This is a genomic window from Pseudorhodoferax aquiterrae, from assembly GCF_014652235.1.
GTDB lineage: Bacteria > Pseudomonadota > Gammaproteobacteria > Burkholderiales > Burkholderiaceae_C > Pseudorhodoferax > Pseudorhodoferax aquiterrae.
Genome location: NZ_BMYK01000002.1, coordinates 168,481 through 391,317, shown reverse-complemented (window position 1 = coordinate 391,317; position 222,837 = coordinate 168,481). Strand labels below are relative to the sequence as shown.

The following is a 222,837-nucleotide window of genomic DNA, read 5'->3' as shown; positions in this document are numbered from 1 at the left end:
CAGGTGCCGGCCCGTCCGTTTGCACGCCAATGGCCGCGGCTGCCTCATCCTCGCTCATCTCCCAAAAGCCGCGCGGGAGATTGAACGCGCGAATGCAGACCGCCTGGAGATCCGGGCCGATCCCCTTGGCTCCGGCCTTGGAGCGTGGATAAAACAGGCGACGAACGTACGAGGCGTCCTTATCGATGAGCTCGGCCAAGCGCGCCGAGTTGTTGCCGCTGAACGTCTTACGAAGAAGCAGCAGTAGCGCCTGATAGCGCTCGTAGGTTTCCATGCCGGCATGGTGCCGAGGCGCTACCTGCAGGTAAACGACCTGTAGGTATTGACGAGAAAGATACCTGCGGGTATCGTCTCGGCTATGGACACCCTCAAAAGCCGAATCCTGGCGATGACGCCAGCTGAGAAGGACGCCCTGGCGGCATCTGCGGGCACCACTCGCGGGCTGCTCAACCAGATCATCTACGGCGGAAAGCACATTGAGCTTGGTCTGGCTGACTGCTTCGTAGCGCTGCTGCCTGGCTTGCGGATCGATGACATGCCGTTGACCGAGCGCGCGCGGCGCCAGGCCAACGTTCGGGCTCCAAAAAAGCGGCGGTCTTCCGCCAGCGAAACCCACGCCCAGGCCTGACCGATGGTCATCGCTGCCTTGCTCGGCGCCGCGCAGACCCTCGCAGCCCTCCTGGGCTGGTTCTGCGCTACCAGCGGACGCCCAGTCCGCGCCGGCCTGCTGTTCCTTGTTCTTGTGGCGCTCGCAGCCCTCTGACAGCCAAGCCGGCAGCCAGCCCGCCACATGCCTGAACCCTGTCCCATCGACATGCACATCCGCCCCCTGACCCAACTATCCCTGGCCGAGGTCGACGACCTCGCGCGCGCAGCCGCTGACCGCGGCGAGCCGCACTACAGCGCCAATCCATACCCCGCCGGCACCGCGCAGCACGAGCGCTACTTGCGGGCCTACACCGACCGTCAAGCCGACTTGCAGATCGACACGGCGGCCGCCTGATTCCAGCCCAGCACGGGAGCACCCATGTTCAACAACTTCACCAGCTTCGCCCGCGGAATCTTCGGGGGCAAGAAGAGCGCCAAGATGGAGGCGCGCGTCACCGAGGAGCTCAAGGAGGGCGCGCTGCGCCGCCGCCTGCACTACGGCTTCCGCAGTGAAAGCGAGTACCTCGAGCACCTGGTCACCGTGGACGTTCTTGGCAAAGAGCATGTCCGCATGATCAACGAACGACGCTTGGAAATGGTCGGGCAGGTGTCTGACAACGTCCAGACGGGCGGTGCCCTGTGAGCGCGTCGCAGTACCTCTACAAGCGCTTCGAGTTCCCCTGGAATGGCAAGACCGTCGAGGTCCGCCGCATCACGGACGGACTGCGGCCCGAGGCCGTGGTGCGTGAGGTCAACCAGGACAACGAGCTGAGCCCGGGCGAGTACAACTTGCGGCTCGAGTTCCTGCTGCAGCGGGCGAGGGCGGTGCGCCATGTCTGAGCACGCATTCGCCATCCCCGCGACATGGGACGACGGCACCCGTCGTTCCGCACATCCCGTGTTCCGCTGGGCCTACTTGGTCCCGTCCGGCCGCACGAGCACGCCGCCGCGCAAGCGTGGGCCGCGCGCGCAGCCCAAGACGATCTCGCTTCCTGGGACGCTGGCCCTGGACGCCGCTGGCCGGCGCACCGTTTCCCTTACCCCCAACGAGCGCGCCATGTCGGTGTCGCGCGCGACGCCTTCCGTCTTCCGCGCACCAACGACTGAGGAGACCGTATGAACTCCGACCTGTTCGGCTACACCCCCCCCCTGACGCCTTTCAAAGACATCCGGAACCAGCGGGATTCCGTTGCCGAGGAGAAGGCAGTCCTGTGTGCGCGTCTCAACGCAATGCTGCGCCGCGCTCCGCGATCCATCGCCTCAGCCTCCGTGCAGGCCACTCGAAACTGGCAGGCTGCCCACAAGACGGCGAAGAAGGTACTCGAGGACAAGCGCGCCAGCGTTCAACAACTCGCGTCGGCCATCAACAGCATGGAGCGGTTTGAGTGAACACCGCCCACCTCGTCCGCGCCACGGACCCGCTGTCGTCCATCCTGGCGGCAGAGCGCGCGCCTGAGTTCGCACCGAACCAGTACCAGCGGATCCTCGCCGCCATCAAGGTAGTCACGGCAAAGCAACTGGGCGCGAACGCCGCCGAGATCGGTGAGGTTGCCGGTCTGACTGTGGTGCAGGTCGACCGCCGCACTCACGAGCTGCAGAAGGCCGGGCACATCACGGTGCTGCAGTACGAAGGTGGCGACCTCATGCGCAACCGCATGCGCTGCTGGGCGCTGGCGCCGCGGAAGGATTCGTAGTGTCCGCCCAACTCCCCGAGCCGCTGACCCCGGCCGACTGCGACCTGCGCGACTTCCCGCACACGCCGCTCTTCCGTGCGCGCCTGTTCGGCTCGTCCTTCCACGCGCAGGCCTCCGACAGCGAATGGCGCGCGGGCGTGACGCTGTGGCTCAAGTCCTGGGACCAAGTGCCCGCGGGCAGCCTGCCGGACAACGAGATCGAACTCTGCCGCCTGGCGGAGCTGGCGCGCGACCTGAAGGCCTGGAAGAAGCTGCGCGACGGCGCGCTGCGCGGCTGGGTCCTGTGCACTGACGGCCGGCTCTACCACCCGGTCGTTGCCGAAGGTGTGAACACGGCCATCGAGGCCAAGATCAAGCAGCGTCTCAAGACGGCAAAAGCGCGCATCGCAGCGCTCGAGAAGCATCTCGCACAAGCTCAGTCGGACGACGACAAGGCGCGCATCACAGACGAGATCAGGAAGCTCCAACAGATGCTGTCACAGGGTCTGTCACAGACCGTGAGACAGGGTCCAAGAGAAGGAGAAGGGAAGGAGAAGGGATTAGATACAGGAGCTAACGCTCCTGGCGGCAAGCCGCCGATGTCCCCCGACGAGATCATCTTCGGCTACGGGCTGTCGATGCTGGTGAACGCCGGCACCCCCGACAAAAACGCCCGCTCGTTCCTCGGCGGGCTCCGCAAAGCGCATGGCGATGCCGCCCTGATCGACAAGCTGCGCGAATGCGCCAAGACCAAGGCCCTGCAGCCGCTGGAGTGGCTAGCTGCTGCGCTGCCGCCGGCCGGCATGAAGGCCGCGCCCAACAAGCAGGAGGCGCTCGAGCAGCGCAACCGCACCGTGGCCGACGCGTGGGCGGCCGAAGGAGCCTGAGATGAAGACGACCGAGCGACCGGCTTTCGCCCAACTGCTGACCGACGTGCTGGCCTACTACCGCCAGGACGCCAGCCGCTTCGTGCTGGACCTGTGGTGGAACGCCTGCGAGGCGTTCGACCTGGACCAGATCCGCAAGGCGATTCAGGCCCATGCGACGGACCCCGAGCACGGCAAGTTCGCCCCGAAGGTCTCCGACGTGGTGCGCGTGCTGCAGGGCACCGCCACCGACCGTGCTGCGCTGGCATGGGGCAAGACGCTGGAGGCGATGCAGACCGTTGGTTCCTACACCGATGTGGTCTTCGACGATCCGGCGATCCATGCGGCCGTGGAAGACCTGGGCGGCTGGGTCAAGCTGTGCCGCTGCGACCTCAAGGAGCTGGGCTTCATGCAGCACCGCTTCACCGAAGCGCACCGGGCCTACGTCGGCCGGGGCCGCTTCGAGTACCCGCGTCGCCTGGTCGGTGATCGCTCGCCCGATCTCGAGTACGAGAAGCGCGGCCTCCCAGCACCGAAGCCGGCGTTGATCGGCGACGCGGATCGCTGCGCGGCGGTCTACCAAGGCGGTAACGCCGGGGGCAAGACGGCCATCACGTTCAAGTCCGTGGCGCAGCTGGCCGTGCGCCGGCCGATGGAGCTGCCGGCATGAAGACCATCGAGGAAGTCCGCCAGCGCTGCGTCGTCGGCGATGGCCACTGGCTGTGGCGTGGCGCCACCGGTCCACGCGGCCGGGCCAAACTCTATGCCCCGGACTACACGGTTGCCAACGGCGAGATGCGTGTCCAGTCCGGCATGCGCGCCGTCGTGCACATGCAGACCGGACGGGCCATCGCGCCCGGCGTCCGCGTCTGGGTCACCTGCAGCGAGCCGGCCTGCCTGAACCCTGCTCACATTCGCACCGGTACATCGGTCGAGCACGGCGCCTGGGTGCGCGACACGGGCTCCCGCAAGGGCAAGCTGAGCTACGTCCTGGCCAACCGTGCGATCTGGCGCCGTCGGTCAAGGCTGACCGCCGAAACACTGCTGGCAGTTCAGCAGGCCGAGGGGCCGTACCGAGATATTGCGGCGGCGCACGGGATCGGAACGTCGACGGTGTGCAGGGTCAAGCGTGGCGAACTCAAGTCCTTCGCGGCGCTCGGTATGTTCTCCGGCCTGATCTCCGCGAGCAGCCGATGAGCGCGCCTACCGACGACGAGCGCTTGATGCTCGACCACCTGTGCGCCAACTTTCGCGGCGGCTGCGACGTGGCCGAAATACGCCGCCAGGCGCGCTGGTACGCTGAGACCGACGAGTCCCGCTACGCCCGCCTGCCCGAGCTGCTGGACGCCGCGCTGGCCGAGGCGCGGACGAAGAAGGCCACACAGCAAGCCGAGGAAGGAGCGCCCGCATGATCCGCGTCTCCATCCCGCTGCGCACCGGTGCCGGCCTGAATGGCCGCGAGCACTGGCGTACGCGCGCCAAGCGTGTGAAGGGCGAGCGCACCACCACCGCCTGGGCCATGCGCCCGCACGCCGCCCCGGCCGGCGCCGTCACGGTCCTGCTGCGCCGCGTGTCGCCCGGCACGCGCCCCATGGACGACGACAACCTGCCCGGCAGCCTCAAGGCGGTACGGGACCAGGTGGCCGCCTGGCTCGGCCGTGACGACGCCGACCCGTCGATCGTTTGGAAGTACGCGCAACGGCGCGGGGCGCCCAAGGAATGGGCCGTTGAACTGGAGGTGGCTTGATGCGCTGTGCACTCTGCGGCCGTTGCCTGGACAAGGCGGCCATGTTCATCGGCCAGCTGCCCGTCGGCCCGACCTGCGCGCGCCGCCACGGCCTCATGGCCAAGGCCCGCAAGCGATTCGGCTCCCTGTGGGTCAACAGCCAGCACGTACCCAGGGCCGGCCGGCCGAGGCCGGACACCCAGACGCTGGACCTTTTCGAGGCGGCCGCATGAAGCGGGTCTACATCGCCGGGCCGATGTCCGGCCATCCCGAGATGAATTTTCCGGCCTTCCATGCCGAGGCGGCCCGCCTGCGCGCGCTGGGTTTCGACGTGGTCAACCCGGCCGAGATCAAGGCCGAGCCGGCTGGCTGCTGGCACGCGGCCATGCGCGCCGACATCGCCCAGCTGGTGACCTGCGATGGCGTCGCCACCCTCCCTGGCTGGCAGCGCTCCCGCGGCGCATCGATCGAGGTCGGGCTGGCCTACGGGCTGGAGATGCCTGTGCACGAGGCGGCGGCGCTGCGCGCACTGCCGGAGGCAGCATGAAGCAAACTATCACCCTGGCCGAGCCTGTGCAAGCGCACAAGGCGCTGGCCGCGCTCTGGCGCGAGATCAAGGAAGACATCGCCGCCGGCCGTCGCAAGCTGCTCACGGTCAAGGACGAGACGCGGCGCGACGGCCAGAACGCTCACTTCCACGCGCTCATCGCCGACATCTCGAAGCACATCGGTGGCGAGCTGGCCGACGAGGACGACGCCAAGCGCATTCTGCTGAGCGCTTTCCGGATCGACACCCTCAACGATCCCGACTTCGCGGACGAGTGGCGCAAGCTGGGCGACCTGCGCATCGGGCGCGGGCTGCGCGGCGAAACGGTGCTGCTCGGCAACCAGACCCGCAACCTGAGCGTACGCCTGGCCTCCGGCTTCATCGAGTGGCTCAACGCCTTCGGCATCGACCACGGCGTGCGCTTTAAGGCGCCGAAGTCCTGGCAGGGGATGGAGGCGCGCTGATGCTCCGCTCGTTCAACCCCAAGCGCCAGGCCGACCGCGCCCGCCAAGTGGCCGAGCGGCGCATCGCCGAGAAGGCAGCCCGCCGCGGCGCGCTCCTGGCCACGCAGGGCAGGGCGGCCAGCATGGGCCCGGCCGACCTCGCGCCGGCGCCGAAGGCCGAGATCGTGCGCAGCGAAGCCTACCGGCGTGTCGTGGCGCTGCTGCCCTGCCGTTGCTGCGGGATCGCCGGCTACAGCCAGGCCGCGCATGGCTCGCAGGGCAAGGGCATGGCCCTCAAGGCATCAGACCTGGAGCTGTTCCCGCTCTGCTCAGACCGCCCGGACAAGCGCGGATGCCACTCCATGCTGGACCAGGGGGCGCTGTACCCCAAGGAAGTGCGCCGCACCCTCGAGACCGCCTGGGCGCGCGACACGCAGCGCCAGATCCTGACCCTCGGCCTGTGGCCGAAAGACCTTCCTGTGCCGGAGATTCCGTGACAGATTCGAGAGCAGACTTCATCCAGAGGGCCGGCGCGGACCTGGCACGGCAGAGTGACGCCAAGATCCTCGCGGCCATCGAGGAGAGGATCGGCCCGGTTGCGCGTATAGAGGACCTGGAGGGGCGGCTGACCCGTCTATGTTCCGCGGTCACGACGTGGTACTTGGACGGTGAACCGATTCTGGATGTATGGCCTGTCGAGGTGGTGCAGGAGGGGATGCGGTGGACGGCGCTGCAGCGGACCCGTTCCTACCCTGTCAGCGGGGCGTCCTGATGCGCACCCTCGGCGACCTCGCCTGGAAAGGCGTCTGCATCTTCACCGACCCATCCGGCCGCAAGCACGTCATCCCGAAGCGCTATCACGCCCTGGTGGTGACCTGGCACGGCCGGCCAGACCTACGGGTGCACAGTCAGGCAGAGTTGGCCGCGGAATACATGCAGTGGCGCGTAGCGAGGGCAAATGGAATGCGCGCTCAGGGTGCCGCCGCCGGCCTGTCTCTGTCAGGATAGGTAATGGCGTCGGTTATGACGCGCACGGGAATTTCCGCAGACTCCCATCCATGATCGCCCTGGCGCAGTAGGTTGTAGACCTGGTGCTCAATTTCATTCCGGGATGTCGTGCACTGTATATAAATCGAATGCGGGATTGGATTTTCCCCAATCTCTATCACGCCATTCCATCCATCTTCCGCATGCTGATCGAGCTGCACTGGAATGAGGATGTTCTCGCGCTGAAACTTCAATTGGGCTGATACGCCGCGGCATCTGGACCCGTGGCTGCTGATATTTATGAGCCACATGAGGCGCTCGGGGTCAAACTCATCCTCTGCCACGTTTTCGATGGCGACTCTTACGCGGAGGATGGGGCGCGCCAGCCGGCGAAGATCTTCGAGCGCTGCTCGACGCGCCTGCGCATCCGATTCGATCTGCAGGTTCGCTGTTCTGACCATGTTCCGCTGTTCTTCGACCGACGCCTTGAGTTCGGCGGCCTGGAGGCGTAGCGCCTCTGTGTTCTGTTGCAGCTCTTCGCCTTGCTGCATGTACCCCAGCACCAACCAAAGGAGGGCGACTGGCCCGAAGGCGCCCGCCAAGAAGTCCCCGAACGCGTTAGGCTCAAGGGCCGCCATCTTGTCGAGGTTGAAGACCATGTACAGCACGATCATCCCGACCCAGGCAACCGTGAAGGCGATCCCGACGCCGAAGCGGCCGTCCTTGGGCAGGGTAGGTGATTCCTGTTTCTTGTCCATCCGAAAAGCATAGCGTCCAGGAATCTGCACCCCTATTGCATTGCGATCGAGCATCCGCAGAATCGCTGACGGTGCTGAAGGTGCGACGGGTTGGCGCCGTCGTGTGCATGCATCCATCTCCTAAGGTCCAAGAAGCCACTGCCCCATGTGAGCCAGCAGCACCGCCGGCCCGCCCTTCGCAAGATCGGCGGGCCTTTCTCTTTCAGGCGCGCACCCCCCTTGCGCAACCGCCCCAAATAAATTTCCATACGCGCCGTTCCGCAGTTGTCTCCTCCCGTGCGTGTCATCCGCGCACTTTGCCCGCCGGCCTAGCGCTGGCGGGCCCTTTCATTGCCGCGCAAGAGCCCGTCGCCCGCTGAAAACGCCACCAAGGCCACGAAGCCCAGCGCCAAGCCGACTCCGAAGAAGCCCGCCGCGAAGAAGGCGGTAGCGCCCAAGAAGACCCCGCAGCCCAAGCCAGAGCCCGCAAAGCGCGGGGGGTGGCGCGCAGCACCGGTCGAGCCCGAGCAAGACCTCTCCCCAAGCGCGCAGCGATTCGTCGATGAGTACCTGATCGATCTGAACGCGACGCAGGCCTACTTGCGCGCGAATCCGGGCGTGTCGCTCTCCACGGCCAGTGCCGAGGGCTGCAGGCTCACAGGAAATCCCAAGGTTGCCGCCCTCATCGCGCAGAGGAAACATGAGCGGGCCGAGCGCGTCGGCGTCGATGCGCATCGCGTGCTCAAGGAGGTGGCCAGGCTCGCGCTGTTCGATCCGCGCAAGCTGTTCGACGCGGACGGCGTGCCGCTCCCGATCCATCAGCTCGACGACGACACCGCTGCAGCGCTCGCTGGCCTCGACGTGCAGGAGGTCCGGCTTGGCACAGGCGAGGGCGCCGAGCGCGCGGTCGTCAAGAAGTACAAGCTGGCCGACAAGGGCGCGAACCTGGACCGGCTGATGAAGCACCTGGGCCTGTTCGAGCGGGACAACGCCCAAAAGGTCGATCCCATCGCGCAGCTGCTGGCCGGCATGGGCCGCTCCAGTGTTCCCGTCGTGAAGGAGCCTGGGCATGAGTAGCGTGTCGGTGCACTACGACATGGTGCCGACAAACCCGGACGAGTTGGCCATGTGCCTGGCCGATCCGATGTGGCGCCTGTGCTCCGGCTACCTCTACAAGATCATGCTGAAGTCGGACGTGGGCGATGGCACGACGGTGCCGTTCCGCCCGAACCGCGCTCAGCGCCGGCTGCTGTCGCGCCTCTGGCACCGCAACATCATCCTGAAGGCCCGCCAGCTCGGGTTCACCACGCTGGTGGCCATCCTGTTCCTGGATCACGCGCTGTTCAACGCGGACCAGCGCTGCGGGATCATCGCCCAGGACCGCGAGGCCGCCGAGGCCATCTTCCGCGACAAGGTGAAGCTGGCGTACCAGAACCTGCCGCCCGAGATCCGCGACGCGCGCCCACTGGCAAGGGATAGCGCGGCAGAGTTGCTGTTCTCGAACAACTCCAGCATCCGCGTCGCCACGAGCATGCGGTCGGGCACGATCCACCGCCTGCACGTCTCAGAGTTCGGGAAGATCTGCGCCAAGTTCCCGGACAAGGCCAAAGAAGTCATCACCGGGTCGCTGCCGGCTGTGCCGCTGGACGGGATCGCCATCATCGAATCCACGGCCGAGGGACGCGAGGGCGACTTCTTCAAGCTTTCCCAGCGTGCCCAGGCGTTGCACGAGTCGGGCAAGGAGCTGACGCCGCGCGACTACCGGTTCCACTTCTTCCCGTGGTGGCAGGAGCCCGGCTACCGCATGGAGGGCGCCAACGTCCTCATCACCGAAGCCGACCGCGAGTACTTCGCCGAGGTCGAGGCCGTGATGAAGATCACCCTGGACCAGGCCCAGCGCAATTGGTACGTCGCCACCCGCGATGCCGACTTCTCCGGCGAGGAGGAGAGCATGTGGCAGGAGTACCCGAGCACGCCCGACGAGGCGTTCCAGGTCTCCACGCAGGGCACCTACTACGCCAAGCAATTCACTGCCGCGCGCAAGCAGCGCCGGATCACGCGCGTGCCGTACCAGGAAGGCGTGCCGGTGAACACCTTCTGGGACATCGGCAGCAGCGACGGCACCGCGATCTGGCTGCACCAGCGCGTTGGCCTGGAAAACCGCTTCATCGGGTTCATCGAAGGCTGGGGTGAGTCCTACAGCCACTACGTCGCGGAACTCCAGAAGCGCGGCTATGTCTGGGGCACGCACTACCTGCCGCACGACGCTGCGCACCAGCGCCAGCAGGGCCAGAAGGTCGCCGCCCCCATTGAGGAGCTCGAAGCGCTCAAGCTGGGCGGCCGCTGGGAGATCGTGCCCGTCGTGGACGACATCAACCACGGCATCCAGAAGACCCGAGCCGCATTCAGCAGCTCCTGGTTCGACGAAGAGAACTGCAAGGCCGGCTTGGCCCACCTCGCCGCGTACCGCAAGAAGTGGAACGAGAGCCAAGGCTGCTGGAGCCAGCAGCCGCTCCACAACGAGCACAGCGAAGCCGCCGACGCCTTCCGGCAGTACGGCCAGGGCTACGTCGCCCCGAAATCCCAAACCGCGCGCACGTCGCGCACAACCTCGTGGAGGACCGCGTGAAATCCGAGATCACCATCAAGTTCACCGTCGATGCGACGGAGCCGAAGGCGCGTGAGGCCGCCATTGACTGGGCGCTTCGCTCCCTGCGTGGTAGCGCATTCGAGGCATTCGAGACGCCCGGCAGCAAGCCCTTTCGCGGTCATGTGGCCGGGGACACGCAGGACGCAAAGGTCGCGACCTACGAGGGGGAAATCGAGGTGCGCGACCTGGACGCCGAGGCCATCCGCCAGGCCGCAGGCGTCCCGTTGGAGAACCTGGGACGGCCCGTCGCCGAGGCCGATATCGTCGCGGCCGGCGCCGCAGTCGCGCCGCGCGTGAACGAGGAGCGGCTGGCCAGCGTCATCGCCAGCGAGCACTACTTCACCGCATGGGAAGGCGCTCAACTGGCCTACTGGGGCGACAGCGACCCGGCCAACCCGAAGCCTGCGGAGGGCCAGCCCGACAAAGACGGCCCGCTCGGCCTCCTGACCTTCTGCGTCCTGGTCCTGCGCAACGGCTTCACCGTCACCGGCGAGTCCGCCTGCGCATCTCCCGAGAACTTCAACGCCGAGATCGGCCGGCGCATCGCCCGCGAGAACGCCGTCGCGAAGATCTGGCCCCTCGAAGGCTACCTCCTGCGCCAGCGCCTGCACGAGGGGGCCAAGTCGTGAAAGGCGGCCGCGTCTTCAAGCTTCGCATCGAGGTCGATGTGCACGGCGTCTCTGACCAGTCCGTCGTCGCCCCCGACGTCAACGATGCGTTGGCCGAGTTGGTCAACCGGCTGGACTTCAAGAGCGGGAGCATTCCCAACGGTCGGGCGATCACGCACAGCCACGACTTCGCCGCTCGCGTGGTGACGGTCGACGTCTTTCACATGGTCTCCGAACCCTCCAGGCACGACCAATGACATCCATCCTCGGCCCCAGCGGCACCCCCATGGTCGAGCTCGGCGGCGAGCGCGCCTGGCGCCAGCGCGTCATTGGCGACGTCGTCTGCTCCTACCAGTGGCTCGACCTGCGCGCCTCGGGCGACCACACCGCCGACGGCGAGCCCGAGCCCTGCATGGTCCTGTTCCCGGCCTTCCGCCGCATGGAAACAGGCGCCTACACGATCCCGCAGCGCAACGCATACGCCTACGTCGACAACAAGGGCAACCCCACGCCCCAGCTGCTCAAGTCCTCGGCCCTGGCCGCCGAGACGCTGGGCTTCGACATGAATGACCGCTCGGCCATCAGCCGCATGCTGGACGTGATCTGCGAGGGCATTCCCGACCTCATCGACATGCCCAGCGAGCAGCCCAGCGCGCTTGAAGTGCGCAAGCACCGGCTCGGCGTCGAGGTCACGGCGCGCGCGGCCGGGCGCGATCTGCACAGCGAGGTGATCTGATGTTCGAAGTCCGCGACCGGCTGCTGGCCGACCATCCCAACGACCCGAACCGGCCATCCCCGGAAGCGCTCAACGCGCCCGAGAAGGCCGGGGAGGCCAGCGAAGGGGAACTGGTCCGCCACCGCCACTCCACGCTGATGAGCCTGCTGGAGTACGAGGCAGAGCGCCAGGCCGAAGAGCGGCTGCAGATGCAGATCGACGAGGACTACTACGACCACCTGCAGTGGCGTCCCGAGGACGCACGCATCTTGATGGAGCGCGGGCAGGCGCCGCTGGTCTTCAACGAGTCCAGGCAGACCATCGACTGGATCGCCGGCACCGAGAAGCGCATGCGCAAGGACTACAAGATCCTGCCGCGTGAGCCCGACGACGAGCAGGGCGCCGAGCTCAAGACCAAGCTGGTGAAGTACACCGACGATGTCAACCTCACGCAGTGGCACCGCTCCAAGGCCTTCAAGCAGGCGGCCACGGCCGGCCTGTCCTGGCTGGAGGAGGGCGTCAACCGCGACCCCGAGCAGGAGATCATCTACTCGGGCATGGAGGACTGGCGCAACGTCTACCGCGACAGCCACAGCCGGAACATCGACTACAACGTCGATGCGCGCTACCTGTTCCGTCGCCGGGTGATCGACCTGGACTACGCGACGATGCTGCTGCCCGACAGCGCTGCGCACCTGCGCAACATGGCGGGCCGGCACGAGGACCAGGATCTCGGCGACGACATCTGGTATCTCGGCGAGAAGCTGACTGGGGCCAGCGAGACGGAATGGACCAGCGCGCACAGCGTCTTCGGCGCGCGGGCGGCGTACATGAGCCGCGAGGGCTACCGGGACAACAGCACGCGCCGCAGCGTCGAGCTGAACGAGTGCTGGTACAAGGTGCCCGAGCGCGTGCCAGTCTACGCCGAGGGCCCACTGGCCGGCCGTGTGGTGAACCCGGCCGACCCGATGCAGGCCCAGCTCGCGGGGGCAGGCCTGCGCACCTACGAGGCCGTCAAGTTTCGCATGCGCCTCATGATCGCCACGCGGGAGGCGCCGTGCCTGGACATGGCCAGCCCGATGCGACATGGCCGGTTCCTGCTGGTGCCGATCTTCGGCTACCGCCGGGCCCGCGACGGCCTGGCCTACGGCGCGATGCGCGGTATGCGGGACATCCAGGACGACCTCAACAAGCGCCGCAGCAAGGCGCTGTACGCGCTGAGCGTGAACCGCATCGTGATGGACGAGGGCGCGGTCGACGATCCCGAGGAGACGCGCCAGGAGGCTGCCCGCCCCGATGGGATCATCATCAAGAAGGCCAACAAGGCGCTGACCTTCGAGAAGAACATGGCCGACTTCCAGGCCAACGCCGAGCTTGCCGCGCAAGACAGCCAGCTGCTTCGCAACGCCGGCGGCGTCACGAACGAGAACCTGGGCCGAGACACCTCGGCCCAGAGCGGCAAGGCCATCGGCCTCAAGCAGGACCAGGGCAGCCTCACCACCTCGGAACTGTTCGACAACCTGCTGCTCGCCATCCGCCAGGCCGGCCGCCTGCGCTTGTCGCACATCGAGCAATTCTGGACCGAGCAGAAGGCCATCCGCATCGCTGGTGAACGCAAGCCCATCGAGTGGCTGGAGATCAACAAGCTCGACCCGGCAACCGGCGCCATCATCAACGACATCACCGCGCGCGAGGCCGACTTCATCGTCGACACGCAGGACTACCGGGCGAGCCTGGCCCAGGCTGCGCTCGACAACATGTTCGAGTTGCTGGGCAAGATTGCGACCTTCGCGCCGCAGGTGGTCGTGTCGGTCCTGGACCTGGTCGTCGAGACGGCCGAGCTCAAGGACAAGGAGGAGTGGGTCGCCCGCATCCGCAAGCTCAACGGCCAGCGCGATCCCAGCAAGCCGCCGACGCCAGAGGAGCAGCAGGCCGAGCAAGCCGCCGCTGCCAAGCAGCTGGAGCAGGAGCAGATCGTGACCGGGACCGCCAAGGCGAACCTGGAGAAGCTGCAGGCCGACATCGCGATGACCAAGGCCAAGATGGCAGAGATGGATGTCGGCGCGGTGCTCAAGCGCTGCGAGACGCTGCTGCAGGCCATGCAGGCCGCCCAAATCGTGGCCATGAACCCCGGCGTCGCGCCGGCTGCCGACGAGATCGCCAAGTCCTCCGGCTTCGTCGACATGCACGAAGGCGACGTGCCTGTGGTTGATCCGCAGGGCCCCGCCGAGCCGCCGCTGCCCGCCATCCCCGAATCCCCGCAACCCGAGCCCGTCGAGGCCGCACCCTTCCCAACCCTGGAGAACAATCGATGACGATTTCCGAAGAACACCTGCGCGGCCTGAGCGCCGTGGAGCGCGAGGCCCTGCTGGCGGCCGACGAGAACGACGAGGATCTGGTGCGCGAACTGGGCACGGGCGGTGGCGAGCCAGAAGTCGCACCGGCCCCTGCGCCAGCGCCTGCCGCCGCGCCGGCCGCGACCGACGACCCCGATGAAGAGGCCGATCCTCCCGCTGCTGCACCTGCTTCAGCTGCAGAGCCTGCGCCAGCCGAGCCGCCGGCCGCGGCACCCGCACCCGAGCAGGCGCCCGCGCCCGCGCCGGCTCAGCCGGAGCCGGATGACGAGCCGATCCCAGCTCCGCAGCCGCAGCGTTCCACCCCCGACGACGTCGCCGACCAGCGCAAAGCCCTGCGCGCCGAGAAGTCGGGCGCCATGTCGAAGCTGCTGGCCGGCGAGATCACGCAGGAGGAGTACCAAGCCGTCGAGGACCGCGTGCAAGACGCGCTCGACGGGCTTGTGCGGGCCGAGGCCAGCGATCAGGCGCGCGACCAGATGCGCATGGATTCGATGATCGGGGACTACAACAAGGAGCTCCGCACCGCGCAGCGCGGCCTGGCGTCGGCCGGCCTGGACCTCAAGGCCAACGACGGCGCCATCCAGGCCGAGTTCGACCGGGCAATCCGCATGTTCGCTGGCGAGGCTGGTGCGCGCGGCCTGTCCGACCGTCCGGGCGACCTGGCTGCGTCGCGCGAGGCACTGAAGGAAGCGAGCGAGTACGTGCTGCGTCGACACGGCAAGACCGCTGCTGCTCCGGCCGCCGTGCTTGCGCCCGCAACTCCGCCTGCCTCTGCTCCCGCAGCGCAGACAAAGCCGCGCGCGCCCGTCGACCGCTCCACGCTGCCGCCCACCCTGGCCAGTGTTCCGGTTGCCGCGGACGCCACGATCAGCAACGAGTTCGCCCACCTGGAGAACCTGGACGGCGCCGAGCTTGAGCGCGCGCTGGCACGCCTCACACCAGACCAACAGGAGCGCTACCTGGCATGACCACGCTGCACCGGCACATCGCCATCGGCGAACAGCTGTCGTTCGACGGTGGCCGCATCGTCGTGACGATGCAGAACCGCACCGGCCGCAGCGCCTCGCTGCGCGTGGACATGCACGATGACGTGCGCGTCGACAAGCCCGAGGCGCCGAAGCCGCCACCGCAATCACACAGGGGTGTTGCATTCGCGAAAGCGTGATGCACGATTGAACAGTCCGGCTAGCTTTAGCGGGCGAACGGCGTCCATCCAGCGCCTGCCGGACACCTTCATCACTGGATGCAGCATCGAGAGGGATCTTGGTGGCCAGCAAATACACGGAAGAAGAGCGAAAGCAGCGCGCGCTTGCCGCGTCTGCGCGTTACCGCGAGCGGAACCGGGAGAAGGACCGCGCAAGGGCGGCGGCTTACCGCGCAGCCAACCCTGAGAAGATCAAGGCGTACCGTCAATCGGAGGCCGGGAAGGCCTCGCATGCCAGAACGGTCGCGAAGAATGCGCAGCACTACAAGGAAATGAGCGCGCGCTGGGAAGCGGAGAACCGCGAGCGGCGCAGAGAACGTCGCAAAGCCCTGTACGCGGAGAACCCGCTGCCCCACAGGCAGAAGGCGCTGAAGTACCTGAATCAGCCTGGCGTGCGAGAGAAAGTGGCAGCCCGCGCGAAAGCAGCGAAGTCGCGTCCCGAAGAGCGAGAGCGCATCAGCTTCAACAAGCAGAATCGCCGAAAACTTGTGGCTGGAGGCAAGCTGTCGCGCGGCATCACTGCCAAGCTGATGGCGTTGCAAAGGGAGTGCTGTGCGGGTTGCCGCGGGTCGCTCAAGGAGCTTGGCCACCATCTAGACCACATCGAACCTCTGGCCCGCGGCGGCCTGCACGAGGACGCGAACATGCAGTTGCTGTGTCCGCCGTGCAATCGCTTCAAGAATGCGAAGGATCCGATCGCCTGGGCGCAAAGCCTTGGCCGACTGTTGTAGCACCCCCCTTGCATTGTCAAAAGTGCGATATACGCTCGCCCCATTGATCTGGTAGACGCGTAGTTCACGTCGGGAGCCGGATCAGGCCTTCCGGGGGCATCCCGGGTACTGCGCAAGACGCGCTCATGCCACATAGGCAAGGAGTTGCGCATGCGCACACTGGTAGGCGTTGGAGACCCGCAAGCGGTCAAGAAGTGGGCCTCGCTGATGGCGGTGGCCATCAACAAAGCCAGCTACTGGGCAAAGAAGTTCGTCGGCGAGGGCAAGGACGCACGCCTGCCCATCCAGCGCATCGACGACCTGGAATCGGGTGCCGGCGACGAGGTCACGGTCGACCTGCTGATGCCGCTGAACATGGAGCCGATCATCGGCGACGAGACGCTCGACGGCAAGGAAGCGCCCCTCAAGTACTTCACCGACCGCATGCGCATCGACCAGGTGCGCGGCGGTGCCGACCTCGGCTCGCGCATGACCAAGAAGCGCACCCTGCGCAACCTGCGCCAGGATGCCAAGCGCGCGGCCACCGACTGGTGGAAGCGCCTGATGGACGAGCTGTACTTCATCTACCTGTCGGGCTCGCGCGGCACCGGCGGCGGCTTCGTCTGGTCGGCCAACAACCCGTTCTTCGCGGTCAACCCGCTGACGGCCCCCGACAGCATGCACCAGATGTACGGCGGCGCCGCGACGAGCCGCGCCACGATCACGTCCGGCGACACCATGAAGCTGCGCCTGATCGACAAGGCCGTGGCCAAGGCCGAGACCATGGGTGGTGATGGCTCCGAAGAGTTGTCCATGATTCCCGTGTCCATCGACGGCGGCGACCACTACATCGCGCTGATGCACACCTTCCAGGCCGACAGCCTGCGGCAGGATGCCGGCACCGGTGGCTGGCTCGACATCCAGAAGGCCGCGGCGGCCGCTGAAGGCGCCCGCAACCCGATCTTCACCGGCGCCATGGGCCTGTACAACGACGTGGTGCTGCACAAGCACCGCAACGTGATCCGCTTCAACGACGGCGGCGCCGGCGGCAACCTGCCCGTGGCCCGTGCGCTGTTCCTTGGCTCGCAGGGCGCCCTCGTGGCGTACGGCGACAACGAGACCGGCACGCGCTACCGCTGGACCGAGGTCGAGAAGGACCACGGCAACAGCGTCGCCATCGGCACGCACGCAATCATGGGCGTGAAGAAGGCCACCTACAAGTCCAAGGACGGCAACACCCAGCGCGACTTCGGTGTGGTGGCCATGGACACCTACTGCGCCGACCCGAATGCCTGATGACCTGGCCCCGCTGCGGCGGGGCCGGTCTGCGCATCGCAACCCATCACCCTCAAGGAGCCCGAAATGGCACTGATCCAATCCGATGTTGCGACCGGCAAGAAGGCCGTGCCGCAACCCTTCGACGCCACGGTGGCGTCTGTCCCTGTCGATGTGACTCTCCCGGCTGCCGCGCTGGCGGTGGGCGACATCATCGAGCTGGCAGACATCCCGCCCGGCGTTCAGGTCACCGACTACGACTTCCCGTCTCCCCAGCTGGATAGCAACGGCACGCCGACCCTGGCGTTTTCGATCGGCGTGCTGAACAGCGACAAGAGTGACTTGGCCACCGTCTACGAGACCGGCCTGACGATCGGCCGCACTGCCAGCGGGAACATCGTTCGCGCCGGCAATGCTGCCGCAGCGCAAGCCAACCGCACGGCCGCCCGGAAGCTGGGCCTGAAGGTCACGACCGCCGCCGCCACCGCGGCCAGCGCGGGCAAATCGTTCACCGCAATCCTGCACCTGCGTCACTGATCGCGAGGCCCAGGGCCGTGTGTGCGAGGGGCGGCAGAGGTGCTGCCCCTTTTCGTTTGAACCCCACTCAGAAGGAAGAGGCACCATGCTGATTCACGCTTACTGCCGCAAGGAACCCATCGTCGTCGAGCTCTTCGGCGGCCTCATCAAGTTCGAGCTCAACGACCGCGGCGATGTCGTCGCGCCCGTGGAGGACAAGCCGTCGATCGACCGCCTGCTGTCCATCAGCGAGGGCTACCGCGAGTACGACCGGGAAGCGACGCCCCAGGCTCCGGCGCCGGCCGCGCCGCTGGTCATGGCCCGCCCGGCCTGGCTGCAGGACGAGATCGAGGTCGGAGACGACATCTTCGCCAGCGGCGACGCGGTGCTGCAGTCGGCATTCGATGCAGCCGACGTGAACCTCGAAGCGTGGAACGCGATGCCCGCGTCCGACCGCGATGCGCTCGTGCAGGCGGAGATCGACCGCCGCAAGGCTGCCGTGCAGACCACGGACGAGGACGACGAGGCCCAGATCCGACGCGAGGAGGAAGAGCAGGCCGCGCGCATCGCCGCCGCCGAGCAGGAGAAGGCCGAGGCGGCCAAGTCGGCTCCGGAGGACGCAGGCCAGGCCGACCCCCTGGTGCTGTTCAACGACAAGACCGGCGAAACCCTGGACATCGGCAAGCTGACCGCCAAGCAGGTGCGCGCCATGGCCGCCGAGCAGGATCCGCCCATCGAGCTCCCCGCGGGCAACAGCACGCCGGTTGCCGAGCTGCGCCTTCTGCTGGCCAAGGGCCTGAAGGGCGAGTAAGCCGTGCTGGCTTCGCACGTCATCGCCGAGGCGGCCAAGCTGCTGAACGACCTGGGCCATGTCCGCTGGTCGTTGGCTGACAAGCTGTCCTGGCTCAACGCCGGGCAGCGCCAGATCGTCGCGGTGCGGCCCGATGCGAACGCCGTGAAGGCCGATCGCGCGCTGGTGGCCGGTGTGGAGCAGAGCTTGCCGGCCGGCGGCACCAAGCTGCTGGACGTCATCCGCAACGTTGGCGGGCGGGCGGTCACGCTCATCAGCCGGGACCAGATGACTGCCCTGAACGCGGGCTGGTTCGAGGCGCGGCCCTCGCGCGTGATCCAGCACTACTTCTTCGACGCCAACGATCCGAAGAGCTTCCTGGTCTACCCGCCGGCCGAGACTGGCGCCGCGGTGCGCATCCTGTACGCCGCGCTGCCCCATGACTGCACCGATGCCGACGACAGCGCGATCGCGCTGGACGACATCTACGAGGGACCGCTGATCGACTGGATCTGCTACCGCGCCTGGTCCGTCGATGGCGATGCACCAGGCGACGCCGGGCGCGCTGCCAATGCGCTGTCCACCTTCATGCAAGCCCTGGGCGTGAAGACCCAGGCCGACCAATCCACCCAGCCGAGGCGCGCATGAGGCCCTGGAAGCACTTCTTCCCCGATGTGATGCCGCTGGTGCCGGCGGTGGCCGAGCCCATGGCGGAACACCACATCCGGCGCGCGGCGCAGGAGTTCTGCCGGCGCACGCGGGCGTGGCGCGAGACGCTCGACGCGGTGATCACCCGGGCCGGCGTCCGCTGCTACGACCTCGAGCTGCCGCCCATGGTCGAGCTCGTGCGCCTGGAGAGCGCGACGCTGGGCTGCGAGCCGCTGGAACTCGACAAGACCAAGCCAGGCACGCACATCTACACGCCCGACGGCAAGGAGTTGATCTTGAGCCGCGGGCCAGGCGATGGCCTGCAGCTTGTCGTCACCTGCAGCCTGAAGCCGGACAACCAGTCGCCGGGCATCGAGGATGCGCTGTTCGACCTCTACACGGACGAGATCGCCCTGGGCGCCGTCGCGCGCTTGACGTCCGACGAGCTGAAGCAGGAGAAGTTCGAGGCCGCCTGCGACCGCATCAAGATCCACCTGTGGCGCGGCCAGGCGGCAACCCAGCCGCGCGCCGTGCCCAACTACTTCTGACCATGCGCCTGCTGTTGCAAGGGTTCAAGGGCGAGAACAGGGCGCTTCACCCGAAGCTGCTGCCTGAGACGGTCGGCACACTGTCGCGCAACCAGAACCCGGCGCGCGGTGATCTGCGTCCCTGGCGCGCGCCGCTGCAGGTGTCCGCGGTGCCGGCCGGGCGCAGCACCATCTACCGCATGGGCCGCGATGTCGCCAGCGACGCCAACTACTGGCTGTCTTGGGCCGGCACGGTGCACGCGGTGCGCGGCATGGTCGCTGACGACACCACCGAGCGCACCTACTACACCGGCGACGGCTTCCCGAAGTACACCGACAACACGATCGGCCTGGCCAGCACGCCGTACCCCTCCGCCTGGCGCCGCCTGGGCGTCCCGAAGCCGACCGCGCAGATGCTGGTCTCCACCGCGACGGCCGGCAGCAGCACGACGTCTGAGACGCGCTACTACACCTACACCTACGTGACCTCGCTGGGCGAGGAGAGCGCGCCGGCGCCAGTGTCGGGCGCCTGGTACGGGCCCGACGACTCGACGCTGAACCTTGCCAACATCGGCGTGCCGCCGTCGGGCGAGTTCACGATCGACCGGGTGCGCATCTACCGGACCCAGTCCGGCCAGACCGGGGAAACCGAGTTCTTCTTCTTGCGCGAGATCGCTGCGGGCCTGACCACGTCCCAGGACGACGGCCGCGCGCTGGGCGAGGTGCTGCCAACGGACGGCTGGCTGCCGCCGCCTGAGGACCTGCACACGCTCACAGGCATGTGGAACGGCATGATGGCCGGCATCAGCGGCAACGCCGTGCGCTACTGCGTGGCCTACAAGCCGTACGCCTGGCCGATCCCCTTCGAGACACTGCCGGCCGACGCCAAGCCCGTCAGCTTGGCCAAGTTCGGGCAAAGCCTCCTCGTGCTGACCACCGCAAAGCCGGTCCTCGTGTCCGGCACGTCGCCCGATTCCCTGGACGAGCAGCCGCTGGAGATCGGCCAGAGCTGCATGGCGCCCAAGGCCACGGTGGCGTTCGGCCATGGTGTCGCGTGGGTGTGTCCTGACGGACTGGCCTACTTCGGCGAGGGTGGAGCCAAGATCCTGACCCTGGGCCTGCTGACGCGCGACGACTGGCAGGCCATGAACCCCCACACCATGGTGGCCGGCGTCTACGAAGGCGCTTACATCTGCTTCTACGACGACGCCGACGGCATTCGCCGCGGCTTCCTGATCGACCCCGCAGCACCGCAGGGCCTGTACTTTCTCGACAAGGGCTACAAGGCCCTGTACTTCGACGAGCTGCAAGACGCCTTGTACGTGCTGGACACGGACGGCTCGGTCAGCAAGTGGGATGCCGGCGCTGCGCTGATGACGGCTCGCTTCGTGGGCAAGCAGTGGTTCACGCCGCGCACCAACCTCGGCGCCGGCCGCGTGGTCGCCGATGCGTACCCCGTCCAGATCGAGGTGCTGGCGACCCAGGTCGACCCGGATGCCGTCACCGCCATGCTGGCTCGCGGGCTTCCGGGGCTCACCGCGCCGACGGCCACCTCGTTGCGCTACGCCGTCACCGTGTCCAACCGCGAGCCGTTCCGGCTTCCGGGCGGCTTTCTGTCCACCGAATGGCAGGTGTCGATCGCGTCCGTTCACCCCGTGCAGGCCGTGGCAGTCGCGAACGCCATGGCGGAGCTTGCCCAGTGAGCGACCGCAAGGATCTGCCTGCGCCGAAGGCATCGAACTGGGCCCAGCGCGTCACCGAGGAGGTGCGTGCGTTGATGGGCAAGACAGGCCCGGCTAGCGCGCGGGCCGTCACCATCGGCGACCTGGCCGGCGGCGGCTCGGGCCTGCCTGGCGGTGGCTGGGGAGGTGGAGGGAGCGCCCCCTACGTGCCCGACCTCACGCCGCCGCCGACGCCCACCGGGTTCGCGGTCAGCGCGGCGATCAGCCACGTCTTCATCGAGCACGACGCGCCGCTGTACCTGATGGGCCATGGGCATGCCAAGACGCGCGTGTTCGGCGCCAAGGCCGTCACGGGTCAGCCGATGCCGACCTTCGCCAACGCGGTGCTGTTGACCGAGTTCACCGGCATCGTCTATGCCTACCCGAGCGACCCGGCGACGCATTGGCGGCTGTGGATCAAGTGGGTCACGGTGGACGGCGTTGAGTCCACCGATCCGGCAGGTGGCACCAACGGGCTGGGCGTGGTTACCGGCCAGGATGTAGCGCTGCTGCTGGACGCGCTCACGGGCAAGATCACGGAGAGCGAGCTGTACGCCGCGCTGGGCCAGCGCATTGACCTGATCGACGGCAACGGAGTCGGCTCGGTCAATGCCCGCGTCGCCGCGGAGGCCAGCACCCGCTCAACCGTCGATGGCTACCTCGGCGCGCAGCAGACCGTGCGCATCGATGTGGCGGGGCACGTCACGGGCTATGGACTGGCCGGCTCGTCGCCTGACGGATCTGGGGCGAGCGCGACCAGCAGCTTCGGCGTGCGCGCGAACACGTTCTTCGTCGCGCCGCCGGCGCTGGCCCAGGCTACGGCGCCGACGACAGGCCTATACGACGGCTTCGTCTGGCTCGACACAAGCTTGACGCCGGCCGTGACCCGCTACCGCAGCGGCGGGACCTGGACTCTGATCCCTCCGGCGCTGCCGTTCGTGATCCAGACGACGCCCACCACCATCAACGGTGTGGCGGTGCCGGCCGGCGTCTACGCCAACGACCTGTTCGTCAAGAACGGCACGATCACGAACGCCAAGATCGGCAACCTGGCCGTCGACGACGCCAAGATCGCCAACCTGTCGGTGTCGAAGATCCTGGCCGGCTCGATGGTGGTCGGGCAGTACATCACCAGCGCGAACTATGTGGCCGGCGTACAGGGCTGGGCCATCAACGCCGCCGGCAATGCCGAGTTCCAGAACGCCACACTGCGCGGCACGGTGTACGCCAGCGCCGGCTCGATCGGCGGCATCCTCATCAACGGCAGTGCGATCTACTCGTCCAACTACACCTGGCAGGGGGCAGGCTTCCTAATCGATTCCAACGGCAACGCCTACTTCAACAACCTGTGGTCGCGTGGCTCAGTCATGGGCGGCTCGTACTACGGTTATGCCTGGCCTGCCGCGGGTTCCACTGGCTTCTACCTGGGCCCTGAGGGGCTGCTGGTAGGCAATGCCAACAACGGCCGCTACTTCCAGCTGGACAGCCAGGGCAACGTCTACGCGCCGAACTTTTCGATCGTAAACGGCAACGCCTACTTCAACGGCTCAGGCACCTTCAACGGGAACGGCACCTTCTCGGGCAATCTGAGCGCTGCGGGCGGCACCTTCAATGGCCTGCTCACCGCCTCGTTCGCCCAGGTCGACACGCTGAACGTAGCCGGTGGCGCGGTCACATCGATGCGGGTGGGGCAGCGCGATCTTGGCGACTACTTCATGGGCAGCCCGCTGGTCTATGTCGACATCACGATGCCGGCTGGCAGCAGTGGCGTCGTCCTTCACGGGACGGCCGAGGTCCGCATTGCCGCCGCCTCTTCCAGCGACCCTCTTGTGGTCAGCATCGTCCGCGAAGGGGACGGGGCGGTGTTGGGCAGCGGTCGGTTTGCTGCGCCGAACAGCACGCTGGACACGCTACTTGTGTGCGTACCGGTTGTCGCCTTCGACCCAAGCCCCGTTGCTGGCTACGGGCGCTACTACCTGCGCGTATCGGGGGCGGGCCTTCCCGCGACGTGGACTTCGAACGTCGGTCGAGCTGTTCTGACCGCCACGGGGGGCAAGCGATGAGCTTCTGGATCGAACATGACGCCGAGGGGCGGGTCTTCCAGCTTACGGAAGGAGTCGAAGCGCCACAGCCGTTCTTCGGCGGGACGGTGGTCGAGATCGGGCACCGGGTGAACACGGGAACTGTGCTCTTCCTGGACGGAGAGTTGGTGGAGTTCGGCCCCCGACCGAGCGACCAGCACGTCAAGGATGCCGCTACGAGGACCTGGGCACTGGTGGGGACGACCGCGCTCGCGCAAGCCCAAGACGAGAAGTGGAAAGAGGTCAAGGCCGAGCGCGACCGTCTGGAGACGGCCGGCTTCCCCTACTTGGGCAAGTGGATCGACAGCGACGCGCGCAGCGTCCAAAGGATCACCGGCGCCGTGCAGTCCGCTCAGGCGGCGATCGCGGCTGGCGCTCCGTTCGCGATCGGCTGGACGTGCTCCGACAACAGCGTCATCGACCTTGACGGCGAGCAGATGCTCGGCATGACCGTTGCTCTGGCGGCGTACGCGAACGCGTTGCATGTCACTGCGCGCGGGCTGCGCGCGCTGATCTACGCTGAGGACGCGACCGAGGCCAGCGTAGCCGCCGTGGCCTGGCCAGCAGAGGAGGGATCGTCATGATGGTCGTCCTGAAAGGCCTGGTGCTGCTGCTCGCCAGCGTGCTGGTGCTGTTGTTCCCGCCGCTGCCAATGCTGGCGGTGGCCTTCGCGCGCTGGGACGATGAGCCGACGCCCGACCAGTGGGGCACCACGCCGACGCGACGTGGCGACCTGCCGCGCTGGGCACGCTGGATGCAGACCATGGACGACCGCCTGCCAGGTGGCACGTACGAGCCCACAGTTGCGCGGATGCTTGAGCGCTGGGGCCACTACTGGACCTCGGTCTACTGGATCGGCTGGCGCAACCGGGCGCACGGCCTGCGCCGCACTTTCGGACGGCCGAGCACTGAGGAGGCCTACAAGGCCAGCTTCCAGCCCGACGCGAATGGCCGCGTCTACGGCGTTCGATCGGACGGCTCGTGGTACTGGGAGCGTCGCGCATTGGGCTTCCGCCTGGTCGTTGGCCATCGCGTCTACCGCATCAAGCCGGGCGAGTACCTGGCGGTGCCCACCGTCACCGTCAAGCGCGGCTGACCCTGCAGCCCCCTTGAATCCGCCCCATGCGCACCCTACGCTCTCCGGGCCCGATGTTGGGCGCAACAGGGCCTGTCATGCGCGAAGTCGTCGCACTGGCGCTGGCAAAACACAAGGGCCAGCTGCTGACCACGGAAGTCGCCAAGGAGATCCTGCGCGACCTGAACTCCGATCACTCCGTCGATCCCGCGCGCTTCGAGCCGCGCCGCTGCGGCGAGTACCGGCTGCAATGCGAACGACTGCGCGATGCCCTGGCAGACCTGGCGGAGCAGCGCGGGACCTACCTGGCCGAGCGGTTCCCGCTGCGCGTCCATTCCACCGACTGGTTGCACCTCTTGGACCTCGCGCAGAGCGGCGCGCTTGTGATCTTCACGGCCCGCGATGCCGCCGGCGCCCTCGTCGGCTCGATGTGGCTGAACCTGGGACGGAACGCAGATACCGGCGCCATGCGCCTGACCGACGATCTGATGTACATCGACCCGGCGCAACGTAGCGGCATGCTGGCCGCGCGCCTGTGGCGCTACGCGGAGGAGTGCACCTTCGCTCTGGGCGTGCGCGAGGGTGTCGTCCACCTTCGGATGGAAAACGGTGCCGACCGCCTGGCGCGCTTTGCCGGCTATCAACCCGACGCACTGCGGTTCATCAAGAGCCACAGCGGCGACAACTTCGCCGACGCGCCGACGCGGCACAAGGAGAAACGACGTGATCCCATCATTTGAGCAGCGGCACAGCCGCGCAGGGCGCGCGCTGCCGATGGGTGGCGGTGCGCCGGACCAATCAGGACAGAACGCCGCCGCAGTGATGCAGGCCGAACTGTCCAAGGAGCAGCTGGACTGGGCGAAGCAAATCTATGCTGAGACCGCGCCCGATCGTGCTGCCGCTGCCGCGCGCGCAAATGCTGTCTCAGACGCTCAACTGGCCGCTACCCAGCAGCAGACGGCGATCGCAGCTGACGCCTACAAGGACTACACCACCACCTACCGCCCGCTTGAGCAGCAGATCGTTGCTGAGGCGCAGTCCTACGACACGCCCGAGCGCCGGGCCGCAGAGGCTGCGAAGGCCGGCGCCGATGTGCAAACGCAGGTCGACGCACAGCGCGCTGCCACGATGCGCGAGATGCAGCGTGCTGGCGTCAACCCCGCGAGCGGCAAGATCATGGCCATGCAGGGTTCCATGGATCTCGGCGCGGCGAAGGCGAAGGCGGGGGCCGCCAACACCGCCGTGCGCCAGATCGAGACGCTGGGCGCCGCGAAGAAGGCGGATGCGGCGAACCTGGGGCGCGGCATCGCAAGTGGCCAAGCCACGAATGCCGCGCTCGCTCTGCAGCAGGGCAACAGCTCGGTCGCCAACTCGAATGCAGCGCTGGGTGCAACCACATCCGGCCAGGCGGGGCTGCAGGCCGGCTACTCGGGCGCTCAGTCTGGCTTGGCGGGCGCCGCCAATACCTACGGGAACATCGCCAACACGCAGGCGCAGGCCAGTGCGTCGGGCAACTCCACTGCAGCCGCGCTCGGGTCGACGGCGGCAATGGCGGCAATGCTCTTCCTTTCCGACAAGGACGAGAAAAAAGACATCAAGCCGTTGACTGACGACCAGGCGCTGGCTGCACTGGAGGACACGCCGGTTTCGACCTGGAAATACAAGGATGGCGCGGTGCCCGGTGACGATGGCCAGGAGCACGTCGGTCCCATGGCCCAGGACGTGAACCGAACGATGGGCGAGCGCGCCGCGCCTCGCGGCAAGCAGGTCGACATCGTGGCGCTCAACGGCATCACGATGGCGGCAGTCAAGGCGCTGAACAAGAAGGTGGACGTGCTGGCGTCCAAGATTGGCGCCGGCGCGCCGCAGGCCGCCTACGCGGCGTAAGGGAGAAGTCATGTCGGGGATCTTGGCGTTTCTGCAGGGCGCGGCGGGTGGAGCAGTCAAGGGCGCGCAGATGCGCCGGGACTGGGATCAAGAGGACGAGGTCAAGAAGGCTCGTGAAGAGGACCGGGCCTTCCAGCGTGAACAACGCGAGCGCCAACGTCAGCTGCAGCGTGAGGACGACGAGCTGCGCAACAACTTGCGCGCCGCGGCCGCACCCGTCGCGCTGACCGAAGGCGCTGGCGGCATGGTCCGGCCGGAGACCATGGACAACCGCGATGTGGGCCTGCCGGAGAACGCCGGCCAGCCGAACGACGGCCTCATGCCGGTTGCCTACCGCGTCGGCGCGCAGCCGTTCGCGGACCGCGGTGCCGCCCAGGCTGCCGTCCAGCAGCAGAACGCGCCGGAGGCCGTGAACCAGCGCGTCGCGGCCGCGTACCGGGCCGCCGGCCAGCCGGAGAAGGCCATGCAGCTGCAGTCCCAGGCCAACGCAGCAGAGCTCCAGGGGATGCAGCTGATGGACGCGCGGTGGCGGCGCGATCTGGGCGGTGCGATGCGCGGCGGCCACGCAGGCCTGGCGCAGTTCGCAACGCAGTCGGAAGCCGGTCCCATGGCGGGATTGAAGGTCTCGCTGATCCCGAGCGCCGATGGCAAGACGGTGCAGTACGGCGTCGCCGGCGCCGATGGCGCAGTCGCGCCGATCCCCGGGCTGCCTGCCTTCTCCAACGACGAGCGCGGCGTGACGCAGGCGGCCTGGATGCTGGATCGCGCCGTGACGCCCGAAGCGCGCATGAGCTACTACCAGGCCCAGGATGCACTGCAGCAGCAGCGGGCCACTCAGGCCGCCACTGTGGCGCGCACTCAGGCGAACGCAGATCGCGACTACCAGCTGCGCGCCGACAACGCCGCCGAGACGCGGCGCCACAACCAGGCGTCCGAGGCCGCCGCGGCCGCGCGCGCCAAGACCGGCGATGCCAAGCCGCTGCCGTCGTCGGCGCTGAAGATGCAGCAGGAGGGCCTGGACGCCATCGGCACCGCCTCCAGCATCAACGCGGACCTGGGCGCGATGCACAAGCAGATCGCCGAGGGCAAGCTTTCGTTCGGACCCATCAGCAACCTGGTCAACTCGGCCCGGAACGCCGCTGGCATGAGCAACGAGGAAAGCCGGAACCTGTCCAGCTTCCGCTCCAACCTCGAACGACTGCGCAACGAGTCGCTGCGGCTCAACAAGGGCGTGCAGACCGACGGAGACGCCCAGCGCGCCTGGAACGAGCTGTTCGAGAACCTGAACGACACCGCACTGGTGCAGCAACGGCTGGAGGAGATCCAGCGGCTCAACAACCGAGCCGTGGAGCTGCGCAAGCTGGACATCGACGGTGTGCGCGCGAACTACGGGCATCCGCCGCTGGACACCAGCGCCTATGCCAAGCAGCCGGCGGCGGTCGGCCAGGGCGGCCCGGCCGGCCGTGCGCAGGCCCCGGCGGCCGGCGCGACGGTGCGCGGCGAAGGCGGCAAGCAGTACCGCTTCAAGGGCGGTGACCCGAAGGACCGCAACAGCTGGGAGCCGGTGCAATGACGCAGCCGTGGGAACGCGACTGGTCTGCACCGCCCGCGAAGGCCTGGAGCTTCGACGACGCGCTCGCCGCGGAGGGCGCGACCGGCCGCCTGGCCGACCTGGCACGCTCGATCTACCAGCAGGAGAGCGGCAGCGGGCGCAACACTAAGACCTCCAACGCCGGCGCAGTGGGCGGCATGCAGATCGTGCCGGCAACCTTCGCCAGCGTGGCGGACGAGGGCTGGGACATCAACGACCCCGACCAGAACGCGCGCGCCGGCATTCGCTACGTGCGGCAGATGTTCGACCGCGCCGGCGGCGATCCTGCGTTGGCCGCGGCCGGCTACTACGGCGGCCCCGGCGGCCTGGAGAAGGCGCGCCGTGGTGTGGCCGTCGCCGACCCGCGCAACCCCAATGCGCCGACCACGCTGGAATACGGCCGCCAGGTGGCCGCCAGACTGCCGGCACAGAAATCCCCCGTGATGCAGGGCATCGAAGCCATGACCAACGCCATCGTGCCGTCGGCGCAGGCCGCCCAGGAGCCAAACCCGTGGGAGCGCGAGTGGCAGCAGGCACCTGCTGCGCCTGCTGAGCAGCCCTCGGCGCTGAGCCGATTCGCGCAGGGCGTTGGCGTCGGCGCGCGCGGCCTTGTCTCCGGGCTGGCCAGCGTGCCGGGCATCGTCTCCGACGCCGCGACGGGTGTGGTGAATGCCGGGCTCGACCTGTACCACGACCAGCGCGCGCCGACTGTGCGCGAGCTGGTGACGGGCAAGGAGAAGGGCTTTCGCTTCCAGACCGCGCGCAGCGCGGTGAACAACGTCATGGACGCGGCCGGCGTGCCGAACGCGGAGAACGGCTTCCAGCGCATCGCGCGCGACGCCACCGAGGGCGCGGCGTCCGCCGCCGGCTTCTTCGGGGCGGGAGGCGTGCTGTCGCGCGCGGCCGGGAAGGTCACGCAGGCCGTGGGCCAGATCATGGCGGCCGGTCCCGGCCTGCAGGCGGTGAGCGGCGCGGCCGGCGGCGCTGCGTCCAGCGCGACGCGCGAGGCCGGCGGCGGGGAGGTCGCGCAGACCATCGCGGGGCTTGCCGGCGGCATGGCGCCGTCGATGCTCCCGTACGTCGGGCAAGCCACGGTGCGCGGCGCGCTGCGCGGGGGCGAGGCTGGCCGGCAGCGCGTCGCCGAGAACATCCGCACGTTCGAGGACGCCACTGGCGCCGTGCCCACGCTGGGCCAGGCCACCGAGGGCCGCTGGCAGCGCGGCGCGGAGTCCCTGCTTGGCCGTGCGCCGGGCGGCGCCGGCGTGATCGCCAAGGCCGGCGAGCGGCAGGCCGACAAGCTGGCCGAGGCCGTGCAGAAGCTCTCCGACGACTTGGCGCCGGGCGCGAACGCCATGACGGCCGGCGAGTCCATCGCGAAGGGCGTGGCCGGGTTCAAGGCCGGCATGCAACAGGTGCAGAACCGGCTGTACAACACCCTGGACAAGTTCCTGCCGCCGCAGACGCCGGTGCAGACGGCCCGCACGCAGCAGGCGTTGGCAGACCTGAACGCGGACATCGCTGGCGCGCCCGAGCTGTCGAAGTGGTTCAAGAACGCGCGCATCCAGGGCATCGACGCGGCCATGCAGTCTGATCTCGCCCAGGCTGCCGTGCCCGGCGCGCTGCCGTACGAGGCCATCAAGAAGCTGCGCACGCTGGTCGGCCGGGAGATCTCCGACGCCACGCTGGTCAGCGATGTGCCGCGCTCGAAGTGGACGGCGCTCTACGGCGCGCTGTCCGAGGATCTCGGCGACGTGGCCAAGGCCGCCGGCCCCGAGGCCGCCGAACGCTGGACTTGGGCCAATGGCTTCTCGCGTACGCAGATCGCGCGGCTCGAGGAGCTGCAGAGCATCGTCGATCGCAACGCGCCAGAGAAGATCTTCAGCGCCGCGCTTTCCGGCACCGCCGAAGGCAACACCATCGTCTCCCGCGTGTTCTCGGCCCTGCCGAAGCAGAACCGCAAGGAAGTGGCGGCCGCCGTGCTGCAGCGCCTGGGCCGTGCGACCGCCAGCCAGCAGGACGCCGCCGGGGACGCCTTCAGCAGCGAGACCTTCCTGACCAACCTGTCCAAGCTGTCGCCGGGCGCGCGCAAGACGCTGTTCGGGCGGCTGGATGTGCCCGGGCTGGAGCAGAAGATCGCCGGCATCGCCAAGATCGCCGAGTCCCGGCGTGAGGGCGGCCGCGTGTTCGCCAATCCGAGCGGCACGGCCGCGGCATCGGCGCAGCTGACGGCGGCCGGCGGCCTGGTGGCGGCGCTGGCTTCTGGCAACCCGGCCTTGATCGCGGCGGCCATCGGTGCGCCGGTCAGCGCGAACGTCGTGGCGCGCGCGGTCACCAATCCGAAGCTGGTCAAGGGCCTGGCCGAGCGCACGACGGCAAAAGCCGGCACCGAGGCCGCTGCGCTCAACTCCACGTTGCGCGCCACAGCCACGCCCGAGGCGCCCGCAGCTGAACCGCTGCAGATGCCAGCCGGCTTGGAAGGCCCTTGGCAAATGGACTGGGGCGGCGCCGAAGCCGCGCCGGCGCCGGCCGCCCCCGGCCCAGAGACCGCAGCCGCACCGGCTGCGCCAGCGGTCGTGCCGGGCAGCGTGGCGCCTGAGGACGCCGCGCGCGTGGTCGACGGAGCCGGGGAGCCGCTGGATCCGACCGAGCCGGCCGTCGTCGATCAGCTGCAGGACCAGATGGAGGGCGGGCCTGTGTCTGCCGCCCCGGCGCCGGTCGAGATCACACAGCCGCTGGAGCCCGTGGCCCTTGCCAGCGCCGATCCCGTCACCGCGGTGGCAGCCGACGGCGGCGCGCCGGCAGAGACCGAGGCTGCCGCGCCGGCCGAGCCCGCCGACCCCGTCACTGCCGCGGCGAACGAGGCGGCCACCAGTCCGACCAACGACCGCCCGGAGCCGACCGAAGCCCAGCGCGAGGCCGGCAACTACAAGATGGGGCACATCAAGATCGGCGGCCTGGATGTGACGGTCGAGCACCCGAACGGCTCAACGCGCAAGGGCAGGGCGGCCGACGGCACCGAGTGGGAGCGCCCAATGACGGCGCACTACGGCTACATCCGCGGCACCGAGGGTGCTGATGGCGAGCAGGTGGACGTGTACGTCGGGCCGCGGCCGGACTACGGCGTCGCCTACGTGGTGGACCAGGTGGACAAGGACGGCAAGTTCGATGAGCACAAGGTGCTGCTGGGGTACACCAATCTGCTGGCGGCCAAGCGCGCCTACTCGTCGCACTACCCGAAGGGGTTCAAGGTAGGGAAGGTGACGGCGGTGCCGGTTGAGGATCTGCGCGCCTGGCTCAAGGACGCGAGGGAGCCGGCCGCGGCCTGACGGTCAGAAGAAGCGGCTGAGCAAGTACCAACCGAAGCTGCAGATGCTGGCCAGCATGATCAGCACGCCCAGCACCAGGGAGCCGGCGGCCGAGGAAAAATCCTTGTCCCGCTCCGCCTTCAGCCAGCGCGCGCTCTCGGCGAGGTCGCGCGGTGGGATGGATGCGCCCATGGGCTTGTGCATCGCGCGAGGATACCAGCGGTGCAGCCAGCGCCCAAGAGCGGAAGCCCTGCCGCGCTGCAGGTAGCGCTGCGCGGCCAGCAGATGGCCCTCGATCTCGTCGTAGCCGGCCGGGACGTGCCGGTACAGCCATTCCCGCTGGAAGTGAGCGAGGGCGGCAGTCGCGCGCTTGCGCAGCGGGTTCTCGGGCTCGAACTGCCCATTGCGCAGGTTCACGCCGCGCTCGACGATGCCGGCGGCCATCTCGTCGGCCAACTCGGCCGGGTGAAGGTCGTCACCGTAGGCGTAGCGGACCTCGTGCCGCAGGTCGACCAGGTGCTCGCAGTTGCCGCGCGCGCCGTCGTTCATCGCCGACATGAGTTCGGCCCAGGCCGGGCCCAGGTGCTCGCGCAGACCGTGGTGGGCTACAGCCTCGTGCGCGACCGTGCGGGCGATGGCGTGCGCGGGCTGGTCGGCCACCACCCACACCCGCCCATCCATGAACAGGCCGCGGGCGTCGTCCGGGGCATCGACGGGCAGATCCTCGGCAGTCGGCACCACGGCGATGCTCGGCGCTGCGCGCCACCGCGAGGCGATGCGCTGCACCTGCTGCTCCACGCGATCGGCGTGCGGCACTGGGCCGTCAAGGTAGAGGTCGGAAATCATGAGGTAGTTGACCGCCGATTCCAGCGGCGCACAACTTCGGCCTTGTGTTGCTCAGGGCGGTCGCCGGCATAGCTGCCAACGCGGACTTCAGCGCCACACTCGCACCGCACCTTGAAGGTGTCGAACGCTTCACCATGGCCATACTGGCGGCTCTCGTCCAAATGGGCGTCCGCGCTGCCGCAGAACGGGCAGGGCAGCAAGGCTGCGCCGCTCATGCCCCTTCCTGTGCCAGCGCCGCGGCCGTCTCGATGCGAACGCCGGCCACGAATGCCGCTTCGATGTGGATCAGCGGCGCATACCGGCGGCACTGCTCCTGGTTGTAGACATAGCGCCCGTCGTCGAACACCCAGACGACGAACTGCGCGCCTTCGGTCTTGCTCTGCTTGGCTGCGATCTTCTCGGCTGCGGCTTGCTTCATCTCTGGCTCCAGTGTGTTGCGGTTAATTAATTGTGGCAGCAAATAATCCGCCCGTCCATGAATATTTGGTGGCACTACAATTGCCGCATGACCGAAGCAAAGCGTGGACCTGGCCGACCCAAAGGCCCGACTGGCGAAGCGCGCGAGCGCCGCGCCATGTACCTGCCGGCCGCCCTGTGGGCCAAGATCGATCTGTACGGGAAGGATTGGCTGGAGCGGCTCATCGCGAATGCCAAGCCGCCGAAGGAGTAGGGCAGCACCCCCGTTGACCGGCAGGCGTCGCGCGGCACAATGCCGGCGCTGGTCAAGCGTGCGGCGCGCACGTAGGGTCGGGGGAACCTGGCCGCCAGCACCATCACATCAGCGGCGGCGTGGATGGACACGCAGGGATAGGCGCCTTTCTGGGCAGTGGCATGGGTGGCGCGCCGTGCTGCCACGTTCGGCTGAATCCCTACAGCCAACAGCCGGAATCAAGCCCGGCCCGCTGATGTGATGGTTGCTCCGCGGGATAGGCGGGTCGGGCTAGGCAGAAGTCCGGCGCGCCCCAGAAAAGACGCGGGGCCTGCCGCCATCACACCCCCCTTGCACTGAGGCCCCGCGCCTCAAACAATCCCCCTCGCACACACCACCTCTGGGCACCGTGATCCGAAAGGATCCCGATGTCTACCCCCACCGCGGCGCCGGCCCGTAGACCGGCAGAAGTAGTTCCGGCCCGCTCCGGTGCTTTGCTGCGCCTGGGGGCTGCATGAACGGAGCCGCGCTCAACGGCTCCGGCGCTTATCCGATGTGGCTGCCGCCGGTGCCGCCGCGCTCGGACAGCCGCACGGTCGAGCCGCAGGAATTCATGGTCCCGTTCGTGCCCAAGGTCGTGCAGCAGCCGCGCGACGTGCGCGACTACGACCTGAACTTCCGCGACCTCGTCCCCTACGACGACACCGTCACCAACGCCACCGTCACGGTCGAGCCTGCAGGCCTGACCACGGACAAGCACGTCACCCACCCCCGCGTGAAGGTCTGGCTCGAAGGCAGCGTTGCCGGCGCCGCTCACAAGGTCACCGTGGTGGCGCACACCGCTGGCGGCCGAGCCATCGAGGCCGACATGCAAGTGCGAATCAAGGAGCGGTGATGCCGCAACGTTCACTCAACAACTTCGCCACTTCGTTCCTCGATGCGGTCTCGCCGTCGACGACGCAGTTCCGTATCGTGCGCGCGGCGCCGGGGCCGCTTGACCTGCCGCTGCCCGATGGCGACTTCTTCTTGCTGACGGCGTTCCGCCTGGTCAACGGGCGCGAGGTCGAGCACGAGGTGATGCGCGTCAACGAGGTCGAATTGACCTCAACGGGCGCCTACACCGTGACGGTGCAGCGCGCGCAGGAGCGCATCGGCTCGCCGACGACGAGCACCGCCTATGCCTACGGCGTGGGCGACCTTCTGGAGGCGCGCGCAACCGCTGGCACGCTGGACGGGATGCTGCAGGCGCGCGACAACCTTCGGACGCTGGCCGATCCAGACGAGGCGCTGGAGAACCTTGGCGCAGGCGTCACGGGCGCGGCCGTGCTCAAGGCCGGCAACCCCGCGGAGGCGCGCCAGATCCTGGGCGTCGGCTCCGGCGGCGGCAGCGGCACGGTCGACGTCGACGAGAACGGCGCGCTTGTCGCTGACGGCACGGTCGTCGCTCCGGCCTATCTCGGCGTGCGCACGGCCTCGCAGATCACGGCCATCCATGACGCCATTGCGGCCGGCACCGCCACCTATCCGGGCGGTTCCGAGCTCATCAACGACGCCGGCGAAGTGCTGACCCTGCGCGGCGTCGGCACCGCCGCCCGCTTCACCCCTACGTCCTCGTCGGAGATTCAAGTGCAACCCATCCGCTCGGGCAATTCGACATTGATCCAGGCCGACGCGGGAGCCGTGATCCCGGTTTCCGGAGCAGCGGCGCTGACGGTTCCAACCGGTTTGACCGGGTTCAGCGCGCAGATCGTCCGGCACGACGTTGGCACGCTGACCGTGCAGCCGGCCGCCGGTGTGACCCTTTTCCACGCGGGCGCGTCGGTCGGCTCGCTGTCCGTGTCGCAGAAAGGGCAGTGGATCTTGATCATGCCCGGCTCAGCCACCAACGAGTACTTCTTGACTCGCTACACGGGGGCTTGAGATGACGCTGGCATTCGACTCGACCCTCAGCGCCGGCCTCGCACTGGCCACGACCAAGCTCGCATGGTGCGAGCTGCTCATCACCAACCTGGGCGCGACCCGGCGGTTCATCGCAAAGACAGGCAACTGGGCCAGCGGTACGACGTTCCGCGACTACGACCTGACCGGCACCATGTCGTCGGTCGGTGCCGCCGTCCGAAATTTTGGTGTGGCGAGCAACGCGCGAGTTCGACTGGCGGCCGACATCACGGCTGCGCCTGGCGTGGCGCGCATCAGCAATGCCGGCCAGACGCGCTGGGTGCAAGGCAGCTACGGCGTGCCGGCCTCCACCGATGCCGAGGGGCGCCCGCTCGATGCCAACGGCAACGTGCTGGACTTCACCCGGTCTACGAACCCCACAGCCGAGGATGGTGACGCCGTCAACATCGTCATCAACCCACCAGCGTTCCTGCCGTCCGGGACCGGCCCGGCGGCCCCGCTCTGGCACAGCCAGACGCCCAAGACGGTGGTGCTCGAGAGCTGGGCGACGGGATCGGCCGGCGCGCAGCAGACGGTCACCTTTGACGACCGCGGTCCCGATCTGGTGATGCAGCACCCGCAGCTGGCGGCCGCGTTGGGCGACGTCGCATGGTGGCGGTGTTCACAGGAGATCACGCACGGGACGCACATCTTCGGCTTCCACCTATTCCGTGCGCATGCAGGGTGCTCTCGAACCGGCGATCGCCCGCTCGAGCAGATCATGGTGTTCTGCCGCCCGGTTGATTCGGCGCCTGGCGACTGGTCGACCTACCCCGCGTTCGGTAATTCGAGCAACGCCCAGGTCTACGACAAGAACAACCCGCGGCATTCCACATATCCGGCTCCCTTCAAGCTGTACTACCGCAGCGACACCAACGTCGAGGTGGGGCGCTGCGAGCTGCATGACGGCAAGCCCGTCAATGACAAGTCTCTGGCCCAAGACCAGTACTACGACCCGGCCACCGGCGCGGCGAGCAGCGGCGCGACGGGGCCGAAGTGGGGCGATGCCGGTGCCGTGATCCGGCCGCACTGGAACTGCGCGCAGCCCATCATCTGGAGCAGCGATACCCCGGCCGACATGCCAGCGAACTGGTTCTGGGGGGTCCAGGAGGACGCGCTGCGGCCGATGCAGGGCAAGCGGCCTGTGACGTTCAACCCCCTGGACCACCTGCTGGCCGACAGCGGCCTGCAGTTCGACCACCTGGGCATGATCTATTCCATGGCCCCGTGGCCGCGCGCCAAGAGCACGCAGCCACGGATGGAGCCGATCGACCCCTACTGCGCGAACCCAAACGGCGGCACCAAGCCGTTCCAGCCGTGGGGCTGGGGCTACGCGTACGAGCCCGGATCGCGGGGCGGCATCGACATCTACCCGGCCCCTGGCGGCAGCCGGTCGGACCGTGCCGTCCTTCCGGCCACGATCACGATGTTCCTGTCGGACCGCGAGGGCGTCCGGCTGGAAGGGCAGGTTCCTTGGCGCACGCTGGCATGGGAGTGGTGCAAGAACTACGCGAACGTGGCCGGGTGCTTCGTGCGCAACCCGCGCACCGGCGAGGGTCTGCCCAAAAACGAGACGCTGGCTCGCCTGTGGGCGCAACGCACCGGGTACTACGGGTCCGGCTCGGACAGCACCAATCTGCATCGGCGTATCGAGTACTACGGCGCTTCCCGCAGTAGCAACAAGAACGTCAAGGACTGCCGGGATTCCACCGGCCGCAACCCTTACGGCTACCAGTTGCCCGAGGGAGAGCACCACGGCTACACGCATGCCGGCATCGCTTTGATGGCGTTCCGCAGCCCCGTGCACGTCGTGCTCCAGCGGCACCACTACGACATGCAGTGGATGGCGCGCCTTGGCGCCCGAAGCATGGCCGCCGACACAGAGACCTACTACGGCAATCGACCGTTCGCCTGGCGGTGGTGCACCCATCTGTGGTCCTGGTTCTGCGCGGCTGATCACCCGCTCACCTACACGCGGGAGCAGGTCGAGTCCGGCATGCAGACCGAAATGGAGAAGATGCACACCGACCTCTGGATCCCGACGTTCCAAAACGACGACCCCGGTCTGTACTTTCAAGGGATCAAGCGCTTCGGCGCGCCGATGACCCAGGGCAGCACCCGCGCTGTGGCGGTGGAGGTGGGCGGCAACAAGTTTTTCTACACCGGCCTGGTGGCCATGCTGATGAAGACCACCGGCATGTGGGACACCATGAAAGCGCGCTCGATCGGCTGCGAGCGCGTCCTGGGCATGGTGATCCACTCGTTGGACAAAGCCAGTGTCGATTGGGTGCTGGGCACCCAAGCGCACTACGCAGACTCGGCGAGCTTCTCCGGGCACATGATCTGCACCCAGGACTACCCGTCGGGCACCACGGTGACGTCCGCAATGATGCCGGCCAGCTGGTACGAGGTGCCTGCGCGTCTCGGGTCCAACGGCGACATCAGCTTCTTCCGAGAGGACGCCAACCCCCAAACGGAATGGGACGCGCCGCAGCACAACCGTGCGCAATGGCCGTCCATCCACAAAGCCGTCTTCGCCACGGATTACCCCAATCCGGACCTTGATGCGGCGATCAACCTGTTCAAGAGCTTCTACCTGGACCGGTTCGCCACGTCTGCAGCCCTGTACCCCACGGACAAGGGCATGGAAAGCTACTGGAACTGCGGCTATCGCATCGCTTCCATGGGCTTCGTCAACGCGCCCCCGACCCCCTGATCGACAAGGCTGACCATGGCAACCGAAGTCCACTACGAGCTCGGCCCCAGCGGCGATTTCGCCACCTGGCAGGACGCGCGCACCGCGCTCGTCGCACTCAACCCTGTCGCCAACGACCAGATCGTCTACCTCAACGTCGCCGTCGACGTGACGATCAACAACAACACGGTCGACTGGGCCAACGCCAACACGGATGCGGAGCACCCCATCATCGTGCGGCCAAAGCCTGGCCTGGGATGGCGCAGCTTGCATCCGAACTCGCACTCACGGCCCGCGGGAGGCATCAAGCTCACGATCAATGTCGGCGCGAACAACGGCCTGCTGTCTTCGAATGGTTTCATCTTCGAGGACTTCCTGATCACGGCGGCGAGTACCACGTCTGGCCGATACCCGATCTACCTCGGCGGGACGGGGACAGTGCGCGGCGGCATGCGCCGTTGCTGGATCAATGGCAGCAACTCGGTGCAGCCGCTGATCACGGTGCTTCGCGGGTCCGCGGTCCCGGCTGCGTTCGCCGACTACTTCCTGCAGGACTGTGTGATTGAGGCGACCGGAAGCACGACGCTGGCCGCGGCTGTGTTCTCCTACAACGCCTGTGTGGAGCGCAACGTTTTCAGCGGGCCGCAGCTCGCTGTGCGGATCGCCGGCGGGGTTGGCGGCCCTGCGATCCGCAACAACGTCATCGTGGGCGATGTGCTGAACGAGCACACCGGCAACGTGCAAGCGCTGTCGATTGCCGCCAGCGGGAGCAATTCCGTGACCGGCACCTACACGCGGGGAGGATCCGGAACTAGCTACAACGCCGGCACCTTTGCCACCGGGCTGACCTCCGCCGCATTCGACGCGGGCGGCTACCGGCCGGCGGCCGGCGGTGCGCTGATCGACACGGCGGACGATTCGGCGAACTTCACGCTGGACATGAACGGGTTGAACCGTTCGAGCGTGCCGGATCGCGGGCCGTTCCAGCGCACCGCGGGCGTCGCATTGCCCACCGGCACCATCAACGTGTCGCTCCCTTCTGGACAGACCGTGGTGGTCACAGGCACGCAAACCGGCGCGACGAGCGGCACCGTCACCTTGGATGGTGCGTCTGACCTTGTCCAGTCCATAGACGTTGGAAGCTCCAGCTACACCGTCACCTTCACCGGCGTGCCGCCTGGCACCTACGCGGCGTCCCTGCTACTCACCAACTCCGGCGGCCCCCGCACCGTGACCGGTGGATCGGTCACCGTCACCGAGACCACCGGAAACCCGACCGCGCCTGAGGCAGAAGAGCCTGCCGGACCACCGGAAGTCTCCGGCGTCAGCGGCGTGGCAACAAGCTCCGGCACGGCCCAGATCACCGCCACGACGACACGCTCCGGCGGCACGCTCCGCGGAGTCGTCAGCACGAGCGCAACGAAGCCGACGACCGCCCAGATCGACGCGGGCCAAACGCACGCTGGAGTCGCTGCGCCGTGGGCCGGCAGCCAAGTTCCCTCCAGCCCTGGTGCCCGGGCATTTTCCGCGTCGGGCTTGTCCGCGACGCAGACCTACTACGCGCATGTCTACCACGACCATCCTGATGGCGATTCCGCCATCGTCTCGAGCTCCGCGTGGACGCAGCCGGCGGTGGTGGTCGCACCGGAGATCACGAATCAGCCTGATGACTTGACCGTGGAGGATGGCGCGGACGCCGTCTTCACGATCTCGTTCACCGGAACGGCGCCGATCGCTGTCCAGGCGCGGCGGGATGGCGTCAACGTTCCGGGCGCTGTGGTCGGTTCCGGCACGGCCAGTTACACCATCGCGGACTGTGACGCCGCGGACAGCGGCGCGCAGATCTCCTTCTTCGTGTCCAACTCTGCCGGCAGCGATACCAGTGACGTGGCCGTCCTGACAGTGAACGCGCCCATCGCCGCCCCCACCATCACGACGGAGCCTGCAGACGACGCCGTGACGGAAGGTGAGAGCGCCGTGTTCTCGCTGGAGGCCACGAACGGCGGTGGCACGAACACGATTCAGTGGTTCACTCGTCCGCAAGGGGACACTGGCAACGGCACCGCAGTATCAGGCGCGACGGCGTCGACGCTGACGACTGCGGCGCTGGCCCTGGCGGACGACGGACGCGAGTATCGCGGGCGCGTGACGAACGAAGCCGACACGGTGTACACGCGGTGGGCCCGTGTCACTGTCGACGCCATCATCTACGCCCCGGAGATCACAACCGATCCACAAAGCCAGACGCGAAACGTGGGTCAGACGGCCGTTTTCACGGTAACCGCGAACGGCACCGAGCCTTTCACGGTGGATTGGTACTTCAAGGGCGCGCTGGTAAGCGGCGTGACCGGGAAAACCTTCACGACGCCTGCTCTTGCGGCCCAGGACAACGGCGCGCAGGTCTACTGTGTCGTGAAGAACTCGGCCGGCGAGGACACCAGCGTAGTCGCGGTGCTGACCGTCCTCACTCCGGTTGTTCCTCCGGTGATGGCGGGGTCGGTTTCTTTCTCGCAGGTCACCCACCTGAGCTACATCGCAGCCTGGGGCGCCGCGAGCAACAGCCCAACTCGCTACGAACTCTCGCTGAACGGGGGGGCGTGGCAGAGCGTTGGCTTGACGCTGACCCGGCTGATCGAGGGCCGTACGCCGCTGGCGACGGATACGGTAGATGTGCGGGCAGTCAACAACGACGGCGTTAGCAACGTCATCACCGGGAATGTGACGCTGGCCGCACAGCCGCCCATCCTCCCGCCGGGCTCGGGCGGCGTCCTCGCTGGCATCTCTCCGCCGGCCCTGTTCCAACTGCTGGCCATGGCCGGCGAATAAGGCACTGATGTCCGAAGACAACAACCACGACAGCGGCGCCTTGAAGGTGACGCGGATCGTCGATTTCCGCATTCCGCTCCCGTGGCTACTTTCGGGGGCCAGTGCCATCGCATTGGCGTTGGTCAGCATGTGGTTCAAGGTCGACGAGCTCGGCCGCAACATGGTCGACATGCAGATCACGCTCAAGGCAGGCAACACCCAGGCGGTGACCATGGCCAGCGAGATGGCGCTGCTGCGCTTCCGAGTCGAGAACCTCGAGGCCGAGCGCCGTGGGCGAGGGGAGGGAAAGTGAAGCTGCTGGACGATTGGCCTCGGCTGGTGCGGCGCGCATGGAGCGTGCGTCTGGCCATCCTCTCGGCCGGGCTGTCAGCTGTGGAGTTCGCGCTGCCCTTCGTGGCGCCGGAACGCCCCAGCGGGTGGTTTGCTGGCGCCGCGGTGGTCGTGTCGCTGGCAGCCGCCGCCGCGCGCATCGTCGCGCAGCCCAGGAGTCTGCCGTGAGCCCGGCACTTCGCAAGCGCCTGCTGGCCGCTGCAGCAAGCGTGGCGCTCGCCGGAGGGGCCTACGTGGCGAGCCAGCCCAGCGCGGAGGTGCTGCTGGCGATGGAGCTGGGCGCGCACTTCGAGAGCAGCGGCCGGCACATCGGCAAGCCGTACGTCGACCGGCTCGGCCGCGGCCAGCCCCTTACCGTCTGCAACGGCGTCACCGGGCCGGACGTGGTGGCCGACCGCTACTACACGCCCGACGACTGCCATCGCCTTGAGCTCCCGCGCTACCTGCAGGCCGAGCGCGACGCGAAGCGGCTGTTCGTGCACTGGGTCACCTACAACGTCTGGGTGCGCGCGTCCATCCTGGACATGATCTACAACGTGGGAGCGCAGGCCGTGGCGGACAGCAGCATGCGCCGCCTGGCCAACGCTGGCGACTTGGTCGGCGCGTGCGCTCAGATGCCGCGCTGGGTCTACGGCACGGTGGCCGGTCAACGAACCAAGTTGCCCGGCCTGGTGGACCGGCGCGACACCACGAACGAGCTGTGCGCGGAGTGGGGCCGAGACGGCCACTTCTCGGCCGGCCTGCTGGCGAGGTCCTCGCCATGAGGCTGCGACTCGCGCTCAAGAAGACCGCCCGGCCAACGCTGTTCGGCCCGGTCTCGCATGCTATCGGCAAGCGCCTGGACCATGGCCCCTACAGCCACGTCGAGCTGATCCTGCCCAACGGCCTCAGCGCGAGCGCCGTGATGGGGGAGGGTGTCCGAATCAAGGCCATCGGCTACAGCGGCGGCATCGAGGCCTGGGACTTCTACGAACTGCCTGGCGCACTCGGCGCGCGGGCGCACCGCTGGTTTGCAGATCACGCTGGCGAGGGCTACGACTACGGCGCGATGGTGCGCTTCTGGTGGGGGGTGGTGGCCGAGGAGCGAGGCCGCTGGACCTGCTGCGAGGCGGTTGGCGCGTCGCTCGGCTGGAGCCGGCCGTGGCCGTACAGCCCGAGCGGTCTCCTGGCGCGCGCCGTCGACCACTACGCCGCCCGGAAGGTGGCCGGGCCGTGGCCGGACGACATGGAGCGGATGTCGCCGGCGCTCCGGCACCTCATCGGCTCGGGCCAAGCTGCGCTCAGCGATTGGGGCCGGCTGTGAACGCAGTCTTCTGGGCCATGCTGCCGATGTGGTGGCGCATCCCTCTTGCCCTGGCGCAGCCGCCAGCTTGGTGCTGCGCCTGCGGCAAGCCGGGCCACAACGCCGCGAACTGCCCGTACGAAATCTGGAGGCGGAAGTGATTTCGCTCTACACCCACCTCGCGGCCGCCGGGGCTGCCCTGGCCATCGGCGCCGGCGGCGCGTGGTGGGCTCAGGGCCAGCGCTACGGCCTGCAGATCGAGCAACTCAAGCACCAGGCCACGAGCACCGAGCTGGACGGCACCCGGCAGGCCGTCGCCGACATGGCTGGCTTCCAGAAAGGACTCAACGATGCACTCGCCGACTTCCAGGCACTGGGCCAGCGAAACACCGCGGCCCAGCAAGATCTGTCTCGCAGCCTGCTTGACCTTCGCGGCACTACTGCAGGGCTGCGCGGCGACTTCGCCGGTCTGCCAGCCCGCATCGAGCGATCTACCGCTGCCGCCCGTGCAGAGTACATCACCGCCTGCACAGCCGTATTCGAAGACCTGGCAGCTGCAGGTGGACGACTGGCGGAGCACGGTGCAGCGCTCGCGCGACAAGCTGAAGGCCACGCAGCTGATGCAGGACTGATGCAGCAGGCCTGGCCGCGCAAGTGAGCGGAACGCCGGCGCCCATCGCGGTGCACCTCACGCTCCATGTTGACGCGAGCCAGCTGGGCGGCGATCTGCTCGAGATGATCCGCAAGGCGGTGGCCGCCGGCCGCGTCACGGCCGGGCAGGAGCCTCAGCCGCGCGCACCAGCTCGCGCAGGCGCCGGCGAAGACCGAACCGTCAGCCAATGGCTCGTGGTCTACCGGGAGATCCTGGCGCGCAAGACGCTGAAGCCGGCCACGCGCGTCAACACGGCGTCCAACCTCAAGCACGTGGATCGGCTGTGGGGTGGCATGCCGATCCGCAGCCTCAAGCCGCGCACCATCCTGGCGGCGCTGCAGGACGGCCTCGGCACCGCCAGCCTTCGCGCGCGCGTCCAGGCACTGATGAAGGACGTGTGCAAGCAGGCGGTGCTGGACGAGTGGATCGACAGCAATCCGGTTCTGGCCTTGGACTCGGTGCGCCCGAAGATCCAGCGCAAGCGGTTGAGCCTCGAGGCCTTCGATGCGGTGGCCGAGCAGGCCGTCTTGCACCCGCAGGGCTGGGTGGCGCCGATGGTGCTGTTGGGCTTGGCTACTGGCCAGCGCCGGGCCGACCTGGCCAAGATGCGGTTTGACGACGTGGTGGACGGCCACCTGCACGTCGAGCAGCAGAAGGAAGCGGGGAAGGGCTATGGCGCGCGCCTGGCGATCCCGCTGTCGCTGCGGCTGGATGCGATCGGCCTGAAGCTGGGCGAGGTGATCGAGATCTGCCGGGGCTACGCGGCGCCAGGGCCGACGCTGCTGCGTCAGGCCAGCGGGCTGCCGCTGGAGAAGTCGAACCTATCGGCCCGCTTCACCGAGATTATGCGCGCCGCATTCGAGCGCGACACCTACGGGCCGGGCGAGTGGCCGTCGCTGCACGAACTTCGATCCCTGTCGGAGCGCCTCTACCGCGCCCAGGGCGTGGACACTCAGGCGCTGCTGGGCCACACCAACCAGGCAATGACCGACCGCTACAACGACGACAGGGGCTTGACCGCCCGGGAGTTCAAGCGCGTGAAGATCGCGCCGGATGCTTCAGAGGTGCCCGAAATTTAGGCAAGTCCGAGGGCTTCGGGGTGAGCTATTGCGCCAACGGTTGCGCCTACGATGCGCCAAACGCTCTTGATTTTGTAGCGGCTTGTCTATGGTGCCCGGGGCCGGAATCGAACCGGCACACCTTTCGGTGGGGGATTTTGAGATTGAGTCCCGAGACTAGCATGAGACCACGCTGGAACCCGCAGAGCCTTGCTGCGCTTGGTTTTCCAAGAGGCTAGTCCCGTTTAGCCTTACGCCTAGACCAGACCGATTGCGGCAGACATTCTGATGCCGTGGCTCCTGGCTGGTTCCTGCGTTCGATCTCGAACTAGGAGGCGTCATGGCTAAGATCAAACTCACCAAATCCGCTGTCGATACGGCAGAAGTCACCGGCAAGGATTACGAACTGCGGGATACCATTGTCCCCGGCTTTCTCTGCAAAGTCACCGCCCACGGCCGCAAGGTCTTCATGCTCCAGTACCGCACGAACTGGGGCGAGCGCCGCAAGCCGAAGATCGGCCAGTTCGGCGAGCTGACCGTCGAGCAAGCGCGGTCGATCGCACAGGACTGGCTGGCCGACGTGCGCAAGGGCGACGACCCCAGCGCCGCCAAGCTGGCTGCCCGCATGGCCCCGACGGTCAAGGAACTGTGCGGGCAGTTCATCGAGGAATACTCCAAGCCGCGCAACAAGCCCCGGACGGTCGATTCCTACCAGGGCTACATCGACCGCCACATCCTGCCTACCCTGGGCAAGCTCAAGGTGCCGGACGTAACGCGGGCGCACATCACCACGCTGATGAAGGACAAGGCAAAGATCGGCGTTACGGCCAATCGGGTTCTGGCCTGTTTGCGCAAGATGTTCAACATGGCCGAGGTGTGGGGCTACCGGCCTGACGGCTCCAATCCATGCCGACACGTCCCCAAGTACCGCGAGGACGGCGAGACGCGGTATATCAACAACGAGGAACTGGGGCGGCTCTATGCTTACCTCGACCGTGCGGATGCCCTGGGGTTGGAGCATCCGACCGTGACGCTGGCGGTTCGCCTGCAATTCGAGTTTTCCGCGCGGATGACCGAAATCCGCACGCTCGAATGGGCTTGGGTGGATTTCGAGAATCGCCGGGTCGTCTGGTCTGACAGCAAGACGGGCGATATGTCCAAGCCGATGAGCGAGGCGGCGTACCAGTTGCTGCGCAATGCGCCCCGCATCGACAACTCGCCTTACGTGTGTCCAGCCATCTTTGATGCCAAGAAGCCATTGCCCGAGAGCACGTACTACAACGGCTGGAAGCGCATCTTAGGCCGCGCAGAGGTAGCGCATGTCGGAACACACGGCATCCGTCATCGTGCGGCGACCGACATTGCCAACTCCGGTATCCCCATCAAGGTCGGCATGGCGCTGACTGCGCACAAGACCGTCACGCAGTTCATGGCGTATGTCCATGCAGAGGATGACCCGGTGCGTGCCGCTGCCGAGAAAGTGGCCACCCTACGCCGGGGCGCCATCGACGGCCATGCGCCGGCTGCGCTGCCGAAGCCGTCTCCTGTGGTCACGGACGACGACAAGACCCGCACCAGCCTGGGTAACTACCGTCCATTCCGGCATCGCAAAGCCGCCACGCGCGCCGTGCCGCCTGATTCCAAGCGGGCTGCGCCGAATCTGATGCAGGACCAGAAGGAGGTCACGGCATGAACAGGCGCAAAGCAGCCGTGGCGTCATCTGTGGCACCAGCCACGCTGCTGGGCGACATTCGAGTACTGATCGACGCGGCGCGGCAGCGCGCCGCGTCAGCGGTCAACGCCGAGCTGACCTTGCTGTTTTGGCGCATCGGCCAGCGCATCCACACGGAAGTGCTGGCTGGTCAGCGGGCCGGATACGGTGATGAGATCCTGCCGACCTTGGCTGCGCAGCTTGTGCAGGACTACGGCCGCAGCTTCGCGGACAAGAACCTGCGCCGGATGGTGCAGTTCGCGGCTACCTACACGGACGAGCCAATTGTCGTGACGCTGTCACGACAATTGAGCTGGTCGCATTTCGTGGCCTTGCTGCCGCTGAAAGACCCGCTCCAGCGAGACTACTACGCACAGATGGCCAACATCGAGCGCTGGAGCGTGCGGACGCTGCGCGAGCGCATCGACTCGATGCTGTACGAGCGCACGGCGCTATCTCAAAAGCCGGACGAGACGATTGCGCAAGAGCTGGCGAGGATGCGCGATGCGCAGCGCATGTCGCCCGCTCTGGTCATGCGAGACCCGTACATCCTCGATTTCCTGGGCCTGCGAGACACCTGGCAGGAAGGCGACTTGGAGGCCGCGATCATCCGCGAAATGGAATCCTTCCTGCTGGAGCTGGGCGTGGGCTTCACGTTCGTTGCCCGTCAGAAGCGCATCCAGATCGACGGCGACGACTTTCACCTCGACCTGCTGTTCTACAACCGCAAGCTGCGGCGGCTGGTGGCAGTGGAGTTGAAAGTCGGCGAGTTCAAGGCCGCTTACAAGGGGCAGATGGAGCTGTACCTGCGCTGGCTCGACCTGCACGAGCGGGAGTCCGAAGAAGCCTCACCGCTGGGGATCATCCTCTGCACCGGCAAGAAGTCCGAGCAGATCGAGCTGCTGGAACTGGACAAGTCGGGCATCCACGTGGCCGAGTACCTGACCAGCTTGCCACCGCGCGCCGTGCTGGGCGAGCGGTTGCAGCAGGCGACCGAGCGGGCGCGGTTGCAAATCGAGCAGCGCAAGACGGACAGCGAGTAGTTCTGTTCCTCGCATTCGGGCGTCCCGGCGTGCCGTCGTCGCGCTGTCGTGCTGCGCATCGAATCCCCTGCGGGGTTTCGCCCCATTCGGGCTTTCATCGTTCCCTCGCTTCACTCGGCTGACGCCTCCGGCCCGGCTCGCTGATCCGGGCCTGCGCGCTGCGCTTGCCTAAAGGTGGGTGTTTGCAGTGGGCGGGTGTGAGCGGTCTTGCTGTTCCCTTCACCGTATCACGGCGTTCTCGCCGTCAAGGGCGGCGCGCGCTTGTGCGCGCTTGCGTCCTGGCGGCCGTCTGCGACCCCTGACTGCTGCGCTACGCCGTGGGGGCGACGGTTCCGGGCAATTCCGCCCGTGCAACCGGAGATCGTCATGAACGATAAATCACACGTTTCCCTCGAACAGCACGTTTGCCTCGTTTGCGGCACGGCGTTCGATACCGGCACCATCCTGCTGGACAAGCGCCTGCGCGCCAGCATGGAGCGCCATACGAAGACGGGCTGGGGTCTGTGCCCCGAGCATCAGAAGCTGTCCGACGATGGCTTTGTCGCGCTGGTCGAATGCGATCCGCAGCGCAGCGGCTCGCAGGCCGGCGGGCGCATGAAGCCCGAACAGGTATACCGGACGGGCCGGCTGGCCCATCTGCGACGCACGGTGTTCGCGCAGTTGTTCAACGTGCCGATCGCGGACGAGCAGGCTTGCGTGTTCGTTGAGCCTGGCGTGATCGAGCAGTTGCAGTCGATGACGGTGCCGGCGGCGAACTGATCGCGCTGCGCAGCCTTCGGTGCGTCGTCCTTGCGGGGGCGGCGCATTTTTTCTGCTGCGCCCGGTGCGGGTTTCTCCGCGCCTGTGGCGCTGCGCGCTTCGCTTGCCAGTCCGTGCCTTCGTTGGAGGGGCGGCTTGCTGTTTCCTTCATCGTGCCACGGCGTGCTCGCCGTCAAGGGCTGCGCGCCGATGGCGCTTGCGGCCTGCGGCCGTCGATGACCCTTGACTGCTTGCGCTGCGCCGTGCCCCGGAAGGGCTGGGCAATTCCGCCCGGCATCCTTCAGGAGTTCACCATGAACTGCGCATTCATCACCGACGAGCAGCGTGCGCTGCTGCTGGCCAACGGCCGGCAATCCACCGAAACGTCGGACTTTGATCCGGCCCCTGTGCTCAAGCTGTTCACACCGGATGCCGGCGCGACCTGGCTGCTGACCGAGATCGACCCGGACGATCACGACCATGCTTTCGGTCTGTGCGATCTGGGCCTGGGGATGCCCGAGCTGGGCTGGGTCAGCCTGCAGGAACTGGCGACCGTGCGCGGGCGGCTGGGGTTGCCGATCGAGCGCGATCTGCACTTTCGTGCCGAGAAGCGGCTGAGTGCCTATGCGCGGGATGCGCGGCTGGCGGGGCGGATCGTCTTCTGATTCTGTCAAGGGGCGCCACGCCCCTTTTCTCTACTCCCCCTGGGCGTTCACCAGGGCTTCCATCGACGCTGGATAGGCTGCGACACCGTGCCCAGCAGGCGCACGGGCGGCAGCGTCAAGGGCCTGTCGTTCTTGGGGAAGCGCCGACGCACTTCGCATTCCAGTTCGTGCGCAAAGCCGCGTGCGTTTTTTTCTCCGCGCAGTGCCCGTTGCCGCCAGTCTCGGGCCTGGGCCATCAGTTCATCGTCTTGTAGGGCTCGTATGTCCATGTCATTGCCATTGTGCCGATGGCTGGGCGAGTAGCAGTCCAAGGGGATTTCGTTGAAGTCATGTGGACGTCCCCGGCCACCTGGGAGATGGCCGGTCGCGCTGTCGTGCTGCGCATCGAACCCCCTGCGGGGTTTCGCCCCTGACGGGCTTCCATCGTCCCCTCCCTCCGGTCGGCTGACGCCTCCGGCCCGGCTTCCAGCTTCGGGCCTGCGCGCTTCGCTTGCCGTGCGGTCGGCGTGTTGAGGGGCCGTTGCCTTGTCCAGCCGTCTTCCCTGACTCATCACCTTGTCCGCGACTGTAGCCCGCGGCCGTGTGCCGTCAAGGCGCGCAGGGCCGTGTCCTCGGCTGCGCCTGCGGGCCGCACCAACCCTGCGCTTGTCTCCTTGACGGCCCCCGTCCGCGCGCTCCTGACCGTCGCGGGCGATGAACTCAGGAAAGACGGTGGCAACAGGGCCAACCGGGTTCCTCGTGCCGACTGCACCGAACAGCCGAAAGGCTGGGCTCCGAATCTAGGAATCCGGTGTTTCTTCAACAGCCAAGTCAGGAGAAAGACATGCTCGCATCCCGTTTCGCAAACCATTCCCCCGCACTGCGTTCCGACTATCCCCTGTCGGATGACCAAATCCGGCGCGTGGCCCCGTCCATCTTCGCGGACTCCCCGCATGAGAGCCGTTCGGAGCGATACAGCTACATCCCCACGGCTACGGTTTTGACTGAGCTTCGCAAAGAAGGCTTCCAGCCCTTCATGGTGTGCCAGACCCGTGTACGCAACGAGAGGCGGCGCGAACACACGAAACACCTGCTGCGCCTACGCCACGCCAGCCAGATCAACGGCGCGGAAGCTAACGAAATCGTGCTGCTGAACTCGCACGATGGCACCAGCAGCTATCAGATGCTGGCCGGGCAATTCAGATTTATCTGCGCCAATGGGCTGGTGTGCGGCGACACCTTTGCCGATGTGCGCGTGCCTCACAAAGGCGACGTGGCGGGCCAAGTCATCGAAGGCGCCTTCGAGGTTCTGCGCGGCTTTGACCGGGTGCAGGAGTCCCGCGACCTGATGCGCGGCATCACCTTGGACGATGGCGAATCCGAAGTGTTCGCCCGTGCCGCGCTGGCTTTGAAGTACGACGACCCGAACAAGCCCGCGCCCGTCACGGAATCGCAAATCCTGATGCCGCGCCGCTTCGAGGATCGCCGCCCCGACTTGTGGAGCGTGTTTAACCGCACGCAGGAGAACCTGACCAAGGGCGGATTGCATGGCCGCGCCGCCAATGGCCGCAGGCAGCAAACCCGCCCCGTGCAGGGCATTGATTCCGACATTCGCCTGAATCGCGCCCTGTGGCTGCTGGCCGATGGCATGCGCGCCCTCAAGGCCTGAACCGTTCCCCCGCCGGAGGGGCGGTTCCCCTCCATTCCCTTGTTTCACTTGATTGGAGATTCGCCATGAACGCCGTTACCACCACCGAAGCCCGCGCCGTCAACACCGCAGCCAGCAGCGCCGCGAACGTGCTGCAAGCCGCCGACCCGAGCAAGTACATGATCCTGGTGCCGCTGTCGCGTCTGGTGCTGCGCCGCACGGGCCGCAACGTGCGCAAGACCCCGCGCATGTCCATCCCTGAACTGGCCGCATCCATCCAGCGCGTGGGCCTGCTGCAAAACCTGATCGTGATTCCCGCCGCCGATGGCCTGCATTACGAGGTGGTGGCCGGTGGGCGCAGGCTGGCCGCGTTGAAGCTGCTGGCGAAGAAGCACCGCATCGCCAAGGATTGGGACGTGCCTTGCCTGCAGGTGGCCGATGGCACTGCGCGCACGGCCAGCCTCACCGAGAACGTGCAGCGTGAAGCCATGCACCCGGCAGACCAATTTGAAGCCTTCGCGACACTGGTGGCCGAAGGCCGGCCCATCGAGGACATTGCGGCGGATTTCAGTGTCACGCCGCTGGTCGTGCAGCGCCGCTTGAAGCTGGCGAATGTCTCCCCGCGCCTGATGGCCGACTATCGGGCCGACGCCGTGAGCCTGGACCAGCTGATGGCCCTGGCCGGAACGGATGACCACGCGGCGCAGGAAGCCGCTTTCTACGACGCCCCGCAGTGGCAACGCCACCCTTCGCATTTGCGCGAACGCCTCACCGAACGGGAAATCGACGCTTACCGGCATCCGTTGGTGCGCTTCGTCGGGCTGGACGCCTACGAGCAGGAGGGCGGCGGTATCCGCCGCGACCTGTTCGCGGAGGATGACGCGGGCGTGTACCTGACTGATGCTGCATTGCTGGAACGGCTGGCACAGGACAAGCTGGCGGGCATCGCCGCCGAGGTGAAGGCCGAGGGCTGGGCTTGGGCCGATGCCACGCCGGGCATGACCCATGCCGACCTGCACGCCTTCCAGCGCGCCCCGAGGGAGCGGCGCGAACCCAACAAGCGCGAAGCGCAGCGCATCGAGAAGCTGCAAGCCAAGATGCAGGAGGTGGCCGAAGCGGTGGATGCCGCGATGGACGCCGACGACGAGGACAAGGCCGATGCCTTGCAGGAGGAAGGCGAAGCCCTGGGCGAGCAGTTGCAGGCACTGGAAGAAGGCTTGCAGGGATACGGCGCGAATGTGAAGGCCGCAGCCGGTGCCATCGTCACCATCGACCGCAACGGCGAGGCCGTGATTCATCGAGGGCTGCTGCGCGAGGCCGAGGCGAAAGCCCTTCGCACGCTGGAGAAGTTGCGCCAAGGCTTTAGCGACCCGGACGCCGCGAACGATGACGAAGGCGAGGAAGACGAGCAGCCCAAGGCCGCAGCGATTTCCGACCGGCTGGCCCAACGCCTGAGCGCGCACCGCACGGCGGCGCTGCAAATCGAGGTGGCCCAGCATCCACATGTGGCGCTGGCCGTGCTGGTGCATGGCATGGTGCAGACCGTCTTGCAGGGCCGCTACTACGGCCACGATATTCCGCTGGGCGTGAGCCTGAAAATTCAAGACCGGCTGGAAGGCATGGCACCGGACTGGCCCGAGTCACCCGCCGCCGTAGCGCTCCGCGAATTGCAGCAGGCGTGGGGCGGCAAGTTGCCCGAGGACAGCGCCGCACTGTTCGTCGCGCTGCTGGCGATGGAGCAAGGCGAGTTGGTCAAGCTGCTGGCCGTGTGCGTGGCTTCGACGGTGGACGTGGTGACGCCGCGCGGCACGGCGCAGCAGCCCGGCGCGGAACTGGCGCAGGCCGTGGGCCTCGACATGGCCGTATGGTGGCAACCCACGGCGGAAGGCTATTTCAAGCACGTTGCGAAGGCGGCGGTTTTGCAAGCCGTGGGCGAGTTCGCGCCCGAGAGCGTCCACCGGCTGGCAAAGCTCAAGAAGGCCGACATTGCCAGCGAGGCCGAGCGGCTGGCGAAGGGCACCGGCTGGATGCCTACCATCTTCACGAAGGCAGACGTACCCGAGGAAAGCCCGCAGGTTGCGCAGCAGAACGGCGCGGAAGAAGCCGCCACTATTCCGGGTACCCAAGCCGGGCGGAGGGACGCGGGAATTGGGGATTCCCACCGTGGTGGACAGGTTGATCCAGCAGGCCCTGCTGCAGGTGCTGCAACCGCTCATCGATCCGACCTTCAGCGAGCACAGCTACGGCTTCCGGCCGGGGCGCAGCGCGCATCAGGCGCTTGAAGCGGGCAGGCAACCATAGTACTGCCAGCTTCAACCACTAGGAAAACGTGCAGGTCTTGAAACATCACGTGCCGGCGCTTGTCGCAGCGGGTGTTGTGCAGACCTTCCCTAACCGCGATTCCAGGCGGCAATTAGCATCGTGCCGACTTCATCAGGGTCTGTATCTTTCTTTGTGACGGTGCGCTGCGAAGTGGCTCGGCTTGCCCGTACGCCCCTACGAGCCGCTTTTGGTGTGGCTGAGTCGATCAGTAGCCCACCTAGCAGCACCCGGTAGAACTCTTGGAATGCGTCCTCAAGGGTGAGATTGGCCTGGGCAAGGAATGCCGGGCGGCGCAGCCTTAGTGCGGCTCCCAGAATGAGTTCGGATACGACCAGCCCATGGCAGGGTGCGAAGACACCCTGGTGTACCCCATCGTCGATGAGTTGGGATAGCCTAAGGGTACGGACCTGCTGGTAGTGATCGAAGATACCTCTGGCAACTGCTGAATCTTCGACGTCCTTCAGGAACTGGACACCGATGCGACTAGCCGCCTGGACGCCTACGTCCAGGTAGGCAGCGAGTGCTGTCGTCAAATCCTGTTCACGGTGGATCAGTGCTTCGCCCTGTCTCAGGAGGCTATCGAAAAAGCGTTGCACGACGGCGCAGAAGATCTCTTCCTTCGTCTGCGCAATGTCGTAGAGGCGCCGCCGCGAGCAGTGCAGCCGTGCGGCGATTTCACCCACGGTCAGGCCTTTGACCCCCTCCGTCAGGAGCAGATGGGTCAGCGCATCGAAGAACTCTTCGTCTGTGAGCTTCTTTTTCATGCGGGTTTCTCCTAATGAGACATGGTACCAAGTCAATTGACTTGGTACCAATCGAGCGCGTCTAATGGTACCAATTTAAAAGAAATGGTACCGCTTGAACAGCATGCAAGGGGCATCACCGAATGCAGAGGCCTCCAGCTGAACGCCGCCGCCGCAGGCATGTGAATTGTCTGCGATAGCTGTTCCACCGAACCAGACTTGACTTGAACGGAGAAGCACAGCAATGAATCTGCTGGACTATTTCGATGCTGGTGCTACCAGCCATCCGGATGCGCCTTGTTTCGTGGACTGCGGGCGTGATACCCCGGCCGTCACCTATGCGCAAGCGGGAGCGCTCACGTGCCAGATCGCACGGGGGCTACAGGCCTTGGGACTCGCACCTGGTTTTCACGGCGCAGTGCTGAGCGGCAATGCCGGGGCTGCTTTCGTGGCGCTGCTGGGGGTGTTGCGCGGAGGGGGTGTCTGGCTGCCCGTTAATGCGCGCAACAGCGTGGAGACCAACATCGAGTTCCTGCAGGACATGGACTGCGACGTCCTTTTCTATCAGGCCCGCTATATCAGCCAGGTCGCCGAGATCCGCGGCAAGGTCCCCCGCATTCGTCACTACATAGCTCTGGAAGAGGCCGATGGGGCGGATCTGTCGATTGCTCGGTTGATCCAAGGCCAGCCGCCCGAGATGTACGCAGCGCCGCTGCAGCCGCGGGGGCTGGCCATGATCATGGGTACCGGTGGCACCACGGGGCGCTCGAAGGGCGTCATGCTCAGCCACCGCAACCTGACGGCGACCATGGCCAACCATATGTCGGCCATGAACATTACCGACTGCATGACCGTGCTGGCGGCGGCACCTATCACCCACACGGCGGGGCTGGTGTCGCTGCCCTTCATGGCGCGCGGTGGCCGCGTTGTCCTGATGGACGGGATTGATCCGCAGAACCTGCTCAAGGTGATCGAGCAGGAGCGGGTCAACATGCTGTTCCTGCCCCCAACAGTCATCTATACGCTACTGGCGCAGCCCAACGTCCGCGATTTCGACTTTTCCGCGCTGCGCTACCTCATGTACGGCGCCGCACCCATGTCGCCCGACAAACTGGCGGAGGCCATCGATGTGTTCGGCCCCGTCATGCTGCAGATCTATGGCCAGGCGGAAGTGCCTGGCGCGATCTCCGTGCTGCGGGTCGAGGACCATTTCATCGACGGGCAGGTGGCGCCCCGCCAGCGCCTGCTGAGCGCGGGGCGCCGCTTCCCCTTCACGCGGGTGGCGGTCATGGACGACGACGGCAGCCTGCTCACCCAGCCGGGGGCCGTGGGCGAGATCGTCGCGCAGGGCGACATCGTGACCGAGGGCTACTACAAGAACCCCGAGGCCACGGCTGAAGTGCAGCGCCACGGCTGGCACTGCACGGGCGACGTGGGCTATTTCGACGAGCAGGGCTTCCTGTTCATCGTTGACCGCAAGAAGGACATGATCGTCACGGGCGGCTTCAACGTCTTCTCGTCCGAGGTCGAGGCCGCCGTCATGGCCCACCCGGCCGTGAAGGACTGCGCCGTCATCGGCGTGCCCGACGACAAGTGGGGCGAGGCCGTCAGGGCGGTCATCGAGCTGCGCCCGGGCCAGTCCGTGGAGCCGCAGGCGCTCATCCAGTTCGTCAAGGACCGCCTGGGCAGCATCAAGGCGCCCAAGGAGGTCGAGATCGTCGCGCAGCTGCCGCGCAGTGCGGTGGGCAAGGTCTTGAAGAAAGAAGTCCGCAAGAAGTATTGGCACGCGCAGGAGCGCATGGTTTCCTGACGCACGTTTGGTGATTCAACCCCGGAGGTATCGCAATGCAAGAGCCCGTTCTCGTTGCCGGTGTCGGCATGACCCCTTTCAAGAAACCCGGCGACAACCTGCCGTACCCGGAAATGGCTGCGCAGGCGATCCGCGAGGCGCTGCAGGACGCGGGCCTCACCTACTCCGACGTGCAGGACGTCTATGCGGGCTACGTCTATGGCGACTCGGCCAGCGGCCAGCGCGCGGTCTACGAGGTCGGCATGACCGGGGTGCCGGTGATCAACGTCAACAACAACTGCTCCTCCGGCTCCACGGCCCTGTACATGGCGCGCAAGGCCGTGGCCAACGGCTCGGCGGACTGCGCGCTGGCGGTGGGTTTCGAACAGATGCCCGCCGGCGCCCTGAGGGCGTACTGGGACGACCGGCCCGATCCGCTCGACCACTTCAACGGGGTCATGGACGAGATCTTCGGCCACCCCGAGCTGCCCATGGCGATCCGCTACTTCGGCGCGGCGGGCCGCGAGCACATGGAGCGGTACGGCACCCCGCTGGACACCTTCGCCAGGATCCGCGCCAAGGCCAGCCGCCACGCTGCGCGCAATCCGCTGGCGCTGTTCCGCAAGGAGGTGACGGTGGAGGAGGTGCTGGCCAGCTCGCCCCTGGTGCCCGGCGCCATGACCCGCCTGATGGCCTGCCCGCCGACCTGCGGCGCCGCTGCCGCCGTCTTCGTGAGCAAGAAGTTCGCCCAGAAGATGGGCCTCTCCGCCAACGTGCAGGTGTTGGCGCAGTCGCTGGTGTCCGACCGCCCCGGCGCGTTCGCCGACAAGTCCGCGATTTCCGTTGTGGGCTTCGACATGACGCGCGAGGCCGCCCGCCAGGTCTACGAGGCGGCAGGCGTGGGACCGCAGGACATCGACGTGTGCGAGCTGCACGACTGCTTTGCGCAGAACGAGCTGCTCAGCTACGAGGGCCTGGGTTTCTGCGCCGTCGGCGAGGGCCGGGCCTTCGTCGAGTCGGACAGCAACACCTATGGCGGCGCGGTCGTCGTCAACCCCTCGGGCGGGCTGCTGTCCAAGGGCCATCCGCTGGGCGCGACCGGCTTGGCGCAGTGCTACGAGCTGACCCACCAACTGCGCGGCAGCGCCGAAGCACGCCAAGTGGAGGGTGCACGCCTGGCCTTGCAGCACAACGCGGGCCTGGGCGGCGCCACCGTGGTGACCCTGTACGGGCGCGCGGACTGAGGGACGAGATCATGGTGAAACGCCTGGAAGGCAAGGTGGCCCTGGTCACCGGTTGCGGATCATCGGGGCCCGGCTGGGGCAATGGCAAGGCCATGGCCGTGTTGTTCGCCCGCGAAGGGGCGAAGGTCTATGGCTGCGACATCCACCTGGACGCAGCGCGCGAGACCGAGTCGATCGTGCGGGAAGAGGGCGGGGCCATGAGCGTGGCCCAGTGCGACGTGACCGACCCCGGCGCGGTGGAAGCGCTGGTCCAGGATTGCGTGACCACCTATGGCGACATCGACATCCTGGTGAACAACGTCGGCACCGCCCGCCTGGGTGGGGTCGTCGAGCAGAGCCTGGAGGACTGGCGCCTGGTCTTCGACATCAACCTCACCTCCATGTTCCTGACCTGCAAGCATGCGATCCCCTCCATGCTCCGGAAAGGCCGGGGGAGCATCGTCAACATCGGCTCGGTAGCCGGCGTGCGCGACAGCGGCGTGGCCTACGTGTCCTACAGCGCCTCGAAGGCCGCGGTGCTCGGCTTCTCCCGCAGCGTCGCCCTGGAATACGCCAAGCGGGGCATCCGCTCGAACGTGCTGATGCCGGGCCTGATGAATACGCCCATGGTCCGACAGCCCGTGCTGTCGCTGGCGGACGGGTACCGGGAAGCGTCGCAGGAGGAAATGCTGGCCAAGCGGGACCGGCAGTGCCCCATGGGCCACATGGGAGACGCATGGGACGTGGCCACCACGGCCCTGTGGCTGGCGAGTGACGAATCCAAGTACGTCACGTCCGCCGAAATCATGGTCGATGGCGGTATTTCCGCCCGCATCGGCTGACCTGGAATACATGCAAATCAACGACAGGAGACACATCATGGTTAGCGTTGCGAAATGGTTTAAAAAGGGCATGGTGGTCGCCGCGGCGGCGGCCATGGGGCTGGTGTCCAACGGGCATGCCCAGTCCAAGCCCGAGAAGTTCAAGATCGGCGGCGTGCTGTCGCTCTCCGGTCCCTACGGGCTGCTGGGCGAGGACATGCGCCGGGGCGTGCAGATCGCCGTCGAGGAGCGCGGCGGCAAGGTGATGGGCGTGCCCATCGAAGTCACCTGGGAGGACGACGAAACCAAGCCCCAGCCCGCCGTGCAGAAGGCCACCAAGCTGATCTCCGAGGGCTCGCACATGATCTTCGGTGCGCTCAGCTCCGCCTCCACGCTGGCGGTCATGAACCTGGCCAAGCAGCGCAAGGTGCCCCACCTCGTCACCATCTCGGCGGACGACAAGATCACCGTGCCCGGCGGCTCCCGCTACACCTTCCGTACATCGAACAACCTGGGCATGGAAAACCGCATGGCGCTGGCGTACATGCAGGACAGGAAGCTCAAGAAGATCTACATCGTTACCGCCGACTACCAGGCCACCCGTGACGGCTACGAGTGGATCAAGCAGCAGACCGGCCCCAACGGTATCCAGATCGTGGGTGAGGACTTCCCGCCCCTGGGCAACCGCGACTATTCGTCCATCGTGGACAAGATCGCCAAGTCCGACGCCGACGGCGTGCTGCTGATGCTGACGGGCTCGGACGTGGTTACTTTGCTCAAGCAGGCCGGCCAGGTGAACCTGGGCAAGAGCAAGGTGCTTTTCGGACCCGTGGCCGCCGATGAAACCATGGCGGCGGCCGTGGGGCCGGCCTCGCTGGGCGTCAATTCCGGCCTGCGCTACGACCACACCATCGACACCGCCGCCAACCGCAAGTTCGTCGAGGCCTACCGCAAGAAGTTCGGCATCTTCCCCAGCATGACGGCCGGGGAGGCCTACGACGGCATGGCGTGGTGGCTGGACACGGTGGAAAAGACCGGCTCCTGGGACAAGGAGAAGTGGGTGGACGCCTTCGCCGCCAGCGTCCGCGAGAACTCCGTGGAAGGCAAGAAGACCATGCGTGCCTGCGACCACCAGGCCCTGCAGCCGGGCTTCTGGGGCGAGGTGGTGCAGGGCACCCCGCCAGCCCCCGCGCTGACGATGAAGATCACCAAGGTCTTTCCCGAAGAGAAGCTGTTCGAGGCCTGCAAGAACTGAAGGCCGCAGCGGGAGGCCGCCCCGGCCTTCCGCACTCGGTGAATCGCTATGTCAACTATCGTGATCGGCTTGAGCCTGGGCATGCTGCTGTTTTTGCTGGCGGCGGGCCTGACGCTCATCTTCGGCATGCTGGGTGTGATCAATTTTGCCCACGGTGCCATCTATATGTTGGGCGCCTACGTCTCGTATGAAACGGGGCGGCGCACGGGCTCGTTCCTCATGGGCGTGCTGGCCGCTACGTTCTTCACCGCGCTGGCGGGCGCGGTGATCGAGAAGCTGGCGCTGCGACCGCTCTACGAGCGCCCGCACTTCTACCAGCTGATCCTGACCTTCGGCCTGATCCTGATCCTGAGCGACGTGGTGCGCTTCGTCTGGGGCCCCGGCTACCAGGAGGTGGCGATTCCGCCGCTGTGGAACGGCACCGTGGACATGCTGGGCAGCACGATCCCGATGTACCGGCTGTTCGTGATCGGGTTCGGCGCTCTCGTCTCGGCGGGCCTGTACTTGGTGCTTGAGAAGAGCACTTTCGGCATGCTCGTGCGGGCCGCCAGCAGCGACGCGGAAATGGTGCGCATCCTGGGCCTGCCAGTGGGCGCGATCCGCATGGCGGTCTTCGCCACGGGCTGTGGCCTGTCGGGCCTGGCGGGCGCGATCGCGGCGCCGCTGTTCCCCATCGAGCTGGGTATGGCGACCAACACCATCATCGACTGCTTCATCGTCGTGATCCTGGGTGGGCTGGGGAACATCCGGGGGGCGATCGCGGCGTCCATGCTGATCGGCATGGTGCGTGCCCTGGGCTACGTGTACCTGCCCGGCTGGGTGGACATCATGACCTTCGTGCTGCTGATCGGCACCCTCTTGACGCGCCCGCAGGGCTTGTTCTACCGCGCGGCGAGGACGGCATGAAACTCTCCCTGTTCGACATCTGCTTCGGCCTGCTGCTGGCCGCGGCCGGCATCCTGCTGCCCTTCCTCAACCCGAGTGAAGCGCTGATCCAGCTGGTCACCCTGGCGGCCATCTGGGCGATCTTCGCCATCGGCTTCGACTTCGTGTTCGGCGCTTTGGGCATGGTGTCCTTCGGGCACGCCACCTTCCTCGGGGTGGGCGGCTACGCCGTGGCCCTGGCGACGCAGAAATACGGGCTGCCTTTCTCCGCCGGCGTGGGCCTGGCCATCATCGTGGGGGCTGCGTTCGCCCTGCTGTTCAGCTTCTTCGCGCTGCGGGTGTCCGGCATCTTCTTCGCGCTGGTGACCCTGGCGCTGTCCCAGCTGATCTTCATCCTGGCGGACAGCAAGCTGCGCGGCTTCACTGGCGGGTCGGACGGCATCTCGGGCGTGGAGCGCCCGGGCTTCCTGGGCATCGACTTCTACGACCCCGTCCACTACTACTGGTTCGTGCTGGGCGTGTATGCCCTGGTCATGCTGGCGGTGATCTCGCTGCGCAGTTCGCCGTTCGGCCGCGTGATCGCGGCGATCCGTGGCAACGAGACCCGCGCCGACCAACTGGGCTTCAACGTCAACCGCTACAAGCAGATCACCTTCGTGATCTCGGGCGGCCTGAGCGGCCTGGCGGGGGCGCTGCTGGCCTCGCTGCTGATGTACATGAACCCGCAGATGCTGCACTGGACCACCTCGGGGGACGTGATCATCATGACCCTGCTGGGCGGCTCCGGCTCGCTGTGGGGCGCCACCGTCGGCGTGATCGCCTTCGAGGTGCTCAAGGAATGGCTGAGCAGCTGGACCGAGTACTGGTACGGCGTGCTGGGCCTGGTGTTCATCCTTGCAACCATCTTCTTCCCGCGCGGCATCGTTGGCGAGCTGGAGCAGGGTTTCGCGGCCTACCAGAAGAACCGGCGCGGAGGTGCGCGATGAGCCAGGCAGCACTGCGGTGCGAGGGCGTGACTGTCAGCTACGGCGCCCTGAAGGCGGTCAACGACGTCAGCCATGAATTCCTGGAGGGCTGCATCTACGGCCTGATCGGACCCAACGGCGCGGGCAAGACCACGCTGCTGAACGTGCTGGCCGGGCGGCAGATGCGCCATGCGGGCAAGGTGTACTGCGGCGGCCGGGAGATCAGCCAGCGCCCCGCCTACGAACGGGCCCGCATGGGCATCGGGCGCAGCTTCCAGATCATCAAGATCTTCGGCGAAATGACGGTGGCCGAGAACCTGCTGGTCGCGGCCCAGTCCCGCCGGCCCGGGTTCCAGCCCTTCTGGATGAGCCGCCACTTCGACCGGCAGTTCCGCGAGCAGCTGGATGCCATCCTGGAGCTGACGGGGCTGGCGGCCCACCGCGACGACGTCGCGGGCACGCTGCCCTACGGCCTGCAGCGCTCGCTGGAACTGGGCGTGACCCTGCTGCCCGATCCCAGGATTTTGCTGCTGGACGAACCGCTGGCGGGCATCGGCCACCACGAGATCCAGGCCGCGCTGGCCCTGATCCGCAAGGCCGCGCAGGGGCGCACGGTGCTGCTGATCGAGCACAACATGGATGCGGTGATGTCGCTGTCCCACGAAATCGTGGTCATGAGCAACGGCTCGGTCATCGCCTGCGGCGCCCCCGAGGACATCCGCAGGAACGAAGCGGTGCGGTCGATTTACCTTGGGGAGGACGCGCAGTGATCGAACTCGAAAAAGCCAGCGTCAGGTACGGCCAGGCCCTGGCGCTGGAAGAAATCTCCGTGCGGATCGATTTCCATGAAATCGTCGCCATCGTCGGGCGCAACGGCGCAGGCAAAACCACGCTGCTCAAGGCCCTGGTCGGCCTGATGCCCCTGGTGGCCGGCCGGCGCCTGCTGGGCGAGCAGGACATTTCGGGCCTGGGCGTGGAGGCCATCGCCAAGCTCGGCGTGGCGCTGGTGCCGGACACGCGCCGCATCTTCCCCAACCTGTCGGTGCTGGAGAACCTCAAGATCGGCGCGCTGGCCCACCAGCCGGGGCACTGGACCCTCGACCGGGTGCTGGACGCCTTCCCGCGCCTGCGGGAACGGCTGGACTTCGGCGGCGACCAGCTCTCCGGCGGCGAGCAGCAGATGCTGTCGATCGGGCGCGCCCTGCTGGGCAACCCGCGCATGCTGCTGCTCGACGAACCCACCGAGGGGCTGGCGCCGGTCATCGTGGACCAACTGGTCCGCGTGTTCAGCGAAGTCCATCGCCAGGGCACCGGCATCGTGCTGGTGGAGCAGAACCTCAAGGTGCCCCTGAAGCTGGCCCACCGCCAGTACGTGCTGGACCATGGCCAGGTCGCCTGGTCCGGCACGGCCCAGGAACTGGACGCGCAGCGCGCCCACGTCGAGGGCCTCATCACGACGGGCGCAGCGGCGTGACCGCTCCGTGCCCATGCAAACCCCAATCCAAGGCATGCCCATGAACGCCCGCACCGCCGCGCGCATCGCGCCCCTGCATGAAAGCGACCCCCGCTCGCGCGACCCCGTGCTCGAAGAGCTGGTGGATTTCGTCGGCTACCGCCCGAATGCGCTGCTGACCATGGCGCGCAAACCCGGCGTGGTGCCCGCGCTGCTCAAGCTGTTGAGCGTGACGCTGCGCGGCGACGGGCAGCTCACCCAGGCGCTGCGCTTCCTGATCGCCGCGGAAGCCGCGCGCGGTGCGCGCTGTCGCTATACGACGACGCACCTCGTCCACGCCGCCCACCACCTGGGCGTGGGCTGGGACAAGCTGGCCGCGCTGCCGTCCTACCGGGACGACCCTCGGTACACCGAGCAGGAGCGCAAGGCGCTGGCCATCGCCACCGCAGGCGGCAGCCTGCCGGTGCGCGAACCGGGCCAGGCCATCGACCAGGCCCGGCAGGTCTTCTCCGAGGAGGAAATCGTCGAGATCGTGTCCTGCGTGGCCATGGTCGGCTGGTTCAATCGCTGGAACGGCCTGATGGGCTCGGAGCTGGAGCCCATGCCCTCGGAGGCGCTGGCCCACGTTCCCTGGCTCCAGGATCTCGAAGTCTGAAAGAGAAGGCCATGTACAGCCGCATCCACGAACCCCACGCATGCACGCTGACCGATGCCCTGCGCGAATGGGCCGCCAGCCGCCCCGCAGCGCCCTGGCTGGAGGACAGCCAGGGCATCGCCTTCACCGTGGGGCAGGCGTTCACCAGCAGCCAGCGGTTTGCGAGCTTCCTGCACCACCAACTGGGCGTGCAGCCCGAAGAGCGCGTTGGCGTCTTCATGTCCAACAGCTGCGCCATGGTGGCGACCACGTTCGGCATCGGCTACCTGCGGGCCACGGCGGTGATGCTCAACACCGAGCTGCGTTCCTCCTTCCTCCGCCACCAGTTGAACGATTGCCAACTGGCCACCATCGTGGTGGACTCCGCGCTGGTCGAGCACGTCGCCAGCCTGGCGGATGAGCTGCCCCACCTGCGCACCCTGGTCGTGGTGGGCGACGCGCCCGCCGCCGTGCCCGAACGCTGGCGGCAGGTGGCCTGGATGGACAGCAGCGCCTGCGCGCCGTGGGAAGGCCCCGCGCCCCGGCCCGAGGACATCTTCTGCATCATGTACACCTCCGGCACTACCGGGCCCAGTAAGGGCGTGCTGATGCCGCACTGCCACTGCGCCCTGCTCGGGCTGGGGGCGATACGCAGCCTGGAGATCACCGAGGCCGACAAGTACTACATTTGCCTGCCCCTGTTCCATGCCAACGGTCTGTTCATGCAACTGGGGGCGACGGTGCTGGCGGGCATACCGGCCTTCCTCAAGCAGCGGTTCAGCGCCAGCACTTGGCTGGCCGACATCCGCCGCAGCGGCGCCACGCTGACCAACCACCTGGGCACGACGGCCATGTTCGTCATCAACCAGCCGCCCACGGAGCAGGACCGCGACCACCGCCTGCGCGCCAGCCTGAGCGCGCCCAACCCGGCCCAGCACGAGGCCGTGTTCCGCGAGCGCTTCGGCGTGAAGGACGTGCTGTCTGGGTTCGGCATGACCGAGGTCGGCATTCCCATCTGGGGGCGCATCGGGCACGCTGCGCCGAACGCGGCCGGCTGGGCGCACGAGGACCGTTTCGAGATCTGCATCGCCGACCCCGAGACCGATGTGCCGGTGCTGGCCGGGCAAGTGGGCGAAATCCTGGTGCGGCCCAAGGTGCCCTTCGGCTTCATGGCGGGCTACCTGAACGTCCCGGCGAAAACGGTCGAGGCCTGGCGCAACCTCTGGTTCCACACGGGCGATGCAGGCACGCGGGACGAACAGGGGCTTATCACCTTCGTGGACCGCATCAAGGACTGCATCCGCCGCCGGGGCGAGAACATCTCGGCCACCGAGGTCGAGGTCGTGGTGGGCCAGTTGCCCGGCGTCCATGAAGTGGCGGCCTACGCCGTTCCGGCGCAGGGCGCGGGCGGGGAGGACGAGGTGATGCTCGCCCTGGTGCCCAGCGAGGGAGCGGCGCTGGACATGGCGGACATCGTCCGCCAGGCCAGCGCCCAACTGCCACGCTTCGCCAAGCCGCGCTACCTGCGCCAGATGGACAGCCTGCCCAAGACGGCGACCGGCAAGATCCAGCGCGCCGTCCTGCGCCAGCAAGGCAGCGCCGGCGCCTACGACGCCGAGGCGGCACCCGCCCGGTAAACAGGAGGAGCACACCATGTCGGAAAAACTGCGCGGCAAGGTGGCCGTGGTCACCGGCTCGGGCCGGGGTATTGGCCGGGCGATGGCCCTCAAGCTCGCGGGCGAAGGGGCCCGGCTCGTCCTCAACGACCTCGACGACGAACCCGCCATGGCCGTGCGCGAGGAGATCATCGCGCTGGGCGGCGAGGCGGTGGCCTGCTGCGGCAGCGTGGCCGAAGCCGGTTTCGCCGACCGGCTGATCGGCACGGCCACCGGCGCGTTTGGCGGGCTGGACATCCTCATCAACAACGCGGGCTACACCTGGGACAACGTCATCCAGAAGATGAGCGACGCGCAGTGGGACGCGATGATCGACGTGCACCTGACCGCGCCGTTCCGCATCCTGCGCGCGGCGCAGCCGGTGGTCCGCGCGCTGAGCCGGGCCGACGCCGAGGCCGGCCGCCGTGTGGTGCGCAAGGTGGTCAACGTCTCCTCGGTCTCGGGCGTCTTCGGCAATGCGGGGCAGGTCAACTACTCCGCCGCCAAGGCGGGCATCGTGGGCCTGACCATGGCGCTGGCCAAGGAGTGGGGGCGCCTGAACACCACGGTCAATTGCGTGGCCTACGGCCTCATCCGCACCCGCATGACCGAGGCCACCGCCGATTCCGACGCCGCCATCCAGGTCGAGGGACGCGAGATCAAGGTGGGCGTGAACCCGGACCTGATGGCAGCGATGGAGCGGAACATTCCGCTGGGCCGGGCCGGCACGCCCGAGGAGGCCGCCGGCGCGGCCTACCTGTTCTGCATTCCCGAGTCCGACTACGTGAGCGGCCAGACCCTGCTGTGCACGGGCGGGCTCACTGGCATATAACCTGATGCGATGACGAAGCCAGACACCCCCGCGCTGACCTACCCCTTCGAGCCCCCGGCGTCGCACCACACGGTCGAGGTCGCCCCCGGCGTGCGCTGGATCCGGCTGTCCATGCCGTTCCGGCTCGACCACATCAACGTCTGGGCCATCGACACGCACGATGGCTGGGTGCTGGTGGACACCGGCCTGAACAACCCCACCACCGTGGCCGACTGGCTGGCGCTGATGGGTGAGGGGCCGCTGGCGCGACCGCTGCAGGGCGTGTACACCACGCACATGCACCCCGACCACATCGGGCTGGCAGGCTGGTTCACGCGCCGCGCTGGCGTGCCGCTGCACATGAGCCGCCTGGAATACCTGAGCTGCCGCGTGATGCACGCCGACACGAACCGCGAGGCGCCGCCCGACGGCGTGCTGTTCCACCGCCGCGCGGGCTGGTCGGAGGCAGCCATCGAGGGCTACCGCAGCCGCTTCGGCAGCTTCGGCAAGCACATCCATGCGCTGCCCGAGAGCTTCCGGCGCCTGCAGGATGGCGACCTGCTGCAGTTGGGCGCGCACGCCTGGCGGGTCATCACCACCGGCGGCCATTCGCCGGAGCATGCCTGCCTGTACTGCCCCGGCCTGAAACTGCTGGTTGCGGGCGACCAGGTGCTGCCGCGCATCTCGTCGAACGTGTCGGTGTTCGCCACCGAGCCGCAGGCCAATCCGCTCAAGGAGTGGTTCGAGTCGCTGGACAAGCTGGCGCGGGAAGTGCCCGCCGATGTGCTGGTGCTGCCCTCGCACAATGAACCCTTCTACGGGCTGCACGAACGCCTGGGCTCGCTGCGCGCCGGTCAGGAGCGGGCGCTGGAACGGCTGCGCCAGTCGCTGACGGGCGGGCCGCAGCGCATCGTGGACGTGTTCCCCGCCTTGTTCCACCGTGCCATCGATGAGCAGGACGGGCAGCAACTGAGTCTCGCCACGGGCGAGGCCGTGGCCTGTATGAATTACTTCATCGCGGAAAGCGCCGTAGGGTGCACCGTGGATGGGAGCGGCGTCGCATGGTATGAGCTGAAGTCGTGAGGCCGCACCATCTCCGGCCTCAGCTACCTCATTCATTGAGAGGGCAGTCCACGCTGGTGTTTACGACTTTAGATAGGCAGCGGCCTGGCTGGGCATTGCGAACAGCCGCATGGATGCTGGGTGGGTGTTTACGACTTTAATTGCCCAGAATAGCCACCGTGATGCATGAACCTGCCGAGGCATTGGCCGCCTGACCCATGCCGCAGGCAAGCGCCCGGGCCAAGGCCGGAGCGCTTTGCCGCAGGGAGCCGAACCATGCCCACCATCAACATCACCAGTGGCCCGCGCATGGCGGCGGTCTACGCGCCCGGCACGGTACGCGCCCGCCGCTGGCACGGCGAGGGCGATGTGCGCGGTTACCGTCCGCCCTCGGGCTGGATGGCCCGAGCCGATCTCACCGACATTCATCCCATCACGGGCCGTGCCTTAGCGCGGGCCGTGTGGTGGATCATTGAGACAAAGGAATAACCATCGTCAGCACCGCGCCTAGGTCGTTTCGCCCTAGGCGCGGTGAGCTTCAAAAATCCGGGCGCGGCGGTGGCCGCGCCCGGTGTCGAAGGCATTGCTGCATTGCGCAATGCCTTCGGGCACTGGCCCGTCCAGGGCCAGTGTCAGGAGGTGGCCGGGCGGCACACTCGGTAGTTGCAGGGAAGTCAAGGCTTGCCGCCAGTATGACCTGTGCATGCACGGTCTCAGCCTGCACAATTATTGAGGTTGAGTCATCGCCACGGCTTCATGTTCGGGAAGACGCTGGAGCGGCAAGAGATCCATGACATCACAAAACAGAGCGCGGTTCTGCCAGTCGTTGCGGTCGCCGATCACATAGAAGCGCCGCTTCGCCCGCGTTGCCGCCACGTTCAGCAGGTTGGGCTCCGAGACCGCCCAGTCGCGTGCGCCGGGACCGTCGGTATTTCCGCCCAACACCATGATGACAACCGGCGCTTCCTTTCCCTGCATGGTGTGGATGGTTCCGGAAACCATCGTGTCGCCGAGCAAGCGTTTGAGGTTCTCCAGGACATTCTTGAAGGGCGTGATGACCGAAATGTCGGCTGCATTCACTCCGTCCTCATGAAGCAAGGCCAGCAGCGCCCGCAGGGCTTTTCCTTCAGCCGGCACCCAGTTCCCGTCGGATGTTCCACTGGCGTGAATCCACCCCGTAGGCAGTCGGGCGGGGGTTTCCTTGTCGGCTCGCGGTGCGATGGTGCCGTACACCATCGCACCGTCGTAGGCGATGCGGTTGGCCAGTCCGTGCATCGGCTTGTCGCAGCGCCGGTGCACGGCCAACGGCAACCCCACCCACGTCTTGCTGTCGGCCGGTCCCGCCATGCGGCCCCACGCAGTAGCCTGGTCCGCCAAGGTTTGCGCGGATTGTCGGTTGGGGAGCCAATGTGCATCGACACGGTAGCGCGTGCGCATGTGTTCCAGCACTGCGTCGGACATCCCCGCCGCGCGAGCTTGGCGCCCCTCAAATACCGCCGAACCGGCGATGCCGGATCGACCCGGCCAACGCCCCGCCACGATGGACGAGGCGCTGGCGAACACGCTGGCGCTTACTGCGGCAGGTTGTACGAATGCGTGCCGTCCTCAACGCTGGCGGTTCTCGCCCATCACGTCACGAAGGACGGTTCACGGACATCCCGCCCGGCATCGCCATGGAGCTTCCACGCCACGCCTCAAGACCGGCGCCGCAAGGTGCGGCCGGGGCGTTCTCGCTTGTCGTCGGGTGGTTGACCCGGCCCGCGTCAGTGGGCGAGCCGGTGCAGCCTTCGTGCGGGGATGCCGAGTCGGCCCTGTCTCTTTTCGGTGCGGTTCGGCCCAAGGCGTCCTTGTGTTGTTGTGAATCCTGGCGGGGGCGCGGCTGCGCCTCGGGCTTCATGGCTGCAACCGTCCAGCGAAAACAATTTCCCCGCCGCTGCGCGGCTTCCTCGCGCAGCAAATTCTTTTCGCCTCCCGGCTCTCCACTGCGTTTCGACCGCAAGCGGTGCAGCCCGCCCGTCCCCCGCCGGCCGGATCACAACAAGGACGCGATGGGCGCGAACCTTGTTCCACCAAAAGGAGTTTCATCATGGCCAACATCGGCAGCTTCACCGCAGACAAAGACGGCTACACCGGCACGCTTCGCACCCTGACGCTCAACGTCAAGGTCAAGCTGGTGCCCAACGACAAGGGGGACAACGAGAAGGCCCCGGACTTTCGCCTGCAGGCCGCCAGCCACGATATCGGCGCGGCGTGGAAGAAGACCAGCGAGGCCGGGCGGGAGTACATCTCCGTGACCCTTGACGATCCTTCGTTCCCGGCCACGGTCTATGCCCGCCTGATCGAAGGCGAGGACGGCACGCACGACCTGATCTGGTCGCGCAGCAAGCCCCAGGCGGCGTGACCGCCACAGCGCCCCGCCCACGTGGCGGGGCGCTGTGCTGCCTTCGCGGCACTTCAAGGAGGCAACACCATCGCCAAGGCTGCGCCGTGTCGAGCGGCTTTCGCATGTGTTGAGTTGCCCGCCGCAAGCGGTGGCCGGGCGTGTCGGTGCGTTGCACCGCCGGGCTTTACGGGCTGCGCCCCGTGCCGACTTCGCCGTCACGGCCATCCGGCTGCAATCCCTCACGCCTTCGCGCCTGCGGCGCTGCGCGCTTCGCTTGCCTCCTGGGGAAAGCCCTGTGGCCTATCCCCGCCGCGCGATGCTTGGCGCCCCTGCAGTCCCCGAACCGGCTGAGCCGGATCGGCCACGCCAGCAACGTCGCACGCTATGGCGTGTCACTCTTCTTCGCCACAGTCTCCAACTCCTGGCGCACCTGCACCAGAAGCTGATCAACCTGCTGCAGGTCGTCGCCGGCATAGGCCAGCGTCAGCAGCGTGAGCGGGTGCACCTCCATGACCTCGCACAGCTCGGCCAGCTTGTTCAGGGTGGGGCTTTTGAGGTCGCGCTCCAGCGTGCTCATGTAGGTGCGGCTGGACACGTCGGAGAACGCCTCCTGGCTCAATCCACGCGCTTTCCTGATGGTCTTTAGTGCCTCCGACAATGTATGTTTCGCTGCCAACCCTGGATCTCCCCAAAATCCAAGATGACAGCCGATTGCGCCCTATAGGGCTACAATCTATAGTGTTCAACTATGCCTGCCTGCCGCTTTTGTGCTTTTACGGAAATCCGTATCTGCGGCTTCTCACAGAAGCGCAAAGCCGCATCCGTGCCTTTCCACAAACCCGCCAATGCGGTTTTGCGCTTTCACGCTTCGGCGGTTTTGTGCGAATGAGGGGACGCCCATGAACCAGCTCATCACCGAGGACGAGCGCAGGCTGTTGCTGGAACACGGCCAAGCCCGCGCCGCTGGCCGGGTCATCGACCCGCTGCCCGTGGTGCGGCTGTTCACGCCGGATGCACACGCCACCTGGCTGTTGGTGTCGCTCGACCCCGCCGACGGCGATACGGCCCATGGCCTGATCGACTTGGGGATCGGCATGCCCGAGCTAGGCGAGATCAAGCTGTCCGACCTCGCATCCATCGTCGGGCCGAGCAAACAGCCCGTGATGCGGGACCGGTATTTCCGGGCGGTGCGCCCGTTGTCGGAGTACCTGCGGCTGGCCCAGGAGAACGGCTCCATCCTCGATTGAGCCGTTCGCGCCCAGGCCAAGCCGGGCGCATTGAGACTATTTCGGTCTTGCTCCAGACCCGTCCGGTCTTAGTCCGCACTATCGCACCAAATCGGTGCCATCGTGGCGCAATCGGTCATGATGCCGGCCGTGGCATCGGGCACGGTGGATATCGCAGGAGGCGCGTATGTCCTCGCGCGCCACCGTCGCATTCAGACGATCCATGCAACCCATCCGATGCATTTCGTCTTGACACGCAAGTTACCAATCTACCAGCTTATTCACGATTGGATGCAAGTTTGATGCGGTGACGTTTGCGTGTGAAACCGGTGACGGCCGTCCTGCTCTACGGGAGCTTGCGTCATGGCCGAGCCGCACCACTTCGCGCACTGGTATCCGACCGCCGCCTACCTCTACGTCCTGTGCCTGGACACGCTCGCACTGGCCTGGGAGTACCTGCGTCGCCATCCCGACTACCGGCTCGACTGGCTGCGCCGTCATCGCCAAGCACAAGCAATGCATGAGGCTGCGCATCGCTGGGGCCTGCGTCTGCTGGAAGACCCGGCCTTGGACGCGCGTGACGCGCATCCGGCCTGGCTCCCCGGCCATGAGGCCGTGGTGCAGCTTCACCCCGATGCCGATCCGCCACCGGATGCCGAGCCGTTCGCGTTTTGGCGCATTCCCGGCCACAAGCAACTGCTCCACGACGGCAAGGGCCTGGCGCTGATCGCGCGCAGCCCCGGCCTTTGCCAGCGCTATGCGCTGGCGCCTGGCCTTGAGGACGGCATGGCCGTGGCCCATGCCTACCGTGGCCGTGGGGCCACCCACGTGCCTGACACGCCAGCGCCGATGGCTCGCCCCCGACCGCCCCCTGCGGCGCTGCTGGAGCTGCACACCCTGCAGGCGCTCGACGCCACCCTGGCGGGCGCGTCCTTGCGCGACGTGGCCGAGGGCTTGTTCGGTGCGGACGCCGCGGCCGGCTGGTACAGCGACGGCGGCCTGCGCTCCAAGGTGCGCCGCCTGGTGCGGCGCGGCGATGCGCTGATGCGCGGCGGCTATCGCCGCCTAGCACAGCTTGCGCCGCTTGAGAAGGGTCGTTTTGAAGAGGACGCAAAACGACCCTGAGCAGGAGCGCTTCGTTTTCTGAGACTGCCTCCATCCGGTTGCGCTGTGTGGCCGGAGCCCTGCAACCGATGGAGGTTCTCACCATGCGTCCTGCTCCCTTGCGGCCTGCCGCCGCACCCGCAGCTACCCCGGCCGCTGCTGCACAGCCGCAGCGTTATCTCACCAACGACGAGGCTGCCGACTACCTGCGGCTGTCGCCGCGCACGCTGGAAAAGCAGCGCGTGCTGGGTGGCGGCCCCAAGTTCCGCAAGTTCGGCCGCCGCGTCATGTACGCCGTGGCCGACCTCGATGCCTGGGCCGCCGAGCGCAGCTTCGAGAGCACGTCCGATCCCGAATACGCCGAGCAGCACTCGGCGGACAGCCGTGCGCGCTGATCACTGGCGCGCGGGTGGCCTTCGCCATGTTCAGCCCATCCGGGGCAGTCAGGCAGGAGCGCGAACAGCTCGATCTGTTTCGCGCCTTGCCGGGCGACATGGCGCCGCGCGACAGCCAGGACTTGATGGCCTTTCCGTTCTTCTCGCTGGCGAAGTCGCGGCGCACGACGCCGATCGACTTTCAGGCCGGCGGCATCACGATCCGCGTGGAAGGCACGCAGGAACACGGCATCGCCACGATCTGGGATGCCGACGTGCTGATCTGGGCGGCCTCGCAGATCGTGGAGGCGCGCGACGCGGGCTTGCGCCCGTCGCGGCTGATGCAGGCCACGCCCTACGAGATCCTGCGCTTCATCGGGCGCGGTACATCGCTGCGCGACTACCAGCGCCTCAAGGCCGCGCTGGATCGCCTGCAATCCACGACGGTGGCCACGTCCATCCGGGAGACCACGGGAAGGCGGCTGCACCGCTTCTCGTGGATCAACGAGTGGAAGGAGCTGGCCGATGCCAGGGGAACGCCCTTGGGACTGGAGCTGATCCTGCCGGACTGGTTCTATGCGGGCGTGCTCGATGCCGCCCTGGTGCTGACCATCGACCCGGCGTACTTCCGGCTGACGGGCGGGATCGAGCGCTGGCTGTACCGCCTGGTGCGCAAGCACGGTGGGCGGCAGCCGGGCGGGTGGCAGTTCGACTTCCAGCACCTGTACCGCAAGTCGGGCAGCACGGCCAAGCCCTACGACTTTGCCTGCGACCTGCGTGCGCTGGTCGCGCGGCAGTCACTGCCGGGCTACGTCCTGGGCATCGAACGGCTGGATGGCGCCGAGCTGCTGACCTTCCGGCCAGGGCGTCCCGTGCCGTCCACGGCACGGGGATAAACGGTGCGCGTCCTGTGGACGGGCTCGTGCTATCAGGCGTGCCAGGTATCGTGCTATCGGGCGTGGGACTATCGTGCTATCAGGCGTGTCCATCGGCCGCAAAGCCAATGCTGGCGCGGGTTTCGGTCTCCCTTAACTTCCCTAACTTAAATACTCTAACTGGTAGTAGCAGCGCCGCGTCTCGGTGGACAACCGCCACAGGACGCGAAGCGCAGCGGCAACAGCCGGGCTTTCCAACGCGGAGGGCCAGGCCATGATCGTCGCGCTGCTCAACCAGAAAGGCGGCGTGGGCAAGACCACGCTCGCAACGCACATCGCCGGCGAGCTGGCGATGCGCGGCCAGCACGTCGTCCTGCTGGATGCCGATCCGCAGGGCTCCGCGCTGGACTGGACGCAGCGCCGCAGCCAGCAAGGCTTGCCAAGGCTGTTCAGCGCTGTGGGCCTTGCTCGCGAAACCCTGCACCAGGAAGCGCCAGAACTCGCCAGGCGGGCCGATCACGTCGTCATCGACGGGCCACCACGCATCGCGGCGCTGGCGCGCTCCGCGCTGCTGGCGGCCGAGCGGGTGCTGATTCCCGTGCAGCCCAGTCCCTACGACCTGTGGGCCAGTGCCGAGATGGTGGCGCTGATCCGCGAGGCGCAGGTGTTTCGGCCTGCGCTGCGCGCGGCGTTTGTCATCAACCGGCGCGTCAGCACCACGGTGATCGGACGCGAAGCACGCGGAGCGCTGGCCGAGCAGCCGCTGCCCGCGCTGCGCGCGGAAGTGCATCAACGCATCGTGTTCGCCGACAGCGTGGCCGCTGGCCGACTGGCGCGCGAGACGGCGCCCGACAGCGCCGCCGCCAGCGAAATCACCGCGCTGGTGGACGAACTGCTGCGGTGGCCGTCATGAGCAGTCCCGCCAGCAAACGCACGGGCAAGCGCGTGGGCATCGGCGCGCGCCCGCCCGCGAATCCGCACGCCGAGGCGTGGATTCGCCAGGGCAGCGCCGATGACCTCCAGAAAGGCGACCTCTACACGGCCCGCCTGACCCTCGACATCACGCCCGCCATGCGGGCGCGCATCAAGGTATCGGCCTTCACGCAAGGCGTGACGGTGGCTGATCTGTTGCGCGCGCTGCTGAAGCGGGAATTCCCGGAGAAGTCTCCATGATCACACCCGTTTCGACAGCATTGCCGACGTCATCTGCCCCGCCAGTCGGCCGAGCCGATGGCGTGCCGCTGACGCGCGTTGCGCTCGCCTACATCGACCAACGCTTCGACCTCTATCTGCGCTTCGGCGATCCCTCGCGCATCATCCGATTCGACCGCTGGCGTCGCTGCGCGGTGTTCACGCCGAACGCGGTTCTCTGCCGCATCCGCTGGCAGGCCAACGACTACGGCACGATCCGCTGGCAGCTCATGGTGATGCAGGCGTGCATGCCGATGGATGGCGCGCAGCGCATCCCCGGCGTGCAGCCGGGCGCGCGCCTGTTGCTGCACGCCGAGGGTGAGCAATCGGTGCGTGCCGTGCTGGAACGCATCGACGGCATCGAAGCGCTGGGCATCACGCCTGCTACCGCCTCGCCCGCGTACTGGCGCACGCTGGGCAACCGGCTCGCGGCGCGCTTGCCGCTGCCCGAATACAGCGCCGAGCGGCACGCCGCCTGGCTGGCCGTGAGGGCGCTGTCATGAGCACGATTTCTGTTCCCACTGCTGTCACGCATCCACGCTCGCGCCTGCGCGCTCGCCTCATGCTGGCGGGCCTGTCCACCTGCGGCCTCGCTGCGCTTGCCTGGGCGTCCTTCGTGCATCCGCTGCCGCGCCTGACCTACAACCCATCCGACAGCGTGGCGGTCGGATGGTATCGCGTCGATCCGCTCGACCATCGCACCAGCTCGCCGCCACGTCCGTTGTCCGTGGGTAGCATCGTGTTGGTGCCGCTGCCCGCCGAGGCCGCCGCGCTGGCTGCGCAGCGCGGCTACCTACCGACGCGCATCCCGTTGCTCAAGCGCGTGGGCGCGATGGCGCCGCAAGAGGTGTGTATCGCTGACGGCAAAGTCCGCATCGACGGCGTGCCTTCAGCCGCCGTGTTGCCTGCCGATCGCTGGGGCCGGCCGCTGCCATCCTGGCAGCAGTGCCGTCGCCTTCAGCCTGGCGAGCTGTTCCTGCTCAGCGCGACCAATCCGGCGTCTTTCGACAGCCGGTATTTCGGGCCGGTCAGCGCAGCCGCCGTGGTTGGCGTTGCGCGCCCGGTTTGGCTGGAGTCGCGCCCATGATGGCCGCTGATTCGCTGTGCATCATCGTGCTATCGGGCGTGTCGTTCCGGCGGCGTTCCGTGTGTCGTCGCACATGCAGTGCGAGCGCATCCGCGCCGCACTTCACGCTGCCTCCGGCGCAGCCGTCCCACGTGCAGGCGTCTTGTCTCGAACACGGATGGCCTGCGGCCATCGCCGTGTTCGCCGGTGCGCTGGCTGCCGGTGCAGCCTTGCCGCCGGGCCGCAGTTGCCTGGAGCGGATGCGGGAGGCAAATGCGGAAGGCAAGACAAAAGGGGGCGGCACCTGTCGGCCCGCAAAGCCAGTCTGCACGTGGGGGTGGCGCGGCACGCAGCGGCTTCGCCGCCGTGCTGCTTGTGGCGCGTGGCCCGCGTCGATATGGGCTTGTTCGCGTGCTTCGCACGACGGACTACGCCCCAGCTTTCAGGGAGAGAAGTCATGATCAACCGCCGCGACGACGATTTCCACATCCGCCCCAGCGCGCCAAAAAACCGCGGCCAGGGCTTCGTTTCCAAGGTGCTCCAGCAGGCCGGCAAGGCCAGTGGCGGCAAGTCCTCGGTGCGCCGTCCGGCATCGGCCGTCGGCGGCAAGGCCACCGGCCAGCGGCCCGGCTCACGCCTGGGGCGCGGCCATACGGCGGCGCGGTTTGCGGGCGCGAAGCTGACACCCATGTCGCGGCGCGTGACCATCAAGACCCTACTGGTGAACCAGCAGCGGGCCAGCCCGCAATCGCTCGCCAAGCACCTACGCTACATCGAGCGCGACGGCGTGGGCCGCGACGGCGAGCCAGGCCAAGCCTACGGGCCGCAGACCGATACCGCCGACCTCGACGCCTTCAAGGAACGCTGCGCCGACGACCGGCATCACTTCCGCTTCATCGTCTCGCCCGAGGACGGCGCGGAGCTGGAAGACCTGCGCACCTATACACGGCATCTGATGAACCGCATGGAAGCTGACCTGGGCACACGGCTGGAATGGGTGGCCGTTGATCACTGGAACACCGACAACCCCCACGCCCACCTGATCGTGCGCGGGCGCGACGATACCAGCAAAGACCTCATCATCGCGGGTGACTACATCGCCGATGGCTTTCGGCATCGCGCATCCGAGCTGGCGACCGAATGGCTGGGGCCGCGCACCGAACTGGAGATCCAGCAGACCTTGCAACGCGAGGTGGAGCAGGAGCGGTGGACGAGCCTGGATCGCACGCTGAAACGCGAGGCCGGCGAAGACGGCCGGGTGCAGATCGAACGCTTCAACGAACCGAAGCTGCAACGCCAACGCCTGCTGCTGATCGGCCGCCTGCAACGCTTGCAGCGCCTGGGGCTGGCCGACGAGACGCAGCCGGGCACCTGGGCCGTCCATGCCGATGCCGAGAAGACCCTGCGCGCCCTGGGCGAGCGTGGCGACATCATCCGCACCATGCAGCGTGCCATGCGCGGCGAGCCGCGCGAACTGGCGGTGTTCGAGCCGGGCGACGATGGCCGAACCATTCTCGGCCGCGTAGCCGCGAAGGGGCTGGCCGACGAGCTGCGCGACCGTGGCTATCTGGTCATCGACGGGGTGGACGGCAAGGCCCACTACGTCGCGCTCAACACCCGCGACGAGCTGGCGAACTATCCCACCGGCGCCGTGGTGGAGGTGAAGGGATCGGCCGACGTGCGCGCGGCCGACAAGAACATCGCCGTGCTGGCGAGCGATGGTCTGTACCGCACCGACCACCACCTTGCTATCGCGCAGGGCCAGGCCGTGCCGGGCCGCGATCCGCAGGAAGTCGTCGCGGCCCACGTCCGGCGCTTGGAAGCCCTGCGCCGGGCAGGCATCGTGGAGCGCGTGGCCGAAGGGCTATGGAAGGTGCCGGGCGACCTGCCCGATCAGGGCCGTCGCTACGACGCGCAGCGCCTGGGCGGCGTGGCCGTGGAGCTGAAATCGCACCTGCCCATCGAGCGGCAGGCCCGCGTGATCGGGGCCACCTGGCTTGACCAGCAGTTGATCGGCGGCGGCTCTGGCCTGGGCGACCTGGGCTTTGGCGGTGAGGCCAAGCAGGCAATGCAACAGCGCACCGACTTCCTGGCCGAACAGGGGCTGGCCGAGCGGCGCGGCCAACGCGTCATCCTGGCGCGCAATCTGCTGGCAACGCTGCGCAGCCGGGATGTAGCGCATGCCGCGAAGGACTTGGCCGCCGAAACTGGCCTGGAGCATCGGCCCGTGGCCGATGGCCAGCGCGTGGCGGGCATCTACCGCCGCAGCGTCATGCTGGCCAGCGGGCGCTACGCCATGCTCGATGACGGCATGGGGTTCAGCCTGGTGCCATGGAGGCCTGTCATCGAACAACGACTCGGTATGCCGATTTCTGCGCAGGTACATGACGGCCGCGTATCCTGGCAAATCCGACGGCAACAGGGCTTATCTGTTATCTGAAGCCAGCAGCATATCGAGCACCCACTGCAAGGATGCGTCTACAAGCGTTCTCGATGTTGACGACCGGAATGCGCCTGATGCCCATGCCGCGCAACGCCACCTTTCCGGGGATCAGCACCTGGTCGGCCATGACACCAGCAGCGGCGTTGCGCATGTGGGGCGCCTGCAGTTGGGACGGGGTGATGCCTGCATCGGCAATGGCTTCGCCAATCGCCTCGGCGGTGAGCGATTTGAGACCGCAGTCAATGTGCTTGCCGGAACGGGTCATGCCCGTGCCAGCGACGAAGACGGGCTGCATGGAAAGCATCTAAGACTGGGCGGATGAGGAATTTGCACGCCTGCGCCGGAGGCTGGTGATCCAGCCGCTCAAGCCATTGGGGGCCAGGAAGACCACCGCGAGCAGTGCGAAGCCGAAGATCATCCACGGCGCGGATTGCGACACGCTCTCGGCCAAGTTGGGCGTGAGCACGATGAAGGCAGCCCCCAGGAAGGCGCCCCACAGGCTGCGCACCCCGCCCACGAAGCTGCCCACCAGCAGGGACACCGAGAGCAGGAAGGGAAAGTTCTCGGGCGCGACGAACTGGCCCGCCACCACGCTCAGGGCACCGGCCAGGCCGGTGAACGCCGCGCTGAGGCCGAACATCTGCGTGCGCAGGGCGGTGATGTCGAGCCCGCCCGCCGCCGCCGCGAGCGGCTGGTCGCGCGAGGCGTCCACCAGGCGGCCGAACTGCGAGCCGAGAATCCGCCGCGCCAGCAGGAAGGCGCAGAGCGCGCAGGCCGCAACGCAGGCCATGATGGCCCAGTCCGCCCGGTCGGCCAGCACTCCTGGGAACACAGGTTTTTCCAGGACGATCCCCGCCACGCCGCCGGTCAGCCACTCGATCTTTTTCCACTTGAGCGCCTGCGGTGTCACCACCGCCACCGCGAAGGTGGACAGCGCCAGATAAAGCATGGGCAGCCGCAGCGCCGGGAAGCCGAAGAGGAAACCCGCCACGAAGCACAACAGCGCCGCCACCGGCACGCCCACGTAGAATGGCCAGCCCAGGTGATGCGAGAGCACCGCCGCAGTATAGGCACCGATGGCGAAGAAGGCGCTGTGGCCGAGCGAGATCTGGCCCGTGTAGCCGGTGAGCAGGTTCAGGCCCATGATGGCGATGCCATAGATCAGCACCTGCGTCATCACGTACAACGGATAACTTTGCCAACTAAAGGACCAGGCCAGCAGCGCGAGCCCGACCACCGAGGCCGTCCAGCGCAACCAGGTGGGCGATGCCGCCGGGCGGATGTTGAGTGGGGCGTTCATGGTACTCATGCTCACACCCTCACCTGGGCCGTCTTGCCGAAGATACCGGCGGGCCGCAAGACCAGCATCGCGATGATCAACAGCATGATGCAGGTCAGTTTCAGGTCGTTGCCGACCACGTAGGCGCCCAGCAGGTTCTCCAGTACCCCGACGGCGAAGCCCCCGGCCACGGCGCCCACAGGGCTGGCGATGCCGCCCAGCAGCGCGCCCGCCAGTGCGTAGATCAGCGGCCCCATCATCATCGACGGCTCCAGGAACACGATGGGCGCGGCCATCAGCCCCGCCACGGCACCGGCCACCGCTGCAAGACCCCAGCCCACGGCCAGCACCTTGTTGGTGCTGATGCCCGACAGTTCCGCCGACGGCGCGTTCACCGCCACCGCACGCATCGCCAGGCCGAACCGGGTGAAGCGGAAGAACGCGAATACCGCCGCCAGTTCGGCCAGGGTGACGAGCAGAACGCCGACCTCGTGGGCCGACAGATAGGGTTCGGCACGGCTGAGGACGCCACCGAACGGCGTGGCGAACTCCAGCATCTCATGCCCGAACAGCCAGCCGACCAGGCTGTTCAAGATGATGAGCAGCGCGATGCTGGCCGCCACGACCGAGAGCACCGGCTTGTGCCGCAGGGGCTGGAAGATGACCCGTTCCAGCGCCAGCCCGAGCAGGAAGGAACCCACGACCACGACGGCGAAGGCCACCCACCATGATGCGCCCGCCTGAACCAACGCCCAGCTCATATAGGTGGAGAACATCGCCAGTTCGCCCTGCGCGAAGTTGACGGACGAAGTGCAGCGATAGATGAGCACAAGCGCGATGGCGAGGCTGGCATAGATGCCGCCCGCCGCCAGGCCCGAAGCTATCTGGTGAAGGAATGCTTGCATGGTGATGAACCTTTTTTGATCAGTGGCCGAGGTAGCTGCGGCGCACGGCGTCGTCTTCGCGCAGCTCGGCTGCGGTGCCCTGGGCAGTGACGCGCCCGCTTTCGAGCACATAGGCCCGGTTGACTAGGTTCAGCGCGACCTGGGCGTTCTGCTCCACGATGAGCGCCGTGAGGTGCTCGGTTTCGCGCAACTGGTGCAGGAGTTCGTAGATCTCCTGCGTCACGCGCGGCGCGATGCCGAACGAAGGCTCGTCCAGCAGCAGCATCTTGGGGCGCGTCATCAGCGCGCGCGCGATGGCCAGCATCTGCTGCTCGCCGCCGCTGAGCGTGCCCGCCGCCTGCTTCGCGCGGCTGGACAGCTTGGGAAACAGCGTCTGCATCCGGGCGATGTCCTGCTCGATGCCGTCCTTGTCGCGGCGGTGGATGGCGCCCACGCGCAGGTTTTCCAGCACCGTCAGGTCGCCAAAGGTGCCGCGCCCTTCGGGCACGTGGGCGATGCCCAGCGAGGCGATGGCGGGCGCGGCCATGTCGATGATGTCCTGGCCCTCGAAGCGCAGCGTGCCCTTGGCAGTCACCTGCTGGTGGCTGATGGCGCGCAGGATGGAGGTCTTTCCCGCGCCGTTGGCGCCGAGCAGCGCCACCATCTCGCCGGCCTGCACGTGCAGGTCGATGCCATGCACCACCGCCGTTCGGCCGTAGGCCACCGCGAGGTTGCGGATTTCAAGCCGTTGGGTCACAGCACACCTCCCAGATAGGCATCGAGCACGGCGTCGTTGTTGGCCACTTCCTCGGGCGAGCCCTGGGCGAGCTTGCGGCCAAAGCTCAGTACCGCGAGGTCGGAGCAGGTCTTCATCACGAAGCGCATGTTGTGCTCCACGATCACCATGGTCAGCTTCAATTCCTCGTGCAGGCGCAGCAGCACGTCGCGCAGTTCATCGACCTCGCCAGCGGTGAGGCCAGCGGCGGGTTCGTCAAGCAGCAGCAGCTTGGGCCGCGTCACCAGCGCCCGCGCGATTTCCACGCGGTGCTGGATGCCCACCGGCAGTTCCGCCACGCCCCGGTCGGCATAGTCGGACAGCCGCAGCGTGGCCAGGGCCGCGTCAGCCGAGTGCGCGATTTCTTCCTCGGCGGCACGGACGGCGCGCGAGCGCAGCGCGGCACCCAGCATCGACACCGGCAGCCGCGCGTGCGCACCCACCATCACGTTTTCGCGCACCGTGAGCGAGGGGTAGAGCGCCACGTTCTGGAAGGTGCGGCTCAGACCCAGCCGTGCCACGCCGTGGCGCGGCAGGCGCGTCAACTCGGCCTGGCCGAAGCGCACGCTGCCGTGGGTGGGCCGGTACAGGCCGCTGATGCAGTTGAAGCAGGTCGTCTTGCCAGCGCCGTTCGGCCCGATCAGGCCGAAGATGCAGCCCTCGGGCACGTCCATCGAGAAGGCGTCCAGCGCGACGACACCGCCGAAGCGGATCGTCAGGTCGCGTACGGAAAGAATGGGTTCCATCGCTGCGCTCGCCCCGTCAGGACGGCATCACCTTCCAGCTCGTGCCGTCGAACTGCTGGATGCGCATGTCCGGTATCGGGTGAGGGCGGGCGTCGCTGGTCTTGACACGCAGGCCCGGCAGCATCATGGGCAAATCCATGTCCAGGCGGCGCGACTGCCGCATGATGTTCTCGCGCGAGAGGTCGTTGCCGCACTGCTTGAGCAACTGCACTGTCACTTGCCCAAGGCAGGCACCGAGCACGGTGAGGTACTCCTTGGCCGCGCCTTTGTTGTATTTGTCCATGAAGGCATGCCAGGCCAGGACACCAGGGTCGTCCTTCCAGGTCGGATCGCTCGGATCCTTGAGGAACGCGGCGCTCATGATGCCCTTGACCTTGTCCAGCCCCACCGGAGTCAGCACCGCGGGCACCGAAGATGCGCTCGGGTTGATGTAGATGGCCGGGCGCCAGCCGATGTCGTGGGTCTTGCGCAGCGACTGGAGGGTGGCTTTGGGCGAACCCCACGCCACCAGCACGTCCGCGCCCGAGGCATGCATGGAGACGATCTGCGAGTCCACCGTCGGATCCGACACTTCATGCGACTCTTCGCTGATGAGCTTCTTCCCGGCGGCAGCCAGAACCTCCTTCACGCCACGCAGCACATCCTTGCCGGCGTCGTCGTTCTGGTAGAACATGGCGATCTTCGCGTTGGGCCGCGTCTGCAGGATGTGCCTGGCCAGGATGCGCCCTTCGTCGGTGTACAGGGGCAGCCAGCCCATGCTCCAGGGGAACTTAGCCGCATCATCCAGCCACGTGGCAGAGCCGGACGAAACGAAGAGTTGCGGTACTTTGGCGTTGTTGAGATAGCTGCGCGACGCCAGCCCAGTGGACGAGCCTATCTGCGCCGCGAGAAAAGCCACCTGATCGCGCTCCACCAGGCGGCGCGATTGCTCCAGGGTTTTCGGCGGGCTGTAGCCATCGTCGGCCAGCACCAGCTTGAGCTGGCGCCCATTCACGCCGCCCTCGGCGTTGACCAGGTCAAACCATGCAGACATGGTCTTGCCGACGACGCCATAGCCTGCGGCCGGGCCGCTGAGCGGCCCGGTCGAGCCGATCTTGATCTCGCGATCCGTCACGCCCGGGGTGCCTGCGCCCTGCGCGCGGACCAGGCCAGAAACGCCGGTCAGCATGGCGCCGGAAAGCATGGTGATGAATTGTCTTTTTTGCATGATGTCTCCTGTGGTGGTGGTGAGATGAATGGATGGGTGAACCCTGCTTGCGGTATCAGGCCGTCTTCCCTTGCAGGCGCAGCACGGCTTCGCGGATCAGCGGCATGCGGTCGTTGCCGAAATACATGTCGGTCTTGTCCACAAAGATGGTCGGCGAGCCAAAGCCGCCGCGCGCGACCACCTCATCGGTGTTGGCCTTGAGCTGATCCTTGATCGCCTGCTCGCCGATGCCTGCAAAGAATGGGGCGGGATCGATGCCAATGCGCTGGCACACATGGGTCAGCACCGAATCCTGCGAGATGTCCTGGTCCTCGCCCCAATAGGCTTCAAATATGGCGCGGGCAAACGGCACCATGTCGTTGCCGAGCCAGACGCAGCCGCGCATCGCCTTCACGCTGTTGACGGGAAACACCGTCGGCGGCATCTTGATCGCAAGCCCCGTCGAGCGGGCCCAATCTGCCAGATCCTTTTTCAGGTAGCGGGCCTTCTGCGGCACCGGCGTCTCGCGCGAGGCGTAGACGGTCGGATTGATCGTGTTGAAGATGCCGCCGACCAGGATGGGCCGCCATGTGACCTCGACGCCCAGTTCGTCGGCGAGCGGCTGGATGTTGTGGAAGGCGAGATAGGTCCAGGGGCTGGAGCAGTCGAAGAAGAATTCGATCATGGTGTTTCTCGCTGGTTGTTGGGCGACATGCGGTGTGCCATCTCCTTGGCCTTCTGGCCGAACATGTTCTTTCTTGCTTCGTCGTCCAGCGGCTCCTTCTCGAATTTGCCGACCGCCAGTCCCGCCTGCACTTGCGGCCGGGCGCGCACGCTGGCGTACCAGCGCTTGATGTGGGGAAAATCGTCGAGCGTGAAGCCTTGCGCCTTGTGGGTCATGGCCCAGGGAAAGCAGGCGATGTCGGCGATGCCGTACTCGGCGCCGGCGACATAGGCGCCGGTCTTGCCGAGCTGGGTATCGAGCACGCGATACAGCCGCGCCGCTTCGTCGCGGTAACGCTCGATCGCGTAGGCGATCTTTTCCTGCGCATACAGCGCAAAGTGACCATGCTGGCCGAGCATGGGCCCCAGTCCGCTCACCTGCCACATCACCCATTGCATGGTTTGGGTGAAGCCGCGCAGATCCGTGGGCAGGAAGCGGTTGGTTTTCTGGGCCAGATAGACCAGGATGGCGCCGGTCTCGAACACCGAAAGCGGGCCGCCGCCGTCGAGCGGCGCATGGTCCACTATGGCCGGAATGCGGTTGTTCGGGCTGATCGCCAGAAATTCCGGCTTGAATTGCTCGCCAGCGCGGATGTTGACCGGAGTCACCGTATAGGGAAGTCCGAGTTCCTCAAGCAGGATGGAGATCTTCCAGCCGTTGGGTGTCGGTGCGTAATGCAGGTCAATCATGGCGAATGACGCTCCTGGCGAGCTGCGGATCGACATCACGCCATGACTTGCAGTCACCCGTGGCCGGCCCCCTGACATTCCAGGCTCCCGTCGCGCGGCTTTCTCGGGTTGACGACATCATGCGCAGCTCTTCGAGGGTTCAAGGCGTCAGCGCGGCGCCATGCGGAGGGCCCCATCCACGCGGATGGACTCGGCGTTCATGTAGCCGCAAGTGACCAGAAACTCGACGGCCTGCGCGAATTCATCGGGGTCGCCCAAACGCTTGGGAAAGGGCACGCTGGCCGCCAGCGCTTGCTTGACGTTGTCCGGCAGGGCCAGCAGCAAGGGGGTGCCGAAGATCCCCGGCAGGATGGTGTTGACGCGAACGCCTTCGTCCATCAGGTCGCGTGCGATCGGCAAGGTCATGCCCATGACGGCGGCCTTGCTGGCGGCATAGCTGGCCTGGCCGACCTGGCCGTCCACCGCAGCGGCCGAAGCGGTGTTGACCACGACGCCGCGGTCGCCGTCGGCCAGCGGTTCCAGCGCCAGCATGCCCGCCGTCGATTTGGCAATGCAGCGGAACGTGCCCACCAGGTTGATCTGCACGATGCGGTTGAAGCGATCCACCGCACTCGGGCGGATCTCACCCGTTTTCCGATCGCGGCTGACAGTCTTGACGGCGTCGGCCGTGCCGGCGCAGTTGACCAAAACGCGTTCCTGCCCGATCGCGGCGCGGGCCTTGGCGAAGGCTGCGTCCACCTGCTCCTCGGACGTTACGTCCACGTTGCAGTAAACGCCGCCAAGCTCGCTGGCCAACGCCTGGCCGACGGCTTCGTTCATGTCGAAGATGGCGACCTTGACGCCATGGCTGGCCAAACGCCGGGCCGTGGCGGCCCCCAGGCCGGAAGCCCCCCCGGTGATGACGGCAGAAATGCCGGAATTGAGTTGCATGGTTTTTCCTTGAAGATGACAGACAGGCGTTATTGGCCGGTGAATTTGGGGGTGCGCTTGCCCAGGAATGCCGCTTGCCCTTCCAGGTTGTCGGCCGAACGCAAAGCGACAACGAAATTGCGCTTCTCATGCTCCAGGCCCTGCGCGAGCGGGGTTTCAAAGCTGGCCAGGGCCGCATCCTTGGCCAGCGCCACGGCCAGCGGCGAATTGGCCGCAATCCGGCTGGCCATCGCCAACGCCGTCGGCAGGGCCTGGCCGTCCGCCGTCACTTCGGCGACGATGCCGACGTCGCAAGCCTTGCGGGCATCCATGAAATCGCCGGTCAGCAACAGCGCCATGGCTTTGGACTTGCCGATGGCATGAATCAAGCGCTGGGTGCCGCCCGCACCGGGGATGGCGCCCAGCTTGACTTCCGGCACGCCGAACTTGGCGGACTCGCCCGCGATCACGATGTCGCAGGCCAGCGCCAGTTCCGTGCCGCCGCCCAGCGCGACCTTTTCCACCGCCGCGATGACGGGCTTGGGGAAGCGCCCCAGCGCCGCAAAGAAGTCCCAGCCGGTCGCCGAGCGGTCGCCCAGCAGCGGCGCGGCGCGCAGCACTTCAAAGGCCGTGATGTCGGCGCCCGCGCAAAACACGCCCTCGGCGCCGGTGATGACGACGACCCGCACGACATCGTCGTCGCGCAGTTGCGCAAGCTGTGCGGACAGGCCATCGAACACCGCGCGGTTCAGGCTGTTCTTCGCACGCGGGCGGTTGATGGTCAGGGTGACGACGGCGCCGTCACGGCTGACGAGCACTTCACTGGCTTCGCTCATGGTGGCCCCGCTCATGCAAGCCGCTCGATGATGGTGGTGTTGGCCGTGCCCGAAGCCTCGCAGATGGTTTGCAGGCCATAGCGGCCGCCCCGGCGCTCCAGTTCGTACAGCAGGTCGGTGAGCATGCGCGCGCCGGTGGAACCCAGCGGATGGCCAATGGCCATCGAGCCGCCGTTGACATTCAGGCGGTCGTCCGGGATGCCGAATTCCTGCTGGAACATCAGCGGCACGCCGCCGAAAGCCTCGTTGACTTCGAACAGGTCGATGTCGTTGATGGTCAGGCCCGATTCCTTCAATGCCTTGCGGGTGGAGTCGAGCACGGCGGTGAACTGGATCACCGGGTCGGCGGCGGCCACGGCGGTGCTGACGAAGCGCGCACGCGGCTTGAGGCCATGCTTTTTGGCATAGGCACGGCTGGCGATCAGCAGTGCGGCGGCGCCGTCGCTGATCTGCGACGAGTTGCCGGCGGTGGTGGTGCCGTTGGCGGCAAACACGGCTTTCAGCGTGGCCAGCTTCTCGGGGTCGGGGTTGGCGCGCACGCCCTCGTCGGCGGCGACGACGGGGCTGTTCGGGTCGGCCGGGTCCTCGGTCAGATGCACCAGTTGATCCTTGATGCGACCGGCCTGAATCGCCTCGGCGGCGCGCTTGTGGCTGCGCACGGCGGATGCATCCAGGACTTCACGGGTCAGGCCGAAGCGCGAGTTCAGCAACTCCGACGAAACGCCTTGCGGTATCAGCGGGTTGTCCTGGTAGCGCGCCAGTTCGCGCGGGCTGTATTGCGCGCCCAGCGGCGCGCCGGGCTTGAACGACGGCGGCAGCGGCGCCTGCGACATCGACTCCACCCCCCCGCCGATGGCCAGCTGGTAGGCCCCCGCCTGGATGCCATGCACGGCAAAACTCACCGCCTGCTGGCCGGAGCCGCATTGCCGGTCCACCGTCACAGCCGGGACGGATTCGGGCAGCCCCGCCGCCAGCACGGCATGGCGGGCCAGGTTGCCATGCTGCTGGTCCCACTGCAGCACACAGCCGACGATCACGTCGTCCAGATCGGAGGGGTTGACGCCGGACTGTTCGACCAGCTGGCGCAGCGTCTCGGCCATCAGATCGACGGGGTGCCATTTTTGCAGGCGCCCGCCGCGCTTGCCCACGGGGGTGCGCAGCGCGCCGACGATCACGGGTTCATGGTCATTCATGTGGTTCTCCTGGTAAGAAACTGGGGGTCATGCAAAGCGGGTGTCAGGCGGAATAGCGGTCTGCCTGCTCGACGCGTATGCGCTTCTTGTCGAGCTTGCCGACGCTGGTCTTGGGGATGGCCTCGACGAACAGAACCTGATCCGGCCACTGCCACTTGGCGAAGGCGCTGCCCAGGTGCTCCTTCAGTTGTTCCTGGGTCGCCTGCTGGCCGGGCTTGAGCACCACCAGGGCCAGCGGCCGCTCCTGCCACTTCGGATGCGGAACGCCGACCACGGCGGCGTCGCGCACGGCGGGGTGGCCCATGAGCAGGTTTTCCATGTCGATGGAAGAAATCCATTCGCCGCCGCTCTTGATCACGTCCTTGATGCGGTCGGTGACCTTGAGGTAGCCGTTCTCGTCCACCGTGCCGACATCGCCCGAGCGCCACCAGCCACCCTCCAGGAAGCGGTCTGCGGAATCGGGCATGTCGTGGTAGCTGGCCGTGATCCAGGGGCCGCGCACGCAAATCTCGCCCGCCGACTTTCCGTCATGCGGCAAGTCCTTGTCATCGGCATCGAGGATGCGGATGTCCACCCCGGTCAGCACCAGACCCTGCTTGCGCTTGAGGTTCCAGCGCTCTTCCTCGGTCAGGCGCTTCTTGAGCGTGGACTTGAGGCGGTTCATGGTCACCAGCGTCGTGGCTTCGGTGGCACCGTAGCCGTGGACCACCTCGGCACCGGTGAGTTTGTAGAAACCGATCATCATCGACAGCGGCGGCTCGGAGGCGCCGGACAGCATGCGCATGCTGCTGAAGTCCGGCTTGACCGGCATCGTTTCGATGTACTGCAGCATGGGCTGAAAGATGGCCGGTGCGCCGTTGGCGACCGTCACGCCCTCGGCGATCATGGCGTCAACCAGGGGCTTGGTGTCCTCGGCGACATAGCGGCCCGGCAGCACGATCTTGTCGCCCAGCAGCGTGGCGGCCTGCGGCAGGCCCCAGCATTGCCCGTGGAACATGGGCGTGATGAGCATCACGCAGTCGCTCAGCGTCATGCCCAGATTGGTGGCCATGCCCGTGGAGTGCAGGTAGATGCAGCGGTGCGAGTAGTACACGCCCTTGGGCTTGCCCGTGGTGCCGGTGGTGTAGCAGGCGCTGTAGGCCGAGGTTTCGTCGATCTCGGGCCAGTCGATCTTGGGGTCGGCGGCGGCCAGCAGGTCTTCGTAGTGCAGCAGCGGTTTCAGCGTGGTCTTAATCTGGTCCAGCGGCTTGTCGGTCATGACGATCCAGCCCTTGATCTGGGGCGAATTCGCCGCGACGGATTCGGCGATGGGCAGCAATGATTCGTCCACGCATACGTAGGACACTTGGCTGTGGCCGACCACGTAGCCCAGGTCTTCGGCGCCCAGGCGCAGGTTCATCTGCAGCATGACCGCGCCCAGGCCAGGGATGGACCAGTACAGCTCGAAATGGCGTCGGCTGTTCCAGTCCAGGATGCCGACCCGGTCGCCAGGTTCGACACCGAGCGCGCGCAGCGCATTGGCGCTGCGGCAGACGCGCGCGTAGCAGTCGGCATAGGTGTAGCGGTCCCAGCCGCCATCGGGCGTGCGGTAGACGATCTCCTGGTCTCCGTGGGTGCGCGCGGCGTGCCGGATGAGCGTCGTGGTGTTGAGCTGGCGGTCGTTGCCCGAGGTAGACGGGCAGCCGCGCACGATCTTGGTGGTGTTGGTCATTCTCTGGTCTCCTATGTGGTTGCGTTGAGTGCCTGGAACCGTGGGGCCGGGGCCGCCTCGATGGCGCCGGAGGGGGTGGTCTGGTAGATACCCCGTGCCGCGTTGTGCGGATGCCGCGCCGCCTCGGCCAGGCTGAGCACGGGCGCGAAGCAGGCGTCGCTGCCTTCGAGCAACGCGCACCAGTGCGCCCTGGGTTGGCTGCGGATGAGGGCCGCAATGCGCTCCTTCAGCGCTGGCCACGTCGTCGTGTCGTACTGGTCGGCAGGGTTCACGTCCGTCAGGCCCAGCTTCGACAGCAGCAGTGCGTGGAACGCGGGCTCCACCACCGCGAGGCTGATGAAGCCGCCGTCGGCACAGGCGTACACGTCATAGAACGGCGAATCGTGAAACGGGCTCGGCTTCGTGCCGTCGATCTGCCCATTGGCGCGAATCCAATGCACCAGCGTGCCCATCATGGCCACGATGTCGATGATGGCGGCATCCACGACCCGGCCGCGGCCACTGCCCCTACCGTTACCGCGCGCATCGACCAGCGCGCAGGCGACACCGAAGGCCATGCCCAGCGCCCCGGCCGCGTCCCCGAGCACCGAGGGCGGCACGATGGGCATCTGCCCCTTGCGGGCCGACAGCGACAGCAGGCCCGTCAGCGCCACGTAGTTCAGGTCGTGGCCAGCGGCCCGGGAGAGCGGGCCGTCCTGGCCCCAGCCCGTCATCCGGCCATAGACCAGCTTGGGGTTGCGCGCCGCGCATTCGGCGGGGCCGAACCCCAGCCGTTCCATCACGCCGGGGCGAAAGCCTTCGATCAGAACGTCGGACTGGCCGATCAGATCCAGGGCGCGCGCCTTGCCGCCGGGCGACTTCAGGTCGGTGATCTCGACCGTCTTGCCCCGGTGCAGCGGGTTGGCCGCCGCCCCGCCCAGCGGCTGCGCCCCGGCGGCCTGCTCGGCCCGTGTCAGCGCAATCACCTCGGCACCCATGTCGGCCAGCATCATGGCGGCCAGCGGGCCCGGCCCGATCCCTTCGAACTCCACCACACGGACGCCGTGCAGTGGCTTTTGCAGCATGTGCGAGGCGTTCACAGCTTCCTCGCAATCAGTTCTTTCATGACCTCGTTCGCGCCGCCGTAGATCTTCTGCACGCGCGAGGTGGTGTACATGCGCGCGATCGGGTATTCGTACATGTAGCCGTAGCCGCCGAACATCTGCAGGCACTCGTCCACCACGCGGCACTGCTGCTCGCTGCACCACCACTTGGCCATGTACGCGGCTTCGGCGTCGAGCTTTCCGTCCAGCAGCCGCTGGATGCAGTCGTTGACGAAGGTGCGCACCACGTGAGCGGTGGTGGCGATCTCGGCCAGCTTGTGGCGCGTGGTCTGCATCTCGAACAGCGGTGCGCCGAAAATCTTGCGCTCCTTCGTGTATTCGACGGTGAGTTCCAGGGCCCGGTCGATGATGGCCGCCGCAGGCACGGCGATGGTCATGCGTTCGTAGGGCAACTGGCCCATCAACTGCTTGAAACCAAGCCCTTCGACGCCCCCCAGGACTTGATCGACCGGCACGCGCACCCCGTCGAAGAAGAGTTCGGCGGTGTCCGACGCATGCAGGCCGATCTTGTCGAGCAGGCGGCCCACGCGGAACCCTGGCAGGTTCTCGGTCTCCACCACGATCAGCGAAAGGCCTCGGCTGCCCGCCTCGCCGGTGCGTGCGACCACAATCAGCAGATTGCAGGTGTAGCCGTTGGTGATGAAGGTCTTGGCACCGTCGATCACGTAGTGGTCGCCATCACGGCGCGCGCGGGTGGCGATGGCCTTGAGGTCCGTCCCGCAGCCGGGTTCGGTCATCGCAATGCCGAGCAGCATCTCGCCGCTGCTCAGCTTGGGCAGCCAGCGCTGCTTCTGCTCCTCGGTGCCGTAGTCCATGATGTAGTGCGCAGCGATGCTGTTCACCTGGACGTTGTTGGGCATTTCCGCTCTGGTCAACTCATCCTGTACCACCAGCTGGTAGGCAATGCTGGCCCCGGTGCCGCCGTAGGCTTCGGGCATTTCGGGCAGCATGAACCCCATCTCGCCGAAGGGCCGCCAGGTCTCGCGCGGGACGTAGCCCTGTTCGCGCCAAGCGGGCAGGTGCGGAGCCATCTCGGCGGCGATGTAGCGGCGCACCTGGTCGCGAAAGGTCTCGATGTCGCTGTCCATCCAGGGTTGACGGTGCAATTGCGGCAGCATGGGAGCGCTCCTCAGAAGGTTTGTACGATGAAGGTTTGAAAACTTGGCCAGCGATGCGGCCCCGGGTCATGCCCGCATACCCACAACGGGGCGGGCGAAGCGTCGAATCTCTGCGTTCTCAGTCTGTCCAGGGCATATGGTCGGCATTCAGCCCGTGCGCGTCTTGCCCGCCAGTGCATGGCAAGTTGACTTTGCGTGTGCAAGGGAAAGCCCGGCTGACTCGACCGGGCCGATGGCGGAGCCGTGAGCAGTCATGCCGCGTGCATCGCTGGGCGACACTCCAAAGCGTTGTTTGAATGCGCGGCAGAAATGGCTGGTGGAGTTGAAGCCCCAGTGAAAGGCGATCGCCGAGACCTGCAGATGCCGGCAGACCGGGTCAACGAGTGTCCGCCAGCACGCTTGCAATCGGCTTTCCAGGATGTGGCCGACCACCGTGGTATCGCCCTGCGCAAACAGCGCATGAAGGTAACGCAGTGAAATACCGTGCGCCGCGGCGATGCGTGCCGGACTCAGGTCATCCTCTTGAAAATGCTGGGCGATGTAGGCAAGTACTCGTTCGCGCAACGCGGCCATGGCCGTGAATCGAGTGGCGCTCTCCGGCTCTGGCAGCGCAATGTCCAGAAGCCCGATCACCGTGCGGCAAAGGGCGACGTGGGCGGAGGGCGGCACGGCGCCGATCTCCTTTGCCAACCCCATCAGGTGTTGGCTGAGCAGTGAGCCCACGCCTGTGTGACTGTCAATGCGGCAGGCTGCGGGCGGCTGCTTGCGGCCCGGTAGATGCTCGCGCATGAGCTGCCAGGGAATCATCAACGACACGCTGTGGGTTCGTTCCAGCACCTCATAGTCTTGCCGCTGATCGGTACGCCAGAGGAACATGTCGCCCTCGCAGATTGGCGTGTCCCACTGCTGCAACTGTACTCGGCCGCTCAGGTTCAGCTGCAGCCCCAGGCAGAACTCATCGTCGAATGACGAATGTCCAGGAGGAGACTGCTCGACGCAAGCACCGGTCACGGTGCATACCAAGGAGGCTCCGGCGAGTTCGTGTCGCCGCAACTTCGCCTGGAATGCAGCAGGCTTCGCCGGGGAGGAAAGACTCCAGCGCTGGAAGGAGTCCTTGAGGATCGCTTCCGTCGCATCTATCCTGCCCTCGATGGGCGCATGGTCGATGGACCATTCCATGGGTGACTGTTGCAGCACTTGTCGTCTCCTGAATCTGCCCCCAGACGCCGCAGCCCATCGGGACCGGAGCGTCGACACCGTGGCGTGCTTTCGTGCGGCGCTCAGGGTACCCAAGGCATACAGGCAATCGTAGGCAGCGGTGCTTGGCGCGGCAATGACGGATGGTCTCGATCAACTGACAAGGCACCTCTTTCGACGGATGGGGGAGCGAGGCAACCCCGCAGCCGAGCGGCCCTGCGCTAACCTCCCGGCATCGACGGCGAACTGAAGATGCAAGGAGACGATGATGGATCTGGGTGCAATGCTGGCAGGCAAGCGGGTGCTGGTCACGGGGGCCTCGTCGGGCCTGGGCGAGAACTTCGCTCGGCTGGCTGCTGGTTGCAAGGCCAAGGTAGTGATTGGGGCGCGGCGCAAGGCGCGGCTCGACAAACTCGCCCAGGAACTCGAAAAGCTCGGTTCGCCTCAGGTCACGGTGCTGGAAATGGATGTGGCTTCCGAGCAGTCCATCGACGACGCCTTCGCCGAGATAGACGCCTCGGGCACCATCCTCGACGTGGTGGTTAACAACGCCGGGGCTTCCAACGACGCCTTGTCGCTCACGCTGCCTGTGTCCGACTTCGACTCGCTGATGGAGACCAACGTGCGCGGCGTGTGGCTGGTGGCCGCGCGTGCCGCGCAGCGCTGGGTGGATGCGGGGCGGGGAGGCTCAGTCATCAACATCGCATCGATCCTGGGCGAACGCGTGATGCCGGGCGCCATGCTGTATGCCACGTCCAAGGCTGCAGTCGTGCACATGACCAAGAGCCTGGCGCTCGAATGGGCGCGCCACGGCATTCGCGTCAATGCCATCGAGCCGGGCTACATCGACACCGAGATGACCGATGCCATGTGGGATACCGACCATGGCAAGGCGCTTATCAAGCGCATCCCGATGCGCCGCCTGGGTAAGCCGGAGGAGCTCAACGGTCTGTTCCTGCTGTTCGCGACCGAGGCCGGGTCGTGGATGACCGGCGCCTGCGTGCCAGTGGATGGCGGGCATCTGTGCTCGTCGCTTTGAGTGCGACCGCGTCGAAGCAGCGCTACGTTTTTTGGGTGCGCGAACGATAGACGCCTGGCGTGCTGCCGGTCCATGACTTGAAGGCCCGCTGGAAGGCGGTGCCGTCGGCGAACCCCAACTCGGCGGCGATGGCGCTCAGCGCGGCATCGGTGCTGGTCAACCGAACGATCGCCATGTCGCGCCGTAACTCGTCCTTCAGCACCTGAAAGGACTTGCCCTCCACGGCCAGATGCCGCTGCAGTGCGCTGACCGACATGTGCAAGCGCTGCGCGGCGACAGTCAGATCGGGCCACTCCGGGCACGCTTGCTGCAATAGCGCGCGCACCCGCGCGCTGGCTGTCCGCTCGATTAGACGCGGGCCGATCAGGTTGCCCGGTGTGGCACGCAAAAAGGTCTGGAGCGCGGCGGTGTCACGGCGCATCGGCTGCGTGAATGCGGATGCCTCGAACCAGACCGCCGACCGCGCCTGCCCGAACCGCAACGTGCCCGAGAAGATTTGGGCATAGTCTGCGGCACGCGGCGGTGGCTCGAAGGCAAAATCGAGCCCTCTGGGCACCAGTCGGCCGCCGTGCAGCCATACCAGCAGACGCCAGAAAACGCGCAACAGCAGCCCGTGCAGGAAGTCTGAATGTTTGCCCAGGGCGTGGCGCACGTCCAGAGCAGCACCCTTGAGCAAGCCATCAGAGACGGGCACAAGCGCCACGTCGTCCTGCAGCAGGGCGAAGGATGCACTCACGCGCTGCAAGGCGGCTGCCAGCGTCTTGGCCCCGAGCGTAGAGCGAGCCATCAGCGCAAAGCTGCCGCAGCGCAACGGCCGACCGTGTAGATGGCCTAGGCATTCGTCGTCCAAGCTGTTCTTCACGGCACTGAAGAGTGCGATGTATTGCTCTATGGTCACACGCGACTGCTCCAGATGCAGCAGCGACTCGGCGATGCGGGCCTGCGCCAGAACGCCATCCAGCCAGGACTCGGTGGCCAGTCCTTTGCTGCGCGCGCCGTCGAGCAGGCCATGCACGGCAAAAACAGGAACAGTGACGACGGGTTTCAACATGGTCAAAGGGAGCAACGATAGCTGGCGCTGAATCCGAAATTACACCAAGAAAACGGCCCGCTAACGATGTAGCGTCCGGCTGCGGTCAACCGGATTTTGCCTTGTGCATACAAAGTCAACTCGCCATGCACTGGCGGGCAAGACGCGTATGTGCCGAGTGCCCAGAATACCGCTTGGTAGCACACCCAGGGACGACCCGTGGACGTTCGGCATCGATGCATTCGCATGAATGCTTCTTCGGCAACGGCATGTCGGTGTGCTCACCCGAATAGCCCAGCAACCAGGAGAGAGTGAATGTCTGTCTGCGCCGTGCCTTTGCGCAACATGCTGATTGATGCGGTGATGCGCGAACGTCGTTCCGTGCGCGCCTTTCTGCCGACCCCGGTGTCGCAAGAAGCGGTGGCCCAGATTCTGTCGGTGGCAGCCAGCGCGCCCAGTGGCACCAACACCCAGCCGTGGCATGTCATTGCCGTGGCGGGCGAGGCGAGGAAGCGCCTATGCGACCGTGTATTGCACGCCTTTCACCATGAAGAGGGAGAGCACCAGTCCGAATACGACATCTACCCGGCCGAGTTCTTCGAGCCCTACCTGACCAGGCGGCGTCGGTGCGGTTTCGCTCTTTATGCCGCAGTCGGAATCTCCAAGGGAGATACGGATGCCATGCGCGCTCAACATGCACGCAACTTTGCCTTCTTCGATGCGCCGGTCGGTTTGATCTTCACCTTGGACCGGCGCATGGTGCAGAGCAGTTGGGTGGACTACGGGATGTTCTTACAGAACATCATGCTGGCGGCCCGCGCACGAGGCCTGGATACCTGTTCGCAGATGGCGTGGACCCTTTACCCGCGCCTTCTGGCTGAAGCCCTGCAAATCCCGGACGGGCAGATGGTCCTGTGCGGCATGGCACTGGGCTATGCCGACCCGGCGGCCGTGGTGAACCGCGTGCGCACCGAGCGTGAGCCGGTCGAGAACTTCACACGCTTCAGCGGCTTCTAGAAATCTTGTCATACCAACTAATCGCGTCGTAAGCCGCCTGAGAAATTCAGCCGCCCTGAAGCGGTTGATCGACCGGGCCTTGTCCTGGTGGGTAGGGTCATGCATGGATGTATGCCCTATGGGGCAGACGGGTTGAACCCACAAAGAGGAGTAAGCAATGTCTACCTACGCCGCGCCCTTGCGCGACATGCTGTTCACGATGAAGGAAGTCGGAGGCCTGGATGCGATCTGTGCCCAGCCGGGCCATGAAGAAACCACGCCCGACCTGGTCGAGGCCATCCTGCAGGAGGCTGCCCACTACGCCACCGGCGTGCTTGATCCGCTGAACCGCACCGGCGACGTGCAGGGCGCGCGCTGGCACGACGGCCAGGTCACGCCAGCCGATGGCTTTCGCGAAGCCTGGGCCAGCTTCTGCGAGAACGGCTGGAACGGCATGCCCGCTGCCACCGAATGGGGCGGCCAGGGCCTGCCCACGCTGGTGTCCACAGCCGTGCTGGAGATGTGGAAGTCGTCCAACCTCGCGTTCAGCCTGTGCCAGATGCTCACGCTGGGCGCGGTGGAAGCCATTGCGCACCATGGCAGCGACGCACTCAAGCGCCGCTTCCTGGAGCCCATGGTCGCGGGCCGCTGGACCGGCACCATGAACCTCACCGAGCCCCAAGCAGGCTCCGACTTGGCCGCGCTGCGCAGTCGCGCCGTGCCCGAAGGCGACCATTACCGCGTCAGCGGAAACAAGATCTTCATCACCTGGGGCGAGCACGACATGGCCGAGAACATCGTCCACCTCGTGCTGGCGCGCCTGCCCGATGCACCGCCCGGCGTGAAAGGCATCTCGCTGTTCCTGTGCCCGAAGTACCTGGTCAACGACGACGGCTCCCTGGGCGAACGCAACGACCTGGCCTGCACCTCCATCGAGCACAAGATGGGCATCCACGGCAGCCCCACGGCGTCGATGAGCTTTGGCGACTGCGGGGGCGCGATCGGCTACCTGGTCGGCGAGCCGAACCAGGGGCTGGCCTGCATGTTCACGATGATGAACCATGCGCGGCTGAACGTCGGCCTTGAAGGCGTGGGCATCGCCGAGCGCGCCTACCAGCGCGCACGCGCCTACGCGCTGGAGCGGGTGCAGGGCAAGCCACTGCTCAGCGGCAGCACCACCATCGCCGGCCACCCGGACGTGCGGCGCATGCTGATGGACATGAAGGCCCGCACCGAGGCCATGCGCGCATTGGCCTATTTCTGCGCCGGCCAGATGGACCGCGCCGCAGGCCACGCCGACGCGCAAGAGCGCGAGCAGGCGCTGGCCCTGGTCGGCCTGCTGATCCCGGTGGTCAAGGGCTGGTGCACCGACAGCGCACAGGGCATCACGTCCGATGGTGTGCAGGTGCATGGCGGCATGGGTTACGTCGAGGAAACCGGCGCCTCACAGCACTTGCGCGACGCGCGCATCACGACCATCTACGAAGGCACGACGGGCATCCAGGCCAACGACCTGATTGGCCGCAAGCTGGCGCGCGAGGGCGGGCGCACGCTGAAGGCACTGCTGGGCCGCATCGACGGCGATGCGCGCCGGTTGGCCGAGATGCCCGATGCCGCGCTGGCGCAGATCGGCGGCGTGTTAGCGGCTTCGGCGCGTGCGCTGGGGGACGCGGCCGACTGGCTGCTGGCCCACGACGACCAACCCGCGCAGTGCGCGGCGGGCGCCGTGCCCTTCTTGCGGCTGGCGGGCACGGTGATCGGCGGCTGGCTGTCGGCGCGCATGGCCGAAGCCGCCACTGCGCAACTCGCGGCGAGATCTGGCGATGCGGGCTTTCTCGGCGCCAAGCGTGCCACGGCCAGCCACTACGCAGCGCATGTCCTAGTGCAGGCGCCGATGTTGCGCGACATCGTCACGGGCGGCGCCGCCAGCACGCTGGCCCTGGCGGATGATCAACTCTGAATGATCCTGAAAGGAAACCCTCCCATGAAAATCCTGGTTCCCGTCAAGCGGGTGGTTGACTACAACGTCAAGGTCCGCGTCCAGAGCGATGGCAGCGGCGTGGACATCGCCAATGTCAAAATGAGCATGAACCCCTTCGACGAGATTGCCGTCGAAGAGGCTGTGCGGCTCAAGGAGAAAGGCGCGGCAACGGAGATCGTCGCCGTCTCGTGCGGCGTGTCCCAATGCCAGGAGACGCTGCGCACCGCCATGGCCATCGGTGCCGACCGCGGCATCCTGGTCGAGACCAATGAAGAACTGCAGCCGCTGGCCGTGGCTAAGCTGCTCAAGGCCCTGATCGACAATGAACAGCCCGGCCTCGTGATCCTGGGCAAGCAGGCCATCGACGACGACTGCAACCAGACCGGCCAGATGCTGGCGGCGCTGGCCGACCTGCCGCAAGCCACCTTCGCCTCCAAGGTCGAGATCGCCGGCGACAAGGCAGCCGTGACCCGCGAAGTGGACGGCGGCCTGGAAACCCTCAGCCTTACGCTGCCCGCCGTCATCACCGCCGACCTGCGCCTGAACGAGCCGCGCTACGTCACGCTGCCCAACATCATGAAGGCCAAGAAAAAGCCGCTGGACACCGTCAAGCCCGAAGACCTCGGCGTGGACGTGGCCCCGCGCCTGAAGAACTTGAAGGTCAGCGAACCCGCCAAGCGCGGCGCCGGCGTGAAGGTGGCCGACGTGGCCGCCCTGGTCGAGAAACTCAAGAACGAAGCGAAGGTGATCTGACATGACCGTACTCGTAATCGCTGAACACGACAACGCGACCATCAAGGGCGCGACGCTCAACACCGTGACGGCCGCCGCAGCCTGCGGCGGCGACGTGCACGTGCTGGTGGCCGGCCACAACGCCGGCGCTGCCGCACAGCAAGCCAGCCAGATCGCCGGCGTTGCCAAGGTCATCCACGCCGACGGCGCCAGCCTGGCCCACGGCCTCGCCGAGAACGTGGCCGCCCAGGTGCTGGCACTCCATGGCAGTGGTGCCGGCAACTACAGCCACATCCTGTTCCCCGCCACCGCCAGCGGCAAGAACGTGGCCCCGCGCGTGGCTGCCAAGCTCGACGTCGCCCAGATCAGCGACATCACCAAGGTCATCTCCGCCGATACCTTCGAGCGCCCCATCTACGCCGGCAACGCCATCGCCACCGTGCAGTCTGCTGATGCCGTGAAGGTCATCACCGTGCGCACCACCGGCTTTGACGCCGCCGCCGCCACGGGTGGCAGCGCCGCTGTCGAAACCGCTGCTGCGGCCGCCGACGCTGGCAAGAGCAGCTACGTGGGCAGCGAGATCGCCAAGAGCGACCGCCCCGAACTCACCGCCGCCAAGATCATCGTGTCTGGTGGCCGTGCGCTGGGCAGCAAGGAAAAGTTCGACGAAGTCATCACCCCCCTGGCCGACAAGCTGGGCGCTGCCATCGGCGCCAGCCGTGCTGCCGTGGATGCGGGCTACGCCCCCAACGACCTGCAAGTGGGCCAGACGGGCAAGATCGTCGCGCCGCAGTTGTACATTGCCGCCGGCATCTCGGGCGCCATCCAGCACCTGGCCGGCATGAAGGACTCCAAGGTGATCGTGGCGATCAACAAGGACCCCGAGGCCCCGATCTTCAGCGTGGCCGACTACGGGCTGGAGGCGGACCTTTTCGCAGTTGTGCCGGAATTCGTCAAGGCCTTTTAAATTGGATGAGATACACCATGGAGCTTCGGCATTTACGTTGCTTTATAGCGGTGGCCGAAGAACTTCACTTCGGCCGCGCAGCGGAAAAGCTGCACATCGATCAGTCCCCTTTGTCGCGCACCATCAAGGAGATAGAGGAAGAGCTCGGGGCGCAACTGTTCACGCGAACCACGCGAAGCACCCGCCTGACCTTTGCCGGAATGGCATTCCTGGAGCGGGTGCCGCGAATCTTCGAAGCTCTGAAACAGGCGTGTGACGGCGTCAAGTCCGCCGCCAGTGGGTTTCAGCGACAGTTGCGCATCGCTTTGTCCGATGGCATCACGCCCTCGCGAATGCCGACGCTGCTGGCACAGTGCCGAGCGGAAGATCCAGAGATTGATGTTCGGCTATTTGAGGTGCCGTTGGATCAACAGATCAAGGGTCTGCACGATGACCTGTATGACGTCGGCTTTTCGATGGCCGAAGAGGTGGGCGACGGCATTGTGGTCAGGCCTGCATGGGAAGACGAACTGATGGTGGCGGTCCCAGCTCGCCATCCTGTTCTGGCCCACAAGCACGTGCCGTTGGAAGAAGTGTTGCGCTATCCGCTGGCGCTATGCGATCCGGCGATATGCGAAGGCCATGCACGCCAAGTTGATCGCGTTTTGCAGCGCTACGAGCAACAGCCACTGATCGCCCAGCGCGTGGCGTCCTATGAGGTGATGATGACCTTGGTCTCAGCCGGATTGGCGCTCGGTTTGGCGGGCGCCGCGCACATTGCATCCGGCCGTGGGCCAGGTGTTGTGGCCCGGCGCTTGGCGGGCAAGCCGCAGATGCTGGCCACGTATCTGCTGCACCGTGACGTGGAGCCCTCCGAAATGCTGGCCCGGTTCATCGAACGAGTGGCCTCCATTGATTCGGCGGATGGCTCCAGCGCCGCCGAGGACTCCTGATCCACCTGCTGAAAGGACCCAAGCCATGACCCGATTCCTGCCGCTGCTGATGGTTGCCGCACTGACGGGCTGTGGACCATCCCAACCGACGGAAACCGTGGACTTCCTCGTTGCCCATCCCGAGCGCCTCAAAGAAGTCCAGCGCCTGTGCAAGGAAGACCGCGCGAAGGCAGGAGAAGAACTCTGCCGCCGTGCGGCCGAAGCCGCCAACCGGCGTTTCTTCGGCGATCGGCCGGAACAGCAATCCAAATAGCGCCCCGCGCCGTCGCCTGGCCGCGACAGAGTTCTTGCTGTTACCTCATCACGCCGCAGCGCGCTCGCGCATGCGGCATTTTTATTGCCTTCGCCACAGCAAGAAGTCTGGCCATTTTGGCCTGAATCCCCGCTATAACGGTCTTTGACCGACCTGCACGCTCGCCTTGATCCTCGGCACTACGGCATGTCCCTGTGCCGTAGCGGGAGGTTGGCCAATGCAAGGAACGAACGTGCTGTTCGGTCAGATTGCCGTTGTCTTCGGCATCGTGATCGCTGGCGTATGGAGCGCCACGCAATGGACAGCAGCGGCGCTGGGCTACCAGCTACGCCTGGGTTCGCCCTGGTTCGATTTCCTCGGCACGCCGGTCTATCACCCCTGGCGCCTGTTCGAGTGGTGGTTCTTCTTCGACGCCTACGCGCCGCATGTATTCGACGTGGGCGGTGCCATTGCCGCAGGCAGCGGCCTGATCGCGGTGGTGGTTGCCGTCGGCATGTCGATCTGGCGCTCGCGCCAGTCCAAGCTGGTCACGACCTACGGCACGGCGCGCTGGGCCAATGCGGAGGACATCCACAAGGCGAGTCTTGACCGGTCTGCGGGCGTATTCCTTGGCCTGCATCGCCAGCAGTACCTGCGGCACGAAGGCCCGGAGCATGTTCTGACCTTCGCGCCTACCCGCTCGGGCAAGGGCGTGGGCCTAGTGGTGCCCACCTTGTTGAGCTGGCCCGCATCGGCCGTCATTCACGACATCAAGGGCGAGAACTGGAGCATCACCGCTGGCTGGCGCTCGCGCTTCTCGCACTGCCTGCTGTTCAACCCGACCGATGCGAAGTCGGCGGCCTACAACCCGCTGCTGGAGGTGAGGCGCGGCGCGCACGAAGTGCGCGACGTGCAGAACATCGCAGACATTCTGGTCGATCCCGAAGGAGCACTGGAGCGGCGCAACCATTGGGAGAAGACCTCGCATGCGCTGCTGGTTGGGGCCATCCTGCATGTGCTCTACGCAGGCGAAGACAAGACGCTGCGCGGTGTCGCCAACTTCCTCAGCGACCCGGCCTGTCCCTTCGAGCTTACCCTGCATCGGATGATGACCACGCCGCACATCGGCGATGGACCGCATCTGGTGGTGGCATCGGCAGCGCGTGAAGTCCTGAACAAATCGGACAACGAGCGTTCCGGCGTGTTGAGCACCGCCATGTCATTCCTCGGCCTGTACCGAGACCCCACGGTGGCCGAAGTCACCTCGCGCTGCGACTGGCGCATTGCCGACCTGATCGCGGCCGAGCATCCCGTGTCGCTGTATCTCGTGGTGCCGCCTTCGGACATCAGCCGCACCAAACCGCTGATCCGCCTGATCCTCAACCAAATCGGGCGGCGGCTGACGGAATCACTCGATGGCAGCGATGGCATCCAGCGCCGTCACAAGCTGTTGCTGATGCTCGATGAATTCCCGGCGCTTGGGCGCCTGGACTTCTTCGAGACGGCGCTGGCCTTCATGGCGGGCTACGGCATCCGCAGCTTCCTGATCGCGCAGTCGCTCAATCAGATCGACAAAGCCTACGGCCAGAACCATTCCATCCTCGACAACTGCCATGTGCGCGTGACGTTCGCCACCAACGACGAGCGCACGGCCAAGCGGATTTCCGAAACCCTTGGCACCGCTACCGAGCTGCGCGCGCAGCGCAACTACGCGGGACATCGACTCGCACCGTGGCTGGGGCACCTAATGGTGTCGAGACAAGAAACCGCCCGCCCGCTGCTCACGCCGGGCGAGGTGATGCAGCTGCCGCCCGATGAGGCGGTGGTGATGGTTTCCAGCGTCGCGCCGATCAAGGCCAAGAAGCTGCGCTACTACTCTGACGCGAACTTCCAGCGGCGCGTGCTGCCGCCTCCTGTACTCGTTGCGGGGCGCTACGCCGACGTGCCTCCCTTACGGCCCGACGACTGGAGCGGGCTGACGGTTCCTCCCGTTCCGGTGGCGCCTGCAACCGAAGCCGTTGAAGGCTTCCCCTCTGCCGCTGACGACGGCGGCCCGCGTCGCCAACCCGAACTCTCCGAAGCCGCCGCCTACGACCCCGACCTGGCTGCGCCTGCAGCCGACCTCGGGCTGCTCGATGACGATGACATGCAGCTTCCCCTTCCTCGCCAGCTCGACCCGGCCCTGCAGCGCACGGCCCGGCTGGCTTCCCTTGACCCTGACGACGGAATCGACCTATGACCCAACACCGCCTCAATGTGTTCATCCAGCCGGAGCACAGCAAGCGGCTCGATGAACTGGCCGCCAAGAAGGGCGTGTCCAAGTCCAGCATCGTCGCGGCGGCCCTGGCCTCCTGGCTGTCGCCCGATGCGGCCGACCAGCGCGAGGCGGCGATTGCCAAGCGACTGGATCGCCTGTCGCGCCACGCCGAGCGTCTGGAGCGCGACCAGAACATTGCCATCGAAACATTGGCGCTGTTCATCCGCTATTTCCTCACTGTGAGCACGCCCGTGCCCGAGGCCCATCAGGACGCCGCTCGCGCCCAGGGCAAGGCCCGCTTCGAGCAGTTCGTCGAACAGCTCGGACGGCATTTGCTGCGCGGGCGCAGCCTGGTGCGGGATGTGGTGGAGGAACTGCACCCCGATCCGACGCGATCGGAGGGCGCGGCGGCCGCTGCAGATGCCCAGGAGCGTGCCTTATGAGCGCCGTTCTTTCCTCCTTCACGGCCACCTCGCTGGATCGCCGCATTCAGATGCTACGCACGGCCATGGGGCCGCTGATCGCCGCCGCGCTCGAAGACCCGGACGTGGTGGAAATCATGCTCAACCCCGACCGCACGCTCTGGGTGGATCGTCTGTCCACGGGCCGCGCCCCGATGGGCGAGGAGCTGTCCGAGGCTGATGGCGAACGCATCATCCGTCTCGTGGCCGCCCACGTCGGCGCCGAGGTGCATCGCGGCCAGCCGCTTTTGACGGCAGAGCTGCCCGAGACCGGCGAACGCTTCGAGGGCATCCTGCCGCCCGCTGCACCGGGGCCAGCCTTCGCCTTGCGCAAGCGTGCCTTTGGTGTGATCCCGCTGTCGCGCTACATCGAGGACGGGATGATGACCGCCGCACAGGCTGGTTTGCTGGTGCGCGCCGTGCGCGAGCGCCAGAACATCCTGATCGCGGGCGGCACCAGCACCGGCAAGACCACCTTGGCGAATGCGCTGCTGGCCGAAATCGCCGCCACGGGCGACCGCGTGCTGGTGCTCGAAGACACGGTGGAGCTGCAATGCGCGGCGCGCGATCACGTACCGCTGCGCACGCGCCAGGGCGTCGTGTCCATGACCGAGCTGGTGCGTTCGTCCATGCGCCTGCGCCCGGATCGTGTGGTCGTCGGCGAGGTGCGCGGCGCCGAGGCACTGGATCTCATCAAGGTCTGGGGCACCGGCCACCCCGGCGGCATCGCCACGATCCACGCCGGCTCCGCGCTGGGCGCGCTGCTGCGCCTGGAGCAACTGATTCTCGAAGTGGCGGTGAACCCGCCCCGTGCGCTGATCGCGGAAGCGGTCAACGTGGTCATCCACATTGCCGGGCGCGGACGCAAGCGCCGCATCGAGAGCATCGCTCGGGTCGTCGGCTTCGACGGCTCGGGCTACCAACTGGCGGATGCGCTGGAGGCTCCATTCCCGGAGCTGCTGCCGCAGTCCGACCTTTCTTCCGTGTCCCCTGATCAACCTGGAGAACTGCCATGACGCAGATGATCGTTCCTGCTTTCCGTATTTCTGTAAACCCGCTTGCCCTGCGCTGCCACCCCGCGCGGCTGGATGGCTTGGCGCGCCCGGCCCTGCAGGGTCTGATGCTCGCGGCGCTGATGCTGCTGCTCGCAGGCACCGCGCAGGCCGCAGGTTCCTCGATGCCCTGGGAGGGGCCGCTGCAATCCATCCTGGAGTCGATCCAGGGTCCGGTGGCCCGGATCATCGCGGTCATCATCACCATCGCCACGGGCCTGGCGCTGGCCTTCGGCGATACCTCGGGCGGGTTCCGCAAGCTGATCCAGATCGTCTTCGGTCTGTCGATCGCGTTTGCCGCGTCCTCGTTCTTCCTGTCGTTCTTCAGCTTCTCGGGCGGGGCCGTCGTATGAACGCGGCCCACGATGGCGTGCAGGGGTTCGCTCCAGGTTTCGAGGTGCCCCTGCATCGCTCGCTGACCGAGCCGATCCTGCTGGGCGGCGCGCCGCGCACAGTGGCGATTGCCAATGGCACCTTGGCCGCCGCCGTGGGCTTGGGCCTGCAACTGTGGATTCCGGGCGTGGTGCTCTGGATCGCCGGCCATGCGCTGGCGGTCTGGGGTGCGCGTGTCGATCCGCAGTTCATGCAGGTCTTCGCGCGCCACATCAAGCACCGGCCGCTGCTGGACGTGTGAGGGGAATGCCATGCTGAACCTTGCCGAATACCGCCAGCGGCCGGCGCTGCTGGCCGACTGGCTGCCTTGGGCCGGGCTGATCGCGCCGGGCGTCGTGCTGAACAAGGATGGCGCCTTCCAGCGCACGGCGCGCTTTCGGGGGCCTGACCTCGACAGCGCGACGCAGGGCGAGTTGATCTCCACGTCGGCGCGGCTGAACAACGCGCTGCGCCGCCTGAGCTCGGGCTGGGCGCTGTTCATCGAAGCCGAGCGCCGGCCCGCGGCCAGCTACCCGCACTCGGAGTTTCCTGAGCCGCTGTCCTGGCTGGTGGACGAGGAGCGCCGCGCCGCCTTCGAGGACTCGGGCAACCATTTCGAGAGTGGCTACCACCTCACGCTGGTGTACCTGCCGGCCGAGGAGTCGCGCGCCCGCGCAGCAGGGCTGCTCTATGAGAACCGACCCACCGAAGGCGTGGATTGGCGCGAGCGCCTAACTGCCTTCGTCGCGGAGACGGATCGCATCTTTGACCTGCTCGATGGCGTGATGCCGGAGATCGTCTGGCTCGATGACAGCCAGACGCTGACCTACCTGCATGCCACCGTTTCAACGCGGCGTTACCGCGTGGGCGTGCCCGAGGTGCCATTCCACCTCGACGCTCTGCTAGCCGACGCGCCGCTGATCGGCGGCCTGGCACCGATGCTGGGCGACCAGCATCTGCGCGTGGCGACGGTGCGCGGTTTCCCGACCTCGACCTGGCCGGGGATTCTGGACGACCTCAACCGCCTGGGATTTGGGTATCGCTGGAGCACGCGCTTTCTGTGCCTCGACAAATCCGAGGCGGAACGGGAGTTGGGGCGCTTGCGCCGCCAGTGGTTCGCCAAGCGCAAGAACGTCATCGCGCTGCTGCGCGAGACGATCTTCCAGCAAGAAAGCCCGCTGGTCGATACCGACGCCAGCAACAAGGCCACCGATGCCGATGCCGCCTTGCAGGAGCTGGGCAGCGATCAAGTGGCCTTCGGCTACGTGACAGCGACCGTCACCGTCATGGACGCGGATGCCGCCGTGGCCGACGAGAAGCTGCGCAGGGTGGAGCGCGTCATCCAGGGGCGTGGCTTCGTCACCATCCCCGAAACGCTCAACGCCGTGGATGCGTGGCTGTCGTCCATTCCGGGTCATGCCTACGCGAACGTGCGCCAGCCCATTGTCTCCACGTTGAACCTGGCGCACCTGATGCCGGTGTCGGCGGTATGGGCCGGGCCGGAGAAGAACGCGCACCTCGACGGCCCGCCGCTGATCGTCACGCGCACTGAGGGCGCGACGCCGTTCCGGCTGGTGACGCACATCGGCGACGTGGGCCACACGCTGGTGGCTGGTCCTACGGGCATGGGCAAGTCGGTGCTGCTCGCCACATTGGCGATGCAGTTTCGGCGCTATCGCGGCTCGCGCATCTTTGCCTTCGACATGGGACGCTCGATGCGCGCCACCATCCTCGGGCTGGGTGGCGAGCACTACGACCTCGGGATGGATGGCGAGATCGCGTTTCAGCCTCTCGCCCGCATCGACCGCGAGGGCTACCGCACCTGGGCCGCCGAATGGATCGAAGGGCGCTTGCGGCATGAGGGTGTAGCCGTCGGCCCCGAAGAGAAGGCCGCCATCTGGTCGGCGCTCGGCAGTCTCGCCGGTGCGCCGGTGGAGCAGCGCACGATGACCGGCCTGTCGGTGCTGCTGCAATCGAATGCGCTGCGCCAGGCGCTCGCGCCGTACGTGCTGGGCGGCGCCCACGGCAAGCTGCTGGATGCGGATTCGGATCGCCTGGGCGCCGGCTCCGTGCAGTGCTTCGAGATGGAGGAACTGATGCACAGCAAGGCCGCCGTCATGGCCGTGCTGCATTACCTCTTTGCGCGCTTCGATGAACGCTTCGACGGTGCGCCCACGCTGCTGATCCTCGATGAAGCGTGGCTGTTCCTCGATGACCCGGTGTTTGCGGCGCGCATCCGCCAATGGCTCAAGACGCTGCGCAAGAAGAACGTGAGCGTCATCTTCGCCACGCAGAGCCTGGCGGACATCAAGGATTCGAGCATCGCGCCCGCAATCATCGAGAGCTGCGCGAGCCGCATCTTCCTGCCCAACCCACAGGCGACCGAGCCGCAGATCAGGGTTATCTACGAAGGCTTCGGGCTGAACTCGCGCCAGATCGAGATCGTGGCGACCGCGCAGCCCAAGCGCGACTACTACTACCAATCCCGACTCGGCAACCGCCTGTTCGACCTCGACCTGGGCGCCGCGACGCTGGCCTTTGCGGGCACGTCCACGCCGCAAGACCAGCGCGACATCGACGCGGTGCTCGCTGCCGCTTCATCCGCTTCCACCCCGTTCGTAGCCGCGTGGCTGCGCCATCGCGGCCTGAATTGGGCCGCCGACCTGCTGTCCTCGTTCCCGTCCACCCATCTCCAGGAGAACCCATCATGAAAAAGCGTCTTCTCGCCGCCGCCGTCGCGGCCATGCTTTGCACCGCTACCGCCGTGCAGGCGCAATGGGTCGTGATCGACCCCACGAACCTCGTGCAGAACACGCTGACCGCGATCCGCACGCTGGAGCAGATCAACAACCAGATCAAGCAGCTCCAGAACGAAGCGCAGATGCTCATCAACCAGGCGCGCAACCTGGCCAGTCTGCCATCCAGCGTGGTCGGCCAGCTGCGCGCCAATCTGGCGACCACCCAGCGGCTGATCGCGCAGGCCAAGGGCTTGGCCTATGACGTGACGAATCTGGATCGGGAATTCCAGCGCCTGTACCCCGAGCAATACGCCGCCACCGTGAGCGGCAACCAGATGTACCGCGACGCGCAGGAACGCTGGAAGAACACGCTCGATGGCCTGCAGACCACCATGCAGATGCAGGCTCAGGCATCGCAGAACCTGAGCGACGACGAAGGCGTGCTGGCCGACCTCGTGGGCAAGAGCCAATCGGCGGTGGGCGCTTTGCAGGCGATGCAGGCCACGAACCAGTTGCTGGCCCTGCAGGCCAAGCAGTCGATCCAAACGCAGCGGCTGCAGATCACGCAGGATCGCGCGGGCTCGCTGGAACTGGCGCGGCAGGCCGCCGCCGTGGAGCGGGGCCGCGAGGTGAACCGGCGCTTCCTGGGTGAGGGCACGCCGTACACGCCGCGGTCCGTCGATTTCTACAGTCGTTGACGGAGCCAGGCCATGAACGACGTTTCGGTCATTGACCGCTTCCTCGACATCTTCTCGCGCTACATCGACTCGGGCTTCGGACTGTTGCATGGCGAGGTGGCGTTCCTGACCGCAACGTTGATCGTCATCGACATGACGCTCGCCGGGCTGTTCTGGGCGATGGGGCATGCCACCGGCCAGGGCGAGGACGTGATCGCCAAGCTGATCCGCAAGGTGCTGTACGTGGGTGCCTTCGCCTACATCATCGGCAATTTCAACACCCTGGCGGGCATCCTGTTCCGCTCATTCGCCGGGCTGGGCCTGACGGCCAGCGGCTCGACCTTGAGCATGGGCAACTTCCTGCAGCCGGGACGGTTGGCCAAGGCCGGTATCGACGCAGCGGCGCCCATCCTCGACCAGATCCGGGAGATGGCGGGCTTCCCGGAGGTCTTCATCCACATCGCGCCCATCGTCGTGCTATTTCTCGCTTGGCTGGTGGTCATCGTCAGCTTCTTCGTGCTGGCGGTGCAACTCTTCGTCACGTTGATCGAGTTCAAGCTGACCACGCTGGCGGGCTTCGTGCTGGTGCCGTTTGCCCTCTGGAACAAGACAGCGTTTATGGCCGAGAAGGTGCTGGGCAACGTGGTGTCCTCGGGCATCAAGGTGCTGGTGCTCGCCGTCGTCGTGGGTATCGGCTCAGGGCTGTTCGCCGAATTCAGGATACCGCCCGGTTCCGAGCCGTCCATCGACCAGGCGCTGGTCATCATGCTGGCCTCATTGTCCATGCTGGCCCTGGGCATCTTTGGGCCGGGCATTGCGACAGGCTTGGTGTCCGGTGGGCCACAGCTCGGCGCGGGCGCGATGGCCGGTGCTGCCATCGGCGCAGCCGGAACCGCCGTGGCGGTCGGTGCCGCGGCTACCGGCGTCGGAAGCGCAGTGGCGGCCGGGGCACGCATGGCACCCGCCGCCGCCCGCTCGATGGCATCGACCGCCAGCAGCGCCAAGTCGACGTACCAGGCGGGCTCCACTTCGGCCGGTGGCGGCCTGAAGGGTGCCGCCGCCGGCGTGGGCAATGTTGCCAAGACCGGCGCGCAGGCGGCCGGGCAGAAAGTCGCCGATGGGGCGCGGTCGATGAAGGAACGCATGGCGGCGGCCTTTCGGCCCGATGACGCGCCGGCCTCCGGCGCCGCGCACGCCGACCCTGACGCTAGCGGATCGGCTCCGTCTGCCGAACAACCCGCCTGGGCCAAGCGCCTGCACCGCAGGCAGCAACTCACCCATGCCGCGACGACCGCCGCCCACACGCTGCGCGGCGGCGACGGCGGCAGCTCCAGCCAGGGGCCAAGCCTGCGTGATTCCGATTCCTGATCTTGAAGGAGAACTCCCATGCGATTCAAAAGACCGCAGGTGCGCTATGCCAACACACCGCAGCCTGCTACCCCGTACCAATCCGCCGCCCAGGCCTGGGACGAGCGCATCGGCTCGGCCCGCGTACAGGCGAAGAACTGGCGGTTCATGGCCTTCGGCTGCCTCACTTTGGCCGTACTGATGGCCGGTGGCCTGGTCTGGCGTTCCGCGCAGTCCATCGTCACCCCCTACGTCATCGAGGTGGACAACTCGGGTCAGGTGCGCGCTGTCGGCGAAGCGGCCACGCCGTACCGGCCCAGCGATGCGCAGATTGCTTACCACCTCGGCCGCTTCATCGGTCTGGTGCGCTCGCTGTCCATCGACCCCATCGTGGTGCGGCAGAACTGGCTCGATGCCTATGACTACACGACCGACAAAGGCGCCGTGGTGCTCAACGAGTACGCCCGCGTGAACGATCCGTTCGCGCGTATCGGCAAGGAGTCGGTGACGGTGCAGATCAGCAGCGTGACCCGCGCCAGCGACACGTCGTTCAACGTGCGCTGGACGGAGACGCGCTTCGTCAACGGCGCGCTGGATCGCACCGAACGCTGGAACGCCGTGGTGTCCATCGTGCAGCAGACGCCGCGCACCGAGCAGCGCGTGCGCAAAAACCCCCTGGGCATCTACGCCAACGGGCTGTCGTGGAGCCGCGAACTGGAAGCGAACGAAGGAGCAAAACCATGAATGATCTTTTCCGTAAATCCGCCTTGCCGATCATGCTGCTTGCCCTCACGGGCTGCGCTACGCAGGGCAAGCCGCCGCCGTCCATCTCGCTCGATGAGCCGGTGCAGGCCCAGCCGCTGCCGGAGCCGCCTACGCCTGTGGAGGTAGTGGCTGTGCCGCAGGTGCTGCCGATGCCAGCGCAGATGAAACCTGTGCCGGATGCCAAGTCCGTCGCAGAACCCGCCGATGAAACCGTGCGCGTGTCTCGCGCCAACGCCGAGGCGCGTATTGCGCCCACGCGCGAGGGCTACGTCAACGCGATTCAAGTGTGGCCCTTCACAGATGGCGCGCTGTATCAGGTCTATGCGGCCGTGGGCCGCGTGACGGTGATCGCGCTCCAGCCTGGTGAGGAGCTGGTGACGGTGGCTGCTGGCGACACGGTTCGCTGGATCGTCGGGGACACGTCGAGCGGCAGCGGCGATGCGCTGCGCGTCAATGTGATGGTCAAACCGATCCGCTCGGGGTTGAAGACCAACCTAGTCATCACCACCAGCCGGCGCACCTACCTGCTGGAGCTGACTTCGACCGAGAAGACGTGGATGGCGTCGTTGTCCTGGGAGTACCCGAAGGACAAGATGCTGGCCCTGCAGCGCCAGGCGCAAGCGGCCAGCGCCGTCGCGCCGGTCGATAGCGGCCTGTCGCTGGAGAAGATCCGCTTCCGCTACGCGGTCAGCGGCAGCAATCCGCCGTGGAAGCCGCTGCGCGCCTTCGATGACGGCGGGAAGGTCTACATCCAGTTCCCGCCGGGCATCGCGCAGGGCGAGCTGCCGCCGCTGTTCGTCATCGGCGCGCAGGGCGACGGGCAGTTGGTGAACTACCGTTTTCGGTCGCCGTATTACATCGTGGATCGCCTGTTCGGTGCGGCCGAACTGCGCCTGGGCGGAGACAAGGGCGATGTGGTGCGGATCGAGCGCACCGATGGCGTTTCCGGTGGCACGCGGAGGAACTGACCATGAGCCAGGACGACACTCGCGATCTTGGCACGCCACAGGCGGGCAAGGTCGCGCCCGAGGCGGTGGCGCTGCGCGCCCAGCCGCGCCCGGTCACACGCCTGAATCGGCGCACCTTGGCCATGCTCACGGGCGGCCTGTCGGTCGCCGTGCTAGGGGCCACGATCTGGTCATTGCAGCCACATCGGCGCGGCGCAGGCGAGCAGACCGAGCTTTACAACGTGGATCGCGTCTCGAAGTCCGAGGGGCTGGATGGCCTGCCTTCGGATTACTCCAAGCTGCGGAAGGTGCCGGAGCTGGGGCCGCCGCTGCCGGGCGATCTCGGCCCTGCCATCGTGAAGGCGCAGCAGCCGGTGACACCCACGTATGCGCCACCGGGCCACGACCCGGAGGACGCTCGGCGCAAGGAAGCCGAAGCGGCAGCGGCTTCCTCGGTGTTCTTCCATTCTGGTACGCCCGGCAAGACCGCAGCGCCAGCGACTGCGCAAGCGGCTGGCCCGGCATCGACCTTGGCGGGCTTCGACCCGCTGGCCGCTGGGCCGGCCTCGACGGCTGCCCAGCCTGCCGACCCGACCGCCGTGCAGAACCGGCAAGACCAGAAAGAGGCTTTCCTGAAAGGCGGTTCTACGGAAACCCGCAATTCTGGCAATCTGCAAATGCCAGCCTCGCCGTACCAGATGATGGCCGGGACGGTGATCGCCGGGGCGCTGGTGACAGGCATCAAGTCGGACCTGCCGGGCGACGTGATTGGCACGGTGACGGAGCCGGTCTACGACTCGGCCACGGGCAAGTTTCTGTTGATCCCTCAGGGCTCGCGCCTCATGGGCAAGTACAACAGCCAGATGAGCTATGGGCAGAGCCGCGTGCAGGTGGTGTGGAACCGCATTATCTTGCCGGATACGTCTTCGCTGAAGCTCGACAACCTCGCGGGCGCCGACCCGGCCGGCTACTCCGGCCTGGAGGATGGCGTCGATTGGCACTGGGATCGCGTCTTTGCCGGTGCGGCGCTGACGACACTGCTGGGCGTGGGCGCGGAGCTGGCCGCGCCGGAGAACCGGCAGAACGGCAACCGCATCGTGATTGCCGGGCGCGACAGCGCGCAGGACAGCATCAATCAGGTCGGCCAGGAGATGACCCGGCGCAACATGAACATTCAGCCGACCTTGACGGAGCGGCCGGGCCTGCCGGTGCGGATCATCGTCAACCGCGATCTGGTGTTGCGACCGTACCAGCCGATGTTCTTCCAGCGGGGGGCGATGCGATGAGCACGACGAAGAAATTGCGGCTGGGGCCGCTGCCCAAGCTGGAGTCCACGAAGCTAACCTTTGCGTGCTCGGTCAGCCTGAAAGCCGACCTTGACCGCTATGCCGCGCTGTACGCGCAGGCGTATGGGGAGGCGGTCGATGCCACGATGCTGATCCCGTACATGCTGGAAACCTTCATGGCGGGGGATCGAGGATTCAAGCGCACGCAGACCAAGAACGAAAAAGCCGCCTCTGCTTGACAGAGGCGGCTCTTGAATTGGTGCCCGAGGCCGGAATCGAACCGGCACGCCTTGCGGCGGGGGATTTTCTTCCCACTTCGGCTTTCGCCGCCGCCGTCTCCGAAGAAACGGCGTTCGTGGGCTGGAGCACGCCTTCACCATAGCCTTTCGGCCGTAGGTGCCCGCCGTCTGCTCTCTACACCTTCCGAGGAGCCTTTCGGCTCCAGGGCTTGGCTCGGTATTAGCTCGGACTTGCGTCCAGGGCCTTCGCCGAGTTTGACGGGCTTCACCTCTGGGGTTTCCCCCGGAGGGCTCAAATTTGGTCTGAGTCCCCTGCGTCTACCAATTTCACCACTCGGGCATGACGCACGATGCTACTTCAACTATCTACTCCTCACTGGGAGCCAGCTTGCATCGTCCTGGCTCCTAGCTGACTCCTGGCTCGAAATGCAGGCATCTCGATCAAGAGGCGATTTATCACTCAATCCCTTGTCCCATGCGGCTTGGCAGGCAGTGACCTCAAGCAAGAACTACGTAGAAGTCCCTATTTTTGAGTCCCCTGCGTCTACCAATTTCACCACCCGGGCATAGCCGCCATGGGCAGCCTGAAATTATGGCACAGTCCAGCCATGCAATACCCGACGATTGAAGACGCCATCGGCCGCACGCCGCTCGTGGCATTGCAGCGCATCGGCGCTGCGGACAACAAGGCCCGCGGCAATGTCGTCCTGGGCAAGCTCGAGGGCAACAACCCGGCTGGCTCGGTCAAGGACCGGCCTGCCGTATCGATGATCCGGCGCGCCGAGGAGCGTGGCGAGATCCGGCCGGGCGACACGCTGATCGAAGCCACCTCGGGCAACACCGGCATCGCGCTGGCCATGGCGGCCGCCATCAAGGGTTACCGCATGGTGTTGATCATGCCGGAGGACCTGTCGATCGAACGGGCGCAGACCATGAAGGCCTTCGGCGCCGAACTGCTGCTGACGCCCAAGAGCGGAGGCATGGAATACGCGCGCGACCTGGCCGAGCAGATGCAGCGCGACGGCAAGGGCCGCGTGCTCGACCAGTTCGCCAACGCCGACAACCCGCGCATCCACTACGAAACCACCGGGCCGGAGCTGTGGGAGGCCACGCAGGGCCGCATCACGCATTTCGTGAGCGCCATGGGCACGACGGGCACGATCACGGGCGTGTCGCGCTTCCTCAAGGAAAAGAACCCGGCGATCCAGGTCATCGGCGCCCAGCCCAGCGAGGGCTCGCGCATCCCGGGCATCCGTAAATGGCCGCAGGAATACCTGCCCAAGATCTACGACCCCGCGTGCGTCGACGAGACGGTCAACGTGGGCCAGGACGATGCCGAGGAGATGTGCCGCCGGCTCGCGCGCGAGGAAGGCATCTTCGCGGGCATCTCGGCCGCCGGCGCCTGCTGGGTCGCGCAGCAGATCGCGCAGCGCGAGCAGAACGCCACCATCGTCTTCGTGGTCTGCGACCGCGGCGACCGCTACCTGTCCACCGGCGTCTTTCCAGCGTGACCACCATGCAGCCCTTCAAGTTCTGTCCGCAGTGCGCCACGCCGCTGGAATGGATCACCTCGCTGGAGGACGGCGGCGCCAAGGAGCGCCTGCGCTGCGTCTCCTGCAGCTACACGCACTGGAACAACCCGACGCCCGTGCTGGCCGCCATCATCGAGTACGAGGGCAAGGTGCTGCTGGCGCGCAATGCTGCGTGGCCCGGCAAGATGTACGCGCTGATCACGGGCTTCATGGAAGCCGGCGAATCGCCCGAGGAGGGCATCCGGCGCGAGATCCAGGAGGAGACGGCGCTCGAGATCAGCGCGCTCGACCTGGTCGGCGTCTACGACTTCCAGCGCATGAACCAGGTCATCATCGCCTACCACGCGCAGGCGCACGGCGAGGTGCGCCTGTCGCCCGAGCTCGTGGACTACCGGCTCTATGCGCTGGAGGACGTGAAGTGCTGGCGCGCCGGCACCGGCCAGGCGCTGGCCAAGTGGCTGCTCTCGCGCGGCATCACGCCGCAGTACCTCGAGCGCTGACTAGAATCGGCCGCCGCATCGCGAGGAGCCCCATGGACACCGACATCAGCATCGACAAGGAAATCGACACCCGCGGCCTGAACTGCCCGCTGCCCATCCTCAAGGCCAAGAAAGCGCTGAGCGACATGGACAGCGGCAAGCTGCTGCGTGTGGTGGCCACCGATCCGGGCTCGATGCGCGACTTCCAGGCCTTCGCCAAGCAGACCGGCAACGAGCTGGTGCAGCAGAGCACCGTCGGCGCCGAGTTCATCCACGTGCTGCGCCGGCGCTGAGCCCCGGCGCCCAGGGCGGGCGCCGGTTGCGGGGGGCTCAGATGGCGAGGCCCTTGAGGTACTCGCGGAAGCCCTTGTTCACTTCCGGGTGCTGCAGCGCGAGCTCCACCGTGGCTTCCAGGAAGCCGTGCTTGCTGCCGCAGTCGAAGCGCTTGCCCTCGTATTCGAAGGCATGGACGATCTCGGTGTTGAGCAGGCCGGCGATGCCGTCGGTCAGCTGGATTTCGCCGCCGGCGCCGCGCTCCTGGTTGCGGATGTGGCCGAACACCGCCGGCGTCAGGATGTAGCGGCCCGCCACGCCCATGCGCGAGGGCGCCGATTCGGGCGCCGGCTTCTCCACCATGTGGCTCACGCGCGTGAGTCGGCCGCCTTCGATGTTGGTGACCTTCTCGCCGGCCACGATGCCGTAGCGGCGGACCTGCTCCAGCGGCACTTCCTGCACGGCCAGCAGCGAGGTGCCCAGGCGGCTGAAGGCGTCCGTCATCTGCGCCAGCACGGGCTTGCCCCCGGCCGGGCCGATCATCAGGTCGTCGGCCAGCAGCACGCCGAAAGGCTCGTTGCCGACCAGGTGCTCGGCGCACAGCACGGCATGGCCCAGGCCCAGCGAACGCGGCTGGCGCACGAAGGAGCAGTACATGTCGTCCGGCGCGACCGAACGCACCAGGGCCAGCAGTTCCTTCTTGCCAGCAGTCTCCAGTTCGCTCTCGAGTTCGTAGGCGGTGTCGAAGTGGTCTTCGATCGCGCGCTTGTTACGCCCCGTCACGAAAATCATCTGCCGGATGCCGGCCGCATAGGCCTCTTCGACCGCGTACTGGATCAGCGGCTTGTCCACCACCGGCAGCATCTCCTTGGGCTGGGCCTTGGTGGCAGGCAGGAAACGCGTGCCGAGACCGGCAACGGGGAAAACGGCTTTGGTGACGGTCTTCTGGTAGCTGGACATGGTGATGCAATTCGCTTTCTATTGGATTGGGAAGCACAAAAAACGCGGCAGCATACCGCTCGGCAAGCAATGCATATGCCATCCGAAACGGTGCGCTGCTGTCAGCCCAATCGTACAAGTTGCGTTTGAAGCCTCTGTAACGTGGCGCCGAAGTCGGCTACCCGCTTCTTCTCCTGCTCGATGACGGCCGGCGGTGCCTTGGCGACGAAGGCCTCGTTGGAGAGCTTGCCATTGGCCTTGGCGATCTCGCCCTGGATGCGGGCCACTTCCTTGCCCAGGCGTGCCTTCTCGGCCGCCGCGTCGACCTCCACGTACAGCGCCAGACGCGCCTCGCCGACGACGGCCACGGGGGCCGATTGCGCAGCGGCTTGCCAGGCCGCCTCGTCGTCGAACACCTTGACCTCGGCCAGCTTGGCCAGGGCCTGCAGCACCGGGGCTGCGCCGCGCATGAACTCGGCATCGCCGACCACGTAGAGCGGCAGCCGGGTGGCCGGCGACACGTTCATCTCGCCACGCAGGTTGCGGCAGGCATCGACCACGGCGCGCAGCCTGGCCATGTGGGCGATGGCGGTCTCGTCGATCTTGGCCGGCTGCGCCTGCGGATACTTCGCCACGGCGACCGAGGGGCCGGGCAGGCCGGCCACCGGGGCCACCTTCTGCCAGAGCGCTTCGGTGATGAACGGGATGATGGGGTGCGCCAGGCGCAGGATGGCCTCCAGCGTGCGGATCAGCGTGCGCCGCGTGGCGCGCTGCTCGGCCTTGCTGCCGGTCTGGATCTGCACTTTGGCAATCTCCAGGTACCAGTCGCAGAACTGGTTCCAGACGAGGTCGTAGAGCGCATTGGCCACGTTGTCCAGGCGGTACTCGGCGAAGCCCTTGGCGATCTCGGCCTCGACCTGCTGCAGCACCGAGCTGATCCAGCGGTCGGCCTGGCTGAAACGCATGTAGCCGTGGAATTCACCGCCAGGCTGGCACTGCTCCTTGGTGTGCTCGGCCAGGCCGCAGTCGCGGCCTTCGCAGTGCATCAGCACGAAGCGCGTGGCGTTCCAGAGCTTGTTGCAGAAGTTGCGGTAGCCCTCGCAGCGCTTGCTGTCGAAGTTGATGCTGCGGCCCAGCGAGGCCAGTGCCGCGAAGGTGAAGCGCAGCGCGTCCGCGCCGTAGGCCGGGATGCCTTCGGGGAACTCCTTCTCGGTGTTCTTGCGCACCTGGGGCGCGGTCTCGGGCTTGCGCAGGCCGGTGGTGCGCTTGTCCAGCAGCGGGGCCAGCGCGATGCCGTCGATGAGGTCCACCGGATCCAGCACGTTGCCCTCGGACTTGCTCATCTTCTTGCCCTGCGCATCGCGCACCAGGCCGTGGATGTAGACGTGCCTGAACGGCACGCGGCCCGTGAAGTGGGTCGTCATCATGATCATCCGGGCGACCCAGAAGAAGATGATGTCGTAGCCCGTCACGAGCACGGTGGAGGGCAGGTACAGGTTGTAGTCGTCGGTGGGCGCGTCGGTCTGCTCCGGCCATCCCATGGTGCTGAACGGCACCAGCGCCGAGGAATACCAGGTGTCCAGCACGTCCTCGTCGCGGCGCAGTGTCTTGCCCGGCGCCTGGGCCTGCGCATCGGCCTCGCTGCGCGCCACGTAGACCTTGCCGTCCTCGTCGTACCAGGCCGGGATCTGGTGGCCCCACCAGAGCTGGCGGCTGATGCACCAGTCCTGGATGTTGCCCATCCACTGGTCGTAGGTGTTGACCCAGTTCTCGGGCACGAAGCGCACCTCGCCACTCTTGACGGCGTCGATGGCCTTCTGGGCGATGCTCTTGCCGGTCGGATCCTGCTCCGAGACCTTGGTCATGGCGACGAACCACTGGTCGGTCAGCATGGGCTCGACCACCTCGCCCGTGCGCGTGCAGATTGGCACCGTGAGCTTGTGCTTCTTGGTTTCCACCAGCGCGCCGATGGCCTCGAGGTCGGCCACGATGGCCTTGCGTGCCACGAAGCGGTTCAGGCCGCGGTACTTCTCGGGCGCCTCGTCGTTGATGGTGGCCTGCAGCGTCAGCACGCAGATCATGGGCAGCTTGTGGCGCTGGCCCACGGCATAGTCGTTCACGTCGTGCGCGGGCGTCACCTTCACGACGCCCGTGCCGAAGGCCTTGTCCACGTAGTCGTCGGCGATGACGGGGATCTCGCGCCCCACCAGCGGCAGCACCACGGTCTTGCCGATCAAATGCGTGTAGCGCTCGTCCTCAGGGTGCACCATCACGGCCACGTCGCCCAGCATGGTCTCGGGCCGCGTGGTCGCCACGGTGAGGCTGCCCGAGCCGTCGGCCAGCGGGTAGGCGATGTGCCACAGCGAGCCGTCCTTCTCCTCGCTCTCGACCTCCAGGTCGGACACGGCGGACTGCAGCTTGGGGTCCCAGTTCACGAGGCGCTTGCCGCGGTAGATCAGGCCCTGCTCGTAGAGCTTCACGAAGGTGTCGGTCACGACCCTGGACAGCTTGTTGTCCATCGTGAAGTACTCGCGGCTCCAGTCCACGCTGTCGCCCATGCGGCGCATCTGCGTGGTGATGGTGTTGCCCGATTGCTGCTTCCACTCCCAGACCTTGGCCGTGAACGCGGCGCGGCCCAGGTCGTGGCGGCTGATGCCCTGCTCCTGCAGCTGGCGCTCCACCACGATCTGCGTGGCGATGCCGGCGTGGTCGGTGCCGGGCACCCAGGCCGTGTTGAAGCCCGCCATGCGGTGGTGGCGCGTCAGCGCGTCCATGATGGTCTGGTTGAACGCATGGCCCATGTGCAGCGTGCCCGTGACGTTGGGCGGCGGCAGCTGGATCGCGAAGGAGGGCGCGTTCGCATCGGGCACGCCCGTGCCGCGCACGCCCGCGGCGCCGAGGCCGCGGCGCTCCCATTCGGGCCCCCAGTAGGCCTCGAGGGCGGCAGGTTCAAAGGACTTGGACAGTTCGGCCAGGCCGGGTTGTTCGGGGGTGTCGCTCATGGGAAATCCAGACGGGAGGCGGTGCCGCGCGGGCACGGCGGGGCGGGAACGCGAAGGCGGCGATTTTAGGGGCTGTCTGCCGGCGGGCCCTGGCCGGTGCGGGCATCCACCGGATGCACGATGCGGGCTCCCTGCGCGGCCGCGGCGCCTGGGTACCATGCCGCCAGCCAGGCCGGGCGCTGGCGGTGCGGCGCGTGCGGGCCGCGCGGCGCGCGCCGTGTCGGTCAGCCATGCTTCTTCAACGTGACGACCCGGAGATTTGACGATGAAACCACTGCTCATGGCCGCTGGCGCGCTGCTGGCCGCCTCGACCGCCTTCGCCGCCGAGACCACGGTGCCTCTGCACATCGCCGACAAGCAGGGCGCAGGTGCCGACGTGGGCACGGTCCGCATCGTCGAGACCGCCTACGGCCTGGCCTTCTATCCCGCACTCAAGGGCCTGCCGCCCGGCCTGCACGGCTTTCATGTGCACGAGAACCCCTCGTGCGTGCCCAGCGAGAGCGCGGGCAACGTCGTGCCGGCCGGCGGCGCCGGCGGTCACCTGGATCCCGCGGGCACCAAGAAGCATGGCGAGCCCTGGAGCGACGGCCACCTGGGAGACTTGCCGCCGCTGTACGTCGCGGCCGACGGCAGCGCCACCGCGCCCGTGCTGGGCCCGCGCCTGAAGCTGGCCGACGTGCGCCAACGCGCGCTGATGGTGCATGCCGGTGGCGACAACCATGCCGACCACCCGGCCCCGCTGGGCGGTGGCGGGGCACGCATCGCCTGCGGCGTGATCGGCGGCTGAGCCGCAGCAGCGGCGGGCGTTCAGCGCTCGCCGCGCAGGTAGAACTTCTGCAGCAGCCGCTGTACGGTCGCGCGCTCGCGCTCCGTGAGCCGCCCCGCCAGTTCGTTCTCCAGTTCCACGACGACCTTCTCGGTTTCCTGCGCGAGCGCATGGCCGGCCTCGGTCAGGTGCAGGCCGACGGCGCGGCCGTCGCGCGGGTGCGGCCGGCGTTCGATGAGGCCGCGCCGGTCCAGCGCGGCGATCAGGTTCACGAAATTGGGCGGCAGGATGTCCAGCGTGGCGCAGAGCTGGCGCGAGGTCGCGCCCGGGTTGTGCGCGAGCAGGGCCAGCACCGAGAAATCCGCCTGCGTGAGCCCGTAGGGCGCCATGCGCTCGAAGAACACGCCGCCGATGGCGATGGCGGCCCGGCGGGCGTTGTAGCCGATCAGGCCTTCCAGCACGCTGGTGTCCAGCGGCTCGAAACTGGGTGCGGGGGCGGGCGGGGGAGTCTTGCGTGCGCGGGCCATGCGCCGATTGTGGCGTTCAGGCCGCGGCGCTCTGGGCCACGGCCTGCGCCGCCTGCTTGACCATGGTGAGCCGCATGTCGAATTCCGGCAGCACCCAGCGGCGGAAGGCGGCTGCGGGCTGCGTCCAGCGCGTGTCGTCCGCTGCGCTGGCCTCGATGCGCGCCCAGGCCCAGGCCAGCAAGGCCAGCGCGGTCACTCGCAGGAAGTCGTCGGCCACCTCGTAGGCCAGGCGCGGCTGGGCCTTGGCCGCCAGCGCCACGCTGGTGGCCAGGTAGCGCAGCTGGGCCAGGCGGCGCTGGGCATCGGCATCGGCCTCGCGCGAGGCGTCGAGTTCGTCGCGCAGCTCCAGCAGCATGGCCGAGAAGTCGGCCCCCGCATCGGGCAGCACCTTGCGCACCAGCAGGTCGATGGCCTGGATCTCGTTCGTGCCCTCGTAAATCATGGCCACGCGCACGTCGCGCACATGCTGCTCGATGCCCCATTCGCGCACATAGCCGTGCCCGCCGAACACCTGCAGACAGGCGCTTGCGCCCTCGAAACCCTGCTGTGTGCAGGCCGCCTTGAGGACGGGCGTGGCCAGCGCGCACCAGCGCTGGGACGCGGCGCGGGTCTTGGGGTCTTCGGCATGGCGGGCCAGGTCCAGCCGCAGGCCGGTGCGGTAGGCCAGCAGGCGTGCACCGTCGATCCAGGCGCGCTGGGTGTCCAGGATGCGCGCGATGGCCGGGTGCTCGGCGATGGGGCTGGGTTCGGGGCCGGTGGCGCCCGGCGCGCGCATCTGCCGGCGCTCGGCTGCGTAGGCGCTGGCCTTTTGCCAGGCCGCGTCCAGGATGCCGATGCCCTGCAGCGCCACGTGCAGCCGGGCGGCGTTCATCATCACGAACATGGCCGCCAGTCCGCGGCCGGGCTCGCCGATCAGCCAGCCCGTCGCGTCCTCGAAGCGCATGACGCAGGTGGGGCTGCCGTGCAGGCCCATCTTTTCCTCGATGCGCTCGCACGAGACCGCGTTGCGCTGACCGTTGGGCAGGACCTTGGGCACCAGGGCCAGCGACAGGCCCTTGGGCCCGGGCGGCGCATCCGGCACTCTGCACAGCACGAGGTGCACGATGTTGTCCGAAAGATCGTGCTCGCCGCCCGAGATGAACATCTTGCTGCCGCTCACACGCAGCGCGCCATCGGCCTGCGGCACGGCGCGCGTGCGCACCAGGCCCAGGTCGCTGCCGGCGTGGGCTTCGGTCAGGCACATCGTCGCCAGCCATTCGCCGCTGGCCAGCCTGGCCAAGTAGCGGTCCTTCAATTCCGGGCTGCCGTGGTGCTTCAGGCACTCGTAGGCGCCGTGCAGCAGGCCGGGCGCCATCGTGAAGCCCTGGTTGGCAGCCGACAGCCATTCGTAGAGTACCGCTTCGAGCACGGCGGGCAGGCCTTGCCCGCCGTGGGCCTGGTCGGCCGACAGCGCCGGCCAGCCCGCCTGCCAGAACGCCTGGTAGGCTGCGCGGAAGCCGGGCGGCGCCGTGACGGCGCCGGCCTCGAAGCGGCAGCCCACCTCGTCGCCCGTACGGTTCAGCGGCGCGATGGCCTCGGCCACGAACTTGCCGGCCTCTTCCAGCACCTGGTCCGCCAGCGCGTCGTCGACCTCGGCGAAGGCCGGCAAGGCGCGCCATTGCGGTCCTGCGTCCAGCACCTCGTGCAGCAGGAAGCGGGTGTCGTCGGGGCGGGGCAGGTAGTCCATGGCGGTTCGGTGCGGGAAGGGCTTACTTGCAGCTGAAGCTGCTGGCGAGTTCCAGGCTGCCGCTGCCGTTGTAGCGGGCGACCTGGGGGTAGGGGCACAGCGGGCGGGTGCGGTCGGCAGCCCAGTCCGCGGGCACATCGGCGTTCAAGCCGCCGGCATTGCCGGCGCCGCGCGCGCTGGCGATCACGCGTTCGGGCGCCTCGCCCTTTTCCACCCAGTTGACCAGCGCGTCGAGCATGTCGAACTGCTCGGTGGCCGGGCCGCCGCTGCAGTGGTTCATGCCCGGCACGAGGAACAGACGGGCGAAATCGGAGGCATCGCCGCCATTGTCCCGCCGCAGGGCCTGGTACCAGTCCACCGTGTCGTCGCTCGAGAAGATCGGGTCGGCCGTGCCGTGGTAGACCATGAGCTTGGCGCCGCGGTTCTTGAGCGTGGGCAGCTGGCCGTAGTTGACCGGCAGCATGAACGACAGCGCACTCTCGGTGTAGGTGGCATTGGTGGCCTGCACCTTGGCCAGCATGCTGTCCAGGTTGCCCGTGAGCGCGAAGTTCGTGCCGTTGAAGCTGCTGCGGTCCTCCGGCGGCACCTGCCAGACGAAGCCCACGGCGCCCGTGTCCAGCGTCAGCGAGTTGCTGAACTTCCAGCCGGCCCAGCCGTTCGTCTGCAGCCCGTTGTCGTAGGGGAAGCTGGCGTAGATCTTCGTGCCGCTTTCCGTCGTCGCGCCCTTGAAGAGCGCGACGATGCCGGACTTCTGCTCCGCGCTGAGGCAACTGCCGTCGCGTGCGCCGCTGCAGGTGGGCAGGTCGCGGGCCAGGTCGAAGGCGGCCTGGCAGGCGGCCGTGTCCTGCACGAGGCCGTCGCTGGCGCCGTCGAGCGCATCGCATTTGGCCAGCACCGCCTGGCTCACCAGCGTGCGTTCGGCCTGCGTGAAGCCGGTGCCCAGGTTGCCCGCCGTCGTCGCGAGCGCGGCATAGGTCTTGGCGCCAGCGATGTTGGCGATCGCCGCGCGCGGCAGCCGCGTGCCGGGATTGCCGGCGAGGATGCCGTCGTACTGCTCGGCATAGCGCGAGGCCGCCACCATGGCGTGGCGCCCGCCATTGGAGCAGCCGCCCAGGTAGCTGCGGTCGGGCGCCTTGCCGTAGGCGGTCTGGATGGCGCTCTTCGCCATGGGCGTGAGCTTGCCGACGGCCTGGTAGCCGTAGTCCAGTCGCGCCTGCGGGTCCAGGCCGAAGAAGGGACCCAGGGATCCTGCATGGCCGGCGTCCGAGCTCAGCACGGCGAAACCCTTGTTCAACGCGTTGTCCAGCGGGCCGCCGCCGCCGATGCCGCCGGCGGCCGTGCCCACGCTGCCGTCCAGGCCGCCGTTGGCCTGGTAGAAGAAGCGGCCGTTCCAGTTGTTGGGCAGCCGCATCTCGAAGCCGATGGCGTAGCTCTGGCCGTCCACGGCGCTCACGCGGTCGAACATGCGGCCGGTCACGCGGCAGTGCGCGGGCACGTCCTTGCCGGCAACCTTGAGCGTGCCGGCCGCGATGGCTTCGGACGCCGTGATGGTGGTGTTCGCAAATGCGATCCGGCCCGCGAGGTCGGTACAGGACTGCAGCGCGGCGGGCGTGGCCGCGGCCAGCTGCGGCAGGTCGTCGTCACCCGAGCCGCAGGCGGCCAGCAACAGGGCCGGCGCGAGCGCGGCGGCGAGGGTGAGTTTGCTCTGTGGCATCTGGTGTCTCCTCCGGTGGTGGTGGGTGGGATCAGGGGATCAGGATTCGGCCGTGAAGCCGATCTGCTTGACGAGCGGACCCCAGCGCTCGAACTCGGCTTTCTGGTCGGCCGCCATCTCCTGCGGCGTGCTGCCGTGCGCGACCAGGCCCACGATGGCCAGCGCGTCGATGACGGTCTTGTCCTTCAGCGCCGCCGTGATCGCGGCATTGGCGGCGGCGATGGTGGCGGCCGGCGTCTTCGCCGGTGCGTAGAAGCCGAACCATTCCTCCGAGGTCACATCGGGGTAGCCCAGCTCGGTGAAGGTCGGCACGTCCGGCAGGTAGGGCGAGCGCTTCTTGCCCGAAGTGGCCAGCACGCGCACGCGGCCGGTCTTCATGTACTGCAGGTAGTCGCCGCTGGGGTTCATGGCGGCGGCGATCTGGCCGCCCACGAGGTCGGTGATGCTGGGCACGGTGCCGCGGTAGGGCACGTGCTTGAGTTCCACGCCCGCGCGGATGCCCAGCAGCGCGCCCAGCAGGTGCGGCATGGAACCCGCGCCCGGCGAACCATAGCTGGCTTTCTCGGGGTTGGCCTTGGCCCAGGCCAGGAAGTCCTTGAGCGTCTTGACTTCGGCCGGCACGGCCGGCCCCACGGCCAGACCGTGGAACATGATGGCGCCGATGGAGACCTGCGTGACCTCCTCGGGCTTGTAGCTGAGCTTGGGATAGATGTAGGGATAGACCGCCAGGGCCGAGACGGGCGCCAGCGTCAGCACCGAGCCGTCGGCCGGCGCGGCCTTGAGCGACTCCACGGCGATGCGGCCGCCCGCGCCGGGCTTGTTCTCCACATAGCCCGGGTTCTTGCTGTAGGGCGTGCCGCCCAGCTTCTCGGCCACGCGGCGCGCCACGCTGTCGCCTGCGCTGCCGGCCGGAAAGCCGTACATGATCTTGACCTGGTCCAGCGCCTGGGCGAGCGCGGACAGCGGCGAGAGCGCGCCGAGGGCGGCGGTGCCGGCCAGGGCGTGCAGGAAGTGTCGACGGTGGTGCATGGGGTTGTCTCCTCGGGGTGGATCAGCGGGGGGCCATGCGCAGCGCGCCATCCAGACGGATGACCTCGCCGTTCAGGTGGCCGTTGGTGACGATGTGGCAGGCCAGCTCGGCGAACTCCGAAGGCTTGCCCAGGCGCGGCGGGAACGGGATGGATGCGGCCAGCGATTGCTGCACCGGCTCGGGCAGCTCCAGCAGCAGCGGCGTGGCGAAGATGCCTGGCGCCACGGTGCAGACCCGGATGCCGTGCTGCGCGAGGTCGCGCGCCATCGGCAGCGTCATGCCGACCAGGCCACCCTTGGATGCGCTGTAGGCCTGCTGGCCGACCTGGCCGTCGAAGGCCGCGACCGAGGCCGTGAACACCATGACGCCGCGCTCGCCACCGCCGAGTGGATCGAGCCTGGCGCAGCGCGCCGCGAACAGGCGGCTGATGTTGTAGGTGCCGAGCAGGTTGACGTTGATCACGCGGGCGAAGTCCTCCAGCGGCGCGGCCTGGCCGTCCTTGCCCACGATGCGCTTGGCCGAGCCGATGCCGGCCACGTTCATGAGGATGCGCGCCGGGCCGTGCGCCGCGGCGGCCGCATCCAGCGCGGCCTCCACGCTCGCGGTGTCGGTGATGTCGCAGGCGTGGGCCGTGCCTCCGATCTCGGCCGCGACCTGCCGGGCGCGGTCGAGGTTGCGGTCCAGCACCGCGACCCTGGCGCCCAAACGGGCCAGTTCGCGGGCCGTGGCCTCGCCCAGGCCGGATGCGCCGCCCGTGACGAGGGCGGCCTGTGCTTCGATCTTCATGGGTGGGTTCTCCTAACGCGGGGTGATGGTGTGGGGCAGGGTGCCGCCGTGCAGCGCCTGCACCGCGGCGTCGCGGTGCTTGAGCACGGCGCGCTGGTTGATCGAGCCCTTGTCGGTCACCTCGCCCTTGTCGATGGACGGCGGCTCGGCCACGAGCACGGCGCGCGCGATGCGGTTGGCGCTGCCGGTGGCGTCGGCTGCAAGCTTGTCGATCACGTGCTGGAAATGCGCCTGCACGGCGTGGTGCGCGAGCACCTCGGCCATGGGCGCGTCGGCCGGCAGCCGGGCCAGTTCGCGCACGGCCTGGGTCGGGAAGATCAGCGCACCGACTTCCTTGAGGTTCAGGCCCGTCAGCACCGCGTCCTGCACATAGGGCGCGCCGTAGGCCGTGATCTTGGCGCGCAGCGGACCCACGCTCACGAAGGTGCCCGTGGCGAGCTTGAAGTCCTCGGCGATGCGGCCGTCGAAGCGCAGGCCCAGGTGCGGGTTGGCAGGGTCGATCCACTCCACGGCGTCGCCCGTGCAGAAGAAGCCTTCTTCGTCGAAGGACTCGTGCGTGGCGTCGGGCATGCGCCAGTAGCCCGGCGTGACGTTGGGGCCGCGGTAGCGGATCTCGGTCTTGCCGTCGGTCGGCACGAGCTTGAGCTCCATGCCCGCCGCCGGCAGACCCAGGTCGCCCGTGGCCACCTGGGGCCGCGTGATGTACAGCGCGAAGGGGCCGGACTCGGTCATTCCGAGGCCCGTGCCCATCACCAGGCGCCCGCCGATCTCGGCCTCCTGGATGCGGTTGAGCTTGTCCCACACGGCCTGCGGCAGCGCGGCGCCGGCGTAGAAGAACATGCGGGCGCGCGACAGCAGGTTCCTGCGCAGCACCGGGTCCGTCTCCATCGCGTCGGCGATGGCCTCGAAGCCCGTGGGCACGTTGAAGTACACCGTGGGCGCGATCTCGCGCAGGTTGCGCAGCGTCTCGGCGATGCCGGCCGGCGTGGGCTTGCCCTCGTCGATGTAGAGCGTGCCGCCGTTGTCCAGCGCGATGCCGATGTTGTGGTTGCCGCCGAAGGTGTGGTTCCAGGGCAGCCAGTCGACGAGCACGGGTGGCTCCTCGCCCAGCGCCGGGATGGACAGCCGCATCTGCTGCTGGTTGGCGCACCACATGCGGTGGGTGTTGATGACGGCCTTGGGATTCTTGGTCGAGCCCGAGGTGAACAGGAACTTGGTGATGGTGCCCGGGTGGATGTGGGCCATGGCCTCGTCCACCGCGGCCGTGGGCACGGTGTCCAGCAACGCGGCCAGCGGCGTGCTGGCGCGGCCTTGCAGGGCACCTTCGCCCAGCACCACCTCCACATCGGCCGGCACCGTGGCGGCGATGGCCGCGGCATAGCGCGCATCGCTGGCGAACACGAGGCCCGGCGTCAATGTGCCCATCACGTGGCGCAGCTTCTCGTAGTCCTTGCTGACCAGCGCGTAGGGCGGCGACACCGGGCAGTGCGGGATGCCCACGAGCAGGCAACCGAAGGCCACGAGTGCGTGGTCCAGGCTGTTCTCCGCGAGGATGGCCACGGGCCGCTCGGCCGACAGGCCGCGCGCGAGCAGGGCCTGGCCGATGGCGCGGGCCTGGGCCAGCATGTCGCGGTACGAGAGATGCACCCAGTCGCCGCGCGTGCCATCCGCGCGCCTGGCGCGCTGCGCCATGAAGCTCCGCTCGGGCGTGGCCTGGGCCCAGTGCAGCAGCCGGTCCGTCATGCGGTGCGCATAGGGCGTGAGCGGTGTCTCGGCCTGCACGTAGCGCACGCCGCCTGCGGCCTCGCGGATGCTGGCGCGTGTCACGCCGAAGGCCAGCGGGCGGTATTTGGGCAAGGCTCCGCCCAGGCTGCCTGCGGCAGCCGCATCGTTCTGCGTCATGTCGTCCTCCGAAAAGGGGCGGGGTCAGTCTTTCGAGACCTTGGCGGCACGGCCTTCCAGGAAGGCGCGCACGCGTTCCTTGGCAGCGGGCGCATCCTGCGCGATGCCGGCCATCAGCGCTTCGGTGAACAGGCCGTGGTCGGCCGGCTGCTCGGCGATGCGGGGCAGGGCGTGCATGAGCGCGTAGTTGGTCAGCGGTGCATTGGTCGCAATGCGCTGGGCCAGTTCGATGGCCTTGGCCAGGGCCTGGCCCGGCGGCACGAGGTACTGTGCGAAGCCCGCGCGCTCGCCTTCGGCGGCCTTGTAGACGCGGCCCGTCATCATCATGTCGGTCATGCGCGCCACGCCGATCAGCTTGGGGATGCGCACCGAGCCGCCGCCGCCCACGAAGATGCCGCGCGTGCCCTCGGGCAGTGCGTAGAAGGTGGTCTCGTCGGCCACGCGGATGTGGCAGGCGCTGGCCAGTTCCAGGCCGCCGCCGACCACGGCGCCGTGCAGCGCGGCGACCACGGGCACGGTGCCGAACTGCACGCCATCGAGTGCCTGGTGCCACATGCGCGAGTGCAGCACGCCCTGGCCTGCGTCGCGCTCCTTGAGTTCCGACAGATCCAGCCCGGCGCAGAAGTGCTCGCCGGCGCCGTCGACCACCACCGCGCGCACGCCCTCGGGCAGGTTCTGGAAGCAGTCGCGCAGCGCGAGGATCAGGCCGTCGTTGAGCGCATTGCGCTTGGCGGCGCGGTTCAGACGCACGATGGCGATGTCGTCCTGGCGTTCGAAGGAAAGGTCGGGGTGGGTCATGATTGCATCCTGGAGGTGGATCGATTATGGTTATGAAAAATAACCAAATCAAGGCGATCGCGCCTGCCGAATTCCTAGTACTTACCCCTAGAAGCGGAGACCCCCGTGGACTGCACCAACCTCATCGCCATCGACACGCACACGCATGCCGAGATCAGCTGCTGGAACCCTTTCGACAACTACGGCGAGGAGTACGACCGCGCGGCCGACAAGTACTTCCGCTCCAGCCGCCGCCCGACCATTCAGGAGAGCATCGACTACTACCGCGAGCGCAAGATCGGCTTCGTGATGTTCGGCGTGGACAGCGAGTCCAACCTGGGCCGCCGGCGCATTCCGAACGAGGAGATCGCCGAGGCCGCGCAAAAGAACCCGGACATCATGATCGCGTTCGCGAGCATCGACCCGCACAAGGGCAGGATGGGTGCGCGCGAGGCGCGCAGACTCATCGAGGAGCACGGCGTGAAGGGCTTCAAGTTCCACCCCACGGTGCAGGGGTTCCACCCCTACGACAAGATGGCCTGGCCGATCTACGAGGTCATCAATGAGCACAAGCTGCCCGCGATCTTCCACACCGGCCACAGCGGCATCGGCTCGGGCATGCGCTGCGGTGGCGGCCTGCGGCTCGAGTACAGCAACCCCATGCACCTGGACGACGTGGCGATCGACTTCCCGGACATGCAGATCGTCATGGCGCACCCGAGCTTTCCGTGGCAGGACGAGGCCTTGTCGGTGGCCACGCACAAGCCCAACGTCTGGATCGACCTGTCGGGCTGGAGCCCCAAGTACTTTCCGAAGCAACTGATCCAGTACGCCAACACCTTGCTCAAGGACCGCGTGCTGTTCGCGAGCGACTGGCCGCTGATCTCGCCGGAGCGCTGGCTCAAGGATTCGGAGGAAGCAGGGTTCAAGCCCGAGGTGATGCCGGGCATCCTGAAGGGCAACGCGATGCGGCTGTTGGGCCTGGGGGCATGACGCCTCGCGCCCTTCTTGCGCACCACGGCAGCGCTGCGCCCTGGCCGTGCGCGGGCTGCGCAGCGGGCGTGGCGAGCAGCCGCGCGGCCACAAGCTCGGCTTCACGAGCCGCACGATCTGGGACTTGACGCTGCAGCTCTGCGAAGGCGAGGGCCAGATCGACCTGGCCGGCACCGTTCACCCGAGCATCGCGCCCGAGATCGCCTTCGGCCCGGCCGCCACGCAGCCCACGGCCGCAAGTGGGCTTGTTGATGTCGAAAACACCCTCAGTCCGATCTGCGCCGACGCAGGGCCGCTGCCGCGAGCAGGCCCAGGCAGGCCAAGGAAAGCGTGGCCGGTTCGGGCACCTCCTGGGGGGCGGGCTCCCAATTGACGATGGCGCCGCGGACGGTGTTCAACCAGCCGAGCGCGCGGAGATCGAGATCGACGGATCCGCTGGCCACCGCGACGCGCACCGAAAAAATGCCGTCGAACAAGGCCGCATCCCAACTGGTCCACGAGTTGATGGCCAGAGCCTGCGGGTCGCCGACCATGCCGCCCTGCATGTCGTGGTCCGCGAAGAACTCCCATGACCCGGCGGCCGCCGGGAGCGAATTGATGCCTGTGAGAATGCTCGCCGAGGTGAATGGCGGCGTGCCTGGCAGTGTGTTCGTCAGGTCCACGTTCCAGACCAGCTCCTGGCCGGCCTGGAGTGTGACCGGCGTCGCGAAGGCCGGGGGCACGCAGGCGATGGCGGCCGCAAGGACTGCATTGCGGAGGAAGTAGCTCATGGTGTCGCTCCTGTGTTGAGGTGATGCCGGGCGGCGCGCCGCATCGGCTTGGGTGGATCTGGTGCTGGCTGAAGGGCTACGTGTTGCGTGGGTGTCGGCGGCAACGCAATGCGCGACGACGCATGGCCGCTGCCGTCAGCAGGCCCAGGCAGGCCAGCGAGAGCGTGGTAGGCTCGGGCACCTCGGTGGCCTCCGGTTCCCACCTGACGACAGCGCTGCCGACGCCGTTCAAGTCGCCGCTCGCCCAGAGATCGAGATCGACCGATCCGCTGGTCACCGCCACGCGAACCGAGAAGATGCCGTCGCGCGCGGCTGGCTCCCAGAGGAGCAATGAACTGAGGTTCAGAGCCTGCACGCTGTCGAACATGGCACCTTGCATGTCGTGCTCGGCGAAGAACTCCCACGAACCGGTGGCGGTCGTGTTCGACGTGTCGTTCCCGATGCGCACAGACGAGAACGGTGGCGCACCCGGCAGCATGTTCGTCAAGTCCACGTTCCAGACCAGTTCCTGGCCCGCGTGGAGGGTGACGGGCGCGGCGAAGGCCGGGGCTGCACAAGCCATGGCTGCGGCGAGGACTGCATCGCGGAAGAAGTGGTGCATGGTGTCGCTCCTGGGTTGAGGTGGGGCCGTCTGGCGCGGGTCGTGGCGCGCTGCACCGGCATGGATGGATCTGGTGGGGACTGGCCGCCTATTGGCGTGCCGCGGCCTTCACGGCGACATCGAAGCGCAACTGGCTGCTGGCTTCGCCCCGGCCTGCGGTCTTGCTGCGGCCCACCCACAGCCAGCTGCGCCCATCGGCGCTGCGTGCGTACTGGAACGTGCGGCGCAGGGTTGCCCCGATGCGTGGGACCTCCTCTTCCTCCAGCCACTGCCGTTCGGCATCGGGCATCGGCCGGTCCGGATCCTGCCGCAGCAAATGGCCGCGCGGGTGGAACACGTAGGCGCGCACATGGACCGCATCGGCCACCGGTAGCGGGGTGATGAAGTTCGGCTGCGCGTCCAGCCCGTCCAGGAAGTCGCTGTAGGCCGGATCGGGCCGACCCAGCGCCGCGGGCGCGGGGTAGAAGCGCTTCATGCCCGCGCGCTCCAGGTGGATGTCCACAGGCGCGCCTGGCTGCAGCCCCTGGCGCCGCACCGGCAACAGCGGCGTCCAGTTCGCGGGGACGGGCGTGGCCAGGCGGTACACGACCTGGGGGTCACCTGCAGCGAAGTCGAGCTGCTGCTGAAAGGCCAGGGCCCTGGCTTCCTGGTCGCGGTCCAATGGCTCGCCCGACGTGCCTTGCACCTTCTTTTCGATCGCCCATGCCAGGTTGGCCATCTCGTCGCGCACCACCAGGGTGTGTTCGAGCGGTGCGCCGTGCAGCACGTCCTCCACGCTGTCGGGCAGGAACAAGGCGTTGCCGAGATCGCCTGGCAGCCGAGCCGGGTGCGTCAGCGTGAACATGTGCCAGGGCGTCTGCGCGTTGTCGGCAACGGCGCCAGGCGTGCTGGTCACGCCGAAACTGTCGATGACCTGAAAGCTGGTGACCGCGTACAGCGCGCCCACAGGCAAGCGCACCGGCAGCATGAACCAGTCGTTGCCGAAGGTCAGCGCGAATTCGCTCACGCTCAGGCGCAGCAGGTCGGTGGCGCCGGCCTCGGCACCCGCGAAGTTGACCCTGCCGTCCTCGAATTCCCAGTAGCGGTCGGCCGGCATGCCGGGGTAGCGCACCGGCGACGGATGGCGCTGCGCGACAGCGAAGGTGGTCTGCCGCGGCCTGACGCGCGACACCATCGGCTCGGCCTGGAACTCCTCCCAATCCACATGGCCGTCGGTGTACTCGGCCGCCTCCAGGGCGACAGCGCCGGTGCCGAGCGCGAAGGCGTACTCGAAACGCTCGCCTTGCCAGGCCGGGTTGTCGGCCGCGCCCTCGAAGACCAGGCCATCCAGCCAGGCCAGCCAGGTGTCCAGAATGCCCAGGGCCGAGCCGTCCATGGCCGACAGGGATGCGGGCAGACCGGTGAGCCGGCGATCGGCGCCGCGCAGCGGCTCCAGGTCGCTTGCCAGGGCCTGGGCATCGACCGTGCGGCCGTGCAGCACGCTGGACCAGAGCAGGCCGGCGGGGTCGGCGGCCGGATCGGCGGGTGTTGCCAGCGTCAGCGGATACGCCTGCAGCACGGCATTGCGCAATGCGGGGCCGGCGCGCCGCAGCAGCTGCAGCCCGGCTTCGCCGCGCAGGCGGGGGTGGCGGCGCCAGACGGGTTCGGCTTCGACCCGCGCCTGGATCGGCGCACCGCCGGCCGGCAGCATCTTCCACGGCTGTGCGTCCTTCTTGCTGCCGGGGCGGAACTGCCGTACCGGGTTGCCGGTGACCGTGCACGAGACCGACAGCGGGGTGCCGGCGTCTTCGCCCTGGAACTCGTTGAACTGCCATTGCCGGGCGAGCATCCACAAAGGGTCGGCCACAGCGGCCTGCAGGCCTTGCTGCAGGCCGATGGTGGTGGGCTGCGTCTCCAGGCGCGTGAAGCCGGTCACGGACGGCGGGGCCACGCCGGCTGCCGCCAGCGCTGTCCAGTTCCCGACGGCGCTGGGCGCCACGCTGCGCTGGTCGCTTTTGAGGATGAGGGCCATGTCGCTCTCCTAGATCTTGCCCAGCGGCACCACACCAGAGGCCTGCTGCGCCATGCCCAAGTGACTCGCCTGCAGGTTGACCCAGGCCTTTTGCGTGAGGTCCAGCCAGCGCACGCTGGGCAGCGCATCGGTCAGGTTTTGCGGCAGGCGGTTGGCCGGCAGCAACTCGCCCAGGCCGCTGCCCAGATCGCGCGGGCGCACGGCCCGCAGGCGCGCCAGCCTGAACGCCTCGTGCACGGTGTCGACCACCTGGTCGAATTCCCAATGCGCCTGTTCGGCGTGCGGCGGAACGGCCAGCAGAATGCTCTGCGGCGGCCGTGCGCCCGGCGCGTCGTGGTGGAAGGCAATGCCCGCGGTCTGGAACCGGTCGGGCACGGTCTCCGGCCACTCGTCGCAGACGAAACCGGCCAGTGGCGTGTCGGCCTGCACGGGCGCGCGGCCGCCCGGCGTATGCAGCGCCAGCGCCAGGCTGGGCCTGGGCCAGTCGCGGCTGAACTGCTGGAATGCCGTGCCTTCGCCGGCAATGAAGTCGCGCAGCTCCTCGGGCACCTTCTGAAGATCGGCAACGGTGCCCACTGCCTGTGTCCAGGCGTGCGGCAGCGCGGCCCAGGCCCGGCCCGGGACGTGCGGATACTGAACGACCTGGAAGTCGCCAGGGGCGCTGAAGTCCACGAGCGTCTCGTGCGCTGCCAGCGCGCCGGCAAAACGGTCCAGGCCCTCGCGCACCCGTGCCATGCCGGTCATCCAGCCGGTCACCTGCCAGGGATCGTTCAGGGTCAGCGCATCCTGGGCGGCCAGCGCGTCGTTGAACGCGGCGGCATAGCCGCCCAGCGTGAAGCGTGGCAGGACCGGAAAGCCGCGCCCCAGCAACAGGCGGATCTGGTCCAGCGCACGCTGCACCTGCTGGCCATGCGTGGGCGGTGGCGCATCGTCCGCCGGTGGCGGGGGGTCGAGTTCCTGCAGCCGCGCCTGGAGCAAGGCGGCCAGCGCTGCGCGCGCGGCGTCGGCGCGGGCTGCGCGGGTGGACGGATCGGACTGCGGCGCATCGATGGCAGCCACCTGCGGCGGCCAGCTGGCGGCGGGCAGGAAGTCCTCGAACGCGACCAGTTGTGCCAGCAGTGCGTCGGCGCCGGTGCTGGCGGCCAGGGCGTCCTTGGCGGCGATGAAATCGGCGCGCAGATGGGCCGCGCGGGCCTGCAGTTCGGCCAGGTCCACGCCCGGATATTCCCCTTGGTCGGGCAGCAGCTGTTCGATGCTGTCCTGCGGCACGGCCAGGTCCTTGCGCGTGGCCGGGTGCATGTGGTCGAGCACGGCGCGCAGCGTGGTGCAGAGTGCTTCGAGCGCACCCAGGCCCGGCGCGCCGGAGGCGTCGCCATCGGGCAGGATGTCCAGGCCGGTCACGCTCGCTGCGTCGGCCAGCTGCTGCGACAGGGCCTGCAGCAGCCGTGCACGCAGACCGGTGTCGCCATGGCGCGCCTGCGCTGCGCCGGCCAGATCCGTCGCGCCCAGCACCACGCTCAGGGCCGACCAGCCGAGCGCCTGCAGGCCCAGCACGAGGGGTTGCGCGTCCATTGCGTCGCCGCGGTGCACGCGCGCGGCGATGCGCCAGCGCGAAGGCGCGCCCAACATGTGGGCCAGCCAGGCCTCCAGAGCGGGTTCGGCGCGTGAGCGCCGGTCCGAGGGCCAGGCCGACGCCGTGTCCAGCGGGCACAGCACGGCGAAGCGCTGGGTGTACGCCACGCCGCTGCGCGGCGTGCGCGCCACCTCGGGCGCGATCGGCCGGCTCTGCTTGTCCACGATGCCCATGGCCGCGCCGGCGCGCTCGAAGTTGCCCTGCACGATCTGGTGCACGCCTTCGGCCATCAGCAGATCGGCCACGGCATCGGCGAGCGCGATCGCATCCTGCAGCGCGTGTTCGAAGGCTTCGCGTTCGGCGCTCTGCAATCCGCCTTCGGCATTCGGGGGGTCGGTGCGCAGCAGGCCCAGGAAGGGCCGGGTCCCGTTGACCTGGATTCCGGACAGGTACAGGCGCGCCTCGTTGTTCCCCTCCTGCCACGCCGCCAGCAGTGCCACGCCATCGACCACGTCGCGTGCAGCGACCGCCTCGGCCGGTTCGTCCCCGGGCCCCGTGCCGGCCGGCCGCCAGGGGTAGGCCAGGCGCAGTGGCCAGATCAGCCTGCCCAGCTGCGCATCGCGCAAGGCGCGCTCGATGCGGTAGCCGTACAACGCGGCCAGCGGCTGGTCCTGTGTGAGGCCTTGCAGGATCTCCTGGGCGCGGCGTGTGCGGCGGCTGTCCAGCTGGATCTGGAAGGCATCGCCGTCCTCGTTCGTTGCCGCGCCGCCACTGCGGTTGGCGATGGCCCCGCTGCGCAGGATGGCGGCCGTGGCGGCCTGGGCCAGAGAGGGCGCCAGGATATGCCCCTCGCTGGCGGGCCGCACGTTCGGCCGCAACTGCTCGACCCAACCGAAGCCGCCCACGTACAGGCCGCCGGGCTGGCGTCCGCGGACCAGGGCCAGGCGACGGCTGGCGCGCGCGGTGTACCAGGCGTCCAGGCGGTACGAGAAGACGTCCAGCGTACCGCGCAAGGCGATGTTCAGCTCACCCACCGGGCGCGTGGCGAGCTCGGCCAGGCTGCTCTTGACGGCCGCCACGCTGCGCACTTGCGGACGCAGCTCGCGCACCGAACCGGCCAGCAGGTCCTGCGGCAAGGCCAGGATGCGAACGGACTCCGTCCCTGGCCCGCGCACGGGTTCGGCGCCTGCAGTGGCCGGACGGCCCAGGGCCAGGCTCTGCATCACGTACTCGCCGAGCGTCTGGGTCCCCGTCACGTCCGGCAGCACCAGCTGTTCCAGCTGCTGCGGCGTGTGCAATTCGACACCGGCGGCGGTCGGCTCAGGCCGTTCGACATGGACCGTCTGTGCGGCCCATTGGCTGGTCGCCTTCTCGACAAGGACGCTCTGCACGGCGAAGCGCTCGGCCGCGTCGTGGCGCTCCAGGTCGACCGAGAAGGCCGCCAGCGACTGCAGCAGGGCCGGGCCGCTCTGGAACTGCTTGAGCAGCAGGTCGGCCGTGCGGGCGGGGCCGCCCAGCACCTCGGCCATGCGCGCGAGGTAGTTGCCGGCGCCTGCGGGCAGCGGGCTGTCGGGCGCGGCTTCGCGCGTCGGCAGCGCGGCATCGGCCAGCACCCAGGGCACGCCGGCCAGCTGCTTGGCCCGATGCGGCGGGTCGGCCAGGAACAGGCGGGTGACGATGGGGGTGCTGTCGAAGTTCGCGGCACCATAGTGCAGGAAGATGCGGCGGGCCAGCATGTTCGGCTGCGTGCCGAAGGGCGTGGTGTAGTAGGACGCTCCGCCCACGGCCTCGTCACGGTAGTACGCCACCTGCGACCACGGAGCGGTCTGCAGCATGTCCTTGGCTTTGTCCATGTCGCCGGTGCGCAACAGTGGCACTTCGGCGCGTGCCAGTTCCCACATCGGCCGCAGGAAGGCCAACAGCCTGGAGATGCCCAGCTCTGCCGCCGTCGCGCCGGCTTCGGTGTAGGCGCTGCCCACGACAGGCAGCACGCCATAGGGCTGCTTGCCCACGCGCAGCACCGGCAGGGCCCCGGCCGGCCGCACGTAAGCGACGGCGTACTCGCGCAGCGCATACAGGGTGGCCGGTCGGATGTGCATCTGGCGCTCGCTCGCGTCCTCCAGGTTCCACAGCGACATCAGGTAGTTGCCGATGGTGCCGCGCCACAGCACGTTCATCATGTGCAGCGCGGTGCGCTGGTCGCGCAGATCGGCGCCGGCGATGCCGTCGGCGCCGATGCTGTCCTCGGCGATGCCCAGGGCATGGCAGAGCAGTTGCAGTGCGTCGCTCTGCTGCGGCGCCGCGGACTGGGCCGTATCGGTGGGCGCGGCATGCTCGGCGCTGGGGCTGTAGCCGGACGGCGCGGCCTCGGTGTTGTTGGTCGGCGTGCCGGGCGGCACGAAGCCCAGGCCTTGCGAATCGCGCTGCGCGGCCAGCAGTGCGCCCACTTCGGCGGCGGTCTGGGTCGCATCACGGCTCCAGTCCAGACCGACCACGAGCAGCCGCACCAGTGTGTGCGTGGCCAGCTGGAACCAGGGCACGGTCACGTTCTGCTGCGTGACCTGCAAGGCCATGCCCCGGGCGAGGGCTGCGTCGAAATCCACCATCCATCGCCGCTCGCCATCGACCAGGCCCTCTGCGTGTTCTTCCAGGCTTTCCCAGTCTGGCGACATCGGCAAGGTGTCCGGGACGTTGCGTCCCCACACCCGGAACACCTCCACCTGCGTGCCGAGCTTGGGTTCGGCGGCGTAGCCGATGGCGCACCAGCGGACCGGCAGCAGGCGTGCGTGCGTGGCCTTGGCGCGTGCGTCGATGGCCGGCACCTCGGGGAACTGCGGCATCGCGCCGGGCTCGCCGGCCTGCGCGGCATTGAGCGGCGTCAGCGCGCGCTCGACCCACCGCGCGCGGCCACGGCCCAGCGCCTGTACGAGGTCGCGCTGCGCTTGGGCCTCGCCTTGCCGTGCGAAGCGTGCCTGCCAGAGCGCCGTGCCGGCTTCGCGTTCGGCGTCGGTCAGCCCGTCGGCATGGTGCACCACGTGCAATGTATCGGGATAGATGCGCACGCGCAGCGCGGTGCTGGCGTTCGCATCGGGGACGTAGCGCGTTTCCAGCCGCACCGGGAACATGGCGATCGGCTGGCTGCCGTCCAGCGCCTGTGCCATCGCTTCGGGGCCCTGCCGATGCTGCCATTGCTCCAGCTTGCCGATGCGTTCCGCCAGTGTGCGCTGCAGCGTCTCGGCGCGCTGCCGCGCCGCGCCGCGCTGCGTGCGCAACTGCGCCAGCTCCGCTTGCAACGCGGCCAGCTGCGACGCCGAGGCCGCATTCGTGCGCTGCAGCGCCCGCGCCTGCGCGGCCTTGTGCGCCAGTTGCACGTCCAGCGTGCGTTGTTCCCTGGCCATGCGCTCGAGCTCAGCGCGCAGCGTGTTGATCTCGCTCAGATCGAGTTCCAGGCGTGGCATGTGCGCTCCCTCTCTCCGTCCTTCTTCACCGCGGGACCAGCTTGCTGCCGGCGTAGTAGCCGCGGAACGGGCGCTGCAGCAGCGCTTCGGCCACCAGGGCTGCGTGTGGCTCGGTCCAATCCGGCTGGCTTCGGGCCGGTGGCGCCCTGCGCAGGTCTGCTCCGCTGAAGCACTGGCCGGCGGCCACGCCGACCTCGCTCCAATCCACGTCCATCCAGCCAGGGCCCTGGCGGCGCGGGCCGTCCGGGTCGTCGAAGCCAAAACGCGGCTCGGTCATGTGCTCCTCCAGCACGAAGAACCAGTTCCGCAGCTCGCCTTCCTCGGGGCGGATGCTGGGGCCGAAGCCGACGTAGGTGATGTCGCTGCCCAGGTGCCCGCGCAGGACGGGGCGTTCGATGGCGTTCGGGTCCATCTCGGCCGGGCTGTCACCGCCGGGCCGCTTGTCGTTCGGTGCCTTGGGGTAGGCGTAGATCGACAGGTTGGGAAAGCGCTCGAGCAGTTGGCCACGGACCAGCAACACCAACATCGCCGCGCTGCCCGGCTGGCTACCCAATGGCCTGGGCCCCCATTGGTGGATGGGGTCGATGTCGGTCGCACCGTCCAGCCGCTGCCAGAAGTGGCGCAGGGGCGTGCCGCGCTGGTCGGTCGGAAAGCCCTGCCACAGCAGCTCGCGGCCCATCTCGTGGTTGGCTCCCAGCATCAGCGCCTCGACGAAGCGCGGGTTGGTGCTGACGGCCATGATGAAGTCGTCCGGCAGCGCGCCCACGCCAGGGAGGAAGACTTCGGGTGCGATGCGCTCGAGCTTGCGCGACAGTGGCATGGTCAGATGCGGATAGGCCATCACGCGGTCCCATGCCAGGGGGGTGACGAGGCGCAGGTTGGGCGTCAGAGCCAGATCCAACCGCGTTTGCAGGGCTGGCCCGACCAGCCCGCGTGCGGCGTCGAAGGCGACGGCCTGGCCGCCCAGCGTCAAGGTCGTGGCCAGCCGCTGCGGCACGGTGTTGGCCGGATCCACGCGCGCCCGCACCTGTGCCACCGTCTGCGCGCGGGCGAGGTCCACGGGCGCGACGGCGATGGAGCGCGAGTGCTGCACGGATTCCTTCAGCCCGTGGTAGTCGCGGAAGGCCTGCGCATAGCGCGCCAGCACGGCCGGGCGCTTTTCCAGCGGCGGCAGGGTCACGGTGTGGATCCTGTCGGACGGCACCGGCGGGGCCGGTTCCGATGCCGGCGTGAAGCGGCCTTTGTGAAAGCGCAACTCGACCACTGCGCTGCCCTGGCCCAGCGTGTCGACCGGCATGCCGGACCACAGCGCCGCGAGGCCGTATTGGTGCAACGGCGCCAGCGGCACCCGGGCCAGGGTCTGGGCGGTGCGCCCGCCGGGCATGCGGCCGGGGTCGCTCGGTGGCGGGCCCAGCAGCGCACCGGCCCGCCGGATCTGGCCGCTGGCAGCTTGCAGCTGCAGGCCCTGGGCGTTGACGCGCCCGCTGACCGACACGCTGACCAGCACGCCATCGACACGGCTCTTGCTGGCCTGCTGCAGCAACCTTTCCACGGCCGCCATGTCCAGTGGCTGGCCCGATGCGGATTGCAGTTCCCGCAGGCGCCGCCTGTGCACTTCCGTCAGGATGCCGGTGGTCCAGATGTCGCCCAGCTGCGCGGGCGCGGGCTTGGCGCGTTCGGCGGCCTCGCGCGCGGCGGCGGTGCGATGGCGCAGCTGCTGCAGCTCGGCGCCCGTGATGCTGCCCTCGATGCCGAGGTACTCTTTCAGGTCGATGGACTGCGACAGGTCGGCAGGCATCGGAATGGCGTCGAACGAGCGGCTGCCCTGCAGGCCGTCGGGCACGAACCGGTTGGGGTCGATGCGCGCCAGGTGATGGCTCGCGTCGGCGAACTGCGTGAACAGGTTCTTCAGCTGCTGCGCCGGGCTCGGCAGCACCGCATCGCGCGTGCGCCAGCGAGCCAGGCGCAACGCGGGCCGGGTCGGTGCGCTGAAGCGCCGCATTGCGCCGTCGAAGAGCTCTGCCGGCAGCGTGCTGTTCTCGATGCGGCCGAACAGGCTCTCGGCCACGCCGAGCTGGAGCCGGCCGCGCGCCGGCGCCAGCACTGCCAGCAGGCGGTGCTCCGGCAGGCGTGCCAGGTGGCGGCGCTCCACCGCCTTGAGCACGTCGCGTGCCAGGCGGCTCAGCGAGAACGCACGCTCAGCCGCCAGCACTTCGCCGACCTGTTCCCAGGCCGCCTGCATGAACTCGTCCTGGTGGCGCCGCACGATCTCCGCGCCCCAGCCGGCGGCCAGGCGGTAGCGCGGTTGCAGGTTCAGCTGGTCCAGCCACCGGGTGTTGCACAGGCCCAGCTGCACCTGGTGGCGCCGGGCCGGGTAGGCGCCATAGAGCGGTGGCGACAACGTGGGCGCCCTGGCGGCCTGCGGGCTGCCGGCGCTGGCCAGCGCCGGGCCGCTGTCCAGCATGGCCTGGAGCTTGCTGGCCGATGGCATGTCGACCTTGTCGGGCTGGAAGCCCAGCGAGACCAGCGCACCCTCGAACAGGGTCCGGCCTGGCGCCGGGCCGTCGAACAGCAGGTAGTCGGCGTCCACGGCCACGGGCATCTCGCCGATGTGGCCCAGCTGCGCGCGCAGCGCCGTGTCGTGCGCGTACTTGTCCGGTGTGCGGATGCGCCGTGCCAGGGATTCGATGTCGCCCACCGGGCCGGTGCCGAAGGACCAGTGGTGGTAGACCGGCAGCTCGGTCGCGTTGGGCTGGGCATGGTTCCATGCGGGTGCCAGCGTGGCGTCGGCCGCCACGGGCTTGCCCAGGCCGCGCAGCCGGCCAACCTCGAATGCCGGCACCACGCAGGCGATGTAGGCCGTGCCCGGCTCCAGCCGGCGCGGGCAGACCAGGCGCGAGACGTTGCGCTCGGGCCGTTGCTGCAATTCGTTGCCGAGCTGGCCCACCGCATCGGCGCCATGTTCCGAGACGGCCTGCCCATGGGCCCACAGCGCGGCGTCGGCCAGGTCGGGCAACTCGCGGACGACCTGCTCGGCTGTCAGGGACAGGCTGGGCAGCGGGGCGCCGGGCTGCAGCCGCGGCTGCGTCGCTGCCGTGCTGCGCAGCACCACCAGCACCAGCCAGGGCCGCAGGCGTTGCCCCGTGGCCGCGAGCGGCGTCATCATCCAGGGGAAATCCGGTGGGTCGAAATCGATGGCGGCGAGGTAGTTGGGCTCGAAGTTGCGCGTGCCGGCGCGGGGCTCGGTGCGCACCACGAGCCGCGGGTCGATGCCGATCACGTCGCCTGGCCCGTACAGGCTCAGGTCGATTTGCCCGGACACGACGCCGGGGCCCTGGCCGTGCTCGCGGGCCTGCAGGGTGAGGCCGACGCTGATCTGCGGGCGGGCCGCGGCGGCAGGCGTGTCGGCCGCCTGCACGGCACGGGCCAGGCCGCGCCGGACCCAGGGCAGGAATTGGTAGGCGATGGGCATGGGGACCTTCCTGCAGGCGTGTCACAGCCACTCGGATAGCTCGGCCACCTCGGCCACTTGCACGCTCCGCCGCGCGCTGCCGGGATGGGTCGCGGCCAGCGCCTGGCTGGCCTGCCACACACTGGTCTGCGGCACCGCCTGGGCCAGCGGACCCAGCGTGGCGCGCGCGGTGGCGACGACGGGCGCGGGCTGGACCCGCACGGCCGCCTGCACGGGCGGCTGGTGCATGCGCTTGTCGCGCAGGCTGGAGCGACCGGCCGCGCCGAAGTGCAGCAGCTGTGCATCCAAGGCCTCGACGAATGCGACCTGGCCGAGGTGGCGCGCACTGCGGAGCGGCGGCAGCGCGGCCCCGAGATCGGCTTCCTCGTAGCCCATGGCGACCGTGGCTGGCGCGCCCATGGCAAAGCCGCTGTCGCGCAGCGCGTAGCCGGCCGGCAGCGATTCGAAGGAGGGCTTGTCCAGCCGCTCGCTCTCGCTCAGCTCGAGGAACTGGGCGGCGGCGAAGAAGTCGCGCAGCGGTTGTACTTGCTGTTCCATGCCGGCCTTGTCCGGCGAGGCCGCCAGCACCAGCCTGGGGCCGAAGAACTCGTTGGCACCCGCGATCCGGCTGCTGCCGAGCTTGTCCAGCCGCAGCTCCAAGGGCACGAGTTTCTGCTGGAACACCAGGGTGCCGAGGGGGTGCGCGAGCAGGCCGGGCACGCCTTGGATGCCGGCCACCGTGATGCAGGCCTCGCCGCCTTGGGGCAGTTGGGCGTTCCAGTTGGCCGGTGCGCCGATCTCGGCGGCGAGCAGGTCCGCCAGGGGCACCGTGACGGCAGGCGTGTCGCGGTCCGTGCCCCAGGCCTCGTCGATGTCGATGTGGATGTCGGGCAGCAGCGGCAGCTCGAACACGCCGCGCCCGCGGATGCGCCAACGCCCCGGGCCGCTCAGCATGCCCGTCACGTGGACGCTGGCCAGGTCGCCGCCGAACACCTGCAGGGCCAGGAAGGCGCTCAGGTCGACCTGGAAGCGAAAACGCGGCTGCAGCTCGCAGATCGCGTCGAAGCTCCACCCGCCTTCGACGCTGGCCGCGCCGAGGTCGGCCCAGATGCGCAGCTCCGAACCCATCTGCACCGTGGCCGAGGTGATGGCGAAGTAGCCCTTGAAAGAAATGCCGACGATGCCGATGTCGAAGGCCGCGCCGGCGCGGCGAAACGGCACCGGCAGATCGCCCGGCACCTCCTTGAAGCGCGGATGGAAGCCGCCTGCGCTGACCAGAAAGCCGGGCCGGGCACCGAATTGGGCCCGGAACGCGAACTGCCCCGTGATCGTGACGACGCCCACGCGCGAATTGCGCAGCACGGCGTTGCAGCCGATGGACAGCGGGTCCAGCGTGACCCAGCCATCGAAGTCCATCTGCAGGCGCAGCAGCGCGAGTTCCGCGGCGACCAGCGGTGGCAACTGCACGACCATCTGGCCGAGGATGGCGATCGTTCCTTCCGCCGGCGCGATGACGAGGCCCATGCGCACCTGGACCAGGCTGGGCGTGCCCCAGCCAAGTTCCAGCATGGGGCCAATGACAAAGCCGTCTTTCTTGACCGGGAACAGCGTGCGCAATGTGGCGATGATGCGCGGCGCCTCGGCCACGGGGTTCTTCGGAAACAGGATGCTGTCCAGTGCGCCATTGCCCAAGCCCTGCGACACCGCCTGGCGGTCGAAGGTGTGGTGCACGCCGATCAGCCCGCCCACGCCAGTGAGCGTGAAACCGAAGGACAGCTGCACCGGCGGGAACTGCCCGTACATCAGCAGCAGCAGCGAGAAGCCGGCTTCGCTGCGGGGATCGAGGAGGGCGATGGCCTTGACGCCGACGGCCAGCAGCTGCAACTCCAGCACGCCCGTGTAGCCGCCCCCCGCTTCGACCCCGAGGTAGCCGCCGCCCTTGACGGCCCCCGAGTCCAAAGCCAGGCCGATGCCGCTGGGTGGCCCGAGGGCGAAGGCCAGGGTAGGGACCTCGCCGCGGCAGTCGAGTTCCAGCTGCAAGCCCAGGCGATCGATGCTGGCCTGGAACGGACCGAGCTCCACGCCGAACGAGGCCGACAGCTCGGCTTGCAGCTGCAGGAAGCTGCCATCTCTGGGCGTGAGACCCAGATGGATCAGCTGCACCCTGAACGGTCCGGTCGGTGCGGTGGGCACGGCCAGGCTGGCGGCCAGGCCGGAGCCGTTCTGCAGGCGCAGCCCGCCGAACTGATCGGCCTGGGCCTCGATGGAGAAGTCCAGCGCGACGCTGTCGCCCAGCACCTGCTTCAGGAAGCTGTCCTCGGGCGCCAGTTCCGCGCGGACCTGGCGGGCGAACAGGTGCAGCAGCGGCGCGCCACTGTGCAGCTTCAGGCCGACGCCGAGCCCGCCGATGCGCAGGCTGGCGCCGCGGTGGGGGCCGATGACGAGCGTGCCCGCAGCCTGGCTGCGGGCAAGCGCGATCTCCAGCATGAAGTCGCCGCTGGTGCGCAGCGGCCCTGGCGGGTCGACCGGCAGGAAGGTGGTGACGCCGGCACTGGCCTTCAGCGTCAGAGGGAAGTCCTGCCCCTCGTGCTGCGGCGTGCCATCCACGCCCAACTGCAGCGTGGCCTGCAGGCCGGTGGGCGCATCGGTGTGCAAGCCGATCGCCACGCCGCCCGTACCTCCGGGCTGCAGCGGCAATTGCACGCGCGGTGCGGTGGGGCCGAGCGCCGGGAGGCCGCCCAACAGCATGGCCGCTGCGGTGTCGCGGGAAGGCTTCGCGAAGGAGCGGTCCATCATGCCGCCTGCGACCAGGCAGAGCCAGGCCAGCGCGGTCTGCGTGCTGGCGATCTCGGCGGCCGTACGGGCGCCCAGCAGGCGTGCCAGTCCGGGCCCCTGCAATCCGGCGGCCGGCCCTGGGGCGTGCGCATCGCCGCTGAGCGTCAGCAGCATCTTGCCCAGGCTGAAGGCGCTCGGATAGCGGCCCTGCGCAGGGGTGCGGTACAGGTCCTGGACCTGGCGCATGACGGAGCCGATGCTTGCCAGTGCCGGGCCTGGCATGCCGCCGTCCAGCGCGGCCACGGCGTCCCGGAGCTGGTCCAGCGCGACCAGCACTTCGGCCGCGATCTGGGCCGCGGTGGCCAGCGATTCGCGGTCGCTGCCGACGTCGCGGAATGCGGACAGGTCGGTGTCGGCCGACAAGGGCTGGTCGGGGTTGGCCAGGCCGAGCGTCTGCCAGAGCAGTCGCGCGGCCGGTTCCTGCTGCGCTGCGGGGAGCTGGCCGATCGCCCGGTCGACGGCAGCACGGAACCAGGCGCAAGCCAGCTCGAATACCTTGTCTGCTCGGGCCACGACGTTCTCCCGCTGCACGCAGCATTTGCGTGCGACGCATGCTCAAGGGGCGCCAAGAGCGTGTCAACGACTGGTTCAATCGGAAACAAATGTCGATGTTTGTGTACACGGTCTTGCGCAAATCTGAGGATGTGGCGTGGCCGAAGTTGTGCAAGCGACCCGGCAACAGGCGCCTGGGAAGGGCCTTCTGTGCGTGCCGGATAATTTCGGGCTGCACTTCTCCGCCACGCATGCTGTTCCTGCTGTCACCCGCCAAGTCGCTCGACTACGAGAGCCCGGCCACGCCGGTCTCGCCCACCCAGCCGCTGTTCGCCGAGCAGACGGCCGAGCTCATCGCCGTGCTGCGCGAGAAGTCGCCGCAGCAGATCGCCGAGCTCATGGACCTCAGCGATGCGCTGGCCGCGCTCAATGTCGCGCGCTACCAGGCGCACAGCCCGCGCGCCACGGCGCGCAATTCGCGCCCGGCGGTGCTGGCCTTTGACGGTGACGTCTACGGCGGCCTGGACGCACGCGCCATGCCGGCCGAAGACCTGCGCTGGGCGCAAAAGCATTTGCGCATCCTCTCGGGCCTGTATGGCGTGCTGCGCCCGCTGGACCGCATGCAGCCCTACCGCCTTGAGATGGGCACGGCCCTGGCCACCGAGCGTGGCAGCAACCTCTACCAGTTCTGGGGCGGCCGGCTGGCCGAGTACCTGGACGCCGAACTGGCGGGCAGCAAGCACCCCGTGGTCGTGAACCTGGCCTCGCAGGAGTACTTCAAGGCCGTGGACCGCAAGGTCCTGCAGGCCCGCGTCGTCGAGTGCGTGTTCGAGGAGTACAAGGGCGGCGGCTACAAGGTCGTCAGCTTCTTCGCCAAGCGCGCGCGCGGCCTCATGGCGCGCTACGCCATCACCCACCGCATCGCCACGCCGGCCAAGCTGCGCCAGTTCGACCTGGAAGGCTATGCCTACGACGCCGACGTGTCCGAACCGAACCGGCTGGTGTTCCGGCGCCGCGCTGATTGAACCGAAGAGAAAGGAGCCGCATGTCCGCCAACGCACCGACCCAGGCCGTCACGCCGCAGCTGCGCCAGTGGATCGTGGAACAGGCCCAGGCCGGCCATGCGCCCGATGCGGTGCTCAAGGCCATGCGCGACGCCGGCTGGGACGAAGACGTGGCCATCGAAGCCCTGGAGAACACGCTGCGCGAGCACCTCGAGCAGAACGCGGTGGCGGCCGGCCTGCCGCCCGCGGTGACCGTGCCCGAGCCCGCGCTGGACGATTCGCCGCTGTACCTGCAGGCCGCGGACCGCCGCGTGCATGTGCTGAGCGCCCAACTGCAACCGCGCATCGTGGTCTTCGGCAGCCTGCTGTCGGACGCCGAGTGCGAGGAACTCATCGCGCTGGCGAACCCGCGCCTGGCGCGCTCGCGCACGGTGGCCACCAAGACGGGCGGCGAGGAGATCAACGTCGACCGCACCAGCGACGGCATGTTCTTCCAGCGCGGCGAGACCGAACTCATCACGCGCATCGAGGCGCGCATCGCGGCCCTGCTGCGCTGGCCGGTGGAGAACGGCGAGGGCCTGCAGATCCTGCGCTACGGCCCGGGCGCCGAGTACAAGCCGCACTACGACTACTTCGACCCGGCCGAGCCCGGCACGCCGACCATCCTCAAGCGCGGCGGGCAGCGCGTGGGCACGCTCGTGATGTACCTGGGCGAGCCCGAGCGCGGCGGCGGCACGGTGTTTCCCGACCTGCACCTGGAGGTCGCGCCCAAGCGCGGCAACGCCGTCTTCTTCAGTTACGACCGGCCGCACCCGAGCACGCGCACCCTGCATGGCGGCTCGCCGGTGCTGGCCGGTGAAAAATGGATCGCCACGAAGTGGCTCAGAGAACGTGAATTCGCCTGAACAATCCCCGCTCGGCAAGGCCTCTCCCTATGCCGACCAGTACGACGCCTCGCTGCTGTTCCCGATCGCCCGTGCGGACAAGCGTGCCGAGATCGGTGCCGACGGCAGGACGCCCTTCTTCGGTGCCGACCTCTGGACGGCCTACGAGCTGAGCTGGCTCAACCCGCGCGGCAAGCCGCAGGTGGCACTGGTGCAGTTCACCATCCCCTGCGAGACGCCCAACATCGTCGAGAGCAAGTCCTTCAAGCTCTACCTGGGCAGCTTCACGAACACGAAGTTCGACAGCGTGGACGATGTCCGTGCGCGCCTGCGCGCCGACATCTCCGAAGCGGTCTGGCGCGGCAGCGAGACGCCGGCCACGGTGGGCGTGCGCGTGCTGCTGCCCGAGCAGTTCGACCAGCAGCCCATCCACGAACTCGACGGGCTGAGCCTGGACCGGCTGGACCTGGAGTGCACGCAGTACCAGCCCGATCCCTCGCTGCTGACCGCCGCCTTCGACGAATCGCCCGTCACCGAGGTGCTGACCTCCGACCTGCTCAAGAGCAACTGCCTGGTCACGGGCCAGCCCGACTGGGGCAGCGTGCAGATCAGCTACTCCGGCCCGCAGATCGACCAGGCTGGCCTGCTGCAGTACATCGTGAGCTTTCGCAACCACAACGAGTTCCACGAGCAGTGCGTGGAGCGCATCTTCATGGACATCTGGCGCCGCTGCCGGCCGGTCAAGCTGACGGTCTACGCGCGCTACACGCGGCGCGGCGGACTGGACATCAACCCCTGGCGCACCAGCCATCCGGGCGCGGTGCCGGCCAACGTGCGCACGGCGCGGCAGTAGCCGACAACGCACCGCACCGCATATGCAGAACGTATGCGGCGCAGCGGTTTCAGATATTTGATCCGTGGCGGGGGCCGCCCTAGCATCGGCGCCCCAACGACACGGAGACAGATCCATGCACCGCACCACCGCGCGCGCCACGCTGCGCGCCCTGGCACTGCCGGCCCTGCTGGCCTGCGCGGCCGCCCAGGCCGAACCCATCAGCGTGCTGTTCGTCGGCAACAGCTACACCTTCGGCCGCGTCGACCCGGTGATGGGCTACAACGCCGCCAACGTGCGCGACCTCACGGCGCCGATGGCGGCCGCCAACAGCACCGGCAGCAATGCCTTCGAGCCGCACCCCTGGGGCGGCGTGGCCGGCATCTTCAAGCAGCTCACCGTGCAGGCCGGGCTGGATTACCAGGTGGCGCTGTCCACGCGCAATGCGGCCTCGCTGCGCGGCCACTTCCTCAACAGCAACCCGGCCGGCTGGGACCTGCGCGGCAACGTCGCCAGCCAGGCCTGGAGCAAGGTCGTGCTGCAGGAGCAGAGCGACGAGCCGCTGCCCAAGCAGGCCGGCCTCGCCTCCAACCCGGCCTACTTCAACACCTACGTGAACCTGCTGGAGAACTACATCCACCAGGGCCAGGCCCTGGCCTACCGCGAGCGCGAACTGATCGGCGGCAGCAATGCCGCCTGCGCTGCGATCACGGGCGCCTCCACCGGCACCTGCGGCAACCTGCGCGAGATCCCGGCCAACCCGAACGCCAGCGCCGACACCGAGGTCTACCTGTACCAGACCTGGGCCCGGCCCAACCTCGTCAACGCGCCCTTCACCACGGTGACCGATCCCGTGACCGGCGCCGTCAGCTTCACGGACCAGCCGGCCCCCTCGTTCTACGCCTCGCTGCAGGACATGACGGCCGACCTGCGCGACGCCTATGCCCAGGCCGCGCAGGATGCCGGTGCCGACGGCAGCGGCGGCATCACCGCCGTGGCGCCCGTGGGCGAGGCCTTCATGCTCGCGCTGGCCATGGGCGTGGCCACGGCCAACCACTACGCGCCCGATGCCGGCACGGACGGCCTGCCCGACCTGTGGTGGGACGACGGCACCCACGCCAGCCTGTACGGCTCCTACCTCAGCGCGCTGACGCTGTACGGCACGCTGACCGGCCTGGACCCGGCCGCCTTCGGTGCCGGCGAGATCGCCGCGCGCGACCTGGGCATCAGCGGGCGCGAGGCGGAGCTGCTGCAGCGCGTGGCCAGCCTGCAGCTGGGCTTCGCGCCCGGCAACGAGGTGCCCGAGCCTCCCTTGCTGGCGCTGCTGGGCCTGGCCGCGGCAGGATGGGCACTCGCGCGCCGGCGCCGGTCCATCAAATGACGTAGGGCGCCGCGGGGCGCGGCATTACCATTGGCCCCCGTTACTTTTCCATCTCGCCCGGGGGCGATTCCTTCCTTGTCAAACGACGCCATGCAGGCGGCTGCAGCGGTTGATCCCGTGCAGGCGCTGCGCAGTGCCACGCAGGCGCTGCACGCTCAACTGGACAGCCAGCTGCCGCTGGCCCAGCCAGTCGATGCCACCCAATCCCTGGAGCGCTACCACCAGCACCTGTGCGTGCTGCACGGCTGGCTGTCGGACCTTGCTGCGCTGCTGCAACGCGTCGGTTGGGGCCAGGGCCTGCTCGAGCCGCTGCGCGCCGACCTGGCCGACGCCGGCCTGGCCGGTGCGTCCGCCGGCCAAGCCCGGCCGCCCTCGGACAGCCAGGCCTGCGCCTGGGGCGTGGCCTATGTGGTGGAAGGTTCGCAGCTGGGCGGCCGCGTGCTGCACCAACGCCTGCGCCGCGCCGGCGTCGATGCGCCGCTGCGCTACCTGGAGGGCCGCGGCGCAGGTACCGGCACGCACTGGAACGGCTTCCTGCAAGCGCTGCGCGCGGCGCTCGTGGAGCCGGCCGACGTCGCTGCTGCCAGCCTGGCTGCCTGCTGGGCCTTCGAAGATCTGCTGGCACGCTTCCGGCAGGCGGGCGCGATCCGATGAACACGCCGGCCGAACCGCTGGGCCTGTCCAACTGCGACCAGGAGCCCATCCACATCCCGGGCCGGATCCAGTCGCACGGGGTGCTGCTGGCCTTCGGTGCCGACGGCCGGCTGTCGCACCGCAGCACCAACGCCGCCGACATGCTGGGGGCCGCGGCGCCGGCGCTGGGACAGCCGCTCGGTCAGACCTGTTTCGCCGCCGACCCTGCCATGCAGGGCCTGGTGCAGGAATGCCTGGCGGGCGAGGCCGACGGATCGCAGCCCGTGGCCATCGAGGTCGCGCTGGCCGGCGCGGCGTTCGAGCTGATCGGCCACCGCCAGGGGGTGTTGCTGCTGCTGGAACTCGAACGGCTGGGCGACGAGGCGGCGCTGCTGGCCGACGACGCCTTCAAGGGCCACAAGGCACTGGTGCGGCTCAAGCGCCAGCGCACGGTGGACGATCTGCTGGCCGTGGCCGTGCAGGAGGTGCGCGCGCTGACCGGCTTCGACCGTGTGATGGCCTACCGCTTCCGCCACGACGACAGCGGCGACGTGGTGACCGAGGCGCGCGACCCAGCGCTGGAGCCCTTCGCGGGCCGGCGCTATCCGGCCAGCGACATCCCGGCCCAGGCGCGCCGGCTGTACCTGCTCAACACGCTGCGCACCATCGTCGAGGTGGGCAGCCAGGCCGTGCCCATCGAGGCGCTGGAGGAAGGCGGTGCGCCGCTGGACCTCTCGCACAGCGTGCTGCGCGCCGTCTCGCCCGTGCACATCGAGTACCTCACGAACATGGGTGTGGCCGCGTCCATGAGCATCTCCATCGTCGTGCAGGGCCGGCTGTGGGGCATGCTGGCCTGCCACCACATGCGCCCGCACCACGTGCCCTACCGCGTGCGCAGCGCCTGCGACGTGCTGGCCCATGTGCTGGCCGCCGACGTGCAGACCGCGCTGGCGCGGGCCAGTGCCGCGCGTGTCGCGGCGGCCGCGGACGCGCGGGCGCACGCCATCGAGACCTTGCTGCATGCCGAAGAAGGGGCACAGGCACTGGCGGGCCAGGCCGAGGCGTTGACCGGCATGCTGCAGGCCCATGGCCTGGTGCTCGCCGAGCGCGGGCGCGTGCTGGCGGCCACGGGCGTGGCGCCCGAGGTTGCGCGCGAGCTGCTGCCCTTCCTGGCCGCGCAGACGCCGCTGCACAGCGGCCTGTGGCACTGCGACAACCTGGACGGCATGCCGCCGGCGCTGCGCGAGGCCCTGGGGCCCTGGTGCGGCCTGCTCGCGCTGCGCTTTTCCGATGCGACCGACGGCTGGCTCGTGCTGCTGCGCAAGGAAGAGGTCGAGACCATCGCCTGGGGCGGCCGGCCCGACAAGGTGTACCGCCACGGGCCGCTCGGGCCGCGGCTCACGCCGCGCGGCAGTTTCGAGGTCTGGAAGGAAACCGTGCGCGGCCGCTGCGTGCCCTGGAGCGAGACCGACCTGGAGATCGCCCGGCCCTTGCTGAGCGAACTGGCGCGCGCCAGCGCCGCACGCAGCGCCGACCTGGACCGCGCGCGCAGCCACTTGCTGGCCTTGCTGAGCGCGGGTGTGGATGGTGCCGCACCCGAACCCGTCGACCCGCAGCCCGCTGGCAGCCGCATGCAGCGCCTGGTGGCCCAGGTGCTGGACGCGGCCCGCGTGCGCGGCGGCACCGGCCTGGATCTGGCACTGGCGCCGGTGGATCTCGCCCAGCTGTTGCAGGCCGTGGTCGACGAGCTGCAGTCGGCCCAGCCGGCGCAGCGTTTCGTGCGCGAGTGGCCGCGCAGCCTGGCGCTCGACGGCCATGCGGCGCGGCTGCGCCAACTGCTGGTCTGCCTGGTCGGCAACGCCGCCCGCCACGGTGCGGCGGACGAAGCCGTGGTGGTGCAGCTGCGCCGCGAGGGCGAGGCCGCGGTACTGGAGGTCAGCAACGTGGCGCCCGAGATCGTGGCGCCGGTGCTGGCGGCCTTGTTCGACCCCTTCCAGCCCGGTGCGGCCGGCCTGCAGGCCAGCGGCGACGGCCTGGGACTGGGGCTGTACATTGCGCGCCAGATCGCGCGCGCGCATGGCGGCGAACTCGAATACGCCTACGCCGAGCCTTACGTGGTGTTCACGCTGAGGCTGCCGGCGTAGACCGGCGCCAGGGCGTCGGTGTTGTTTGCCAAGGATGTTGGGGACAGCGCATCCACGTCTGAGTCAACGCATTGATGTCTGAGGCGAGGGGGGCAGCAAGCTGAGTTGCTGGCGCAAGCGGCGGTTGGGAAGCTGCTCACGGCCAGGAGCAGCCGCTCGGCGAGCCGCTCCGAGAGACTGCTTTTGATCGGCAGAGCTATGGGAGGTGGTGCAAGACTTGTGGCCGAGCCCACTGCAACTCACTACGGGTTGGACGCCGTACCTTCGAAGCCTGTTGTTCGCGAATGGCCGCGTCCGCTGGGCCGCATAGGTCCTGCGCCCATCCCGCCTACAGGTGCCGCTCAACGTGAAGCCGACCCCTCACGCGCCTGCACGCGCCACCGCGCAGGCGTTACCCCGCTGTGCTTCTTGAAAGCACGCTGGAACGCTGCATCCGACTGGTATCCAACGGCCTCGCCAATCTCGGCAACCGACAACCGTGTGGCTTCGAGCTTGCGGCCCGCAATGGTCATGCGGATCTCGGTCAGCAGATCGCTCGCCGAGCGGCCAAACGCCCCGTCGAAATGCCGGATGAACGTCGCGCGCGACATGCTGCAAAGCTCGGCGAGACGGGGCAGCGACCACGCGGCCTCCGGCTGCTCAAAAAGTGCTGTCAGCGCCGGCTGCAACTGGCGGTTGCACGCGAGGGCCAACAGGCCCTGTGGCGCCGTGTCAACCAGGCTGCCCAACCGCAGCGCCAAGCCGAATAGTGCGGCCGACAGGTGGTTCAGCATCGCCTCGCTGCCAGGCCCCTGTTCCAAGGCTTCCTCACGCATCAGCTCGATCAACCTGGCCAGCCGTGAACCGGCAACGGATGCCTGTGCGTCCTGATCAGGCGCTGCGAGCATGTCGGCCTGCACGCTGTGGACCACCAGGCGTTTTGGCAGATGACGCAGCAGCAGTTGCGTGGACGAGCCTGGGACATAGAACCGCCCGCACAGAACATCGGTGGAGGCGGCGTCGGCAGCAGTGCTCATGACCACCAGGTGGTCGCGCTTGGTGATGGTCGATGCGGCAGGCGGTCGCCCACTGCCGTCATGCAAGCGATGGGCCTCGCCCCCGGGGAACATCACGATGTCGCCGGGCCTCAACGTCAGCGGCTCGCCCGCCGGATCGTCCAGCCAAGCCGTCCCGCGCAGCAGCACGTGGTACTGGATTTCGCGCGCATCAGCGGCCCCCTGCTCGATGCGCCATGGCCCGCCGAAGTGGCATCGAACGTCCACGCGCCCCGTGACGGGCACCAAGGCAAGTACGCGGCTCAAGGCATCCATTTGATACGACTGAGCATGAATGTGGCACTAGATGGCATTCATGATATCAAGCAACAGGTTCAAACTTGCTTCCAGACCAACACCGGTCTGAACAACCAAGGAAATGACCATGTCTCGTCTCTCTGCCATCCATCCCGCCCAGGCCGAAGGTCTCGCCGCCACGCTGTTCGCCGGCATCACCAAGGCTGTCGGCAAGGTGCCGAACGCCTACGCCACCGTTGGCACCCACAGCCCGGAAAGCCTTGCAGCGATCCTCGCGCTGGACCAGGCACTGGGCAAGACCTCGCTGTCGCGCAGCGAAGTCGAGACCATCAAGCTGGCCGTGAGCGCCCACGCAGGGTGCGACTACTGCGTCGCGGCTCACTCTCTCATGGGCAAGATGGCCGGTCTCGCGCCCGATGCGCTGCGCCAGATCCGCACCGGCGGCGACACCGGCCAGGACAAGCTGGATGCGCTGCTGCACTACGTGCGGACGCTGGTGTCCACGCAGGGCACGGTCCCCGCTGCCGATGTGCAGGCTGTGCAGGCCGCCGGCTATTCGGAACGCCAGTTGATCGAAATCGCATTGGCCATCGCTGCCATCACCTTCACCAACCTGGTGAACCGGGTCAATGACACGGTGATCGATTTCCCGGCCGTGCAATGACGCAGTGCAGGCCCAGCCCCCACTGGCCAGCAGATGGCCAGTGGGGGCAGGGCCAGGGCCTACAGCGGCTGCCATGGCCGCCAAGGCGCTCTCAGGAACGGTGCAGTGCCGGATAGTCCGTGTACCCCACGGCGTAGCCCTCGGGGCTGCTGCCGAAGTAGGTGGCTCGGTCTGCGGTGTTCAGCGGTGCGCCTGCCTTCAAGCGTGCGATGAAGTCGGGGTTGGCCAAGGTCATCTGACCATAGGACTCCAGATCAGCCAGGCCCGAGGCCACGTCCTTGCCGAAGTCTTCGCGTGCTCGCTCTGGCCGGTTCAGGATCAGTGCCTGGTGCCAGAGCTTGCGCAAATCCGACAGCAGCGCTTCGTCGCCGTAGTGCACGATGTGCAGGTAGGCCAGGCCGAGCTTGTCGAGTTCGCCCACGAAATACCTGTAGAGGTCCGGGCCTTCGTCGCCATGGTGCAGGCCCATGCCGGTGAAGCCAGGGGAAAGCCGGATGCCCGTGCGGTCGGCGCCGATCTCGGCGACGATAGCTTGCGCGACCTCGATGGCGAAGCGCGCACGGTGCTGCAGTGCGCCGCCGTACCGGTCGGTCCGCCTGTTCGCGCTCAAAGCCAGAAACTGGTGGATCAGGTAGGCCACGCCATGGATTTCCACACCGTCACCGCCGGCATCGACGGCCCGCCGAGCCGCGTGGCGGTACTCGTTGATGGTCGCGGGAATCTCCTCGGTCAGAAGAGCGCGCGGCATCGGAATGTCCTGCATGCCTGCCAGCGTGAAGATCTGCTCGCCGGGCGCGACCGCTGACGGCGCTACGCCCTGGCGGTGGTGGGGCGTGTTGTCCGGGTGGGACATCCGGCCCGCATGCATGAGCTGGAAGAACACGCGGGCGCCCCCGGCATGGATGGCCGCAGTGACCTCCTGCCAGCCGGCGACATGCGCATCGATGTAGATGCCGGGCGTGGCCGGATAGCCCTGCCCATCATCCGATGGCTGCGTGCCTTCGGTGATGACCAGGCCGACGCTTGCGCGCTGTCCGTAGTATTCGGCCGCCAGCTTGCCCGGCGTGCCGTCTGTGTTGGCACGTGCACGGGTCATCGGTGCCATCACGATCCGGTTTTGAAGCTGAACCCGGCCCAGCGTCAAAGGGGTGAGCAGCGCCTTCATGCGCGCAGTTCCATCTTCACGAGGTTCGGCCCGGCGAGCGGGCCACCCGGTGGCTGGAACAGGCGACTGCCCTTCTCGATGTCGCCCATGTCCACGCCGAAGAATCCCAGGCGTTCGATCAACGCCGCGATCTCGGCCTTGGCCCACGCATCGTCGCCCGCGTAGAACAGGATGCGCTGGCCGCCTTCCTTCGTCGGGTCTGCTGCCAGGTTCCAGAACGCGTGATGGTTGAACGCCTTCACCACGCGCGCACCCGGCACCATCTCGGCCACCAGCGCCGTCGAGGCGCTGTCGCAGATGTCGATGGGCGGCAGCGGCTGCTTCTGCAGAGGGTTGTTCGTGTCCACCACGATGCGGCCACCGAAGTCCGGCAGGCCGGCCAGCGCCTGGGGCAGCTTGAGCCAGGGCACCGCCACGAACACGATGTCTTTGGCGGCCGCCTCTTCGCGCGTGCCCGCCGTGATCGATGGGCCGAGCTGCGCCACAAGCTCACGCAGGCTGTGCGGCCCCTGGCTGTTGGAAATGGTCGCCTCGATGTTCAGGCGTGCGAGTTGCTGGGCGATGGCGCCGCCGATCTGCCCTGCGCCGATGATGCCGATGCTGGTCATGGTCCTGTTCTTTCCGATGGGGTCGATCACGTAAGCCGGCAGGCTTCGTCGAAGCTCAGCCGCGGGTCGCGCGGATAGAGCCTTGCGTCGTCGCCGTAGCCGATGGTGCAAATGAAGTTCGCTTTCCACGACGTGCCTTTGAAGAAGGCCGCGTCCAGGATCGCGTTGTGGAAGCCCGACATGGGGCAGACATCCAGGCCCAGGCCCCGCGCTGCCAGCACGAGGTAGGCCCCGGTGAGCGAGCTGCTGCGAAAGGCGATGGACTCGGCGAACGAAGGGTCGGCCTCGAACACCGGTTTGAAGTTCGTGCGTGGAAACAGCCGGGGCGCTTCGTCGTAGAACTTGGCATTCTGGGCAACGATGGCGGTCACTGGCGCCGCCCTGACCTGCTCGGGGTTGCTGCCCATCCCCTCCAACGCGGGAAAGAGCTTGCGCCGGCCTTCTTCCGACCGCACGAACACGATGCGCGCCGGCTGCAGGTTGCCGCTGGTAGGCCCCCACTTGACCAGCTCGTAGAGGGCGCGCAGGTCGTCATCCGATACCGGCTTGTCGCTCCAATGGTGGTGCGACCGCGCATCGGTGAACAGTTGGGCCAGGGCGGCTTGGGGGAGAGGTTGACGAATGGCCATGTTGCTGTCGCGCTCAGAGATAGCGGGGGTTGAGCCGCCCCTCGACGACCAGGCGCTTGCCGATCGTCTGGATGTGGGCCTCGCCCACTTCCAGCGCCGCCGGCGACGTGTGGACGGAGTAGTAGCCCAGTGCCAGGTCGTGCGGGTGCGGGACGCCCGAGCCCAGGATGAATTGCGTGTCCGTCAGCGCCTCGAATTCGACGGGCGCGTTCGACTGCTCGAAGGCAACCAGTTCCTCCGGCTGCAGGCGGTGGCCATCGGCCAGCAAGCCGCCCTCCACCGGGGACGCCCATAGCACCGTGTGCGTGCGCGGTGGCGTGTACGTCCAGCGCTCACCGGCCTGGAGCTTGACCGCGAGGAAGTTCATCGGCGAGGGGGCCTGGATGGCGCTCGTGACGCCCTCGTAGCTGCCCAGCAGAACGCGCGCCGGACCCGTGCTGACGATGTCCTCGGTCGACTGGAAGGCCGAGGCGGTCGGGCCAAGTTCCAGCTCGGGCGGCAGGGCGACCCAGAGCTGAAAGCCGCGCACGCGCCCTTGCTTCTCGTCGCCGACGCTGCCGCCGTGCCACATGCCGCGCCCGGCCTGCATCCACTCCACGCCACCGCCAGGCATGACCACCGTGTTGCCCTCCGGGTCGATCAGGTCCATGCGGCCGTCGATCAGGTAGGACAGCGTGGCGATGCCCGAATGGGGGTGCAGCGCGCCCACGAAGGGCGGCCCCTGCATGTCAAAGAAGTCCAGGAACACGAACGGCTTGAGGAGCTGCCCCAGGTCGGACGGGCTCATCAGGCGGACCGCCGGACCATTGCGGCGACCATGGGTGCGGCGGGCGATCTGGCGCTGTTGGACAGCGACGTTTTCAGCAACAACAGACATGTCGGTCTCCTTGGGTCAAGCGGCGGTGCGTGCGGTCTTGAGGGCGTTGGACCACCAAAGGAGGTCATCGACCATGCGGCCGGCCTGGTCGTCCTGCGCTTTCAGCGCGGCCTCGATATCGTCGGTCTTGCCTTGGAAGTGGGCGTAGATCGCGCCGACCGGGATGTGCACGGCGTTGCGGATCGGGGCCATCTGCAGCTCGATGGAAATCTCGCGGAGCTGCTGCACAGCACGTGCGCCGCCGACGCTGCCCCAGCTCACGAAGCTGATGGGCTTGCGGTGCCACTCGGGGTAGACCCAATCCAGGGCGTTCTTGAGGACCGCAGGGGGGCCGTAGTTGTATTCGGCCGTCGCTACCACGAAGGCATCGGACGTGGCGATCTGCTCGGTCCAGCGGCGCACGGCTTCGTTCTCGTAGGCAGGCCGGCCAGGGATGCCGGGCAGCACGGCGCTGTCGAAGAACGGAAGCTCGTAGTCGCGCAGGTCCAGGACGCGTGCGGTCAGGCCAGGGCGCTGGTCCAGGTGGTTCTTGATCCAGCGTGCGGGTGCGTCGGAAAAGCGGCCATCGCGGGTGCTGCCGACGATGATGGAAACGGTGGTCATGGTGGCTCCTTGGGGGTGGATGACGGTGCGGATGTGCACCGTTGGAATCAACTTTAGAAATCCAAAGAGAATTGATAAAGATGGCAGGGTGGGATGCACTCGTGCATCTGTGTGTGTAATGAACGGGTGTTGTTGAAGCCTTCCCCAGCTCCAGCAAGCGCAAAAGCGAAAAGGGCCGGCGCTCACGCGCCGGCCCTTGTGCGGGGGATGGAGGGTGTTCAGGCGATCCGATGCGCCGGCGCACTGGCCGTCTCGCGCCGGCTGTCGAAGCTCAGCGAGCCGGCGCCCAAGGCCGCCATCAACAGCAAGCCGCCGGACATCGAGACGTTCTTGAGGAAGTGGGCGAACTGGTTCTGGTCGCCGAGCTGGTTGTGAAAGAGGGCTGCGGCCACCACGCTGAACACCGCCAACGCCACGGCTGCGGGACGCACCCGGTAGCCCAGGAACAGGAAGAGGCCGCCCACGACTTCGAGCAGCACGGTGAGCCCATACGCCAGGACCGGCATCGGCATGCCCACGGCCTGCAGGTAGTTGATGGTCGCAGCAGGATCGGCGATCTTGCTCAGGCCACTGATGAAAAAGATGGCAGCAAGAAGGACGCGGCCGGCGAGCGCCACGGCGCCCTGAAAGTCGGTGGAAGACATGTTCATGGTTCAGCTCCTGAGAAGAAAGTTAAGGGGTGGATCGCCTTCGATCCGATGGCGGTTCGCACCGTCGAAGGGCAATGTACGAACCGCCCTATTTGCTGTAAAGATGACAGAATGAGATGCACTCGTGCATCCTTGGTGGTAATGACATGGATTTGAACGACATCGCACTTTTCGTCAATGTGGTTCGCGCGGGAAGCTTCGCCGAGGCTGGCCGGCGCCTCGGGATGCCGCCGAGCACGGCCAGCCGGCACGTGCTGGCACTGGAAGAGGCATTGGGCACACGGCTCATGCAGCGCACGACCCGGCGCCTGGTGCTGACGGATGCCGGCCGCAACTTCTTCGCCGAGTCCTCCGACCAGATCGACGCGCTGTTGCGCGTCGCCGGCCAGGTGACGGACGATGCGGGCGAAATCGCTGGCCGTGTCCGCGTGGCGGTACCCGTGGACTTCTTCAACTGGTTCCCGGCTGATGCGGTGGCCCGGTTCACGCAAGCACATCCACGGGTACGGCTGGAGTTCGAGCTGAACGATGCGCGCGTAGATCTGCTGGGCGAGGGGATCGACATCGCCATGCGTAGCGGCGACCGTGATCCTTCCCTCATCGCCCGCAAGCTCGGCACAAGCCACGCAACGCTGGTGGCCAGCCCCAAGTACCTGGCCGCGCGCGGGGTGCCCGCACACCCCCGCGACCTCGAAGCGCACGACTGCATCACGTCCCCGCAGCGTGGCGGCCCACGCGCCATCTGGCGACTGGGGGGCGCGAAGCGGGCTTCGGCCCCAGTGGAAGTGGATGGGCCGTTTCAAGTCAACACCGCGTCGGCACAGCTCGCAGGGGCGCTTGCCGGTCTGGGCATTGCCTTGCTTCCGTCCGCGTTCACGGCTCCGCATGTGGCTGCTGGGCAGCTTCAAGAGGTGCTACCCGAGTACGCATCGGGGGCGACCGGTGTGCACTTCGTGTACCACAGCCGCCGGCAGCTACCCCGTGCGGTGGCGGCCTTCATTGACTTCGCGGCCACGACGATCAAGGACTTGGGCTTGATGCAGTCCGAGGCACCGAAGCGCGTGGGCACAAAGCCAGGGTTGACCGGATCGGGGCGCCGAAGTAGCAGCGCGTGAGCACGGGAGGCCTGCGAATGCAAAGCCGGCAAAAGGCAGGACCAACCCGCGTTGTTGCGGAGCTGTCGTTGGCCGCGAGCCAAGCGGCCGACTGCAATGGGCGCAAAGCCAACTGGCATGCATCGCAACTGCCAGAGCGGCCGACACAGGAAGTCCCCGCGGCTTGTCCCGGACCTCGATGGCGGACGCTGCCAGCGGGGGGCGCATCTGCAGATGCTCTGTCTCAACCTTCGCCCCATTGAACGCCGCCTCGGGGACATGCATGGCCTGAGCAACTGCCTCAGACCTCCATGGCAAAGAACAGTCAGTTCAGGCCGACGAAGCTCTTGGTGCTGTACAGCGTGTGCGGCAGGCGGCCCAGCGTGGGCAGGCCGGTTGCGCCGTCCTTGGGCAGGCCCTCGATGTAGCTGAAGAACACGTCGGCGTCGAGCACGCCGATGTCCAGGCGGCGGGCGGCGGGCACGGCGGCCAAGGTCTTGTAGCCGTCGCCCCCGGTCGCGTTGAAGCTCAGCACGAACAGCTTGTAGGTCCGGGCCAGGTCCAGCGCCACCCAGTTGCCCGTGGCGTTGTCGCGCACCTCGATGCCGGACACGCGCGCGCCGAAGGCGGCGCGGGCATCCACGTCGAAGCGCATGCCGCCCGTGTAGGGGTAGGGGCCGGTCGAGCCGCCCGCGCCGTAGACCGCTTCGAGGCCGTCCTCCAGCATGCTCTTGACCTCCTGGCCCGTCACGTCCAGGCGGAACAGCATGTTGCCGAAGGGCAGCACGGCGATCGCCTGGGCTGCCGTGACCGTGCCCTGCAGCGGAACGCGCACGCCGCCGCCGCTTTGCAGCGTGATGTCGGCGCCGCCGTACCTGGCGTTGGCCACCTCGAGGTAGGCCTGGGCCACGAGCTGCTGGATGTCGCCGCCGCGCACGCTCACGCTGCCTTCGGCGGTACAGGCCGCACTGGAACGGCCGTAGTCGGCCGAGCCGGGACCACCGGGCACGCGGCGCGAGCACAGTTCCTGGGGCGCCACGGCCACCTGGGTCTGGTTGAACACGGCCACCTTGTCCTTGAAGGGCTGCAACACGGCCACGGCCGCGGCCTGCGGCGTGGTCACGCGCAGGAAGCCCGTGGCCGCCACGCTGGCCGCGATGGCGCTGCGCTGGGCATCGGTGGCGGCAGGAGCGGCAAGGCTGGTGCCGATGCGGTAGTCGTTGCCGATCAGCACATGCGGCGTGCCGTTGCACGCCGTGACCTCGCCCTTGGCGTCGAAGCGGACCTTGAGCTCACCGACGACCTGGGCGTACTCCCAGGCCTGGACCAGGCAGACGTTCTTGCCGTCCTTGTCGGCCAGGCGCGTGGGATAGGCACCGCCCGGTGTGCCGACGCCGGTCGTGCGCAGCGCATCCGGGCCCAGCAGCGTGTGCGAGTCGCCGCCCACGACCACGTCCACGCCCGACAGCCTGGCGATGACTTCCTGGTCGTACTGGTAGCCGATGTGGCTCATGACGATGATCTTGTTGATGCCCTGGGAGCGCAGCCTGTCGATCTCGCGCTGGGCGGCCACGGCCTCGTCCTCGAAGGTGGTGTCGGCATCGGGACTGGACGAGGCCTTGGTCTTGCCGGCGATCGTGAGGCCCACGATGCCGATCTTCTGGCCGCCGCGCTCGACCACGGTGGACGGGCGCACCAGGCCCGGGGCGCGGCTCGGGCTCAGCGCCGAGTTGGCGCCGAACTGCACGTTGGCGCTCAGCACCGGCGTCTGGCAACTGCCGGCGTGCAGGCGGTCGATGAAGGCCTTCAGGCCGCTGTCGCCCTTGTCGAACTCGTGGTTGCCCAGCGTGAACGCGTCGAAGCAGACGGTGTTCATCATGGCCGCATCGGCCTCGCCGTCGGCGCCGGCGCGGTTGAAGTACAGCGTGCCGGTCTGCGCATCGCCGGCGTGCAGCTTGAGCACGTTGGGCGAAACGGCGGCCAGTTCGGCGATGGCCGCGGCCACGCGCGCGAAGCCGCCGGCATCCACGGTCACGTCCTGTGCCGCAGCACCACCGGCCGAGAGCTTGAGCGTCTTGGCCTTGCTGTCCAGCGTGGAATGGTGGTCGTTGATGTGCAGGATGGTCAGGTCCAGCGGCTCGCCGTTGTCGTCGGAACCGCCACAGGCCACCACCAGCGTCGCCACTGCCACGGCCACCAGGCCCTTGCGCCACATCGTCATCGAAACTCCAAAGGGGTCAGTGAAAGGATGGACGCCATGCTCGTCAGCCTTGGTGACATGGACATGAAAGGTGCGGCGGTATAAACCGGCGATGTCCGTTCTTCCCGATCCGATCCCGCGGCTGGAGGCCGCGGCCCAGGCCTTGCAGACGCCCTGCGGCGACGGCCACATCCAGTGGCACCGCTGGGGCCCGACCGATGCCGGCCCGTCCGCCCCCGTGGTGCTGCTGCATGGCGGCAGCGGCAGCTGGACCCACTGGGTGCGCAACATCGATGCCCTGGTCGCGGCCGGCCGCCAGGTGCTGGTGCCCGACCTGCCGGGCTTCGGCGACTCGGCCCGCCCGCCGGGCGGCGGCGATGCCGACGACGTGGCGCCGGCGCTGGAGCAGGGCCTGGCCGAACTGCTGGGCGCCCGGCGCTGCGACCTCGTCGGCTTCTCGTTCGGCGGCCTCACGGCTGGCCTGCTGGCGGCTGCGCACCCGGAGCGCGCGGCGCGGCTGGTCGTGGTCGGTGCGCCGGCCATGGGCGTGTCCGACGCGGGCCGCATCGTGCTGCGCGGCTGGCGCCATCTGGAAGACGAAGCCGCCCGCACCGCCGTGCACCGCCACAACCTCGCGGTGCTGATGCTGCACCGTGCCGAGTCCATCGACGCGCTCGCGCTGGCCCTGCACAGCGCCAACGTGGTGCGCGACCGCATGCAGCGGCGCCGGCTGGCGCGCACCGAGGCGCTCAAGGACGCGCTGCAGCAGGTGCGCTGCCCGGTCTGGGCGATCTACGGGCGCGAGGACGTGCTGTACACGGGCCGCATGGACCTGCTGGCCGAGGCCTTCGCGCGCGGACCGCGCTTCCAGGGGCTGACGCTGATCGACGACGCAGGGCACTGGGTGCAGTACGAGCGGGCCGCGGCTTTCGATGCGGCCTTGGCGCAGGTGCTGCGGGCTTGAACCGGCGCTCAGCGGCGTGTGCCGCCGTAGGCTGGATCGCGATGCTGGTGCCTGACGACGAGAATCCGCACGCCGGCCCCGGTCGCGCGGTAGATCAGGGAATAAGGAAACCCTTGGAGGGGAACCAGCGTCGTTCTTCGCTGGTCGGCGTTCCCAGGCCCGGCTCACGAGCCAGGAGCATGGCCACCCTGTCGAATTCGGCCAGGAAGCGCAATGCAACGCCGCGTCCGGCCTCACGCCGGTAGAAGCGGGCGGCCTCGGCCAAGTCCTGCCCCGCTGCGGGATGCAGCGTGAAGCTCACTTCAATTCTTCGCGCAGCTGCGCTGTGAACGCACGTCCGTCGACTTCGGCGGCAGTGCTGTCGGAGATCTCGGCGTCACGGCTGGCGGCGATGGCATCCCAGGCGCGGTCGCGTTCGGCATCCGCGTCCAGGCTGGCCACCACCCGGTCCAGCAGGCGTGCGCGTTCGGCGGTCGGCAGACGCAGGAGTTCAGTCTCCAGTGCTTCGAGCGAAATGGACATGGCGTGGTGCGGCGCATTGGCGAATGGGCCAAGCTTGCCACAGATGGCATGTGCCCGGTCCAACGCAGGGCAAGCGGGAGGGCCGCTTACCATCGGCCGCGTGAGAAAGAAGGAGTGTTGTCATGCCGAAGCCATTGATCTTGGCCTGTGTGCTGCTGTGCTGGGGCATGCACGCCAGTGCCCAATCCCTGCGCTGTGGCCGCGACTTCGCGCAGATCGGCGAGACCAAGTTCGTGATCGAGTCCAAGTGCGGCGCGCCGGCCGCCAAGGACAGCTTCTGCAAGCCCATCGGGATCGCGCCCAGCACGGTGGGCCGGCCGCCGCACGTGGCCTGCGACATGGTCGAGGAATGGACCTACAAGCCCGGCATCGGGCAGTTCATCACCATCCTGCAGTTCCGCGAAGGGGAACTGCGCGAGATGAAGTACGGGCCCCGGCAGTAGCCGTTCAACCGGGCGCGGCGCTGCGGATGTACTCGATGTAGCCGGCGCGGTAGGGCGCGCAGGCCGCCTGCAGCTTGCCGTCCACCTCGGCGCCGACGCGCTCGCCGGTCCACAGGTGCGGCGCGACCGAGCCGTCGCTGGCAATCTGCAGCATGCCGAGGTTGGTGTGGGTCATCTGACCCTCGTCGCCCACCACGCCCTGCTGCAGGCACACGCCGATGGGCACGCCGGGCTTGCTGCTGGGCGGCAGGATGGCCACGGCCGACAACTGGCCGGCGATGGGTCGCTCGGGCACCACCAGGGTGCGGATGCCCTCGCGCTGCTGCGCCAGGTTCTTCGCCAGCGCGGCCACCAGTTGTTTGGCGCGTTCGGGCGTGGTGGTGCCCGCGGCGATGCGCTGCATCTCGCGGGCCAGTTCCTCGGGATAGCGCTGCGCCGCGGGCGGCGTCAGCAGCGGATGCGGGCTTTGGGCCTGGGCTTGCAGCGCGAAGGCCGCGGCGCAGGTCAGCAGGACGGTGCGGCAGAGCGGGGCCATGCTCAGGCCGCCGCCAGCAGTTGCGCGGTGGTCAGCACCTGGCCGCAGGTGGCCGCCACCCACTGCAAGGCCATGTCGTGCTTGTCGCGCGAGAAGTCGGCCAGCGCGTCGGCCACGAAGAAGGGCTCGATGTCGCGCTGGAAGGCTTCGGCCGCCGTGCAGAGGCAGCCGATGTGGGCATACACGCCTGTGATGACGAGCTGGTCGCGGTCGCGCACGCGCATCAGCGTCTCCAGGTTGCTGCGCTGGAAGGCGCTGTAGCGGTGCTTGGTCAGCACCTGGTCGCCGGGCTGCGGCGCCAGATCGGCCACGATGCGCTCGTGCTCGGGGATGGCGCGCATGCCCGGGCCCCAGAGCTCGGCCTGCAGGCCGCGGTCGCGCCGGTCCTGGTTGCCGTGCTGGGCCGTGTAGAACACCGGCACGTCGGCCGCGCGGGCCCAGGCGAGCAGCTGCGCGAGGTGGGCCGTTGCGCTGCGCAGCGGTTCGGCTGCGGGCGGGAAGGCTGCGAGGAAGTAGTCCTGCATGTCGTGCACGAGCAGCGCGGCGCGGGACGCGTCCAGGCGCCAGGGCGCGCGCGCGGGCGGCAGTTCGTCGGCGCGCGGCAGCGCGTAGGCGGGGATGCTGGGCAGGCGGCGTGGGGTGTCGGTCATCGGTCTGGCGGGAACAGCGCGGACGGGATGTCCAGCGCGTGGAGCATGGCGTTGAATTTTGCGCGCGTCTCGGCGGCCTCTGCCTGCGGCGTGGAATCGGCGACGATGCCGGCGCCGGCGAACAGCCGGGCTTCGTGGCCCTGCACGTGGGCGCAGCGCAGCGCCACGTGCCAGGCGCCGTCGCCGGCCGCATCGCACCAGCCCACCGCGCCGGCGTAGAAGCCGCGCGGCACGGATTCCAGCGCGGCGATGGCCTCGGCCGCCGCAGCGCGCGGCGTGCCGCACACGGCGGGCGTGGGATGCAGCAGCGCGGCCAGCGCGGCGCTGCTGGTCTGCGGCAGGTTGTCGGGCGAAGCGTCCTTGAGCTCGCCCTCGATGCGCGTGCCCAGGTGCCACATGCTGGCCGTGGCGTGCAGCGCCGGCGTGGCCGGCACGCGCAGCTGGCGGCACAGCGGCGCGAGCAGGTCGGCGATGGCCTGCACCACGTAGCGGTGCTCGCCCAGGTCCTTGGCCGAGTCGCGCAGGGCCGCGGCACGGGCTTCGCTGGCGGCGCGATCGGGTCCGCGCGCGGCGGAGCCGGCCAGCGGCTCGCTGACGACGCTGGCGCCGCGGCGCGAGAGCAGCAACTCGGGCGTGGCGCCGACCAGCCAGGCCGGCGCGGCGTCGGCCTGCACCGGCAGCGGCAGCACGTAACGCAGCACGCCGGGGTCGCCGGCCAGGCGCCGGGCCAGCCACCAGGGGCTGATGGGCGTGGCGCTGCGTGCATGCAGGGTGCGGGCCAGTACGAGCTTGTGCAGGCCGTGGCCTTGCTGCAGGCGCTGCACGGCCTGCGCCACGGCGGCTTCGTAGCCGGCGCGTGCGGGTTCGGCCTGCAGCGACCAGCCCCGCGTTGCCTCGGCCTGCCGGGCCATGCAGTGCAGCCAGGCATTCGCGGTGTCGGCATCGCGCACGCGGCGCGGCGCGAGCAGGTGGGCGGACGCGTGGCGGTCGAAGGGCAGGGCGCCGACCAGCTTGGCGTCCGATGCGGCGCCCGCGAAGTGCCGCGCGACCGCGGCGCCCAGCTGCGCGGCCGGCACGGCCAGCTGCGCCTGCACGCCTTCGCTGAGCAGGCCGCCCTGGTGCGAGAGCAGCAGCATGCGCGTGCCGGCGTCGCCGGGCTGCGCGGCCGGGCGCGACAGGTCTTCGCGCATCATGCCCATGGCGCCATCCTTGCCGCCAGCAGCGGCGCGATCAGCGCCGTGGCCTCGGCACCCGTCATCTGCGCATGCATGAAGGGCACCTCCAGGGTCTCGACGTGGTCGGCGTAGTCCCGCCAGCGCGCGGCTTGCAATTGCGGCTTGCCGGCATGGTCGCGCGCGGCGCGCACATGGGTCAGCGTGCCCGCCATGCGGGCGTGGCGGTGCTGGCGGATCAGCCGGTTGGTGTCGGTCACCACGCGCACCACGCCGTCCAGCGCGGCGGCGGGCAGCTTGCCGAGCGTGTTGTCGCCCGCGCGCAGGAAGTCCACGACCTTGTCGCGCGTGTCCAGTTCAGGGTGGCCCTCGGGGTCGTAGCCCGCGATGGCCAGCAGCGCGCGCAGCGCCTGCAGCGGCGTGGGCGCGGGCTCGTCGCGCCAGCAGTCCGCGGGGTAGGCGTCCAGCAGCGCGACCAGGCCGACGCTGCGGCCCAGCTGTTGCAGCGCCACCGCCATGGCCTGGGCGATGATGCCGCCGACCGACCAGCCGGCCAGGTGGATGGCGCCCGTGGGCTGCAGCGCGGCGACGCGCTGTGCGTAGTCCTGCGCCAGCGCGGCGATGCTCTCGGGCAGAGGATGCTCGGGCGCGAGCGCGGGCGACTGCAGGCCCCAGACGCTGCGCGTGGGCGCCAGGCTGCGCGCCAGCAGCCGGTAACCCCAGGCGATGCCGCCGGCCGGGTGGACGACGAACAGCGGGGCCTGCGCCGCATCGCCGGCGGCCAGCCGGATGACGGGCTTGAGGCCGCTGTCGAAACGCACGGCCTCGCCGTCGATGGCCGCGGCCAGCGCCGCCACCGTGGGTGCTTCGAACAGCGTGCCCAGGCCCGGGTTGCGGTGCCAGCGCTCCTCGATCCGCAGCAGCAGCTGCACGGCCGACAGCGAGTCGCCGCCGAGCGCGAAGAAGTCCGCCTCGGCACCCACCGGCGTGCCCGCGGACAGGCGCAGCAGTTCGGCGAACAGTGCGGCGATGGCCTCTTCGGTGGCGGTCTGCGGCGCACGGCCCGCGCCAGCGCCGTCGGCGAAGCGTGGCGCCGGCAGCGCATGCCGGTCGAGCTTGCCGTTGGCGGTGACGGGCCAGTCCGACAGCGCCACGGTGGCCGCGGGCAGCATGTAGTCGGGCAGGCGCGCGGCCAGGCGCCGGCGCAGCTCTTCGGCCGAGGCCGCGGCACCGTCGGCGTTGAGCTGCACATAGGCCACGAGGCGCTTGTCGCCCGCGTGGTCCTCGCGCAGCAGCACCTCGGCGCGCGCGACCAGGCCGGTGGCATGCAGCGCGGCCTCGATCTCGCCGAGCTCGATGCGCAGGCCGCGCAGCTTGACCTGGTGGTCGCTGCGGCCCAGGAAGACCACGGCGCCGTCCTCGGCGCGCCAGCGTGCGAGGTCGCCGGTCTTGTAGAGGCGTTCGCCCGGGCGGTGCGGGTCGGGCAGGAAGCGCTCTTGCGTGAGATCGTCCCGGCCCAGGTAGCCGCGCGCGAGCTGCACGCCGCCCAGGTAGAGGTCGCCGGCCACACCGGGCGGCTGCGGGCGCATGCGCGCGTCCAGCACGTACAGCCGCGTGTTCCACACCGGCCGGCCGATCGGCACGGGGCGGCTGTGGTCGTCCGCGCTGGCCGGCCAGTGGCTCACGTCCACCGCGGCCTCGGTCGGGCCGTAGAGGTTGTGCAGTTCGCTCGTGAGCGTGGCGTGCAGCCGGTCGCGCAGCGGCGCGGGCAGTTCCTCGCCGCTGCAGAAGATGCGCTGCATCACGAGGCCGCGCGCCGCTGGGTGCGCCAGGAAGGCGGCCAGCATGGAGGGCACGAAGTGGCAGGTGCCGATGCGTTCGTCGCGGATGATCCGCGCGAGCGCGGCCGGGTCGCGGTGCGCCTCGGGCGGCGCGATGACGAGGGTGCAGCCTGTGGTGAGCGGCAGGAAGAACTCCCAGACCGAGACGTCGAAGGTGGCCGGCGTCTTCTGCAGGATGCGCTCGTCGGGCGTGAAGCCGTAGTGCTGGCGCATCCATTCGAGCCGGTTGACGATGGCCCGGTGCTCGACGAGCACGCCCTTGGGTTCGCCCGTGGAACCGGAGGTGTAGATCACGTAGGCGGCGTCGCCGGGGGCGGGTGGGACGTCGATTGCAGCGTCGGCTTGCTGCGGCCAGTCGGCCGTGCGCAGGCGTGGCAACCCGGGCGGCAGGCGGGCCGCATCTTCGGCACGCACGAGCGCGCAGACCGGCTGCGACAGCGCGACCACGCGTGCCAGCCGCTCGGGCGGGTGCGCGAGGTCCAGCGGCAGGTAGGCGCCGCCCGCGCGCAGCACGGCCACGAGCGCGACCAGCAATTCCAGCGAGCGCGGCAGCGCCACGGCCACCAGGCTGTCGCGGCCCACCCCACGCGCGCGCAGCGTCAGCGCGAGGGCGCGCGAGCGCTGCTCCAGCTCGGCGTAGCTCAGGCTGGCGCCCTGGAATCCCAGCGCCACGGCCTGGGGCCGCGCCGCCATCTGCGCCTCGATCAGCGCGGCCAGCGTGGTGGCGGGCACGGCATGGTCGGTGGCGTTGAGCGCGAACAGGTGGCGCCGTGCCTCCTCGGGGCTGGCCAGCGGCATGTCGTCCACGCGCTCGGCGGCCAGGGCCGCGCGCAGGAAGGCGGGCAGCCGCGCCAGGTGCCCGGCCACGGCCTCGGCGCTGTACAGATGGGGGTTGGCCTCGATCTCCAGGTCGAGCTGTTGCACGCCGTCGCCACGGAAACCGATGGTCAGGTCGTCGATGGGGCCGGTGCCCAGGATCTCGAGCCGCGTGGCCAGGCCCGGCAGCACCAGCGGCCTGTAGAAGGGCTGCACGTTGATGAGTGCGGCATGCAGCCGGCGCTGGCCGCCCAACAGGTTCAGGTCGCGGCGCAGCTGCTCGCTGCGGTAGCGGCCGTGGCGGCGCGCACGCGTCTGCGCGCGCACCATCCGCTCCGTGAAGTCCGTGAGCGGCTGGCCCGGCGTGGCGCGCACCGCGAGCGGCAGCACGTTCATGGTGGTGGCGCTGGCGCGCGCGCCGGCGCTGCCGAGCCGGCCCATGAACGGGATGCCCAGCACCGTGGCCTCGGCCGTGGCCATGCGCAGGCAGTACAGCGCGGTCCATGCCGTCAGCAGGTCGGGCCAACTGGTGTCCAGGGCCTGGGCCTTGGCGAGCAGCGCGGCGCGCAGGTCGGCGTCCAGTGGCACGGCCTCGCGGTGGCAGTGGTGGGCCGCATGGGCGCGGCCGGTGGCGAGGCCGGCGACCTCGGGCATGGGCGTGAAGGCATCGCGCCAGTAGGCGGCATCCTGGTCGCGCTTCGCTGCTACGCGGTAGGCCGCGTCCTCGGCGATCAGCTGCGCGAATGGCGCCAGCGGCGTGCGGGCCGGGCTCTGCCCCAGCTGTTCGGTGTAGAGCTCGGCGAGGCGCTGGCTCCACAACGCCATGCCGTAGCCGTCGCTGGCCAGGTGGTGCGCGCGCTGGTACCAGCAGTGGCGGTCGGGCGCGAGGCGGTACAGGCGCTGCACGGCCAGCGCGTCGCGCGCGGTGTCCAGCGGCGTCTGCATGTCGGCGTCCATGGCGGCCCGCGCGCGCGCGGCGGCGTCGCCGTGGCCCGAGAGGTCGATGTGCTGCAGAGCCGGGCGGCGCGCGGGGTCGATCCACTGCCGCGGCCCGTCGGGCGTGTCGCGCAGCGCGAGCGCGAGCGACTCGCACTCGGCTGCGGCCTGCGCGGCGGCGGCGGCGAACGCTGCCGCATCGAGCGGGCCATCGATCCACAGCGCGTGGCCGCAGTTGAAGGCCGGGTTGGCGGGGGCGAGCTGCTGGGCGTACCACAGCCCGCTCTGGGCCTCGGTCAGCGGCCACGGCGCGGTGTCGCGCGCGTTGTCGGCACTCATGCCTGGCGTTGCCGGACCAGCTTCCACCAGCCGTTCAAGGTGGTTTCCGCGCCGATCTCCGAGAGGTCCAGCTGCAGGCCGGCCTCGTTCCAGGCCAGCACGAGGTTGAGCAGGCGCATGGAGTCCAGGCCCCAGTCCATGAGGTTGTCGTCCAGGCCGATGTCGGCGGGGTCTTCGCGCAGCATGCGGGCCACGTCGGCGCGCATGCGCTCCAGGGTCAAAGCTTCAGGCATGGGTCACTTGGTTTCGCTGGCCAGAAAGTCGGCGCGCAAGCGCGCGCGCAGTTCCTTGCGGCTGGTCTTGCCGACGGCGGTCTGGTCGAAGGCCGGCACGAAGACGATCTGGTCCGGGATCTTGAAGGCCGCCACGCCGCGGCCGCGCATCCAGGCCTTGACCTCGGGCGGGCGCGGCTTCTCCCCGTGCGGGATCACGAAGGCGCAGATGCGCTCGCCCAGATACTCATCGGGGATGGAGACCACGGCCACGTCGAAGACCTGCGGGTGGGCCAGCAGGTGGTCTTCCACCTCTTCGGCCGAGATCTTCTCGCCCGCGCGGTTGATGTGGTCGTGCGCGCGGCCCTGCACCACGAGGTAGCCGCCCGGCTTGCGCAGCACCATGTCGCCGGTGCGGTAGAAGCCGTCGGCCGTGAAGCTGCGCGCGTTGGCGGCCTCGTCGTTGTGGTAGCCGCGGATGGTGTAGGGGCCGCGCGTGAGCAGATGGCCCACCGTGCCGTCGGGCACCGGCTGGCCGGCGTCGTCGACGACGAGCACCTCGTCGTCGGGGCTGATGGGGCGGCCCTGGGTGCCGAGGATGGTGTCCTCGTCGTCGTCCAGCCGCGTGTAGTTGACCAGGCCCTCGGCCATGCCGAAGACCTGCTGCAGTTTCACAGGCAGGCCGGCGACCACGCGCCGCGCGGCCTCGGGCGTGAGCTTGGCACCGCCGACCTGCAGCACGCGCAGGCTGGACAGGTCGTGCGGCGTGGTCGCCGCGGCCTGGGCCCACAGCAGCGCGAGCGGCGGCACCAGGCCGAGGTCGGTCACGCGTTCGCGTTCGATGAGCGGGAAGGCCTGGTCCGGCGAGGGCGAGGGCGACAGCACCACGGTGCCGCCGGCATACAGCACGCCCAGCGCGCCAGGCGAGCTCATCGGGAAGTTGTGCGCGGCCGGCAACGCGACCAGATAAACCGAATCCTGCGTGATGCCGCAAATGGTGTTGGAGGCGCGGAAGCTGTAGATGTAGTCGTCGTGCGTGCGCGGGATCAGCTTCGAGAGACCCGTGGAGCCGCCCGAAATCTGCAGGAAGGCGACCGACTGCGGGTCCGGGTCCTGCCGGGGCAGCGCGGCCGGGTCGCCGGCCAGGCTGTCCAGTGCCGTGAACTCCTGGGCATCGCCGACCACGATGACCTCGCGCAGGCCCAGATCCATGGCGAGGATCTCGCGCGCGAGCGGCCGGTGGTCGAAGCCGTCGTAGCGGTCGGCCACCACATAGGCCGAGGCCTGGGCCTTCTTCACGAAGTGGGCGATCTCGGTGCTGCGGTGCGCGGGCAGGGCGTAGACCGGCACCAGACCGGCGCGGAACAGGCCGAACACCACGGCGTAGAACGCCGGGATGTTGCCCAGCTGCACGACCACGCGCTCGCCGGGCTGCAGGCCGCGCGCCAGCAGGCCGGCGGCGATGGCCTCGGCGCGGCGGGCCAGCTCGGCATAGGTCCAGCGCGCGTCGCCGCCGACGATGGCGGTGCGCTCGGCAAAGCGGGCGGCGCGATCGCGCAGCATGGCGGGGAAGGTTTCGCCGCGCCAGTGGCCGGCCGCGCGGTAGCGCGCGACCAGATCGGCGGGCCAGGTCTGGCGCAAGGGAATCAGTGGATCGGTCATGCGGTCGCCGCGCGCCGCAGGCGCGCGAAGGAGAAGATCGCCAGGGCCCAGAGCCCCGCGCCCACCAGCAGGTAGGGCAGGGCCGGCGAGACCCGGTACAGCAGCGTGCCGGCCATGGGGCCGAGCACCATGCCCAGGCCCTGGGCGGCCGACAGCGTGCCGGCGGCCGCACCCTGCTCGTGCGGCTGCACGGCATTGGCGGCCATGGCCTGGAAGTTGGGGAAGATCAGGCCCATGCCGAACGCGGCCACGCCATAGCTGCCCAGCAGCATGCCTTGCGATTGCACGGCCGCCACGCTGGCGAAGCCGCTGCCGGCGATGACGGCGCCCAGCACGATCCAGCGCGCCGGCGGCACGGTCTTCCAACGCATCACGCATTGCTGCGAGACGATCAGCGCGCAGCCCACGCAGGTCAGCGCGAGGCCGGCCACACGCGCGCCCTGGTCCACGGGCAGGGCCAGCCGGTCGATCGCGTAGAAGCCGACCAGCACCTGGGCGATGGCGACCGAGCCCATGGCCGCGAAGCCGGTCAGCGCGGCCACGCGCAGCCGCTTGTCGAACAGGCCCATGGGCTTGGCGCCCGGCGGGCGCTGCGCCGCGGGCCTGCCCCCCGGCAGCGCCAGCCAGACGACCGCCAGCGCGATCACGGGCAGCGCGGCCGCCGCGTACAAGGCAAGCGCCAGGTCACGCCCGGCCAGCCAGCCGGCCGCTGCGGGGCCGAGCACCAGGCCCATGGCGTTGGCCGAGCCCAGCTTGGCCATGGCGACGGGGCGTTCGCGCGGCAGCGTGTGGTCGGCCACCACGGCGGCCGCGGTCGGCGGCACCGCGGCGTAGAAGGCGCCGATGGCGGCGCGCGCGCCGACCAGCAGGGCCAGCGCGGCCAGGCCGCCGATCTTCTGGTGCAGCGCGAGGTCGATGCCCGCCGCCAGCACCCAGTAGGCCAGGGCGAAGGCCGCGAAACCGACCAGCAGCACGGGCTTGCGGCCGCGCCGGTCGCCCACGCCGCCCCACCAGCGTGCCAGCAGCATCCAGAGCAGGCCGCCGGCCGTGACCGACAGGCCGGCCACCCATTCGGGCAGCGCGAGCCGGCGCACGATGGGGCCGACCACGGCGACGAAGGCCATCATGGCCATGGTGCCGGTCAGCGCGGCGAACACCAGCGGGCCCATGGGCGGCGGCGCGGCGCGCACGGCGGTGGGGGTGGAGGTGGCGTCCATGTTCAGGCAGCGGCGAAGGCCAGCGTGGGCGGGATGGAAGCTGGCCGCATCGGCCCGTGGCCGACGCCCGGGAACGGCTGGTAGGTCGTCGCCAGGCCGGCGCGCCGGGCCTGGCGTTCTGCGAGCTGGGGTGTGGCTTCGCTGAGCATCGCGCGGCGGTTGCGGGCCTCCCCGTCCATGCCGGGCCGCTGCGACCGCGTGGCCGTGCCGGCGCCGCCGGCCATCAGCAGCAGCTGCGTGGGCCGGCCGGGAGGGAGCGGCCGCGCGCGTTGTTCGACCGACAGCAGGTAGCCGTCATGCCACCAGAGCGAGGGATCGGCCGCGGCGTAGCGCGTGAACAGCTGCGGCCGCGTGAACAGCGTGTAGAGCGCGAGCAGGCCGCCGTAGGAATGGCCCCAGAGTGTCGTGCGCGCAGGATCGCAGGGCGCACGGCGATGGAGCTCGGGCAGCACCTGCTGCGCCACGAGGTCCAGGAACAGGTCCGCGCCACCGCCCGGGCGCTGGCGCCGGGCATCGTCCCAGGTCGGGGTTTCGCCGGGCACGGGCGGCGTGTAGTCGAAGGCGCGGGCCGCGAGGTCCAGGCCCTGCGCGGTCTCGTAGCCCAGCGTGGCGATGGCCAGCGGGCTGCTTTGCGCCTGGCGGGCCAGCAGTTCGTGGCCGAGCGCGTCGAAGGCGGCATTGCCGTCCAGCATGACGAGCAGCGGATGGCCTCTGGCCGGCGGCCTGGCGTCGGGCAGCAGCAGCTGCACGCGGTAGTGGCGCTGACCGTCGGCCGACGCCAGGCCGAAGCTTTCGCTGCGGTAGGGCGTGGCGGCCGGCGGAGCCGCCGTGCAGGCCTGCAGGCCGATGGCTGCCAGCGTCAGCAGCAGGCTGCGGCGCGGTGCGGAAACCGAGAACGAAGGAATGGAACAGGCCAAGGATCGAAAAACAGTCAAGGCATGCGGCCGGCGCATCGGGCGTCTGCCGGCGCCATGCCCTCCACGGAGGCCGATCGCAGGATCGGTCCGGCTTGTAGATGAGAATTATTTGTACTGAGACATTCTAGGTGCCGTCCATGCCCATCGGGTGCATCAGGCCTTTGCTTCGCAATACTTTGCATTGGCGTGGGGCGGTGCCGGCGCTGCGCGCGGGCCCTGTGGCAACATGCGCGGTTTGCGTTGTAGATAGGAATCGTTCTTGAAAACTAGCCTGTACCGCACCGTGGTGGCCTGCGGCCTGGTGCTGGCGGCCCTGCTCGCGTCCCTCGGTGTAGCGGCCGCGGCCGAACTCACCGATCTGAACGGCCGCAAGGTGCGCGTGCCCGACCAGGTGCGCAAGATTTCCATCGACGATGGCCGCTTCCTGGTCGCGCTGTCGCTGATCCAGCCCGACCCCGTGCAATGGCTGGCCGCCTGGCCCCGCGACGTGCACCGCATCGGCGAGGCGAGCTATGCGCAGTACGTCGCGAGGTTCCCGGCGCTGCGCAACGTGCCGCAGGTAGCGTCCTCGGCCGGCAGCTTCAACCTGGAGGCCGTGCTGGCCGCCGCGCCCGACGTGGCCGTGGTTTCCGTGGGCTCGGGTCCTTCCCAGGCGCAGGCGGCGCAGCTGCAGGCGGCCGGCATCCCGGTGGTGTTCATCGACTTCTTCGACAACCCGTTCCGGAACCAGGAGCCCAGCCTGCGCATCCTGGGCCAGCTGACGGGCGGCCAGGCCAAGGCCGAAGCCTTCATCGCCTTGCGCCGCGCACACCTGGACAGGATTGCCCAGCGCGTGGCCCGACTTGCGCCCACGGCCCGGCCCACGGTGTTCCTGGAGGCCCACGCGGGCATGACGGGCGACTGCTGCAACTCGCCGGGCAAGGGCAACATGGGCGAGTACATCGACTTCGTGGGCGGCCACAACATCGGCGCCGACGTACTCAAGGCGCCGACCGGCAAGCTCAACATCGAGTACGTGATGTCGCGCGACCCCCAGGTCTACATCGCCACGGGCGGCGCCCACCTGGAAAAGAGCGGCGGCCTGGTGCTGGGTGCGGGTTACGACGCAGCGCGTGCGCGCGCCTCGCTGGCCGCCGTGACGCAGCGCCAGGCCATCGCCCAGCTGTCGGCCGTCAAGAGCGGCCGGAGCTTCGGCCTGGCCCACCAGCTCATCAACTCGCCGATCGACATCGTCGCGATCGAGGCCTTCGCGACCTGGATCCACCCCGAACTGTTCCAGGACGTGGACCCGGCGAAGACGCTGGCCGAGATCAACCGCCGGTTCCTGGCCGTGCCATACCAGGGCGCGGGCTGGACTGCGCTGCGATGAGCGCGACGCTGCCCCTGAGCGCGGGCGATGTGCTCGCGGCCTACCGGCGCCTGGTCGTGCGCCGCATGCTGATCGTGGCGGGCCTGGCGCTGCTGTGCGTGGCGGCCTTCGCGCTGGACCTCGTGACCGGCCCCTCGTCGCTGACGGCCGCCCAAGTGCTGGGCGGCATCCTCGCGCCGGAGAGCCTGAGCCTGCCGCAGCAGGCCATCGTCTGGCAGGTGCGCCTGCCCTATGCGCTGATGGCCGTGCTGGTCGGCGCCGCGCTGTCGCTGGCCGGCGCCGAGATGCAGACCATTCTGAACAACCCGCTGGCCAGCCCCTTCACGCTGGGCGTGTCCTCGGCCGCCTCGTTCGGCGCGGCGCTGGCCATCGTGCTGGGCATCAGCCTGCCCTGGGTGCCGCTGCAGTGGATGGTGCCGCTCAACGCCTTCGTGTTCGCGTTCGGCTCGGTGCTGCTGCTGCAACTCATGGCGCGTCGCCGCGGCGCGGGGGTGGAGACCGTGGTGCTGCTGGGCATCGCGCTGGTGTTCGCGTTCAATGCGCTGGTCGCGCTGGTGCAGTTCCTGTCTTCGCAGGAGGCGCTGCAGCAGCTCGTGTTCTGGAGCATGGGCTCGCTGTCGCGCGCGACCTGGAGCCACGTCGGCGTGCTGGCCGAGGTGCTGGTGCTGGTGCTGCCGTTCTCGCTGCTGGCGGCCGGGCGGCTGACCTCGCTGCGCCTGGGCGAGGACCGCGCGCGCAGCTTCGGCGTGGACGTGGGCCGGCTGCGCTTTCTCGCGCTGCTGCGCGTGAGCCTGCTGGCCGCGACCTCGGTGGCCTTCGCGGGCACCATCGGCTTCATCGGCCTGGTGGGTCCGCACATGGCGCGGCTGCTGCTCGGCGAGGACCACCGCTTCCTGCTGCCGGCCAGCGTGCTGTGCGGGGCGCTGGTGATGTCGCTGGCCTCGGTGGCCAGCAAGACGCTGGTGCCGGGCGCGATCATGCCGGTGGGCATCGTGACGGCCATCGTGGGCGTGCCGGTATTCCTGTTCCTGATCTTCCGCAGCCGGGATCGCGCATGACGCGGAGCGACACATTGCAGGTGCGCGGCCTGGCCACGGGCTACCGCGCGCGCCAGATCATCCGCGGGCTGGACCTGCCCGACCTGCGCGCCGGCGAGGTGCATTCCCTGGTCGGCCCCAATGCGGCCGGCAAGAGCACGCTGATGCGCGCGCTGGCCGGCCTGCAGCCGGCCAGCGGTTCGGTGCGCCTGGGCGGCGAGGAACTCGTGGGCCTGCCGCTGGCCGAGCATGCGCGCCGCGTGACCTACATGCCGCAGACGCTGCCGCAGGGCGTGGCGCTGTCGGTGCTCGAAAGCGTGCTGGGTGCCCTGCAGGCCTCGGCCACGGGCCATCCGGACGGGGACAGCCACGACGCCGCCCAGCGGCGCGCCGTGGCCATCCTCGAGCGCGTGGGCATCCTGCACCTGGCGATGGAAGGGCTGGACCATCTGTCCGGCGGCCAGCGCCAGCTGGTCTCGCTGGCCCAGGCCCTGGTGCGCGCGCCGCGCGTGCTGCTGCTCGACGAGCCCATCAGCGCGCTCGACCTGCAGCACCAGCTGCGTGTGATGCGGCTGGTGCAGGAACTCGCGCGCGAGCGCGGCATGATCGCCATCATGGTCCTGCACGACCTGCAGATCGCGGCGCGCTGGTCCGACGGCATCGTGATGCTGTCGCAGGGGGCGGTCGTGGCCACGGGCACGCCGGGCGAGGCCATCACGCCTGCGTCGCTGGCCCGGGTCTACGGCGTGCAGGCGCGCGTGGAGCATTGCTCGCGCGGCGGGCTGCAGATCATGGTGGACGAGGTGCTGTGAGCGGCGCCTGGTCCAGCGTCGAGGTGCCGGGTGCGCGGACGCGGCGCTGGCAAGCCCGGGCCAATGGCCAGACCTACCGCATCAGCGTCTGGGTGCCGCCCGGCACGCCGCCGCCCGGCGGCTTCCCCGCCGTGTATGTGCTCGACGCCAACGCGCTGTTCGGGACCTTCGTGGAACTCGTGCGCCGCTCCAGCCGGCGGCCCGACGCGACCGGCATCGTGCCGACCGCCGTGGTCGGCATCGCGCACGATGGCGACGCGTTGTTCGCCGAGCCGCTGCGCCGGCGCGACTTCACCGCGGGTCCGTCCGCCGATGGATCGGTGGCGGACGGAGTGGGGGGCGCATCCGGTTTCCTGGCCTTCATCGCCGACGAACTCCTGCCTGCGCTGCGCGCCGAACTGCCGCTGGACAGCGCAGGCCAGACCCTGTTCGGCCATTCGCTCGCCGGCCACTTCGTGCTGCAGGCCCTGGCCGCACGGCCGCGAGCGTTCCGTACCTGGGCCGCCGTCAGCCCCTCGGTCTGGTGGGACGAGGCCGGGCTGCGTGCGGCGCTCGCCGCGGCCCTGCCGGGCCAGCCGGACCCGCGCGTGTTCATGGCCGCCGGTGCCTGGGAGGACGCGGTGCCGCCTTGGCAGCGCCAGCAGCCCGGCTACGACCAGCTGGTCGCGCGGCGCGCGCAGCGCCGCATGGTCGCCAGCGCCCAGGCGTTGGCCGAGGACATGACGGCCTGGCTGGGGGCGGAGCGGCTCGCGTTCCGCATCTTCCCCGACGAAGACCATGCCTCGGTGGTCATGGTCGCGGCGCAGCGCGTGCTGCGCTTTTGTTCCGCCTGACAAGGAAAAACGCCCCGGAGACCGGGGCGTTCTGCCGGGTGCGCGCGATGCTGCTCAGCGCACCGTGATGCGGCCGATGCGGTCGCCTTCGCCGTCGTCCGCGCTGCGCGCCTTGTTGACCGTGAAGGCCGTGCCCTTGCCGTCCAGCGCGATGTGGTTGGGGAAGCTGCCCACGTCCAGGTTGCCGACGATCTTGCCGTCCGGATCGAGGATGGTCACGGTGTCGCTTGCGCGGTTGGCGGCGTAGACCAGACGGCGCACGGGGTCGAAGCTCACGTTCAGCGTGCCGGCGCCGACCTTCACGTCGTGCAGCGTCTTGCCGGTCTTGGCATCGACGATGACCACGTTGTCCGAGCCCTGGGCCGCGACGAAGATGCGGTCGCTCTGCGCATCGTAGGCGATGCCGGAGGCCGACACGGCGGTCTCGACCGGGAACACCTTCTCGACGGTGTCGGTGCGGGTGTTGACGATGGCCACCTCGCCGCCCGCGCTCACGACGAACAGGCGGCTGCCCGCCTGGTCCAGCGCCAGGCTCATGGGCGAAAAGGGCTTGGCCTGCGGGCCGCGGATGCCGGTCTGGATCGGGATGTTCTTGAGCAGGGCCGGGGCCTTGGTGCTGAACACGGCGATCTGCGGGTCGCCAACCGGCGAGGCGTAGGCCTTGCCCTGCACGCCGTCCACGAGGATGTCGCGCGCATGCGGCACCAGGCCGGGCTCGAACTGCTTGACGATGGCGAGGTCGGACTGGCGGTACACGGCCACCGTGTCCTGGCGCGTGTTGGTCACCCAGACGTTGCCGTTGGCATCGTCCACGCCCACGCCGTAGACCGCGTACAGGCCGGGCAGGGCGTTGGCGGCTGGAGCCGGCGCGGCGGGACGGCTTGGCGCCACAGGGGCGGTCACGCGCTGCTCGATCGCCAGCGTCTGCGCGTTGACCTTCACAAGCTCGCTGCGCGTGATGGGCGGGCGGCCCACGGCGGAGGTCACGAACACGCGGTCGGTCCTGGCCGAGTAGCCGGCCTGGTACAGACCGGGCACCAGCGGCTGCAGTTGCACCTTGAAGCGCTCCTGGCCCGACAGCGGCACGTTCGGCGAGATCTTGAGCGGCACCAGCAGCGAGGCGGCCGGCTCGGCGGCGCTCGCGACCAGGTTGTAGCGGCCCACGTCGGCATCGGCCGGCAGCACGAACTGGGTGCGGAAGTTGCCGTCCTTGTCGGCCGTGGCGGTCTGGCCCAGCACCACGCCGCCATAGCTCACCGTGACCTTCTGGCCCGGCTTGAAGTCGCGGCCCGCCAGCGTCACGGGCTGACCGGCCAGTACCACGGGCGTGTCGGTCACGGCGATGCGGCCCTTGAACGCGGCATCGTTGGCGTCGAACTGCGGGCCCGAGGCGCAGGCCGCCAGGCCCAGCGCCATGGACGCGGCCAGGACCGTCTGGAGCGGGCGCGCCCAGCGTGCAGCAGTACGTCGGTTGTTCATGCAATCTCCCAAGTGGTTGAAGAAAACGGCGCACGGCCGGCGTGACCGTGGCGCTGCGGCATGCCGGGCAGGCCGGCTGCGCAGAGAGGATGAGAATGATTTGTATTGACTGAAGATTCTAAGGATGGCGCGGCGCGCCACCGGGGCGAATGCCCTTACTTCGCAAATCTTTGCATTGCGGCCGGCTCAGAAGAGCTCGCCCGTCACGGGCGTTGGCGCTTCGGTGCGCAGCGCGAGCTCGGCCGGCTTGGCCAGCGAGCCCACGCGCACCCCCAGCAGCCGCAGCCGCCGCTCCAGCGGCACGCGCTTCAAGCACTGGCCTGCCGCCTGGCGGATCTGCCGCGCATCGGCCGTGTGCTGCGCGATGGTCTGGTCCCGCGTGGCGATCCTGAAGTCGTCGAAGCGCAGCTTGATGCCGATGGTCTTGCCCACGTAGCCCTTGCGCTGCAGGTCTTCGGCGACCTTCTCGCACAGCTGCGTGAAGATGGCCGAGAGTTCGGCCCGGTCGCGCACGGCGTGCAGGTCGCGGTCGAAGGTGGTCTCGCGGCTCATGGAGACGGGTTCGCTCTCGGTGACCACGGGCCGGTTGTCGCGGCCCCAGGCTGCCTCGTGCATCCAGGCGCCGTAGGCGCGGCCGAAGTGCTCGATGAGCCAGGCACGGTCCTTGGCCGCGAGGTCGCCGATGGTCGTGATGCCCAGGGCCTGTAGCCTGGCGTCGGCCTTGGGGCCGATGCCGTTGATCTTGCGCGCGGGCAGCGGCCAGATGCGGGGTTCGAGATCGGCTTCGTGCACGATGGAGATGCCATTGGGCTTGTCGAATTCGCTGGCCATCTTGGCAATGAGCTTGTTGGGCGCCACGCCGATCGAACAGGTCAGGCCCGTGCGCTCGAAGATGGACTTCTGGATCAGCCGTGCCAGCACGCGGCCGCCTTCGCGCTGCCCGCCGGGCACTTCCGTGAAGTCGATGTAGACCTCGTCCACGCCGCGGTCTTCCATGAGTGGCGCGATCTCGAGGATGGTGCTCTTGAAGGCGCGCGAGAAGCGCCGGTACTCGTCGAAGTCGACGGGCAGCAGGATGGCCTGGGGGCACAGCTTGGCCGCCTTCATCATGCCCATGGCCGAGCCCACGCCGAAGGCGCGCGCAGGGTAGGTGGCGGTGGTGATGACGCCGCGGCCCTTGTAGTCGCCCAGCCGCGGGAACTGGTCCAGCGGCAGGTCCGCGCCCCGTGCCAGCACGCTGTCGGCCCGGCGCCGCCCGCCGCCGATCACCACGGGCAAGCCTTTCAACTGCGGATAGCGCAGCAGTTCGACGGAGGCGTAGAACGCGTCCATGTCCAGGTGGGCGATGCGGCGGGGCGGGGGCGGCGGGGTCACCCGGGCGAGCATACGTGCTGCCGTGGCGACAACCGGCGCGGCCGCGCAATGGTATACACCCGGTGCATTTGCACCGATTGGCACAGGGGTGGTCTGCCCTGTCGCTATCATCGCCCCCGACCCACCCCCCTTGGAGCCCCTTTCCATGACGTCCGAAAAGGACCTTGTCGATGCCGCGCGCCGCCTGCTTGGCGGCCTGCAAGCCCTGTTCGATGCCGCTGTGCTGGCCGTCGCACAGCGCTGCAGCGCCGGCTCCGGCAGGCTCGACGCAGCGGCCCTCGATGCGGCGCAGGGGGTGTCGTACGAGCTGGCCTGGGCCAGCGCCGAACTGCTGGCCGTACGGACCGTGCTGCAGGCGCCGGCCCCCGCCGGGCTGGACCGGGCGCTGGCCCTGCTGTTCGCGACCGAGGCCATGCGCTCCGTGCAGGGCCGGCTCGACGCCGTGGCCATCGACGCCGACCTGGACGCAACGCCGCTGCACGCCTGGGCCGCCGATCCGCAGTGGCCGGCGCTGCGCCGCGCCGCCGCCGGTCCCGCCGCGCTGACGGCGGCCACGCGCGCCCTGGCCGCCGCAGAGTCGGAGATCGGTCCCGTCGCCGTCAGCGAGGAGGTGGCGATGGCGCGCGACGCGTTCCACCGCTTCGGCGTGGATGTGGTCGCGCCGCTGGCCGCCGCGATCCATGCGCAGGACCTGACCGTCCCCGAAACCATCCTCGGCCCGCTGCGCGAGATGGGCGTGTTCGGCCTGTCGATCCCGCACGAATACGGCGGCAGCGCCCCGGGCCAGCACGACGACACGGCCATGATGATCGCCGTGACCGAGGCCTTGTCCGAGGCCTCCCTGGGCGCGGCCGGCAGCCTGATCACGCGGCCCGAGATCCTCTCGCGCGCGCTGCTCGCCGGCGGCACCGAGGAACAGAAGCAGCACTTCCTGCCGAAGATCGCGGCCGGGGAGCCGCTCTGCGCGATCGCGATGACCGAGCCCGACCATGGCTCGGACGTGGCCAGCCTGGCGCTCAAGGCCACGCGCGTGCCCGGCGGCTGGCGGCTGGACGGTGCCAAGACCTGGTGCACCTTCGCCGGCAAGGCCGGCCTGCTCATGGTCGTGGCACGCACCGACCCCGACAGGGCCGCCGGCTACAAGGGCCTGTCCATCCTGCTGGTCGAGAAGCCCTCGACCGAGGACCACGCTTTCGACTTCCAGCCCGAAGGCGGCGGCCGCCTGCGCGGCAAGGCCATCCCGACCATCGGCTACCGCGGCATGCATTCCTACGAGCTCGCGTTCGAGGACTTCTTCGTGCCGGACAGCCATGTGCTGGGCGGCGAGGCCGGCCTGGGCAAGGGCTTTTACTTCAACATGGCCGGCATGGTCGGCGGGCGCATGCAGACATCTGCGCGCGCCACCGGCGTGATGCGCGCGGCGCTGCGCGAGGCGCTGCGCACCACGCAGGACCGCAAGGTCTTCGGCCAGCTGCTCATCGACTTCCCGCTCACGCAGGCCCGGCTGGCCCAGATGGCCGCGCGCCTGGCCGCCTGCCGCCAGACCGCCTATGCCGTGGGCAACCGGCTCGAGGCGGCCGACGGCCGCATCGAGGCCGCGCAGATCAAGCTGCTGGCCTGCCGTTCGGCAGAATTGCTCACGCGCGATGCGCTGCAACTGCACGGCGGCATGGGCTATGCCGAGGAGACGCCCGTGAGCCGCTACTTCGTGGACGCCCGCGTGCTGTCCATCTTCGAGGGCGCCGAGGAAACCCTCGCGCTCAAGGTCATCGCGCGCGGCCTGTTCGAGAAGGCCATCGCCTGACCACCGTCTTTTTTCACCGTTTCACCACCGCCTAGGAATCCGTCATGGCAGAGACCAAACCCAAGATCATCTACACCCTCACCGACGAGGCGCCGCTGCTGGCGACGCATTCCTTCCTGCCCATCGTGCAGGCCTTCGCCGCACCGGCCGGCATCGACGTGGAAACCAGCGACATCTCGGTGGCCGGCCGCATCCTGGGCCAGTTCCCCGAGTACCTGAGCGAAGACCAGCGCGTGCCGGACAACCTGACGGAGCTGGGCAAGCTCACGCTCAAGCCGCAGGCCAACATCATCAAGCTGCCCAACATCAGCGCCTCGGTGGCCCAGCTCAAGGCCGCCATCAAGGAACTGCAGGACAAGGGCTACAAGATTCCCGACTTCCCCGAGAACCCGAAGACGGACGAGGAGAAGGACATCCGCGCGCGCTACAACAAGTGCACGGGCTCGGCCGTGAACCCGGTGCTGCGCGAAGGCAACTCCGACCGCCGCGCGCCCAAGGCCGTCAAGGAGTACGCACGCAAGAACCCGCACAGCATGGCCGAGTGGAGCCAGGCCTCCCGTTCGCACGTCTCCCACATGCACGCCGGCGACTTCTACCACGGTGAGAAGTCGATGACGCTGGACAAGGCGCGCGACGTGAAGATGGAGCTCATCACCAAGAGCGGCAAGGCCATCGTGCTCAAGCCCAAGGTCTCCCTGCTGGACCGCGAGATCATCGACTCCATGTTCATGAGCAAGAAGGCGCTGGTGGCCTTCTACGAAAAGGAGATCGAGGACGCGCACAAGACCGGCGTGATGTTCTCGCTGCACGTGAAGGCCACCATGATGAAGGTCTCGCACCCCATCGTGTTCGGCCACTGCGTGAAGATCTTCTACAAGGATGCCTTCGAGAAGCACGCCAAGCTGTTCGAGGAACTGGGCGTCAACGTCAACAACGGCATGGTCGATCTGTACACCAAGATCGCCGCGCTGCCGCAGAGCAAGCAGGACGAGATCAAGCGCGACCTGCACGCCTGCCACGAAGGCCGGCCCGAGCTGGCCATGGTCGACTCGGCCAAGGGCATCACCAACTTCCACTCGCCCAACGACATCATCGTGGACGCCTCCATGCCGGCCATGATCCGCAACGGCGGCAAGATGTGGGGTGCCGATGGCCGCCTGAAGGACGTGAAGGCCGTGATGCCCGAATCGACCTTCGCCCGCATCTACCAGGAGATCATCAACTTCTGCAAGTGGCACGGCGCCTTCGATCCCAAGACCATGGGCACGGTGCCCAACGTCGGTCTGATGGCCCAGCAGGCCGAGGAATACGGCTCGCACGACAAGACCTTCGAAGTGCCCGAGGACGGCGTGGCCAACATCACCGACCTCAACACCGGCGAGGTGCTGCTGAGCCAGAACGTGGAGAAGGGCGACATCTGGCGCATGTGCCAGACCAAGGACGCTGCCATCCGCGACTGGGTCAAGCTGGCCGTCACGCGCGCGCGCAACTCGGGCATGCCCGTGGTGTTCTGGCTCGACCAGTACCGCCCGCACGAGGCGCAGATGATCACCAAGGTCAAGATGTACCTGCACGAGCACAACACGGCCGGCCTGGACATCCAGATCATGAGCCAGGTGCGTGCGATGCGTTATACGCTGGAGCGCGTGATCCGCGGCCTGGACACCATCAGCGCCACGGGCAACATCCTGCGCGACTACCTGACCGACCTGTTCCCCATCATGGAACTGGGCACCTCGGCCAAGATGCTGTCCATCGTGCCGCTGATGGCCGGTGGCGGCATGTACGAAACCGGTGCCGGCGGCTCCGCGCCCAAGCACGTGCAGCAGCTGGTGGAAGAGAACCACCTGCGCTGGGATTCGCTGGGCGAATTCCTGGCGCTGGCCGTGAGCCTGGAAGAGCTGGGCATCAAGAACAACAACCCCAAGGCCAAGATCGTGGCCAAGGCGCTGGACGCGGCCACCGGCAAGCTGCTGGACAACAACAAGGGCCCGAGCCCCAAGACCGGCCAGATCGACAACCGCGGCAGCCATTTCTACATCGCGCTGTACTGGGCGCAGGAACTGGCCGCCCAGACCGAGGACGCCGAGCTGGCGGCCAAGTTCGCGCCGCTGGCCAAGGCGCTGACCGAGCAGGAAGCCACCATCGCCAAGGAACTGCTCGAAGTGCAGGGCAAGCCCGCGGACATCGGCGGCTACTACAAGCTGGACGAGGCCAAGGCCGCGGCCGTGATGCGCCCGAGCAAGACGCTGAACGACGCGCTGGCGGCACTGAAGGCCTGATCCTCCGACCGTCGGCACGAAGGGCTGGGAGCGGATGCTCCCGGCCCTTTTTTCTTCACGAGAACCCCACGATGAACACCCCCACCACCATCGCCACCCACAACGGCTCCTTCCACGCGGACGACGTGTTCGGCGTGGCCGTGCTGCGGCTGCTCCATCCCCAGGCGCGGCTGCTGCGCACGCGCGACGCGGCGCTGATCGCCGCGGCCGATTTCGCCGTCGACGTGGGCGGCGAATGGGACGCCGCGCGCGGCCGCTTCGACCACCACCAGCGTGGCTTCGACGGCGCGCGCGCCAGCGGGGTGGTCTACGCCAGTGCCGGCCTGGTCTGGGCGGCGCACGGCCAGTCCCTGGTCGTGCAGCAGTGCGGCGTGGCCGATGCCGTGCAGGCCCGGGCGATCGCCGACAGCCTGGACCGGGAGCTGGTGCAGCACCTGGACCGGGCCGACACTGGCGCGGCCAATGCCGCGCCGGGCCTGTTCGGCCTGTCGGCGTTGCTGGCGCAGTTCAACCTGCCCTGGGACCGGCGCGGCAGTGCCGCCGAGGATGACGCGGCGGCATTGGCGCGCTTCGAGCAGGCGGTGGCGCTTGTGACGCAGCTGCTGCTGGCCGCGCTGGACCAGCAGCGTGCGCGCCACCAGGGCGCGCAGCAGGTGCGCGAAGCGCAGACGCTGCTGGACGGCCGCGTGCTGCAGCTGCCGCGCGGCGGCCTGCCCTGGCGCGAGGTGGCCGGTGCCGAGATGCCGGACCTGTGGTTCGTGGTCTACCCCGACGCCAGCGACCAGCAGCACCAGCTGCATGTGGTGACGGTGGAGCCGCAGTCGTTCCAGGCGCGCAAGGATCTGCCGCGCGCCTGGGCCGGCCTGCGCGATGCCGAACTGGCGCAGGCCAGCGGCGTGGCCGACGCGGTGTTCTGCCACAACGGCCGCTTCATCGCCGGTGCGCGCTCGCTGCAGGGCGCGCTGAAGCTGGCCGAACTGGCCGTGGCGGCCCCCCTCGATCCGAAGTGAGGCCGGGGCGCGGCGGCCTCAGCCCGCCGCGTTGATCTTCTCGACCACCTCGCGCAGCGTGGCGTCGGCCTGCGCGTTGTCGACCTGGCAGGTGCCGGCGGCCTGGTGACCGCCGCCGCCGTACTGCAGCATCAGCTCGCCGATGTTGGCCTGGCTGCTGCGGTCCAGGATGGACTTGCCGGTGGCGAGCACGGTGTTTTGCTTCTGCACGCCCCACATCACGTGGACGGACACCTTGGCGCGCGGGAACAGGGCATAGACCATGAAGCGGTTCACGGCCCAGATGGTTTCTTCCTGGCGCAGGTCCAGCACCACCACGTCGCCGTGCACCTTGCCGCAGCGCAGGATCTGCTCGCGCGCCTTGGCGGCGTGTTCGTCGTACAGGTCCACGCGTTCCTTGACGTCCGGCAGCTCGAGGATCTGGTCGATCGTGTGGTCCCGGCAGTAGCGGATGAGGTCCATCATCAGCGCGTAGTTGCTGATGCGGAACTCGCGGAAGCGGCCCAGGCCCGTGCGCGCGTCCATCAGGTAGTTCAGCAGCACCCAGCCCGTCGGGGCGAGGATCTCGTCGCGCGCGTACTGCGCCGAGTCGGCCTTGTCCACGGCCTCCATCATCTCGTCGGAGATGTTCGCGAAACGCTGTTTGCCGCCGTAGTGGTCGTAGACCACGCGCGCTGCCGATGGCGCGTTGGCGTCGATGATGTGGTTGCTGCCCGCATCCTGGTTGCGGATGGTTTCCGACAGGTGGTGGTCGAAGGCCAGGTGCGCGCCGGCCACGTAGGGCAGGTTGGTCGTGATGTCGCGGTCGGTGATCGCGATCTTGCCGTCCTGCATGTCCTTGGGATGGACGAACAGGATGTCGTCGATCATGTCCAGCTCGTTCAGCAGCACGGCGCAGACGAGGCCGTCGAAGTCGCTGCGGGTGACGAGGCGGTACTTGGGCGTGGGCATGCGCGCTCTCTTTCCGAAGGGGTAAACGCGCGATTGTGGTGGTGCCCAGCGGCCGCCGCCACGCTGCCCAGGCCTCGCGCTGACGGAAGGCGTGGCGCTGCTGCCGAGCGGTGTCAGCCCTCGGGCGCGGCGCTGTCGTCCACGCTGGCATGGTGGGCGATGACGCGCTGCACCATGTCCATGAACTGCCGGCGCTCGGTCTCGGTCAGTGGGTCCAGCATGCGCTGCTGGGCCTGCAGCATGGTGGGCAGCAGTTCCCGGCGCAGCGCTTCGCCCGCCTCCGTCAGGTGCAGCAGCCGCACGCGCCGGTCCTGCGGCGACAGGCTGCGTGCGAGCAGGGCGCGCGCCTCCAGCCGGTCGACCACGCCGCCGATGGTCGAGGTGTCCAGGCTCACGGCTCGGGCCAGCGTGCGCTGGTCGATGCCGGGTTGGTCCGACAGCGTTTGCAGCACCGCGTACTGCACCGGCGTGGTCCCCGCGCTGGCCGCCTCCTGCATGAACACGGCGAACGCGATCTGCTGCAGGCGCCGGATGCTGTGGCCGGGTTGCTGGCGCAGGTCGATGGCGGGCGTCGGCTGGCTGGCGCTGGTCTTCTTCATGGCGCCCATTCTCCCATTGCACAAATAATACGTATGCTGATAATATTGATGCGTACGGAAATCTCACCCTGAACAGGAGACATGGCATGCAATTCCATCTCGACGGCTTCCAAGCCGGTGACCCGCGTGTGTTGCCCGCATGGGGCGCGGCGCCGCCGAACACGGACGCAGTGCCGGCCGCGGTGGACGTGCTGATCGTGGGTTGCGGTCCGGCCGGCCTCACGCTGGCCGCGCAGCTGGCGGCCTTTGGCGACATCCACACCTGCATCGTCGAGGCCAAGGACGGCCCGCTGCAGCTGGGCCAGGCCGATGGCATCGCCTGTCGCACCATGGAGATGTTCGAGGCCTTCGGCTTCAGCCAGCAGGTGCTGGAGGAAGCCTGCTGGATCAACGAGGTGACCTTCTGGAAGCCGGACGCGGAGCAGGGCGGCATCGTGCGCCATGGCCGCGTGCAGGACACGCCGGACGGGCTGTCGGAGTTCCCCCACGTGGTGCTGAACCAGGCCCGCGTGCACGATTTCTACCTGCAGCAGATGCGCCGCTCGCCCCGCCGCATGGAACCCTACTACGGCCGCAGCGTGCTGGACGTGGCGGTCGATCCCGCGGCCGCCGACCACCCCGTGACCGTGCGGTTGGCGCGCGCCGGCGCGCAGCAGCCGGAAACCGTGCGCGCGCGCTACGTGGTCGGCTGCGACGGCGCGCGCAGCGCGGTGCGCAAGGCCATCGGCCGCCAGCTCGTGGGCGATTCGGCCAACCAGGCCTGGGGCGTGATGGACCTGCTCGCGGTCACCGATTTTCCGGACATCCGCAGCAAGGTGGCCGTGCAGTCCGAGCACGGCAACCTGCTCGTGATCCCGCGCGAGGGCGGCTACCTGGTGCGCCTGTACGTGGAGATGGACAAGCTCGGCGAGGACGAGCGCGCCGCGCAGCGCGGCATCACGCTGGAGCAGCTGGTCGCCGCGGCGCAGCGCATCCTGCATCCCTACCGGCTGGAGGTGAAGGACGTGCCCTGGTGGTCGGTCTACGAGATCGGCCAGCGCATCTGCGACCGCTACGACGACGTGCCGGCCGGACGCGCCGACCAGCAGCTGCCGCGCGTGTTCATCGCCGGCGACGCCTGCCACACGCACAGCCCCAAGGCCGGGCAGGGCATGAACGTCTCCATGCAGGACAGCTTCAACCTGGGCTGGAAGCTCGCGGCCGTGCTGCGCGGCCAATGCGCGCCAGCGCTGCTGGCGAGTTACACCGAGGAGCGCCAGGCCGTGGCCCAGCAGCTCATCGACTTCGACCGCGACTGGGCGCGCATGTTCAGCGACCGGCCCGCCGAGGGCGGCACGGGCGGCGTGGACCCCAAGGCCTTCCAACGCTATTTCGAGCAGCACGGCCGCTTCACGGCCGGCGTGGGCACGCAGTACCGGCCGTCCCTGGTCTGCGGCGACAGCACGCACCAGGCGCTGGCCAGCGGCTTCGGGGTCGGCACGCGCTTTCATTCCGCGCCCGTGGTGCGGGTGGCCGACGCCCGGCCGCTGCAGCTGGGCCATGTGGCGCGCGCCGATGGCCGCTGGCGGCTCTATGCCTTCGCCGGCACCGACGACCACCGGGACGAAAAGGGCGGCCTGCGCGCGCTGTGCCGCTTCCTGGCCGAAGCGCCGGACTCGCCCGTGCGCCGCTACACGCCGGCCGGCCAGGATGTGGACGCCGTGTTCGACCTGCGCGCCATCTTTCCGCAGCGGCACGACGCGCTGGCGCTGGAGACCATGCCGGCGCTGCTGTTGCCGCGCAAGGGCCGGCATGGCCTCATCGACTACGAGAAGGTCTTCGCGGCCGACGGCAGGCCGGGCCAGGACATCTATGCGCTGCGCGGCATCGACCGCACCGGTGGCGCGCTGGTGGTGGTGCGGCCCGACCAGTATGTCGCGCAGGTGCTGCCGCTGGACGCGCACCAGGCGCTGGCCGGCTTCTTCGCCGGCTTCATGCGCATGGGCGGCTAAACGCGCGCCGGCAGCGTTTCCAGCAGCTCGGCCGCACGGTCCAGGTCGAACCGCGCCAGCGCATGCTCCACCTGGGCCGCGTGGTGCGCCAGGCCCCGGCCGCGCAGGCGCTGCAGCAGCAGCGGCAGATCGGTGTCGCTCTGGTCGCCGTTGCGCAGCGCATGCACGGTGGCACGGAGCGAGTCGTGCCAGGGCTGTTCGTCCTGGGCCGGCCCATCGTCGAACAGGGCCTGCATCGCGGCCGGCAATTCGGTTTCGTGCTCCGTGCTGGCGCTGACCGGCGCGGCCGGCGCCAGCGCGGCATCGGCCAGCGGCACCAGCACACGGAACACGCTGCCCTGGCCGGGGGCGCTGTGCACGGTCAGCGTGCCACCCATGTGTTCGACCAGCTGGCGGGCCAGCGTGATGCCCAGGCCCGTGCCGCCGAAACGCCGGCTGGCCGATCCATCGGCCTGGGAGAAGGCTTCGAAGATGCGGGCCTGGTCGTGCTCGGCGATGCCGATGCCGGTGTCGTGCACGGCCAGCAGCACCTGCCCCTGCTGGTGTGCCAGCTGCAGCCGCACCGTGCCCTGCTCGGTGAACTTGACGGCGTTGTCCAGCAACTTGTCCAGCACCTGGCGCAAGCGCGCTGCGTCGCCGCAGAACGCGTCGCCGAGGCCGGGCTCCGTGTCCAGCCGCAGGGCCAGGCCCTTGTGTTCGGCAGCCTGGCGCTGGGCGGCGAGGGCCTGCTGCGCCAGGTCGCGCAACGAGAAATCCGCCGCCACGCACTGCAGCTGGCTGCGTTCGAGCTTGGCCATGTCCAGGATGTCGTTCATGAGCCGCAGCAACGTGGTGGCGGCCTGGCGCACCTTGAACATGTATTGGCGCTGCAGGCTGTCGAGCTCGTTGCGCAGCACGATCTCGGAGAAGCCGATGATGGCGTTGAGCGGCGTGCGGACCTCGTGGCCCATGTTGGCCAGGAACTGGGTCTTGGCCGCCACGGCCTGTTCGGCACGGTCCTTGGCGTCGCGCAGCGCCTGCTCCATGGCCTTGCGTTCGCTGATGTCCACCACCACGCCTTCCAGCCAGAGCACGCGGCCGCTGGCGTCGCGCTGGGCCTTGCCGCGTTCCCAGGCCCAGAAGACACGGCCATTGCGGTGCACGGCGCGGTACTCGAGCGTGTAGCTGCGGTCGGCATCGATCGCGGCCTGCACCTCGGCGGTGACGCGCGCATGCTCCTGCGGATGCACCAGTTCGCGCAACAGCGCGGGCGAAGCGAGGTAGTCGGCGGGCGACCAGCCCGACAGCCCCTGGATGGCCTCGCTGATGAACAGCACGGTCCAGCTGTCGTCGGCCGTGCAGCGGTAGGCCGCGCCGGGCATGGCGTTGATCAGCGAGGCGTACAGGGCCTGGCGTTGCCCGGCCTGTCGGGCTGCTGTCCGCTGGCTGTCCAGTTCCGATGCGGCGGCGGCATCGGCGGCCCGCTGGCGGCGCAGCGCCGCGGCCTCGTCGCGCAGCTGCACCACATCGTTGCGGACGCCGCGCAGCGCCCGCCATTGCCGCCATGCGAACCACGCGAGCAAGGCCAGCAACACGGCCAGGCCCATGCACAGGAACTCCAGCGCGGTGGTGTCGGAAAACGGGCTGAGCGACGGTGAAAGCGGCGAGGTCGGCATCCCCTGGGCCCGGGCTGATGGAGGGCTGCAACAGGTGCAGCGACCGCGCAACTATAGAAAGCCAACCGCTCTTATTTCACACAAATGCAGTGATCAATCCGGCCGATGTGATGAATTTCGCACAGTCGGCCGGATTTTGTGAAGTGCATACATGCCACGCGATTGCGCGGCGGCCAAAGCGCTCAGTAGCCGGAACCCTGGCCTGGCCGCCCGTTCGCGCCCAGGCCGAAGTCCGCCGCCAGGCGGCGCGTGGCCTGGGCCAGCAGGCTCACGTCCACGCCCACCGCCACGAAACGCGCCCCCAGTGCGAGGTAGCGGCGCGCCAGCGCCGCGTCACCGGTCAGGATGCCGGCAGCCTTGCCGCTGGCGACGATGGTGGCGATGCCGTTCTCGATGGCGGCCTGCACCTCGGGGTGGCCCGGGTTGCCGCGGTGGCCCATGGAGGCGGCCAGGTCGGCCGGGCCGATGAACACACCGTGCACGCCGTCGACGCGGCAGATCGCATCGAGGTTGCGCAGCGCCGCCGCGGTCTCGGCCTGCACGAGCAGGCAGACCTCGTCGTTCGCCTCGTCCAGGTAGTGCGTGCGCGCATTGAAACCTGAGGCGCGCGCGATGGCCGAGCCCACGCCGCGCACGCCCTCGGGCGGGTAGCGCGTGGCGGCCACCATGGCGCGCGCCTGCTCGGCCGTGTCGACCATGGGGATCAAGAGGCTGCGCGCGCCGATGTCCAGCAGCTGCTTGATCAGCGCCGTGCTGCCCTCCACGGCGCGCACCACGGGCTGGCCGCGGTAGGGCGCCACGGCCTGCAACTGCGCGAGGATGCTGCGCAGGTCGTTGGGTGCGTGCTCGCCATCGATGAGCAGCCAGTCGAAGCCGGCCGTGGCACAGATCTCGGCCGTGTAAGCCTCGGCCAGCGAGAGCCACAGGCCGATCTGCGGCTGGCCGGCGGCCAGTGCGGCCTTGAAGGGGTTGCCCATGTGTTTGTTCATCCGAAGTGGCACGACACCGTGCCGAAGTCACCGTAGTCCGCGACGATGGTATCGCCCTTGGCCACCTCGATCGGGCGGATGAAGGAGCCGGCCAGCACCACCTCGCCGGGCTGCAGCGTCACGCCGTAGCGGTGCAGCCGGTTGGCCAGCCAGGCGATGCCGTAGCCCGGATGGTTCAGCACGCCGGCCGCCAGGCCGGTTTCCTCGACCTCGCCGTTCTTGCTGACGATGGCGCCGATGCGGCGCATGTCGGCATCGACGAGCTGCGGCTTGAACGGCCGGCCGCCCAGCACCAGCGCGCAATTGGCGGCGTTGTCGGAGATGGTGTCGAGCACGGTGCGCAGCTGCTTCGTGGCGGGGTCCACGCGGTGCATGCGCGCGTCCAGGATCTCGAGCGCCGGGGTCACATAGGCCGTGGCATCGAGCACGTCGAACAGCGTGCAGTCGGGCCCCGCCAGCGGCTTGTCGAGCACGAAGGCCAGCTCGGCCTCGATGCGCAGCGCCAGGTAGCGCTCGGTCGGGACCACGGCGCCGTCGCGCAGGAACATGTCGTCCAGCAGCACGCCGAAGTCGGGCTCGTCGATGCCGACCGCGCGCTGCATGGCCTTGGAGGTGAGGCCGATCTTGTGGCCCTTCACACGGCGGCCCGCGCGCTGCTTGAGTGCCATCCAGGCGGCCTGGACCGCATAGGCGTCCTCGATCTGCATGCCTGGGTGCTGCAGCGACACGATGGGGCAGGGCTGGCGCGTCTCCTCGGCCTGCTGCAGCTGCGCGGCGATGGCCTCGATGGTGGCGGTGTCCAGGCTCATCGCGTGACCTCCTCGTCGCACACGGGGTTGGACAGCGTGCCGATGCCGGCCACCGTGACCTCCACGCGGTCGCCGGCCTTCAGGAAGCGCGGCGGGTCGAAGCGCACGCCGGCGCCGATGGGCGTGCCGGTGGCGATCAGGTCGCCGGGCTTGAGCGTGATGAAGGTCGACAGGTAGGTGACGAGGTGCGCGAAGTCGAACATCAGGTTCGCCGTGGTGTCGTCCTGGCGCAGCTCGCCGTTCACGTGGGTCGAGAGCCGCAGGTCGCCGTAGCCGCCTGCGAACTCGTCGGCCGTGACGATCCAGGGGCCGATGGCGCCCGAGCCCTGCCAGTTCTTGCCCTGCGTGACGTTGAACTTGGCGTGGTGCACCCAGTCGCGGATGGTGCCCTCGTTCATGATGGTCAGCCCGCCGATGGCGGCCAGCGCCTCTTCGCGCGAGGCGGCGCGGCGCACGCTGCGGCCGATGGCGATGACGATCTCGCCCTCGTAGTCCAGCTGCTGCGACTCGGGCGGCGCCAGCAGCGCCTCGCCGTGGCCGACGAAGGAGTCGGGAAAGCGCACGAAGATGCTGGGATGCTGGGGCAGCGCGCTGCCGTCCTTGTATTCGGCGTTGCGGTGCGCGTAGTTCACGCCGATGCACAGGATCTTCTCGGGCTGCTGCACGGGCACGAGCAGTTGCACGTCGGACAGCTGCAGATCCGGCTGCGCGCCGGCCAGCGCGGCACGCGCCTGCTGCAGTGCGGCCGCGCCGCCTTCGAGCAGGGCCTTGACCGAGGCGATGCCGGGCAGGCGGCGCGACAGGTCGACGATGCCGCCCTCGATCGCGGCGCCCCAGCGCACGGTGCCCTGGGAACGGTAGGTGACGAGTTTCATGGGGTGTCGAAGCCGAAGAAGGTGGCGGGGTTGCTGACGAGCAGCTTGTGCAGCGTGGCGGCGTCGGGCGCGAAGCGGTAGACCAGCTCCAGCAGGTCGCCCTCGTTGGGCGGCTGCTTGACCGAGACCGGGTGCGGCCAGTCGCTGCCCCAGACGCAGCGCTCCGGCGCGGCGCGGATCAGCCGGCGCGCGAGCGGCACCACGTCGTCCCACGGGAAGCCGGCCTTGGAGGTCTTCTCCGACAGCGACAGCATGACCCAGAAGTTGCCGCGGCCCAGCAGTTCGACGAGCTTGGCCAGGCCCGGATCGGCCTCGCCCCGGGCCAGGTCGGGCCGGCCCATGTGGTCGATCAGCACGGGAATCTCCAGGTGCTCGAAGGCCGCGATCTGTTCGGCAATGCCGCTGGCCTCGGGCTGCACCTTCACGTACCAGCCCAGCTCGCGGCAGCGGTCGAAGGCGCGCTGCTGCTCGGCAGGCGTGAGGCTGATGCCCAGGCCGGCGCGCGTGAAGCGCGCACCGCGCACGCCGGCGTCGTGCAGCTTGTGCAGGTAGGCGTCGTCGCGCTCGCTGAGCACGGCGGCATTGGCGCAGGCCAGGTAGTTGCGCGGGCCGCTGCCGTTCAGCCCGGCCAGCGCGTCCAGCACCACGGTGTGGTCGGCGCCGTAGGTCGTGGCCTGCACGATCACGCCGCGCTGGATGCCCAGGGTGCGGTGCAGGGCCTGCGCAACCTGCCAGGTCGCTGTCGGCATGGTGTAGGCCGCGCCGGGCCGCACGGGGTACTGCGCGGGCGGGCCGAACACATGGAACTGGCTGTCGCAGGCCAGGGCCGGCGGCAGGGGGCTGGGGGCGCGTGGGTGCGGGTCGAAGGGGAGGTAGTCGGACATGGGTTCCTCTAAGCGATGCAATTCGCTGGGATCGGCTGCTGCTTGCCAGGCGCGGTCCCGATGGCCGCGGAGCAGGCCGCGCCAGTGCACCCGCGGATCTGGCTCTGCCAGGCCGCCGGGTGCGCCCCCCCTCGCGCAGCGGAGGGGGGTTGGCGGAGCGCGCAGCGCGGAGACTGGGGGGTTCAAAGGATGTAAGCGGTGAAGTCGCACTCGATGAGCTTGCCCATGTCGAGGTCGGCCTGCATGGTGTGGCGGGCCGGGCGCGTGGCGGCGTCGGGGAACATCTCCAGCCAGGGCACGTTGAGCGCGGGCCGCTGCGTGCGGTCCTTCATCCAGACCGTGAGCTTGACGATGTCGTCCGTGCTGCCGCCGGCGGCCTCGACGATGCGGCGCACGTTGTCCAGCATGAAGCGGCACTGGTCCTCGATCGTGGCGGCCGGCTTGCCCGTGGCCGGGTCGTTGCCCTGGATGCTGCCGCTCATGAGCAGCGGGCCGATGCGGCAGCCCGCGGGGATGGGGTTCTTGTGGCTGAAGCCCTCGACGTAGATGCTGGTGCGGCCCGCAGGGGCGCCGCGTGAGAGGCGGGTGTGGTCCATGTTCATTCCGCGGAGATGTTGGAAGCCTTGATGACCTGGGTCCATTGCGCGTCCTCCTTGGCAAGGAACTGGCCGAACTGCTCGGGTGTCATGCCGCGCGCCTCGGCACCCAGGTTCACGAACTTGTCCTGCACCGCCTTGTCCGCCAGGATCTTTTGCAGCGCGGCCGAGAACTTCACGACGATGTCCTTGGGCGTGCCGGCCGGCGCCATCACGCCCGTGAAGGTCTCGGCGCTGAAGCCTGGAAAGCCGGACTCGGCGAGCGTGGGCACCTCGGGCAGGCTGGGCAGGCGCTTGGCCGAGGTCACCACGAGCGCGCGCGTGCGCCCCTGCGCGATGAAGGGCTGGGCCACCGACAGCTGGTCGAAGTTGAAGTCCACCTGGCCGCCCAGCAGGTCGGTGGTGGCCGGTGCGTTGCCCTTGTAGTGGGCGGTCGTCCATTTCGCGCCCGTGGCGCTCTGCAGGTACTCGCTGACGAGGTGGTTGGTCGTGCCTGCACCGGGCGAGGCCATGGTGATGCGGCCCGGCGCGCTCTTGGCCGCGGCCAGGAACTCGCCGAAGGTCTTGTACGGAAGCTTGGGGTTGACCTGCAGCAGCAGCGGCGTGAACGACACCGAGCCCACCGGCGTGAAGTCCTTCTTCCAGTCGTAGGCCGCGCGCCGGAAGATCAGCGGCGAGAACAGGATGGGGCCGTTGGCACCCATGAAGAAGGTGTAGCCGTCGGGCGCGGCCTTGGCCACCTGCTCGCCCGCGATCAGACCGCCTGCACCGGGCTTGTTGTCGACGATGAAGGGCTGCTTGAAGACCTGCTGCAACTGCTCGCTGATGACACGCGCGGCGCTGTCGACGTTGCCGCCGGGCGGATAGGGCAGCACCAGGCGCACGGGCTTGTCGGGCCAGTTCTGGGCGGGCGCCTGCGCGTAGGCGGCTGCGCTGAACTGGCCGAAGGCGATGGCCGTCGTGGCCAGCAGGGTCAGGGCTTTCATCCGATGTCTCTCCTCGTGTTGGTGCAAAAGCGGCAACGGCGCCGAAGCCGGCGCCGCATGGTCTGGACTCTACGGAGCGGGCCGGATTTGCTGCAAAGCAATAACGCGCGTTTGTTCCACACTATGGACGTTTGCGCGATGTGGGCCTCGCCCGCGGCCCGGCGCTGTCCGGACAATCCCGCCATCCCCTCCACCGAGACCAGCACGCATGCAGATCCCCGCCGACGCCCTGACCCCCGAAGCCACCTACCGCCTGCTGTCCGGCGTGGTCGTGCCGAGGCCCATCGCCTGGATCACCACGCTCAACGAGGACGGCGTGGTCAACCTCGCGCCGTTCTCGTGCTTCACCTTCGTCTCGAACAAGCCGCCCATGCTGGGCGTGAACATCGGCCGCAAGCGCGGCGTGCGCAAGGACACGGGGGCCAACATCCACGCCATGCGCGAGTTCGTGGTGAACATCGGCCACAGCGGCCAGCTGCACGCCATCCACGAGAGCAGCGTGGAGCATGCGCCCGATGTCAGCGAGGCCGAATTGCTGGGCCTGGCCACGGCTCCCGGCGTCAGCGTGCGCACGCCGCGCCTGCTGGACGCGCCCGTGGCCATGGAATGCCGGCTCGACCGCGTGATCGAGTTCGGCAGCACCGGTGCCGAGTTCGTCGTCGGCGAGATCACGGTGTTCCACCTCCGCGACGGCCTGTACCGCGACGGCAAGGTGCAGACCAAGGAGCTCGATCCGGTGTGCCGCATCGGCGGGCCGAACTACGCGACGCTGGGCGAGATCGTCACCCTGCGCGCCGTGCCGCAGACGGCCAAGGCCGAGATGCCGTGAGCGCCGAGGCGCCCGCCCGCAGCACCGACGGCGCGCAAAGCATCCGCCGCGCGCTGGCCGTGCTGCGTATCGTGGCGGCAGGCCAGGAGCTGGGCGTGCGCCTCGTCGACGTGGTGCGTGCCTGCGGGTTGAACCGGCCGACGGCGCACCGCATCCTGCGCGTGCTGGTGGAGGAGGGCGCCTGCGAGCAGGACCCGGCCACGCGGCGCTACCTGATCGGCGGCGAGGTCGCGCTGCTCGGCCTGGCGCGGCGTGCGCGCTTTCCGCTGCGCGGCCTGGCGGAGCCGCACCTGCGCGCGCTCGGCGAGTCGCTGGGCGACACCACCTTCCTGACCATCCGCAACGGCGACGACTCCGTGTGCCTGGCGCGCTGCGTGGGTAGCTACCCGGTCAAGGTGCTGTCGATCGAGGTCGGTGCGCGCCGGCCGCTGGGCGTGGGTGTCAGCGGCCTGGTGTTGCTGGCCTCGTTGCCCGAGGAGGAGATGCACGCGGTGGTGCAGCGCAACCGCCAGCGCCTGCTGGCCATGCAGATCGATCCCGACGAACTGCTGCGCCGGGCGGCCCGTGTGCGCCGGCAGGACCATGCCTTCGCGGCCGTGGGCGTGGTGCCCGGCTCGCGCGCCGTGGCCGTGCCCGTGCGCGACGCCGAAGGCCGCACCATCGCCGGCATCGCCGTGGCCACCGTCACGGCGCGCATGCCGGCCAGCCGCGTGCCCGAGGTGGTGCAGGCCATGGCAGCCGAAGCGGCGAAGATCACGGCGCAGCTGGCCGGGCAGGCGCGGCCGCGGCGCCGCGCGTAGGCCTGGGCTCAGGCGGTGGCCACGGCCTGCGCCAGCGCCTGGCCGAGCTCGGTGGTCGAGGCCTGGCCGCCGAGGTCGCGCGTGCGCGGGCCCTCGCGCAGCACTTGTTCGATCGCGCGCACGATGGCGTCGTGCGCCTCACGCTGGCCCAGAAAGTCCAGCATCAGCGCGGCCGACCAGACCATGGCGACCGGGTTGGCGATGTTCTGGCCGAAGATGTCGGGCGCCGAGCCGTGCACGGGTTCGAACAGCGAGGGGAAGCTGCGCTCGGGGTTCAGGTTGGCCGAAGGCGCCAGGCCGATCGTGCCGGTGCAGGCCGGGCCCAGGTCCGACAGGATGTCGCCGAACAGGTTGCTGGCGACGACCACATCGAAGCGCTGCGGCTGCAGCACGAAGCGCGCGGTCAGGATGTCGATGTGCTGCTTGTCCACCGTGACCTCGGGGTAGGCCTGGCCCACCGCGTCGGCGCGGCCGTCCCACCAGGGCATGCTGATCGCGATGCCGTTGCTCTTGGTGGCCACCGTCAGGTGCTTGCGCTGGCGCGACTGCGCGAGTTCGAACGCGTACTTGAGCACGCGGTCGGTGCCGAAGCGGCTGAACACCGATTCCTGGATCACGATCTCGCGCTCCGTGCCCGGGTACATGGTGCCGCCCAGGTTGGTGTACTCGCCCTCGGTGTTCTCGCGCACGATGTAGAAATCGATGTCGCCGGCCTGGCGCCCGGCCAGCGGGCAGGGCACGCCCTCGAACAGGCGCGCAGGCCGCAGGTTGATGTACTGGTCGAACTCGCGCCGGAACTTCAGCAGCGAGCCCCACAGAGAAACATGGTCGGGCACGGTGGCGGGCCAGCCGACCGCACCGAACAGGATGGCGTCCTGCGCCTGCAGCTGGGCCTTCCAGTCGTCCGGCATCATCTGGCCGTGCTGTTGGTAGTAGTCGCAGCTGGCCCACGCGATGGGCGTCACTTGCAGTTCGAAGCCGAAGCGGCCGGCAGCAGCTTCCAGCACGCGCAGGCCCTCGGGCATGACTTCCTGGCCGATGCCGTCGCCGGGGATGCTGGCGATGCGCAGCGTTTTGTTGTGGGTACTCATGGTCTTGTGTGCTTTCAGTAGGCGTTGCCGCCGGGGGCGGGGGCCGGGGCCGCGCCCAGGCCGAAATCGGCCGAGAGCTTGCGCGCGGCTTGCACCATCAGCGTGATGTCGATGCCGACGGCGACGAAGCTCGCGCCCAGTTCCAGGTAGCGGCGCGCCAGCTTGGCGTCGCCGGTCAGCGTGCCGGCCGCCTTGCCGCTCGCGACGATGGTCGCGATGGCCTGCTCGATCGCGGCCTGCACGGCGGGGTGGCCCGGGTAGCCGCGGTGGCCCATGGAGGCGGCCAGGTCGGCCGGGCCGATGAACACGCCGTCCACGCCGTCGACGGCGCAGATGGCCTCGAGGTTCTTGAGCGCGGCCACGGTCTCGGCCTGCACCAGCAGGCAGATCTCGCCATTGGCCTCGTTGAGGTAGTCGCGCCGCGCGCCCCAGCGCGAAGCCCGCGCCACGGCCGCGCCCACGCCGCGCACGCCCTCAGGCGGGTAGCGCGTGGCGGCCACGAGCGCGGCGGCCTGCTCGGGCGTGTCGACCATGGGCACGAGCAGGTTCTGCACACCGATGTCCAGCAGCTGCTTGATCAGCGCGGTCTGGCCCTCGACGGCGCGCACCACGGGCTGGGCGCCATAGGGCGCCACGGCCTGCAGCTGTGCCAGGGTGCTGCGCACGTCGTTGGGCGCATGCTCGCCGTCGATCAGCAGCCATTGGAAGCCGGCCGTGGCGCAGGCCTCGGCGGTGTAGGGGGTGGCCATGGACAGCCACAGGCCGACCTGGGCCTGGCGCGCGGCCAGGGCTTGCTTGAATGCGTTGGGCATGGTCAGTCCAGCTGGCCTTGGCAGATGTACTTGGTGTGCAGGTAGTCCTCGAGCCCGTGCACCGAGCCCTCGCGGCCGTAGCCCGATTCCTTGACGCCGCCGAAGGGCGCGGCCTCGGCCGAGATCGCGCCTTCGTTGATGCCGACGATGCCGGTCTCCAAGGCATCGGCCATGCGCCAGATGCGGCGCACGTCCTGGCTGTAGAAGTAGCCGGCCAGGCCGAAGGGCGTGTCGTTGGCTGCGGCGAGCACCTCGGCCTCGCTGGCGAAGCGCGTGAGCGGCACCACGGGGCCGAAGGTCTCCTCGCAGCTGCAGGCCATCGTGGCGTCGGCGCCGGTCAGCACGGTGGGTGCGTAGTAGGTGGGGCCCAGATCCGGCAGCAGCCTGCCGCCCGTCAGAACCCTGGCGCCGCGCGCGAGGGCGTCCTGCACATGGCGTTCGATCTTCTCGACCGCGCGGGCGTTGATCATGGGGCCGATCTGCGAGGCCGGGTCCGTGGCCGGGCCGACCTGGAGCGCCGCGACGCGCGTGGCCAGCTTGTCGGCGAAGGCGTCGTGCACGGTGTCGTGCACGAACACGCGGTTCGGGCACACGCAGGTCTGGCCGCCGTTGCGGAACTTGGACGCCATGAGGCCGTCGACGGCCGCGTCCAGGTCGGCGTCTTCGAACACGATGAAGGGCGCGTTGCCACCCAGCTCCAGCGAGAGCTTCTTGAGCGTGTCGGCCGAGCGCCGCGCCAGGTGCTTGCCCACGGGCGTGGAGCCCGTGAAGGTGATCTTGCGCACGCGGGCGTCGTCCAGCCAGACGTCCACCACCTCGGGCGTGCGCTCGCGCGAGGCCGTCACGATGTTCAGCACGCCGGCCGGCACGCCCGCCTGCTCGGCCAGATGCACGAGCGCGAGCGAGGTCAGCGGCGTGTCTTCCGCGGGCTTGCAGACCACGGTGCATCCTGCGGCCAGGGCGGGCGCGATCTTGCGCGCGATCATCGCGGCCGGGAAGTTCCAGGGCGTGATGGCGGCCACCACGCCGACCGGCTCCTTGAGCGCGAACATGCGCCGGCCCGGCACCGGCGTGGGGATTACCTCGCCGTTCATGCGCGTCGCCTCTTCGGCGAACCAGGCGATGTAGCTGGCGGCGTAGGCGACCTCGCCCTTGCCCTCGGCCAGCGGCTTGCCTTGTTCGCGGGAGATCAGCTTGCCAAGGTCGTCCTGGTGCGCGAGCACGAGATCGTTCCAGCGGCGCACGATCTGGGCCCGCTGCTTGGCCGGGACTTTGCGCCAGCTGGCGAAGGCGGCGTGGGCCGCATCGACCGCCGCGCGCGCTTCGTCGGAACCGGAGTCCGGCACCTTGGTGATGAGGGCACCAGTGGCCGGGTCGGTCACTGCCAGGCGCGGGCCGCTGGGCTCGCGCCATTGGCCCGCGATGAAATTGGCGCTGCGCAGCAGCGCGCTGTCGGAAAGGTTCAAGCTCATGGATGGAATGTTCAACTGACGATGCCCAGGTGCCAGGGCACGAATTCGTGGTCGCCCAGGCCGAGGCCTTCGCTCTTGGTCCGTTCGCCGGAGGCGTGGCGCAGGATCTGCTGGAAGATGCGCTCGCCCATCTGCGGTACGGTCATCTCACCGTCGACGATCAGGCCGCAGTTGATGTCCATGTCTTCTTCGAGCCGCTGGTACATCGGCGTGTTGCTGGCCAGCTTGATCGTCGGCGCGGGCTTGCTGCCGAACATGGAGCCGCGCCCGGTCGTGAAGCAGATCAGGTTGGCGCCGCTGGCGATCTGGCCCGTGGAGGCCACCGGGTCGTAGCCCGGCGAGTCCATGAACACGAAGCCGCTCGTCGTGATGGGTTCGGCGTACTCGTAGACGGCCTGCAGCGGCGTGGTGCCGCCCTTCATGGCCGAACCCAGCGATTTCTCGAAGATGTTGGCCAGGCCGCCGGCCTGGTTGCCGTGGCCCACCACGCCGTTGAACTGCGCGTTCTGGCCGGCCGTGTACCGCTCCCACCAGGCCAGGCGGTCCAGCAGCTTCTGGCCGACTTCGGGCGTGACGGCGCGGCGCGTGAGCATGAACTCCACGCCGTGGATCTCGGGCGTCTCCGACAGGATGGCCGTGCCGCCGTGGCGCACCAGGATGTCCATGGCCGCGCCGAGCGCGGGGTTGCAGGTGATGCCCGAGAAGCCGTCCGATCCGCCGCACTCCAGGCCGATCTTGAGGTGGGCCGCGCTCACGGTGCTGCGGCGCGCGGCATCGGCCATGGGCAGCATCTCCTCGATGGCCTGGACGCCGGCCGCGATGGTGGCGCGCGTGCCGCCCACGTCCTGCATGACCAGCGTGCGCATCAGCTTGCTGCGCTCCAGCCCCTGCGATTCGACCAGTCCGTCGACCTGGTTGCGCTCGCAGCCCAGGCCCACGATCAGCACGCCGGCCAGGTTGGGGTGGCGCGCGTAGCCGGCCAGCGTGCGGCGCAGCACGTCGAAGTGCTCGCTGGGCGAGGACATGCCGCAGCCGCTGGTCTGCGCGAACGCGACCACGCCGTCCAGGTGGGGAAAGGCCGCCAGCCGCTCGGGCGTGAAGTGCGCGGCGATGTTCTTGATGACGGTGGCCGAGCAGTTCACCGAGGACAGGATGCCGATGAAGTTGCGCGTGCCCACGCGCCCGTCCTCGCGCACGAATCCCTGGAAGCTGGCGCGCTGGTGCTCGGGCAGGTAGTCCACCGGCCGCACGTCGGCACCGAAGGCCGGATCGCGGTAGTAGTCGACCAGCGCAATGTTGTGGCTGTGCACGTAGTCGCCGGGCTCCAGGTCGCGCGTGGCGACGCCGATCACGGTGTCGTACTTGCGCACGGGCTCGCCGGCGGCGATGCGGCGCGCGGCGATCTTGTGGCCGGCCGGCACCTGGGCGCGCGTGCGCACCTTGAGGCCGGGCAGCTCCTGGCCCAGGGCCAGGGGCGCCTTGGCGACCAGCACGTTGTCGTTGGGGTGCAGGTGCAGCAGCAGTCCTGCCGTGGCGGTGTTCATCGCATCATCTCGCGCAGCTTGAGTTTGTCGATCAGCACGGTCTCGCGTGCATAGACCTGGTGCACGTACTTCTCGTAGTCCGGGCCGTCCAGATACAGGATGGGCGCGTCGATGCGCTCTGCCACGGCCTTGAACTCGGGGCTGGCCACGGCCTGGCGGAAGGCATCGCGCAGCTTCGCGGCGATGGCCGGGTCCAGGCCCTTGGGCGCACCGATGCCGTTGGGCGCGTCGACGACCACGTTGTAGCCGAGCTCGCGCAGCGTGGGCGTGTCCTTGAAGCGCGGCGTGCGCTGCTCGCCCCAGGTGGCCAGGAGGCGCAGCTTGCCCGACTCCACATGCGGCGCCCAGGAGCTGGAATCGGCCAGTGCGTCCACATGGCCGCCCAGCACGCCCTGCAGCGCCTCGGCGCCGCCCTTGAACGGCACGTGGTTGAACTGCACGCCGGCCACGCTGGCGAACTCCTCCATGCCCACGTGCGTGGCGCCGCCGATGCCGGCGTGCGCGTAGGTCAGCTTGCCGGGATTGGCCTTGGCGTAGGCCACGAACCCGGCCAGCGTTTTGTAGGGCGAGTTGCTGGGCACGGCGATGCCGAAGGTCTGGCCCGAGCTGCGCGCGATGTAGCTGTAGTCCTTGCGCGGGTCGGCCTGCAGCATGCCCAGCTGCGAGAAACGCGTGACCGAGATCGGGATCTGGCCGATGGTGTAGCCGTCGGGCCTGGCCGAGGCCAAGACCTTGGCGCCGATCATGCCGGAGGCGCCGACGCGGTTCTCCACCGCGATGGCCTGGCCCAGCACGGTGCTGGCCACCTGGCACAGCGCGCGCATGGACTGGTCGGCGGTGCCGCCGGCCGGCCAGGGGCAGATGAAGGTGATCGGGCGTTCGGGGAAGCTGGCGGCATGGGCGCTACGCAGGGCGGGCAGCGGCAGCGCGGCGGCGGCCAAAGAGCCGAGCAGCAGCCGGCGGCGGGAAGCTTTCATCTTGTCTCCAGGGGACGTTTGGATCGTTGGAGCCGCGCATTGTGTTCAGGGCTTGGATTCCGATCCAATGAATTAGGAGACTGCCTTCATAACCTCTCCGTTATGCTCGCCGCATGGCCGACATCGACCGCGTGCTGCGCTCCAACCTCAAGCTGCGCCACCTGCAATTGCTGGTGGCGCTCGACCAGTTCCGGCACCTGGGCCGCGCCGCGGAGTTCCTGTCGGTCACGCAGCCGGCAGTGTCCAAGACGCTGGCCGAGATCGAGCGCATGTTCGGGCTCAACCTGTTCGTGCGCTCCACGCGCGGCACCGAGCCCACGGCCTACGGCCTCACGGTGGTGCGCTTCGCGCGCTCGGTGCTGGCCGACTACGCGCGCACGCAGGACGAGATCGCCGCCGTGGCCAGCGGTGGCGCCGGCCGCGTGGCCGTGGGCGCCATGGTGGTCGCCACACCGGGGCCGCTGGTGCAGGCCGTGCAGCTGCTCAAGCAGCGCTCGGCACTGACGACGGTGCTGGTGGAGGAGGGCGATCTCACGCGGCTGCTGCCGCGCCTGCGCGTGGGCGAGCTCGACTTGTTCGTCGGCCGGCTGGAGCCGGGCTATGCCTCGCCCGACCTGGAAACCGAGGCGCTGTACCGCGAGCCCATGGCCATCGTCGTGCGGCCCGACCATGCGCTGGCCGGCATCGCCAAGCCGCACTGGCGCGACCTGGCAGGCCAGCCCTGGGTGGTGCCGCCGCCCTGGGCGTCCTCGCGCATCAAGCTCGAGCAGCAGTTCTACAAGCACCGGCTCGCGCCGCCGGCGGACATAGTGGAGACGGCCTCGTTCCTGGTCACGCTGTCCTTCGTGCGCGAGCGGCCGGCCGTGGGCTTTCTGGCGCAGGGCGTGGCGCAGCACTACGCGCGCGAGGGGCTGGTCAAGGTGCTGCCGCTCAAGGTGCCGATCGAACTGCCGCCGGTGGGCATCATCACGCTGCGCAACCGGGTACGCACGCCGGCCGCTGCGGCGCTGATGGAGTGCCTGCGGCAGGTGGCGGCCAGCGATGCCCCGGCACCGGCGCCGCGCCCGCGAGCCGCCAAGGGTGCATGCTGAGGCGCCCGGCTGCGCGTCAGGCCTCCTCCGTGCCGATGCAAGAAAAAATCTTCGATCTGCACGCTTTCTGTCGATGGCCTGATGGCGATGGCGACATAGCGGCCTTTGCCATCAGCACCCGCCGGGCGCTGATGGCGTGGCTTGTCGTCAGGCGTTGATGCAGTGGCCTGGCGGCAAGGCCCGCCCGGCCAGGTGGTCGACCACGTTGGCTGCCGTCAGCATGGAGACCCGGGCCGCGGCATCGCGCGTCACGCCGGCCACATGCGGCGTGAGAATCACCTGGTCCATGTGGCGCAGCGGGCTGTCGGCGGGCAGCGGTTCGGTGGCGAAGGTGTCCAGGCCCGCCCCGGCCAGGTGGCCGGACTGCAGCGCTGCGACCAGAGCCGCTTCGTCTACGACAGCGCCGCGCGCGGTGTTGACGAGAATGGCGCCCGGGCGCAGCGCCGCGAGTTCGCGCGCGCCGACCAGCCCGCGCGTGGCCTCGGTCAGCGGGCAGTGCAGGCTCAGCACGTCCACGCGCGCGGCCAGGCGCAGCAGGTCTGCCTCGACCGCGAAACCGTCGGCTGTGCCGCGGCGGCGCAGCACGCAGACCTGGGCGCCGAGCATGGCGGCCAGCTGCGCCGTGTGCCGGCCGATCGCGCCATAGCCCACGATGCCGACCGCGCAGCCGCGGAAGTCGCGGCCGCGGTAGGCCGCGTCGGCCCAGCCGCCGGCGCGCAGCGAACGGTCCAGCTGCGGCAGGCCGCGCACCAGCGCCAGCATCATGGCCAGCGCGTGCTCGGCCACGGCATAGGCGTTGGCTCCGGGCGCCACGGCCACGGCGATGCCGCGGCGGCCGGCCTCGGCCAGGTCCACGCTGTCCACGCCGGCGCCGTTCTTGGCCACGATGCGCAGGGCCGGCGATGCCGCCAGCACGCGCGCCGTGACGGGTGGCGAGCCACGCAGCACGAGTGCCTCGGCGCGCGTGGCGGCCAGGCGCTCGCCCAGCCGTTCTTCGGTGACGGCGCCTTCCAGGTAGGCGATCTCGCCTCCGGCCGCCTGCACGATGCGCTCGGCCTCAAGGGTCCATTGGGCGGCGGTGACGAGCGTGGTGAAGCGAGGCATGTCAATCGATGCGGATGTTGCCTTCGCGCATGACCTTCTCGTAGCGGTCGTACTCGGATTTCGTGAAGGCGGCGAGTTCGGCGGCGCTGCCGCTGACCGGGCGCACGCCCAGGTTCCTGAGCTTGTCGGAGACCTCGGCGGTCTTGAGCGCCGCGGCCAGTTCGGCGTTGAGGCGATCGAGCACGGGCTTGGGCGTCTTGGCCGGCGCGTAGAGCGCATACCAGGCGCTGACCTCGAAGCCGGGGTAGCCGGCCTCGGCGAAGGTCGGCACGTTCGGAAACTCGGCCATGCGCTGGGACGCGGCCACGGCCAGCGGGCGCACCTTGTCGCCCTTGACCATGGGCACGGCGCTGGTCGCGGTGTCCAGGATCATGTCGAGCCGCCCGCCCATGAGGTCCATGGTGTGGGCGTTGCCGCCCTTGTAGGGCACGTGCGTGACCTTGATGTGGGCCGATTGCTTGAACAGCTCGCCGGGCAGGTGCAGCGGCGAGCCATTGCCCGAGGAACCGTAGGTCAGCATGTCGGGCTTGGCCTTGGCCGCATCGACCACGGACTTGAGATCGGCATAGGGCGCGTCCTTGGCCACGACCAGCACGATGGGCGCGAGGCCAATGGTGCCGATGGGCGCGAAGTCGTCGATGGCGTGGTAGCCCGGCTTGCCGTACAGATGCGGCGCCACGGCATGGCTGGCCAGCGAGCCCAGCACCACGGTGTAGCCGTCGGCCGGGGCCTTGGCGACCAGGGCCGTGCCGATGGTGGTGCCGGCGCCGGGCTTGTTGTCGATGATGACGGGCTGCTTGAGCCCCTCGGCCATCTTCTGGCCGACCAGGCGGGCAACCGCATCGTTGGCGCCGCCGGCCGGGTAGGGCACGACCAGCGTGACGGGCTTGTTCGGGTAGTCGCCCTGGGCCAGGGCCGGCAAGGCGGCGGCGAAGGTGGTGGCGAGGGCCAGCAGCAGGGCGCTGCGGCGCGTCGAGATGGCGCGTTGCATGTGTCTGTCTCCGTCGATTGTTCTTGGCCGTGGGGCACGGGCCGGGCGCATTGTGGGCGGCCAGGAGCATGCGGGGCCAATGAAATAGAAGACTGGCTACATGCCGTTCCGGTTATGGCTGTGGCGGGGCCTTTCCACGCGCCTTGACGGCCGCGCCGCGTACTTCGATGCGCACCTCGTCCAGCACGGCGCCCGTGCCGTCGACCAGCTGCAACTGGTGCCGGCCTGGCCAGGGCAGCCAGGCCAGTTCGCGGCCGCGGCCCAGCGGCTTGCCGTCCATGCGCCAGCGCGCATCCACGCCTTGGGCGCGCAGCCACAGGCGCTGGTGGGCGGGCGGGATGTCGGGGTCCAGCGCGACGATGCTGCCGTCCACGGGCGCCAGGATGCGCGGCGTGGCGGCGCGGTCGTCGGCCGGCCGGGCCAACGCGAACAGGGGCTGGGCCGTGCCGGGCAGGAACCATTCGCGCCGGGGTGCCTCCAGCGCATCGCCGAAACGCACGGCCGCCTGCTCCAGACCCGCCGGCGCGCGCGGCGCGCGGCTCGGCGCCTGCCGGTGCAACTGCTGCATGAGCGCGGCCCAGATGGGCGCCGCGCCGCTGGTGCCGCTGACGTCCCACATCGCCGCGCCGCCCGCGTTGCCGACCCACACGCCCACGGTGTAGCGCTCGGACCAGCCGACGGCCCAGTTGTCGCGCATGTCCTTGCTGGTGCCGGTCTTCACGGCCGCCCAGCCGCGCGTGGCCAGCACGCTGTCGGTGCCGAAGGTCATGGCGCGCGCCAGCGGATCGGCCAGGATGTCGCCGACGACGAAGGCCGCGCGCGCGTCGAGCACGGCCGGGCCGGGCGCGGGCGGAGGGCCGGGCCGCAGGCGCACGGGGCCGGCATGGCCGCCGTTGGCCAGCGCGCGGTAGGCGTTGGTCAGCGCCAGCAGGGAGACCTCGGCGCTGCCCAATGCCAGGCTGGTGCCGTAGTAGTCGCCACCGTGCGCGAGCGCCAGGCCCAGGGCCTGCAGCTGCCTTGCGAAGGCATCGGGCGAGACCATGACCAGCGTGCGCACGGCCGGCACGTTGAGCGAGGAGGCCAGCGCCGTGCGGACCGAGACCCAGCCCTTGAAGCGGCGGTCGTAGTTCTGCGGGATGTACAGGCCGGCGGGCGTGGCGATGTGCGTGGGCGCGTCCTCCAGCAGTGAGGCGGCCGTGAGCCGGCCCTCGGCGATGGCCTGGGCGTACAGGAAGGGCTTGAGCGTGGAGCCGGGCTGACGCAGCGCAAGCACGCCGTCGACCTCGGCCGCGCGGCTCAACGCACCCGAGGAGCCGACCCAGGCCAGCACCTCGCCGCTGGCGTTGTCCAGCACCACGAGGGCGCCGTCTTCCACGTTGCGCCCGCGCAGTTCGCGCAGGTGCTGGGCCAGCTGCTGCTGGGCAAAGCGCTGCAGGCCGGCGTCCAGGCTGCTGCGCAGGCTGGTGGCGCCGCTGCCGTCCTCCTGCAGCAGGCGGCGCGCGAGGTGCGGCGCGATGCCTTCGCTGGCGAACCAGCTGCGGCGCTGCAGCGCGCCCAGCGTCAGCAGCTCCAGGCCAGCGCAGTCGGTCGCGCCCGTGCTGTCCTTGAGCACGGTGCAGGCGCGCCGCGCGACCACGGCGGGCGCCGCGTTAGGCCCGCGCACCAGGGCCGCGGTGATGGCCGCCTCGCGTGCGTCCAGCCCGTGCGGCGCCTTGCCGAACAGGCTGCGTGCGAGCGCTTCGATGCCGACGATCTCGCCGCGCAGCGGCACCAGGTTCAGGTAGGCCTCCAGGATCTGGTCCTTGCGCCAGCTGCGCTCCAGCCGCTGTGCGGCGACGGCCTGGCCCAGCTTCTGGCCGATGCTGCGGCCACCGGGGCCGGCGCGCCAGTCTTCGTCCAGCAGGCCGGCCAGCTGCATGGTCAGCGTGGAGGCGCCGCGCGTGCGCTGGTTCCAGAGGTTGGCCCAGGCCGCGGCCGAGACGGCGCGCCAGTCCACGCCGCTGTGCTGCCAGAACGCCCGGTCTTCGCTCAACACCAGCGCCGTGCGCAGTGCGGGCGAGACCTCGGCCAGCGCGACCCAGGGGCCGCGCCGCACGCTGGCGTCGGTGCGCACGCGCTGCAGCAGCTGGCCGTCGCGCGCGAGCACCAGGGTTTCCGACGGCCGGTGCGCGGTGCGGACCTCGTCGTAGGAGGGCAGGGCCATCGCCAGTGTGCCCATGCACGCCAGCGCCAGACCCAGCCAGATCTTCACGGCGCCTCCACCTTCACCCGCGCATTCGGCAGCTCGCCGAACATCTCGGGCGCATACATGGCCTCCACGCGCGTGGGCGGCAGCGCGAACTCGCCCACGTTGTTGAGCCGCACCGTGTAGCTGGTCTTGAGCTCGCCCTTGGGCAGGAAGCCGTAGTAGCTGCGGAAGGCCTCGAAGCCGCGTTCCTCGAAGGCCGGCCAGGCGTTGCCACCACGCCGCTCGCCCTGGCTGGCGATAGCGGAGTCCCGTCCCAGGCCGCTGCCCAGGATGGTCGCGCCGCCCGGCACCGGGTCGGACAGCACGACCCAGCTCATGTCCTGCGCGGCCGTCACCGTGAGGTTGATGCGCAGGATGTCGCCGCGCGTGAAGCGGCCAGGCCGGGCCTGCTCGACGGGCACCACCTCGCGCGCGATGCGGTAGCCGCCGTCGAACGGCGCCTTCACTTGCACGGCGGCCAGCGACTGCAGCGTGAGCCAGGGCTTGCCGCTGCCTTCGTGCGTGGCCTGCAGGGTGGCGGCGCCCATGCCGGGCCAGGGCAGGAACTGGGCCGCAGGCGCGCCCTTGCCCGGCCAGTCGGCGCGCACGCTCTCGCTGCCCAGCTGCGCGCGCGTGCTGCCCGTGACCAGATCGGCCTCGTACTTCGCGGAGAACTTGCGCAGTGCCAGGCTGCCCCACAGGTTGGCCGTGGTGGTCTGCCAGGCGCCGCGCTGCTGGCGCGCGATGATGCCGCTGGCCAGCCGGCCCATGTCGGCCTGCCAGCCGGCCTCGTTCTGTACCGCGAGCAGCAGCCGCGCGGCGTTGGCGTCGGTGTTGGCCATCAGCCACCACCAGGCGTCGCTCTGCTCGGTGGAGAAACCCACGCGCGTGCCCGAGAACGCGAGCCGCGTGCGCAGCAGCTGCTGGGCCTGCTCCAGCCGCTGGGCGCGCTGCGGCACATCGGCCACGCGCTGCAGAATTTGCAGCCAGTCCAGCAGCGCATGGGTGGGCCACTGCTCGGGCGCGATGGTCAGGCTGGCCAGCATGCGGCCCTGCGCGCGGCCGCTGCGCGACAGCGCCTCCAGCGCCGCGAGCTTGCGCACGTCCAGGTCGGCGCGCGGGCTCCAAAAGCTGCGCTGCAGGCGGCCTTCGACGAAGGCCAGCAGGCCGTCCTCCATCTGGCGGCGGATGGGCTCGGGCAGCGCGAAGCGCGGGTCCAGCGCGGCCGCCTCGTGGCTCACGGCCAGCAGATAGGCCGTCAGCGTGTCGCTGCCGCGCGCGGCCTCGCCATCGCGCGGCGGGAAGTAGTTGGCCAGGCCGTCGCTGTCCAGGTAGGTGGGCAGCTGGGCCACCACGCCTTTCCATAGCGCTTCGTCTTCCAGGCCCAGCGCGCGGCTGCTGCTCTGCTCCAGGCACGTATAGGGGTAGCGCTGGAACCAGTCGCGCACGCCGGGCAGGCCGTCGGCCAAGCGTGGCTGCAGCGCGAGCGAGAGGCCGCCGCGCGGTTTGCCGTTGGTGAGCAGGGCCTGGGCCGGCGGCTGCACGGGCTGCGTGAACGGCCCGTCCAGCTGCACCAGCGTGGCCTGCTGCACCGCGATGGGCACGGCCGGCACGATGCGCTGGCTGGCCTTGAGTGCGTCGCGCGCATGGCCCGCAAGGTCGCGCGCCTCGACTTCCCACAGGATGGCCTCGGCGCGCGTGTGCGCCAGTTGCGTCGGCGCCACCACGTCCCAGATCGCCTCACGCGCCTCGTTCGGCGGGATCTCGATGGTCTGGGGTGTGAGTTCCAGCAGCGTCGCCCGCGGCTTGAACTCCACGCGCATGGCCTTGGCCGTGGTGTTGCGCAAGGTGAACTGGGCGCGGAAGCGGTCGTCCTCGCGCACCAGCGGGGGCAGGCCGCTGATGATCTGCAGATCCTGCGTGGTGCGCACGCTGGCCTGGCCGGTGCCGAACAGGGCCTGGCCGCTGTCGGCCACGGCGACGATGCGGAAGGTCGTCAAGGCGTCGTTGAGCGGCACCTCCACGGTGGCCTGGCCTTGCGCGTCCAGCACCACGCGCGGGTTCCAGAGCAGCAGCGTGTCCAGCAGCTCGCGCGTGGGGTTGCGCCCGCCGCCGCCGCCGGCCGGCACCGCCTTGCGGCCGTAGTGGCGCCGGCCGATGATTTCCATTTGCGCCGTGGCGGTCTGCACGCCCCAGGCGCGGCGCTGGAACATGGCGTCCAGCAGGTCCCAGCTGTCGTTGGGTGCCAATTCCAGCAAGGCCTGGTCGACGGCGGCCAGCGCCACCTCGGCGCCCGCGGCCGGCTTGCCATCCGGCAGCTTGGCACTGATGCGCACCTGCACGCGCTCGCGCACCTGGTAGCTCGCGCGCTCGGGCTGCACCTGCACGTCGATGCGGTGCGCGCGCGTGCCCACCTGGAGCTCGGCCACGCCGAGCCGGAAGGCGGGCTTGGACAGGTCCACCATCGCGCTCGGTGCCACCACCTCGCCGCGGCTGTTCCAGAACGCGCTCCACCAGCTGCGCGGCGCCTTGTAGCCCCAGGTGAAGAACGAGTACCAGGGCACCTCGCGCAGCCGGCCACGCAGCACCAGCGCGCTGACGTAGACGTTGGGTCCCCAGCCGTCCTGCACCTTCAGGCGCAGCGTCGGGTCCTGCCCGCTGAGTTCAACGACCTCGTGCCAGAGCACGCCTTCGCGCTCCACGGTGACCAGGGCCGTGGCCTGGCGGAACGGCATGCGCACCTGCAGCACGGCGGTGTCGCCGGGGTTCAGCGTGCGCTGCTCGGGCAAGAGGTCGATGCGGTCATGGTTCTCGCCACCGAACCAGAGTTCGCCCTGGCGCGTGACCCAGACGGAGCTGGCGGCCTGCACGCTGCGGCCGGCCTCGTCCTTGGCCGTGACCACCAGCTCGACCTCGCCGCCCTGGCCCAGCTGGGCCTCGCAGAGCAGAAGCCCGCGCGCATCGCTCTTGCCGCTGCAGACGCTGCCCAGGTCTCGGGTCTCGCGCTTGGTGTCGTAGGTGTAGAAGCCGCCCACCATGCGCTTGCGGCTGGTGGTGGCCACATGGGCCTGGGCGCGCACCTCCAGCGCCACGCCGGCTTTGGGCTTGCCGGCCAGGTCCAGCGCCAGCGCCTGCAGCTGCACCTTGCCGCGCGCGGAGACCCAGCCCTCGGTCTTGAGGCCCGCCACCACGCCGGCCGGCCAGACCGTGTGCGTGCCGCGCAGGGTCTGGATCTCGCCGTTCGGGTCGGCGTAGCGGGCTTCCAGCAGCAGCTCCTGCGCGCGCGGCGCGGCCGGGATCTCGGGCAGCGCGACACGGCCCGCGCCCTGGGCATCCAGCGTCACGGGCAGTTTGTTGGCGATCACGCGCGGGCCGTTGGCGGCCTCGGATTCTTCTTCGCCTTCGTCGGAGTTGCCCTGGTGCCGGTCGCGCGGCGGCGCGAAGCTGAAAGCGTCGTAGCCGTCGAACTGCAGCCAGCGCTCGCGCAGCAGCGCAGAGACTTCCACGGGCAGCCTGGCCGCGCCGCCACCGGCCACGTAGTTGACCTGCACGTTGGCCGCCAGCGCGCCGGGCTGCACCAAGGGTCCGCTGGTGGCAGGCGTCACGCGGCCTTCCATGACGGGCAGGCGGAACTCCTCCACGCGGAAGCCGCCCGACACCAGGCTGCGCTCGGCCTCCTGCTCGATGCCCACGAGTGCGATCTGGTACGCGCCGAGCTTGGCCGCGCGCGGCAGCTGCAAGCTGCTCTCGGCGCTGCGCCCGCCCGTGGCCGTGTCGCGCCAGGCCAGTGGCTGCTCGAATTGCTGGCCGCTGCCCACGTGGGTGATGCGCAAGGTGGTCGGGCGCCAGGCGGCCGGCGCCAGACCGGCGCTGGTCTCGGTGCGCAGCAGGTGCTTCATGCCCACGGTCTCGCCGGCGCGCAGCAGCGTGCGGTCCAGGATGGTGTGGGCGCGCAGGTCGGGCGCCACCTCCTGGCTGGTCGGCAGGTCGAAGCGCCAGGGCTCGATGCCGCGGTTCCAGTCGCTGAAGGTGAAGGCCAGGTCCTCCACGCCGTCGGCGCCGCGCGCGCGGGCCGTGACGAACCAGGCGGCCGCGCCTTCGTCCTGCGCGCAGGAGGGCGGCTCGGGCGACAGGCCGCGGAGCTGCACCATGCCCTGGGCATCGGTCTGGCCGCTGGCGACTTCGCGGCCGCGGCAGTCGCTGACGGCCACGCGCGCGCCGGCCACCGGCTTGCCGCTGTCCAGCGCCGTGACCCAGGCCAGCGCGTTCTCGCGGCCGAGCTTGAAATGCACGCCCAAATTGGTGACCAGTGCGGCCGTGCGCACGACCATGGTCCGCTCGGGGCCGTAGCGTTCGTCCAGCAGCGCGGCGCCAAGCTGGCGCGAGGCGATCTCGACCACATGGAAGCCCGGCGTCATCGGGATGCCGACGACTTCGAAGGGCCGCGGGTCCTTGCCGTCCGCGGCCGGCAGCTTCAGCTGCTGCACGCCGGTCTGCCCGGCCAGCAGCGACAGCATGCGCGACTGCACCCAGCCCTTCTGGTCGGGATCGACCACGCGCGGCAGCGGCTGTTTCAGGTCGGCAGCGGCCTGTTTGCGCTCGACCTGGAAGCGGTCGTAGCGCTGCACCTTGCGCCACCAGGCCAGGATCTCGGCATCGCTTTGCGGACGCAGCGTGGCCACCTGGCCGTCGGCGATGCGCAGCGCGCCCACGCCGGGCGCAGCCTCGATGCGGCGCACGGTGACGGGCAGCAGGGGAGGGCCGTCGGGCTCGGCCAGGCGCTCGACGATGCCGAAGGGCGCGGAGGCGAACTTGGCCAGCGGCGGCATGGCGCCGGTGCGCACCGCGAGCGGGAAGCTGTCGGCGTTCTCCAGCGGCCGGTCGGAGGCATCGCGCAGCTTGGCGGGCAGGGTCAGCTGCCAGTCGGTGCTTTCGGTGAACGGCGGGTCGAAGCGCAGGCCGTCGACGAGCGCATCGGTGCTGTCGTCGATCTGCGGAGCGATGCTGCGGCCACCGCCCTGCAGCCGGATGGCCTCGGCCTGCGCGCGCGGCACGGGGGCATTGAACTGCAGCCGCAGCGGGCGGATCGGCAGGCAATCGGCCTGGGCGTTCTCGCGCTCGCAGCTGAAGCTGGCCGTGAAGGGGGCGCGCACCCGGAAGTCGAAGCGCTTCTCCGAGCGGGTGGCGACGCCGCTGGGCGTGGCCACACCCGGCCCGTAGACGATCTGCAGGTCGGCCGAGGGCGGCAGGCGCCGGTTGCAGGCCAGCGTCTGCACGGCCAGCGGCGACTTGGCGGCCTCCTGTTCGAGCCGGCGCGCCTTGAGCAGCGCCGTGCGCTCGGCGCCCTCGACCAGGCGCACGGGCACGCGTTCGCCAATGCCCTCGACAGCGCACCAGACATGGGCGCGTACGCTCTCCGGCGTGGCCGGGCCGTTCAGCCGCAGCACGAAGAACTGCTGCTCGTCGACCTGGCCGCCGTAGGGCCAGGTGCTGCGCACCACGGGCCCCATGGTCTGGAACGTGAAGCGCGTGCGGCCCGTGAGTTCCAGGCCGGTGCTGGCCGCCACTTCGCAGCGCTGGCCGGGCGGCAGGTCGTTCTCGAACTGCCAGACCCATTCGCGCGCGTTGTTCCAGCGGCCGGTGCCGCGGCCGGCGGCCTCGTCCGCGCAACGCACGGTGGCTGGCGCGGCGGCGCGGGCATCGCCGAAGCGGGTGGCATCCTGGTCGAAGCGCACGACCACCTGACGCGCCTGGGCGACTTCGCCTTGCGGCGTGACCGCGGTGATCTGCAGGGCCTGGGCCGCGGGCGCGGCCAATGCGGCGACGAGGAGGGCGGGAAACAGAGGTTTGAGCGTCACGCTGGCGGTCCTTCTTCTGGCCGCCGAGGTTAGCTCAGCCGCGTGGCCGCTTGCGCTCGCGCGTACGCAGCGTACGCTGCCATTCGGCCAGCCGCGGCTGCGCGGCAGCGCAGCTGGCGATCAGCTGGTCGAGCAGGATGTCCTGGTCGGTGCTGAACTTCTCTGGGAACACCGGCTCGACCTCCACCACCTGCAAGCCGCGCGGCCCGCGGTGGCGCTGCGGAAAGCCCTGGCCAGGCAATTCGTAACGCTGGCGGCCGCGCTGCAAGGCCAGCGGCTGCACGCCGTCCAGCGTGGGCACGGACACGCTGCGGTTGGCCATCCAGGCGAAGCCATCGACCGGCAGCCTGCAATGCAGGCTGCCGTCGTCCTGCAGCGTGAAGAGCGGGTGCGCCGCCACGCCCACCTGCACTTCCAGGTCGGCCGGCGCGCGGCGCGCCGCCACATGCAGCAGGTCGCCGTCGCGCACCCCGGGCGGGATGCGCACCTGCACTTCGTAGCGCTGTTCGGCCAGCGTGCCGCTGCCTTCGCAGGGCGCGCAAAGCTCGCGCGCGATGCCCGTGGCGCCGCAGTCCTCGCAGTCCTCGGGCTGGCCGGGCCAGCCGAACCAGGCGGTGGGCCGCACGAAGGTGCCGCTGCCGCGGCAGCGCCGGCAGCGGCTGCCCAGCACGCGGTGGCCCAGGCCCTCGCAGTGCTGGCAGGTGGGCGTGAAGCTGCCGCGCAGTGCCTTGATGCAGCCGGCTGCGGCTTCTTCCAGCGTCAGCTTGAGCTTGCGGTGGATCGGCGGATGGGCCGGCCGGGCCGGTGCGGGCGGCGGCGGGGGCTCGGGTGCGGCGGCGGGCTGCGCAGCACCCTCACTGCCCTGGCGCGCGCGCTGGATCGCCTCGAAGGCCTGGTTGATGCGCTGCATGCGCGCCACGGCCTGGGCACTGGCATTGCGGTCCGGATGCCAGCGCGACGCCAGGCGGCGCCAGGCGGCCTTGATCTCGGCTTCGCTGGCGTCGCTGGGCAGGCCCAGCTCGGCAAAGGCTTGGTCGTTGCCCACGTGCTTGTTCTCTCCAGTGCCGATGGTAGCCGATGTTGTTGCGCTGCAGCATTTTAGGAAAGGGGCTGGTTTTCCCCTGTTTATCGGCACATCGAATCGGCCTGTGGCAGGCTCAAATTCGGGCTTCGTGTCACAACAAGTTACAGGGAGTTCCGATGCGATCCACCGCCGCGCCGTTGTCCGCCACGCCACCCGCGATCTCGCGGGGGCAGCTGATCCGCGAGCTGTCCGTCTTCGCGACGCCGCGCAACAAGAGCGGCGCGCTGCTGCTGCTGCGCGATGGTGCGCTGTACTGGGGCCTGTGGGCGGCCGTGCTGTTCGCGCCCGCCATCGGCTGGAAGATCCTGGCCAGCGTGCTGCTGGGCATCCGGTTGACCTCCATGTACACGCTGGCGCACGACGCCTCGCACCGCACCCTGTTCGCCAGCCGCCGCTGGAACTGGATCGCGGCGCTGGCCCTGGGCGTGCCCTCGGTGCAGAACTACCGCATGTGGACGCACGACCACAACCATGTGCACCACCCGCGGACCAACGGCGACCACTTCGACTTCTACCGCCCGTTCTCCAAGGCCGAGTACGACGCGCTGAGCCCGCTGCAGCAACTGGCCGAGCGCCTGTGCCGCGCGCCCAACGTGTTCGGCCTGTTCGTCTACTGGCTGGTGCGCTGGATTCCCACGCGCGTGTGGCCCAACCCGCGCACGCCGGTGGAGCAACGCGGCGTGTCCATGGCCTATGCCGTGCCGCTCGTGCTGTTCCATGGCGGCATGGTGGCCTTCCTGGCGCTGGCGGCGCCGCGCATTGCGCCCATCGAGGCCGGCACGGCCGTGCTGCTGGGCTGGTTCGGCCCGCTGATGCTGCACTTCTGGATCAGCAGCGCCACGCTGTACCTGATGCACACGCACCCCAACATCCCCTGGTTCAAGGGCGACATCGTGCGCTCCGGCGACTACGCGCCCGAACTGTGCTCCACCGTGCTGACCACGCCCGACTGGTTCAGCAAGATGGTCAACAACGTCTATTGCCATGCCGCCCACCATGCGCACCACGGCATTCCGAGCTACATGCTGCTGCCGGCGCAAAAGCGCATGAACGCACTGCTGGGCAACCGGCTGGTGGTGGAGCCGCTGTCGCTGTTCTCCATGCTGCGCACGCTGCGCACCTGCAAGCTCTACGACTTCGAGCGCCACCAGTGGACGGACTTCGACGGCCTGCCGACCGCCGCACCGATCAACCTGTCGGCGCGCAACGCGGTGGCGGAGAAGGCCGTGGCGCCGCAGCGCCCGCCGCAGCAGCAGCCCGCAACCGCCTGAAGCTTTAACCCGCCACGCGCGTGGCGGTCCACGCGGCACCGTCGACGGTGCCGCGCATCGCGTTCCCCGCGACCTGCCCCGTATAAGTCCGCCCGCCGGCCGTGAAGCGGATGTTGGCCCCGTCCATCCGCGCGGCGGCCAGCGGCGAGGAGGCGCCCAGCCGCCCCTCCAGCTTCTGGAAGTTCTGCGTGAGCACCAGCCGCTCGCTGCCCAGCTGCCAGGTGCCGCCGACCTTGGCCGGCACCACCCACTTGAGCGCATTGCAGTAGCCCGAGCAGCCCTCGACCACGTTGAACGCGTCGTCGGGCTCCCAGTCCTCCATCGTGAAGGAGTTGGACAGCACCCGCGTGCCGGGCGCCATGTTCAGCAAGGTGGGCCGCAGCCGCATGTTCAGGTTGGGCAGCAGGAACAGCGTGACCACCGTGGCCTCGGAGAAGTTCGATTCGAAGATGTCGGCCTGCTCGAAGGTGGCGCGCGCGGCCACGCCTTCGGCCTCGGCGGCACGCCGGGACAGCGCCACCATGTCGGGGTTGTATTCGATGCCGCGCGCCCGCGCGCCGCGCTTGGCCGCCGTGATCACGAGGCGGCCGTCGCCCGAGCCCAGGTCGACCAGCCGGTCCTGCGGCGTGAGGCCGGCCATGTCCAGCATGCGGTCGACCAGCGCCTGCGAGGTCGGCACCCACACCACGTCCTTGCCGCCCTGGCCGACCTGGGGCTGGTAGGCCTTGGTGTCGGACTGGGCCCAGGCATGGCGGGCGAAGGCGGCGGCACCGAGTGCGGCACCGAGGAAGGATCTGCGTGCAAGGCTCATCTGGGCTCTCCTGGGACAAGGGTCGGATGAAGGGATGCATGGCGCCCGCAGCCGGCGCGGCGCGCGGGACCGGCGATGGAGTCCGGCCGCGCCCGAATGTTCCGCGTTCAGGCCGCCGAGGCCGGCGCGGGCGCACGCAGGCACAGCACCAGGCCCTGGATCGGCTGGCGCTGGTCCTCGCGCAGCACCAGGGCCTGCTCCTGCACGATGGCCAGGCCGTGCCGCGCGGCCAGCGCGCGCAGGTGCGCCGCGCCGTGCGCGTAGCGCAGGCTGGGGCGCAACTGCAGGTCCGCCCCGTCGGACCGTTCCACCGAGAAGGCGAACACGCCGCCCGGCTGCAGCACGCGCCGCACGCCGGCGAACACCGCATCGAGCGCGCCCACGTAGATGAACACGTCGGCTGCGGCGACGAGGCCGTAGCGCTCGGGCGTCTGCTGCAGGTGCGCTGCCAGATCGGCCTGCACCAGCGCGTCGTAGCAGCCGCGGGCGCGCGCCTGGGCCAGCATGGTGGGCGAGAGGTCCAGGCCGTGCAGGCGGCGCGCCAGCGGGCGCAGCAGCGGGCCGCACAGGCCGGTGCCGCAGCCCAGGTCGAGCGCGGCCTCCACCGGCGTGCCGGCCAGCGCCGCCGCGGCGGCCTGCGCCACGGCCTCGTGGCCGCGGTAGCGCAGCACGTCCAGCAGATGCGGCTCGAAGTCGTCGGCGTAGCTGTCGAACAGGCCGCGCACATAGGCCGGCGGGGCGCTGGTGGGCGTCTCGCCCGCGCCCAGGCCGGCCAGGAAGTAGCGGCACAGCGCGGCGTCCGCACCGGCGGCCAGCGCCTGCTCGAAGGCGTTGCGCGCGGCGGCGGGGCGCTGCAGGTCGCGCAGCAGCTGCCCCAGCAACAGCTGGGCTTCGGCCAGGGCCGGGGCGAGCGCCACGGCGCGCTCGTAGGCGGGCAGGGCGTCGGCATGGCGCTCGAGCGCCTGCAGCGTCTGCCCGCGCAGCTGGTGGGCGGCGGCGGTGGCCGGGTGTTCGGCGAGCAGCGCGTCCAGCAGCGCCAGCGCCTCGGCGTGGCGGCCGAGCTGGTTGAGCGCCAGCGCGCGCTGGAAGCGCCCGGCTGGGTTGGCGGGCTCCAGCGTCGCCAGGGCATCGAGCGCGCGCAGCGCCTCGCCGGGGCGGCCCAGGCGCAGGCGCACCACGCCCAGGTTCAGCAGCGTGGAGGGGCGGTCCGGTACCAGGGCGGCGGCGGCTTCGAGCCGCGTTTCAGCCTCGGCATGCCGGCCCGCTTCGGTCAGGGCCACGGCATCGAGGAACAGGGTCTTGGCTTGTGCGAAGGCGTCGTCGGTGGGCACTGTCATGCGGCCGCAGCATAGCCGCTGGGCGCAGGGCGGCGGTGCGCATGCACGCAGCTCAGCACGCTGGCGGCCACGCAGGCCATGGCCAGCCACTCGGCCGCGCGCGGCGTGCGCCATTCCCACAGAAAGCCGTAGAGCAGCGCGAACAGCGTCTCGAACAGGATCATCTGGCCGACCAGGGTCAGCGGCAGCAGCCGGCTCATGCGGTTCCACAGCGCGTTGCCGACGATGGACGCGGCCAGCGCCACGCCCAGCACCACGCCGGCCAGGCGCGCCCAGTCGGCGCCGGTGTGCACGCGCGTGTCCAACAGCAGCGCGAACGGCAGCAGCAGCAGGGCCTGCGCCCCGGTGACCACGCCGGTGGCGAGGTTCCAGTCCTGCACCGAGACCTGGGGGCGCTGCGCGAGCGCGCGCGCGTTGCCGACGGCGTAGGCCGTCCAGCAGGCCAGCGCGCCGATGGCGCAGAGCAGCGCGAGCGGCGAGGCGCCGGCAGCGCCCGCCAGCGATTGCCAGCCGATGCTGAGGATGCCGGCCAGTCCGCACAGCAGCGAGGGTGCCAGCCGGCGCAGCGGCACGGCGCCCGCGGCACGGCTGCCGATCACGGTCACGGCCACCGGCAGGAAGCCGATCACGAGCGAGGTCATGGCGATGCCGCCTTGCTGCACGGCGCTGGCCAGCAGCACGTAGTACAGCGTGTTGCCCAGCAGTGCCAGGCGTGCGAGCAGGGCCCAGTCGGCGCGGCCCAGCTGCGCGGCCAGCCGGCGCCAGCGTGGCAGCAGCAGCGCGCAGGCGAAGAGGCCGTAGGCCAGGAAGCGGCCGGCCGTCAGCTGCAGCGGCGTGAAGCCGTGCGCGAGCTCGGGCGCGAGGAAGACCAGGCCCCAGAGGGCCCCTGCGGCCATGCCGCACAGGATGCCGGCCCAGGTGCCCTGGGCCGCAGTGGACGAACGCGAAGAAGGCATGGCCGCACTGTGGCGTGCCTGGCCGTCAGCCGTCTCGGCCGTGGCTGCTGACTTTTAGGCCGCGTCTCGCGCCGCGCGCCGGATCGCGGCCGGCGTGCTGCCGGTGGCGCGCCGCATCGCGCGCGTCAGCGCGTTCTGGTCGGCGTAGCCGGCCGCCAGCGCGAGTTCGGCGATGGGCCGGTCGGTGCCGACCAGCCAGTCGCGCACGCGCTCCAGCCGCTGCTGCTGCAGCCAGGCCGCGGGCGTGCTGCCGAGTTCGCTGCGGAACAGGGCATGCAGCCGGCTCACGCTCAGGTGCACCTCCTGCGCCATGCGCTCGGCCGTCCAGGGCGCACCGGGCTCGGCCTGCACCCTGGCCAGCAATGCGCCGAGCCGCGACACCGCGCGCGGCGCCTGCTGGCCGAGCTGGTCCAGCAGCAACGGCACCCAATGCTGCAACTGGCCCGTGGTGGCCGGGCCGCCCTGCAGCACCAGGCCCATGTAGTCCACCAGCCGCCACGCCGCCGGCGCGATCGGCTGGTAGGGCTGCGCCGCCAGCCGTTCCAGCAATGGCAGCGGCACTTGATGTGCATCAAGGTCCAGGATCAGCGCCTGGTTACGCTCGTGGGACACCTGGGTGTGCCGCATGCCGGTCTCGACGAAGGCGGCCTGGCCCTGGCCGAGCAGGCGCTCGCGCCCGCCGATGTCCAGCAGCAGGCGGCCGGCCAGCGGCAGCACGAGTTGCGCATGGTCGTGGCGGTGCTCGTCCGCGGCCAGGCCGTAGCTGCGCAGATTCAGCGTGAACGGTGGTTTGGGCGGCATGGATGGCACGTATAGCACAGGCCTGCGCGTGTTGCGCACCTATGCTTGCCGCGCCTCATCGCGGGCCAGCCATCCCCAGTCCATTTGTCCCGAAAAGGAGTTCGTGCGTGCTTTCGCCCATCCAGCTCATGCGCCGCTTTTCCATCCGCCTGCGCATGCGTGCCGCCATCGTCGTGGTGCTCGGCCTGTTCGCGCTGATCGCCGTGGCCGCCCTGGTCGGCCAGCGGCAGCTGCAGACGCAGAGCCTGCGCTTCATGACCGAGGGTGCGCAGGAGCTCGCCGCGCTGGGCGACCTGCGCGCCGCCATGCACCTGGCGCGCCGCCAGGAGAAGGATGTGCTGGCCGCCTTCGCCGACACCGCGCGCGCAGCGCAGCAGCGTGGCCAGTGGACCGAGGCGCTGCGGCAGGCCCGCGCCGCGCTGGATGTGTTGGCCGCCAGCGCGGCGGGCACCGTGCAGCAGGCCGCGCGCGCGGCGCGCGAGGGTCTGGATGCCTATGCGGCCGCGGCCGTTCCCGTGCTGGACCAGGTGCAGGCGGGCACGCACGATGGCCTGGCCACGCCGGAGCGGCTGCTCGAGCCCGCGACGCAGCGCATGGAGGCTGCGATGGCGCAGGTCGATGCGATGGAGCAGGCGCTCGAACGCGGCATCGCGCAGACGCGGGCGGACTTCGAAGCCACGGCCCAGCGTGTGCAGTGGATCTTCGGTGCCGTGCTGGCCGTGGTGGTGGTGGCCGTGGTGCCGGCCACGTTGGCCAATTCGCACTCCATCACCGCCCCCATCGTGCAGGCGCGCGACCTGGCGCAGGCGATCGCGGCCGGCGACCTCACGCAGCGCATCGCCGTCCAGGACGGCACCGACGAGCTGGCCGAACTGCTGGACGCGCTGGAGCAGATGCGGCTGTCGCTCGCGGCCATCGTCGGCGAAGTGCGCCAGACCTCGGACGCCATCGGCGTGAGTTCGGGCGAGGTAGCGGCCGGCAACGCCGACCTGTCCGGCCGCACCGAGCAGACTGCGTCCAACCTGCAGCAGACCGCCAGTTCCATGGACCAGCTGACCGCCACCGTCCAGCAGAGCGCCGATGCCGCGGTGCAGGCCAACCAGCTGGCGACCACGGTGGCCGACGCCGCGCGGCGCGGCGGCGAGGTGGTGGCCGAGGTCGTGGCCACCATGGGCGAGATCAATGCCAGCAGCCACCGCATCGTGGACATCATCGGCACCATCGACGGCATCGCGTTCCAGACCAACATCCTGGCCCTCAACGCGGCCGTGGAGGCCGCGCGCGCCGGCGAGCAGGGGCGTGGCTTCGCGGTGGTGGCGGGCGAGGTGCGCCACCTCGCGCAGCGCAGCGCGGCCGCGGCGCGCGAGGTCAAGGACCTGATCGGCGCGAGCGTGGAGCGCGTCGACGTCGGCACGCGCCAGGTGCAGGCCGCGGGTGGTTCGATGCAGGAGATCGTGGCCGGCGTGCAGCGCGTGTCCGACACCATGGCGCAGATCTCCGCCGCCGCGCGCGAGCAGAGCCAGGGCATCGCGCAGGTCAACACCGCCGTCGGCGAGCTGGACCAGATGACGCAGCAGAACGCCGCGCTGGTCGAGGAGTCCACGGCCGCCGCGCAAAGCCTGCGCCATCAGGCCGGCCGGCTCATCGAGATGGTGGCGGCGTTCCGGATCGCCGAGGCCGACGCGGCGCGCGCACCACGCCTTTCGGCCTGAGCGCGCCTACCGTCCGCGGACCAGGGCCATGACCTTGGCCGCGTCCAGCGTGCGCGCCTGCTCGCGCATCTGCGGCAGGTACTGCTGGTGCAGGCCCTGGGCCTGCTGGGTCAGGCTGGCGTAGCTGTCCTTGAGCAATTGCGTGGACAGCACGCGGCCGCCCGCGTAGTAGCGCTTGGCCACGTGGCCCAACGCGTAGGTGGTGGCGAAGCTCATGCCCGAACTGACGGCCTGCTTGCCGACACCGCCCAGCAGCCCGCCGCCCAGCTTGCCGAGCAGGCCGCCCAGCAGCTTGCGGCCGGCCTGTTCCAGGTACTGCGAGGTCAGGCCCACGCCGACGGTGGCCAGGAAATCCTTGATGTGGCCGCTGTCCAGCTCGTAGCCGTGCGCCTTGCCCACGTTGAACACCAGGCGCATCTGCAGCGGGATGATGGCCATGGTGGACAGACTCTCGGGCAGCAGCTCCAGCGCACCGTTGAGGATGGCGGCGTTCAGGATGCTCTTGTCGAGCGCGGCCTCGTCCACCGTGGGGCGGACGGGCGCAGGCGCCGCCTCGGCCAGCGGTGCGGCGGCCACGGCGTCGGCCTGCTGCAGGAAGCCGTCGGCCGCGGCGGGTGCCAACGCGAGGGCGGCCTTGGCCTGTTCGAGGAAGCGCAGCTCGGCCGGCGAGTGCAGGCCATCGGCATCGCAGACGCAGACCGCCATCTCGTAGGCCAGCTGGCGCGCGTCGGCGCCGGGCAGCGCGGCGGCGATGTGTTCCAGCTGCACGCGCTTCATGAGCACGTCCTGCACCAGCGCGGGCAGGTGCACGCCATCGGCCTGGGCCAGGTTGTCGGCGATGCGGCGGATTTCGGCGCGCTCGCGCGCGTGCTTGTCGCCGTCGACGAAGGCGGCCATGAGGGCCAGCGACAGGATGGCCCGGGTTTCTTCAGTGGTCATGGGATTCTCGGCAGCTTCAGGGAGCCCCGTCCGCGGGGCGGCGCGAAGCTTAAGCCGCGCCGTCGCCCAGGGCCCGCAAGGCCTTGGCCACCGGATGGTGATCGACGGGGCGCACCAGCCGCTCGACCTCGCGGCCGTCCTGCAGGAACACCAGCGTGGGCCACAGCTTCACGCCGAAGGAGCGGCCCAGCGGCCGGCCGCGGCCATCGGCGACCTTGATGTGGCGCACGTCGGGCCGCTCCTCGAGCGCGCGCGCGATGGCGGGCTGGGCGGCGCGGCAGAAGCCGCAGAAGTTGTCGCCGAATTCGAGCAGCACGGGGCCGCACATGGCATCGACCTCGGCGCGGCCGGGTTCGTCGGAGGTGTAGGGTGCGGACATGGCGCGATCTTAGGCCGGTGGCATCAGCGGCCCTGCACCGGCGAAGGCGGCGACTGCGGGCGCACGCGGGCGCGCTCTTCCTCGGCGCGTTCGCGGGCCTCTTCCTCGGCCTCGCGTGCCGCTTCGGCGTCGGCCCGGACCTGCGCCCGCGCACGGGCCTGGCGCGTCGCTTCGTCGGTATCGCCGGCCGATTCGCGCACCGGATCGGTGATGGCCTTGCCCAGGGACTCGAGCATGCTGTCGGTGTGGGCCGGGCGGGCGGGCGTGGGTTCTGCGGGGCGCTGCGGGGTGTCGGGGGAAGCCATGGTCATGATCTCCTTTGTGGTTTGTGACGCCATGGTCGCTCGCCGCGTCCTGCCGGGTTGACGGCCGGTGCCCCGCGCGCACGCGGCGGCGGGGCGCTGGCGGCCGTAGTCGCCGGCCTACAGGCCTAGCCCGGGCATCAACCGAGCCGCACGGGCACGAAGATCTTGTCCTCGCCGCGCTGGATCAGCAGCGCCACCGACTTGTCGGCCTTGGCCACGGCGGCGCGCGCCTGCTCGGTGCTGCTGACCGGCGTGCCGTTGATGGCCAGCAGCACGTCGCCGGCCTCGACGCCGGCCCGGGCCGCGGCGCCGCCGACCTGCTCGACCACCAGCCCACCCTCGGCCACACCGGCGGCCTGGCGCTCCTGCGGTTGCAGGGCGCGCAGTGCCAGGCCCAGCCGGCCCTGGGCCGCGGCGTCGGGCGTGGCGGCGGCCACGGCCTGGTCCTTGGCGCCGCCCAGCTTGGCGCGGATCTCCTGCGCGCTGCCCTTGCGCCAGACGTCCAGCTTCACCGTGTCGCCGGGGGCCGACAGGCCGATCGCGGCCGGCAGGTCGCCCGAGGCCACGATGGTCTTGCCGTCGATGGCGCGGATCACGTCGCCCGGCTGCAGGCCGGCCTTGTCGGCCGGGCCGCCTTTTTCGACGCTGGCCACCAGCGCGCCCTCGGGCTTGTCCAGCTTGAAGGAGTCGGCCAGTGTCTGGTTGACCTCCTGGATGGCCACGCCCAGCCGCGCATGCTCGACCTTGCCGTGCTGCACGATCTGCTGCTGGATGCGCTGGGCCAGATCGATCGGGATCGCGAACGACACGCCCTGGTAGCCGCCCGTGCGGCTGTAGATCTGCGAGTTGATCCCGACCACCTCGCCGCGCGTGTTGAACAGCGGGCCGCCCGAGTTGCCCGGGTTCACGGCCACGTCGGTCTGGATGAAGGAGACCGCGCTGTCGCTGGGCAGCGAGCGGCCCTTGGCGCTGACCACGCCGGCCGTCACCGTGTTCTCGAAGCCGAACGGCGAACCGATGGCCAGCACCCATTCGCCGCTCTGCAGTTCGGCCGGCGAACCGATCTTCACCACGGGCAGGTTCCTGGCGTCGATCTTGAGCACGGCCACGTCGGTGCGCGGATCGGCGCCCAGCACCTTGGCCTGGAACTCGCGCCGGTCGGTCAGCTTGACCGTGACCTCCTTGGCGCCCTTGACCACGTGCGCATTGGTCAGGATGGTGCCGTCGGCGCTGACGATGAAGCCCGAGCCCTGGCCGCGCACCAGCGGCGCTTCGCCGCGCGGCGCGCGCCCGGGGCCCTGGCCCGGCTGCTGGAAGCGGCGGAAGAACTCGAAGAAGGGGTCGTTGCCGAACGGGTCGTCGCGCTGCGCGGCCTGCTCGGCGTCCGACGCATCGCCCGTGCCGGTCACGCTGATGTTGACCACGGCCGGCCCGTACTGGCGCGTGATCTGGGAAAAGTCGGGCAGGCTCACGGCAACGGGCACCGAAGTTGTAACGGTTGGTGACGGAGTGGCGTGCGCCAGTTCGGTGCGCGCCAGCCCGACACCCGCGCCGCCGATGG

At 68.8% G+C, this 222,837-nt stretch carries 210 protein-coding genes (2 of these 210 cut by a window edge); 124 read left to right on the top strand and 86 right to left on the bottom strand.

What is annotated here, in order from left to right; genetic code table 11:
- Window positions 1-274: the 5' portion of a hypothetical protein gene (locus IE209_RS04465; protein ID WP_189685759.1), read on the bottom strand. Its footprint begins 401 nt before the window's first position; only the first 274 of its 675 coding nucleotides appear in the window; its start codon is at window positions 272-274; the stop codon falls past the left edge of the window.
- 84 nt (window positions 275-358) lie between these two features.
- On the opposite strand from IE209_RS04465, the gene IE209_RS04460 reads away from it, so the two are divergent.
- The 15 genes from IE209_RS04460 to IE209_RS04390 all read left to right on the top strand — a co-directional run bounded on the left by IE209_RS04460 (window position 359) and on the right by IE209_RS04390 (window position 6,400).
- Window positions 359-628 carry a hypothetical protein gene (locus IE209_RS04460; RefSeq protein ID WP_189685758.1) on the top strand — a complete coding sequence of 90 codons (270 nt, stop codon included), beginning with the start codon at window positions 359-361 and terminating at the stop codon, window positions 626-628.
- 186 nt (window positions 629-814) lie between these two features.
- Window positions 815-1,003 carry a hypothetical protein gene (locus IE209_RS04455; protein WP_189685757.1) on the top strand — a complete coding sequence of 63 codons (189 nt, stop codon included), beginning with the start codon at window positions 815-817 and terminating at the stop codon, window positions 1,001-1,003.
- Between the two features lie 24 nt (window positions 1,004-1,027).
- Entirely contained in the window at window positions 1,028-1,291 is a 264-nt protein-coding gene (locus tag IE209_RS04450; protein ID WP_189685756.1) for a hypothetical protein, read from the top strand.
- Window positions 1,288-1,488, top strand: coding sequence for a hypothetical protein (locus tag IE209_RS04445; RefSeq protein WP_189685755.1), 201 nt, complete (start codon window positions 1,288-1,290; stop codon window positions 1,486-1,488). Before IE209_RS04450 ends, IE209_RS04445 begins: the two co-directional genes overlap by 4 nt.
- Window positions 1,489-1,764: 276 nt before the next feature.
- A complete protein-coding gene (locus IE209_RS04440) occupies window positions 1,765-2,037 on the top strand; it encodes a hypothetical protein (protein WP_189685754.1) in 273 nt (90 codons plus the stop codon).
- On the top strand, window positions 2,034-2,342 hold the full coding sequence (locus tag IE209_RS04435) for a hypothetical protein (RefSeq protein WP_189685753.1): 309 nt from the start codon (window positions 2,034-2,036) through the stop codon (window positions 2,340-2,342). The genes IE209_RS04440 and IE209_RS04435 overlap by 4 nt, the downstream gene beginning before the upstream one ends.
- Window positions 2,342-3,208, top strand: coding sequence for a DUF1376 domain-containing protein (locus tag IE209_RS04430; RefSeq protein ID WP_189685752.1), 867 nt, complete (start codon window positions 2,342-2,344; stop codon window positions 3,206-3,208). Before IE209_RS04435 ends, IE209_RS04430 begins: the two co-directional genes overlap by 1 nt.
- A gap of 1 nt (window position 3,209) precedes the next feature.
- The gene (locus IE209_RS04425) at window positions 3,210-3,857 is read left to right on the top strand and encodes a DUF6475 domain-containing protein (RefSeq protein ID WP_189685751.1); all 648 of its coding nucleotides are present in this window, start codon (window positions 3,210-3,212) and stop codon (window positions 3,855-3,857) included.
- Window positions 3,854-4,384 (top strand): hypothetical protein, encoded by a 531-nt coding sequence (locus IE209_RS04420; protein WP_189685750.1) that lies wholly within the window; start codon window positions 3,854-3,856, stop codon window positions 4,382-4,384. Before IE209_RS04425 ends, IE209_RS04420 begins: the two co-directional genes overlap by 4 nt.
- Window positions 4,381-4,599: a hypothetical protein gene (locus IE209_RS04415; protein WP_189685749.1), complete on the top strand. Its 219-nt coding sequence runs from the start codon at window positions 4,381-4,383 to the stop codon at window positions 4,597-4,599. The genes IE209_RS04420 and IE209_RS04415 overlap by 4 nt, the downstream gene beginning before the upstream one ends.
- Complete coding sequence (locus IE209_RS04410) at window positions 4,596-4,934, top strand: hypothetical protein (RefSeq protein WP_189685748.1); 339 nt, start codon at window positions 4,596-4,598, stop codon at window positions 4,932-4,934. Before IE209_RS04415 ends, IE209_RS04410 begins: the two co-directional genes overlap by 4 nt.
- The gene (locus IE209_RS04405) at window positions 4,934-5,146 is read left to right on the top strand and encodes a hypothetical protein (RefSeq protein ID WP_189685747.1); all 213 of its coding nucleotides are present in this window, start codon (window positions 4,934-4,936) and stop codon (window positions 5,144-5,146) included. The genes IE209_RS04410 and IE209_RS04405 overlap by 1 nt, the downstream gene beginning before the upstream one ends.
- Window positions 5,143-5,460 carry a DUF4406 domain-containing protein gene (locus IE209_RS04400; RefSeq protein WP_189685746.1) on the top strand — a complete coding sequence of 106 codons (318 nt, stop codon included), beginning with the start codon at window positions 5,143-5,145 and terminating at the stop codon, window positions 5,458-5,460. Before IE209_RS04405 ends, IE209_RS04400 begins: the two co-directional genes overlap by 4 nt.
- Window positions 5,461-5,486: 26 nt before the next feature.
- Entirely contained in the window at window positions 5,487-5,924 is a 438-nt protein-coding gene (locus tag IE209_RS04395) for a recombination protein NinB (protein WP_229882683.1), read from the top strand.
- Window positions 5,924-6,400 carry a hypothetical protein gene (locus IE209_RS04390; RefSeq protein WP_189685744.1) on the top strand — a complete coding sequence of 159 codons (477 nt, stop codon included), beginning with the start codon at window positions 5,924-5,926 and terminating at the stop codon, window positions 6,398-6,400. Before IE209_RS04395 ends, IE209_RS04390 begins: the two co-directional genes overlap by 1 nt.
- Before the next feature lie 474 nt (window positions 6,401-6,874).
- On the opposite strand, the gene IE209_RS04385 is transcribed toward IE209_RS04390, so the two are convergent.
- Entirely contained in the window at window positions 6,875-7,648 is a 774-nt protein-coding gene (locus tag IE209_RS04385; protein WP_189685743.1) for a PilN family protein, read from the bottom strand.
- 330 nt (window positions 7,649-7,978) lie between these two features.
- Here IE209_RS04385 and IE209_RS04380 point away from each other — a divergent pair, with 330 nt between their 5' ends.
- The 22 genes from IE209_RS04380 to IE209_RS04275 all read left to right on the top strand — a co-directional run bounded on the left by IE209_RS04380 (window position 7,979) and on the right by IE209_RS04275 (window position 31,308).
- The gene (locus IE209_RS04380) at window positions 7,979-8,704 is read left to right on the top strand and encodes a terminase small subunit (RefSeq protein WP_189685742.1); all 726 of its coding nucleotides are present in this window, start codon (window positions 7,979-7,981) and stop codon (window positions 8,702-8,704) included.
- A gap of 1 nt (window position 8,705) precedes the next feature.
- A complete protein-coding gene (locus IE209_RS04375; protein WP_189685741.1) occupies window positions 8,706-10,256 on the top strand; it encodes a terminase in 1,551 nt (516 codons plus the stop codon).
- Entirely contained in the window at window positions 10,253-10,906 is a 654-nt protein-coding gene (locus tag IE209_RS33735; protein ID WP_229882682.1) for a Gp49 family protein, read from the top strand. The genes IE209_RS04375 and IE209_RS33735 overlap by 4 nt, the downstream gene beginning before the upstream one ends.
- A complete protein-coding gene (locus IE209_RS04365; RefSeq protein ID WP_189685740.1) occupies window positions 10,903-11,142 on the top strand; it encodes a eukaryotic translation initiation factor 4E family protein in 240 nt (79 codons plus the stop codon). Before IE209_RS33735 ends, IE209_RS04365 begins: the two co-directional genes overlap by 4 nt.
- Complete coding sequence (locus tag IE209_RS04360; protein WP_189685739.1) at window positions 11,139-11,621, top strand: hypothetical protein; 483 nt, start codon at window positions 11,139-11,141, stop codon at window positions 11,619-11,621. The genes IE209_RS04365 and IE209_RS04360 overlap by 4 nt, the downstream gene beginning before the upstream one ends.
- The gene (locus IE209_RS04355) at window positions 11,621-13,915 is read left to right on the top strand and encodes a portal protein (protein ID WP_229882681.1); all 2,295 of its coding nucleotides are present in this window, start codon (window positions 11,621-11,623) and stop codon (window positions 13,913-13,915) included. The genes IE209_RS04360 and IE209_RS04355 overlap by 1 nt, the downstream gene beginning before the upstream one ends.
- Complete coding sequence (locus IE209_RS04350; RefSeq protein ID WP_189685738.1) at window positions 13,912-14,925, top strand: hypothetical protein; 1,014 nt, start codon at window positions 13,912-13,914, stop codon at window positions 14,923-14,925. The genes IE209_RS04355 and IE209_RS04350 overlap by 4 nt, the downstream gene beginning before the upstream one ends.
- The gene (locus IE209_RS04345) at window positions 14,922-15,122 is read left to right on the top strand and encodes a hypothetical protein (RefSeq protein ID WP_189685737.1); all 201 of its coding nucleotides are present in this window, start codon (window positions 14,922-14,924) and stop codon (window positions 15,120-15,122) included. Before IE209_RS04350 ends, IE209_RS04345 begins: the two co-directional genes overlap by 4 nt.
- A gap of 101 nt (window positions 15,123-15,223) precedes the next feature.
- Window positions 15,224-15,892 carry an HNH endonuclease gene (locus IE209_RS04340; protein WP_189685736.1) on the top strand — a complete coding sequence of 223 codons (669 nt, stop codon included), beginning with the start codon at window positions 15,224-15,226 and terminating at the stop codon, window positions 15,890-15,892.
- A 150-nt stretch (window positions 15,893-16,042) separates the two neighbouring features.
- On the top strand, window positions 16,043-17,167 hold the full coding sequence (locus tag IE209_RS04335; RefSeq protein ID WP_189685735.1) for a N4-gp56 family major capsid protein: 1,125 nt from the start codon (window positions 16,043-16,045) through the stop codon (window positions 17,165-17,167).
- A 66-nt stretch (window positions 17,168-17,233) separates the two neighbouring features.
- Window positions 17,234-17,683, top strand: a complete 450-nt coding sequence (locus tag IE209_RS04330; RefSeq protein WP_189685734.1) for a hypothetical protein — start codon at window positions 17,234-17,236, stop codon at window positions 17,681-17,683.
- Between the two features lie 85 nt (window positions 17,684-17,768).
- Window positions 17,769-18,473, top strand: a complete 705-nt coding sequence (locus IE209_RS04325; RefSeq protein ID WP_189685733.1) for a hypothetical protein — start codon at window positions 17,769-17,771, stop codon at window positions 18,471-18,473.
- 3 nt (window positions 18,474-18,476) lie between these two features.
- Entirely contained in the window at window positions 18,477-19,100 is a 624-nt protein-coding gene (locus IE209_RS04320; RefSeq protein WP_189685732.1) for a phage adaptor protein, read from the top strand.
- Window positions 19,097-19,648, top strand: coding sequence for a hypothetical protein (locus tag IE209_RS04315; RefSeq protein ID WP_189685731.1), 552 nt, complete (start codon window positions 19,097-19,099; stop codon window positions 19,646-19,648). The genes IE209_RS04320 and IE209_RS04315 overlap by 4 nt, the downstream gene beginning before the upstream one ends.
- Before the next feature lie 2 nt (window positions 19,649-19,650).
- A complete protein-coding gene (locus tag IE209_RS04310; RefSeq protein WP_189685730.1) occupies window positions 19,651-21,330 on the top strand; it encodes a hypothetical protein in 1,680 nt (559 codons plus the stop codon).
- Window positions 21,327-23,411 (top strand): phage tail tip fiber protein, encoded by a 2,085-nt coding sequence (locus tag IE209_RS04305; RefSeq protein ID WP_189685729.1) that lies wholly within the window; start codon window positions 21,327-21,329, stop codon window positions 23,409-23,411. Before IE209_RS04310 ends, IE209_RS04305 begins: the two co-directional genes overlap by 4 nt.
- Window positions 23,408-24,013: a DUF4376 domain-containing protein gene (locus IE209_RS04300; RefSeq protein WP_189685728.1), complete on the top strand. Its 606-nt coding sequence runs from the start codon at window positions 23,408-23,410 to the stop codon at window positions 24,011-24,013. The genes IE209_RS04305 and IE209_RS04300 overlap by 4 nt, the downstream gene beginning before the upstream one ends.
- Window positions 24,010-24,525 (top strand): DUF7338 family protein, encoded by a 516-nt coding sequence (locus IE209_RS04295; RefSeq protein WP_189685727.1) that lies wholly within the window; start codon window positions 24,010-24,012, stop codon window positions 24,523-24,525. The genes IE209_RS04300 and IE209_RS04295 overlap by 4 nt, the downstream gene beginning before the upstream one ends.
- 77 nt (window positions 24,526-24,602) lie before the next feature.
- Window positions 24,603-25,244 (top strand): hypothetical protein, encoded by a 642-nt coding sequence (locus tag IE209_RS04290; protein ID WP_189685726.1) that lies wholly within the window; start codon window positions 24,603-24,605, stop codon window positions 25,242-25,244.
- Window positions 25,228-26,391, top strand: a complete 1,164-nt coding sequence (locus tag IE209_RS04285) for a tail fiber domain-containing protein (RefSeq protein WP_189685725.1) — start codon at window positions 25,228-25,230, stop codon at window positions 26,389-26,391. Before IE209_RS04290 ends, IE209_RS04285 begins: the two co-directional genes overlap by 17 nt.
- Window positions 26,392-26,401: 10 nt before the next feature.
- The gene (locus tag IE209_RS04280; RefSeq protein ID WP_189685724.1) at window positions 26,402-27,964 is read left to right on the top strand and encodes a hypothetical protein; all 1,563 of its coding nucleotides are present in this window, start codon (window positions 26,402-26,404) and stop codon (window positions 27,962-27,964) included.
- Window positions 27,961-31,308 (top strand): pyrophosphatase-like OB fold-containing protein, encoded by a 3,348-nt coding sequence (locus tag IE209_RS04275; RefSeq protein WP_189685723.1) that lies wholly within the window; start codon window positions 27,961-27,963, stop codon window positions 31,306-31,308. The genes IE209_RS04280 and IE209_RS04275 overlap by 4 nt, the downstream gene beginning before the upstream one ends.
- 3 nt (window positions 31,309-31,311) lie before the next feature.
- Here the strand turns inward: IE209_RS04275 and IE209_RS04270 are convergent, their stop codons facing one another.
- Genes IE209_RS04270 through IE209_RS04260 form a run of 3 tightly spaced genes read right to left on the bottom strand, consistent with a single transcriptional unit; the run spans window position 31,312 to window position 32,551 of the window.
- Window positions 31,312-32,103, bottom strand: coding sequence for a hypothetical protein (locus IE209_RS04270; protein WP_189685722.1), 792 nt, complete (start codon window positions 32,101-32,103; stop codon window positions 31,312-31,314).
- A gap of 26 nt (window positions 32,104-32,129) precedes the next feature.
- The gene (locus tag IE209_RS04265) at window positions 32,130-32,348 is read right to left on the bottom strand and encodes a Lar family restriction alleviation protein (protein ID WP_189685721.1); all 219 of its coding nucleotides are present in this window, start codon (window positions 32,346-32,348) and stop codon (window positions 32,130-32,132) included.
- The gene (locus IE209_RS04260) at window positions 32,345-32,551 is read right to left on the bottom strand and encodes a hypothetical protein (RefSeq protein ID WP_189685720.1); all 207 of its coding nucleotides are present in this window, start codon (window positions 32,549-32,551) and stop codon (window positions 32,345-32,347) included. Before IE209_RS04260 ends, IE209_RS04265 begins: the two co-directional genes overlap by 4 nt.
- Window positions 32,552-32,638: 87 nt before the next feature.
- Here IE209_RS04260 and IE209_RS04255 point away from each other — a divergent pair, with 87 nt between their 5' ends.
- The 17 genes from IE209_RS04255 to IE209_RS04175 all read left to right on the top strand — a co-directional run bounded on the left by IE209_RS04255 (window position 32,639) and on the right by IE209_RS04175 (window position 51,629).
- The gene (locus IE209_RS04255; protein WP_189685719.1) at window positions 32,639-32,803 is read left to right on the top strand and encodes a hypothetical protein; all 165 of its coding nucleotides are present in this window, start codon (window positions 32,639-32,641) and stop codon (window positions 32,801-32,803) included.
- A 493-nt stretch (window positions 32,804-33,296) separates the two neighbouring features.
- A complete protein-coding gene (locus IE209_RS04250) occupies window positions 33,297-33,677 on the top strand; it encodes a phage fiber-tail adaptor protein (RefSeq protein WP_189685718.1) in 381 nt (126 codons plus the stop codon).
- Window positions 33,677-34,702 carry a hypothetical protein gene (locus IE209_RS04245; RefSeq protein ID WP_189685717.1) on the top strand — a complete coding sequence of 342 codons (1,026 nt, stop codon included), beginning with the start codon at window positions 33,677-33,679 and terminating at the stop codon, window positions 34,700-34,702. Before IE209_RS04250 ends, IE209_RS04245 begins: the two co-directional genes overlap by 1 nt.
- A 1-nt stretch (window position 34,703) precedes the next feature.
- The gene (locus IE209_RS04240; RefSeq protein WP_189685716.1) at window positions 34,704-37,436 is read left to right on the top strand and encodes a hypothetical protein; all 2,733 of its coding nucleotides are present in this window, start codon (window positions 34,704-34,706) and stop codon (window positions 37,434-37,436) included.
- A gap of 15 nt (window positions 37,437-37,451) precedes the next feature.
- Entirely contained in the window at window positions 37,452-40,241 is a 2,790-nt protein-coding gene (locus IE209_RS04235) for a hypothetical protein (protein ID WP_189685715.1), read from the top strand.
- Window positions 40,242-40,248: 7 nt separating this feature from the next.
- A complete protein-coding gene (locus IE209_RS04230) occupies window positions 40,249-40,533 on the top strand; it encodes a hypothetical protein (RefSeq protein ID WP_189685714.1) in 285 nt (94 codons plus the stop codon).
- Window positions 40,530-40,739: a DUF7940 domain-containing protein gene (locus tag IE209_RS04225; RefSeq protein WP_189685713.1), complete on the top strand. Its 210-nt coding sequence runs from the start codon at window positions 40,530-40,532 to the stop codon at window positions 40,737-40,739. The genes IE209_RS04230 and IE209_RS04225 overlap by 4 nt, the downstream gene beginning before the upstream one ends.
- Window positions 40,736-41,335 carry a glycoside hydrolase family protein gene (locus tag IE209_RS04220; RefSeq protein ID WP_189685712.1) on the top strand — a complete coding sequence of 200 codons (600 nt, stop codon included), beginning with the start codon at window positions 40,736-40,738 and terminating at the stop codon, window positions 41,333-41,335. The genes IE209_RS04225 and IE209_RS04220 overlap by 4 nt, the downstream gene beginning before the upstream one ends.
- Entirely contained in the window at window positions 41,332-41,874 is a 543-nt protein-coding gene (locus IE209_RS04215; protein ID WP_189685711.1) for a hypothetical protein, read from the top strand. The genes IE209_RS04220 and IE209_RS04215 overlap by 4 nt, the downstream gene beginning before the upstream one ends.
- Before the next feature lie 70 nt (window positions 41,875-41,944).
- Window positions 41,945-42,511, top strand: a complete 567-nt coding sequence (locus IE209_RS04210) for a hypothetical protein (protein ID WP_229882701.1) — start codon at window positions 41,945-41,947, stop codon at window positions 42,509-42,511.
- A 23-nt stretch (window positions 42,512-42,534) separates the two neighbouring features.
- A complete protein-coding gene (locus IE209_RS04205; protein ID WP_189685710.1) occupies window positions 42,535-43,584 on the top strand; it encodes a tyrosine-type recombinase/integrase in 1,050 nt (349 codons plus the stop codon).
- Window positions 43,585-43,903: 319 nt separating this feature from the next.
- Complete coding sequence (locus tag IE209_RS04200) at window positions 43,904-45,256, top strand: tyrosine-type recombinase/integrase (protein WP_016452573.1); 1,353 nt, start codon at window positions 43,904-43,906, stop codon at window positions 45,254-45,256.
- Window positions 45,253-46,317, top strand: coding sequence for a PDDEXK nuclease domain-containing protein (locus IE209_RS04195; RefSeq protein ID WP_016452572.1), 1,065 nt, complete (start codon window positions 45,253-45,255; stop codon window positions 46,315-46,317). Before IE209_RS04200 ends, IE209_RS04195 begins: the two co-directional genes overlap by 4 nt.
- A 366-nt stretch (window positions 46,318-46,683) precedes the next feature.
- Window positions 46,684-47,076: a hypothetical protein gene (locus IE209_RS04190; RefSeq protein ID WP_016452571.1), complete on the top strand. Its 393-nt coding sequence runs from the start codon at window positions 46,684-46,686 to the stop codon at window positions 47,074-47,076.
- 293 nt (window positions 47,077-47,369) lie between these two features.
- On the top strand, window positions 47,370-47,720 hold the full coding sequence (locus IE209_RS04185; RefSeq protein WP_016452570.1) for a DUF2958 domain-containing protein: 351 nt from the start codon (window positions 47,370-47,372) through the stop codon (window positions 47,718-47,720).
- Window positions 47,721-48,543: 823 nt separating this feature from the next.
- On the top strand, window positions 48,544-49,368 hold the full coding sequence (locus tag IE209_RS04180) for a DUF932 domain-containing protein (RefSeq protein WP_016452569.1): 825 nt from the start codon (window positions 48,544-48,546) through the stop codon (window positions 49,366-49,368).
- Window positions 49,369-49,433: 65 nt separating this feature from the next.
- Window positions 49,434-51,629 carry a ParB/RepB/Spo0J family partition protein gene (locus IE209_RS04175; protein ID WP_016452568.1) on the top strand — a complete coding sequence of 732 codons (2,196 nt, stop codon included), beginning with the start codon at window positions 49,434-49,436 and terminating at the stop codon, window positions 51,627-51,629.
- A 108-nt stretch (window positions 51,630-51,737) separates the two neighbouring features.
- Here the strand turns inward: IE209_RS04175 and IE209_RS04165 are convergent, their stop codons facing one another.
- Window positions 51,738-52,433: a TetR/AcrR family transcriptional regulator gene (locus IE209_RS04165; protein ID WP_016452567.1), complete on the bottom strand. Its 696-nt coding sequence runs from the start codon at window positions 52,431-52,433 to the stop codon at window positions 51,738-51,740.
- 223 nt (window positions 52,434-52,656) lie between these two features.
- Between IE209_RS04165 and IE209_RS04160 the strand changes: the two genes are divergently transcribed.
- The 13 genes from IE209_RS04160 (at window position 52,657) to IE209_RS04100 (ending at window position 65,454) form a co-directional block, all read left to right on the top strand.
- The gene (locus tag IE209_RS04160; RefSeq protein WP_016452566.1) at window positions 52,657-54,222 is read left to right on the top strand and encodes an AMP-binding protein; all 1,566 of its coding nucleotides are present in this window, start codon (window positions 52,657-52,659) and stop codon (window positions 54,220-54,222) included.
- Window positions 54,223-54,257: 35 nt separating this feature from the next.
- Window positions 54,258-55,445, top strand: coding sequence for a lipid-transfer protein (locus tag IE209_RS04155; RefSeq protein ID WP_016452565.1), 1,188 nt, complete (start codon window positions 54,258-54,260; stop codon window positions 55,443-55,445).
- An 11-nt stretch (window positions 55,446-55,456) separates the two neighbouring features.
- Complete coding sequence (locus IE209_RS04150; RefSeq protein WP_016452564.1) at window positions 55,457-56,266, top strand: SDR family NAD(P)-dependent oxidoreductase; 810 nt, start codon at window positions 55,457-55,459, stop codon at window positions 56,264-56,266.
- A 37-nt stretch (window positions 56,267-56,303) separates the two neighbouring features.
- The gene (locus IE209_RS04145) at window positions 56,304-57,500 is read left to right on the top strand and encodes an ABC transporter substrate-binding protein (RefSeq protein WP_016452563.1); all 1,197 of its coding nucleotides are present in this window, start codon (window positions 56,304-56,306) and stop codon (window positions 57,498-57,500) included.
- Window positions 57,501-57,548: 48 nt separating this feature from the next.
- Window positions 57,549-58,406, top strand: coding sequence for a branched-chain amino acid ABC transporter permease (locus IE209_RS04140; protein ID WP_016452562.1), 858 nt, complete (start codon window positions 57,549-57,551; stop codon window positions 58,404-58,406).
- Window positions 58,403-59,371 carry a branched-chain amino acid ABC transporter permease gene (locus tag IE209_RS04135; protein ID WP_016452561.1) on the top strand — a complete coding sequence of 323 codons (969 nt, stop codon included), beginning with the start codon at window positions 58,403-58,405 and terminating at the stop codon, window positions 59,369-59,371. Before IE209_RS04140 ends, IE209_RS04135 begins: the two co-directional genes overlap by 4 nt.
- A complete protein-coding gene (locus tag IE209_RS04130) occupies window positions 59,368-60,120 on the top strand; it encodes an ABC transporter ATP-binding protein (protein WP_016452560.1) in 753 nt (250 codons plus the stop codon). The genes IE209_RS04135 and IE209_RS04130 overlap by 4 nt, the downstream gene beginning before the upstream one ends.
- Window positions 60,117-60,824: an ABC transporter ATP-binding protein gene (locus IE209_RS04125; protein WP_016452559.1), complete on the top strand. Its 708-nt coding sequence runs from the start codon at window positions 60,117-60,119 to the stop codon at window positions 60,822-60,824. Before IE209_RS04130 ends, IE209_RS04125 begins: the two co-directional genes overlap by 4 nt.
- A 40-nt stretch (window positions 60,825-60,864) precedes the next feature.
- The gene (locus tag IE209_RS04120; protein WP_016452558.1) at window positions 60,865-61,458 is read left to right on the top strand and encodes a carboxymuconolactone decarboxylase family protein; all 594 of its coding nucleotides are present in this window, start codon (window positions 60,865-60,867) and stop codon (window positions 61,456-61,458) included.
- An 11-nt stretch (window positions 61,459-61,469) separates the two neighbouring features.
- On the top strand, window positions 61,470-63,074 hold the full coding sequence (locus IE209_RS04115) for an AMP-binding protein (RefSeq protein ID WP_016452557.1): 1,605 nt from the start codon (window positions 61,470-61,472) through the stop codon (window positions 63,072-63,074).
- A 16-nt stretch (window positions 63,075-63,090) separates the two neighbouring features.
- Window positions 63,091-63,924, top strand: a complete 834-nt coding sequence (locus IE209_RS04110; RefSeq protein WP_016452556.1) for an SDR family NAD(P)-dependent oxidoreductase — start codon at window positions 63,091-63,093, stop codon at window positions 63,922-63,924.
- A 9-nt stretch (window positions 63,925-63,933) separates the two neighbouring features.
- Window positions 63,934-64,986 carry an MBL fold metallo-hydrolase gene (locus tag IE209_RS04105; RefSeq protein ID WP_016452555.1) on the top strand — a complete coding sequence of 351 codons (1,053 nt, stop codon included), beginning with the start codon at window positions 63,934-63,936 and terminating at the stop codon, window positions 64,984-64,986.
- 255 nt (window positions 64,987-65,241) lie between these two features.
- Window positions 65,242-65,454 (top strand): hypothetical protein, encoded by a 213-nt coding sequence (locus tag IE209_RS04100; RefSeq protein WP_016452554.1) that lies wholly within the window; start codon window positions 65,242-65,244, stop codon window positions 65,452-65,454.
- A 237-nt stretch (window positions 65,455-65,691) separates the two neighbouring features.
- Here the strand turns inward: IE209_RS04100 and IE209_RS04095 are convergent, their stop codons facing one another.
- Window positions 65,692-66,528 (bottom strand): AAA domain-containing protein, encoded by an 837-nt coding sequence (locus tag IE209_RS04095; RefSeq protein ID WP_200874531.1) that lies wholly within the window; start codon window positions 66,526-66,528, stop codon window positions 65,692-65,694.
- A 523-nt stretch (window positions 66,529-67,051) separates the two neighbouring features.
- Between IE209_RS04095 and IE209_RS04090 the strand changes: the two genes are divergently transcribed.
- On the top strand, window positions 67,052-67,366 hold the full coding sequence (locus tag IE209_RS04090; RefSeq protein WP_016452552.1) for a DUF736 domain-containing protein: 315 nt from the start codon (window positions 67,052-67,054) through the stop codon (window positions 67,364-67,366).
- Window positions 67,367-67,730: 364 nt separating this feature from the next.
- On the opposite strand, the gene IE209_RS04085 is transcribed toward IE209_RS04090, so the two are convergent.
- Window positions 67,731-68,024 carry a helix-turn-helix domain-containing protein gene (locus tag IE209_RS04085; protein ID WP_016452551.1) on the bottom strand — a complete coding sequence of 98 codons (294 nt, stop codon included), beginning with the start codon at window positions 68,022-68,024 and terminating at the stop codon, window positions 67,731-67,733.
- Window positions 68,025-68,247: 223 nt separating this feature from the next.
- Between IE209_RS04085 and IE209_RS04080 the strand changes: the two genes are divergently transcribed.
- The 9 genes from IE209_RS04080 (at window position 68,248) to IE209_RS04040 (ending at window position 75,624) form a co-directional block, all read left to right on the top strand.
- Window positions 68,248-68,595 carry a DUF2958 domain-containing protein gene (locus tag IE209_RS04080; protein WP_016452550.1) on the top strand — a complete coding sequence of 116 codons (348 nt, stop codon included), beginning with the start codon at window positions 68,248-68,250 and terminating at the stop codon, window positions 68,593-68,595.
- A gap of 342 nt (window positions 68,596-68,937) precedes the next feature.
- Window positions 68,938-69,699 carry a DUF2285 domain-containing protein gene (locus IE209_RS04075; protein WP_016452549.1) on the top strand — a complete coding sequence of 254 codons (762 nt, stop codon included), beginning with the start codon at window positions 68,938-68,940 and terminating at the stop codon, window positions 69,697-69,699.
- Between the two features lie 83 nt (window positions 69,700-69,782).
- A complete protein-coding gene (locus tag IE209_RS04070; RefSeq protein WP_016452548.1) occupies window positions 69,783-70,073 on the top strand; it encodes a helix-turn-helix transcriptional regulator in 291 nt (96 codons plus the stop codon).
- Between the two features lie 26 nt (window positions 70,074-70,099).
- Window positions 70,100-70,948 carry a replication initiator protein A gene (locus IE209_RS04065; RefSeq protein ID WP_016452547.1) on the top strand — a complete coding sequence of 283 codons (849 nt, stop codon included), beginning with the start codon at window positions 70,100-70,102 and terminating at the stop codon, window positions 70,946-70,948.
- A gap of 253 nt (window positions 70,949-71,201) precedes the next feature.
- Window positions 71,202-71,840: a ParA family partition ATPase gene (parA, locus tag IE209_RS04060; protein ID WP_016452546.1), complete on the top strand. Its 639-nt coding sequence runs from the start codon at window positions 71,202-71,204 to the stop codon at window positions 71,838-71,840.
- Entirely contained in the window at window positions 71,837-72,100 is a 264-nt protein-coding gene (locus IE209_RS04055; protein WP_016452545.1) for a hypothetical protein, read from the top strand. The genes parA and IE209_RS04055 overlap by 4 nt, the downstream gene beginning before the upstream one ends.
- Window positions 72,097-72,621, top strand: a complete 525-nt coding sequence (locus IE209_RS04050) for a DUF2840 domain-containing protein (protein WP_016452544.1) — start codon at window positions 72,097-72,099, stop codon at window positions 72,619-72,621. The genes IE209_RS04055 and IE209_RS04050 overlap by 4 nt, the downstream gene beginning before the upstream one ends.
- On the top strand, window positions 72,618-73,205 hold the full coding sequence (locus tag IE209_RS04045) for a S26 family signal peptidase (protein ID WP_016452543.1): 588 nt from the start codon (window positions 72,618-72,620) through the stop codon (window positions 73,203-73,205). Before IE209_RS04050 ends, IE209_RS04045 begins: the two co-directional genes overlap by 4 nt.
- Before the next feature lie 436 nt (window positions 73,206-73,641).
- Window positions 73,642-75,624: a relaxase/mobilization nuclease domain-containing protein gene (locus IE209_RS04040; RefSeq protein WP_016452542.1), complete on the top strand. Its 1,983-nt coding sequence runs from the start codon at window positions 73,642-73,644 to the stop codon at window positions 75,622-75,624.
- Here IE209_RS04040 and IE209_RS04035 read toward each other — a convergent pair.
- The 15 genes from IE209_RS04035 to IE209_RS03965 form a co-directional block, all read right to left on the bottom strand.
- Window positions 75,617-75,922: a beta-ketoacyl-[acyl-carrier-protein] synthase family protein gene (locus tag IE209_RS04035; RefSeq protein WP_016452541.1), complete on the bottom strand. Its 306-nt coding sequence runs from the start codon at window positions 75,920-75,922 to the stop codon at window positions 75,617-75,619. The two genes, IE209_RS04040 and IE209_RS04035, sit on opposite strands and share 8 nt — an antisense overlap.
- A 9-nt stretch (window positions 75,923-75,931) precedes the next feature.
- Window positions 75,932-76,927: a branched-chain amino acid ABC transporter permease gene (locus IE209_RS04030; protein ID WP_197488159.1), complete on the bottom strand. Its 996-nt coding sequence runs from the start codon at window positions 76,925-76,927 to the stop codon at window positions 75,932-75,934.
- 11 nt (window positions 76,928-76,938) lie between these two features.
- On the bottom strand, window positions 76,939-77,811 hold the full coding sequence (locus tag IE209_RS04025; protein ID WP_016452539.1) for a branched-chain amino acid ABC transporter permease: 873 nt from the start codon (window positions 77,809-77,811) through the stop codon (window positions 76,939-76,941).
- A 19-nt stretch (window positions 77,812-77,830) separates the two neighbouring features.
- Window positions 77,831-78,547 (bottom strand): ABC transporter ATP-binding protein, encoded by a 717-nt coding sequence (locus IE209_RS04020; protein WP_016452538.1) that lies wholly within the window; start codon window positions 78,545-78,547, stop codon window positions 77,831-77,833.
- Window positions 78,544-79,311, bottom strand: a complete 768-nt coding sequence (locus IE209_RS04015) for an ABC transporter ATP-binding protein (protein WP_016452537.1) — start codon at window positions 79,309-79,311, stop codon at window positions 78,544-78,546. Before IE209_RS04015 ends, IE209_RS04020 begins: the two co-directional genes overlap by 4 nt.
- A gap of 16 nt (window positions 79,312-79,327) precedes the next feature.
- Window positions 79,328-80,518 (bottom strand): ABC transporter substrate-binding protein, encoded by a 1,191-nt coding sequence (locus tag IE209_RS04010; RefSeq protein ID WP_016452536.1) that lies wholly within the window; start codon window positions 80,516-80,518, stop codon window positions 79,328-79,330.
- Window positions 80,519-80,573: 55 nt separating this feature from the next.
- Window positions 80,574-81,182: a 2-hydroxychromene-2-carboxylate isomerase gene (locus IE209_RS04005; protein ID WP_016452535.1), complete on the bottom strand. Its 609-nt coding sequence runs from the start codon at window positions 81,180-81,182 to the stop codon at window positions 80,574-80,576.
- Complete coding sequence (locus IE209_RS04000) at window positions 81,179-81,910, bottom strand: glutathione binding-like protein (RefSeq protein WP_016452534.1); 732 nt, start codon at window positions 81,908-81,910, stop codon at window positions 81,179-81,181. The genes IE209_RS04005 and IE209_RS04000 overlap by 4 nt, the downstream gene beginning before the upstream one ends.
- Before the next feature lie 147 nt (window positions 81,911-82,057).
- Complete coding sequence (locus IE209_RS03995; RefSeq protein WP_016452533.1) at window positions 82,058-82,840, bottom strand: SDR family NAD(P)-dependent oxidoreductase; 783 nt, start codon at window positions 82,838-82,840, stop codon at window positions 82,058-82,060.
- Window positions 82,841-82,869: 29 nt separating this feature from the next.
- Window positions 82,870-83,670, bottom strand: coding sequence for an enoyl-CoA hydratase/isomerase family protein (locus IE209_RS03990; RefSeq protein WP_016452532.1), 801 nt, complete (start codon window positions 83,668-83,670; stop codon window positions 82,870-82,872).
- Window positions 83,667-84,848, bottom strand: coding sequence for a thiolase family protein (locus IE209_RS03985; RefSeq protein WP_016452531.1), 1,182 nt, complete (start codon window positions 84,846-84,848; stop codon window positions 83,667-83,669). Before IE209_RS03985 ends, IE209_RS03990 begins: the two co-directional genes overlap by 4 nt.
- 43 nt (window positions 84,849-84,891) lie before the next feature.
- Window positions 84,892-86,559 carry a long-chain fatty acid--CoA ligase gene (locus IE209_RS03980; RefSeq protein ID WP_016452530.1) on the bottom strand — a complete coding sequence of 556 codons (1,668 nt, stop codon included), beginning with the start codon at window positions 86,557-86,559 and terminating at the stop codon, window positions 84,892-84,894.
- Window positions 86,560-86,570: 11 nt separating this feature from the next.
- Window positions 86,571-87,623 (bottom strand): CaiB/BaiF CoA transferase family protein, encoded by a 1,053-nt coding sequence (locus IE209_RS03975; RefSeq protein ID WP_016452529.1) that lies wholly within the window; start codon window positions 87,621-87,623, stop codon window positions 86,571-86,573.
- Window positions 87,624-87,634: 11 nt separating this feature from the next.
- Entirely contained in the window at window positions 87,635-88,780 is a 1,146-nt protein-coding gene (locus IE209_RS03970) for an acyl-CoA dehydrogenase family protein (RefSeq protein WP_016452528.1), read from the bottom strand.
- Window positions 88,781-88,927: 147 nt separating this feature from the next.
- Window positions 88,928-89,959 (bottom strand): helix-turn-helix domain-containing protein, encoded by a 1,032-nt coding sequence (locus IE209_RS03965; protein ID WP_017405984.1) that lies wholly within the window; start codon window positions 89,957-89,959, stop codon window positions 88,928-88,930.
- 286 nt (window positions 89,960-90,245) lie between these two features.
- Between IE209_RS03965 and IE209_RS03960 the strand changes: the two genes are divergently transcribed.
- Complete coding sequence (locus IE209_RS03960) at window positions 90,246-91,016, top strand: SDR family NAD(P)-dependent oxidoreductase (RefSeq protein ID WP_016452526.1); 771 nt, start codon at window positions 90,246-90,248, stop codon at window positions 91,014-91,016.
- Between the two features lie 22 nt (window positions 91,017-91,038).
- Here IE209_RS03960 and IE209_RS03955 read toward each other — a convergent pair whose 3' ends face one another.
- The gene (locus tag IE209_RS03955) at window positions 91,039-92,067 is read right to left on the bottom strand and encodes an AraC family transcriptional regulator (protein WP_016452525.1); all 1,029 of its coding nucleotides are present in this window, start codon (window positions 92,065-92,067) and stop codon (window positions 91,039-91,041) included.
- A gap of 294 nt (window positions 92,068-92,361) precedes the next feature.
- On the opposite strand from IE209_RS03955, the gene IE209_RS03950 reads away from it, so the two are divergent.
- The 21 genes from IE209_RS03950 to IE209_RS03850 all read left to right on the top strand — a co-directional run bounded on the left by IE209_RS03950 (window position 92,362) and on the right by IE209_RS03850 (window position 112,331).
- Entirely contained in the window at window positions 92,362-93,063 is a 702-nt protein-coding gene (locus IE209_RS03950; RefSeq protein ID WP_016452524.1) for a nitroreductase, read from the top strand.
- A 157-nt stretch (window positions 93,064-93,220) separates the two neighbouring features.
- Window positions 93,221-95,002, top strand: a complete 1,782-nt coding sequence (locus tag IE209_RS03945) for an acyl-CoA dehydrogenase (RefSeq protein ID WP_016452523.1) — start codon at window positions 93,221-93,223, stop codon at window positions 95,000-95,002.
- Window positions 95,003-95,026: 24 nt separating this feature from the next.
- Window positions 95,027-95,776, top strand: a complete 750-nt coding sequence (locus tag IE209_RS03940) for an electron transfer flavoprotein subunit beta/FixA family protein (protein WP_026382504.1) — start codon at window positions 95,027-95,029, stop codon at window positions 95,774-95,776.
- Window position 95,777: 1 nt separating this feature from the next.
- Window positions 95,778-96,722 carry an electron transfer flavoprotein subunit alpha/FixB family protein gene (locus IE209_RS03935; protein WP_026382503.1) on the top strand — a complete coding sequence of 315 codons (945 nt, stop codon included), beginning with the start codon at window positions 95,778-95,780 and terminating at the stop codon, window positions 96,720-96,722.
- A 17-nt stretch (window positions 96,723-96,739) separates the two neighbouring features.
- Entirely contained in the window at window positions 96,740-97,654 is a 915-nt protein-coding gene (locus IE209_RS03930) for a LysR family transcriptional regulator (RefSeq protein ID WP_016452520.1), read from the top strand.
- 25 nt (window positions 97,655-97,679) lie between these two features.
- Window positions 97,680-97,907, top strand: a complete 228-nt coding sequence (locus IE209_RS03925) for an EexN family lipoprotein (protein ID WP_016452519.1) — start codon at window positions 97,680-97,682, stop codon at window positions 97,905-97,907.
- Window positions 97,908-98,124: 217 nt separating this feature from the next.
- Window positions 98,125-100,125 (top strand): conjugal transfer protein TraG, encoded by a 2,001-nt coding sequence (locus tag IE209_RS03920; RefSeq protein WP_016452518.1) that lies wholly within the window; start codon window positions 98,125-98,127, stop codon window positions 100,123-100,125.
- Window positions 100,122-100,586, top strand: coding sequence for a hypothetical protein (locus IE209_RS03915; protein WP_016452517.1), 465 nt, complete (start codon window positions 100,122-100,124; stop codon window positions 100,584-100,586). The genes IE209_RS03920 and IE209_RS03915 overlap by 4 nt, the downstream gene beginning before the upstream one ends.
- Window positions 100,583-101,620: a P-type conjugative transfer ATPase TrbB gene (trbB, locus tag IE209_RS03910; protein ID WP_016452516.1), complete on the top strand. Its 1,038-nt coding sequence runs from the start codon at window positions 100,583-100,585 to the stop codon at window positions 101,618-101,620. The genes IE209_RS03915 and trbB overlap by 4 nt, the downstream gene beginning before the upstream one ends.
- A complete protein-coding gene (locus tag IE209_RS03905; RefSeq protein ID WP_189685709.1) occupies window positions 101,617-102,009 on the top strand; it encodes a TrbC/VirB2 family type IV secretion system protein in 393 nt (130 codons plus the stop codon). The genes trbB and IE209_RS03905 overlap by 4 nt, the downstream gene beginning before the upstream one ends.
- A complete protein-coding gene (locus IE209_RS03900; RefSeq protein WP_016452514.1) occupies window positions 102,006-102,290 on the top strand; it encodes a VirB3 family type IV secretion system protein in 285 nt (94 codons plus the stop codon). The genes IE209_RS03905 and IE209_RS03900 overlap by 4 nt, the downstream gene beginning before the upstream one ends.
- 10 nt (window positions 102,291-102,300) lie before the next feature.
- Complete coding sequence (gene trbE, locus IE209_RS03895; protein WP_016452513.1) at window positions 102,301-104,739, top strand: conjugal transfer protein TrbE; 2,439 nt, start codon at window positions 102,301-102,303, stop codon at window positions 104,737-104,739.
- Entirely contained in the window at window positions 104,736-105,464 is a 729-nt protein-coding gene (trbJ, locus tag IE209_RS03890) for a P-type conjugative transfer protein TrbJ (protein WP_016452512.1), read from the top strand. The genes trbE and trbJ overlap by 4 nt, the downstream gene beginning before the upstream one ends.
- A 12-nt stretch (window positions 105,465-105,476) precedes the next feature.
- On the top strand, window positions 105,477-106,811 hold the full coding sequence (gene trbL, locus IE209_RS03885) for a P-type conjugative transfer protein TrbL (protein WP_016452511.1): 1,335 nt from the start codon (window positions 105,477-105,479) through the stop codon (window positions 106,809-106,811).
- An 18-nt stretch (window positions 106,812-106,829) separates the two neighbouring features.
- Window positions 106,830-107,534 carry a conjugal transfer protein TrbF gene (gene trbF, locus IE209_RS03880; RefSeq protein WP_016452510.1) on the top strand — a complete coding sequence of 235 codons (705 nt, stop codon included), beginning with the start codon at window positions 106,830-106,832 and terminating at the stop codon, window positions 107,532-107,534.
- Window positions 107,531-108,523: a P-type conjugative transfer protein TrbG gene (gene trbG / locus IE209_RS03875; protein WP_016452509.1), complete on the top strand. Its 993-nt coding sequence runs from the start codon at window positions 107,531-107,533 to the stop codon at window positions 108,521-108,523. The genes trbF and trbG overlap by 4 nt, the downstream gene beginning before the upstream one ends.
- Before the next feature lie 2 nt (window positions 108,524-108,525).
- The gene (locus IE209_RS03870) at window positions 108,526-109,788 is read left to right on the top strand and encodes a TraB/TrbI/VirB10 family type IV secretion system protein (protein ID WP_016452508.1); all 1,263 of its coding nucleotides are present in this window, start codon (window positions 108,526-108,528) and stop codon (window positions 109,786-109,788) included.
- Window positions 109,785-110,027 carry a DUF2274 domain-containing protein gene (locus tag IE209_RS03865; protein WP_016452507.1) on the top strand — a complete coding sequence of 81 codons (243 nt, stop codon included), beginning with the start codon at window positions 109,785-109,787 and terminating at the stop codon, window positions 110,025-110,027. Before IE209_RS03870 ends, IE209_RS03865 begins: the two co-directional genes overlap by 4 nt.
- A gap of 608 nt (window positions 110,028-110,635) precedes the next feature.
- Window positions 110,636-111,538: a cysteine synthase CysM gene (gene cysM / locus IE209_RS03860; protein ID WP_189685708.1), complete on the top strand. Its 903-nt coding sequence runs from the start codon at window positions 110,636-110,638 to the stop codon at window positions 111,536-111,538.
- A gap of 5 nt (window positions 111,539-111,543) precedes the next feature.
- Window positions 111,544-112,059, top strand: a complete 516-nt coding sequence (locus tag IE209_RS03855) for an NUDIX hydrolase (protein WP_189685707.1) — start codon at window positions 111,544-111,546, stop codon at window positions 112,057-112,059.
- 44 nt (window positions 112,060-112,103) lie between these two features.
- Window positions 112,104-112,331, top strand: coding sequence for a sulfurtransferase TusA family protein (locus IE209_RS03850; protein WP_189685912.1), 228 nt, complete (start codon window positions 112,104-112,106; stop codon window positions 112,329-112,331).
- 37 nt (window positions 112,332-112,368) lie between these two features.
- Here the strand turns inward: IE209_RS03850 and galU are convergent, their stop codons facing one another.
- Window positions 112,369-113,271 carry a UTP--glucose-1-phosphate uridylyltransferase GalU gene (gene galU, locus IE209_RS03845; RefSeq protein ID WP_189685706.1) on the bottom strand — a complete coding sequence of 301 codons (903 nt, stop codon included), beginning with the start codon at window positions 113,269-113,271 and terminating at the stop codon, window positions 112,369-112,371.
- A gap of 101 nt (window positions 113,272-113,372) precedes the next feature.
- Window positions 113,373-116,252 carry a valine--tRNA ligase gene (locus IE209_RS03840; RefSeq protein ID WP_189685705.1) on the bottom strand — a complete coding sequence of 960 codons (2,880 nt, stop codon included), beginning with the start codon at window positions 116,250-116,252 and terminating at the stop codon, window positions 113,373-113,375.
- Between the two features lie 265 nt (window positions 116,253-116,517).
- Between IE209_RS03840 and sodC the strand changes: the two genes are divergently transcribed.
- The gene (gene sodC / locus IE209_RS03835; RefSeq protein ID WP_189685704.1) at window positions 116,518-117,039 is read left to right on the top strand and encodes a superoxide dismutase family protein; all 522 of its coding nucleotides are present in this window, start codon (window positions 116,518-116,520) and stop codon (window positions 117,037-117,039) included.
- Window positions 117,040-117,059: 20 nt separating this feature from the next.
- On the opposite strand, the gene IE209_RS03830 is transcribed toward sodC, so the two are convergent.
- Genes IE209_RS03830 through IE209_RS03800 form a run of 7 tightly spaced genes read right to left on the bottom strand, consistent with a single transcriptional unit; the run spans window position 117,060 to window position 125,501 of the window.
- On the bottom strand, window positions 117,060-117,545 hold the full coding sequence (locus tag IE209_RS03830; RefSeq protein ID WP_145550331.1) for a MarR family winged helix-turn-helix transcriptional regulator: 486 nt from the start codon (window positions 117,543-117,545) through the stop codon (window positions 117,060-117,062).
- A gap of 16 nt (window positions 117,546-117,561) precedes the next feature.
- A complete protein-coding gene (locus tag IE209_RS03825; protein ID WP_189685703.1) occupies window positions 117,562-119,271 on the bottom strand; it encodes an acyl-CoA dehydrogenase family protein in 1,710 nt (569 codons plus the stop codon).
- Between the two features lie 22 nt (window positions 119,272-119,293).
- A complete protein-coding gene (locus IE209_RS03820; RefSeq protein WP_189685702.1) occupies window positions 119,294-120,985 on the bottom strand; it encodes a tannase/feruloyl esterase family alpha/beta hydrolase in 1,692 nt (563 codons plus the stop codon).
- A 39-nt stretch (window positions 120,986-121,024) separates the two neighbouring features.
- The gene (locus IE209_RS03815) at window positions 121,025-122,014 is read right to left on the bottom strand and encodes a tripartite tricarboxylate transporter substrate-binding protein (RefSeq protein ID WP_189685701.1); all 990 of its coding nucleotides are present in this window, start codon (window positions 122,012-122,014) and stop codon (window positions 121,025-121,027) included.
- A 22-nt stretch (window positions 122,015-122,036) separates the two neighbouring features.
- Complete coding sequence (locus IE209_RS03810; RefSeq protein ID WP_189685700.1) at window positions 122,037-122,801, bottom strand: SDR family NAD(P)-dependent oxidoreductase; 765 nt, start codon at window positions 122,799-122,801, stop codon at window positions 122,037-122,039.
- A gap of 12 nt (window positions 122,802-122,813) precedes the next feature.
- A complete protein-coding gene (locus tag IE209_RS03805; protein WP_189685699.1) occupies window positions 122,814-124,703 on the bottom strand; it encodes a feruloyl-CoA synthase in 1,890 nt (629 codons plus the stop codon).
- Between the two features lie 24 nt (window positions 124,704-124,727).
- Window positions 124,728-125,501 carry a crotonase/enoyl-CoA hydratase family protein gene (locus IE209_RS03800; RefSeq protein WP_189685698.1) on the bottom strand — a complete coding sequence of 258 codons (774 nt, stop codon included), beginning with the start codon at window positions 125,499-125,501 and terminating at the stop codon, window positions 124,728-124,730.
- 105 nt (window positions 125,502-125,606) lie between these two features.
- On the opposite strand from IE209_RS03800, the gene IE209_RS03795 reads away from it, so the two are divergent.
- A complete protein-coding gene (locus tag IE209_RS03795; RefSeq protein WP_189685697.1) occupies window positions 125,607-126,473 on the top strand; it encodes an amidohydrolase family protein in 867 nt (288 codons plus the stop codon).
- 266 nt (window positions 126,474-126,739) lie between these two features.
- Here the strand turns inward: IE209_RS03795 and IE209_RS03790 are convergent, their stop codons facing one another.
- From IE209_RS03790 to IE209_RS03765, 6 genes are all read right to left on the bottom strand, one after another.
- Window positions 126,740-127,243 carry a PEP-CTERM sorting domain-containing protein gene (locus IE209_RS03790; protein WP_189685696.1) on the bottom strand — a complete coding sequence of 168 codons (504 nt, stop codon included), beginning with the start codon at window positions 127,241-127,243 and terminating at the stop codon, window positions 126,740-126,742.
- 76 nt (window positions 127,244-127,319) lie between these two features.
- The gene (locus tag IE209_RS03785; RefSeq protein WP_189685695.1) at window positions 127,320-127,844 is read right to left on the bottom strand and encodes a PEP-CTERM sorting domain-containing protein; all 525 of its coding nucleotides are present in this window, start codon (window positions 127,842-127,844) and stop codon (window positions 127,320-127,322) included.
- Between the two features lie 88 nt (window positions 127,845-127,932).
- Window positions 127,933-129,855 carry a hypothetical protein gene (locus IE209_RS03780; protein ID WP_189685694.1) on the bottom strand — a complete coding sequence of 641 codons (1,923 nt, stop codon included), beginning with the start codon at window positions 129,853-129,855 and terminating at the stop codon, window positions 127,933-127,935.
- Between the two features lie 9 nt (window positions 129,856-129,864).
- Window positions 129,865-134,886, bottom strand: coding sequence for a hypothetical protein (locus IE209_RS03775; protein WP_189685693.1), 5,022 nt, complete (start codon window positions 134,884-134,886; stop codon window positions 129,865-129,867).
- A 25-nt stretch (window positions 134,887-134,911) separates the two neighbouring features.
- Complete coding sequence (locus IE209_RS03770; RefSeq protein WP_189685692.1) at window positions 134,912-138,358, bottom strand: hypothetical protein; 3,447 nt, start codon at window positions 138,356-138,358, stop codon at window positions 134,912-134,914.
- A 21-nt stretch (window positions 138,359-138,379) separates the two neighbouring features.
- Complete coding sequence (locus IE209_RS03765) at window positions 138,380-141,685, bottom strand: DUF6603 domain-containing protein (protein ID WP_189685691.1); 3,306 nt, start codon at window positions 141,683-141,685, stop codon at window positions 138,380-138,382.
- A 230-nt stretch (window positions 141,686-141,915) separates the two neighbouring features.
- Between IE209_RS03765 and yaaA the strand changes: the two genes are divergently transcribed.
- The 6 genes from yaaA to IE209_RS03735 all read left to right on the top strand — a co-directional run bounded on the left by yaaA (window position 141,916) and on the right by IE209_RS03735 (window position 148,542).
- Complete coding sequence (gene yaaA, locus IE209_RS03760; RefSeq protein ID WP_189685690.1) at window positions 141,916-142,689, top strand: peroxide stress protein YaaA; 774 nt, start codon at window positions 141,916-141,918, stop codon at window positions 142,687-142,689.
- Window positions 142,690-142,709: 20 nt separating this feature from the next.
- Window positions 142,710-143,573 (top strand): 2OG-Fe(II) oxygenase, encoded by an 864-nt coding sequence (locus IE209_RS03755; protein WP_189685689.1) that lies wholly within the window; start codon window positions 142,710-142,712, stop codon window positions 143,571-143,573.
- A complete protein-coding gene (gene queF / locus IE209_RS03750) occupies window positions 143,560-144,405 on the top strand; it encodes an NADPH-dependent 7-cyano-7-deazaguanine reductase QueF (RefSeq protein ID WP_189685688.1) in 846 nt (281 codons plus the stop codon). Before IE209_RS03755 ends, queF begins: the two co-directional genes overlap by 14 nt.
- Before the next feature lie 115 nt (window positions 144,406-144,520).
- Window positions 144,521-145,765 carry a PEP-CTERM sorting domain-containing protein gene (locus IE209_RS03745; RefSeq protein WP_189685687.1) on the top strand — a complete coding sequence of 415 codons (1,245 nt, stop codon included), beginning with the start codon at window positions 144,521-144,523 and terminating at the stop codon, window positions 145,763-145,765.
- Window positions 145,766-145,855: 90 nt separating this feature from the next.
- Window positions 145,856-146,419, top strand: coding sequence for a biliverdin-producing heme oxygenase (locus IE209_RS03740; RefSeq protein ID WP_189685686.1), 564 nt, complete (start codon window positions 145,856-145,858; stop codon window positions 146,417-146,419).
- Window positions 146,416-148,542, top strand: coding sequence for a GAF domain-containing protein (locus IE209_RS03735; RefSeq protein WP_189685685.1), 2,127 nt, complete (start codon window positions 146,416-146,418; stop codon window positions 148,540-148,542). Before IE209_RS03740 ends, IE209_RS03735 begins: the two co-directional genes overlap by 4 nt.
- A 341-nt stretch (window positions 148,543-148,883) precedes the next feature.
- On the opposite strand, the gene IE209_RS03730 is transcribed toward IE209_RS03735, so the two are convergent.
- Window positions 148,884-149,852, bottom strand: a complete 969-nt coding sequence (locus tag IE209_RS03730) for a cupin domain-containing protein (RefSeq protein WP_189685684.1) — start codon at window positions 149,850-149,852, stop codon at window positions 148,884-148,886.
- Window positions 149,853-149,961: 109 nt separating this feature from the next.
- Between IE209_RS03730 and IE209_RS03725 the strand changes: the two genes are divergently transcribed.
- The gene (locus IE209_RS03725; RefSeq protein WP_189685683.1) at window positions 149,962-150,498 is read left to right on the top strand and encodes a carboxymuconolactone decarboxylase family protein; all 537 of its coding nucleotides are present in this window, start codon (window positions 149,962-149,964) and stop codon (window positions 150,496-150,498) included.
- A gap of 91 nt (window positions 150,499-150,589) precedes the next feature.
- Here IE209_RS03725 and IE209_RS03720 read toward each other — a convergent pair whose 3' ends face one another.
- The 6 genes from IE209_RS03720 to IE209_RS03695 form a co-directional block, all read right to left on the bottom strand.
- Window positions 150,590-151,663 (bottom strand): alkene reductase, encoded by a 1,074-nt coding sequence (locus tag IE209_RS03720; protein ID WP_189685682.1) that lies wholly within the window; start codon window positions 151,661-151,663, stop codon window positions 150,590-150,592.
- A complete protein-coding gene (locus IE209_RS03715; RefSeq protein ID WP_189685681.1) occupies window positions 151,660-152,271 on the bottom strand; it encodes an NADPH-dependent F420 reductase in 612 nt (203 codons plus the stop codon). The genes IE209_RS03720 and IE209_RS03715 overlap by 4 nt, the downstream gene beginning before the upstream one ends.
- 26 nt (window positions 152,272-152,297) lie before the next feature.
- Window positions 152,298-152,900: a malonic semialdehyde reductase gene (locus tag IE209_RS03710; RefSeq protein WP_189685680.1), complete on the bottom strand. Its 603-nt coding sequence runs from the start codon at window positions 152,898-152,900 to the stop codon at window positions 152,298-152,300.
- Window positions 152,901-152,913: 13 nt separating this feature from the next.
- A complete protein-coding gene (locus IE209_RS03705; RefSeq protein WP_189685679.1) occupies window positions 152,914-153,777 on the bottom strand; it encodes a pirin family protein in 864 nt (287 codons plus the stop codon).
- Window positions 153,778-153,792: 15 nt separating this feature from the next.
- Window positions 153,793-154,380 (bottom strand): NADPH-dependent FMN reductase, encoded by a 588-nt coding sequence (locus tag IE209_RS03700; RefSeq protein WP_189685678.1) that lies wholly within the window; start codon window positions 154,378-154,380, stop codon window positions 153,793-153,795.
- A gap of 218 nt (window positions 154,381-154,598) precedes the next feature.
- A complete protein-coding gene (locus tag IE209_RS03695; RefSeq protein WP_189685677.1) occupies window positions 154,599-155,030 on the bottom strand; it encodes a DoxX family protein in 432 nt (143 codons plus the stop codon).
- Window positions 155,031-155,176: 146 nt separating this feature from the next.
- Between IE209_RS03695 and IE209_RS03690 the strand changes: the two genes are divergently transcribed.
- Window positions 155,177-156,145 (top strand): LysR family transcriptional regulator, encoded by a 969-nt coding sequence (locus IE209_RS03690; protein WP_189685676.1) that lies wholly within the window; start codon window positions 155,177-155,179, stop codon window positions 156,143-156,145.
- A 304-nt stretch (window positions 156,146-156,449) separates the two neighbouring features.
- Here the strand turns inward: IE209_RS03690 and IE209_RS03685 are convergent, their stop codons facing one another.
- The gene (locus tag IE209_RS03685; protein WP_189685675.1) at window positions 156,450-158,345 is read right to left on the bottom strand and encodes a bifunctional metallophosphatase/5'-nucleotidase; all 1,896 of its coding nucleotides are present in this window, start codon (window positions 158,343-158,345) and stop codon (window positions 156,450-156,452) included.
- Window positions 158,346-158,436: 91 nt separating this feature from the next.
- Between IE209_RS03685 and IE209_RS03680 the strand changes: the two genes are divergently transcribed.
- A complete protein-coding gene (locus IE209_RS03680) occupies window positions 158,437-159,288 on the top strand; it encodes an alpha/beta fold hydrolase (RefSeq protein WP_189685674.1) in 852 nt (283 codons plus the stop codon).
- A 94-nt stretch (window positions 159,289-159,382) separates the two neighbouring features.
- Here IE209_RS03680 and IE209_RS03675 read toward each other — a convergent pair whose 3' ends face one another.
- Window positions 159,383-159,589: a type II toxin-antitoxin system RelE/ParE family toxin gene (locus IE209_RS03675; RefSeq protein WP_229882678.1), complete on the bottom strand. Its 207-nt coding sequence runs from the start codon at window positions 159,587-159,589 to the stop codon at window positions 159,383-159,385.
- Window positions 159,586-159,810, bottom strand: coding sequence for an addiction module protein (locus tag IE209_RS03670; RefSeq protein ID WP_189685673.1), 225 nt, complete (start codon window positions 159,808-159,810; stop codon window positions 159,586-159,588). The genes IE209_RS03675 and IE209_RS03670 overlap by 4 nt, the downstream gene beginning before the upstream one ends.
- 122 nt (window positions 159,811-159,932) lie before the next feature.
- Here IE209_RS03670 and IE209_RS03665 point away from each other — a divergent pair, with 122 nt between their 5' ends.
- Entirely contained in the window at window positions 159,933-160,253 is a 321-nt protein-coding gene (locus IE209_RS03665; RefSeq protein ID WP_189685672.1) for a DUF2845 domain-containing protein, read from the top strand.
- 4 nt (window positions 160,254-160,257) lie between these two features.
- Here IE209_RS03665 and IE209_RS03660 read toward each other — a convergent pair whose 3' ends face one another.
- From IE209_RS03660 to IE209_RS03625, 8 genes are read right to left on the bottom strand one after another with little or no spacing between them, the layout of a single operon-like run.
- Window positions 160,258-160,788: a hypothetical protein gene (locus IE209_RS03660; RefSeq protein ID WP_189685671.1), complete on the bottom strand. Its 531-nt coding sequence runs from the start codon at window positions 160,786-160,788 to the stop codon at window positions 160,258-160,260.
- Window positions 160,789-160,790: 2 nt separating this feature from the next.
- The gene (locus IE209_RS03655) at window positions 160,791-161,438 is read right to left on the bottom strand and encodes an isochorismatase family protein (RefSeq protein ID WP_189685670.1); all 648 of its coding nucleotides are present in this window, start codon (window positions 161,436-161,438) and stop codon (window positions 160,791-160,793) included.
- Window positions 161,435-162,637, bottom strand: coding sequence for an isochorismate synthase (locus IE209_RS03650; RefSeq protein WP_189685669.1), 1,203 nt, complete (start codon window positions 162,635-162,637; stop codon window positions 161,435-161,437). The genes IE209_RS03655 and IE209_RS03650 overlap by 4 nt, the downstream gene beginning before the upstream one ends.
- Window positions 162,628-166,542, bottom strand: coding sequence for a non-ribosomal peptide synthetase (locus IE209_RS03645; protein WP_189685668.1), 3,915 nt, complete (start codon window positions 166,540-166,542; stop codon window positions 162,628-162,630). The genes IE209_RS03650 and IE209_RS03645 overlap by 10 nt, the downstream gene beginning before the upstream one ends.
- Window positions 166,539-166,775, bottom strand: a complete 237-nt coding sequence (locus IE209_RS03640) for a phosphopantetheine-binding protein (RefSeq protein WP_145550290.1) — start codon at window positions 166,773-166,775, stop codon at window positions 166,539-166,541. The genes IE209_RS03645 and IE209_RS03640 overlap by 4 nt, the downstream gene beginning before the upstream one ends.
- 3 nt (window positions 166,776-166,778) lie before the next feature.
- Entirely contained in the window at window positions 166,779-168,416 is a 1,638-nt protein-coding gene (locus IE209_RS03635) for a (2,3-dihydroxybenzoyl)adenylate synthase (protein WP_189685667.1), read from the bottom strand.
- Window positions 168,413-169,633: an MFS transporter gene (locus IE209_RS03630; protein WP_229882677.1), complete on the bottom strand. Its 1,221-nt coding sequence runs from the start codon at window positions 169,631-169,633 to the stop codon at window positions 168,413-168,415. Before IE209_RS03630 ends, IE209_RS03635 begins: the two co-directional genes overlap by 4 nt.
- A 2-nt stretch (window positions 169,634-169,635) precedes the next feature.
- Window positions 169,636-170,550 carry an alpha/beta hydrolase gene (locus tag IE209_RS03625; RefSeq protein ID WP_189685666.1) on the bottom strand — a complete coding sequence of 305 codons (915 nt, stop codon included), beginning with the start codon at window positions 170,548-170,550 and terminating at the stop codon, window positions 169,636-169,638.
- Between the two features lie 259 nt (window positions 170,551-170,809).
- On the opposite strand from IE209_RS03625, the gene IE209_RS03620 reads away from it, so the two are divergent.
- From IE209_RS03620 to IE209_RS03605, 4 genes are read left to right on the top strand one after another with little or no spacing between them, the layout of a single operon-like run.
- Window positions 170,810-171,919, top strand: coding sequence for an ABC transporter substrate-binding protein (locus IE209_RS03620; RefSeq protein WP_229882676.1), 1,110 nt, complete (start codon window positions 170,810-170,812; stop codon window positions 171,917-171,919).
- An 8-nt stretch (window positions 171,920-171,927) separates the two neighbouring features.
- Window positions 171,928-172,977: a FecCD family ABC transporter permease gene (locus IE209_RS03615; protein ID WP_229882700.1), complete on the top strand. Its 1,050-nt coding sequence runs from the start codon at window positions 171,928-171,930 to the stop codon at window positions 172,975-172,977.
- Window positions 172,974-173,768 (top strand): ABC transporter ATP-binding protein, encoded by a 795-nt coding sequence (locus IE209_RS03610; RefSeq protein ID WP_189685664.1) that lies wholly within the window; start codon window positions 172,974-172,976, stop codon window positions 173,766-173,768. The genes IE209_RS03615 and IE209_RS03610 overlap by 4 nt, the downstream gene beginning before the upstream one ends.
- Window positions 173,765-174,601, top strand: coding sequence for an alpha/beta hydrolase (locus tag IE209_RS03605; protein ID WP_189685663.1), 837 nt, complete (start codon window positions 173,765-173,767; stop codon window positions 174,599-174,601). Before IE209_RS03610 ends, IE209_RS03605 begins: the two co-directional genes overlap by 4 nt.
- A 54-nt stretch (window positions 174,602-174,655) precedes the next feature.
- Here the strand turns inward: IE209_RS03605 and IE209_RS03600 are convergent, their stop codons facing one another.
- Entirely contained in the window at window positions 174,656-176,080 is a 1,425-nt protein-coding gene (locus IE209_RS03600) for a YncE family protein (protein ID WP_229882675.1), read from the bottom strand.
- 186 nt (window positions 176,081-176,266) lie between these two features.
- Window positions 176,267-177,466, bottom strand: coding sequence for a DNA polymerase IV (gene dinB, locus IE209_RS03595; protein ID WP_189685662.1), 1,200 nt, complete (start codon window positions 177,464-177,466; stop codon window positions 176,267-176,269).
- Window positions 177,467-177,599: 133 nt separating this feature from the next.
- Here dinB and IE209_RS03590 point away from each other — a divergent pair, with 133 nt between their 5' ends.
- The 3 genes from IE209_RS03590 to IE209_RS03580 all read left to right on the top strand — a co-directional run bounded on the left by IE209_RS03590 (window position 177,600) and on the right by IE209_RS03580 (window position 182,550).
- Entirely contained in the window at window positions 177,600-179,258 is a 1,659-nt protein-coding gene (locus IE209_RS03590) for an acyl-CoA dehydrogenase family protein (protein WP_189685661.1), read from the top strand.
- Between the two features lie 44 nt (window positions 179,259-179,302).
- A complete protein-coding gene (locus IE209_RS03585) occupies window positions 179,303-181,540 on the top strand; it encodes an NADP-dependent isocitrate dehydrogenase (protein ID WP_189685660.1) in 2,238 nt (745 codons plus the stop codon).
- A gap of 71 nt (window positions 181,541-181,611) precedes the next feature.
- Window positions 181,612-182,550, top strand: a complete 939-nt coding sequence (locus IE209_RS03580; protein ID WP_189685659.1) for an MYG1 family protein — start codon at window positions 181,612-181,614, stop codon at window positions 182,548-182,550.
- An 18-nt stretch (window positions 182,551-182,568) separates the two neighbouring features.
- Here IE209_RS03580 and IE209_RS03575 read toward each other — a convergent pair whose 3' ends face one another.
- Window positions 182,569-183,501, bottom strand: a complete 933-nt coding sequence (locus IE209_RS03575) for an exopolyphosphatase (RefSeq protein WP_189685658.1) — start codon at window positions 183,499-183,501, stop codon at window positions 182,569-182,571.
- Between the two features lie 113 nt (window positions 183,502-183,614).
- A complete protein-coding gene (locus tag IE209_RS03570; protein WP_189685657.1) occupies window positions 183,615-184,100 on the bottom strand; it encodes a MarR family winged helix-turn-helix transcriptional regulator in 486 nt (161 codons plus the stop codon).
- A gap of 86 nt (window positions 184,101-184,186) precedes the next feature.
- On the opposite strand from IE209_RS03570, the gene IE209_RS03565 reads away from it, so the two are divergent.
- The gene (locus IE209_RS03565; RefSeq protein WP_189685656.1) at window positions 184,187-186,091 is read left to right on the top strand and encodes an FAD-binding monooxygenase; all 1,905 of its coding nucleotides are present in this window, start codon (window positions 184,187-184,189) and stop codon (window positions 186,089-186,091) included.
- Here the strand turns inward: IE209_RS03565 and IE209_RS03560 are convergent.
- From IE209_RS03560 to IE209_RS03530, 7 genes are all read right to left on the bottom strand, one after another.
- Window positions 186,088-187,746, bottom strand: a complete 1,659-nt coding sequence (locus IE209_RS03560; protein WP_189685655.1) for a PAS domain-containing sensor histidine kinase — start codon at window positions 187,744-187,746, stop codon at window positions 186,088-186,090. The genes IE209_RS03565 and IE209_RS03560 overlap by 4 nt on opposite strands.
- A 182-nt stretch (window positions 187,747-187,928) precedes the next feature.
- Window positions 187,929-188,723, bottom strand: coding sequence for a 4-hydroxy-2-oxoheptanedioate aldolase (gene hpaI, locus IE209_RS03555; RefSeq protein WP_373305272.1), 795 nt, complete (start codon window positions 188,721-188,723; stop codon window positions 187,929-187,931).
- 8 nt (window positions 188,724-188,731) lie between these two features.
- Window positions 188,732-189,544: a 2-oxo-hept-4-ene-1,7-dioate hydratase gene (gene hpaH, locus IE209_RS03550; RefSeq protein WP_189685653.1), complete on the bottom strand. Its 813-nt coding sequence runs from the start codon at window positions 189,542-189,544 to the stop codon at window positions 188,732-188,734.
- Window positions 189,541-190,419 carry a fumarylacetoacetate hydrolase family protein gene (locus IE209_RS03545; protein ID WP_189685652.1) on the bottom strand — a complete coding sequence of 293 codons (879 nt, stop codon included), beginning with the start codon at window positions 190,417-190,419 and terminating at the stop codon, window positions 189,541-189,543. Before IE209_RS03545 ends, hpaH begins: the two co-directional genes overlap by 4 nt.
- The gene (locus tag IE209_RS03540; protein WP_189685651.1) at window positions 190,416-191,303 is read right to left on the bottom strand and encodes an amidohydrolase family protein; all 888 of its coding nucleotides are present in this window, start codon (window positions 191,301-191,303) and stop codon (window positions 190,416-190,418) included. Before IE209_RS03540 ends, IE209_RS03545 begins: the two co-directional genes overlap by 4 nt.
- A gap of 182 nt (window positions 191,304-191,485) precedes the next feature.
- Window positions 191,486-191,899, bottom strand: coding sequence for a RidA family protein (locus tag IE209_RS03535; RefSeq protein ID WP_373305271.1), 414 nt, complete (start codon window positions 191,897-191,899; stop codon window positions 191,486-191,488).
- A gap of 2 nt (window positions 191,900-191,901) precedes the next feature.
- On the bottom strand, window positions 191,902-192,885 hold the full coding sequence (locus tag IE209_RS03530) for a Bug family tripartite tricarboxylate transporter substrate binding protein (RefSeq protein ID WP_189685649.1): 984 nt from the start codon (window positions 192,883-192,885) through the stop codon (window positions 191,902-191,904).
- 208 nt (window positions 192,886-193,093) lie between these two features.
- Here IE209_RS03530 and IE209_RS03525 point away from each other — a divergent pair, with 208 nt between their 5' ends.
- Both IE209_RS03525 and IE209_RS03520 read left to right on the top strand, forming a co-directional pair.
- Window positions 193,094-193,714 (top strand): flavin reductase family protein, encoded by a 621-nt coding sequence (locus tag IE209_RS03525; RefSeq protein WP_189685648.1) that lies wholly within the window; start codon window positions 193,094-193,096, stop codon window positions 193,712-193,714.
- Window positions 193,711-194,514 carry an IclR family transcriptional regulator gene (locus tag IE209_RS03520; RefSeq protein ID WP_189685647.1) on the top strand — a complete coding sequence of 268 codons (804 nt, stop codon included), beginning with the start codon at window positions 193,711-193,713 and terminating at the stop codon, window positions 194,512-194,514. The genes IE209_RS03525 and IE209_RS03520 overlap by 4 nt, the downstream gene beginning before the upstream one ends.
- An 8-nt stretch (window positions 194,515-194,522) precedes the next feature.
- Here IE209_RS03520 and IE209_RS03515 read toward each other — a convergent pair whose 3' ends face one another.
- Genes IE209_RS03515 through IE209_RS03495 form a run of 5 tightly spaced genes read right to left on the bottom strand, consistent with a single transcriptional unit; the run spans window position 194,523 to window position 200,410 of the window.
- Window positions 194,523-195,605 carry a tartrate dehydrogenase gene (locus tag IE209_RS03515; protein WP_189685646.1) on the bottom strand — a complete coding sequence of 361 codons (1,083 nt, stop codon included), beginning with the start codon at window positions 195,603-195,605 and terminating at the stop codon, window positions 194,523-194,525.
- A gap of 14 nt (window positions 195,606-195,619) precedes the next feature.
- The gene (gene hpaI / locus IE209_RS03510; protein WP_189685645.1) at window positions 195,620-196,417 is read right to left on the bottom strand and encodes a 4-hydroxy-2-oxoheptanedioate aldolase; all 798 of its coding nucleotides are present in this window, start codon (window positions 196,415-196,417) and stop codon (window positions 195,620-195,622) included.
- 2 nt (window positions 196,418-196,419) lie between these two features.
- Entirely contained in the window at window positions 196,420-197,889 is a 1,470-nt protein-coding gene (locus tag IE209_RS03505; protein WP_189685644.1) for an NAD-dependent succinate-semialdehyde dehydrogenase, read from the bottom strand.
- Between the two features lie 11 nt (window positions 197,890-197,900).
- Entirely contained in the window at window positions 197,901-199,433 is a 1,533-nt protein-coding gene (locus IE209_RS03500; RefSeq protein ID WP_189685643.1) for a UxaA family hydrolase, read from the bottom strand.
- The gene (locus IE209_RS03495; protein WP_189685642.1) at window positions 199,430-200,410 is read right to left on the bottom strand and encodes a tripartite tricarboxylate transporter substrate binding protein; all 981 of its coding nucleotides are present in this window, start codon (window positions 200,408-200,410) and stop codon (window positions 199,430-199,432) included. Before IE209_RS03495 ends, IE209_RS03500 begins: the two co-directional genes overlap by 4 nt.
- Before the next feature lie 113 nt (window positions 200,411-200,523).
- On the opposite strand from IE209_RS03495, the gene IE209_RS03490 reads away from it, so the two are divergent.
- Window positions 200,524-201,501, top strand: a complete 978-nt coding sequence (locus IE209_RS03490) for a LysR substrate-binding domain-containing protein (RefSeq protein ID WP_189685641.1) — start codon at window positions 200,524-200,526, stop codon at window positions 201,499-201,501.
- A gap of 147 nt (window positions 201,502-201,648) precedes the next feature.
- On the opposite strand, the gene IE209_RS03485 is transcribed toward IE209_RS03490, so the two are convergent.
- The 5 genes from IE209_RS03485 to IE209_RS03465 form a co-directional block, all read right to left on the bottom strand.
- Entirely contained in the window at window positions 201,649-202,605 is a 957-nt protein-coding gene (locus tag IE209_RS03485) for a hydroxyacid dehydrogenase (RefSeq protein ID WP_189685640.1), read from the bottom strand.
- 1 nt (window position 202,606) lies between these two features.
- Entirely contained in the window at window positions 202,607-203,596 is a 990-nt protein-coding gene (locus IE209_RS03480; protein WP_189685639.1) for a Bug family tripartite tricarboxylate transporter substrate binding protein, read from the bottom strand.
- 112 nt (window positions 203,597-203,708) lie between these two features.
- The gene (pbpC, locus tag IE209_RS03475; RefSeq protein ID WP_189685908.1) at window positions 203,709-205,814 is read right to left on the bottom strand and encodes a penicillin-binding protein 1C; all 2,106 of its coding nucleotides are present in this window, start codon (window positions 205,812-205,814) and stop codon (window positions 203,709-203,711) included.
- Between the two features lie 29 nt (window positions 205,815-205,843).
- Complete coding sequence (locus IE209_RS03470) at window positions 205,844-211,681, bottom strand: alpha-2-macroglobulin family protein (protein WP_189685638.1); 5,838 nt, start codon at window positions 211,679-211,681, stop codon at window positions 205,844-205,846.
- Between the two features lie 34 nt (window positions 211,682-211,715).
- Window positions 211,716-212,726 carry a DnaJ C-terminal domain-containing protein gene (locus tag IE209_RS03465; RefSeq protein WP_229882674.1) on the bottom strand — a complete coding sequence of 337 codons (1,011 nt, stop codon included), beginning with the start codon at window positions 212,724-212,726 and terminating at the stop codon, window positions 211,716-211,718.
- A 155-nt stretch (window positions 212,727-212,881) separates the two neighbouring features.
- Here IE209_RS03465 and IE209_RS03460 point away from each other — a divergent pair, with 155 nt between their 5' ends.
- On the top strand, window positions 212,882-214,036 hold the full coding sequence (locus IE209_RS03460) for a fatty acid desaturase family protein (protein ID WP_189685637.1): 1,155 nt from the start codon (window positions 212,882-212,884) through the stop codon (window positions 214,034-214,036).
- 4 nt (window positions 214,037-214,040) lie between these two features.
- Here the strand turns inward: IE209_RS03460 and IE209_RS03455 are convergent, their stop codons facing one another.
- The 4 genes from IE209_RS03455 to IE209_RS03440 all read right to left on the bottom strand — a co-directional run bounded on the left by IE209_RS03455 (window position 214,041) and on the right by IE209_RS03440 (window position 217,941).
- On the bottom strand, window positions 214,041-214,847 hold the full coding sequence (locus tag IE209_RS03455) for a class I SAM-dependent methyltransferase (RefSeq protein WP_189685636.1): 807 nt from the start codon (window positions 214,845-214,847) through the stop codon (window positions 214,041-214,043).
- Window positions 214,848-214,954: 107 nt separating this feature from the next.
- Window positions 214,955-216,184 (bottom strand): tetratricopeptide repeat protein, encoded by a 1,230-nt coding sequence (locus IE209_RS03450; RefSeq protein WP_189685635.1) that lies wholly within the window; start codon window positions 216,182-216,184, stop codon window positions 214,955-214,957.
- Window positions 216,181-217,140: a DMT family transporter gene (locus IE209_RS03445; RefSeq protein WP_189685634.1), complete on the bottom strand. Its 960-nt coding sequence runs from the start codon at window positions 217,138-217,140 to the stop codon at window positions 216,181-216,183. The genes IE209_RS03450 and IE209_RS03445 overlap by 4 nt, the downstream gene beginning before the upstream one ends.
- 54 nt (window positions 217,141-217,194) lie before the next feature.
- The gene (locus tag IE209_RS03440; protein WP_189685633.1) at window positions 217,195-217,941 is read right to left on the bottom strand and encodes a helix-turn-helix transcriptional regulator; all 747 of its coding nucleotides are present in this window, start codon (window positions 217,939-217,941) and stop codon (window positions 217,195-217,197) included.
- A 107-nt stretch (window positions 217,942-218,048) separates the two neighbouring features.
- Here IE209_RS03440 and IE209_RS03435 point away from each other — a divergent pair, with 107 nt between their 5' ends.
- On the top strand, window positions 218,049-219,653 hold the full coding sequence (locus tag IE209_RS03435; RefSeq protein WP_189685632.1) for a methyl-accepting chemotaxis protein: 1,605 nt from the start codon (window positions 218,049-218,051) through the stop codon (window positions 219,651-219,653).
- Window positions 219,654-219,659: 6 nt separating this feature from the next.
- Here the strand turns inward: IE209_RS03435 and IE209_RS03430 are convergent, their stop codons facing one another.
- From IE209_RS03430 to IE209_RS03415, 4 genes are all read right to left on the bottom strand, one after another.
- Window positions 219,660-220,592: a YcjF family protein gene (locus IE209_RS03430; RefSeq protein ID WP_189685631.1), complete on the bottom strand. Its 933-nt coding sequence runs from the start codon at window positions 220,590-220,592 to the stop codon at window positions 219,660-219,662.
- Window positions 220,593-220,641: 49 nt separating this feature from the next.
- Window positions 220,642-220,971, bottom strand: a complete 330-nt coding sequence (locus IE209_RS03425; protein WP_189685630.1) for a thioredoxin family protein — start codon at window positions 220,969-220,971, stop codon at window positions 220,642-220,644.
- 23 nt (window positions 220,972-220,994) lie between these two features.
- Window positions 220,995-221,276 (bottom strand): hypothetical protein, encoded by a 282-nt coding sequence (locus tag IE209_RS03420; protein ID WP_189685629.1) that lies wholly within the window; start codon window positions 221,274-221,276, stop codon window positions 220,995-220,997.
- A gap of 137 nt (window positions 221,277-221,413) precedes the next feature.
- Window positions 221,414-222,837, bottom strand: the 3' portion of a protein-coding gene (locus IE209_RS03415) for a Do family serine endopeptidase (RefSeq protein ID WP_189685628.1). The gene runs 70 nt beyond the window's last position; the window shows 1,424 of its 1,494 coding nt (coding positions 71-1,494); its start codon lies off the right edge, out of view; the stop codon is at window positions 221,414-221,416.

What these genes read in the sequence shown, in the direction of transcription:
- IE209_RS03970 (WP_016452528.1), bottom strand. Translation starts at nt 88,780, where the DNA reads ATGCTGCCGCAATTGCACCGTCAACCCTGGATGGACAGCGACATCGAG.
- IE209_RS03825 (WP_189685703.1), bottom strand. Translation starts at nt 119,271, where the DNA reads ATGGACTACCTGCCCCGCCCCGACGACACCCGCTTCCTGCTGCACGAG.
- IE209_RS04120 (WP_016452558.1), top strand. Translation starts at nt 60,865, where the DNA reads ATGAACGCCCGCACCGCCGCGCGCATCGCGCCCCTGCATGAAAGCGAC.
- IE209_RS03965 (WP_017405984.1), bottom strand. Translation starts at nt 89,959, where the DNA reads ATGGAATGGTCCATCGACCATGCGCCCATCGAGGGCAGGATAGATGCG.
- IE209_RS04115 (WP_016452557.1), top strand. Translation starts at nt 61,470, where the DNA reads ATGTACAGCCGCATCCACGAACCCCACGCATGCACGCTGACCGATGCC.
- IE209_RS03995 (WP_016452533.1), bottom strand. Translation starts at nt 82,840, where the DNA reads ATGCAACTCAATTCCGGCATTTCTGCCGTCATCACCGGGGGGGCTTCC.
- IE209_RS03960 (WP_016452526.1), top strand. Translation starts at nt 90,246, where the DNA reads ATGGATCTGGGTGCAATGCTGGCAGGCAAGCGGGTGCTGGTCACGGGG.
- IE209_RS03980 (WP_016452530.1), bottom strand. Translation starts at nt 86,559, where the DNA reads ATGACCAACACCACCAAGATCGTGCGCGGCTGCCCGTCTACCTCGGGC.
- IE209_RS04235 (WP_189685715.1), top strand. Translation starts at nt 37,452, where the DNA reads ATGGCAACCGAAGTCCACTACGAGCTCGGCCCCAGCGGCGATTTCGCC.
- IE209_RS04140 (WP_016452562.1), top strand. Translation starts at nt 57,549, where the DNA reads ATGTCAACTATCGTGATCGGCTTGAGCCTGGGCATGCTGCTGTTTTTG.
- IE209_RS03545 (WP_189685652.1), bottom strand. Translation starts at nt 190,419, where the DNA reads ATGAAACTCGTCACCTACCGTTCCCAGGGCACCGTGCGCTGGGGCGCC.
- IE209_RS04330 (WP_189685734.1), top strand. Translation starts at nt 17,234, where the DNA reads ATGGCACTGATCCAATCCGATGTTGCGACCGGCAAGAAGGCCGTGCCG.
- IE209_RS03930 (WP_016452520.1), top strand. Translation starts at nt 96,740, where the DNA reads ATGGAGCTTCGGCATTTACGTTGCTTTATAGCGGTGGCCGAAGAACTT.
- IE209_RS03525 (WP_189685648.1), top strand. Translation starts at nt 193,094, where the DNA reads ATGCAGATCCCCGCCGACGCCCTGACCCCCGAAGCCACCTACCGCCTG.
- IE209_RS03575 (WP_189685658.1), bottom strand. Translation starts at nt 183,501, where the DNA reads ATGCCCACGCCCAAGTACCGCCTCGTCACCCGCAGCGACTTCGACGGC.
- IE209_RS03485 (WP_189685640.1), bottom strand. Translation starts at nt 202,605, where the DNA reads ATGCCTCGCTTCACCACGCTCGTCACCGCCGCCCAATGGACCCTTGAG.
- IE209_RS04000 (WP_016452534.1), bottom strand. Translation starts at nt 81,910, where the DNA reads ATGATTGACCTGCATTACGCACCGACACCCAACGGCTGGAAGATCTCC.
- IE209_RS04390 (WP_189685744.1), top strand. Translation starts at nt 5,924, where the DNA reads ATGCTCCGCTCGTTCAACCCCAAGCGCCAGGCCGACCGCGCCCGCCAA.
- IE209_RS03635 (WP_189685667.1), bottom strand. Translation starts at nt 168,416, where the DNA reads ATGACCGATCCACTGATTCCCTTGCGCCAGACCTGGCCCGCCGATCTG.
- IE209_RS04075 (WP_016452549.1), top strand. Translation starts at nt 68,938, where the DNA reads ATGGCCGAGCCGCACCACTTCGCGCACTGGTATCCGACCGCCGCCTAC.
- IE209_RS03865 (WP_016452507.1), top strand. Translation starts at nt 109,785, where the DNA reads ATGAGCACGACGAAGAAATTGCGGCTGGGGCCGCTGCCCAAGCTGGAG.
- IE209_RS04055 (WP_016452545.1), top strand. Translation starts at nt 71,837, where the DNA reads ATGAGCAGTCCCGCCAGCAAACGCACGGGCAAGCGCGTGGGCATCGGC.
- IE209_RS04360 (WP_189685739.1), top strand. Translation starts at nt 11,139, where the DNA reads ATGACATCCATCCTCGGCCCCAGCGGCACCCCCATGGTCGAGCTCGGC.
- IE209_RS04135 (WP_016452561.1), top strand. Translation starts at nt 58,403, where the DNA reads ATGAAACTCTCCCTGTTCGACATCTGCTTCGGCCTGCTGCTGGCCGCG.
- IE209_RS03740 (WP_189685686.1), top strand. Translation starts at nt 145,856, where the DNA reads ATGCAGGCGGCTGCAGCGGTTGATCCCGTGCAGGCGCTGCGCAGTGCC.
- IE209_RS03985 (WP_016452531.1), bottom strand. Translation starts at nt 84,848, where the DNA reads ATGAATGACCATGAACCCGTGATCGTCGGCGCGCTGCGCACCCCCGTG.
- IE209_RS04005 (WP_016452535.1), bottom strand. Translation starts at nt 81,182, where the DNA reads ATGATCGAATTCTTCTTCGACTGCTCCAGCCCCTGGACCTATCTCGCC.
- IE209_RS03945 (WP_016452523.1), top strand. Translation starts at nt 93,221, where the DNA reads ATGTCTACCTACGCCGCGCCCTTGCGCGACATGCTGTTCACGATGAAG.
- IE209_RS04275 (WP_189685723.1), top strand. Translation starts at nt 27,961, where the DNA reads ATGACGCAGCCGTGGGAACGCGACTGGTCTGCACCGCCCGCGAAGGCC.
- IE209_RS03440 (WP_189685633.1), bottom strand. Translation starts at nt 217,941, where the DNA reads ATGCCGCCCAAACCACCGTTCACGCTGAATCTGCGCAGCTACGGCCTG.
- IE209_RS04200 (WP_016452573.1), top strand. Translation starts at nt 43,904, where the DNA reads ATGGCTAAGATCAAACTCACCAAATCCGCTGTCGATACGGCAGAAGTC.
- IE209_RS04425 (WP_189685751.1), top strand. Translation starts at nt 3,210, where the DNA reads ATGAAGACGACCGAGCGACCGGCTTTCGCCCAACTGCTGACCGACGTG.
- IE209_RS03775 (WP_189685693.1), bottom strand. Translation starts at nt 134,886, where the DNA reads ATGCCACGCCTGGAACTCGATCTGAGCGAGATCAACACGCTGCGCGCT.
- trbB (WP_016452516.1), top strand. Translation starts at nt 100,583, where the DNA reads ATGAGCGCCGTTCTTTCCTCCTTCACGGCCACCTCGCTGGATCGCCGC.
- IE209_RS03990 (WP_016452532.1), bottom strand. Translation starts at nt 83,670, where the DNA reads ATGAGCGGGGCCACCATGAGCGAAGCCAGTGAAGTGCTCGTCAGCCGT.
- IE209_RS04450 (WP_189685756.1), top strand. Translation starts at nt 1,028, where the DNA reads ATGTTCAACAACTTCACCAGCTTCGCCCGCGGAATCTTCGGGGGCAAG.
- hpaI (WP_189685645.1), bottom strand. Translation starts at nt 196,417, where the DNA reads ATGCCCAACGCATTCAAGCAAGCCCTGGCCGCGCGCCAGGCCCAGGTC.
- IE209_RS04145 (WP_016452563.1), top strand. Translation starts at nt 56,304, where the DNA reads ATGGTTAGCGTTGCGAAATGGTTTAAAAAGGGCATGGTGGTCGCCGCG.
- IE209_RS03785 (WP_189685695.1), bottom strand. Translation starts at nt 127,844, where the DNA reads ATGCACCACTTCTTCCGCGATGCAGTCCTCGCCGCAGCCATGGCTTGT.
- IE209_RS04155 (WP_016452565.1), top strand. Translation starts at nt 54,258, where the DNA reads ATGCAAGAGCCCGTTCTCGTTGCCGGTGTCGGCATGACCCCTTTCAAG.
- IE209_RS04090 (WP_016452552.1), top strand. Translation starts at nt 67,052, where the DNA reads ATGGCCAACATCGGCAGCTTCACCGCAGACAAAGACGGCTACACCGGC.
- IE209_RS04460 (WP_189685758.1), top strand. Translation starts at nt 359, where the DNA reads ATGGACACCCTCAAAAGCCGAATCCTGGCGATGACGCCAGCTGAGAAG.
- hpaI (WP_373305272.1), bottom strand. Translation starts at nt 188,723, where the DNA reads ATGGGCAACCCCTTCAAGGCCGCACTGGCCGCCGGCCAGCCGCAGATC.
- IE209_RS03650 (WP_189685669.1), bottom strand. Translation starts at nt 162,637, where the DNA reads ATGGGCATGATGCGCGAAGACCTGTCGCGCCCGGCCGCGCAGCCCGGC.
- IE209_RS03705 (WP_189685679.1), bottom strand. Translation starts at nt 153,777, where the DNA reads ATGTCTGTTGTTGCTGAAAACGTCGCTGTCCAACAGCGCCAGATCGCC.
- IE209_RS03745 (WP_189685687.1), top strand. Translation starts at nt 144,521, where the DNA reads ATGCACCGCACCACCGCGCGCGCCACGCTGCGCGCCCTGGCACTGCCG.
- IE209_RS03810 (WP_189685700.1), bottom strand. Translation starts at nt 122,801, where the DNA reads ATGAAGATCGAAGCACAGGCCGCCCTCGTCACGGGCGGCGCATCCGGC.
- IE209_RS04035 (WP_016452541.1), bottom strand. Translation starts at nt 75,922, where the DNA reads ATGCAGCCCGTCTTCGTCGCTGGCACGGGCATGACCCGTTCCGGCAAG.
- IE209_RS03495 (WP_189685642.1), bottom strand. Translation starts at nt 200,410, where the DNA reads ATGAAAGCTTCCCGCCGCCGGCTGCTGCTCGGCTCTTTGGCCGCCGCC.
- IE209_RS04300 (WP_189685728.1), top strand. Translation starts at nt 23,408, where the DNA reads ATGAGCTTCTGGATCGAACATGACGCCGAGGGGCGGGTCTTCCAGCTT.
- IE209_RS04215 (WP_189685711.1), top strand. Translation starts at nt 41,332, where the DNA reads ATGAGGCTGCGACTCGCGCTCAAGAAGACCGCCCGGCCAACGCTGTTC.
- IE209_RS04240 (WP_189685716.1), top strand. Translation starts at nt 34,704, where the DNA reads ATGACGCTGGCATTCGACTCGACCCTCAGCGCCGGCCTCGCACTGGCC.
- IE209_RS03565 (WP_189685656.1), top strand. Translation starts at nt 184,187, where the DNA reads ATGCAATTCCATCTCGACGGCTTCCAAGCCGGTGACCCGCGTGTGTTG.
- IE209_RS03535 (WP_373305271.1), bottom strand. Translation starts at nt 191,899, where the DNA reads ATGGACCACACCCGCCTCTCACGCGGCGCCCCTGCGGGCCGCACCAGC.
- IE209_RS04400 (WP_189685746.1), top strand. Translation starts at nt 5,143, where the DNA reads ATGAAGCGGGTCTACATCGCCGGGCCGATGTCCGGCCATCCCGAGATG.
- trbE (WP_016452513.1), top strand. Translation starts at nt 102,301, where the DNA reads ATGCTGAACCTTGCCGAATACCGCCAGCGGCCGGCGCTGCTGGCCGAC.
- IE209_RS03700 (WP_189685678.1), bottom strand. Translation starts at nt 154,380, where the DNA reads ATGACCACCGTTTCCATCATCGTCGGCAGCACCCGCGATGGCCGCTTT.
- cysM (WP_189685708.1), top strand. Translation starts at nt 110,636, where the DNA reads ATGCAATACCCGACGATTGAAGACGCCATCGGCCGCACGCCGCTCGTG.
- trbF (WP_016452510.1), top strand. Translation starts at nt 106,830, where the DNA reads ATGCGATTCAAAAGACCGCAGGTGCGCTATGCCAACACACCGCAGCCT.
- IE209_RS04040 (WP_016452542.1), top strand. Translation starts at nt 73,642, where the DNA reads ATGATCAACCGCCGCGACGACGATTTCCACATCCGCCCCAGCGCGCCA.
- IE209_RS04440 (WP_189685754.1), top strand. Translation starts at nt 1,765, where the DNA reads ATGAACTCCGACCTGTTCGGCTACACCCCCCCCCTGACGCCTTTCAAA.
- IE209_RS03630 (WP_229882677.1), bottom strand. Translation starts at nt 169,633, where the DNA reads ATGGACGCCACCTCCACCCCCACCGCCGTGCGCGCCGCGCCGCCGCCC.
- IE209_RS03645 (WP_189685668.1), bottom strand. Translation starts at nt 166,542, where the DNA reads ATGAGTGCCGACAACGCGCGCGACACCGCGCCGTGGCCGCTGACCGAG.
- IE209_RS03515 (WP_189685646.1), bottom strand. Translation starts at nt 195,605, where the DNA reads ATGAGTACCCACAACAAAACGCTGCGCATCGCCAGCATCCCCGGCGAC.
- IE209_RS03730 (WP_189685684.1), bottom strand. Translation starts at nt 149,852, where the DNA reads ATGGATGCCTTGAGCCGCGTACTTGCCTTGGTGCCCGTCACGGGGCGC.
- IE209_RS03790 (WP_189685696.1), bottom strand. Translation starts at nt 127,243, where the DNA reads ATGAGCTACTTCCTCCGCAATGCAGTCCTTGCGGCCGCCATCGCCTGC.
- IE209_RS03455 (WP_189685636.1), bottom strand. Translation starts at nt 214,847, where the DNA reads ATGAGCCTTGCACGCAGATCCTTCCTCGGTGCCGCACTCGGTGCCGCC.
- IE209_RS03420 (WP_189685629.1), bottom strand. Translation starts at nt 221,276, where the DNA reads ATGGCTTCCCCCGACACCCCGCAGCGCCCCGCAGAACCCACGCCCGCC.
- IE209_RS04315 (WP_189685731.1), top strand. Translation starts at nt 19,097, where the DNA reads ATGAGGCCCTGGAAGCACTTCTTCCCCGATGTGATGCCGCTGGTGCCG.
- IE209_RS04355 (WP_229882681.1), top strand. Translation starts at nt 11,621, where the DNA reads ATGTTCGAAGTCCGCGACCGGCTGCTGGCCGACCATCCCAACGACCCG.
- IE209_RS03805 (WP_189685699.1), bottom strand. Translation starts at nt 124,703, where the DNA reads ATGACGCAGAACGATGCGGCTGCCGCAGGCAGCCTGGGCGGAGCCTTG.
- IE209_RS03585 (WP_189685660.1), top strand. Translation starts at nt 179,303, where the DNA reads ATGGCAGAGACCAAACCCAAGATCATCTACACCCTCACCGACGAGGCG.
- IE209_RS04280 (WP_189685724.1), top strand. Translation starts at nt 26,402, where the DNA reads ATGTCGGGGATCTTGGCGTTTCTGCAGGGCGCGGCGGGTGGAGCAGTC.
- hpaH (WP_189685653.1), bottom strand. Translation starts at nt 189,544, where the DNA reads ATGAGCCTGGACACCGCCACCATCGAGGCCATCGCCGCGCAGCTGCAG.
- IE209_RS03570 (WP_189685657.1), bottom strand. Translation starts at nt 184,100, where the DNA reads ATGAAGAAGACCAGCGCCAGCCAGCCGACGCCCGCCATCGACCTGCGC.
- IE209_RS03940 (WP_026382504.1), top strand. Translation starts at nt 95,027, where the DNA reads ATGAAAATCCTGGTTCCCGTCAAGCGGGTGGTTGACTACAACGTCAAG.
- IE209_RS04415 (WP_189685749.1), top strand. Translation starts at nt 4,381, where the DNA reads ATGAGCGCGCCTACCGACGACGAGCGCTTGATGCTCGACCACCTGTGC.
- IE209_RS03590 (WP_189685661.1), top strand. Translation starts at nt 177,600, where the DNA reads ATGACGTCCGAAAAGGACCTTGTCGATGCCGCGCGCCGCCTGCTTGGC.
- IE209_RS04180 (WP_016452569.1), top strand. Translation starts at nt 48,544, where the DNA reads ATGCTCGCATCCCGTTTCGCAAACCATTCCCCCGCACTGCGTTCCGAC.
- IE209_RS03655 (WP_189685670.1), bottom strand. Translation starts at nt 161,438, where the DNA reads ATGACCGACACCCCACGCCGCCTGCCCAGCATCCCCGCCTACGCGCTG.
- IE209_RS03665 (WP_189685672.1), top strand. Translation starts at nt 159,933, where the DNA reads ATGCCGAAGCCATTGATCTTGGCCTGTGTGCTGCTGTGCTGGGGCATG.
- IE209_RS03770 (WP_189685692.1), bottom strand. Translation starts at nt 138,358, where the DNA reads ATGCCCATCGCCTACCAATTCCTGCCCTGGGTCCGGCGCGGCCTGGCC.
- IE209_RS03925 (WP_016452519.1), top strand. Translation starts at nt 97,680, where the DNA reads ATGACCCGATTCCTGCCGCTGCTGATGGTTGCCGCACTGACGGGCTGT.
- IE209_RS03900 (WP_016452514.1), top strand. Translation starts at nt 102,006, where the DNA reads ATGAACGCGGCCCACGATGGCGTGCAGGGGTTCGCTCCAGGTTTCGAG.
- IE209_RS04190 (WP_016452571.1), top strand. Translation starts at nt 46,684, where the DNA reads ATGAACGATAAATCACACGTTTCCCTCGAACAGCACGTTTGCCTCGTT.
- IE209_RS03830 (WP_145550331.1), bottom strand. Translation starts at nt 117,545, where the DNA reads ATGGCCCGCGCACGCAAGACTCCCCCGCCCGCCCCCGCACCCAGTTTC.
- IE209_RS04335 (WP_189685735.1), top strand. Translation starts at nt 16,043, where the DNA reads ATGCGCACACTGGTAGGCGTTGGAGACCCGCAAGCGGTCAAGAAGTGG.
- IE209_RS04325 (WP_189685733.1), top strand. Translation starts at nt 17,769, where the DNA reads ATGCTGATTCACGCTTACTGCCGCAAGGAACCCATCGTCGTCGAGCTC.
- IE209_RS03920 (WP_016452518.1), top strand. Translation starts at nt 98,125, where the DNA reads ATGCAAGGAACGAACGTGCTGTTCGGTCAGATTGCCGTTGTCTTCGGC.
- IE209_RS03660 (WP_189685671.1), bottom strand. Translation starts at nt 160,788, where the DNA reads ATGGCCCCGCTCTGCCGCACCGTCCTGCTGACCTGCGCCGCGGCCTTC.
- IE209_RS03935 (WP_026382503.1), top strand. Translation starts at nt 95,778, where the DNA reads ATGACCGTACTCGTAATCGCTGAACACGACAACGCGACCATCAAGGGC.
- IE209_RS04295 (WP_189685727.1), top strand. Translation starts at nt 24,010, where the DNA reads ATGATGGTCGTCCTGAAAGGCCTGGTGCTGCTGCTCGCCAGCGTGCTG.
- trbG (WP_016452509.1), top strand. Translation starts at nt 107,531, where the DNA reads ATGAATGATCTTTTCCGTAAATCCGCCTTGCCGATCATGCTGCTTGCC.
- IE209_RS04010 (WP_016452536.1), bottom strand. Translation starts at nt 80,518, where the DNA reads ATGCAAAAAAGACAATTCATCACCATGCTTTCCGGCGCCATGCTGACC.
- yaaA (WP_189685690.1), top strand. Translation starts at nt 141,916, where the DNA reads ATGCTGTTCCTGCTGTCACCCGCCAAGTCGCTCGACTACGAGAGCCCG.
- IE209_RS03640 (WP_145550290.1), bottom strand. Translation starts at nt 166,775, where the DNA reads ATGCCTGAAGCTTTGACCCTGGAGCGCATGCGCGCCGACGTGGCCCGC.
- IE209_RS04245 (WP_189685717.1), top strand. Translation starts at nt 33,677, where the DNA reads ATGCCGCAACGTTCACTCAACAACTTCGCCACTTCGTTCCTCGATGCG.
- IE209_RS04455 (WP_189685757.1), top strand. Translation starts at nt 815, where the DNA reads ATGCACATCCGCCCCCTGACCCAACTATCCCTGGCCGAGGTCGACGAC.
- IE209_RS04410 (WP_189685748.1), top strand. Translation starts at nt 4,596, where the DNA reads ATGATCCGCGTCTCCATCCCGCTGCGCACCGGTGCCGGCCTGAATGGC.
- IE209_RS04110 (WP_016452556.1), top strand. Translation starts at nt 63,091, where the DNA reads ATGTCGGAAAAACTGCGCGGCAAGGTGGCCGTGGTCACCGGCTCGGGC.
- parA (WP_016452546.1), top strand. Translation starts at nt 71,202, where the DNA reads ATGATCGTCGCGCTGCTCAACCAGAAAGGCGGCGTGGGCAAGACCACG.
- dinB (WP_189685662.1), bottom strand. Translation starts at nt 177,466, where the DNA reads ATGCTCGCCCGGGTGACCCCGCCGCCCCCGCCCCGCCGCATCGCCCAC.
- IE209_RS04250 (WP_189685718.1), top strand. Translation starts at nt 33,297, where the DNA reads ATGAACGGAGCCGCGCTCAACGGCTCCGGCGCTTATCCGATGTGGCTG.
- IE209_RS03755 (WP_189685689.1), top strand. Translation starts at nt 142,710, where the DNA reads ATGTCCGCCAACGCACCGACCCAGGCCGTCACGCCGCAGCTGCGCCAG.
- IE209_RS03780 (WP_189685694.1), bottom strand. Translation starts at nt 129,855, where the DNA reads ATGGCCCTCATCCTCAAAAGCGACCAGCGCAGCGTGGCGCCCAGCGCC.
- IE209_RS03530 (WP_189685649.1), bottom strand. Translation starts at nt 192,885, where the DNA reads ATGAAAGCCCTGACCCTGCTGGCCACGACGGCCATCGCCTTCGGCCAG.
- IE209_RS03500 (WP_189685643.1), bottom strand. Translation starts at nt 199,433, where the DNA reads ATGAACACCGCCACGGCAGGACTGCTGCTGCACCTGCACCCCAACGAC.
- IE209_RS03905 (WP_189685709.1), top strand. Translation starts at nt 101,617, where the DNA reads ATGACGCAGATGATCGTTCCTGCTTTCCGTATTTCTGTAAACCCGCTT.
- IE209_RS03915 (WP_016452517.1), top strand. Translation starts at nt 100,122, where the DNA reads ATGACCCAACACCGCCTCAATGTGTTCATCCAGCCGGAGCACAGCAAG.
- IE209_RS03950 (WP_016452524.1), top strand. Translation starts at nt 92,362, where the DNA reads ATGTCTGTCTGCGCCGTGCCTTTGCGCAACATGCTGATTGATGCGGTG.
- IE209_RS03425 (WP_189685630.1), bottom strand. Translation starts at nt 220,971, where the DNA reads ATGTCCGCACCCTACACCTCCGACGAACCCGGCCGCGCCGAGGTCGAT.
- IE209_RS03445 (WP_189685634.1), bottom strand. Translation starts at nt 217,140, where the DNA reads ATGCCTTCTTCGCGTTCGTCCACTGCGGCCCAGGGCACCTGGGCCGGC.
- IE209_RS04050 (WP_016452544.1), top strand. Translation starts at nt 72,097, where the DNA reads ATGATCACACCCGTTTCGACAGCATTGCCGACGTCATCTGCCCCGCCA.
- IE209_RS04150 (WP_016452564.1), top strand. Translation starts at nt 55,457, where the DNA reads ATGGTGAAACGCCTGGAAGGCAAGGTGGCCCTGGTCACCGGTTGCGGA.
- IE209_RS03460 (WP_189685637.1), top strand. Translation starts at nt 212,882, where the DNA reads ATGCGATCCACCGCCGCGCCGTTGTCCGCCACGCCACCCGCGATCTCG.
- IE209_RS04015 (WP_016452537.1), bottom strand. Translation starts at nt 79,311, where the DNA reads ATGGAACCCATTCTTTCCGTACGCGACCTGACGATCCGCTTCGGCGGT.
- IE209_RS04045 (WP_016452543.1), top strand. Translation starts at nt 72,618, where the DNA reads ATGAGCACGATTTCTGTTCCCACTGCTGTCACGCATCCACGCTCGCGC.
- IE209_RS04100 (WP_016452554.1), top strand. Translation starts at nt 65,242, where the DNA reads ATGCCCACCATCAACATCACCAGTGGCCCGCGCATGGCGGCGGTCTAC.
- IE209_RS03540 (WP_189685651.1), bottom strand. Translation starts at nt 191,303, where the DNA reads ATGTCCGACTACCTCCCCTTCGACCCGCACCCACGCGCCCCCAGCCCC.
- IE209_RS03680 (WP_189685674.1), top strand. Translation starts at nt 158,437, where the DNA reads ATGTCCGTTCTTCCCGATCCGATCCCGCGGCTGGAGGCCGCGGCCCAG.
- IE209_RS04185 (WP_016452570.1), top strand. Translation starts at nt 47,370, where the DNA reads ATGAACTGCGCATTCATCACCGACGAGCAGCGTGCGCTGCTGCTGGCC.
- IE209_RS04310 (WP_189685730.1), top strand. Translation starts at nt 19,651, where the DNA reads ATGCGCCTGCTGTTGCAAGGGTTCAAGGGCGAGAACAGGGCGCTTCAC.
- galU (WP_189685706.1), bottom strand. Translation starts at nt 113,271, where the DNA reads ATGTCCAGCTACCAGAAGACCGTCACCAAAGCCGTTTTCCCCGTTGCC.
- IE209_RS03855 (WP_189685707.1), top strand. Translation starts at nt 111,544, where the DNA reads ATGCAGCCCTTCAAGTTCTGTCCGCAGTGCGCCACGCCGCTGGAATGG.
- IE209_RS03800 (WP_189685698.1), bottom strand. Translation starts at nt 125,501, where the DNA reads ATGACCCACCCCGACCTTTCCTTCGAACGCCAGGACGACATCGCCATC.
- IE209_RS04385 (WP_189685743.1), bottom strand. Translation starts at nt 7,648, where the DNA reads ATGGACAAGAAACAGGAATCACCTACCCTGCCCAAGGACGGCCGCTTC.
- IE209_RS03690 (WP_189685676.1), top strand. Translation starts at nt 155,177, where the DNA reads ATGGATTTGAACGACATCGCACTTTTCGTCAATGTGGTTCGCGCGGGA.
- IE209_RS04420 (WP_189685750.1), top strand. Translation starts at nt 3,854, where the DNA reads ATGAAGACCATCGAGGAAGTCCGCCAGCGCTGCGTCGTCGGCGATGGC.
- IE209_RS03715 (WP_189685681.1), bottom strand. Translation starts at nt 152,271, where the DNA reads ATGACCAGCATCGGCATCATCGGCGCAGGGCAGATCGGCGGCGCCATC.
- IE209_RS03820 (WP_189685702.1), bottom strand. Translation starts at nt 120,985, where the DNA reads ATGCCACAGAGCAAACTCACCCTCGCCGCCGCGCTCGCGCCGGCCCTG.
- IE209_RS04230 (WP_189685714.1), top strand. Translation starts at nt 40,249, where the DNA reads ATGTCCGAAGACAACAACCACGACAGCGGCGCCTTGAAGGTGACGCGG.
- IE209_RS03490 (WP_189685641.1), top strand. Translation starts at nt 200,524, where the DNA reads ATGGCCGACATCGACCGCGTGCTGCGCTCCAACCTCAAGCTGCGCCAC.
- IE209_RS03975 (WP_016452529.1), bottom strand. Translation starts at nt 87,623, where the DNA reads ATGCTGCAAAAGCCACTGCACGGCGTCCGTGTGGTGGAGTTCGAAGGG.
- IE209_RS04350 (WP_189685738.1), top strand. Translation starts at nt 13,912, where the DNA reads ATGACGATTTCCGAAGAACACCTGCGCGGCCTGAGCGCCGTGGAGCGC.
- IE209_RS04165 (WP_016452567.1), bottom strand. Translation starts at nt 52,433, where the DNA reads ATGAAAAAGAAGCTCACAGACGAAGAGTTCTTCGATGCGCTGACCCAT.
- IE209_RS04255 (WP_189685719.1), top strand. Translation starts at nt 32,639, where the DNA reads ATGACCGAAGCAAAGCGTGGACCTGGCCGACCCAAAGGCCCGACTGGC.
- IE209_RS04265 (WP_189685721.1), bottom strand. Translation starts at nt 32,348, where the DNA reads ATGAGCGGCGCAGCCTTGCTGCCCTGCCCGTTCTGCGGCAGCGCGGAC.
- trbL (WP_016452511.1), top strand. Translation starts at nt 105,477, where the DNA reads ATGAACGACGTTTCGGTCATTGACCGCTTCCTCGACATCTTCTCGCGC.
- IE209_RS03710 (WP_189685680.1), bottom strand. Translation starts at nt 152,900, where the DNA reads ATGGCCATTCGTCAACCTCTCCCCCAAGCCGCCCTGGCCCAACTGTTC.
- IE209_RS03600 (WP_229882675.1), bottom strand. Translation starts at nt 176,080, where the DNA reads ATGAACAACCGACGTACTGCTGCACGCTGGGCGCGCCCGCTCCAGACG.
- IE209_RS03610 (WP_189685664.1), top strand. Translation starts at nt 172,974, where the DNA reads ATGACGCGGAGCGACACATTGCAGGTGCGCGGCCTGGCCACGGGCTAC.
- IE209_RS04070 (WP_016452548.1), top strand. Translation starts at nt 69,783, where the DNA reads ATGCGTCCTGCTCCCTTGCGGCCTGCCGCCGCACCCGCAGCTACCCCG.
- IE209_RS04175 (WP_016452568.1), top strand. Translation starts at nt 49,434, where the DNA reads ATGAACGCCGTTACCACCACCGAAGCCCGCGCCGTCAACACCGCAGCC.
- IE209_RS03840 (WP_189685705.1), bottom strand. Translation starts at nt 116,252, where the DNA reads ATGAGCGACACCCCCGAACAACCCGGCCTGGCCGAACTGTCCAAGTCC.
- IE209_RS03430 (WP_189685631.1), bottom strand. Translation starts at nt 220,592, where the DNA reads ATGACCACTGAAGAAACCCGGGCCATCCTGTCGCTGGCCCTCATGGCC.
- IE209_RS03580 (WP_189685659.1), top strand. Translation starts at nt 181,612, where the DNA reads ATGAACACCCCCACCACCATCGCCACCCACAACGGCTCCTTCCACGCG.
- IE209_RS04345 (WP_189685737.1), top strand. Translation starts at nt 14,922, where the DNA reads ATGACCACGCTGCACCGGCACATCGCCATCGGCGAACAGCTGTCGTTC.
- IE209_RS04065 (WP_016452547.1), top strand. Translation starts at nt 70,100, where the DNA reads ATGTTCAGCCCATCCGGGGCAGTCAGGCAGGAGCGCGAACAGCTCGAT.
- IE209_RS04290 (WP_189685726.1), top strand. Translation starts at nt 24,603, where the DNA reads ATGCGCGAAGTCGTCGCACTGGCGCTGGCAAAACACAAGGGCCAGCTG.
- IE209_RS03670 (WP_189685673.1), bottom strand. Translation starts at nt 159,810, where the DNA reads ATGTCCATTTCGCTCGAAGCACTGGAGACTGAACTCCTGCGTCTGCCG.
- IE209_RS03685 (WP_189685675.1), bottom strand. Translation starts at nt 158,345, where the DNA reads ATGACGATGTGGCGCAAGGGCCTGGTGGCCGTGGCAGTGGCGACGCTG.
- IE209_RS03450 (WP_189685635.1), bottom strand. Translation starts at nt 216,184, where the DNA reads ATGACAGTGCCCACCGACGACGCCTTCGCACAAGCCAAGACCCTGTTC.
- trbJ (WP_016452512.1), top strand. Translation starts at nt 104,736, where the DNA reads ATGAAAAAGCGTCTTCTCGCCGCCGCCGTCGCGGCCATGCTTTGCACC.
- IE209_RS03695 (WP_189685677.1), bottom strand. Translation starts at nt 155,030, where the DNA reads ATGAACATGTCTTCCACCGACTTTCAGGGCGCCGTGGCGCTCGCCGGC.
- IE209_RS04105 (WP_016452555.1), top strand. Translation starts at nt 63,934, where the DNA reads ATGACGAAGCCAGACACCCCCGCGCTGACCTACCCCTTCGAGCCCCCG.
- IE209_RS03505 (WP_189685644.1), bottom strand. Translation starts at nt 197,889, where the DNA reads ATGAGCTTGAACCTTTCCGACAGCGCGCTGCTGCGCAGCGCCAATTTC.
- IE209_RS04025 (WP_016452539.1), bottom strand. Translation starts at nt 77,811, where the DNA reads ATGCAAGCATTCCTTCACCAGATAGCTTCGGGCCTGGCGGCGGGCGGC.
- IE209_RS03955 (WP_016452525.1), bottom strand. Translation starts at nt 92,067, where the DNA reads ATGTTGAAACCCGTCGTCACTGTTCCTGTTTTTGCCGTGCATGGCCTG.
- IE209_RS03870 (WP_016452508.1), top strand. Translation starts at nt 108,526, where the DNA reads ATGAGCCAGGACGACACTCGCGATCTTGGCACGCCACAGGCGGGCAAG.
- IE209_RS03815 (WP_189685701.1), bottom strand. Translation starts at nt 122,014, where the DNA reads ATGCACCACCGTCGACACTTCCTGCACGCCCTGGCCGGCACCGCCGCC.
- IE209_RS03735 (WP_189685685.1), top strand. Translation starts at nt 146,416, where the DNA reads ATGAACACGCCGGCCGAACCGCTGGGCCTGTCCAACTGCGACCAGGAG.
- IE209_RS03720 (WP_189685682.1), bottom strand. Translation starts at nt 151,663, where the DNA reads ATGAAGGCGCTGCTCACCCCTTTGACGCTGGGCCGGGTTCAGCTTCAA.
- IE209_RS04130 (WP_016452560.1), top strand. Translation starts at nt 59,368, where the DNA reads ATGAGCCAGGCAGCACTGCGGTGCGAGGGCGTGACTGTCAGCTACGGC.
- IE209_RS04080 (WP_016452550.1), top strand. Translation starts at nt 68,248, where the DNA reads ATGAACCAGCTCATCACCGAGGACGAGCGCAGGCTGTTGCTGGAACAC.
- IE209_RS03725 (WP_189685683.1), top strand. Translation starts at nt 149,962, where the DNA reads ATGTCTCGTCTCTCTGCCATCCATCCCGCCCAGGCCGAAGGTCTCGCC.
- IE209_RS03560 (WP_189685655.1), bottom strand. Translation starts at nt 187,746, where the DNA reads ATGCCGACCTCGCCGCTTTCACCGTCGCTCAGCCCGTTTTCCGACACC.
- IE209_RS04030 (WP_197488159.1), bottom strand. Translation starts at nt 76,927, where the DNA reads ATGAACGCCCCACTCAACATCCGCCCGGCGGCATCGCCCACCTGGTTG.
- sodC (WP_189685704.1), top strand. Translation starts at nt 116,518, where the DNA reads ATGAAACCACTGCTCATGGCCGCTGGCGCGCTGCTGGCCGCCTCGACC.
- IE209_RS04260 (WP_189685720.1), bottom strand. Translation starts at nt 32,551, where the DNA reads ATGAAGCAAGCCGCAGCCGAGAAGATCGCAGCCAAGCAGAGCAAGACC.
- IE209_RS04405 (WP_189685747.1), top strand. Translation starts at nt 4,934, where the DNA reads ATGCGCTGTGCACTCTGCGGCCGTTGCCTGGACAAGGCGGCCATGTTC.
- IE209_RS04195 (WP_016452572.1), top strand. Translation starts at nt 45,253, where the DNA reads ATGAACAGGCGCAAAGCAGCCGTGGCGTCATCTGTGGCACCAGCCACG.
- pbpC (WP_189685908.1), bottom strand. Translation starts at nt 205,814, where the DNA reads ATGGGCACACTGGCGATGGCCCTGCCCTCCTACGACGAGGTCCGCACC.
- IE209_RS04160 (WP_016452566.1), top strand. Translation starts at nt 52,657, where the DNA reads ATGAATCTGCTGGACTATTTCGATGCTGGTGCTACCAGCCATCCGGAT.
- IE209_RS03480 (WP_189685639.1), bottom strand. Translation starts at nt 203,596, where the DNA reads ATGCAACGCGCCATCTCGACGCGCCGCAGCGCCCTGCTGCTGGCCCTC.